This is a genomic window from Metabacillus sp. KJ11-3, from assembly GCF_055808295.1.
In genome coordinates this window covers 634385-865070 of record NZ_CM147865.1, presented here as the reverse complement: position 1 = coordinate 865070, position 230686 = coordinate 634385, and the positions used below count along the sequence as shown (strand labels likewise).

The following is a 230686-nucleotide window of genomic DNA, read 5'->3' as shown; positions in this document are numbered from 1 at the left end:
GCGTTCACATGCAGCATCGCCTTTTCTTTATGATTAAATTTGCCTGTTGCTTCAATAACAATATCGATATTTAACTGCTTCCAAGGAAGCTCTTCAGGATTCCGCTCATCCAACAATAACACCTTATGACCATTCACGACTAAATGATTGTCCATAGCGACCACACTTCCCTCGAAAGCTCCATGATTTGTATCATAATTAATTAAATGTGCCAACGTTTCTGCAGGATAGCTTGCATTGATCGCTTTTATGTTTAACCCTTCTGAAATAGCTCGTCGAAAAACCATTCTCCCTATTCGACCAAATCCATTTATTGCAATATTAGTCACCATAATAAACATCCTCCCTCTTCGTATATGTTATACTAATAATCGATAATTTTTAATTAGTATAACACATTATATGTGGATAGAGATCGTTTTTTTCATCCTTGTAAAGCATATTTTTAAAATAGGCATTATTAATACTTATGGGTAAAAAGTTTAAAAAGTAAAAAAAGAGACATATAATTGTCTCTTTTTCGTCTAAATCCATTTTTTTAACACAGCTTCCACCTGGGTTTGTGTATTTTCAATGGTACCGTTATTATCAATTATTTCATCAGCAAGTTTTCGTTTATCTTTTAGAGGAAGTTGTGATTGGATCCGTAGTTTTGCCTCTGCCTTAGCATATCCATTTCGTTGCATTAACCGTTCTAATTGAGTTTGTTCATCTACATATACAAGAAGAGTTTTATCCACCATATAGGTCAACTTGCTTTCAAATAATAATGGAATATCTAGAAGAACTGCACGCGATCCTTGTTTTTTTCTTTTTCCACTTGTCGAAGCATCTCTTTACGTACTTCAGGGTGAACAATCTTATTTAACTGTTCTCTCCTCTTCTGATTACTAAAAATCAAAGCACCTAACTTCTCACGATCCAGAGTATGGTCCTGCTGTAAAATGTCCGCACCAAAAACATCAACAATTTGATTATACGCAGGTTTTCCTATTTCAACGACATCCCTTGAGATTTCGTCAGCATCAACAACTGTTATGCCTAACTTTTTCACCATGTTTGAAACCGTACTTTTCCCACTTGCGATTCCACCTGTTAATCCAATGACAACTGTCACAGCATTTTGCCTCCATCATTTATAATTTCCATATACCTATCATAATGAGAATGATCCCCGGAAGGCAAGAGAATTTATCCACCCATGAAAATCTTGAAAAAATATGCCCGGATTTAATTCCTATCGAAACAAAAAGAGAGCTCATACACGCTACTAGTACACTCATAATAATTGGCGAATATCCCAATAAGGCAGCACCAATTCCAGCACCAAAGGCATCTAAAGATAATGCCAACCCAAGTAAAAGTGCTTCAATTCCTGTAATTGTTCCTGATTTATCAATATCTGCTGTCATCGGCTTTCTAAGTATATTAATGACAATACCGAGGGTTTTTATTTCAAAATTTATGATCGTTCTTTCAACTTCTTCCTCTCCGCTTTCCTTTGAGGGTCGAAAAAATTGATATAAAACCCATGCTCCAATCAGCATTAAAATAAATCCACCAAGCTTTTCGGTAATATAAATAGGGAAAATCCTTGTTAACAATTCACCAAGAAACATAGCCCCAAGCATAGTTCCTGCAGAACAACACGCTATAATTAAAATCGACTTTAAGGGGATTCTCATTTTCCTCATTCCGTAAGTAAATCCAACTGAAAAACTATCTAAACTAACTGCGAATGCTAATAACAAAAGTGAAGTATATTGAAACATACAGGTCTAGCCCCTTCCTACTGATTGCTAACATAGTGTATGATAAACGCCTAGAGAATGTTAAAGAAGAAATTGTTTTTTCGATATGGCTACCTTATGTTTTTTGATCACTAATTAGAATCACAGAAAAAAGGGTAAAGACATCTTTTGATATCTTTACCCTTTTTTATTTTTGGCATGATGAACAATAATGTGTCCCACGTCCACCAACAACAGTTTTTGTTAAAATCCGCCCACATTTTATACATGGTTCATTTGTCCGACCATATACATATAGCTGAAGCTGAAACATCCCAATCTCACCTTGTGTGTTTACATAAGATCGAATCGTGCTGCCACCTTGTGCAACAGCCTCGTTAAGAGTGTTGACAATTTCTTTGTGTAAACGTTCATATTCTTGATTGGATAATTGCCCAGCTGTTCGCTCTGGGTTTATTCCAGCTCTAAATAAAGCTTCATCTACATAAATATTGCCAAGTCCAACAACAACTGATTGATCAAGTAAAGCGGTTTTAATTTTACGAGATGTTTTCGCTAATCGTTCTTTAAGGTATTCTTTTGAGAAATCTGATGAAAAAGGTTCTGGCCCTAACTGAGAAAGAGGAGGATATTGCTCCTCTTCTCCTTTTTTAAATAAATGCATAGTACCAAATTTTCTTACGTCCCTATACCTAAGCTCTGTGTTGTCTGTAAATGTAAACAACACATGTGTATGTTTTTCTACCTCATCTTTCGCCGAGAATAACCCATACCTCCCTTCCATCCTTAAGTGAGATACAAGTACATAGTCATCCAAAATAAACTTTAAAAATTTCCCTCTCCGATTCACATCATGAATGGTTTGACCAACTAATGCATCTTTAAACTGATCGATTTCATCAGGTTTTTTGATCATTTTTGGCCAATGGATAGAAACCTTTTTTATTGTTTTACCCTTTACAAGTTCAATCAGTGTTCTTCGGACTGTTTCAACCTCTGGTAATTCAGGCATGTACTCACATCCTTTTAGAATAAAGTTTATTTCGCATCATACCATGAGTTTCCATAAGAATAATCTACTTTTAGAGGTACTTTTAATTCAACAGCATTTTCCATTACCTCCGGAACCACTTTTTCAAGTATAGCTACTTCCTCTTTTGGAGCTTCAAATATCAATTCATCATGTACCTGTAACAATAACTTCGTTTGCAGGTTTTCCTTTTTTAATCTATCAGCCATATCAATCATAGCTTTCTTAATTATATCAGCTGCACTCCCTTGTATAGGCGTGTTCATTGCGGTTCTTTCTGCAAAGCTGCGAAGATTAAAATTGCGGCTAGTGATTTCCGGTATATATCTTCTTCTTTGGAGCAGTGTTTTAACATATCCTTTTTCTCTTGCATCAGCAACAATATCTTCCATGTATTCCTGAACACCAACGAATGATTCCAGATAGCGCTTAATGAATTCCCCTGCTTCTTTACGTGTAATCCCTAAGCTTTGTGAAAGTCCAAAATCACTTATTCCATACACAATACCAAAGTTAACTGCTTTCGCTTGTCTTCTCATATTTCCAGTAACTTCATCTTCTGATACGTGGAAAACATCCATTGCAGTTTTTGTATGAATATCTAAGTCATTTTGGAATGCGTCTACTAAATTTTTGTCATTTGCAATATGCGCTAATACTCTCAGCTCAATTTGTGAGTAATCTGCTGCAAAAATGACCCAATCCTTTTCAGATGGAACAAATGCCTGCCGAATCTTTTTCCCTTCCTCTAAGCGAATTGGAATGTTTTGGAGGTTAGGATCTATTGAGCTAAGTCTGCCCGTCGTCGTTAACACTTGATTAAATCTTGTGTGAATTTTTTGCGTATCTTTGTGAACAACCTTTAGTAAGCCCTCAATATATGTAGACTGTAACTTTCCAAGTTGCCGGTAATGGAGAATATCCTTTACAATTTCATGTTTATCTTCCAGCTTTTCTAATACATCCGCAGAAGTTGAATATCCTGTCTTTGTTTTTTTCACAACAGGCAGATTTAATTTTTCGAATAAAATGACGCCAAGCTGTTTTGGCGAATTAATATTAAATGCTTCTCCTGCATGGGAATAAATACTCTCTTCTAATGTTTTTAACTGATCAGTTAGGTTTTTTCCCATCGTTTTCAATCGATCAACATCCACTTTAACACCAGTTGCTTCCATTTCAGCAAGTATTAATGATAAAGGCATCTCTAAATCATATAAAAGAGCAGATTGATCATTTTCTTCTAATTGATTTATAAGCTTTTCCTTTAAATCAGACATAGCCAGTCCTTTTCGTACAAGATGCTCTCCTAGCTGATCATCACCTGGTACAGAGCGCTTTGCTCCTTTACCGTAAACAACCTCGTCATGTTGGACAACGGATACTCCATGTGCTTTTGAGACACTCGCTACATCCTCAAAGGTAGCAGATGGATTTAATAAATACGCCGCAATTAATATATCAAAGTTAATTCCTTTTAATGAAATCCCTTTCCATCTAAGAGCTACAGTTGTTTTCTTCCCATCATAGACTGTTTTCTTCTTTGTTTCATCTTCTGCCCATTCTTTGAATTGAACAGAATTTAAAGCTAATTCCGCAGGTATGAAGTAATGTCCTTGTTGATTTATGATCGAGAAGCCTATAATGTCAGCTTGATGATAGCTATCCTCTAAAACCTCTGCATAAAGAGTAGCTTCATCTGATAAAATTTCTTTTGAGAACTCACTTACAACTTCAAAACTGATCTCTTCAATTTCTTCTTCCTCAGCGGCATCGGCTCCTATTTTTTCCAATAAAGAATTAAAACCTAATTCTTTGAACAACTCTGTAACCTTTTTAGAATCAAATCCCTCATAGTGAGCTTCATCCAGTCCAATAGCGATCGGTGCTTCACAGTCTATTGTAGCGAGTTTTTTACTCATTAATGCTTGGTCGCGATTTTCCTCAAGTTTTTCTTTAAGTTTTTTCCCACTGACCTTGTCAATCGACTCTAGAACATTTTCCAATGATGTAAACTCTGTTAATAGCTTAATTGCTGTTTTTTCTCCTACGCCAGGAACTCCCGGTATATTATCAGACGTATCACCCATTAAGCCCTTCATATCAATGATTTGCTCTGGTGTTAAGCCATACTTTTCTTGTACGAACTTCGGCGTATATGAATCAACATCTGTAATACCCTTTTTCGTAATATCCACAGTGATTTTGTCAGTTACTAATTGTGTTAAATCTTTATCACCTGAAATAACCTTAACTTCATATCCATCCTTCTCAGCTTGTCTTGATAATGTCCCGATAATATCATCTGCCTCATAATTTTCCAATTCATATCTTGATACTTGGTAAGCATCCAACAGCTCCCGGATAAACGGAAATTGCTCAGATAATTCAGGCGGAGTTTTTTGTCTTCCTCCCTTATATTCTTGGAAGGTCTGGTGTCTAAATGTTGTTTTTCCTGCATCAAATGCAACAAGCATATGTGATGGCTTTTCATCCTCAAGTATCTTCATTAATATCATCGTAAACCCGTAAATCGCATTCGTATGTACACCTTTATCATTGTTTAGTAAAGGTAATGCAAAAAAGGCACGATAAGCAATACTATTCCCATCAATTAATACAAGCTTTTTTGTCAATCCTTTTCCTCCTCTATTCAAGCGAAAAATAATGATTCGCAAGTTTTCATTTTTAAGTATGTAAAAACCCTGATTCTCCACTTCTATTTTATCATGACTACAAATAGAAAGGAAAACCAGGGCTCTATTCACATGTTTATTGCATTCTTAACGGGTAGTAAGTCTCCCTTTATTGTACTCCCTTTAGCAAACTTGCATAAGGTGAATCGAATGGAATGATGATGACGGTTTCTTCATCGATGGTTTGTTTATACGATTGTAACGTCCTGTACATTTCATAGAATGCAGGATCCTTTGAATAAGCAGTATTATAAATTTTTGCTGCTTCTTTTTCTCCTTCACTTCGAATAACCTCAGCATCAGCCTCTGCCTTAGCAAGCATTTCTTTTACTTCTCGATCCGTTTCAGCTATGATACTATTTTTTTCAGCATCCCCTTTAGATAAATAACCCTGTGCAGTTGATTCACGTTCTGAGATCATTCTTGTAAATACAGATTCTTCATTTTCTGAAGGCAAGTCAGTTCTCTTCATTCGCACATCTGTAACAACAATTCCATAGTTACCATTTTCAAGCAGATTATTGACGATATCAGTTACTTTGTCATTTAAGCTGCCTCTTGAAGACTTTTCATCATTAATAATTTCATCGTAATCTAATTGTCCTAATTCAGAACGAACAGTAGAGAATACATATTCCGCCATTTTTGTTTCAGCATTAACAATTGACCTTGCATTTGAAATCATTTTCTTAGGATCCTCTATTCTCCAAACAGTGTAATTATCTATAATAAGTCGCTTTTTGTCCTTTGTATTAATTTCTGCCTCTTCCACATCATAGGTCATTTGATACTTCGGTAGAGTAGTAACTGATTGAATAAAAGGAATTTTAAAATTCAAGCCCGGTTCCTCAATAATACGGACAACTTCACCAAATTGGCGCACAACTTTATATTCATTTTCTTTCACAATAAATAAGTTTGTTAGAAGAATGACAAGAAGTGCAATGAAGATTAGAAAAATCACTCCTGCCCGAAGATACCCCTTAAATGTGAAGGAAGTTTTTTTCTCTTCCATATTTACAACATTATCATTGGCCATTCGTTTCACTTCCTTCCTGCTCAGTTGGTGCTACAGGTTTTGTTGCTGCTCCATCTTTAATCGGTAAATACTTCATTGTATTTCCGTCGTCCTCCATAATGTAGATTTCTGCATTAGGAAGCACTTGATCGATTGTTTCTAATACTAAACGTTTTTTTGTAATATCCTTTGCATTCACATATTCATTATAAATAGCATTAAATTGAGCTACATCACCGCGGGCTTCTTCCATACGGGCAGCTTTATCACCTTCAGCTGAAGACATGATGGCAGCCTTTTCCCCCTGTGCCTCTTCTGTTCGTTTGTTGCGGTATTTATTTGCTTCATTCTTCCTAGTATTCATTGTTTCACGTGCGTCAGTAACATTTGTAAATGCTTTTCTAACCTCTTCATTAGGTAAATCAACATCTTGTAATTTAACTGCCAAAATAGTAATCCCAATATCATATTCTTCGACTAAAGTAGTTAATAATTCTTGAACTTGCTTTTCAATTTCTACTTTTCCCGATGTTAAAGCATCATCTATTGTTGAGCTGCCAATTATACTCCTCAAACTTGCAGAAGTAGCATCCTCAAGCATTTCCGTTGGATTTTCAGCATTAAATAAGTATTTGCCCGGTTCAGTAATTTTCCATTGAACAACCATGTCCGCTAAAACGATATTTTCGTCACCTGTAATCATTTTAGTTTCTTTTGGAAAGTCCTCAACCACTCCGTCTTCTGTTTCCTTATAGCCAAACTGAAGACTAAATGTTTCTTTTGAAAGAACTTCTACTGACTGAATCGGCCAAGGATATTTAAAATGCAAGCCCGGCTCGCTTACACCTTCTTCAACTTCACCAAGTGTTATCATAACTGCTTGTTCTGATTCATCAACGGTATACCATGAAGTAAATGCAACAATTGCTAATACAATAATTAATAAGGCAAATCCGATGATGGAAAAAATTCTTTTCAAACTTAACATGTCTCCCCCTACCTTTCTCACGTACTTCTATTCTATTGCGATACTATACATACGATTACATTTCAAAAAGGTTTCAAATATTTCATCCTAATGGATCATCTGTCATAATCAAAGAATTAACTCATTAGGAAAGTCTACTACTATATGAGTGGGGGGAAATTCATAAGACATTGCCATAAAACTGATAATGAAATTAAGCGTTTAAACAAAATAAAAACCACCCGTGATAATGAACTGCACCCCAAAAGTTAGCCTTTGTTACTGACCAAGCCCTAAAGGGCTACTGAAAGGTTCCCCATATGTACTACTTCTACTGGCCAGACCTGAAAGGCCTCCTTCTTACTTTCGTTTCTTTTTCTTTACCTCTTCACCGTGAAAGGATCAATGTATTCCATCATACTTAATTGTTCTGCGACTATATCATCTTGTATCTGGTTTCTTATATATTCTTCTATTACCTTTTTGTTTCTTCCAACTGTATCAACATAATAACCCGTACACCAAAATTTACGGTTTCCATATCTATATTTCAAGTTTGCGTGATGATCAAATATCATTAAACTACTTTTCCCCTTTAAATATCCTACAAATGAAGATACACTTATTTTAGGTGGGATGCTAACTAGCATATGCCCATGATCTTTACACGCAGTTGCTTCAATAATCTCCACACCTTTTCTTTCACATAAGGTACGTAGTATTTCTCCAATATCCTTTTTAATTTTCCCATAAATTACTTGTCTTCTTTATTTCGGGGCAAATACTATGTGATACTTACAATTCCAAGTTGTGTGTGCTAAACTGCTATTGTCTTTGGACATTAAAAACTCCTCCGTATGCTCATATTTTTGGTTGGGGAACCAAAAATATTTTAGCACCACGGAAGAGTTTTTTTAATACAATGCTGAAAGCTTTTTAGAACCCTTGGCCTAGCCTAGGGTTTTCGTTTTCATAAAAAAGGGACGTAAGTACAAGACTTACGTCCAAAAGATTGGCTCCTTGGATGAAGGGGTTTTCACTTAGTATAATACCAACCTTTTATTAAGCAATCTTAAATTTGATGTAAATTAATTGTAAAGTATGTCGAAAATATAAATTATTTAGTTGAATTAAGGTAGCAGGTCTATTTTTTTATTTAATTTCACCGTGAAGGTTGTTCCTTTCCCAACCTCACTGTGAACACTAATCTGCCCCTTGTGTGCTTCAACTAAATGTTTAACAATCGCAAGTCCTAAACCGGTCCCCCCTGAATTTCTGCTTCTTGCGCGGTCAACACGGTAGAACCGCTCAAAAATTCTTGGTATTTCTTCACTCTTAATCCCAATACCTGTATCAGACACGGTTACAAGTGCATACTTATCATGTTTTTCAACTCTTACACGAACAGATCCACCCTGTGGTGTATAGGTTAGAGCATTGTTAATTAAATTTATGAAAATTTGTTTTAAACGATAGATATCCCCTTCAATATAAGTTAAATTATCGGGAAGGATCATGTTTAATTCAACATATTTTTCTTTCGCTTTACTATCAAGTATGACCGAAATGTCCTCCAATATTTCTCTTAGATCACACGGTTGGATAGAGAGTAAAAAGCCTTGCTGCTCAATTTTCGAAAGATCTAATAAATCTTGAATTAACGTTTGAAGGCGATCACTTTCTTTCAATATAATTGAAAGAAAGTATTCAGCTGTTTGTTTGTCACTAAGCGCCCCGTCTAATAATGTTTCACTAAACCCTTTTATAGAAGTAATAGGAGTTTTTAATTCGTGTGAGACATTTGCAACAAAGTCTTTTCTCATTTGCTCTAATTTTTTCAATTCAGTAATATCATGGAAAACAAGAACAATTCCTTTCCACTCATCATTTGTACCGATGATTGGTGCACCATACACTTCAAAATGTCTTCGCTCTATCTTAATTGGAAGGTGTAATTGTTTTCGGACTTTTACTTCTGTCATAAATATTTCTTCCACAGTTTCAATGATTTCCTGATGCTCAAATGCGTCATGATACAATTGATAAAGAAAACCAGCTGAATCAACCTCAAAAAGTTCCTTATATGCTCTATTAACTAAATTTATGTACCCTCTTCCATCAATTAAAATAAGGCCGCTCCCCATATTTTCTATGAGTGTTTGTAGTCGATCCTGTTGCATTTCTTGTGCCCTTGTCATGTCTTGAAGATTTCTGGCAAGTATATTAATTGACTGGCTTAACATACCTGTTTCATCAAGATGGTCTTCGTATGTACGCGCCTTATAATTTCCTTTTGCCAGCTCCATTGCCACCTTTGTTGCTGATTCAATTGGGCGTGTAAATTGCGCAGTAATACGTACACCTATTAAAAGGATAATAATAAACGCAATACCTAAGCAGCCTACAAGTATCATCCATAACTGGTTATTCACTTTTGTTAATGAATCCACAGATGAACTAACGATGACGACTCCTTCACTATTCGATCCTTCTTCTATTGGAAAACCATAATACGCAACATCTTCTACCTGGTCTGTATAGTAATATCCTTTTGTTCGTTCTTTCATGAGCGGATATATATTCTCCATTAAACGTTTGTGATCATGACCTTCTTTTAATATTCCTGCTTCAAAAATGATTTGGTGTTGATTTGATATAACCGTTATATGTGATGTATATTTTTCTCCCAACTCATCCAGAAGTCCTTCTATCTCTTGATTTGTTAAATCCTCATTTGTCACAATTGATCGTGTAAGCTCCGCTTCTTTCATCATCTCCTCTTTAAATGAATTAAGATAATAGCTATTAAAGATTTGGCCTAATAATAGTCCTAAACCTACTAACACTGAAACAATTAATGTGATAAGTGCAAATAAGAAACGAGAACGGAACCTATTCATTCACCCTTAGGCTCCTCAAGCTTATACCCCAATCCTCTTATTGTTTTTATATATAATGGTTTCTTTGTATTCCTTTCAATTTTTTCTCGCAAATGACTAATGTGTACATCAACAATTCTTGTGTCTCCTGCAAAATCGTAATTCCAAACAGCACTAAGCAGTTGATCCCTTGTCAGAACACGACCTTTATGCTTTGCCAGGTAAACAAGCAACTCAAATTCTTTTGGAGTTAAATCCAAGCGTTCCTTTCCATAATACGCTTCATAATGATCCGGCAAAACACGTAAATCACCAATTATTATTTGATTTGCGTCCTCTATTTCTATCGTTTCCGTATCAGCATGTGATTGACTTCTTCTTAATATAGCTTTTATCCTTGCAACAACCTCTCTTGGACTGAAAGGCTTTGTCATATAATCATCTGCACCTAATTCTAAACCTAGTACTTTGTCAAATTCATCATCTTTCGCAGTAAGCATAAGAATAGGAACCATAAGTTTCCGCTGACGAAGCTGTTTACAAACCTCAATTCCATCCATTTTCGGCAACATTAAATCTAGTACCACTAAATCAGGTTGTTCATTTATACAAATGTGTAACCCTTCTTCACCATCCATAGCTGTTAACACATGATAACCTGCTTGTTCTAGGTTATATTTTAATAGGGTTGAAATTGATTGCTCATCATCTACTACTAATATTCTCTTACTCATTTATAGGGCCTCCAAGGATTTAATTTCCCTTCACCTGAACCAAATATTCTTTTTATTATTCTATTTGTGTATTTCTATTCTAGCGAATAGTGTGGAAGAAGAGCAACCATTCGTTTCAATATTAGTAAAAATAACTAAAGAATAAATTAATTTAGCAATATGACTTTGAAAAAGCTGACCCATTATGAGTCAGCCCTCATTAATTACCATATGCTAAAAATTCTCTAATGCTTTCCCCTCAATTGGAGTTATTCTATACGGAGGACAAACTGTTACTTTTCCTTCCAAGACGATTTCATTTTCCTTATTTTCTGCATGTACACGAATAATGATCTTGTTTTCAGAGACAAACACTTCACTCACTTCGAACAAAAATTGAATAACACTATAATGATGAAGTGGCTGAAGAAATGAAATTTCTTGTTTGATGATATGACTTCCTGGTCCCGGTAGATACTTAGATATTGCCGAGGTAATAATCCCCGTAAGCATGATACTAGGCACAACAGGCTTTTCGTATGGTGTTTGGGAAGCATAATCATGTTGAATATACAGAGGATTTGCATCATTTGTTAATCCTAAATAAAGAAGAAGATCTTTGTCTTCAATCTTCTCGGTTAATGTTAGTTTTTCACCAATCGTAATTTCTTCAATATGCCTGCCAAGTTTCTGTTTCTTCCCCAGAAGCATATTTGCACCACCTTCATCATTTTTTAGTAGAAAAACTTGGCTTGTCACCAAGTCCTCATGGTGAAAGCATTCGTTTTTCTTATACTATCACCCAAATTATTTATATACTTTCTGTATAGTATAAAAAAGCTAAGAAATAGTATGTTTCTTTTTTGGGCTAACATGTATAAAAAAGAAAATTGAGGCTAATTCCTCAACTTTCTCCATTAGACTGCCTATTAAAGGATCTTCATCACATTTTGTACTGAATCAGCAGATTTCTTAAGTGCAGCTTTCTCCTCGTCTGTTAATTCAAGCTCAATAATTTGTTCCAGTCCATTTCCGCCTAAGACGGTTGGAACACCTAGATAAATTCCATTAAACCCATACTCACCTTCAAGATAAACAATGGAAGGAAGAACACGACGTTGATCTTTTAAAATAGCTTCTACCATTTCTACTAAAGAAGCAGCCGGAGCATAGTAAGCACTGCCATTTCCTAATAGATTAACAATTTCTCCGCCACCTTTTCGAGTTCTCTCCACGATTGCGTCTAAACGATCTTTAGGTATTAGTGTTTCCAAAGGAATTCCACCCGCATATGAGTAACGTACTAATGGAACCATATCATCACCATGGCCGCCTAAAACGAATCCAGTTATATCTTTCACAGAAAGGTTCAGCTCTTGGGCAACAAACGTACGAAAACGAGCAGTATCAAGAACTCCGGATTGTCCAATTACTCGATGCTTTGGGAATCCAGATTCTTTATACACTGCATATGTCATAGCATCAACCGGGTTTGTTAATACAATGATCGTACAGTCTGGAGAATACTTTACAACTTCCTTTGTCACCGATTTCATAATATTAGCATTTGTTGAGACCAGATCATCACGACTCATTCCAGGTTTCCTGGCAATACCTGCAGTGATCACAACAATGTCTGAATTAGCGGTATCTTCGTAGTTTGATGTACCGGTAATATTTGCATCAAAGCCTTGGACAGGACTAGCCTCAAGCATATCTAGAGCTTTCCCTTTTGTCGGGTTTTCCATCTGAGGAATATCAACTAACACTACGTCTGAAAGTTCTTTTTGACCTAGTAAAAATGCAGTTGTAGCACCAGTAAAGCCACCGCCGATCACAGATACTTTTTTACGTTTAATGGCCATATCTAACATCCCCTTATATGTATAGGTTTTGAAAAAGGGCTGCTTATGTGATCGATATATTGAATGTACACATTCTCATCTTTTTCACATAAGCAAACCCCGTCATTTTAGATAAGCATCAACAGTTAAGCATTAGCCCATATTCTTAATTAATTCATCACCAAATTCAGAACATTTCACTTCAGTAGCACCTTCCATTAATCGTGCAAAGTCATAAGTTACAACTTTTGAAGCAATTGTCTTCTCAACAGAATTAATAACTAATTCAGCTGCTTCAGTCCAACCTAAATGCTCAAGCATAAGTACCCCGGAAAGAAGAACAGAAGATGGGTTAACTTTATCAAGACCAGCATATTTTGGTGCAGTACCATGAGTCGCTTCAAAGATCGCGTGACCTGTTTCATAGTTAATATTTGCACCTGGAGCAATTCCGATACCACCTACTTGTGCAGCAAGGGCATCAGAAATGTAGTCACCATTTAGATTCATTGTTGCAACAACATCGAATTCACGAGGACGAGTTAAGATTTGTTGTAAGAAGATATCTGCAATTGAATCTTTAATAATGATTTTTCCAGCAGACTCGGCATCAGCTTGTGCTTTATTTGCAGCATCTTTTCCTTCGCTTTCCACAATGCGGTCATATTCTGCCCAAGTGAATACTTTATCACCGAATTCTTTTTCAGCAAGCTCATAACCCCAGTTTTTGAACGCACCTTCTGTAAACTTCATGATGTTTCCTTTGTGAACAAGTGTTACAGATTTGCGGCCGTGCTCGATTGCATAGTTAATTGCAGCTCTTACTAAACGGCTAGTACCTTCTTGTGATACAGGCTTGATACCGATTCCAGAAGTTTCAGGGAAGCGAATTTTGTTAACTCCCATTTCATTTTTCAGGAAAGTAATCAATTTTTCTACTTCTTCAGAGCCTTTTGCATATTCAATACCAGCATAGATATCTTCAGTGTTTTCACGGAAGATGACCATATCTGTATCTTCAGGACGTTTAACAGGTGAAGGTACACCTTGGAAATAACGCACTGGACGTAAGCATGTGAATAGATCCAGTTCTTGACGGAGAGCAACGTTTAATGAACGAATTCCTCCACCAATTGGAGTTGTTAGTGGTCCTTTAATAGCAATTAAATATTCGCGAATAACATCTAATGTTTCAGTTGGTAACCATTCACCCGTTTGATTAAATGCCTTTTCTCCAGCTAATACCTCTTTCCATACAATTCCTTTTTCCCCATTGTATGCTTTCTCAACAGCTGCTTCTATTACACGTGATGCAGCAGCCCAGATATCAGGTCCAATTCCATCACCTTCAATATACGGAATTACCGGATTGTTTGGTACGTTTAATACTCCATTTGTTACTGAAATTTTTTCACCTTGTGTCAAGACAATTACCTCCCGAATTATGTAGTTGCTTCATATCTATTCTACCAATAGATATGAACATCTTAAAGTATAGTACTCTCATTTTTGGAATTAAAAGATTCCATATATTTATATGATTAAGTAGTATTGATTCCTTTATTTGCATCCCCCTTATTTGAGGAAATGCATTCGGAACCAACTACTACTAACATCCAATTAAGGCTTAACGTTGTTCCACTGGAACATAATCTTGCTTATCAGGACCAACATATTCTGCTCTTGGTCTGATCAGACGGTTATTTTCATATTGTTCTAAAATATGAGCTAACCAACCTGATACACGGCTTACTGCAAAAATAGGTGTAAATAAATCATGGTCAATACCTAAACTATGATAAACAGAAGCTGAGTAAAAATCTACATTAGGTGGCAATGGCTTTTTAGAAGTAACCATTTCCTCAACTTTAGTTGACATCTCATACCATTTCGGTTCACCTGTTAGATTAGTTAACTTCTCTGACATTTTCTTCAGGTGCTTAGCTCTAGGATCTCCTTTTCGATAAACACGGTGACCAAAGCCCATAATTTTTTCTTTATTTGCAAATTTCTCATTGATATAGCTCTCAACATTTTCAACTTCTCCTATCTCAGAGAGCATTTTCATTACAGCTTCATTTGCACCACCATGAAGAGGGCCTTTTAAAGCTCCTATTGCTGCTGTTACACCGGAGTATACATCTGATAATGTCGCAACACAAACACGTGCTGTAAATGTAGATGCATTTAGCTCATGATCTGCGTGTAATACAAGAGCCTTGTTAAATGCTTCAATTCCAATTTGATCTGGCTCTTTTCCTGAAAGTGTATATAAAAAGTTTGCAGCCATTGACAAGTCTGTTCTAGGTTCGATTGGCTCTAATCCTTTGCGGATTCGTGCAAAAGTTGTGACAACTATAGGCAGTTGTGCCTGCAGACGAATAGCTTTTCTGTAGTTTGCACTAGGTTCCATCACATCTGCTTCATCATCAAATAAACCAAGTAATGATACAGCAGTACGAAGTGCAGCCATTGGGTGGACTTTATCGATAGGATATGATTTGAAGTGTTCAATAACCTGCTGTGGAATTTTTGCATTTTCCGCAAGTTGTTTTTTAATTTCTGCAAGTTGTTCTGAATTTGGAAGTTTTCTGTGCCATAATAAATAAACCACTTCTTCAAAGCTAGCATGTTCAGCTAAATCATCAATATTGTAGCCCACATATGTTAGAGTATCATCAATGATTGAGCTAACAGATGAAGTAGTTGCAACGATTCCTTCAAGACCTTTTGTTGCTGTCATATAAAACCTCTCCTTTGCCTTTTATTCCCCATTTGAGTCATCTTAAAGTTTAAAAGATTTAAGTACAAGAAATATTGACTTCACTATTAAATGGTGTTCCTTTATGTAAGGAAGCTTTGTCAAATATTTTTCTAATCATATATGAAAAATCATTATGATGGCTCTTTAGATCAAGAATGCTAGTACTTAAATGATTACTTTTAAACTTTTAGACGATCGAGCGCTTGCTCACATGCAAGCAGCAGAAAGAAAATGCTTACATTTTTTATTATTTTGAAAAAATATCACATATTAGTTACATGTGACTTATTTTATACTATCTGGTAAGCAAGAGTAGAATTGATAGTATAACCAGTTTGCTACAGGCAAACTACCTCTTAGCATGTAGGCATTTTTTTTGAAGCTAATCCTATTATAAACAATTATCTGATTTTTGTGAATGAAAACCACTTTAATAGTTAAAAATTTGTTAGAAAAATGTTTTTTTAAGGATTTCTTCTATATAAACTACAACGCTATTAATACCATAACATAAATTTGTTATATTAGTGTACAGGTTTTTTCTACATAAATGATGACATTTTTTCTATCCTAACTAAAAATCTTAACAACTTGCATAGCTAAATAAGCGATGCCCGCACCAATTAACGGTCCTACTGCAACACCATTAAAAAGTGTAACCGCAAGAATTGTACCTAGGACTAAAGCTGTCGTAATATGTGGATCTTCTGCAAGTAGTGTAAGACCGTTTTTGGCAATCAAGGCAACTGCAATACCTGCACCTAAAGCAATCCAGGCATATGATGATTTTAGAGCATCAATTAATTGCTTGAAGCCAATTTCACCTGTTGCAATCGGGACTAATACAGCGATCGTAATGATCGTCACTCCCCAATTAATTCCCTTCGAACCTATTGCAGGTAATAATTTTGCTTCTAAACCTAGCAATTTAATTAGAAGCAAGGCTCCCACTGCAATTAATAATGATTGGTTTTTAGCTATAAATCCAATAGCTAAGAGAATAAATAAAAATAAAGACGCTTGACTAAACATGATGTAAAAACCTCCATAAATTACTTCGATTCATACTATTCCTATATTTTTCATCATTTTATTCATAAATTTAAAGTATAAACAAGCTCCACTTGTAATAAACATGCTATATACCAATTAAATATCTATGAGCTCAACTATTTTGATAGTAGATATTCATATAGCCCATAGAGCTTATCGTATGGGGGGATTGCAAGAGTGAATTTGCAATACGTAAATAGTGTATTAAGGGCTTTGTTTATTTTGGCCATTATCTTTTTGAGCATATCCATTGTTTATTATCTGGCAACACTGACTTATCCTTTTATTATTGCGATTTTAATCAGCATGCTAATTAACCCTATTGTAAATGGAATAGAACGCCTTTTCAGAATACCCAGGGGTTTTGCTGTAATTCTTTCTATCTTGCTCTTAATTTGCATGATAGCGGGTGTTCTTATTCTTTTAGTTGCTGAAATTGTTGCCGGTACGACTTATTTAGCAAAAGTCATACCAGGTCACTTAGATTTATTAGCTCTTTATATTGAAACATTTTTCGTGACTAAAATTATGCCCATCTATAATCAATTAACGTATTTCTTTAATACACTTGAAACAAATCAACAACAATCTATTATTGCAAATATCCAAAATATTGGCGAGCAAGTTGCATCAAGTGTAGGAAACTTCATTAAAAGCTTTTTAGAAAATATACCGGTTATCATTAGTTGGCTTCCTAACACCGCTACCGTCATTATCTTTTCGCTATTAGCCACATTTTTTATTAGCAAAGATTGGTATAAATTTAAATCTACAGTTGCTGTTTTTGTCCCACAGAAAGCAAAATCAAGCGGGAAAACTATTTTTGTGGAATTAAAGAAAGCACTTATTGGCTTTATACGTGCTCAGGCGACTTTGATTTCCATTACGACAGCCATTGTCTTAATTGGACTATTAGTCTTACGTGTTGACTATGCCATCACAATTGCACTTTTAATTGGACTAGTTGATATTCTTCCATATTTAGGTACAGGTTTAGTGTTTGTACCGTGGATTGTTTATCTTTCATTTAGTGATGGATTACCTCTTGCTATAGGGCTGGGGATTCTATATATGATTGTCTTAGTACAAAGACAAATCATGGAACCGAAAGTTCTTTCTTCAAGTATTGGTTTAGATCCTCTGGCTACACTTGTTGCTTTATTTGTTGGGTATAAACTGATAGGTTTTTTAGGATTAATAGCGGGACCCATTGTGTTGGTTGTTTTAAAAACGTTGAAGAGCGCCGGAGTGTATGAAGATTTGTGGCAGTTTATTGCTGGTCATCAAAAAAAATAAAAGAAGCGGGCAGTTCCAATTACATTTCTTTAAGGAACTGTCCCTATTTGTTTAATTGCGTCTAACAAACCAATGATGTCATCTTATAATTGTGAAATGATTTTTATCGATCATTTTTTTAATTACAAATAGGAATAACGGTTTAATTTTGTTCCTTGTGATAGGAATTAATAATAAAAAACCAACTATATCGGAAATAAATCCAGGGGTTAATAGTAATATTCCGCCTATAAGGATACATATCCCATCTATGAGAGCAGCCCCGGGGATTTGACCGAACTGCATTTGCTGCTGAGCATTACGTAATGTCTCCAATCCTTGTCTCTTTGCCAGCCATGCCCCTAAGACACCTGTTAAGATAATAAGTAAAATTGTTGGAATTGTACCGATCGTCCTGCCGGAAACGATAAAGACTCCAATCTCTAAAGCTGGAATAACGATAATGAGTAGCATTAGTAAACGCACACCTTCACCTCTTATCACATCAATTTTGTAGAGAGCTATACTTAATCATATTCGTTTATAGTAAAAAAGAGAAGGAATAAACCCTTCTCTTTTTTTACGTTAACTATTTTCTCTTGTATTAAAGAACGCTAGCATGCCCTTGATAGATGACACCTCTTACAGCATCAACCGTTATATCCTGACCATCTTGTAAAATGTTTGTTGCACCTTCCACTCCTACAATAACAGGAATTCCAAGGCTTAAACCTACTACTGCAGCATGACTTGTTAATCCGCCTTCTTCAGTAATTAGAGCAGACGCCTTTTCAAGTGCTTCCATCATATCGCGGTCAGTACTTTGTGCTACTAGAATTGCACCGTCTGTCATTTTTTCTTTAGCATCTTTTGCTGTACTTGCTACAACTACCTTACCAAAAGAAGTTTTTCTTCCAATACCTTGACCCTTTGCAAGTACATTACCAATAACATGTACTTTCATAAGATTTGTCGTTCCAGACTCTCCAACCGGAACACCAGCCGTAATAACAATTAAATCTCCGTGTGTAACTAACCCACTGTTAATTGCTTGCAAGATTGAGGAGTCTAACATTTCATCTGTTGAAGTTGAGTGATTGCCACTTCTTGGATAAACTCCCCATACTAATGCTAACTTACGTGAAATTGAATCAGAAACTGTCACAGCAATAATTGGTGCCTTTGGACGATATTTAGAGATCATTCTCGCTGTGTGACCACTTTCAGTTGGAGTAACAATAGCAGATACGCCTAAATTTAATGCTGTATAAGCTGTAGATTGTCCAATTGCATCTGTAATGGTTGTTCCTACTTCAGCACTTCGTTTAGAAAGAATTTGTTTGTAATCTAAAGCCTGTTCTGCTCTTGATGCAATGTTATGCATTGTTTTAACCGCTTCCACCGGATAAGAACCCGCAGCAGTTTCTCCAGAAAGCATGATTGCATCAGTGCCATCAAAAATAGCGTTTGCCACATCACTTGCTTCTGCACGTGTAGGTCTTGGGTTACGTTGCATGCTATCAAGCATTTGAGTAGCTGTAATAACAGGTTTTCCTAACGCATTACATTTACGGATTAACTCTTTTTGAACTAATGGCACTTCCTCAGCAGGAATTTCAACACCCAAATCTCCGCGAGCAACCATTAATCCATCGGAAACTTCTAAAATCTCGTCGATGTTGTCAACACCTTCTTGATTCTCAATCTTAGGAATGATTTGAATATGACCTGCATTATGTTCTTCAAGTAACTCACGAATTTCAAGAACATCTGAAGCACGACGAACAAATGATGCAGCGACAAAATCAACATCTTGTTCAATTCCAAACACGATGTCTCTTGCATCTTTTTCAGTGATTCCCGGCAGTTTAACGCTAACACCCGGTACGTTAACACCTTTTTTATTCTTTAATGTACCACTGTTTTTGATTAAGGTTTTAATCTCACCTTTTGCATGATCTAAACTAAGAACTTCAAGTTCAATAAGTCCATCATCAAGTAAAATAGTTGAACCAGTATGTACGTCATCAATTAGTCCTTCATACGTTACAGAGAATTTTTCTGTTGTTCCTACAACTTCTTCCATCGAAACGATGATTTCATTTCCTGCAATCAGTTCAATAGCACCGTTTTCCATTGTATTTGTACGGATCTCTGGACCCTTTGTATCCAATAGAATGGCTACATTTTTATTTAATTTAGCAGATGCTTCTCTAATATTTTTAATTCTGGCACCGTGCTCATCAAAGTCACCATGTGAAAAGTTTAGACGGGCTACATTCATACCAGCTTCCATCAATTCAGATAACTTTTCAATTGCTTCACTAGCTGGACCAATCGTACATACAATCTTTGTTTTACGCATATTGTTTTCCTCCTACCATTTAGCGGATAAAGGAGATAGACACTCTTTCATAGCCTACTCCTTTATCCATTGTTAGTATGGCTATTATCTTATATATATAAAAAACATGTATTTCTGGAAACGATACCACCAGGTTTTTATATGGATAGTTCTTTTGACAATCTGTACATGTTTTCATCAATTGAATGAGGCTGATCAAGAATCTCAAGGATATCGTGGTGAACTAGTTCATTCTTTTGAATACCAACACAGCGTCCACCTTTACCATCTAAGAGTAATTCAACAGCATATGCACCAAGTCTGCTTGCTAATACACGGTCAAATGCAGTTGGTGAACCACCACGTTGAACATGTCCTAATACTGAAACACGTGTTTCAAATGAAGTAGCTTCTTCAATTTTTTTAGCAAAATCCACACCGCTTCCAACACCTTCAGCAACAATAATGATACTGTGTTTTTTACCGCGGTCATGTCCTCTTTTTAATCGCGATACCATTTGATCCATATCATAATCTGCTTCAGGAATTAAAATGGTTTCTGCCCCACCAGCCAAACCTGACCAAAGAGCGATATCACCTGCATGTCTTCCCATAACTTCAATTACATATGTACGTTCATGTGATGTTGCAGTATCACGAATTTTATCTACTGCATCAATTACAGTATTTAGAGCAGTGTCAAAGCCAATTGTAAAATCTGTTCCCGGAATGTCATTATCAATAGTACCTGGCACACCAACACAAGGGAAGCCGTGTTCTGTAAGCTTTTTAGCTCCCATATAAGAACCATCCCCACCGATGACGACCAAGCCTTCGATTCCATGTTTCTTTAATTGTTCAATACCTTTTTTCTGACCTTCAATTGTTTTAAATTCCGGACATCTTGCAGAATATAATTTTGTTCCTCCACGGTGAATGATATCACCAACAGAGCCAAGTTCTAATTTTTCAATTCTACCTTCAATCAATCCAGTGTATCCATTATAGATTCCATAAACTTCAATATCGTGATATATTGCTTTACGAACAACTGCACGGATAGCAGCATTCATACCAGGAGCATCTCCACCACTTGTTAAAACACCTATTTTTTTCAACCTTTCCTCACCCCACTATTTTAAATAGAAATTTTGAATTACTTCAAAAATAACATGAAAATATTGTAGATACAACAAAAGGTCAACTTTTGTCGAATATCCTATTTATGAGCCTTTTTCATTATACAATAAATTATCATTTGTGTTTATTGAATTATGTAATTTTGCAAAATTATTGTCCAACTTTGTCATCGTTGCATCAATAATAGAGTCCGAAAAGAAAACGTGGACCTGTTAAGGCCACACGTTTATCTATTTTACCCCAAGAAGATCGTTTGCAAACGATACTTGACCTATTCTTTTATATTTTTCATAACGATGCTGAATTAGTTTTTCATCACTCATCGTTGAAAGTTGTTTTAATGATTTTGCCAAAACCTCTTCAATATTTTTCGCTTGGAGACCTACGTCTTTATGTGCTCCACCTTTTACTTCTGGGACAATCTCATCTACCACACCTAATTCTTTTAAATCCGGTGCAGTAATCTTCATTGTTTCCGCTGCTTTTTTCGCCAATCCGGCATCCTTCCATAATAGGGCAGCAGCTCCTTCAGGAGAGATCACAGAATAAGTAGAGTTCTCTAACATATGAATATAGTTTCCAACACCTAGCGCTAAAGCCCCACCGCTGCCTCCTTCTCCTATAACGATACAAATAATAGGTACGGAGAGGCCGGCCATTTCAAATAAGTTTTTAGCAATTGCTTCACTTTGCCCTCTTTCCTCAGCAGCCTTACCTGGATAAGCACCCTTTGTGTCAATAAAGCAAATGATGGGACGGTTAAATTTATCTGCTTGTTTCATTAATCTCAACGCTTTACGATATCCTTCAGGATGTGGCATACCAAAATTTCTTTTAATATTTTCCTTTGTATCTTTTCCACGCTGATGTCCGATTACTGTAACAGGGACACCTCTGAATTTAGCAATTCCACTTACAATCGCATCATCATCACCATAAAAACGGTCACCATGACATTCGATAAAATTCGTGAAAATATGTTCAATATAATCCAGTGTAGTTGGACGGTTTGGATGTCTGGCAATTTGAACTCTGTCCCACGGTTTTATATTTGAATAGATTTCATTTTCCAGCTTTTCCAACCGGTCTTCTAACTTTTCAATTTCTGAAGATAAATCAACATCAGACTGGGCTGTAAATTCCTTAAGCTCTTTAATTTTTTCTCTGAGCTCCATGACCGGTTTTTCAAATTCTAATTCACCTACCATGTGATTTCACCTCCCGCTTGATGAATATCAAGAATATTACCAAGTTTTTCTTTTAAATCATGTCGATTAATAACCGCATCTAATTGACCATGCTTCAAGAGAAACTCCGCAGTTTGGAAGTCTTCCGGCAGTTCTTCTCGTATCGTTTGTTCAATAATTCTACGACCTGCAAAACCTATAAGAGCCCCTGGCTCTGCAAAGTTATAATCACCGAGAGAGGCAAAACTTGCTGAAACTCCTCCTGTGGTTGGATGAGTCATGACCGAGATAATTAACCCGCCATTATCACTAAAGAGCTTAAGAGCTGAACTTGTTTTCGCCATCTGCATTAAGCTTAAAACACCTTCTTGCATTCTTGCTCCACCAGAAGCAGTGAAAATAATGATAGGCAATCCCTTTTCATTAGCTGTTTCTATTGCACGGGTGATTTTTTCTCCTACAACAGATCCCATGCTTCCCATTCTGAAGCTTGCATCCATTATGGCAACACTTGTCCTGAACCCGTTGATCGTTCCTTCTCCTGTAACAACCGCTTCATTTTGATTTGTTTTTTGGCGGTCCTTCTCTAATTTTTCTTCATAACCGGGAAAGTTTAATGGATTCTCAGAAATCATTTCTTTATCATATTCAACAAAGCTATTTTCATCTAACAAGCTTGCAATACGCTCTCTAGCATTCATTTGATGGTGGTAGGAACAGTTCATACACACCTTTACATTCTTCATTAATTCTTTTGTGTACATAATTTTTTTACAGCTTGGACATTTTATTACAATTCCTTCCGGAACATCTTGTTTGGCCTGCTCTGAAGGAATTGAGGCATATTTCTTTTTCTTTGGTTTTGGCTTTGTAAATAAATCTTTTAGCAAAACGGTACCTCCCCTATACTTAAGCTGCTACTCTTTTTTTGTTTATTATGTCTATATGATGTTTGTCAATTAATCTAACTGTAACTAATGAAAGACAAGGATGTTGTAGAATTTTGTCTGTTATTATTCGACATTTTCTTTAAGAGATACCGATTCATAAATTCTGTACACTTCCACCTGGTCTTTTTCTATTAAGGCGCTTATTAGCTTTTCACCATTTTTCTTTGTATAATAAATTTCATCATTACCTTTATGAACAAAGTAAACATACTCATTTAATACATTCCATATACGATATAATAGATGGTTATCGGCTAGAACCATTAGCTCCTTCATAAATTCATATCTGCTCATCATACCATCATGAAGTTTTTCCCCTAATAATTTCAGGGTTTGTTCCTCGTCATTTGATATAATTAATAGTAAGGCGTTTCGTTCAAGAAGATCATTCATTTCAATAATATCATCTATTGCCTTTGAGTCCTCTAATATAAACGTTCCGAGCACTTCAATCAAATTATGTTCCCTAAAATCTTTTAAAAAAGTCCCTTCCCCTCTTCGCGTTTCAATCATCCCAAGTAACTCAAGTGCTCTTAATGCTTCGCGAACAGAGGATCTTCCAACCTTTAATTTTTCAGCTAACTCTCGTTCGGAAGGTATTTTATCCCCATAAGAAAGCTGCTTTTCTGCAATAAAAGCCCGGATATAACGAAGAATTTCAATATATACCTTAGATTGAGATGTTGACAATGACGTATCACTCACTTTTATTCAATAATGGCAAGCTGCCTTGTTTTTTCAGCAACTTCCTCAGGATCAACCTTTATTCTTGCCACACCTGTCTCCATTGCAGCTTTTGCCACTGCCGATGCTACAGCTGGTGCTACTCTTGGATCAAAAGGTGCCGGTATGACATAATCAGAATTCAAATCCTTTTCTGATATAAGAGATGCAATAGCCTCGACCGCTGCAATTTTCATTTGCTCATTGATATGTGTTGCTCTGACATCAAGAGCCCCTCTAAAGATTCCTGGAAATGCAAGAACATTATTCACCTGATTAGGAAAATCAGAGCGACCTGTACCAATGACCTTTGCACCAGCCTCTTTTGCCTCCTCGGGCATGATTTCAGGGACTGGATTTGCCATTGCAAAAATAATAGGATTTTCATTCATCGATTGAACCATATCTTTTGTCAATGCACCTTGGACAGAAACCCCTATGAATACATCTGCTCCTTTTATAACATCAGCAAGTGATCCTTCTTTTTGATCCCGGTTGGTATACTTAGCTACTTCTGACTTCACACTATTCATTCCATGGAGTCGATTTTCGTAGATAGCTCCTTTTGTATCACACATGATAATATCTCTGACACCATATCGGTATAAAAGCTTAATGATGGCAATACCAGCAGCTCCTGCACCGTTTGCTACTACACGGATATTTGACATGCTTTTTCCTACTAACTTCAAAGCATTTACAAGTCCTGCTACGGTTACAATCGCCGTACCATGCTGATCATCATGGAAAATTGGTATATTTGTTTCTTTTTTTAGCCTTTCTTCAATGACAAAACAGTTTGGTGCAGCTATATCTTCTAAATTTACTCCGCCGAATGTTGGTTCAAGGAGTTTAACAGTATTGACAATTTGCTCAATATCAGTAGTGTTCAAACAAATTGGAAAAGCATCAACACCTGCAAAGCTTTTAAATAGTACAGCCTTTCCTTCCATTACTGGCAATGCGGCTTCAGGTCCAATATTCCCCAAACCTAACACTGCAGTCCCATCAGAAACGACTGCTACCATGTTTCCTTTCATCGTGTACTCATATACTTTGTTTTTATCATCATAGATATCTTTACACGGTTCTGCTACTCCAGGTGAGTATGCAAGACTTAAATCATGGGCATTCTTAACTGGTATCTTTGATTTTGACTCTAACTTTCCTCTATGAACTCGATGAATATGTAAGGCTTCTTCCCGCAATGACATAATTGAACACTCCCCTGTGAAAGTCATTAAGACATCCTAACATTTGTTGAATCAAACTCAGAAAAATAAAAACGTTTAAGAATAGCAGTTTTTCTTATATTTTATAGATCACAATTTTTCATAAATAATGGTTTGCTATTTAAAAATTGTTATATTCAAATAGCGTTCTTTCTAATTCCTCAAGTGGTCTGACCACCCTTTAATCATTATTAAATAATAACATAAATCACTACTTTGTAAAGTGCAGTTACATGATTAGATACAATGTCATAGGCATATTTTATCTATCACCTTTTCCTTTCATTAACACCACATTATCTTTACCTAACAGTTTCATTAATTCATTTAGACTCGTGTGAGATGCATGAAAAAAGAACTCCTCTGGCAATTGTATGGTTCGTTTCTCATTTTCATAATGAAGGAAAACAGGTGTTTTGCCATGGAAACTTTTGAGCATCTCTTTTACCTGGAAAAGCTTATTTTGTTCAGCACTCTGTTTTTCTATTTTTATGAATAGTTTTTCCTGTTGCGGCAGCTCAGGCAATTCATTTGTATCTATAATTTGTTGAATAATAAATTGTATCTTATCCTGCCGTTTCTCGACCTTACCTCCAAACAAAAACACCAATCCATCCTTTGTTTTCTCACTAAATTTGGTATAAGTTTGCGGAAATAAGACGGCATCAATTTCGCCCGTTTCATCGCCTAGACTTAAAAAAGCCATAACCTCCCCTTTTTTTGTACGGATGGTTCTTACTGCCCCAATCATCCCGCCAATCGAAACTTTACGATCTATTTTTGAGGGTAATTGATCAATTGTAGTTGCTCCTATATCAATTAACTTTTTACGAAAAACCTCAACAGGATGACTAGAAAAATAAAATCCTAAAGATTCTTTTTCATATCTAAGTTTTTCTTCTGTTTTAAATGGCTCTACCTCAATGTATTTGGGCTTTAGGTTAAACTCATCTCCTAAAAATAAATCAAAATGTTGATCATCAGAAGGTGTCATAAGTTCAGCATGCTCAATGGCAACATCTAAACTTGCTAATAATGTGGCTCTATCCACCTCAAATTCATCCATCGCACCTGCAAATATAAGTTGCTCCATTGTACGTCTAGTAATAATTTTCATCGAGACTCTAATACAAAAATCAAATAGGTCTTCAAACGGTTTTTGTTTTCTTGCATGAAAAATTTCCTTAACAGCAGTAACCCCAACATTCTTAATTCCTGATAAACTAAAGCGAATAGCCTTCCTTTCAACAAGAAACGGAAATGCACTTTTATTAATGGAAGGAGGCATGATTGAAATCCCTATTTGCTTCGCTTCCCGAACATATTGAGCAACCTTATCTTCATTTCCATTAACACTTGTTAATAATGCGGTCCAAAAGTATAAAGGGAAATGAGCTTTTAAAAAAGCAAGCTGATAAGCAATCATACTATATGCGACAGCATGGCTCCTATTAAATCCATAATTAGCGAATTTCACAATCAGATCATAGATGGAATTGGCCACTTGAAGGTTATATCCATTTAATTGACAGCCTTTAACAAAATGCTCACGTTCCTTATCAAGTATTTCTTTCTTTTTCTTTCCTACTGCTCTCCTTAATAAATCTGCTTCTCCTAATGAAAAGCCTGCCATAGTGGATGCTATCTCCATAATTTGTTCTTGATAAACGATTACACCATACGTATTCTGCAAAATTGGTTTGAGTGCAGGATGCAGGTATGTTATGTCACTTTTATGATGTTTTCGCTCTATATAAAGCGGGATATTTTCCATTGGACCCGGTCTATACAAAGCATTTACAGCGACAATATCCTCCAGAGTTGTTGGTCCCAAGCGTTTTAAAACACTTCTCATACCATCGGATTCAAGCTGGAATACACCTGTTGTATCCCCTTGTGTTAAGAGCCGGAACGTTTTTTCATCCTGATAAGGCAGGTCTGATAGGTCTAAACCTTTTCCTTCTCCACGTTGAATCAGTGTTATGACATTTTCGATTAAAGACAAGTTTCTTAAACCAAGAAAATCCATCTTTAAGAGGCCCAGATCCTCTAAATAATCCATTGAAAATTGAGTTAAATATACATCTTGCTGTCCTTCCTGAATTGGAACAATATTTGTAAGCGGCTGATCACTTAGGACAACACCTGCCGCATGTGTTGACGTGTGACGTGGAAGTCCTTCAATTTTCAAAGCTGTTTTAAAAATTTGCTTGTATAAATCGCTTTCTGTTATCGCTTTTTGGAGAGTTTCCGATTCTTTATATGCGTCATTCAACGATATCCCGGGGCGTGAGGGAATAAGCTTGGAGAGGACGTCCGTCTCTTTCGGAGAAGCTCCCATCACTCGGCCAACATCCCGAATTGCAGCCTTAGCTGCCAGTGTGCCAAAAGTGATAATTTGAGCAACATGAAGCTTTCCATATTTTTTAGCAACATATGAAATAACTTCATCACGTCTTGTGTCAGGGAAATCAATATCAATATCAGGCATTGAGATACGTTCAGGATTTAAAAACCGCTCAAAGAGCAATCTGTGTTGAATAGGATCCACATCTGTAATTTTTAAGACATATGATACAAGCGATCCGGCAGCTGACCCACGCCCCGGGCCAGTCAGGATCTTATTTTCGTGAGCATACTTCATAAAATCCCATACAATTAAGAAGTAATCACTAAAATTCATTCTTTTAATCACACTCAACTCATACTTTAACCGCTGCTCATATATAGATATAGAATCCTTATTGTTAAAGCGAGATGCTAAACCCTCATAACACAGCTCCTCCAGATAAACATCTGCACTTTGATTTTCAGGAGTTGGAAATGTTGGTAAATGTGAAACACCTAAATCCAAATTCACACAACATCTTTCAGCAATCTTCAGTGTATTTTCAAGAGCATCAGGATAGTCCTCAAATAGTGAGACCATATCATTAGCTGATTTTAAATAGTGCTCCTTAGGCTCCTTAAGGTCCATTTTTTCATCAGAAAGCTTGTCTCCATTTTTTATTGCCTGTAAACACTTATGTGCTAAATAGTCTTCTTTTTCGATATAACAAACGTCATTGATTGCAACAAGAGGACTGTTTGTTTGATTACTTAACTTGACCAAATGCTCAGTTCTATCATCTTCGTTCTTAGATATTAATTGAAAACCTATGTAAAATGACTGTTGTCCAAAAATCGACTGATATTCTTCTACTTTATGGATAGCATCATCGAGGTTCACCACATTTCGTCCGGGGAGGATGGCAATTAACCCCCGTCTATAGCTTTTTAACCAGCGCTTAGGAAGTCCTTCCGGTGACTTTGTTTGTATAGCACTGCTAATCTTGATTAAATTTTGATAACCTTCATTATTCTCAGCTAAGAGAACAAGAGGAATTTGACTATCGTTATCGATTACGTGAATGGATAAGCCCATAATTGGCTTTATGCCATGTTGTTGACATAATTTATAAAAGGCAATGGCGCCATACATGACTTGAAAGTCAGTTAATGCCATCGCTTTGAATTGAAGTTCTTTCGCTTTGCCTACAAGTCTATCTAATCTTGCTGCACTTGTAAGTAAACTGTATGCACTTTTAACTTGGAGATGAACAAAAGGCATCGATATCCCCCTTTCTTATTGAAATCATTCGACCGATATCATACTTAATATTATATTCGTGTATAGGAGGCTGCACAAATAAGAGCTTTTAAAAAGTTAGCACCATTTATTTTGTCATGGCAAACATACTTAAAAATGGTCGTCCATATATATAGAAATAGGAGGTTGATGGACATGGACAAAGAAGCCTTTATGCCGGCTTTTATTCATAGTTATTTTATTGCCTTAGGAGTACTTTTAGGAGGGACCTTGATCGGCGCTATTGGTGCTTTTTTAGCTGGAGAGCCACCATTAACAAAGATGTTTGAATTTGCAAATCGACTAAAAATATGGGCTCTTGTTGCTGCCATAGGCGGAACGTTTGACGCATTTTACAGTTTTGAACGCGGTATTTTCCAAGGTGAAACAAGAGATATTGTGAAGCAGGTACTCTTAATCGTTTCTGCTATGGGAGGAGCACAAACAGGCTGGCTTCTTATTACATGGTTAACTCAGGAGCATCTATCATGAGAATACCTCCACACTATCAGCAGCCTACATGGCAAAGATTTTTGCTGGTGCAGCAATAGGAGCAATTATCAGTTGGGGCGTGTTTCTATTTATTTATGGTGTGAATCAGGAAAAGCACAGTACAATTATAAATGAGCAAAAGCAAATAATTCAAGAATTACAGAACGATAAAAAAATTTATCAGGAAGAATATACAAAGCTGAATAAAGAAGCACAAAAAAAACTAACGATTCAGGAAATAAAGATCCACTTAACAAATGGAGATCGTTACCTTTTTAAAGAATTTAGAATTAAAAATATTGAAAACAGCATAAAAGAAGATTTGAGTGATCTTATTACAAAGGATATTGAGAGTGTTTCTTCAAGTCAACTTTTGATTGAGCGAACAATTGAAAACCGAATCTACGAATTTGATGGAAAAAAATACAAGCTTGAATTAACAAAATTATTGTTACACACCACCCTGTACATCGAAGTCGAAATTTCCTTCCTTGATTAAAATATGTCTATTTTCAATAATTTAAAAATTGAATCGCAATTTCTTATTTTTTTCGATAAAATAGAAGTAGGAAAAACAAGGAATTCATTAAGAAGTCAGTTTACCATTAAAATTGGCTTCTTGAACTCTTAGTTCCTACAATTCATGTTCCATTTGTTCATTCATATCCTACCAATACACCCATACCCTTGTTTTCCAATATTTCTGCACTATAGTCTGGGAAAATATAATATGGAGGGATGAGATATGTATATTTTAAATTCTAAAAAAGTAGCTCTAGAGAAAGTAGAAATCATTAAAAAGGGCTTTTCTGCTTATGTTGAATCAGCTGAACTTGCAGGACTAATAAAAAAAGAATTAAAGAAACTACAACTTGATGTTTACGAAGATGTAACAGAGCTTGGTTTTTGGTTTATTCCGAACAGAGAAAAGTAAGCGCTATTATTTAATTTTCTTCAATAGTCGATTTCCTCAGACTTTGTATGGACCCAACTTTCATCAAAGACGGCAAGACGAAATTTCCCTCATGTTTACGTTCCTCACATAGTGATTATTTGCTATTCATACAGATTTTCATGCAGAGAAAAGGGCTGTTCCTAAGAAAGAACAGCCCTTAGTTTCATCCTGTATGGTCCTGGCATAGCTTTTCTAATTCATGGACTACCTGGTTAGCTTCCTCCCAGCTATATACAGATGCTCCGGAAGCAAGAGGATGTCCGCCGCCATTATATCGTTTTGCTAATCCATTGATCACAAGACTTTTTGCACGAAGTCGAACACGAATTTGTGTCTCCTCCTCCACAAAAAATACCCATGCTTTTACCCCTTCAATATTACCTAAAATCCCTACAAGTTGTGAAGCCTCTGAAGGTGTCACTTCATACTCTTTTAACATTTCTTTTGTGATTTTCATAGATGCCGCGCCTGAAGAGGTTAAAGAAAAGTTTTGTAAGACAAAACCGCTTAATTTAGCCACATTTCTCTTTGTTTTGTATAGCTCATCATAAATTGGTGTTGGTTTAATTCCCACAGAAATTAATGCACTTGCATATTGAAATGTTTTTTCGGTTGTACTCGGAAAAAGGAATCTCCCTGTATCTCCAACAATACCTGTATACAGAAGCTCTGCAGCCTTTTTAGAAAGTTGTAATCCAGCTTCTTTTCCTTCTAAGTATAACTCGTATATCATTTCACTTGTAGCACTTGCTGATGTATCTACCCAAATAATGTCCCCATATTGATCATCGTTTGGATGATGGTCAATTTTAATAAGTTTTTTTCCAGTATGATAACGCTGGTCACTAACTCTTGCCTGATTTGCCGTATCACATACAATCACTAAAGAATCTTGATAAAGTTCATCAGGAACAAGATCCATTTTATAAAGAAACTCTAATGATGGTTCAGTTTCTCCAACAACATAAATCTTCTTGTCCGGATACGATGCTTTTAAAATCTCCGACAATCCACATTGTGAACCGTAAGCATCTGGATCTGGACGAACATGGCGATGAATAATAATGGAATCATGAGTGCGAATTTCTTCTAAAATTTGTTGTTTCATTACGTTCTCCTTTTTACCTTTTATAAAGTTATTAAATCACAATTTTCCGGAATTAAAAAGAATGATTGATTGACTTGTTCATTTTTTACCCTGTTTTTATTTGGGACATGGTAAAATAGATTCGTAAAAGTTTGATAGTTGAACCTTATGGAGGTTTTGAAAATGCCAGTTTTAGTTGTTCTTATTATTTTCGCTTTAGCTTTTTATGTTTATTATAAGATCAAATCTTATCGCTCAAATAAGCCAATTGAAAAGCGTTGGATTTCCGCAAAATCAAGCATTGCTTTGGGCTTATTTGTAGCATTTTTCGGAATGAACCAGCTCTTTCTCTATCGCTCTACATTGTCCTTTGTGATAGGAGCGATCTTCCTTCTAATCGGCTTTGCAAGTGCCTGGACAGGCTATCGTGCTTACAAACACTATTTACCACAGGTGTTAAGCGAAGTGAAACAAAATTAAAAGCGCAAGCGCCTTGATCAGTTCTCGGGCAAATAAAGCGATTTGGAATAGAAGGCACGTTCTTTGCCTTCAATTCCAAATCGACTAGACCCTAGAGGGGCTAGGCGCTGGCAGTCTAACTACGCGACGTCAATCTCCACGACTGCACTTGCACGTCCTGTGCTTCGGAGCTAGACACCCACTCTAAGTACAAAATTTTATACTTTCTTACCCGTTAAAAAAGAGGTGTGTGTCTTTTGACTTTTTAAGAGTCCAAGACAAATACACCTCTTTTTCTATCTTTCAATTAACTGGACCATTAACATTGCCTTCCCAACAACTACACCATTACTAAACGCTTCAACATCAATCTTTCCAAACTTTCGCCCAACTTCAAGAATTTTCGGATGTATTTCAAGCATTGATTCCATTTGTACAGGCTTAATGAAGTAGATCGTAATATTCTCAACAACAATGTCACCCTTTTTCTGCGCTCTTAAAAACCGATTTACCGATTCCGTTACAAGGGTTGTAAAGACACCGTATGAAATGGTACCTAAGTGGTTCGTCATTTGAGGACTGACTTCACAACGAAAAATGCTGCTTCGTTTTGCCTCATCATCTATTGTTACGAACTGATTTGTCACAATATCATCAAGTTTTTCTCCAATTTGCGGCTGTCTTTGAATGACCTGAAGAGCTTTTAAAACATCTTGTCGGCTAATGATTCCTTGAAGTCGGTTTTGCTGGTCAACAACCGGGAGAAGTTCAATCCCTTCCCACACCATCATTTGCGCTGCAGAAGCAACAGACGTTTTCCCTATAACTGTAATTGGACTCTTTGTCATGACTTTTTCAATTAAGGTCGAATGATCATTCCCCATGATATCTTTTGACGTCACAATACCCTGCACTTTAAGGTTTTGATCTATAACCGGAAAGCGTCCATGTCCTGTTTCATAATTATGTTGATACCATGTGGCAATCGTATCAGATGTATATAAACAAATTGTTTTATCGACCGGAGTTAAAATATCTTCAACTTGAACAATTTCTTTTTTGATTAACTGATCATAAATCGCTCTGTTGATCATAGCTCCTACTGTGAATGTGTCATAACTTGTTGAAATAATCGGTAATTCAAGTTCATCTGCGAGTTTTTTCACACTATCTTCAGTATCAAACCCGCCTGTAATGAGTACAGCTGCACCGGCTTCAAGTGCATATTGGTGAGCAGTTGTTCTATTTCCAACAATAAGTAGGTTACCAGCTCCTGTATACCTCATCATCGCATCAAGTTTCATGGCACCTATAACAAATTTGTTTAATGTCTTATGTAGGCCTGCTCGTCCACCTAAAACTTGTCCCTCAACAATATTAACAACCTCTGCATATGTTAACTTTTCAAAATTTTCTTTTTTCTTTGTTTCAATCCTAATTGTCCCTACACGTTCGATTGTACTTACATACCCTTTATTTTCAGCTTCTTTTATAGCGCGATATGCTGTTCCCTCGCTAACATTAATATCTTTCGCAATTTGCCTAACAGAAATTTTTTCTCCTACTGGCAGTGAAGTTATATGCTGTAATATTTGCTCGTGCTTCGTAGCCAAGCTGCATCACCCTTTTTCTATTTGTGCATCTATCTGCAAACATAACTCTTAAGAGAGTTGTTGTCTAAACAAACGTGTCCACTTATATTATAAGGGTGATAATAGCTTATATCAACGCAACGTTTGGCGTTGTCTTTTTCTTTGCAGTGACTCTTTATATGCTTTTACTTGTCTTGCAGAAGCTTGCTGCTTTGGACGATATAAGAACTGCGCAAAATTCCCGCCTATGACAAAGATCGCAAGACATAACCAACTTAATACAAACACAGTCTGCATCTTATCACCTGTTAATGCGATATTTTGCAGTCCAAAATAAAGCATCACTAATGCCAAAAATGCATAAATCAAACTTTTCATTTCAACCACCCTTTCACATCCATAACTTTATTAATAATTGTATGCATGTACAATGTAGAAAAGAAGCTTTGGAGAGTAGAAATTAAAGTTTACATAACGCGTCATCATCCTTTATTAAGTAAAGGCTATTGTTGCATACTTTATTGTTTTTTTAAAGTACTATCTAAGGTTAAAATTCGTTCCATTGCGCTTCAGGCACTCCATGCGCCGGGGAGGAAGCTGAGCCTCGGCTTGCCTCTCTGGGTCTCAGCCTTTCTCCTACCTCCCGCAGGTGTCTAAGTGTCTTCCGCTCCATTTCACTATAGAAGTTATAATCATATTCATAGCTTCAATCTTTGCGAAAACAGCATAAAGCAAAAAAGAATTGACACATCACCATGATGCGTCAATTCTTTTTACACACGATATGATTCACCGACTTTTAAAGGCAGGCCGACACTTTCAGGGAGCAATTGAGAAAATTTTATAGGGTCTTGTTTAATATGAGGGAACGTGTCGTAATGAATTGGAACGACTTTTTTCGCCTTCAACCATTTTGCAGCATCTTTTGCATCATCAGGTCCCATTGTTAGATTATCCCCAATCGGCAGAAACGCAATATCTATTTCATGGCGTTCACCTATCATTTTCATATCCGAAAACAATGCCGTATCACCCGCATGATAAAGTGTTTTGCCCTCAGCTGTAATTAAAACTCCTGATGGCATTCCTGTATAAACAACTGTTCCATCTTCTTCCTGATAGCTCGACCCATGAAAAGCCTGGGTAAGCTTTACGGTTCCAAAATCAAATTGATAGGCACCACCTAGGTTCATAGGATGAATGTCTATACCATTCTTACCTATGTAAACAGCCAGTTCATATGGAGCAATGACCAATGCTTTGTTTTTTTGGGCTATTTCAACTGTATCACCAACATGGTCATTATGACCATGTGTAAGGATAATAACATCAGCCTTTACCTGATCAACAGTTAAATCAGTTAAAGAGTTGCCTTTGATAAACGGATCAATAATAATGTTTTTGTTCTTACTCATCACTTGTACAACAGAATGACCATGGTATGAAACTTGCAAACTATTCACCGCTTTCTTTGTAATATAACTTGATAAATTAAAGGAACGTATCTATTCTATATCAACCTTATAAAATTTTACCCACTATCCGCTATCGTTTAAACCTTTTCTCTCCTCTTACCACTATTACAAGTGGAATCGATGGATGACGTTTGCTCCGCCAGTCACTTCAATAATTGACCCGGTGATCAAATCTGAATTTTCATCACATATAAAAGCGACAGTTCTTGCAATATCTTCTCCAGTTCCTGACCGTCCGATCGGTGTTTTTGATTGACTTTCACTTATTTTTCTCGATTGTTCGATCGTTGCTTCTTTCATTTCCCCAATTATATTACCAGGACAAATCATATTGGCCGTGATTCCATGTTCAGCTTCTTCGATACTAATTGATTTTGTTAAAGAAACTAATCCCACCTTTGCTGCACTATAAGCAGAACGATGCAGCCAACCTGGTGATGATTCAGCGCCTTGGAAACCATATGTAACAATTCTTCCATACTTTTGTTTTCTCATGATGGGAACAACCTTTTTAAATAAATGAAAAACAGAGCTTAAATTTCCTTCAATCATTTGATACCATTCATCATCAGTATAGTCCGCAAGCTTTTTTCTTTCAAATATATAAGGACCTGCATTATTTATTAAACAATCTAGTCTTCCAAAACGTTCAAGTGATACATCGATCATATTTGATAAATCTTCTTTCTTTGTAACATCACCTTGAACAAATAAAATACGATCAAGAAGATGAGAGTAATTCCCTTTGAACTCATTTACTGCTTCTATATCATTTCGGTAATTGACAGTGACGGAATAACCCCTTTTCAGGAATTCTTCTGTCACTTTCTTTCCTAACCCTTTTGATCCTGCAGTAATAAGGGCATGTCTCACGATATCATTTCCTCCCCATAAAGCTTGTCTTATTCTATATATCTTTATTTGATCTGTTTCATGAATATTCCTTCATTTGTTATGTTTATATTCATATAAGGTGTTATTATAACAATAAACGAAAATATAAATTGTTTCTATTTTTATTGCTCGGTTTGGAAATTTAATTATGGGGAAATTGAAGGCAAAAAAAGCTGACTAAAAAAGTAAGCCAGCAGTTTTCTTTATGAATCTCTTCTTAATCTAAAATGCTCTTGGAGAAAATTTGGATCATATTGTTGTTCAACAACTCCACTTGAATAGGAATCTGTTAGTTGTTGCATTGTTTCTTGTTCACCCAAGTGGTCATAATAATAGGTTTGTCTAGTTACTCGTTTCTCTTTCAAAATAAAACAGCTCCTTATTTTCAGTATACGAACATTAGTGTCTCTGAAAATAAAGAGGTTATACGATGATTTTATTAAGATAGTGTTGCTTTTGCTTTTTCAAGTGCTTTCTTTACAACTTCAAAGCCAGTCCCACCAGCACTCATTCTTTTTCGTACAGCTTCATAAGGATTGATCATCTCATAAATATCCTTTTCAAAAAGATTTGACGCTTTTTGATAGTCTTCAAACGGCAGATCCTTTAAATAAATTCCTGACTGGATACATTGATAAACCAAAGTACCAACGACTTCATGTGCTTCTCTGAATGGCATTCCCTTTGTTGAAAGGTAGTCTGCTAATTCAGTTGCATTTGAGAAATCTTCTGACGTTGCCTTTTCCATTTTTTCTTTATTCACTTTTAATGTATCAACCATTCCGATAAAGATTTGTAAGCTGCCCTCAATTGTTTTAACTGTATCAAACATACCTTCTTTATCTTCTTGAAGATCTTTGTTGTAAGCAAGCGGAAGTCCCTTTAGAATCGTTAATAGAGACATTAAATTACCGTAGACTCTTCCTGTTTTCCCTCTAATTAACTCTGCCATATCAGGATTTTTCTTTTGCGGCATGATACTGCTTCCGGTAGCATACGTATCATCAAGCTCAATAAATTGGAATTCCTGAGAGCACCACAAAATGATTTCTTCACAAAAACGAGATAAATGCATCATCATAAGAGAGCTGTTGCTTAGAAATTCAATGATAAAGTCGCGATCACTAACACCATCAAGACTATTTTCATAAATACCGTCAAAATCAAGCTTTTGTGCTGTATATTCACGGTCTATAGGAAATGTAGTCCCTGCAAGCGCAGCACTTCCTAGTGGGGATATATTAATCCGCTTTAAGGATTCTGTAAATCTTTGTTTATCACGGTCCAACATCCAAAAATAAGCCATTAAATGATGGGCAAATGAGATTGGCTGAGCTCTTTGAAGATGTGTATAACCAGGCAGAATTGTTTCTACATTTTCTTCCGCCTTTTCAATCAGGGATTTTTGAAGACCCTCAATAAGCTCAACGACCATTGTAACATGCTTACGTAAATATAAATGCATATCAGTTGCAACCTGATCATTACGGCTTCTACCTGTATGTAGTTTACCTCCAACAGGACCGATTTCATCAATTAACATTTTTTCAATATTTAGATGAATATCTTCATAGTTAACGGAAAAAGTAAGCTCGTTCTTTTTGGCTTTTTCTAATAGAGTTGTTAAGCCAATTGTAATCTGCTCTGCTTCTTCTTTGCTGATAATCCCACACTTGCCTAACATATCAACATGTGCAAGACTGCCAGTGATGTCTTCCTCAACTAATTCCTGATCAAAATGGATGGATGCGCCGAACTCATCCACCCATTGTTCAGGGGTTTTTGGAAGCGTCCACCCCAAAGCTTTTTCATACTTCCACCTTCTTGTTTTTCACCATGCTGTTAACTTTTGTTGGTAATCCGAATAATTCAATAAATCCGATTGCTGCATTGTGATCGAATGCATCATCTTTTGTATATGTTGCAAGCTTTTCATCATATAGAGAATACTCTGATTTTCTTCCTTCTACAATTGCATGACCTTTAAATAATTTTACTCTAACTGTACCAGTAACATATTTTTGCGTTTCTTTTAAGAATGCATGCAGGGCAGGTTTTAATGGTGAGAACCATAAACCGTTGTAGATAAGCTCAGCGAGTTTTTGCTCAATAACTGGTTTAAAGTGAGCTACTTCTTTTACAAGTGTTAAATCTTCAAGTTCTTTATGTGCTTTAATTAACGTCATTGCACCCGGACATTCGTAAACTTCACGTGATTTAATACCGACAAGTCTGTTTTCAACATGGTCAATACGTCCAACACCATGCTTACCGGCAATTTCATTTAACGTTAAAATAAGCTCATGTAAAGGATATGCCTTACCATTGATCTTAACTGGAACACCTTGTTCAAAGTCAATTTCAATCATTTCCGCTTGATCAGGAGTTTTTTCTAATGGTGTTGTTAAATCGTATGCTCCTTCTGGCGGCGCAGCCCATGGATCTTCTAAAATACCACACTCATTACTTCTTCCCCACAGGTTTTGGTCGATTGAATATGGGCTATCTAAATTGATCGGAATCGGAATACCGTGCTTAGAAGCATATTCAATTTCCTCCTCACGTGACCAACCCCATTCTCTAACTGGAGCAAGTACTTCAAGTTCCGGATTTAAAGCTTTAATTGAAACTTCAAAACGTACTTGGTCGTTTCCTTTTCCAGTACAACCATGAGCAACTGCAACTGCGTTTTCTTTCTCTGCGATTTCCACAAGCTTCTTTGCGATTAATGGACGTGAAAGTGCAGATACTAATGGATATTTTCCTTCATATAATGTATGTGCTTGTAGTGCTACTAACGCAAAGTCATTTGCAAATTCTTCTTTAGCATCAATCATATATGATTCAACTGCACCTACTTGAAGAGCTTTTTGTTGTACAAATGCAGTATCTTTTCCTTCACCTACATCTAGACATGCCGCAACAACATCGTATCCTTGTTCTTGTAACCATTTAATTGCAACAGAGGTATCTAATCCTCCGGAATATGCTAAAACTACCTTTTTCATCTATTTGTTCCTCCTCGGTTGTATAAAAATGAATATGTGTTTATAAAAATACATCTCTTGTATAGGTACCACTTTACCAACTGTTTCCCTATTTCGTCAATAGAAAAATTGTATATTTTTGCAGATTCTTTGTATAAAAATTAAATTTTATAATATTTTATTCATTTTTCTCCTTTTTGTGATGGTAGATGAATGATTGGAGTTATTGTAAAATAAGGAAAGAGCAGAATGGAGGAAGATTAATTGAGCGATTACTTTGCCTATGATCATAGACTTAAAATAAAGGTCCCACACTTAACAAAATCATGGACGCACTATAACCTTCAGACTCAAAATAAAATATTAACCGAATGGGAAACAATTCGAGGGAGCATTCCAGATCGAATCGGGGAGCTTGAGGCAGAAATAAATAAAAAGCAGGAAGCATTGAACATCGAAGAGGATTTTAATCGATCCTGTAAATTAAATCATGAAATTTCCGAGCTCGCTTCTATTATCAATGATTTATGGATTTGGTTTCGAACAACACAGCATATCTCAAAGGCTAAAATACATAATGAATGACGAAGTTCAGCTTTCTATAGCAAATTCAAATGTATAAGAAAAGAAGGCTGTGTTGACAACCTTCTTTTACAGATCCTTTTGAATTTCTCTTACGATATGTCCTAACTCAGGTAAAATGAGCTTTTCCATTGCTAGTTTGACAGCCCCTGAAGATCCCGGCATTGCAAATACCGCTGTATCCATGGACACTCCAGCAATTGCTCTACTTAATATAGCGGCAGATCCTATATCATCTCGATAGCTCAGCATTCTAAAAATCTCACCAAAGCCAGAAATTTCTTTTTCAATCAATGATTCGACAGCCTCAATTGTCACATCCCTTTTGGCGATACCTGTTCCGCCATTTGTTAGGACAACATCAACTTCTTGTGCTTCACACCCCTTTAAAATAGCTCTTCGAATAAGTGTTTTTTCATCATGGACTATTTCATAATCCATCACCATATGTCCTTGATCTTCTAAAAAACGCTTTATGAGCTGACCACTTTTGTCACTATCTTTATCTCTTGTATCACTAACTGTTATTACTTTACATCTAACTTGATCAGGAGCTTCCTGCTTATGTTCAAACGTACTCATACTTTCCTCCAATACTTTATTGTCTTGTTTCAGTTATTAATCTGTATTGATAAAATTTATTGGCAAATTCAGTAATTTGCCGTGTAGCATGATAATTACTGGTTGCGCCTACCATCATACTCACAACCGGTATACCGGCAACTAATTTACGTTTAAACAATGATACAACCGAAAGCTTTGCGATTTGCTTTAATAAAAATTCTACACTTTTCACATCCGCTAAGTCCTCATTGCCTGAATAAAAATAGCCCATACGATCTTCTAAATCAATTTCTCCTATTAACTCTTTCCATTGACTATACTGTAGATGATTTGGCATTAATGCAGCATGGTAAACCTTTAGAGATGTCATCATTTCATAAGGATTATTAATCTCATATCCATAACACATTGAGATCATTTGAATAGAGCGTAAATTCAATATTGTCTGCAAAGGAAGATCAGCACCAATCAGGAGGACTCCTCCAGTTCCTGTCATACCTCCTTGTAAAAATGAATATAGACGGTGCTTGGAAGTTTGTAAATCCGCTAAATAATGAAGTTGGTCAACAGAGAGAAAGTGCAAATCACTAATTTCTATTATGTTTTCATTTATAGCTCTTGCGGATAAGATGATTTGTTTCTTCGCATCCTGCTGGATAAAAGAGTTTTGTATAACAGAATGTAAATTAAACAGACTTGCATCTACTTTTTCATAAAATACCTTCTTCATTCGATCTGGAATTTCATCCATTTTCCGGTCCAACCATCGGCTAAAAGTACGCTGAAAATCTGTTCGGTTATCATTTTGCAATTCATGTTCCCACGCTTTTATTTCCTCTAAAATTTCCTTTTCACGTTCTAATTCATTCATCCACATGCCTCCTTATTCAAAAGCATAAAAGGTATTTTTTAGTGAATTAATTAGTTTTATCATAACATAAATCAGCTTTGTCATAGAAATGCCATTGTTCATTTCCAATTATGAAGATTTTGTTACAGACTCTCTATATTCGACAAGAAAAACAAGGAACAAAACCTGACAATCAACTAGAAAGAGCTGTTGTTCTATCTTATCATGTTCTCAAGTTATCATTTGAAAGGAGTGTTTTGTTATGAAGAAACAATTTATCTTTACCATCGGATCTGATGAAATTGTGATAAAAGCAAACGGGATGATTGATGCCATCACTCAAGTGAAAAAAGTCATTGTAGAAAGAGGAAACGAGAACAATAAACTAAAATTTGTAGGTGTAAAGTATTAATGGGCAAAAGAAAAGAATTTACGATCTTTTATTTTTATAAATGGGCATGTGTTGGAACAATTTTTCCATAAAACATTTGCCCTTTTTTATTATAAAAAAGACAACCTTTACGGTTGCCTTTAATCACGATTATTGAGCTAATCTTACTACATCACGTGCAATCATAACTTCTTCATTCGTAGGAATAACTAATACTTTTACAGGAGAATGAGGGTAGCTAATATATGCTTCTTCCCCATGAACCATATTTAGAGCAGGATCCCAATAAATACCCATGAACTCTAAGCCTTTTAGTACACGTGCACGAATATCATGACTGTTCTCACCAATTCCTGCCGTAAAGATAATCGCATCAACACCTGACATTCTTGCAGCATAAGATCCAATGTATTTATGAATTCTGCTAGCAAATACTTCTAAAGCTGTTTTCGCTCTTTCATTACCTTCTTCAGCCGCTTTGTGAATGTCACGCAAATCACTTGATAAACCTGAAATACCTAAAATACCACTTTTCTTATTTAAGATATCCAGTACTTCATCAGCCGATTTATTTGTTTTTTCCATGATGAATGGGATTAACGCAGGATCGATATTCCCTGAACGTGTTCCCATTGCAACACCTGCAAGTGGTGTAAAGCCCATAGAAGTATCAATTGATTTACCACCTTCAATAGCTGCAATACTTGCCCCATTACCAAGATGGCATGAGATTAAACGAAGATGCTCAATTGGTCTACCTAAGATTTCAGCAGCACGTTCGGATACATATTTATGTGAAGTACCATGGAAACCGTATTTACGGATACCGTATTTTTCGTAATATTCATAAGGTAAGCTATATAGGAATGATTGTTCCGGCATTGTTTGATGGAAAGCTGTGTCAAATACAGCTACTGCACATACATTTGGTAATACTTCTTTAAATGCTTTAATTCCAACAACATTTGCAGGATTATGAAGTGGTGCTAAATCAGATAACTCCTCAATCTTTTGAAGTGTTTCATCTGTGATTAAAGCAGAGTCATTAAACACTTCACCACCATGTACAACACGGTGACCGATCCCATCAATTTCATCTAAGGATTTTATAATTCCCAAATCAGTTAATTTGGATAATAAAATTTTAACAGCAACAGCATGATCAGGAATGTCTGTTACCTCTGTTTGTTTTTCATCATTAACTGAAATGCTAAAAACAGAGTCGTTGATACCAATTCTTTCCACTAACCCTTTTGTTAAAACTTTTTCACTTGGCATGTCAAATAGTTGGAATTTTAGTGACGAACTACCAGCATTGATTGCGATAATTTTACCCATCTAGTTTCGCTCCTTTTCATTTTAAACAACTGTCGTCAACAACAAGAAAAATATGTAAAACGATCAGTAAATTACAAAAATCATTTTAAAGTGATTCATGTTAGAATTATTCCGAAAAATTGTACCTCTAGTCTTTTTTCTAAACATTCTTATTCTCTACAAAATGTCTCTGATTATTATCTGCCTTTTCCATTTAAACACTGCCTTTTCGACATTTCAAGGACTTGATAAAATTGCAATCGGTTACAGACAAAATTTGTATTATTCAATTAATTTGGCTGGTAAATTAAGTGGTGGTACTGTTTCTATAGGAAGAAAAAGTATACGGTTTCTTTCACTTAAAAAAGAGACTCATTCAACATGAGCCTCATTTTTTATCTTTATTATCCTTAAACCACTGATCCATCTGCTTCATGATTGAATTCATTGCATCTACATTCGAAAACTTTGGCAGTTCTGCAAGAAGTGCTTGTTTAGGCATTTTTGCTTCAGGACCTTTTTTCTGTAGAATTAAGATGCTTTTACCATGTCTCTCATCTTTAAATAAAGATAATGGCAATTTAATAAACCCTAGAATAATAGCTGTTTCTTTTAAGTACTTATTTAATTTAGGGGCTTCCTTTGTTTCAAACAAAGAATTTGGAACAATAAAGAAAAGATACCCGTCCTCTTTAATATGATCTATGCTTTGTTCAATAAATAAATGATGGGAATACGAATGTCCTTCATCCGCCTTTAATTCGTATCTGCTCGCCTCTAGATCATTTGGATAATAACCGACAGGCAGATCACAAACTACTACATCTACAGGATCAATTAATAATCTTTCTAAACTGTCCTGATTATAAAAGTGTGTTGGATGCTCTTGGAGATTTGCATTGATATAGGCTAATCTAATAAGTAAATCATCCACTTCAACACCATAGCTATTTGTATTCTCTATTGCTACATAATTCAAGATCGTTGTTAGTAAATTACCTGTTCCAACAGCAGGATCTAAAATGGAGAGAACGTTTCTTTCTCCAATGAATTTACTTACTAAGTATCCTAAAAACAATCCTATTGTATCAGGGGTCATTTGATGATTTGGCTGAGCCCCTTCTTTTAAGCCCTTTAAAATAGCCAATTGATATGCCTTGCGAAGTTCTTCTTTATCAAAGGTAGGTAAAGAAACCGAATCATATTTTCTCTCCAGGCTCTTTACTGTTACTTCACTAAGGTTCTCTTGAAGTATTGTTCCTTGGAATAAATTTTCCCCTGTTTCAGCCAATGCTTCTATGTAACTAATTTGACATTCAGCAGCAAGTAAATCTGCTGTTTCATTTATAACCGTAAACAAATTTTCGATTTTCGATAGTGTTTTCATTCATTTACTCCTCCTAGCCTTTTCCCTCTTACCATTCTAGACATACTTCATATTTTAGTCAAAATAAATGAAAACAAACCTTTATGTACAAAGTACAAAAGCGCAATCACCTTGGTCAGCTTCTGGAATAGGACGCAAATGAATTGGAAACGTTCTTTGTCTTCAATTCATTTACGACTAGAGAGGCAGTCTAAAATCGCGTTGTGTCAATCCCCCACAACTGCACTTACACGTCCTGTGCGATCTAAAGTTAAACGCTAGAGCTGGACACCACACGAAGTACAAAATTTTGTACTTTCTTAACCTATAACAAAAGGACTGCCCAAAATAATGGACAGTCCTTTTGTTATAGGTTATTGAGCTGTTTTTGCTGCTTCGATTGCTGCTTCATAGTTAGGATGATTCGTTGCCTCACTTACATATTCAACATACGTTACTTTATCGTTTGAATCTACTACAAAGACCGCACGAGCAAGTAAACGTAATTCCTTGATAAGGACACCGTATGCTTCACCAAAAGATGCATCACGGTGGTCTGATAAGGTTTGAACATTTTCAAGCCCGTTTGATGCACACCATCTCTTTTGTGCAAATGGTAAGTCCATACTGATTGTTAAAACTTCTACATTTGAAAGATTAGATGCATCTTCGTTAAAACGACGAGTTTGTGCATCACAAACACCAGTATCAATAGATGGTACAACTGAGATAATCCGCACTTTCCCCTTTGAATTCGCTAATGTAACAGGAGATAAATCATTTGATAATACAGTAAAATCTGGTGCTTGATCGCCTACATTTACTTCATTTCCAATTAATGTTACAGGGTTGTTTTTAAACGTAATTGAAGCCATACCGAAATTCCTCCCTTAAAATTATGTACAGAGTAAATATATCCTAGCTTTCCATATTTATCAATAAATATGATTATCTCTTCATATTCTTTCAGAAAAATAACTGCCTACAGGTAGGCAGTTAAAAATCTAAATCTTGCTTGTTCGTTGAACCAGTATTTTCTAATGGATCACTCTTTGATGACTCATTATCTTTATTCTTCTTAAAGACACCTTGAATCTTTTCAACTGCTTGGGGAGCAGCTTCTAGTATTTTCTCATATAAATGAGTACTTTCATCTAGATGAAGCATTTTCACGCCATTAGATGATACAATTAAAAAGGCAATTGGAGTAATAGAAACTCCTCCTCCACTTCCTCCACCAAACGGAAGCTTAGGACCATTTTGCCCATTACTTCCTTCTGTACTTGTTGAATTAAATTCACTACCACCGGCAGCAAATCCAAATCCTACTTTTGAAACAGTCAGTATAACACTACCATCTGGTGTTTCGACTGGATCGCCTACGATCGTATTAACATCAATCATTTGCTTAAGGTTTTCCATCGCGGTTTTCATTAATCCTTGAATTGGATGATCACTCATATTATGTATCCTCCTTTAGAAATAACTAAACGGTCTTGTTCATATACTTTCCGGGAATGGTCGTCTATTCTTAATTTACAAAAAATGAAAATGGCTTACTTTTTAAGTGAGGACGACCTCCCCGCCAATATTTTATGAACTGAATACCTGCGAAAATAGCTTGCCCGATTCTAAACTGAATCATACATCTGAGTTTTGTCCTAGAGCAAAAAATATTAAAAGCTGGTGATATCGTCATGACAGGGGCTGTCTGCAATTTCATATAGCTACTGATTAGTCCTACAACACCACCTTTAATAGACCAAGCAACCCCGGTAATCATACCGGTATGTGCAGCATCTCCTATTCCTATCTGTGAGTGCCACTCGAATTCCTTCACTTTTATTTTCTTTAAAAAACGACGAACGATTTTATGTAACCCTATAATATGTTGAAGTATTTCTTTTACATCATGTAAAGCACGCACTTCTTCTTCTGGTGTTATTTTATTTTCAGTTTCCTTTACTTTACGATCGGACTCTTCAGTCCCGGGCTTTTGTTCTTTCTTTATAATTAGATTTGATTCATCATCAATTTTTACAAGAGGAATATTAATTGTATATCGAATGTAACGCCAAGCACGTAGTTTGATTTTCAAATGATCATCATCACCTATATGCTGAAGATCAAATATAATCGTTATTTTTGTGATGAAGATAAGAAAAAGAATAAAGAATAATATCATAAGAATTATTATGATCCAAAACAAATTCATCACATCCTTTCAATTTCTCATTATCACCTCTATAAAAACAAAATAAACCTGCTATTTAATATAGCAGGTTCTAAGAACAACATAATTGTATTTTCTATATTTCAGAAGGACTAGTATTATAAATTGTTTCCTCTTTTACTGCTTTTGAAAAAACTTTTTCATGAATAACTAGTGTGTCTGCAAAAATGTCATGTAATGTTTGTTTTTTCGGCGTAAAGGCTGCAATTAGGAAGCCGATCCATATCATTTTAGATATATACCTTCCAACTAATTCTCTAAATATAATCGTACTCCAGTTTAGGCTTGTATCATCATTCGATACGACCCTTAATCCAAAGATCATTTTACCTAAAGTCTGATTCAGAAACTTTGTCATAAAGACAAAATAGGCAAAATAGGTAATAGCTGTTGCAATGGAAACTGGAGAGAAGATAAATGAGTCGCTTGTATCTAAGCCAATAAAACTGAATAAGGGATATATGATAATGCGATTTACGCTTCCTATTACAAGTAAATCTACTAGATATGCCCAAAAACGAATCCAAAACCCAGCAAGCATGTTTGGATAATGAACGATTGATTTCTTATCTACAGGCATCTGTTCAACAGATTCATTTTGCTCTGGACCTTCAAATGTACTGTCCACGTTTTAGTCCCCCTTATTCAGAATATAAATACATCAATCTAGGCGAATTTGAATTTGATAAAAGCTGAATTAGAGTTGATAACTCTGCGTCTTCTTTAAATATTTTGCTTGCACTCATAGAAAGGAAGCTTCCAAACCCTAATGCTGATCCATATTCAACGACCTTGGCATCTTTCAACTTCAAGTCCTTTTTCATTGCCGCAACAGTATCGTCAAAATAACCTAATTCATCAACTAAATTAATTTCCTTTGCTTGTCTTCCATCATAGATCCGTCCATCTGCAACCTTCCGAACTTCATCTTCGGATAATGGTCGGCCTTGTGTAATAACGTCTACAAATCCGTCATATGCGTTGTTTACCATCGTTTGTAATATTTTTCTCTCTTCTTCAGTCATGTCGCGTGTAGGTGAGAAAATATCTTTGTATGGGCCGCTTTTAATGGTTTCAAATTTCACACCATACTTTTCAGCTAGCTCTCCATAGTTAACAGATTGCATAATAACGCCAAGCGAGCCAGTTAATGTATCTGGTGCTGCAAAGATTTTATCTCCTGCAGTTGAAATATAATAACCACCTGAAGCTGCTTGTGTCCCCATAGAAACGTAAATCGGTTTTTTACTGGACTCTTTTAATTCTAAGAGTTTTTTATGTATTTCAGCACTTTCAACGACTCCACCGCCTGGTGAATTCACACGTAATATAATCCCTTTAATTGCATCGTCTTCACCTGCTGCTTCAACCATATCCAGGAATGTTTGATGTTGATAACCAGCAGTGCTAAAGAAAGATGTAACATCTTCACCTGTATCTTGAATAACTCCGTTAACATTCAGCACCAGGATTTTGTTGAATTCAGAGCCTTCCTCAATTACTTCTTCGGAGAATTCTGATCCGCTCGCAAAAGCCTCTGAGAACATTTCACTTTGATTTAAAAACATCATTGTTGAACTTATAATGATGGAAAATACAAATAAAACTCCAGCTATAGCAATTGCTCCCCACCGTTTACCATTCATCTTTTTTCTACCTCCCTAATTTTCGCTAGAATTTCAATAGGCTTTATTCTAGCAGAATTAAACATTTAATCGTGCAAAAGTGGTAAACTAAACAACATAAAGTATTGTACCATCTTCCAGGAAAAAAGTGGAGGAATACATATATAAGGAGGATTCACTATGTCAGACCGTCGAAATGTTTATTTTTATTACAAAAAAGATGAAAGCACGATTGAGAAAATTCAATCATTGATCACTTTCGCAAGGGAAAGAGATTTTAAAGTAGTAGAAGACCATAAAATTGCAAACATCATTGTCAGTATTGGCGGGGACGGTGCCTTTCTTCAAGCTGTAAGAAAAACAAATTTCAGAGCAGATTGTTTATATGTAGGAATTGGCGTGGATGATACATTAAGTCTATATTGTGATTTCCATCTTGATGATCGGGAGAAAATGCTTCAAGCAATGAATGAATCTCAAATTGAAGTTAGAAGATATCCTGTTTTAGAAGTGAAAATTGACAATAATACTACATTCAAATGTTTAAATGAATGCTCCATCCGTTCTAGTATTATTAAAACGTTTGTTATTGATGTCTTTATAGATGATCTTCACTTCGAAACATTTAGAGGTGACGGGATGCTAATCTCTACACCAACCGGAAGTACTGCATATAACAAATCAGTAAATGGAGCAGTTGTTGATCCTATGCTACCATGCTTACAGGTAAGTGAACTAGCATCTTTAAATAATAATTTATACCGTACCTTAGGTTCTTCTTTTATTTTGAGTGATAAACGAAAATTAACTCTTAAAGTTGTTCAGGATGGAAACGATTACCCAGTGATCGGTATTGATAACGAAGCACTTAGTATTCGTCATGTGCAGCAGCTTGAATATAGTCTAAGTGAGCTCCCGATTAAAACAGTTAAGTTGAAGGATAACTCATTCTGGGAAAAAGTAAAAAGAACGTTTTTGTAAGTAGACTTTGAAGAAGGGGCCAGTTTTCACTGTCCCCTTTTATACATTATGTCACCATCAACTACTGTCATGACAACATTTGTATTTAGTAATTCTTCCGCATCTATCGTAAAAATATCCTGATCAAAAACGGTGAAATCAGCAACATAACCCGGTTTGATCATCCCTTGTTTACTTTTATGAACAGCATAGGCACTGCCCTTTGTATATAATTCTACCGCTTCATATACACTAAGCTTTTGCTCTGGCATATAGGATTTCCCCGATTTTTCGTAATCGCTTGTCCTTTTCATTGCAGCGTAAATTCCGAGTATCGGATCCACTGGCTCAATTGGGGCATCAGAACCTCCTGCGCAAGGAATTCCTATGTCTATGAGAGTTTTCCATGCATAACAAGATTTCAAATTCTCTTCACCAATCCGATCTATCACCCAGGGAAAATCACTCCCAACAAAACGAGGCTGAATATCAAGTATAATAGGTAGTGATTTGGCCTTTTCGATTAATTCCTCTCTTAAAATTTGAGCATGAATTAGACGATCATGTTGTCTATCACCAGGCGGATGCTTTTCAATTAAGTCGAGAATCCATTCAAAAGCTAAATCACCAATTGCATGTACTGCAACTTCCATCTTATATCTTCTTGCTTTTTTAATTAATTCCTCTAGTTCTTCTTTTGTATGAATAGCCACCCCTGAAGTTGTTGGATCATCTTTATAAGGGAAGCTTAATAAGGCTGTTCTGCCCCCTAATGCACCATCCGCAAAAATTTTCATCGCTCCAAATTCTATAAACGGACCATTCTCTCTTTTTCTAAGGTGAAATTCATCAACTACTTGATGATGAACTAATAAATGACTTCGAAACTTCAGTCCTTTTTCCACAACATTTTCGTATGCTTTTAAAGTATTTTCCAAACTACCATAATAAGAAAGATCTTCAGTATGGCCACCAACCAAACCTTTTTTATAACAATCTTTTATTGATATTTCTAGTGCATATTGAATTTCATCCAACGTTGGAAAGGGAGAAATAGATAATAGCATATCCTGAGCTTTATCCAGTAAATAACCTGTTGGATGATTGTCATCACCTCTAACAATAACTCCCCCGGCAGGATCAATTGTTTCCTTGGAAATATTCGCAAGTTGTAATGCTTTTGAATTGGCAATTAGCGCATGACGGCATATTCGTTTTAGCAGAACAGGATGATTTGGTGATACTTTATCCAGTTCTGTTCTATGAAGAATCTTACTATCCTCTAATTGATTTTCATTCCACCCTTCACCAATGATCCAACTGCCTTTAGGAACTTCCCTTGCTCTTTGCTTTATCATATCAAGCATTTCAGCGGAACTCTTTATTTTTGAAAAATCCAATCTTAACAGCTTTTCCCCGTGTCCAATTAAATGCATATGGCTATCAACTAATCCTGGTATCATCGTATTACCTTGCAGATTATGTTCTTTTGCAATTTCTTTATGATATTTCGCCCTGAGAAATTCAGGATTTCCAGTGGCTACAATTTGACCTCCACTGGTCAAAACAGCTTGTACAGTATTCCCTTCGTTCACCAGCGTATAAATTCTTCCTCCATACCACAATATACCCACTATCCATCCCTCCAAAGTCATAATCTTTTCAATAATAGTAGCACAGAACAAACCATATCAAAAAAACCGAGAATAGCTCTCGGTTTTAATTTTTTTGTTATCCTTGTTTTAGTTGCAGCTCCCGTTCTCTTAAAACAACCCTGCGAATTTTACCGGAAGTTGTTTTCGGTAAATCCTCGACAAATTCTATTTCACGAGGATATTTATATGGGGCTGTTAGAGTCTTGACATGATCCTGCAGGGTTTTAATTATTCCCTTTTTTTCTGATAAGGTTGGATTTCTTAACACAACATAAGCTTTAACTATATTCCCTCTTACTTCATCAGGACTAGCAACAACTGCACATTCCTTTACATACGGATGCTTGACAAGCGCATCTTCCACTTCAAATGGTCCAATCGTGTATCCTGAACTAATAATAATATCGTCACTTCTGCCTTCAAACCAGAAGTATCCGTCTTCATCCATTTTTGCACGATCTCCTGTTACATAATAGTCCCCTCTAAATTGCATCGTTGTTCGTTCAAAGTCTTTATAGTACTCCTTAAATAGTGCGGGGGTATCACGATGTACAGCAATATCACCAACTTCTCCAACTCTACAAATATTGCTTTCATCGTCAATAATTTTCACATCATTTCCAGGCGTTGGTTTTCCCATAGAACCTGGTTTTATTTCCATTCCTTTCATTACACCAACTAATAATGTGTTTTCTGTTTGCCCATAACCGTCTCTAACTTGTACATTGAAATATTTCTCAAATGTCTCAATTACTTCACGATTTAACGGCTCCCCTGCAGAAACGGCACTATGTAAAGTAGAAAGCGAATAATTCTCAAGGTTCTCAACCTTTGCCATTAATCGATATTCAGTTGGAGTACAACATAAAACATTAACATTATAGTTATCAAGGAGTTGGAGATATTTTTCCGGATTAAATTTACCATGGTAAATTAAACCTGTTGCCCCACTCCCAAGTACTGATAGAAAGGGACTCCACACCCACTTCTGCCAACCAGGTCCTGCCGTTGCCCAAACTACATCTTCCTCTTTAATACTTAGCCAGTTTTTAGCAGCAGTCCTTAAATGTGCAAAAGCCCAGCCATGTGTATGGACAACTCCTTTAGGATTTCCTGTAGTTCCTGAAGTATAGGAGATAAATGCCATACTCGAGGATTCTGTTTTCACCATTTCCATATCTGTACTTTGCGTGTTTAATAGTTGTTCTAAAGAAATCCATTCCTGCTCAGATCCATGAATGACAAACTTTTTAATTGAATCATATTCTTTTATATCTTTAAATTCACCTGTAAATAAACCATAGCTTACAATAGCTTTTATATCACCATGTGTTATACGATATTGTAAATCCTTTGTACGTAACATTTCAGAACTTGGAATAACGACTAATCCTGCCTTTAAGGCTCCTAAATAAACAGCATATGCATCAATAACTCTAGGGATCACTACAAGAACTTTATCTCCTTGCTTTAGCCCTTCGTTAATGAAAGCGTTTCCAATCTGATTTACTCTTTTCATAAGTGAACTATAGGTAATCTCACTTGTCTCACCTGATTCATTTTCCCATTTTAGAGCTACCTTTGTAACATCTTTAGAATACTTTTCTATTTCTTCTACTAAATTATAAATGGGTGGTGCAAGAAGCTCTTCTCTTACCATACTTCCCCCTCCTTCTTGGATCATACATATATATTATACCTAATATATAAAACTTTTTAAATCTTATGAAAGAAAAGCACTCTACTATATATACAATCCTAGTATTTGCAATATGCAAAAAACAGACCTTTGAGGGTCTGTTTTTAAATATTAACTTTGTTCATTTGCCTGTTTCGCGTTTTTTGGCTCATTTCTTCTTTTTCTTTGTTGTTTTCTACTTTTTTCTAATCTTTGTTGTTGCTCTCTTTCACCGTCTTCTGCGATGTTTTCACGGTCATCTCTTGTCATAGTATGTACCTCCCTTTACTCATTTCCGATGGAGTTGGACAATTGAACATGAAAAGAGTGAGGTTACCCCCACCCTTAGTAGCCATGTTTATTCTATTATTATTTTTGGAAAGAACCGCTCATTTGTTGTTGAGCAAAAGATACTAAACGTTTTGTGATTTCACCACCAACAGAACCGTTAGCACGTGAAGTTGTTTCAGCTCCTAAGTTAACACCAAATTCAGTAGCGATTTCGTACTTCATTTGGTCGATAGCTTGTTGAGCTCCAGCAACTACTAATTGGTTTGAGTTGTTTGATCTGTTTGATGCCATGTGTATCACCTCCTTGTGAGTATAGAATGTGTAAATACACATGGCTTCATTCATCTTTTTTTGGTAATTCTTCACAAAATTTTTTTTGTTTTCCATGCCCATCTAGATAGTTGCAAATTTAAAATAAATCTTCAAATTCATCTTTTTTATTTTCTGTTATAGTTAAAGTATTAACATTATTCACAGCTTCTGTGACAAGCTCTTCAAAGTCAACAAAACTTTCAAATCTCGATACTTTATCAACTTTCGGTTTTGTTTTTGGATTCGCTGGAGTAAAAATCGTACAGCAGTCCTCATATGGTCTTATTGAAATATCATGTGTATGAATTTCTTTGGCAATTTCAATGATTTCTGTTTTGTCCATTGTAATAAGCGGCCTTAAAATTGGTGTACTCGTCACATCATTAATCGCAACCATGCTCTCAAGGGTTTGACTTGCTACCTGCCCTAGACTTTCACCTGTTATAAGCGCTAACGCTTGCTGCTTTTGTCTGAGTTGATCAGCAATCTTCATCATCATTCTACGAGTAGATGTCATTGTATAATTTTCCGGAACTTGTTCCTGAATTTTTTCTTGAATCTTTGTAAAAGGAACGATATGAAGTTTTATTTTCCCACCATATGCTGTTAATTCTTTTGTTAAATCCATTACCTTTTGTTTCGCACGTTCACTTGTATACGGAGGACTGAAAAAATGAACAACTTCCAATTCTACACCTCTTTTTAATGACAAGAAGCCTGCAACCGGACTATCAATTCCACCTGATAATAAGAGAATAGCCTTCCCGCCTGAGCCAACCGGCAGTCCACCAGCACCTTTGAAATCATAGCAAGTAATATAAGTAGCCTCAGCACGAACTTCCACTCGGACATTTATATCCGGTTTTTTTACATCTACCGTTAAATTTTCAGTATGAATTAATATGTGACTTCCAATTTGATAATTAAGTTCATTGGTATCTAATGGAAATTGCTTATCAGCTCTTTTAGCCGTTACTTTAAACGTGTCATTCGATTTATATAAACTTTTCACAGCTTTTAACGCCATTTCTTTTATATCTGCAATTTCACTTTTACATTTAATAGCTAAACTAAACGATTGAATACCAAAAACAAGTTTAAGCTTCTCCACAATTTCTTCATGCTTCTCATTATTCAAATGAATATATAATCGATCTCTTGTACCTTCATAGGTTAAGTTAGGAAATTGATTGAGAACTTCTTTTATATTTTTTTCAAACGATCAACAAACTTCTTTCTATTTCTTCCCTTAGTAGATATTTCCCCAAACCGAATTAATATGTGATCAAATTCCATTTTTCTACCTCATAACTTTCGTTAGTTTTTCTATCCCTTTTGTAAGTGTTGTCACAAAAGGATCAATAATGGCTTCATTGTGATCAAGTGATAAACTAATCCTAATCGCTGATTTAGCAATGTCTTCGTTCTTATTCATCGAAAGCAATGCCTGACTTACCTTTTTATTTCTTGATGAACAAGCTGATGTTGTTGATACAAATATATTGTTCTCTCCGAAAAAATGGATGAGAACTTCTGATTTTAATGCCGGTACTGAAAAATTCAAAATATGCGGTGCATAAAATTCCTCAGGAGTATTTACTTTAACACCATCTATTTTTGTTAATTCAGATCTTAATTTCTTATGTGTTTCAAATAGACATTCAATCTGTCGGTTTGCTTTCTCCATAGACATTCTTAATGCTTTTGTCATCGATACAATTCCAGCTAAGCTTTCAGTACCTGATCTTAATTGTAGCTCTTGTGCCCCTCCAGAAAATAGGGGAACTAATTGGATCCCTTTTCGCACAAATAAAGCACCAGTACCATTTAGGCTATGAAATTTATGTCCTGAAATCGTACATAAATCAATGCCGGCTCCATAAAAATTCAAGGGTACCTTTGTTACACCTTGAACATAGTCAACATGGAAAATAGCATTTGAGTATTGCTTAATCATCTTTCCAATCTGTTCAATTGGTTGAATCATTCCTATTTCATTATGTACATGCATAACAGAAACAAGAATCGTATTTTCCTGTAAAGCTTCTTTCAACTCATCAACAGATACTCGTCCATTTTCATCTACCTCTAAATATGTTACATGAAAACCATGAATGGCTTCTAATTGTTTAAACGCTTCTAAAACAGATGGATGTTCGATAACAGATGTTATTAAATGGTTGCCCTTATGCTTATATGCGAATGCTGCACCCTTTATTGCTAGATTATTTCCCTCAGTCCCGCCTGAAGTAAAGATGATCTCTTCGTCCGAAACATTTAATAATCCTGCAACTTGTTTTCTTGATTGAACCAATAAAGCTTCAGCTTTACTCCCTAACTTATGGATTGAAGAAGGATTGGCAAAATAATCTTCTGTCACTTTCATGTAAGTTGAAAGAACATCTTTATAAGGTTTTGTTGTTGCACTGTTGTCTAGATACAACATGTTATTTCCTCCATAGCTATCTTTTATCAATGTGTAATCATATCATAATAGAGTGTGAAAGAAAAATAAATATGTGAAAAAACAGCAATGATCAAGAAGAGGGGCACCCTGCATTCTTTACATTCCTGTTTTAACATCCACCATTATTTTTTCACTAAAACATTTTCTTCTTGTTCGTTTATTATATTCTGTAATTTACTGATTGAGCCAGGTTCAACTTGCTCAATTGCAGCTCCTGCAGTATCTAATGCTTCTTTATATAGATGTTCTCTAAATAATTTCTCCGCTTCGATGAATTTGTTCGCTAATTGTGGTTGACGGCTACGGTATCTATTGCCATATTGAATGATCTGTTCAAATAAGTAGACCTGCTCAATTAATTCATCCGCAAATGCCTTAAGGGAATCAACAGATTCAACGGCACTCTTAAGTAACTCATTAACCATCAACATATTAAGAGGTATTTCTTCTAGTTTCATTGTTGCTTTTTGAACATCTCTTTTTCCTAGTTCAATTAGCTTTAAAAATTCTTCAGGTAGTCCGGGAATATTACTTTGCTGAACAGACCTGGTTGTTTCTAAAAGCAATTTTTTCAATGAAACTAGTTTCTCTCGTGCTTCAAGCTCATCTCTTCTAAGTGTTTGAAGCATTTCGCGATATTGGTTGTGCTCATCGAATAGTTCTGAGATCTGCTTTTGAATTTTTTCAAGTTCTTCTTTAACGATAGAATGAGCAACTTGATCTTCTAACAGATTTTGCTGGATTTGGACAAATTTCTTTTCTACCTGTGTAATGCGTTTTTCTAGTAGCTTCTGTTTATCAAGCTCAGTTTCCGATAATTGATAGCTTTGCTTAACAAGATTCGTTTCTTCAATTGTCGAAAGCTTCTGCTCAGATAGCTTAATTAATTTCGTGTTAATTTGATCTTTTGTTTGTTTAACGAACTGATTTGCCTCAACCTCTTTTTCAAGTAAATCGTACATTTGGTCTATTGATTCCTGGATAAGCTGAAGCCCTTCCTGCACATCATCTAGTTCTGCTTCCTCTATTTTCCCTTTGAACTGTTTCAAGTTTGTAGTAATTTTGTCAAGTTCCATATCTAGCTGAATATGTTCTAAGTAATACCCTGCTTCCTTCATCTCTTTGTAACCGTCATTTAGTTCATTAACTAAACTAGGAATCGTAACTGTACATTCTGTTAATAATTTTGGGATCTCATCCATTTTATATTGAAGGACATCAAGTTGTTGTTTCAAATTGATCAAAACCTGTCTTGCTAACAGATAATTTCCTTGTTCGGTCTCATGATCAAATTCTTTAAGAGAATCCGTAATTGAAGTTAGATTCTCATCTAATTTCCGGTGTGCTTTACCGAACTGTCGACTATGGGCCAATAAGGTTTTTTTGACTTTTTTATACAGCTCCTTAACCTCTTCTCCTTCAACAGCATTCTTTTCCTCACTAGTTACTAATTCATTAATTTCCTCAATGATTTTGTCAATGTTTTCGTTCACAGTCATTAACATATTATCAATATGCTGAAGGACATTTTGTGACTTTTTAAAGCGGTATTTATCCGCAAATTCTTCCGCATCAAACAATAGTTCTTCAATCTTGGGAAGTTGGCTGGTGATAATCTCATCCCATTCACTTCTCCACTGTTCGAACAACTCTTCAGCTTGTCCGGTCATTTTTAATTCTTTAACTTTTGACAGTTCATCAATAATGGAACGATTCATGACTTCAATCTTACGCGCCTCTAATCGATCAACTTCTTTATAGATCTTTCTTCTAAACATGTATCCGGAACCCGATAAAATACATATCAGAAGGACTAGTCCAATTAAAACCTCCATAGTTAGCCCCCTCGTTACTACACAAATCCTTGTTAAGGAGAAGAATCTTTCTCCATGATGTGAAAAACATCGAATTTATATTTTTATGTGTTATGATTTCAATTTTAAAAGTTCACACAATAACAAAGTTAGTATGATTTTGATTTTCATCTTATAATTGAAACTTTCTTAATGTTATTTCAATGTATTTATGATACCATGTAAACGACATTTTTTGACCAGAAATTTAAATTTTTTTACATTATTTGTCCGCTTCAATTAAATGGCCATTTAGAACCTGGAAAAAGGGTCAAATTCTTAATCCAAACGATTGGGAGGGGGATGTAAGTGATGAGGAAAAAGGATGGGCATGTTCATACACCTTTTTGTCCACATGGAACGAAAGACACTCTTGAAATGTATATTGCACAAGCTGTTAAAGAAGGATTTACAGATTTAACATTTACAGAACACGCTCCGCTTCCAAAGGGTTTTATAGATCCAACGCCGATGAAAGACAGTGCAATGGACTACAATAAGATGGAAGATTATATTCAAAGTGTTCAAGAGATGAAAGAAAAGCATAAAAATGATATTCGCATTCATATCGGCTTGGAAGTTGACTATATTCAAGACTATGAACAAGAAATAACCGATTTTCTTAACGAATATGGTAAATTTCTAGATGATAGTATCTTATCTGTACATTTTTTAAAGATTAAGGACCGATACTATTGCATGGACTTTGACGAAAAAACGTTCGGGTTAATGATTAATGAGGCAGGATCGTTATATGATGTGCATCATATTTATTATAATGAAGTGTTAGAATCTATTAATAGCCAATTAGGCGACTATAAGCCAAAGCGAATTGGTCATATTACATTAGTTAATAAATTCCAAAAGCTTTACCCTGTAACGTTTTCAACGTTAAGGATGATTGAGACGATACTGGCATCTATAAAGGAGAAAAGCCTTGAACTGGATTATAACGTTGCCGGATTAAGAAAAGAATATTGTGGAGAAACCTATCCAAATTCGGATATCATTTATTTAGCTCAAAAACAAAAAATCCCTCTCATCTATGGATCAGATGCCCATAGTGCTAGGGACGTTGGAAAGAACTATACACATTATGATCTTTTAAGGAATCGCTACTAACCGATTTTCTCTTGTCGTTTGCTCTGTTAACAAGGAATGAAACCAAATTTTCAATTCCTTGTAATACTGATGGACGAAATACGCTTCATGTGATTGAATATGAAGGACCTCACTCATGTATTGGGGCTGTAAATACGGCATATGCAAAAGACTTCTTAGCTGGATAATCATATGTGGGACAAAACCTTTTCGAAACTGTCCTTCCTCGATCCCTTGTTCGAATAATGATTTGAGATAATACTTTTCTTTTGTTAAATAAGTCGTCATTACTTCACGGATGAGAACGGAGTCTACCGTTACTTCCCTATAGACCAATCGTGAAAGCTGGCGATTTTCATGCTGGTAGTAGAGCAAATCAAGAGTCAATTTACTTAAAACTGAATAGGCATGACCAAACTTAATTTGGGTGCAGTTTTCTTCAATTACTTTTAAGTATCCTTCATAATAATATGACACTAAGTATTCTAGTAAACCACCCTTTCCTTTAAAATAATATGAGATATGTGCAACATTCACATTTGCTCTGGAAGCAATCTCTCTAACAGAAGTTCCCGTAAATCCTTTCGAGTTAAAAAGGTAGATTGCTGCATTTACTATTTTTTGTTTTGTATCTCGTGTATTTTCTTGAGTCAAATTTCACACCCCCTATACCTTATGTTACAAATTCAATTTATAGGGGAGTTACTCCTTCATGTTTTTCTCGACAAAGTTTTCTCTGTAGCAAAAAAATAAGCAAAAGGTGGGAAATAAAGATGTTTCATGTCGAAAAATACCAAGGCAATAAATCTGAACAATCAGCCTTAGTTATAAAACAACTAAAAGCATTAGTAGAAGGGGAAGAAGATATCATTGCAAACCTATCTAATGCGTCTGCTCTCCTAAATCAATTTTTAGAGGATATCAACTGGGTAGGCTTCTATTTATTGAAAGAAGATCAGCTTGTCTTAGGGCCATTCCAAGGACTTCCTGCATGTGTAAGAATCCCGATTGGAAGAGGTGTTTGTGGTACTGCTGCAGAAAAAAAGAAACATTAAGAATTGCAGACGTTCATCAATTTCCAGGACATATTGCATGTGATGCTGCTTCTAATTCGGAAATCGTTGTACCTCTTGTTTCAGATGGCAAAGTGATCGGTGTCCTTGATATCGATAGCCCATCAAAAAATCGTTTTAATGAACAGGACCAAGCATTTTTAGAAGAGTTTGTTGATGTTTTAATGGAACATGTTTAATAGATAATAGTATAAAAGGTGAGCTACCATCAGCTCACCTGAACTATCACTTGATTTTTCCCTAAATTCTTTGCAGCATATAAAGCTTTATCTGCCCGCCTGAACAATTCATCATAATTCCTTTCATGCTCTGCCTTCCAATGTGACACCCCACATGAGATTGTTACAGTCGGTAAAGTGTTTTCCTTTACTCTTTTTACAATTCTTTCTGCAATAGCTATACCTGCATCAAGCTCTACATGTGGTAAATAGATGGCCAATTCTTCTCCACCCCATCTCGCTCCAATATCATGATCCCTAATATTGTTTTTTAGTATATTTGCAACTTGAACGAGAACTTCATCACCAATCTGGTGTCCATAATTGTCATTTATCGCCTTAAAATTATCGATATCAATTAATACAAATGTACCTTGCCGATCTACATTCATTGAATTTTCAATGCAAGAATTCATATAATTACGTGAATATAATTGTGTTAATTGATCAGTTTTCACTAATGTCTCAAGCTCTTCTCTTAATAAAGAATTTGATAATGCCAGTGTAGAATGGTGTATTAGTGATTGAAGCAATTTGTACATATCAAAAGAAAAATGATAAGGGTTTTTGTGAAGAACTAAAGCACATCCTTTAAGTACATCACTTTGAACCATTGGAACGGCCATAACAGAAGAATAAGGCAAACCAGGAAGATGTGACGTAATGTCTCCCAAAAACAATCCTTCTAAATCTTTTTCAAGCTTCTCTTGAATATAATTAATATAAACTTTTACTTCTTCTGACTCAAAATAGCTAGTGCTCCCTGGAAAAACATGAATGTCATTGTTATTTTTAGTAAAGAACCCGACCTCATCCGCTTGAAATGACTCCAAGATTCGCATAGACATATAGCTCATCGTATCAGTTAATCTTAGATTTTTATTTAACCTGTGTGATGTTTCATTTATTAATTGCAAATCTTTAATTAGTCTCTTTGATTGATCATATAGCTGTGCATTTTCCATCGCAGTTCCTGCAGCATTTGTTAGCAGTGTAATGAAATGCCTATCTTGTTCATCTAAATTTAATGCAAAATGGATGACTACCTGCAGAACCCCGTATACACCTTGTTTTCCATTTAAAGGTGAATAAAAGAACATGTCTTTGGACTGTTCATGAATAATAGACTGAGCTTTTCCGGTAACAAAAGCTTCCATTGCCATTTCATCATCATGATCATCAAAACTTAAATTTTTTATTGGTAAATGGTGTTTATTTTCATTATCATGAGATAGAAACAAATAGAACGTATACTCCTGATACATCTTTTGTAATGTTTCTATCAATGCAACTAAGACATCATCTTTATTCATAAGAGAATGGAACTTCTCAGTTAAATAATATAGTTTTTCATACTTTTGTTCCTTTTCTCTTAACTGAAATGTGTGTATGTAATAGGTATAAAATTCTGAACATGCTTTTGCAACTTCATGTAAATCAACAGACATATTGCTGTCAAATTCCCTAAGTTCTATGACTCCACACATATCCTCATCACTATATATTGGAAGCAACACGTCTTTTTGATTCCAAATAGCTTGTTCTGGCTTAAAATTGTGTAGGATCATTTGAAACGGGAAGGAATTCATATGCGGCGAAAATGAATAAAAAGCAACATGGCCAGTAGCAAGCTCTTTTTTTAAAACTTTAACAAGCTCATTATTTAAGTCAATAACTGAACAATAATCATTACATTTATTTATTAAATCAAAAAAAGCACCTTTAATCGCTTGAACTTGATTATTCATGAAATCACCCACACCAGTAAGTTACAAAATTTGATAATTCATTATATCATAAAACTTTCCTATTTATAGTAGACGATATGTTTTTATTTATGAGTGTGCTCTTTATTGCATATTTTTTTGTAAAGGTTCTTGACTTTATACATACAAAACCATATAATGTTCGTTGTGTATAAAATATGCAGCCTATTGATGTAGCAGTTTTGATTTCATTTTATTCCCCTTTATTATAAGGAGGTGTATCGAGTAACTCTATGCTGCTGGAGCGAGGATACATGAAAATAAAATGTGCATGATTGTCAATCAGTTTGGTTTTTATTTTATGCAAAATAAAAACATAAAGGAGGAGTTAGCATGGCTCGTTATACAGGCTCAAGCTGGAAACTCTCTCGTCGTTTAGGTATTTCATTAAGTGGTACAGGTAAAGAATTAGAAAAGCGTCCATATGCTCCAGGACAACACGGTCCAGGACAACGCAAAAAAATCTCTGAATACGGATTACAATTACAAGAGAAGCAAAAGCTTCGTCACATGTATGGTGTAAATGAGCGCCAATTCCGTAACTTATTTGATAAAGCTGGTAAAATGGCTGGTATTCATGGTGAGAACTTCATGATTCTTCTTGATTCTCGTCTTGATAACGTAGTATACCGTTTAGGTTTAGCTCGTACTCGCCGTCAAGCTCGTCAATTAGTTAACCACGGTCATATCATGGTAGATGGCGGACGTGTAGATATCCCATCTTACCAATTAAAACCTGGTCAAACAATCACTTTACGTGAAAAATCTCGTAACCTTGACATCGTTAAGGAATCTATTGAAGCAAACAACTTCGTACCTGACTACCTAACTTTCGACGCTGATAAATTAGAAGGTACTTTCACTCGCTTACCTGAGCGTTCTGAATTACCTGCTGAAATTAACGAAGCTCTTATCGTTGAGTTCTACTCTCGTTAATAGTAAAAAAACCTATGTCCCCGGGCATAGGTTTTTTTGTTCTTATTTATGAAAAGGGAGAAACCCAATAACAGATTCTTTAGTAGAATCATTATTGAGTTCCCCCTAATAAATGTTATTTTACGTAACGAATTAGGAAATACTTCTTCTTTCCTCTGCGGATGACTGTGAACTTTCCTTCAATCTTATCTTCGTTTGTGATTACTTTTGTTAAATCTTGTTCACGATCTCCATTAATATAAATTGCTCCATTTGTAATATCTTCACGAGCTTGACGTTTTGACGGAGATATTTTTGCTTGAATTAGTAAATCGATTAAGCCCATCTCGCCTTCTTCTATTTCAGTAGTAGGAACATCTTTAAATCCTTCTAAAATCTCACCTGCAGTTAATTGTTTAATATCACCGCTAAATAAGGCAGCAGAAATTTTTATTGCCTGTTGAAGTGCTTCTTCACCATGTACAAGCTTTGTCACCTCTTCTGCAAGTGCTTTTTGAGCAGAACGTTTTTCCGGTGCTGTTGCAACCTCATTTTCGAGCTCCAAGATTTCTTCATGAGTCAAGAAAGTGAAGTATTTTAAGTATTTCATTACATCACGATCATCTGTATTGATCCAGAATTGGTAGAATTCATATGGAGATGTTTTTTCAGCATCTAACCAGATAGCTCCACCTTCTGTTTTTCCAAACTTTGTCCCATCAGCCTTTGTAACAAGAGGAATTGTTAATCCATATGCTTTAGAATCTTCTTCAGATTTACGAATTAGTTCCAAACCTGCCGTAATATTTCCCCATTGGTCACTTCCACCGATTTGTAATTTACAATCATTGTTTTGGTATAAATTTAAGAAATCATATGATTGTAAAATCATGTAACTAAATTCTGTAAAAGAAATACCTGTTTCAATTCGCGTTTGAACAGAATCTTTTGCAAGCATGTAATTGATCCCAAAGTTTTTACCAACATCTCGTAAAAATGAAATAACATCCAACTTTCCAATCCAATCAAAATTGTTCACGATAATGGCAGGGTTTTTCTCATTCTCAAAATCAAGAAATCTCGATAACTGTCCTTTAATCCGGTTAGACCAATCTTGTACGATATCAGCTGTATTAAGAGTACGCTCAGCTTTTTTTCCACTTGGGTCTCCAATTAATCCCGTAGCACCACCAACAAGTCCAATTGGATGATGACCATTTAATTGAAAGCGGCGCAAAGTTAACACAGGTAACAAATGCCCAATGTGAAGACTGTCTGCAGTAGGGTCAAAACCTGAGTAAAGCTTTATATCTCCTTCTTCTAAGACTTTCGCTAAGCCTTCTTCATCTGTTACTTGATTCACTAAACCTCTAAACTTTAAATCATTTAATAATTCGCTCATTGTTTTACTCCTTTTTATAATATTCTATTTTCAGCAAAGAAAACACGAAAAAGCCCCTTCATCTCTGAAGGGGCGAAATAATCCGCGGTACCACCCAACTTAGAATTACTTAAGCGTAATCCTCTCTCGGCTACATAACGGTTAGACCGTCTTCTCCTACTCAGGTTATTTAACCTTTTCAAAAAAGAAGCTCATGGATGTAATTCATGGAATATCTATGTGCTGATTTTCACCACCCATCAGCTCTCTAATAACAGGGAGATATCCATTACTGAATCCAATCTTTGCTTTTTCATATACTAATTACAAGCAATTTTAACCATAAAATCATTCTAATGTCAACACTTGGCATGAAGTGTTTCCAACCTTTATGACAAAAGCATACAAATTTCATCATTTCCTATGTTATAATAAGTTAGATTTGGGGGAATGCACAATGAAAAAAAGGAAGAAAAACACAGGCGTTTCTCACCCTTTAACAAAGATATAGGTAAAAGTCTACGGATCTCATACAATGTTATTGGAAATCTTCTTTTACTATTTCTCATTATTGGACTTATAGGTATATGTTTTGCAGGGGGTGTAGGGGCCGGTTATTTTGCTTCACTTGTGAAGGATGAACCTGTTCGATCTTACGAAGAAATGAAAAATGATATTTACAACTATGAAGAGACGTCACAGGTCTTTTTTGATCAAAATATTTACTTAGGAAAATTAAATGCTGACATTGAACGCGAGGAAGTCCAGTTAGAAAACGTTTCTCAACATCTCGTTAATGCAGTTATAGCAACTGAAGATGAGCTGTTTTACGAACATGACGGTGTTGTACCTAAAGCAATCATGCGCGCAATTTTTCAGGAATTCACAAATGCCTCAGTTCAAACGGGTGGAAGTACTCTAACACAGCAATTAATTAAAAACCAAATACTAACAAATGAAGTATCTTTTGATCGAAAAGCAAAGGAAATTCTATTAGCGTTACGATTAGAAAAGTTTTTTGAGAAAGATGAAATTATTGAAGCATATTTAAATGTTGCAGATTTTGGACGAAATTCTAATGGTAAGAATATAGCAGGTGTAGAAGCAGCTGCAAAAGGAATTTTTGGAGTTTCTGCCAAGGACCTATCAATTCCACAAGCTGCATTTATCGCAGGCTTGCCTCAAAGTCCGTTTGGATATACTCCATTTTCAAATGATGGCGGTAAGGTTAAAGAAGACCTAAGTTCAGGCATAAACAGAATGAAAACTGTCTTAAACCGGATGTACACTGGCGGGTTTATTTCACAAGAGCAATACAAACAAGCGCTTTCATATGATGTTCGTGCTAATCTAACACCTAAAAAACCGACATCCACTGAACAATATCCATACCTGACTTATGAAGTAGAAGATCGGGCGAAAGATATAATAGCCGTACAACTTGCCCAAAAAGACGGGTATACAGAAGATGAAATATCAAAAGATAAAGATCTGAAAAATCAGTACCGTACACTTGCTGATCAAGACATAAGACATAATGGATACCGAATTCATACGACAATAAATAAAGATATATATGACAAGATGCAGGAAGTTGTTAAACAATATAAATATTATGGTAGTGATAAACCTGAACAAATCAAAGATTCCGACACTGGTGAAACGAAAACCATTCAAGAACCTGTCGAAGTCGGCGGTGTTCTAATCGAAAACACGACAGGTAAAATTATTAGCTTTGTGGGCGGACGAGATTTTGAACGTGAAAATTTAAATCATGCTACAAATGCTTTACGTGCTAATGGATCAACAATGAAGCCATTATTGGTGTATGCTCCTGCAATGGAGTTGGGAAAAACTCAACCGGGAACAGTTATTGCGGATACGCCAATGACAGGTTCATATAAGCCAAAAAACTATGGCGGTGCTTACCACGGATTAACAAGTGCACGAACTGCCTTGAAATATTCATATAATGTGCCCGCTGCTAAAACATATATGAACATTATGAATCAAAACCCTGTCTCCTACTTAGAAAAAATGGGCTTTTCCAGTTTAAACAAAATTGATTATGGAATAGCATCACTAAGTTTAGGTGGTATGACCGACGGAGTGACCGTTGAAGAAAATGTTAATGCCTACTCAACATTTGCTAACCAAGGTAAGTTTGTTGATGCTTACCTTATAGAAAAAATTGAAAATAGTGATGGAGAAGTCGTTTATCAGCATGAAAAGGTACAAAACGATGTATTCTCAGCTCAAACTGCTTATCTAACAATCGATATGATGCGGGATGTTATAAGAAGTGGTACAGCCGCTTCACTAAATGGCTACCTCTCGTTTAGTGCTGATTGGGCCGGAAAAACAGGTACTGGCCAAGATTACCATGATGCATGGTTCGTAGCGACAAATCCGAATGTAACATTCGGAACATGGATTGGGTATGATACACCAAAGCCATTGGAACAAAACTATAAAGGCATGTCATACAGCAAACGTAATCTCTTACTCTGGGCAAAACTGATGAATGCTGCACATGATGTTGAACCAAACTTGATTGCACCAAAAAACCGTCATGAAACACCAGGTGGTATTGTTCAAAGATCCTACTGTGCATTAACAGGAGAATTGGCTTCAGATCTTTGCCGTAAAGCAGGACTTGTCGCAACAGACATCTTTAATGCAAAATATGTTCCTACCAAAGTTGATGATAGCTTAACACAAGGAAAATATGTGTATGTAAAAGACAGAGCATACAAAGTGCCAGCTTCTGCACCTTCTGAATTTGTTCAAGAAGGTGTAATGCTAAAAAAAGAAGTTCTTCAAAAGTATAATATTAGCAGTACAACTGATCTTAAACGCTTGTTGCCTAGTACATCAAAATGGGGTAACTTAGTTGTAACAGAAGGAAAAGAAATAGTTGATAATGGTTCCAAGCCTAGACAAGTAAGCGGAGTCTCGGCTGGCGGTTCAACGATAAGCTGGAAAGCCAATGCAGACAATGACGTTGTTGGATACCGTGTCTATGGTGCAGCAAATCACTCAACCAGCTTTAAAAAAGTAGCGAGTTTGCCGTCATCTGACAAATTATCTGTATCAGTTGGAAGTAGCCCTGCTGCTTATTACATTGTCGCTGTTGATGTTGCCGGCAATGAATCTTCACCTTCAACTATTGTTAAAATCGGTGATTATGCTGAGGAAAAACCTAAGGTTGAAGAAAAGCCAAAAACAGAGGATCCAAAGCAGGCAGCAAATGCTGATCAAAACAAAGATCTTAACAAACAAAATGAAAATAAAAACGCTGAACAAAAACAGGAAGAGGCACCAGCCTCTTCCTCAACTGACAATAACAAACCTGAATAATATCGAATTGGTTGTATTAAAAAAGAGCTGTAAACAGCTCTTTTTTATTTGTTATAAATTAATCTTCCATCGTTGATAAATCACCGGTTGGTAAATCCAATTCCCATGCTTTTAGGACACGTCTCATGATTTTTCCACTTCGTGTTTTCGGCAATTTGTCACGGAAATCAATTTCACGTGGTGCAGCATGTGCCGCTAAACCTTTCTTTACGAAAGAACGAATTTCTTCCTTCAGTTCATCTGTTGGCTCATACCCTTCTCGAAGGGCAACAAATGCTTTAATAATTTCTCCTCTTACAGGATCAGGTTTTCCAATTACACCAGCTTCTGCAATAGCAGGATGCTCCACAAGCTTACTCTCAACCTCAAATGGTCCAACACGTTCACCTGAAGTCATGATTACATCATCTATTCTACCTTGGAACCAGAAATAGCCCTCTTCATCCATATAAGCGGAATCACCTGATACATACCAATCACCAGGCATAAAATAGGATTCGTACTTTTCTTGATTATTCCAAATGGTGTGCATCATGGACGGCCAACCCTTTTTAATTGCTAAGTTCCCCATTCGATACGGTGGTAATTCATTTCCTTGATCATCCACAATGGCAGCTTTTACTCCAGGGATAGGTTTTCCCATTGAACCCGGCTTTATTTCCATCGCAGGATAGTTACAAATAAGTTGTGCCCCTGTTTCTGTCATCCACCAAGTATCATGAATGCGATTATTAAATACCTTTACACCCCAGCGAACAACTTCCGGATTAAGAGGCTCTCCTACACTTAAAACATGTCTTAATGAACTCGTGTCAAATTGCTTAACAAGTTCATCTCCTGCACCCATTAGCATTCTAAATGCGGTTGGTGCACTGTACCAAACAGTCACACCAAAGTCTTCAATCGTTTGATACCATGTTTCAGGCTTGAACCTTCCTCCAACGATAACATTAGTTGCACCTGACAACCAAGGTGCGAGAATACCATATACTGTACCTGTTACCCAGCCTGGATCAGCTGTACACCAATAAACATCATCTTCTTTTAAATCAAGCACCCATTGTCCTGTTTGATAATGTTGTACCATGGCCTGATGAACATGAAGAACCCCTTTTGGTTTACCGGTTGAGCCTGATGTGTAGTGGAGAAGTAATCCATCGGTTTTATCAACCCATTCAATTTCCAGCTCTTTACTTGCCATTTTCATTTCATTTAAAAAATCAATATGCGGTGCTTCAACAGAATCACCCACAACTACAACATGTTTTAATGATGGAAGGTCATTTAATGGAACTCTTTCTAGCAACTCAGGAGTCGTTACTATAACTTTAGCATCACTATCTTCTAATCGATCCTTTACTGCGCCTTCCATAAAAGCTTCAAACAGAGGCCCAACAATTGCGCCAAGTTTAATTGCTCCTAAGATGACTGAATATAATTCAGGAGTTCTTGGCATAAAGACGAAAAGACGGTCACCTTTTACAACATCTGCCTTGTTTTTCAAGATATTTGCCGCTTTGTTTGATAGCTCTTTTAACTCTTTAAACGTATATTTTTCCTCTCGTTCAGGGTCGCGATAATAAAGCGCCACCTTATTTTTACGAGCAGTTTCTGCATGCTTATCAATGGCCTCATAAGCTGCATTCATACGTCCGGTTTCTGACCAAGTAAAATTCTTTTCAACCTCTGACCAGTCGAACGTCTCATAAGTATGATCGTAATCTGCTAAATTATGATTACCCTTCACCACTGGTAACGCTTCCAATTTCATCCCTAATTCCCCCTTATGTAGAATTCAATTTCTATTATATTACAATACTTCATTTTTCTCAATTTTTGAAATTTATATTCTTAACTATCTTGTAAACGCTTAATTTTTTCGATTAATCTAGTATAATAGAAAAAAGATATGATATCTCCCAAAAAGTTATTTTCACAAGTATTGATAAACATTCACTAAAACTAAAGGGCGGTGACTTAATGAAACACCCTAAGACATATAATGCCAAAGAATTAAAAACACCCATCGGAAGTATTTTAATCGAAGGACCTGTTTCACCTGATAAACTTTCAAGCTACGAATTTCACAATGGTTTAGTTGCTTTTCGTCAACCTCATCAACAGAAAAAGGCTCTAGTTGAAATTGGAGAATTGCCAGAAGGCAGAATTATAATTGCCAGACACCGTGATGTCGTTATCGGCTATGTTACATATCTATATCCTGATCCTCTTGAAAGATGGTCTGAAGGAAAAATGGAAGACTTAATTGAACTTGGAGCCATTGAAGTTGCACCTGAGTATCGAGGGTTTTCAGTTGGAAAAAATCTACTAAAAGTCTCCATGATGGATGACGCAATGGAAAATTATATTATTATTACAACAGAATATTACTGGCATTGGGACTTAAAGGGTTCTGGTTTAAACGTGTGGGAATATCGAAAAGTGATGGAGAAAATGATGAATGCAGGTGGTTTAGAGTGGTATGCAACAGATGAGCCGGAAATAAGTTCCCATCCCGCTAATTGTTTAATGGCAAGAATCGGAAAAAGAATTCCTTCTGAATCTGTTCAGAAATTCGATCAGTTAAGATTTAAAAACCGTTTCATGTATTAACGAATAATCAAAACTATATTGCACGCCCTAAAGGGTAAGGAGGGCAAAAAAATGCTTGTTAAACATGTAATGAAAAAAAATGTGATCACTCTTCGACCTGAAGACACGATTAGTCTGGCATTAAAGTCAATGAAAGAAAATAAAATACGACATATTCCTATCGTAAACGATCATCATATTCTAGTAGGTATTATTACTGAACGTGATGTTAAAGATGCCAGTCCCTCTATTTTTCAATTAGAGTTAAAAGAAAACTTTTTAACAAAACCTATTAAGGATGTAATGTCTGCAGATCTCATTACTGGACATCCTCTCGATTTTGTTGAGGAAATTGCAGCAGTCCTCATTGATAATCAAATCGGGTGCCTACCTATTCTTCAAGATCGGAAACTTGTTGGTTTGATTACTGAGACAGATTTATTACATACTTTTGTAAAACTTACAGGTGCAGACCAGCCTGCTTCACACCTTGAAATAAGAGTTCCAAATAAGCCAGGCATGCTAGCAGAAGTTTCATCCATATTATTAAATCGAAGAGTAAATATTGCGAGTGCACTCGTTTATTCTGACACTGATGACCGACATAAAATTCTTGTTCTTCGTGTCCAAACAATAAATGTAACTCTGATTATTAAGGATATACAATCATCAGGATATCAGGTTATTTGGCCTGAATTGCCGGAGAATGCAAAATGACAAACCAAGACACTGTCTTTATTTACTCACCGGATTTTCAACAATATAAATTTTCACATGATCATCCTTTTAATCAGTTGCGGGTAGAGCTCACCTTTGACCTATTAAAGAACATGAATGCATTAGATCATTCAAAGATTGTCACACCCAGGGTTGCATCAATTGAAGAATTAGCTCTTATCCATGATAAAAAATATATTCAGGCTGTAGAATTAGCCGGACACGGAAAACTAGCAAATGAAGAAGGAAATAATTATGGGATCGGGACAGAGGATACACCTATATTTCCAAAAATGCATGAAGCAAGTTCCCTGCTTGTTGGCGCTACTCTAACAGCTGTAGATTATGTCATGGAAGGCAAAGCAACACATGCTGCTAATTTTGGCGGAGGGTTACACCACGGTTTTAGAGGAAAGGCCTCAGGCTTTTGCATTTATAACGATAGTTCTGTTGCTATTCGCTATATACAAGAAAAATACGGGGCAAAAGTCTTATACATTGACACAGATGCACATCATGGTGATGGAGTTCAATGGACATTTTATGATGATCCGAATGTATGTACACTATCCATTCATGAAACCGGGAGATACTTATTCCCCGGAACAGGAAATATTACAGAAAGAGGCGCAGGCAAAGGATATGGCTTTACGTTTAATATTCCATTAGACGCATTTACAGAAGATGATTCCTGGCTCCATGCCTATCGAACATCAATAGAAGCAGTCGCTGCTTTTTTTAAACCGGATGTTATTTTAACCCAAAATGGCGCAGATGCTCATTTTTATGATCCTTTAACACATTTATCCGCCACAATGGCCATTTACCATGAGATTCCTAAGATTGCTCATAAAATCGCTCATCAATATTGTAATGGTAAGTGGATTGCCGTTGGTGGAGGAGGATATGATATCTGGCGTGTTGTACCAAGAGCATGGAGCTTAATTTGGCTTGAAATGAATCAAATAGAAGTACCGGAACACCTTCCAAAAACATGGATTGATAAATGGCAAAAAAAAGCACCTGTTCCCCTGCCCGATCGTTGGTACGATCCAACAGATATGTATAAACCAATACCAAGAAAACCTGAGATAGAAGAGAAAAATGCTTTGACTGTCGAAAAGGCACTACATCCAATTCGACCTAATTGACTAAAATAACAAAGAAGGGTCTGCCTAAGATTTAGGACAGCCCTTCTTATCATTACAGCTATTGATTACTTGGTTGATTGTCTATATTCCAATCGATGCGGTAATTCAACGATGTGGTTTTCAACTTCTTCTTTATTCATATATTTTGTCAATAACCGCATAGCTACAGCACCAATATCATAGGTCGGCTGAACTACTGTTGTTAGCTGCGGGCGTACCATTGTTGCTAATCTTGTGTTATCAAATCCAACAATTTCGAAATCAGAAGGAATGGAATAGTTTCGGTCCTGTGCCCCGTGAATGACACCTAATGCCATCTCATCTGTACCAACAAAGATAGCTGTTGGCTTTTCTGTTAATTCATCAATTTTTTCAAAAGCTTCTATACCAGAATCGTATGTGTAGTCTCCTTCTACAACCAATTCTTCATCAAACGGCAGTCCTGCATCCTCAAGTGCACGTTTATATCCTACTGATTTTTTCAGACGGTTAACCGGCTCCTCTGCTGGTCCCTCAACATAAGCGATTCTCTTATGGCCTTTTTCAATAAGCATGGAAATAACATCATATGCAGCCTGTTCATAGTTAATGTTAACCGATGGCGTAGTATTTGTTAAATCTACGGATGCTGCTAAAACAATTGGTACAGGAGAGCGTTTGAACTGTTCTACAAGCTCTTCTGTTACATTTCCACTCATAAAGACAATTCCATCTACTTGTTTTCCAAGCATTGTATTTAACAAATGTAATTCTTTATCTTTATTTTGATCAGAATTACTTAAGATAATATTGTATTTGTACATTGTGGCAATATCTTCAATTCCACGTGCAAGCTCTGAATAAAAGATACTTGAAATATCAGGAATGATTACCCCAACTGTTGTTGTCTTTTTGCTTGCAAGACCTCTTGCTACTGCATTTGGACGATAGCCTAATCTTTCAATTGCATCCAACACTTTTTTTCTTGTTGTTGGTTTAACATTTGGATTACCATTTACTACACGAGAGACAGTTGCCATTGAAACATTTGCCTCACGAGCTACATCATATATTGTTACACTTGACATTTAAAACACTCCTTCTGTTACATTGAGAACATTTATTATCTGACTTGGTTTTTCCAGTCTAATTTTGTTATGTAGAAAGTTGTTACGTCTTGTCGTAAATCCAATTCTATGTTTCTTATCATACGATACTCTGAAAACGTCCGCAATCTATTTCCTTCGATTTTTAAGCTGTTTTCACATATTTGTTCGATTTTCACACTTTTATTCGGTTTTTGAGGTTTTACTTATTATCATTTTGCCTAACTTTTTCATTTTTATGAATAAAAAACAAAAAAAGAGGGTGACTTTATGTAATAGGAATTGTTCCTCTAAGAAAAAGCGGAATTCCTATCTTAAGTCAACCTCTTTGTTCAAAGTAACTTTTTAATACCAATCAAAAATCTTTTTCTAACTTCTTATACATTCACTTTAACTAACGGCTTTAATTCAGTCATGAATTGATCGAATTGGTCGAAGTCCATTTGTTGTGCAGAGTCAGATAGAGCGACAGCCGGGTCCGGATGTACTTCGGCCATTACACCATCAGCTCCAATTGCTAGTGCTGCTTTTGCCGTCGGAACTAATAGATCTCTTCGACCTGTTGAATGGGTAACATCTACAAATACCGGTAAGTGTGTTTCTTGTTTTAAAATAGGAACTGCTGAAATATCCAACGTATTTCTAGTTGCACGCTCATACGTCCGGATTCCACGCTCACATAGAATGATTTGATCATTTCCTTGTGAAATGATATATTCTGCTGCGTTTACGAATTCATCAATTGTAGCTGCAAGACCTCGTTTCAAAAGAACAGGTTTACGAACAGCACCCGCTGCTTTTAACAATTCGAAGTTTTGCATGTTACGTGCACCAATTTGAATAATATCAACATAATCTAATGCTAATTCAATATCTGCTGGATTTACAATTTCACTAATAATAGCTAGACCGTATTCGTCGCCTACTTTTCTTAGTATCTTAAGACCTTCCACACCTAAGCCTTGGAAGTCATATGGACTGGTACGCGGTTTGAAGGCACCCCCACGCATGATTTTAATCCCTTTTTTAACGGCTTGTTCTGCAACTGCAGCTACCTGCTCATAGCTCTCAACAGCACAAGGACCTATGATAAATGATTGGCTTCCATCCCCAATCCTAACACCATTAACTTCAATAACTGTATCTTCCGGCTTTTTCTTACGTGATACTAGCAATGCTTTACTATGATCATCTTCTTGAAGCTCTAAACCAGCCTTAAAGATTTCTTTGAAAATATGTTGTAAAGTTGAGTCCAAAAATGGTCCATCGTTATATTCTTTAATACTATTTAACATTTTTCGCTCGCGAACAGGATCATAACGATTGACACCTTGTGCTTCTTTAGCTTTACCAATCTCTTGAACAACTCTACCTCTCTCGTTAATTAACTTTAAGATTTGTAAGTTAATTTCCTCAGCTCTCGCTCTTAATGCTTCTAATTCTGCATTACTCATCTCTCTCATCCTTTCGCATTTAAAATTGATTAGAAATTCGACTTTTTTACTAGTATGGAAACTAGGGTAAGATTTCTTTATCATTCAATAAAAGTGTGGTACATTTTCTTTAATTAGTTGTAATTATAAACCATATAATTGTGATTGTCATTAAAAACTTTAACATTTAAACGCTTTTAAGCTTTTATGCGATAAAGCGAACGAACACAATGAAAGTGTATTATCATTTATTTGTAAATGATGATAACCATCTGCTTAAAGAAGGTGTACAAACATGACCCCTAATGACCTAACATTTGCACTTGATATAGGAACTAGATCTGTAGTCGGATTAATCTTAAAAGAAGAAAACGATTCTTATCTTATTGTTGATACTATAGTAAAGGAACACACAAAACGATCTATGTTAGACGGACAAATTCATGATGTTTTGTCTGTCGCAAATGTCATCTCTTCTGTAAAAAAAGAACTTGAAAAGAAGCACGGACCTCTTCATAAAGTATGTGTTGCTGCAGCAGGTCGTGCATTAAAAACAGAAAGAGCAACTGCTTCTCTTGAAATAACCGGCAAACCTATAATTCAAAAAGAAGATATTCTTCATCTTGAACTCATGGCTGTACAGATCGCTCAGCAACAACTTGCTAAAAAACATGAAAATGAGCGTGCGCATCATTATGATTGTGTAGGATATTCTGTTCTTCATTATGATCTTGATGGTGAAGAGATTGGTAGTTTAATTGATCAACAAGGTGAAGAAGTATCGGTGGAGATTATCGCCACTTTTCTTCCAAAAGTTGTGGTTGAATCTTTGCTGGCTGCACTGAATCGCGCCGAACTTGAAATGGAAGCCTTAACGTTAGAACCAATTGCCGCCATTAATGTCCTAATTCCCACGTCAATGAGGAGATTAAATGTTGCTCTTGTTGACATTGGAGCAGGAACATCTGATATAGCCATTACTGATATGGGAACGATCATTTCGTATGGAATGGTTCCTATAGCAGGTGATGAAATTACAGAATCTGTATCAGACGAATTTTTACTAGATTTCCCAAAAGCTGAAGAAGCTAAGAGAAAACTGGAGTCTGAGAATAATATAACAGTTACAGATATTTTAGGATTCGAAGCTGAACTATCAAAAGAAGATATTTTGAAAAAAATCTCCCCTGCAATCGATAAGCTTGCTGCAGCAATCAGGAATGAGATCATCCGTTTGAATAATGGTATATCTCCTAAAGCGATAATGCTTGTAGGAGGAGGCAGTCTAACTCCGGAACTTCCAAAAAGGTTGGCAGCATTACTAGAGTTACCTGAAAATCGGGTGGCGATCAGAGGTATTGATGCTATACCTCAGCTTAAGCTAGAAGAACATGTTCAAAAAGGACCGGAATTAGTCACTCCGATTGGAATTGCCGTTTCATCCAAACAAAATCCGATTCAATATATAAGTGTAACCGTTAATGAGCGTACTGTGCGGCTATTCCATATGAAATCTTTAACAGTAGCTGATAGTTTATTGTCTTCTGGCATCCAATTAACAAAACTATATGGAAAACCAGGAATGGCCTTAATGGTGACTGTAAACAATAAAGCGATTACCATACCTGGTGGGCATGGCACAGCACCTATTATAAAGAGAAACGGAATGATCTGTTCCATTGAGGATCCAATTACACACGGTGATACAATTACAGTAGAAAAAGGAAAAGATGGAGATGCTCCTGTTGTTCCAGTCAGTTCTATTTTAGATGATATTCCTTCAAAATCATTTCATGTGAATGGCCAGGCCTATACATTAACTGCTTCAATTTTGCTTAACAACAAGAAAGCTAGCCAAAATGTGCTTTTGTCTGATCGTGACCATTTAGTGTGTTCAATACCGGCAACTATTGAAGAAGGACTATATACCATTGGTTTAAAACATGAATTAGACAAGATAAAACCGTTTTCAATCATGATAGACGATAAAATTTTGCCAGTTCCAGCATGTTCAGGAAAACTCTTTAAAAACGGATTGGAAGCCTCAAGAGATTCAAAACTTGAAGATGGCGATATTCTCGTTCTCAAACCTATGAAAGAGCCACTATTGAAAGAATTTATCTTAGAAGCCAACATTCAACAATCTCAAACAATGCCGATTATTTTTAATGGTCAATCCATTGTCCTAGAAAAAACACTACAGGAATTTTATCGAGATGGAATAAAGCTAACCGATTGTGATGTTCTATATAATGGAGAATTTGTAGAAACGAAAAAAAGAAAGGTAGAACCCTTTATTTTTCAAGACCTTTTTACAGCCGTTGAAATTGACATACCTCATTCAAGCAGCAATCAATTTAAATTATTAAAAAACAGCCGGGAAGTATCTTTTCAAGAACCATTGAATCCTGGAGATCAGCTTGAGATTCAATGGATATAAAGAAAAGAGGATAATGCCATAACAAGGCATTATCCTCTTTTCTTTTTCATCCTACAATTTCCTGTTTTAAAGCATCATATGTAATCTTCCAGTGTGAAGCATTCCAAACAACTTCATTTCCTCGAAAAATTAAGGCTTGTGGAGATTCATGTTTTACACCATATGTTTCTGCAATATAATTGGAGAGTTCACGAGCTTCTTGAACATGTAAATGATAGCTGGGATAATCTTTATGAATTTCAGTAAATTCCTGGTATTCATCAAATGCTGCTTGGCTTATAGGACATGTTAAACTATTCTTAACAAATAAAAATTCATTATGTTTGTGTAATAGTCCTTCAAATTGTTCAATTGACTCAATTACATGGTTACTCATTCTATCACCTCTACACCTAGTCAATATTCATATTATCTAAGAATGTTCATGTTCAATATTAACTATTAGATTTGACCGTACTTTCAGTACCCTCTTCTTTAGGGGATTTTTCTTGAACATGATTATTTTCTGTTTGTGCTTCAGATGCTAAAGGTGTTTCTGTTTCTGTTTTATCTTGATTCTTTACTTCAGTTGATTCTTCTGTTAACTGTTCTAAAGCATTTGTTATCTCTTTTTCTACAACATCTGATTGTTCACTTGAGTTCGATGAATTTGTAATCGAACGGACTTTGTCCATAATTTGTGAAGACTGTCCTGTTACTACTTGTGTAAGAGAGGATGTTTTATCTTTTGCAACTGCTGCAAATTCTGAACCTTTCTCAAAAGCATCATTGGTCATTTTACCTGTGCGTTCCTTCATTACTGATGCTTGTTGACCTAAATTACTTCTCATTTCTTTTCCGGATTTAGGAGCCAAAAACAATGCAGTTGCTGCACCAACAAGGCCTCCGATTAGTGAACCGATAATAAAGTCTTTACCATTGCTATTTTTAGCCATGATTTCAACCTCCTCAAATTATTTGTGCATCTAACCATTCAATTGTTGTTTTTTTCACTCTTCTGTTTCCATTTTGCCCATATTTCCATTGCAGCATTACTCCATTGAACAACTTGATTAATTTTTTCCTGATTTTGCTCAAGATTTGTTGACGCTGTAGTTGTTACCTTCTTGACTGTTACATTAAGTTGTTGAATGGTATCCCCTACATCTTTTACTGATTCGACAACATTATTCAACTTTTCTGACTTTTGTTGAATATCTTCCGCAAGTGCATTTGTTTTATGTAATAATACTGTTGTTTCGGTCGTTATTCCTGCCATTTGATTCTCAAGACCTGATAAAGTTCCTGCAACATTTGTGAGCGTAGCCTGTAATGCTTTTAATGTTTTCGATACATATACCACTAATATTGTAAATGCAATGGCTATTAATGCTACACTTAAGTATAAAATGATAATCAAATCATGCACCTCCCATATTTTCCTTGTTATATTCCATACCCTATCATTTCTATTATAAACATAAATTTTACATAATAGCTAAAATCTCCTTCTTTTTAGACATTCATTTTAATCTTAGACTGTTATCGCTAACTTTGCATGCTCTATAAAAGTGTTTGGACTGGTTAATTGTAGCTCCAGGATGCTCGCTTTCCGTGGGGCATGCGGTGAGCCTCCCTAGGCGCCAGCGCTGTATGAGTCTCACCTGCCACGCAGCTCCTACAGGAGTCTCACACATCCGTTACAATCAACCTAACTAGTTTTTATTTAAAGATGCTTTAAAAATTTATTAGGCGTAATAAAGCTCTTACCATTGTTTCATGAGAATCGGGTACAATAAAAGGGTAAGTAGAAATAATAAAGGAGGATTTACATGAAAGATTCACGTATCGAAACTTTAGCAAAAAACTTAATTAATTATTCGATAAAATTACAAAAAGGTGAAAAGGTTCTGATCGAGAATTTCGGTCTGCAAAGAGAGTTAGTTGTTGCTCTTGTAAAGGAAGCGTATAAGGCTGGAGGATATCCATTTGTATCCTTAAAAGATCATCAGGTAGACCGAGCCCTCATGATGGGCGGAATCCAAGAACAATATGAAATGATGGCTGACTTCGAAGCTGAAGTAATGAGTAAAATGGATGCGTACATAGGATTAAGATCTGGCCATAACATTAATGAATTTGCCGATATCCCAGATGATAAAATGAAGCTGCAAGGTCAAACAATCGGCCAAAAAGTTCATCGGGACATACGTGTACCTAAAACAAGATGGGTAGTCTTAAGATACCCAACTTCTTCTATGGCTCAATTAGCCAAAATGAGTACTGAACAATTTGAGGACTTCTATTTTAATGTATGTAATCTTGACTACAGCAAAATGGACAAAGCAATGGATGCTTTAGTTGAGCTTATGAATAAAACAGACAAAGTGCGTTTAACTGGAAATGATACAGATTTAACATTTTCAATTAAAGACATTCCGGCAATTAAATGCTCTGGACAAATGAATATTCCGGATGGAGAAGTCTATACAGCACCTGTTCGTCATTCAGTTAACGGAAAAATTTCATATAATACACCATCGCCATATAATGGCTTTACGTTTGAAAATGTACAACTTACTTTTAAAGATGGAAAAATTGTAGAAGCAACTTCAAACAATACAGAAAGAATCAATAAAATCTTCGATACAGATGAAGGTGCAAGGTATATAGGTGAATTTGCAATAGGAGTGAATCCATTCATCCAGCATCCAATGCAGGATATTTTGTTTGATGAGAAGATTGATGGCAGCTTCCACTTTACCCCAGGGCAAGCTTATGATGATGCTTATAATGGAAATAACTCCAATATCCACTGGGATATGGTTATGATTCAGCGCCCGGAATATGGCGGTGGCGAGATTTATTTTGATGATGTTCTTATTCGAAAAGATGGTCGTTTTGTCATTCCTGAACTAGAGCCTCTTAATCCGGAAAATTTAAAATAATAGTTAAGAAAAGTGCAAGCACCTTGATCAGCCTAGGGTAAATAAGGCGATTTGGAATAGAAGGCGCTCTTTGCCTTCAATTCCAAGTTGACTAGACCCTAGAGGTGCAAGGCGCTGGGACTAGACACCTACACTATGTATAAAATTTCATACTCTCTTACCTGTTTAGAAAAGACGGCAGAGCTCCTTCTACCGTCTTTTTCCTATTAAACATGCACATCTTTCTTTGTAAATAAATAACCAGCAAGTAGAAAGAATGACATCATATGAATCATAATAATGACAATTGAAAAAAGTAAGGTCATTCCCTCAAACATTGGTTCTCCAAAAAAGTAAGGCATTAAATTTGTGTTAGCAAACAATAAATACTTTGCTGCATCAACGTGATAATGTTGAAATAGTGTCATAAGTGCACTTGAAGTAAAAACCAAGAAAATAGGCAGTGCAATTGAAATGATACTATTTCTCGTTATGGCTGATAAACCAAAAGCTATTGATGCGATGATGCCAATTTCTATCAACTGAAATAAGTAACTGCCTAATCCAACAAGTACTCTTTGATCAAGTACAAAAAGTGAATCAGCATAAAAGATGAGGCCAATTATGATCGATAAAAATAATTGGAACATTCCCAGTAAAAATACATTGGCTTGAACCGTTATATATTTGGAAACTAATATATTTACACGTTTAACAGGTCTGATTAACAAAAATTTAATCGTACCTCTTTCAAACTCACTAGAAACAATGTCCCCCGCTATAATAATACTTATTAATTGAATAACAAGCAGTACGTACGAACTCACTTGAACATAATCCCAAAAAGAAAATTCAGTATCCTTAAATAAAAAATGGAAAAAGAGACCCATTAGGATATTTGCAACCACGATCAACCCAAGGAAGATCCACATCCTCATGCGCTTATATAACTTTTGATGTTCATTACGGATAAGCTGGTAAAGGATATTCATGGTTATTCCCCCTTCCTAACTTCTGTAGAAATATCTGCTCTAAAGGGTTATCTATTCTCTCGATACCTACTACATCAAATCCCCAACCTACTAACAGTTTATTTAATCTTGCCACTTCTTCAAGCTCCACCTCAATTGAGAATCCATTAGAATGAAAAATAATATCATTTCCTCTATATTCATCTACTAAGTATGTTTTAAGGGAATCTACATTTACTATTCTGAATTGAAAGGTTTGCTTTTCAATTCGATTGTTTTGCCAATCTCTTAATTGTGAACGCTCAATACATCTTCCATCCTTCATCACGAGCACGCTGTCACAAATAAGCTCAATTTCAGAAAGAATATGGCTTGATATAATGATTGATACGCCTTCTTTGTCTGCGAGCCTTCTGAGGGCATCTCTTAGACTTTTCATTCCTTCAGGATCTAAGCCATTTGTTGGCTCATCTAACAGAAGGATTGAAGGACGGTGGAGTAAAGCCTGTGCCAAGCCTAATCTTTGCCTCATCCCTAATGAATAAGTTTGGACCTTGTCATTTATGTACTCTTCCATTCTTAATAACTCTATCATTTCATCTATTCTTTCGTAGGAAAATTGGTCTGTCATTCTAAATAATTGGACAAGGTTCTCATAACCGGAAAGAAAGTCATACATAATCGGGTTTTCTATAATTGCTCCCACATTGGAAATAGCTTTTTCAAAGTCTTTCTGAAGATCAAACTGGTGAATAGTAATAGACCCTTTCGTTGGTTTTAATAATCCAACAAGCATTTTTAGGATTGTTGTCTTACCTGAACCATTTGGCCCCAATAAACCGAGGATTTCACCATTACACAATTCAAAGCTAACATCATTTATAATCGATGTTTTCCCTATTTTCTTCGATACATTTGATACTTTTAATCGTATATCTTGCTCTTGCATAATACACCTGCTTCCTAAATTGCTTCTTCCACATTTTTATAGTAAAGATTCAATTGCCGATAGACAATAGTTATAGGATAATAAGTGAATGATAGGAATCTAATAAATAGGAGTAATTAGAAAAATGGACATTTATTCTTATCTTGTTGTTCAACAAGCGCCATATTTTGAATCAGGGGATATTATTTCCTTACATAAACCAGAAACAACCTTTGGCAGGAAATCGAGTACTTTGACACCTGATATATCCTTTAATAATATTTTTGTTTCCAGGAAGCATTTCACCATTTTCCTTAGGTCGAACAATATTTATATTAAGGATTTGGCTAGCAAACACGGCACTTACCTTAATGATAAAAAATTAAATCCTTTTAAACCCGTTCAACTCAAAACCAACGATAAGATCTCATTTGCTAAAAATTTAGTTGTTTTATCATTTTCACTTAGAGATTTTGAGCAAACCTCTGAGCTATCAATCCTAAATATAGACAATCTCGCGAAAACCGAGCCTAAACTTGACTTTCTTAAGCAAACATTACACATTCAACATGATACTATTTCCTTAACTGAGAAGGAATTCAAGTTCATAGATATTCTTTTACAAAGAAAAACATTTATATCGAAAGAAGAAATTATTGAATATGTGTGGCCGGAAAGACAAATAGCGGGTAATAACGAATACTTGGTTGGGAATGAAGAAGTGAATGCGCTCATTTATAGGCTAAGAAAAAAATTACCGAATACAATAAAAATCAACACGATTAGGGGCAGAGGTTACACACTAACCATGAAAGAGGATAGGATCCCATCTGTTAGCAGGTAAATAAGAAATGCCCTAGCGCCTTGGTCAGCCTAGGGCAAATAAGTCAATTTTGAAGAGAAGGCGTTAGTTGCCTTCTCTTCAAAATTAACTAGACCCTAGAGGGGCTAGTCGCTGGAGCTGGACACTAAGTACGAAATTATATATTTTCTTTCATGTATACAAAAAACAGCTGACATAAATGTCAGCTGTTTTTATATACTTTATGCTAAGACGTTTTCATAAGCTTCTTGATATTTTTGAATATCACCAGCACCCATGAAAACCAATACAGCATGTTCATGTGCTTTAAGCACAGCAGTACCATCTTCCTTAATAAGACTTGAATTATCAATTTTTTCAAGCAAATTATCAATTGATAACTTTCCAACATTTTCACGTGCAGAACCGAAAATATCACATAAGTAGACGTAGTCCGCTCTTTGTAAGCTATCCGCAAACTCATCTAAAAAGGATTGTGTTCTTGTAAATGTATGCGGCTGGAAAACAGCGACAATGTCACGATCAGGATATTTTTGTTTAGCAGCATCAATTGTTGCGTTAATTTCGGTTGGATGATGTGCATAATCATCAATTAAAATTTGGTTTCCAATTCGTTTTTCATTAAAACGTCTTTTAACACCTTCAAATGTTTGAAGTCTTTGTTGAATGATCTCAACATCAACTCCTTCATAGTGACATAGTGCAATAACTGATAATGCATTTAATACACTATGATCTCCGTAAGAGGTAATGTTGAAAGATGCATAAAATGTATTACGAACAAATACATCAAATGCTGTACCATCGGTTGATTTCACGATGTTTCTTGCTTGAAAATCATTATCTTCATTAAATCCATAATAAACAACTGGTACTTTTGCCTGAATTTGTTGCAGCTGTTCGTCATCACCACATGCGATGATCCCTTTCTTCACCTGAACAGCCATTTCCTGAAATGCACTGAAAACATCTTCAATGCTTGTAAAATAGTCAGGATGATCAAAATCGATATTTGTCATGATCGCATAATCCGGCTGGTAGGATAAGAAATGTCTGCGATATTCACATGCTTCGAAAATAAAATACTTGCTTTCAGGAACTCCACTACCTGTACCATCACCAATTAAAAACGATGTAGGTTCAGCGCCTTTAATTACATGTGAAAGCAATCCGGTTGTCGATGTTTTTCCATGTACACCCGTAATACCAACACTGATATATTTTTGAAGGAATTCTCCCAAAAAGCGATGATATCGAATAACAGGTAAGCCCTGGTTTTGTGCTTCAACAATTTCTTCATGTGTATCCGGATACGCATTTCCTGCAATAATCGTTAATCCTTCTCTAATATTTTCTTTTGAGAAGGGTAAAATTTTAATATTTCGTGCTTCAAGTGCTTTCTGTGTAAATACTTTTTTCTCTATATCAGAGCCCTGAACTTCATAGTTCATATCATGTAAAATCTGTGCAAGGGCACTCATTCCAGTCCCTTTAATTCCTACAAAATGATAAACAGTCATAATTAGAACCTCCAACAAACGTCTATCTGATTGACAGTATATGACGCTTATCTTGATTTGCAACCCGTTGTATAGTAAACGTCTCTTAGGAAATACAAACATTTCTTGTTTTTTCCCTAATATGTAATCAGCCTACAAAATTATATTATACCATTAGCCATCCGTAATGACTATGAAAAATCGAATTACTCTATTGAACTCAATTTCACCTTTGTACAATTCCAACTATATTTTATGGAATATTTCTTTAAAAATGTACGCCAACTATCAGGACTTTTTTCGAAGTGTATATGTAATTCATCCATCATCATATGATCATGTTGAATAAACATATCACTTATTAAAAATAAATCATCAAATACAGGAATTGAGCGTAAAAAGACCCATTCATTATCATGTAAATCAGGAATTCCTTCATCGAGCTTTATTGTGCAGATTTCATTCGTTAGTAATTTCTTTGCATGTATATGTGGTTTATCATATTTTATTACTTTAAATGGTTCAAGTACACTAGCCATAAATAAAGCATGTACGACAGAATCCAGTGGATGCTTCATGCGGTTCCCGTATTTAATATAAGTTTGATAGTTGGTCAAGCCTTTTATCGTTAAATAATCAAACGTAAACCAGTCTTTAAATAATTGCTCTTGAGATAAAGTTAAAACCGCTGATTTCTCATTCAAAAGCTTTTTAGTTAAAATATGTTTTGCTTTTACTTTTTCCCTTATGTTTACATGGCGGTCAACATGTGTATGGACCGCCTTTAAATGGTCACATATAAAAGTTGTGAGTTGATTTTCTTTTTCTTTTCGAAGAGCTTGTAGATAAACAATATTATCCATACAAAAAACCTTACCTTTTTAATCGTATCTTATCATATTTTTTAAAGCACGTGGGTTTCGTGAATTGCATCTAACTCTTCTTCAGAGATTAACACATCTCTTGGCTTGCTTCCTCGATTTTCGGAGATAATTCCTTGTTCTTCCATCATATCGATTAATCTGGCGGCACGATTGTATCCAATTCTAAATCTTCTTTGCAGACTGGATGTTGATGCACCACCCTGATTTACGACAAACTCACAGGCCTCAAGGAATAGCTCATCCTCTTCTGATTGAATGGTCGCTTTTTTTACCAATTCATCTTGATGAAATAAATAATCAGGCTTTGATTGAAGCTTCACATGTTTCACAACTCGCTCAATTTCTTCATCTGATACAAAGGTACCTTGAAGTCTAACTGCTTTTGATGAACCATTTTCCAAAAACAGCATATCACCTTTACCTAATAATTTCTCAGCTCCATTTACATCAATAATTGTCCTTGAATCAACCTGTGATGACACAGAAAACGCAATTCTTGTTGGGATATTTGCTTTAATTAATCCTGTAATAACATCAACAGATGGTCTTTGAGTTGCAACAATAAGATGAATACCACATGCCCGTGCTTTTTGAGCAATCCGACAAATCGCTTCCTCAACATCATTTGGAGCAACCATCATTAAATCAGCTAACTCATCTATGATAATGACTAGATATGGTAAATGCTCACCTTGTCTGTGCTCTTTGACGAGCTGATTATATCTTGTAATTTCCCTGGTACCGGAGTGTGCAAATAATTCATAGCGTCTTTCCATTTCCTCCACAGCCCATTTTAATGCAGCTGTTGCAGCTTTTACATCTGTAATCACCGGACTTACAAGATGAGGAATTTCATTATAAGGTGCTAATTCAACCATTTTTGGGTCAATTAGCATTAATTTCACTTCATGTGGTGAAGCCTTATATAACAAGCTAATAAGAATAGTATTGATACACACACTTTTCCCGGATCCGGTTGCTCCTGCTATCAAACCATGTGGCATCTTCTTTAAATCTGTAACAGCTGGTTGTCCGGCAATATCTAAACCTAATACGGCAGTCATCGGTGAAGGATTTGAACGAAACTCAGTACTTCTTAAGATTTCCCGTAAGTAAACCATCTTACTTACTTTATTAGGGACTTCAATTCCTATTGTATTTTTCCCTGGGATTGGTGCCTCAATTCTTATGTCTTTAGCAGATAGGCTTAATTTAATATCATCACTCAAATTTGTTATCTTATTTACCTTTACTCCCGGCTCAGGATGTACTTCAAACCGTGTTACAGAAGGTCCTTGTGTAACATTTACAACACTGGCTCTCACATTAAAGTTTTTTAATGTGACATTCAAAAGATCTTTTTGAGATTCTAGCCAAGTATGATCTTCGATTACTTCTCTATCCGCTACATTTAAATAGTTAAGTGATGGAAATTGATAGCCATGTTCCTGACTTTTCTCTCTTAATTTTTGCTTATCTCTCCCTAACATCATCACATTAAATGGAGCTGACTTGCGTCTAGGTGTGTTTTCACTATGACTATGGCTTGTACTATCTGGTTTCTCCTGTTTCATACTTTCTGTTTCTGTCTGCTCTTCCTCAGTTGATGGAGATTGCTCTACAATTATCGTATTTTCAGCATGTATGATCTCATCATGCTGTTCACCTTCTTGTAGAGTTTCTTCTAGTTCAATGATAGCTTCATTTTCTTCATATCGGTACTCAGCCTGTTCTTCATGCTTCGTTATTTCTTTTAAATTTACTTGATCATCATGTATTTGTTTTTGATACTCTGTTTTTACAATCGTTAGAGCCTCATCTACAAGATCTTCTTCCTCAAGTTGAATTTCAGTTTTTATTTCTTTACTATCAATCTCAAAAGTTAATGATGTATCCTCATCTTCATCTTCATCAACTGCAGTAAGTTGATCATCTGGAAGATGAGCAGGCTGCTGTTCATCTCTATGTACTTGTTCCATGATATGATTTGGTTCATATGATTCTTCAAGTTCTATTGAAGTGATCTTTTCTTCCACGGATTCTATTGTTTCAGCTGCAAGCTTTTGTTCATGATGATTCCTATTGTTATCGAGGTGAATTGGCCGATTCTTTATCCTCTCATCTCTAGGCTGAAACCCATAAACCGGTGATGGAATAGCTGTTGGATGAAACGGCCTTTTCTTTGCGTATGTTATTTCTTTCTTTTCAACCGCCGATTCCTGTGCCTGTTTATATCGATCGAAGCTTTTATATTCTTGAGTTTTTTTCTCAGCTTGCTTCCTTTGATTGTTTTCTTGATTGTCTTTTCTTCTTGGACGTTCAACTCTTTTTATATGTCTTTCATCAGGAATAATAGGAAATCGAAAATTCCCTTTTGGATATTGATAGGAAACTCTTGCCTCAGCTTTCATCTGCTGACGGTTTTCCCATTCAGTTGTTTTTGGATCGCTAAGAACATTTTTTACTGATTGATGCTCTTGATGAGATTTTGGCTGATGCTCAAGAGCATCTGTCTCCGTTTCTTCTTCATCTCCGAACAATAGTGAAACCATTTTTTTAAACCAACTCATATTATCACTCTTTCAATATAATCAAAATATGGCTCATCCCATAATCAAGGAGCCATTTATTTAAGAACTAAAAAATATCTCTTCTATTGTATCAATAAATGTCTGAATTTGTAGATATAAGTGTAAAAGAAAATTATGTTTCACCATTTGTATTCATAAAAAAAGAGGTACCAATGCAATTGTTTATGATTGCTCGGCGCCTCCTTTTTCATTTATATGTACATGTTACGTTTCAATTGTTTTTTTATGGGTGTTAATAAAGCCCTCTATTTATGGTTACATTCATACTATTTAAATCAAAGCTTGGGCTTATTTTTCCCTAAAATGAAGATTGGCTCCAACTCATTGTTTTCATACAAGAATGACAAAGCTGTAATAGGAACTCTTCCGCTTGCGAAAAAGCTCATCGTTAATTGAGCCAAAATGTCATATCCCGTTTCGTTTTGAATGTCAACAATAATGAGGACATCCTGGTGTGGAACAGCAACAGCCATTTTCCCAACCATTCTTTCTTTATACGAATGGAGAAGACTTTCATTTAATATACGGCTTGCATCGTAACCATCATTAGCATTTAAGAAATAGAAAACATTTCCTGCGACATGATCTTCTTTCACACTTGTCTTTAATGACCTTATATTAAATGATGCAATCTCTTTGATTTGCTCAATATTCCAATTTTCCCTTTGCATCATTTTCTCATCAATCAGCCTATAGGTATTACCTAGGTCAAGCGCGTAATAGATTCGTGTCTCAGCTGTGTGGTCTGTATAAACTAATGCAATGCCTTCATTGCTTTCAGTTGGAAAGGAAGTTGAGCGGATAACCGGAAAAATTGATTTTTCCTTACCTGTTAGCTCCTGCTGATTTTTCATTGCATGAAGAGCTTCTTCAACATAATAAACAACTTCATCTATCGCATTTTGGTTTTTTGTCTCCCATTTGGCTATAATGCCTGGCATTGACAGCGTTACACCTTTTTTGGTTTCATCGTCTTCTATTCGTAGTGTGTCTTTTTCACGATCAAAATGAAACTTTAAGCCTTGATTAGAAAGTTGGTTTTTTAGTATTTCGACTAATTTTCTTGATGTCATTTTCATCTCTACCCCTCCTTTCTAAACACTTTCACATCTCTTTATATTGAAATACTATCAATAAACTCCTGAATTTGTTCTTTCGATTTACGTTCTTTATTAACAAAACGACCTACTTCTTTTCCTTCATGAAATGCGACAAAGCTTGGAATTCCATAAACATTCAGCTCCGCACATAAATCAATGTACTCGTCACGATCTACATAATAAAAAGTAAATTCGCTATTTTCCTGCTCTATCTCTGGTAGAATAGGTTCGATTACTCGACAGTCCGGGCACCAATCAGCAGAAAACATCAGAATAACCTTTTCTTCTTGTGTGATCTTTTTATATTCATCAATGGATTGTAGCTGTTTCATTGTTAGTCCTCCTTTATTCATGCAACCTTACTTTTTGTTACATATTATAGTTTATATGATATCCTCTTTTGATTCCACTTAGCCACCTTGCAAAATGTGTTTTTCGAACCTAACTAACAAAAAAACCCGTGGTAAACACAGGGATTTTCTTTCCTATTGAACAGATTTCACAATTTCCATCATTACTTGTACATCATCGTGCAGATTATGTGCTTCCGATTCTGTCGTAAGCTTTGTCCCACCTAAACCAACTGTTACTTCATACAAGTTTTTATCAACCTTGACTACAAATATATATCCAAATTCATTATCTCTTTCAAATGTTTCAGATATGAAAGGTTCTTTATATTGTTCCGCTAGTGTTTCAAAGGAAACCTTACTGCTTTCATCTTCATTTTGATTAACAAAAAGAATAAAGCTTTGATTCCCCTTTTCAAGCAGAACATTCGCTTTTTTTGTTTCTTTCACTTGAAAATCATCTGGAATATAATAGGAAAACAGGTCAGATGATTCATTTGACTTTTGTTTCTTACTTGAAAAAGCTTGTTCTGCATTTTCTATCGTTTCTTTCTTTATTTCTTCACTTGATGGCATACAGCCTGTTAAAATAATTAAGACAATTCCACTTAAAAAGCAAGAAAATATTCTCATATAAATCCTCCTCTAATGAAAAGACAACTTAATCTCCTCAGGATTTACCCACCCTTCATCCACGATAGGAAAAAAGGCCCTATTTAATTCTACCTTTAATTTTTTCTATTTGACAAGTTTTATGGTGTATATTGTTTACATAGTAGGAGAATTACATACAACATAAAAGACTAGGAACATCTCCTAGCCTCTCTACCTTAATAAGGATATAATTCATCAATACTTTTTGTTTTAGCTCTTGAAAGAATTTCAATTCGAGTCATTAATTGTTTCTTAGAGAAATTGATTAGTTCTTGAGTAGCTGTTTTTCCTTTTTCATCCTCTTCAAAGGCCATTCCTTCCTCGTTTAAAGCTAGAGCCAGAGGGGCCAATTCTTCCATTTTTTTGATTACCCGATCAAAAAGCTGAGGATGCTCACTAATTAATCGTTGAAGCAAATACGTCCCATATGCAATATGCCTAGATTCGTCTTTTTTTAAATATTCAATACCTTTTAATAATCCGGGCATGATCCCCATTTTGTTTAATCCATCTGAGAAAACTTTATACCCTGTTTCCGCTAATACTCCTTCTGAAAACATATTATATACAGTAGCTGCATCAGCAAGTGCTTCCGGAGTAGGATGATTCCACAGTTGTTCCATTGTATCAGGGAGGATTTCATAAAAAAACTTCCGATATGTTTTTGAATGCAGGTGTGTTAAATCTTCTCTTTCACCCAACTCATCTAAAACTTTTCTAAATAGTTCTGTATGCTTTGCTTCATCATAGAGAAAGGTTGTTAAAAACAATTCCTCCTCGATTCTCCCTTCAATAGAAGCAATTTTAAGAAGGGGTAGTAAATCGTGTGTTACGGCCTCTTCTCCTCCTTGAAACTGAGCAAGTAGTTTTATAATCCAATCGCGATGTCTCGTAGAAAGGTTTTTCCAATCCTCTTTGTCTTGCGTAAAATCTATATCTTGAGGATTCCATGCTCCGAATTTTTTTGCTTTTTGATATAACTGATACGGGAAGGCCGTTTCCTTTATTCCTCTTGTACTCGTTGTAATGAGTTTCTTTCTCATAGATATTACCCTCCTTTTACACTATGGTATGAGGGATATACAATTGTGTATAGACAACCGCTCTTGTTTTAAAAGAAACATGTTAAGAATTGATAAGCAATAAAAATCTGTTTAATAGATAATAGGAAATTTATCTTTCTCATAGACTACTTCAAATATTTTGTACAGGCCTATAAACTCTTCAAAGGTCATATCCTCACTTAATTCAAAATGCGATAAAAACGCATCTACTAGTTCTACATCCATAAACCTCAGTACCTGTGAAGACATCAATTGTTCATAGTATGGTTGTATGTTTCGATGAGCATCATGATCGTCAAGTAAATCCAGAAATTGTTTTTCAGTCATAACTTTATCCCTCCTCTACATATTTAAGTAAACGAGATAGTTTATTCGCAACTCTACTTTCAGGTTACGGATACAAAACTATTTTTCATTAAATTAGTTATCTATTTTTAAAATCAGGCTAAGGCAAACTCATTATTTTATGCACCTTTTCTATCATTACTATCTAAAATAGAGTATAAAAGTTTTTATAAAACGTATACGGAGAACGTTAGATTGGAGGATTAAATAGGTTATGTCAAACAGTGAAAAACCAGAATTGTTTTCACTCTTAAAAAAGCTGGGTTTCCAACTAGAGGGAAAAGTGAATAAATATATTCAAGATCAATTGAATAAAGAAGAAGTAGCTCTTACTGCCAATACAGCTGGTCACGTACTTGCACACTTAATTGAAGCCATACATGACTATGTTGAGCAACTGTCTTCACAATTAAATTTTCCTACCAAAAGGGATGTAGGACGGTTAGGAAAATTAATTGTTCAGTCCGAAGATAAGCTGGATAACGTTGAGGAGGAGCTACATGAGGTTTTGAATTTAGTCAAAGAACTTAAAATGATGATCTTACAGGATGTTAAAGACATCCCAACTCCACTAGAAGGGTTAGAAACGACAATTAAAAATAGAGTGTTACCATATAAGCAAAAATTAGCAGCAAAATCAAATACGAATACACTAAAAGAGGAATTACAAAGAGAACTAATGAAGCCGCCGGGTCAAGTGGATTTAAAGGAAATAAACAAAAAGCTATTGAATCGACTTCAAGAAAAACAGGCTAATAAATGGGGGAATTAATATGAATAATCAGCATAATTCCGGCCCAAAGTATGACCTTGAAACAGAATTAAAAAGATGGAAGGGCTTTTTAAACGCTTGGAACCGCCCGACTCCAAAGATTGGTGCTACTCCCAGGGAAGCGATTTGGAAAAAAACAAAGCTACTTTATGGTATTACGCCCCTGTAGAAAAAAAATATAATGTTCCTCTTTTTCTCGTCTACTCCCTTGTTAATCAGCCGTTTATTTTAGATATGGCACCTGGAAATAGTGTCATCGAAAATTTCACACGAAATGGATTTGAAGTCTATTTAATGGACTTTGGTATCCCTGGATATGAAGACAAAGATATATCTGCAAGTGACTATGTTGTAGATTACATTCAAAAAGCAGTAAAAAGAGCACTTCGACACTCTAAAGCAGATGAATTAACCATTATCGGATATTGTCTTGGCGGTACATTAGCTACAATGTACGCAACGATTGCTGAGGAGCCCATCCGAAACCTCATTTTAAATGTTTCTCCGATCGATTTTGAGGTCGTTCCTTTTTTCGATAAACTAGCTCAGGCAAGTAAAGAGGATAAACTAAATATTAATAGGCTTTTAGATGCTGTTGGTTTAATTTCCGGCCATTCCATGAAAGCCGGAATGAGAATGGTGACAAATCCGATTTATTTTAGCCCATACCTTTCTTTACTTAATAAAGCTCATGATGAGAACTATGTTGAAAAATGGAAAAGATTAAAAACATGGACAGATGGGCATATTCCTTTTTCAGGTGCAGCTATGAAAGAATTAATGAATGAATTAGGGAAGAAAAACAAATTAATTGATGGCGGATTAATCATTCATGGAAAAAAAGCAGAACTAAAAAATATTCATGCCAATCTATTGGTCATCTCCACTGAACATGATCGTCTTGTCTTAAAGGAACAAAATATGCGTGTTATTGATTTTGTTTCAAGTAAAGATAAGACATTTTTATTGGAAGATGGTGGACATACAACAAGAGCAAATGATAGAGATCTGCCCTCCTATTTAGCTAATTGGTTGCCTCAACGCTCAGAACCAATATGAACAAAAGCGCAAGCACCTTGATCAGCCTCGGGCTTATGACCTCGAGGCAGTCAAAAACGCGACGTCCTGTCGCAAAGACTGCACTTGCACATCCTGTGCTTCGGAGCTAGATGTCGCACACTTATCCACAGTTCAAAAAATTTTATCATTTCCTAGACGAAAACAAAATCCCCTCAGTTGAACATACAACTGAAGGGATTTTTGACTTTTCATTGCACATTTTGTTTATATAAATACTGACCAATCAAAAGATTGGAAAGCTCTTTAAACATTGTGGTCCGATCCACAATCCCATTTGTAAAAATGCCAATAGCTCCTTCATTGTGACGAACATTCTTTTTCCTTGCATATATATCCATCACATCACCTAATTCTCGACCAGAAAAAACAAGCTCTCCTATTTCATCAGGTACTACTATCCTTGCTCCACCTGCAATAATAGGCTGTTGATCTTTTACATAAATGGCTCCCCAATTACATAAGAAATAGCCAAAATCAGTTTTGATGAGCCCGCCTTCTAAACCAACTCCAAGATCGGCTCTTTCAGCTTCCAACGCATTCTTTGCCCGATTGATTGCACCTGTTAATGTTTCCAAATCTGTAAGAGGCTGTGCCGAAACATTGGAAGGGACATTTGTTGAATAAAATTCAGCTTCTATGAATGAAGCAAATGCATCATTCACCGCTTTAACTTTGGTAGGATTTTTTGTTCCTATTGCAATTTTCACTGTTGCATCTCCCTTATAAAATTACGAATTACGTTTTATCGATTGAACTGTAGTTATATCACATGATTTAACAAGCTTTATGAGAAGTTCTTTTGCCGCCGCATAATCATCTACATGTAAAATTGACCCTGAAGTATGAATATATCGTGAGCTTACTCCAATTACTGTTGATGGGACTCCACTGTTTGAAACATGGACCCGACCAGCATCTGTTCCGCCTTGGGACACAAAGTATTGATATGGAATGTTATGAGTTTCTGCCATATCAAGTACAAATTCTCTCATTCCACGATGAGTGACCATTGAACGATCAAGAATGCGGAGTACAGCACCTTTTCCAAGCTGACCGAATTCCTTTTTATCTCCACTCATATCATTAGCCGGTCCTGCATCAAGTGCAAAAAACAGGTCAGGATTAATCATCGTTGCAGCTGTTTGTGCTCCCCGCAGACCAACTTCTTCCTGTACAGTGGCTCCTGAATATAATGTGTGAGGAAGATCCTCATCTTTTAATTCTTTAAGAAGCTCTATCGCTAAACCGCATCCATAACGGTTATCCCATGCTTTTGCCAGGATTTTCTTAGGGTTTGCCATAGGAGTGAACGGACAAATAGGTACAATTTGCTGCCCTGGCTTAATTCCAATTTTTTTCGCATCTTCGCGGTCATCTGCACCAATATCGATCAACATATTTTTTATGTCCATCGGCTTATTTCGTTGGCCTTCACTTAAAAGATGGGGAGGAATTGAACCAACAACACCGATGATTGGACCGTTGTCGGTGATAATTTGTACTCTTTGAGCCAAAAGAACTTGACTCCACCAACCTCCAAGTGGCTGAAATCGAAGCATGCCATTGTCTGTAATAGCCGTAACCATAAAGCCTACTTCATCCATATGGCCGGCCACCATGATCGTCGGTTCGTTTTCTTTTCCACGTCTAACACCAAAAATACTGCCTAATTTGTCTTGAACAATTTCATCTGATAGTGGTTCAAGTTGCGTTCTCATAAATGATCTTACTTGATGCTCGTTTCCAGGTGCTCCGGGCAGTTCTGTTAATGTTTTAAATAATTCTAATGTTTCTTGGTTCATATAATCCCTCTTTTCAGCCAAATAGCTTTTTATATAACACTGTAAATATTTTCAAAACTTATGCTCTTTAATGCAAAAAGATAGAAAATAGTTCGTTCCATTACGCTCCAGCCACTTGCTTTCCGCGTGGAGGAAGCTGAGTCTCCTCGGCTTCGCCTGTGGGGTCTCAGCCTTTCCTCTACTTCCCGCAGGAGTCAAGTGGCTTCCTCTCCATTCCACTATCATTTTTGAATAGTGTTTTATAGCATCATCATTCGAAAACTGAATTACAAAAAGCCCTTATGTAAATAAAAAACTTTATATCCTGTTATAAATGTTTCTCTTCTTTTATTCTGCCTTAACATGCACCTATGGTTTTTGTATACTAATAGAAGAAGGAATATGAATACCCGTTGTACTAGTCATGTATACATAAAACTAAAGGGGTGTTGAAAATATGAAAACAAGGTACTTTTTATTAGGATTAGGTATAGGTATTGCTGGAACTTATTTTATGAAAGATCAAATAATGCCTCACAGTATATCTTCTGATAAAGCACTTGAAATTGTAAAAAAGGCTTTTAAAGAAAAAGGGCCTATCGATGGATCATGGATATATACAGTTCCTGAAACTTTTTCCAATGAGCATCTATCCTATGATGTTTACAAAGCCGGTGTTTCAAGGTCAGTAGATCATCATCTCGAGCAATATGAAGCTTTCGTTGATAAAAAAACAGGAACAATCGTGCATGTTGATCGGATTCATTAATAAATACGGGGGCATTTAATCGATTTATGCCCCTATCATTTATTCATTATTCGATCAAGCTTATCGACAATTTCACCATTCCCATCCCATTTTATGCCCCGATAAACAGCATCATGATAGAATGTAAACCATGCTTGGTGTTGTTTTCCAAAATCAATCCACTTCTGCTTATTTTCGATGGATGTCATAGGATAATCATCGTAGGCAAGTACCCATAACGGATTTTCATGGGCATGTGTCGGCATTAAATCAGCCATATGGACAAGGGTTTCTCCTTCATCCTGCAGAATGACGATGCTATGTCCATCGCTATGTCCACCTGTATGATGCATTTCTAAACCGTCCAGTATTGAAATCGTTGAATCAAATGTTGTTACTTGATCTTTAACAGCTTCCCAATTTTGTTTCCAATATGTATTTGCAGATCTTATATTCGGATGTTGCATCTCTTCCCATTCAATAGATGACGTCATAATTTTCGCTTTAGGAAAAACTGATGTCAAACTGCCATTTTCCCACTTCGTTAATCCGCAGGCATGATCAAAATGCATGTGAGTCATTAATACATAATGGATGTCCTCAGTCGTTAATCCTAATTTTTTTAGAGACTCTTCAACTGACGATTCTTCTTCTACCCCATAGTTTCTCATTTGCTTTTCGGTTAGTTTACCGGACCCTATTCCTGCTTCCAGCAAAATATTCAGACCGTTTTTTTGGATAAGCAATGGATCTGTTCTGAGTTCAATTTGGTTTTTTTCATTTACAGCATACTTTTTCGACCATAATGGTTTTGGAACTACCCCGAACATCGCTCCTCCATCCATATGGGTTACTCCGCCATTTAGCCACGTAATGATTGTCTGCCCTATTTGAAGTGTTTCCATTTCAAATCCCTCCCTATATAATTTTACCATATGAACAGTTTTTAAAGAAAATTTGACATACTCGATGCAACATTCCAAAAACAACAAAAGACCAAAGTCGTTGATGACCTGGTCACATGATTAAGTAAAAATAACGATTCTCTACTCTTCCTCTGTTTTTTGGGGGTATTGATTTCTTTGGAAAGGTCTTTTTTCATTAATTCGCTTAACATGACCTTTAGTGCCTCTTTCTTAATATTCTGTTGTCCTTCCCGTCTTTGTAAAGCCGCTCCCTGCTGGTCATTGCCTTCCATTCTTGGAATCATTTCCGATATTGATCCATTAACCATTATAAATTCTCTGCCAAGGGAAATAACGTTTTCGATTGGAAAAAACAATTCCTGGTTAGACGAATTGATGAGTAAGCTCTCTAATTGACCATTTTCTTCATTGAAGTAATAATCGACGATCCTTCCTGCAAAGTCTCCTCCTGTTGTCACAACTTGAGCTCCATTTAAGTTACCTTTTTTATATAATAAAGGTATGTCTCTTAAGTCCAGTAAAGATTGATCTCCTTCTACAACGACAGCAAACTCTCCGACACCAATGACATTCTCATACCGAAGAGCATTTAAACCCACTTGCCAATCCCCCTGGCCAACAATAAAAAATTCTACAGACAACTCATTTGGATCAATAACCAGATCTTTAACAAAGCCTACCTGACTTCCTCCCGTAATATTGATAATAGGAAGATTTAATAATTCTTTCGCTTTTTTCATTTTCCAAGCACCCCTGTTTGATCACAATTTAGTAAGGAAAATCTCCTTGGGCAAACATAGATCGTTCTAAATAGTAAGAACCTTATATAGGCAATTAACTCAGCAATTCATTTATTTATATGTAGGATCAAGGGTATTTGTGAAGCTGCATTGTTTGGTTGAAGAAATAAAAAAACACCACAGATAACCGTGGTGTTTTTTTCATCATCTATTTTAATTTTGAATAGCATCGTTCAAATATTTTGCTTCAACACGGTAAATCCTCTGACCTTTTTCTGAAAATTTCTCTTCATACTCTGTCATGACATTACCCTCATATTCGCTATTATGAAGATCTAAACTGACAAACTTTAATTGTAATCCATATTCAGAGAAGCTTATTAAAGAATATTCAAATAAACCTTGATTATCTGTTTTAAAATGAATTTCTCCACCTTTTACAAGAATTTCTTCATACAATGCCAAAAAACTTCTATATGTGAGTCTTCTTTTAGCATGACGCGATTTTGGCCATGGATCTGAAAAATTCAAATAAACTCGATCAATTTCACCAGGTGCAAAATATTCTGCTAAATCTTTAGCATTTACATTAAGAAATTTTAAGTTACGGCTCTGTAAATCCACAGCTTTTTGAATAGCTGCAACAATTACACTATCGAATAACTCAATACCTAAGTAATTAATATCAGAATTCTGTTGGGACATTCCTGCTAAAAATTGACCTTTACCTGTTCCTACTTCTATATGAATTGGATTATTATTTCCAAAGACCTCATGCCATTTCCCTTTATATTGTTCAGGATTTGAAATAGCATATTCTGAGTGCTCGGCAATAAAATCACCGGCCCAAGGTTTGTGACGTAAACGCATGTAGACACCTCTATCGATTTAATATCGTTCTAAAAGATACCATGAATAAAACATGATCCGCAAGGATTATTTCGTTCTTACCGATATTTAAGACATCTTTTAGAAACTAATTAGAATAGCGCAAGCGCCTTGATCTCATCAATAAAATTTATATACTTTCTGGTAGTACAAAGAAAAAGAATGAATTGAATTAAGGCTGTTCCCTTACTTCTCTCATCCTTACTTGGCCTATTCTTGAATATTTTTGTTCTAAAGTCACACATTATATGTATATGGCCAATGAAAAGGAGTGTTTATTTTGCCAATCCAATACCATGACCAAGTGAATTTATTAAAAGATATTTTATCAGATCATCAAAGTGAATGCTGTGGAACAGTTGCAGAGTGTGAACAACTTGAAAGAGTCATTAAATCGTTGATGGTTCACGGAAATACAAACCAACAAGCGAAAACCTTACTGGAAGATATTTATTCTTACAGTCAAGCTGGCAAAAATTCAACAGCTCTGGATCAGCATATTGAATCACATCAACAACAATTGTCTCAGTGGATTCAAGATATTGACACCTATTCTTAACATGTCATGATCTTTCTCATTATAATGTGAATATGCTCAATCCAATTCTGTTTTTCTTTTTCATTATTTTTCGCATAATACCATAAAAATGAAGTAAGTGCTTGTAAAAGCACATACCAGTAAATTCTTGTTTTTAAATGCTCGTCCAATATAAGTCCATACGATAAAAGCCACTCTCTCCAATCAGCTTCATCAATATACCAGTATAACAATATGCCGACATCAATAGCCGGATCGGCAATCATTGCACCATCCCAATCAATTAAATATAGTTGGTTTTCTTCAGACAATAGCCAATTATTATGATTGACATCGCAATGACAAACAACTTGCTCATCACATTGTACATTTGGCAGCTGTTTGGTTAATAATTCAAGTGCTTCATTTATGATTGAAAGGTTTATCCCTTCAAAAGCAACTGCTTCCTTTATATCTTCCACAATGGAATTAGGAGTGAGCGGTTGCTTCCCTAAGCGCTTGAGCATATCAAGAAGTTCTTTAGAACGATGAATTTTTCTTAATAGCTCGGCAACATTTTGACCATTCATATCTTTCGGTTTAAGCTCACGGCCAATTCGGTGTTGTGCTGTAATTACATCACCATTTTCCATTCGCTTTGTCCATATTAGCTTTGGAACGATGCCTTCAGCAGAAAGAACAGCTAAAAACGGAGAACTGTTTCGCTTTAAGAAAAGCTCCTGCCCATCATTTGTTGCAAAGTATGCATCTCCTGTTGCTCCTCCAGCAGGTGTAATCTTCCACTCACTACCTAATACTTGTTCCAACCAGTTCACCTTCAATTTCAACCCAACATTTCGTAATATAATTTATCATTTAAGATTAGCATGTTTTAACGTTTTCCTTTTCAGGTATAAATACAGTCCATACTATGCTCTGTTTAATGTTTATTCACATAAAAAGGATAGCTATTAGTAATGATAGAAAAATATTGCACTATAGCCATCCTATTAAATTTTATCCCCTTATGATAAGAGTAGTCAAGCAAAACTAAAATCCTAGTTTTTACAAAAAACATACGTTCCTATTTTATCTACATTGATTTCATTTTTCACTGAAGTTGGGGAATCCAAATAGACATGTGTCGGACTTACAATTTGCATCCATTCCCCATCACCCGGAAGTCTTAAATCATGGGATTGATTTAATTGAACATGATGTACAACATATATCTGCTCCCAAGGGCCGAATTCTCCTATATCTCTCAGGTGATAAGAGAGTAGCTGTTGATTGGTACTAAAGGATAAATGCTTCTCAATAAGTTTTTTTGTTGTGAGACGAAAACCGCCATGCTGTTTTCTTAGTTTTATTAATCCTTTAATATACTCAATATTATCTTTATAACTTGAACGGTCGCTCCAGTTAAGACAATTGATATGATCAGGGGAATTATAACTATTCTCCACACCTTTTTTCGTCCGGAAAAACTCCTGACCAGCATGTAGAAAAGGGACTCCCTGTGATAATAAGACAATACCTGTTGCCAACCGGTGCCTTGCTTGCTTTATCTCCTTTTTCTCTGTTTCAGAAAATAAGAAGAATCGATCCCACATAGTATGATTGTCGTGTGATTCAACATAGTTGATGGATTGTTCGGGATTAGCAAAAATGGTTGTTGACCCACTAATCAGCAGCTTTGTTTGATCAAATTTATCCATATTTTCATACACAAATCCAGTGTCATTCAGACTGAATGTACTTCCTTTAATCACATCACGAAACTGATCATTGAAAAAACTGATATTGGGTACTTTATGTGCATTTTTAATAATTGTTTTTTGTTCCAATGGTAGAGGAGTATTTAAATCCCAACCTTCTCCTAGCAGGAATGCATCCGGCTTTAATGTTAGAACAGCCGCTTCCACTTGATTCATTGTTTCTATATCATGAATTCCCATTAAGTCAAACCGAAAACCATCAATATCAAACTCTTTCATCCAATATGTGACACAATCAACAATAAATTTTCTTACCATATAACGTTCGGATGCAAGATCATTTCCTACACCTGTTCCATTTGAAGGCATTCCATTTTCGTCATATCTGAAATAATAACCTGGTAATAATTTTTCAAATGGTGAATTTTCTTTTGAATAAACATGATTAAATACAACATCAAGAATGACTCTCAATCCTTGCTTATGAAGAGATTGAACAACTGATTTTAGTTCAATAATTCTCTTATACGGATCTTCCGGATTTTTTGAATAACTACCTTCGGGAGCAAAGAAATGAAGTGGATTATAGCCCCAATTATAGGAATCTTGCGGTTTTTTTCATCCACTTCTTCAAAATCATTTACCGGCAAGAGTTCGATATGTGTGACCCCTAATTCCTGCAAATAACTAATTCCTGTAGGATCACCTTCGCTGTTATTTGTTTGAGCTTCAAGCCATGCTTCATATTTTCCCTTATGAACAAGACCGCTGTTTTCATGGACAGAGAAATCACGAATATGGGCTTCGTATATAATGGCATCTGTTTTGCTTTTTAAAAGAGGAAGTTTATTTTTTGGTACATTTGTTTTTTGTTCATCAATAATTACACCATATTTTCCATTAATAGAAACTGCCTTAGTATAAGGATCTACTGCTTCATTCCACAATAAATTTATACAGGCAAGATAGGTGTAATAATATCCATCATAATCTCCCTCTAAGGAAATAGACCATGTACCTTTTTCTTCTCTGGTCATTTGATAGGTTTCAAATACTTGTTCATTTTGAAGATAAAGACGTAGTTTCATATGTGTAGCTGTTGGTGCCCATACTTTCCATTCTGTACGTTCTTTTGAATAATTTGCTCCTAAATCTGATACAGGATAGGCAAATATTTTATCAAACTCAGCGGTTCGTATAACAGAACCAATTTGCAGATCTGTTTCTGTCCCTTGCTCATCGGTAATCATATACGTTTTCCCGAACTGAAACTCACAAGGAAGTTTACAAATATATTTACTATGTGTTCCAATATCCATTCGTTCTATAATGAAAAGGGGTTCAGTCCCTTTGTTTAATGTAAGTGAGAAATTCTTCTTTTCTCCATCCCGATCCTTCGGAATAAGAATTGTCACTTCATCTATTTTATCTAAGAAAGCTTCAAATGGCCTATTAATATTAAGCAAAATGAGCACCCCCAAATGAGAGTTTAAATTTAAATGACTAATTCACTATGAGACTTTTTTACAACAACTGTTACCGGGCTTTCACCAATTAGCTCACCGTCGGCCTCAATAGCTTGAACAGCATTCGTAGAAATTGTTATTTTCTCACAAGTGAATTCAGAGAAAGCATTCTGTTTTACACGATGACTCATTTGTTTAAATACAAGAAAGACAACTAACTGAAATAGAGATATATTTTTAATCATTGTTATTGTTAACATTCCATCATTTTCTTTGGCTTTCGGAGCAATTTTAATTCCTGCCCATTGATATGGTTGGTTTGATACAGATAATAACCAAACATGATCATGCTGTACTATTTCCTGTTTATCAGTCTTCATCATAATGGAGATTGGCTTATAATCCCATAATACCTTTATAAAGCCTGTCATAAACCTGATGCGCCCTAAAATGGGCTTCATGAATTCTTTTTTCAGCAAGTTTTCTTGTTCAATCACCTTTGTTGTGAGACCCATTCCAAGCTTGTTAAAATACTTTCTTTTTACACCTTTTCCTTCAAGTTGGTATTCAACAAGATCTACCTTTTTGACAGGCCTGCTCAACATCTTAAGGATATCCTTTATAGCTTTTGATGGGTTAGAGGATAATCTGGTATGAGAACGTTGTGTTGTTCTTCCTGTATAGAGAAAGGCTATTTTCACTTTGGTAAAACCACTTAAACCGTTTACAATTTCATTCATTGTACCGTTACCGCCAACACCAATAATTGTTTTTAAATGATAGTCTTGAATGGTGGCAATTTGTCTGGCAAGTACTTCAGCATGTCCATGATAGTCTGTATAAAAAGAACGGAACGATATCTTTTTCTTCTCGAGTTCTTTTTTTACTTTTTTCCATGCCTTTTCACCCCTGCCAAACCCTGAATGTTGATTAATAATAAAAAATAATCCTTTCATCCTTATAACTCCATCTTTATCATAGTTTATGTACTCGTTTATGTATGTGTTCATGTCTAATATCCAACTTCACCTAAGGAGTGTCATTCCACTCCTTACGGTAATAGGAGTTTGTTACGCAGTGTGAAAGAAGTACTTGGGCTCCTTTTAATTGTGTATGTTTTAATGGAGCAGAAGTCTGTCTCAGCCGCTGGAACCACTCATTATATGATCTTTTATCTAAGATTGAGATATCATATGGAACAAAGGGATAGTCGATATATCCATTTCGACTGATTACCATTTTTTTGACAGAAAGATCAATATTGTTTGACGTAATCAGCTTCTGAACAATCGTACCTGTCCGATTTAAGCTAAGCAGCGGATTGAGGAATTTTTTTTGATCCTCACCTTTACGAGCAAGCCAAAAATTTTCTTTTGAGCCTATAAAAACTGTATCGTTTTGTTGTTCAACAATCGTGATACAGTATACATCTGTTGTACCAATTAAAATGATGTCTAATTCTACCGGTGCATTTTTTAATTTAAAAACCGGTCGATAAAGGAACAAATAATGATCAGGGAGTCGTTTAGCAAAGTATTGTAATAATTGATCTCGATATATTGCCATGTCTACAGACGATTTCTCGCGTATTGTTGAACTTGCCCAGCGAACTTGAAATCGAAAAATATAATCTAAAAATAAGTGTTTTAAATCCTCCTTTGTTCTAGGAACGGTTGTAAATGCAAATTGTAATTCATCATCATCCAAAACTGCATCCCTAATTAATGGCTTAGCTTCCTTTGGCGGCTCTTCGTGCTTCGACAATCGATTTTTAATTTTTCCAATGAAATTCCCCTTCGGTTCTTGTACAGTATTAATTGGTTGTTCACTTACCTTCATGACAGTATGAAACATGTTATGTTCCCATGCATGTGAAACCTTGTTCCATTGCTGACGTTTTAACCGTATAAACTGACTAGGATACCGATAAGCATCTATTTCATAGCGTGAAATATAGTCATAAAGTTTAATAATTTGCGCCAAATGTTTTCCAACTCCTCTTAAAACATGACCTAAAAAATAATAGTTGTAATGATCGGACAAAAGATGCTGGTCATGATCGCACTTAATGTCATAGATATAGAGCTAATTGCTCCTTCTAAGCTGCCTATTTCTAAAGCTTTTGCTGTACCGATTCCATGTGATGCAGTCCCAAATCCAATTCCTTTTGCTATTGGGTGTTTCACCTTAAAGAGGTTCATGCCAAAATGTCCAAACATTGCACCGGAAATACCCGCTATCATCACATACACTGCAGTCAGGGTTGGAGTTCCGCCACTAAGCTCACTAATATCCATTGCTATCGGTGTGGTAACTGATTTTGGTGCTATCGAAAGAAGTAGATTTTGATCTAATTGAAAAATAACCCCTAATGCCAGTCCACTGGAAATGCCGATAATGGCCCCAATACAAACACTAAACACGATAGTAAAAAAATATTTTTTTAGCATCTCACGGTGATCAAATAATGGAATAGCTAATGCCACTACAGCAGGTCCTAAAAGTTTTGCAATCCATTCGCCTCCGCTCATATATGTATGATAAGAAATGTTAAAAAGCAATAAAAAACAAACAATGAGTAGACTTGTTGTAAATATCGGAACAAAAACAGGATATGAAAAACGCTGATAGAGTTTTTTCATTAAGAAAAAAGCGAGAACTGTTAGAAAAATAAATCCGACAGCATAAATGATCCACCTCATAAATGGAACTCCTTATTGTTTACAAGCCTCTTCTCATTATTCAACAACTTTTCACTTATGATTGATGAAGCAATGAAAACAACCATTGTACTGACAAAAGAGATGATCAAGCTGAGAAATCCATAGCCACTAAATAATTCAAGATAATCAATAATCCCTACGGTAGCAGGAACAAAGAGAAGTGGAAGATTGTTTAAAAGGAAATTACTTCCCAAAGAAATCCACTCCCGTCTGATAACCTTAAAGATTAGCGCTAAAAACAATATGATCATTCCAATAATACTTCCTGGTATTGGCATGTGGGTCATCAGTTGAATCCATTCACCTATAAAAAAGAGTAAATATAAAAGTGCAATTTGGAGAATAAAATAAACATATTTCAACATCTCTGCCTCTCCCCCCCAAAAAAAGCAGTTTCAACGATAACCTTATTTCCGTTTTAAAGGAAAATTATTAATTGCTTCGTATTTAGGAATTTGATCAAGGTTTGTTTGATATAAATGAATTGACGATACAAGGCTTAGTGATGGTTGTTCATTAAACACTTGGTGCAACCCTGCAAATTTTATAAAAGGTTGGACAGAATTCCATTTTCTAGCCAGTGTGATATGAGGACGAAATGGTTTACGGTCAAGTTGAAACCCTGTTTCTTCACATGCTTTTACGATAAGTGTTTGCAAATGATTTAGTGATTCGGAAAACTCTACACTTGCCCAAAGAATTCTTGGTGATTCTGCTTTACCAAAAACATCAATCCCCTTTAGCGAAATCTCAAACTGAAGATCATTTTTCAATGTTTCACTCACTCTTTTTGTTAACTCGATTAATTTGCTATGTTGTTGAATATCTCCTAAAAAAGCAAGGGTAATATGATAATCTTCAGGATGAACCCATGACTTGAAAGGTAGAGATGATTTATGATTTTGTATCCAGTTTTGAAGAATCATTCTTTGCTTTTCTTCAATAGGTACTGCTAGAAAATAATGTTTCTTCATTATAGCCCTCCAAGAAGATTTGATATGCACTAAAGATTGGTATCTCATATTTGCCAACGTTTCAGGTTGAGTATATTTCTTTATTCTATCCCACAATGTCTCCTATTAAAAGGATATAGTTTACTCATTTCATATAACCTAAACCTATTATTGTGATATTTTTTTTAGTTACGTTATAATTTTATCAATCCTTTTAACCTTTAAATGACACACATAACTAAGAAACTACTGAAAGGAAAGTGATTGTCGTGAAAGTTGTTCAAAATATGTCTGAACTTATAGGGGATACCCCCTTAGTAAAATTAAATAAAGTGAGTCCAAAGGGAGGGGCAGCCATTTATTTAAAGCTGGAGTTTTTCAATCCAAGTGGAAGTGTAAAAGATCGGGCTGCTTTCAATATGATTGTAGAAGCTGAACGTAAAGGTTTATTAAAACCTAACTCAACCATTATTGAACCAACCAGCGGCAATACAGGAATTGGAATTGCTATGAACGCTGCAGCACGTGGGTATAAAGCTATACTTGTCATGCCAGATACAATGACTAAGGAGAGAATTAATTTATTAAAAGCTTATGGAGCAGAGGTTGTCTTAACACCCGGTGCTGAAAGAATGCCCGGTTCAATTAAAAGAGCTGAACAGCTAGCAAAGGAAATACCAAATTCTTTTATACCGATGCAATTCGATAACCCTGCTAACCCTGATGCACATAGGCATACAACGGCAAGAGAAATTATAGAAGCAATGGACGAGATTGGAAAGCCGCTTTCAGCATTTGTTGCAACAGCAGGAACCGGTGGAACGATTACAGGCACAGGTGAAGCACTAAAAGAACATTATAAAAATTTAACGGTTCATGTAGTTGAACCAGCAGGATCCCCTGTCCTTTCTGGAGGAAAGCCCGGAAACCATAAATTAGTTGGGACAAGCCCCGGGTTTATCCCTCCTATTTTAAATCAACAGGTTTATGATGAGATATTTAAAATTGAAGATAAACAAGCATACGATATCACTAGAAGACTGGCAAGTGAGGAAGGATTATTAGTCGGTCCATCATCAGGTGCAGCTTGCTTCGCAGCGATTGAGGTTGCCAAGCGCTTAACTCCTGAGGATGTTGTTGTTTGTATTACATGTGATACAGGCGAACGTTATTTGTCTAGTGATGTGTTTGTTTAATTAAATTCACAAGAAAAAGATGATCGTAAAATCATCTTTTTTCTTTCTCTTATTTTGCTAATTCATAAATAGCTTGAGCATAAATCGCTGTTGCTTTTAAAAGATCTTCAATTTCAATGTATTCATCCTTTTGATGGGCGACATCCGGTCGTCCCGGGAATAAAGGTCCAAAAGCAACTCCTGCCTCTAATGACCTTGCATATGTTCCCCCGCCTATGGCAATTAATTCAGCATGATCACCTGTTTGCTCTTCATATACTTTTTGGAGAGCTTGAATGAGTGGATGATTTTTCTCAACATGATGAGGCTTAGAATCATCAAATGATTGCAGCTCAAAACCATTTATCTGTAACATTTTTTCTTTAATGTTTTCAGAATCTCCTGTCACCGGATAACGAATATTAATTCCGATTTGTCCAAGTCTTTCTTCCTGATAAGAGATGATTCCAACATTTAACGTTAGTTCCCCACTAATCTCATCTTTAAACGCTATGTTTAGTTTGTTTCCTCGAGTGTCACCTTCAAATTTATTCACAATCGTGTTCACAAAATGATGTGCATTTTGATCAAGTTCCAACTTATGTAAAAATACTGCTAATATAATTCCTGCGTTTTTCCCATTATTCGGTTCCATTGCATGAGCAGAAACACCCTCAACTGAAAGTTTTAATGAGTCACCCTCAAGATGATGTTGCCCTTTCACTTCATTGTCTCTTAAAAATTCGGCAAATAACGTTTCAACCTTTGCCAGATTCTCTTCCCCTTTTAATACCGCTTCCGCATAATCAGGAACCATATTATATCTTCTTCCGGACTGAAAAGATTCAAGAGTTAATTCCGTTCGCTGTTCTTTTTCAACTTGTTGTTGTTTTATTGTTAAGTCAATAATACCCTTTTCAGCGTGGATTATAGGGAAATCTGCATCAGGGGCAAATCCAAGTTCAGGCATTTTTTCATGTTTAAAATAATGATCAACACAACGCCATTCACTTTCTTCATCTGTCCCAATAATCATACGGACATTCTTCGTTAATGGTAAGTTAAGTTCTCTCACTATTTTCATTGCATAAAAGGCTGCTATTGTCGGTCCTTTATCATCCATTGCTCCTCTTGCAAAAATTTTACCGTCACGGATTTCTGCCTGATATGGATCACTTGTCCATCCATCACCTTCAGGTACTACATCTACATGACATAATATCCCGACAATTTCTTCTGAAGTACCTGATAATTCAATATGACCAGCATATCCATCCACATTCTTCACTGTGAACCCTGATGCTTCCCCAAGTTCGAGCAAATGCAAAAAAGCTTCGTTAATTCCATCACCAAATGGAGCTTCTGCTGATTTTGATTCTTCTTCAAGTACGCTTTTTATTCTCAGAAATGCTTGTGTATCTTTTATGAGATCATCTTTTCTTTGTTCTACTTCTTTCTTCCAATCCATTTGTAAACCTCCTGCAAATGATATAAATGTTCTACTAACATACTAACATGTGTGTGCGCTCCTAAGTGAACAAAACCAACTTATCAGTAGTTTCTATCTATTTTCACTTAAATATCATAGAAATGCAAAAAGAAGAGAAAACTATTGCAATATAGACAAAAAACGAATAATATATAAGATGTTTTGAAAAATGTTCGTAAAACGGAGGTACATATGTTTAAGTTATCAGAAAACAAAACGAACGCACGAACTGAGATTATTGCAGGAATTACCACTTTTTTAACAATGGTTTATATTGTTGTTGTCAACCCAATTGTATTGGCAGACGCCGGAGTTCCTTTTGACCAAGTCTTTACAGCAACAATTATTGCAACGATTGTCGGAACTTTATGGATGGCCCTATCTGCAAACTATCCCATCGCTATTGCTCCCGGAATGGGATTAAATGCATACTTTGCTTATTCTGTCGTAGGTGCTAATGAAAACATTACATACATGACTGCATTTTCAGCTGTTTTTGTGGCAGGTATTATCTTTGTCATCTTGTCTTTAACGCCTTTTCGTAAAAAACTGATTGAAGCAATCCCTAATAATTTAAAACATGGTATTACAGCTGGTATCGGTCTTTTTATTGCCTTTATCGGACTGCGCTTAACTGGTATTGTTACATCAGATCCTAACAATTTAGTTGCATTAGGAGACCTACACTCACCATCCGTTGTTTTAGCTTTAATCGGACTTGCTGTTACATTAGTATTGATGAGTTTAAATGTTCATGGAGCATTGTTTATTGGTATGGTCATCACTGCAGTCATTGCTTTCTTCACCGGCCAGCTTTCCTTTGAGCAAGGCTTTGTATCATTCCCTAGCTTACCGGAAGGACTTATTGTCACAAATCCTTTTACAGCTTTAACAGATGTGATCTCACATGGTTTATATGCTGTTGTTTTTTCTTTCTTACTCGTAACAATATTTGATACGACAGGCACAATGATTGGGGTGGCACAACAAGCCGGTTTAATGAAGGGGAATGAACTTCCTCGTGCAAGAACCGCTCTTTTAGCTGATTCTGCTGCCACTACAGTTGGAGCTATGTTCGGAACAAGCCCTACTAGCGCATATATTGAATCATCTTCAGGAGTTGCAGCCGGAGGTCGTACTGGTTTAACAACCTTAACAGTATCCGTCTTGTTTGGACTTACCCTTTTCTTTAGCCCTTTAATTGGAGCTGTGTCGAATCTTTCAGCTATTACAGCCCCTGCTTTAATCATTGTTGGGAGCTTAATGATGGGAGCAATCTCAGAAATCAATTGGAAAGAGCTTGATGAAGCATTTCCTGCATTCCTGGTCGTATTAAGCATGCCGCTGACTTCCAGTATTGCAACTGGTATTGCACTTGGATTCATTTCATATCCTTTAATGAAAATAGCTAAAGGAAAATGGAAAGAAGTTCATATATTTGTCTATATCTTTGCAGTTTTATTTTTTATCCAACTCGCTTTTATTGGGGGACATTAAAAAGTTAGAAAAACACGACTTACCGCCAAGAGTGGCGGAAGTTAATGTCATTTCTTATACTTTAATCCTTTAATACAGTTAACTTTCTTAAAGTATAAAAATAGGGCCAGATCGATTTTCCGATCTGGCCCTTTCCTTTTTAGAAAAATCACTGTTTTGTTAAAATAAATGGTCCTTCTTTCGTAATCGCAATTGTATGCTCATATTGGGCAGAGAGTTTTCCATCTCTTGTTCTGGCAGTCCAGCCGTTACTGTCCATTTTGGATTCCCATGCACCGATGTTTACCATTGGTTCTATTGTTATAACCATGCCTTCTTTAAGCCTTTGCCCTTTATTAGCGTCTCCATAGTGGAGGATCGTTGGCGGTTCGTGAATGGTTCTGCCAATTCCATGACCGGTAAAATCTCTTACAACCGAAAAACCTTCTGCTTCAACAAACGATTGAATCGCATGTCCTATATCACCAAGGCGATTTCCTACAACGGATTGTTCGATCCCTTTACTCAAAGCTTCTTCTGTTACTTGCAATAGCCTCTTTGCCTCAGACGATATGTCGCCAACTGCATATGACCATGCAGAGTCTGCAAGTGCACCATTGAGGTTAACGACCATATCAATGGTCACAATATCTCCGCTCTTTAAAGGAGTTTTTCTCGGAAAGCCATGACATATTTCATCGTTAATGGACGCACATGTTGCATATTCATAACCTTTGTATCCTTTTTGCTCTGGAGTTGCTCCATGCTTTTTCAGGTAGTTTTCAACAAAAGCATCGATTTCCAACGTTGTTATACCCGGCTTAATCAACTTAGCAATTTCTTTGTGACAATCTGCTAATAGTTGACCAGCTTTGTGCATTAGTTCAATTTCACGTTTACTCTTTAAAATAATCAATACATTTTCCCTCCGATAGTTCCATTCCTTACATTGTATACAAATATATGATATTTAGTATGTAAACAAATAAACTTTTTGTCTATAGATTATAGCCTAGCACACCTTTATGACAATTACGAAGAAAGAGACTAGAAAAACATAATGGAAATGGTGGTAGATAAACATGTTACAAGAAACACAACAACCAGAGCGGGATAGACGAATCGATTTTCACATTTTTTCTTAGCTTTAAACATATAATCTTCTTTTCCATAATCAATTGACAGGTATGGATTTTGTTTTACTAATTCTTGAAATAATATTCCAATCCACATACTAAAGAAAAAGTAAAATGCGATAAACACCAGCCATTTAAACCATATAGGCACAGCAAAAATAATAACTGTGGTAACAGAGAGAAGTTGCAGATAACGAAATATATTCGATTTATCACGTAGGAAAGCTTTTATAAAAAGCTCAGTAACGCCATTTTCCGGTGAACGCTCCTGAAGTATTCTAGTAGAGTTTCTCCATAATACCCATGAACGTTTCTTCTGTTTCTTTACTTTTGGCATATAAACTTCAGGGTTAATAGCAAAAAATAAGGAGATAAACTTAACCTTAATTTGCTGTTCTTTCTCAACATCAGCATAGAAAGTTCCTAGTTGGGATTGATAGATTTTCACTTGCCAAAAGGCATATATAATAAAAAAGAATACAATAATGGTGATTGACCATTTTAACGGGTTGAATATAGTAAAATAGACCAATACAGAAATCAAGCTAAAAACGATGCAATGAATAAGAATTCTTTTCAATAATCCATAACGATAAATGATTTGCTTATACGTTGTAAGAAACACATTTAAACTTATAAAGAATATGACGTATAAATAAAAGTGTACTGCGTCTAGCTCCGGAAAATGATTAAGTAAAGGATATAGCCATATAGAGATCAATATCCATTTTCCTATAATCAAGCCCCACGAATAGACCACACCGATATATCTTATTGTATAAATCATTTTAGGAAACTGAAGAAGAGCAAGTTGATCTGCCTCTTCCATAAACGTCCGGATTCCCCCTTGCCAGCTAAAGAGAAAACAAAGCAGAAAAAATAGCTCGTATGGAAAAGGAGAAAGCCAACTCGGCATGGAAATCCACCAGGATTTATAGGCAATCCCGGTTAGTATGAATGCCGGAATGAATAGATATACAATGACGGTCCAGTCGAAAACAGACCGTAGAATATTTAATTGATAAAACCCATCCCGCTTTGCACGTAACCACCATATCTTGACACCGCTCATCTTAAAGACCTTCTTCGATTAGATAAAAGCAATCTAATAATGATCCATTCTCTAAACCTGTCTTTTCTCTTATATCATCTAATGTCCCTCTAGCAACAATTTCCCCTTCTGACACTAGCAAAAAACGATCACAAATTTTTTCAGCAGTATCAAGTACATGTGTACACATTAATACACCTGCACCTCGTTTTCTTTCTTCCTCTATAATCATTAAAAACCTCTTAATCGCACTGGGATCAAGGCCTATAAAAGGTTCATCTACAATATAAAAATCAGGCCTTAGAATCAATGCTTGGATGATCATCACTTTCTGCTGCATCCCTTTAGAAAAAGTAGCCGGCATATCATGTTTTACCTTTTCCATCTTAAATGTTTTCAAATATGTATGAGCACGTTCATTTAATACGTTATCAGCTATTTTATTGATAGAAGCGATTAAATCAAGATGTTCCCATAATGTCAAATGATCATAAAAAATCGGTTTTTCCGGTATATAAGCATATACGCATTGATCTTGTTTTGTTACTGTCCCTTTTACATAGTCCATAACACCTAGTAATGTCTTAATGGTTGTACTCTTTCCAGCACCATTTGGTCCAATTAGTCCAATCATTTCACCTTTGTTCAGGATAAATTCAACGTCTTTTATCACCGGTGCCTTTTCATCATAACCAGCTTCTTCAATCTTCACAGTTAAGATACTCATCTGCTTTTCCTCCTTTATTTTTATACGGAAATAACATAAAAAGGATTCAAAAAACTTGAAGTTTTTTCATTTTATTGTCATACTATTCAGAACAATAATCATATAGATTTAGTGTGTTAAGTACGCGCGTGCAGGATTTTTAACATATTAATATGTAAATATTGTGTAAATTGAATCTTTTCTATGGATTATTTCTGTCGAAATCGTGTAAAATATTGTTGTAACGTTTAACCGCAAAAACTAAATATGTATGAAGTGACATCTGAAGTTGCAGTCATCGAAAGGTTGTAGTAGGCATTGCCAGTGCGATCAAACGATAAGGAGTGGTTTTTTGAAACCTTCAACAAACCGTATGCTAACCAGAATTAAATCAGTCTACATGTTTATAAGTGAGCGGGGAACTGTGACGACACAGCAACTCGTTGATGAATTTGGAATTACTCCCAGAACAATACAGCGGGACTTAAATGTGTTAGCATATAACGATTTGGTTCACAGCCCAACAAGAGGTAAATGGGCCACTACAAAGAAAAAGGTTAAGATGTCTTCTTAAATTTTAGTGCGAAAATTAGATCCCTATACATATAAAGGAACCTTTCTGTTAAAAGGTTCCTCTTTTTTTGTCGTTTAGGAAATGATAAAATTCTTGAACTGTGGACAAGCGCTTAAACACCCAACGCTTGCACTTTTATTCCTAACTATAATTCTATAGGTTTGGCCTCTCTCAGTATCTGAACCTCTTCCTCAGTTAGCTCTCTATATTCACCTGTTTTTAGTTCTTCTTCATCCAGAACAATTGGCCCCATCGAAATTCTTTTAAGATACGTAACTTTTTTCCCTACTGATTCAAACATTCTTTTTACTTGATGGAATTTCCCTTCTGTGATTGTCACATGGATGGTGGATTGATTTCCTGACGATATAATCTCAAGATTAGCCGGCTTCGTTACATATCCGTCATCTAATTCTACGCCCTTTTTAAATGCAGCGATATCATCATTTGTTACTTCACCAAGAATTACAGCGTAATAGGTTTTCGGTACATGCTTTTTCGGTGAAAGAAGTTGATGAGAGAGTTGGCCATCATTCGTTAATAACAGTAGTCCTTCTGTATCTTTATCAAGTCGGCCGACTGGAAATGGTTGAAGCACAGCATCCTCCATTTCTAGTAGGTCAATGACTGTTTCTTGGTATTCATCTTCTGTTGCTGATAAATAGCCTGCAGGTTTATTCATGAGCAAGTAAACAAACTCTTTGTACTCAACTACCTCTTCATTTACCATAACCTCTTGTTGATCAGGGTCAACATGTGTTTTTGGGTCTTTTACAGGCTGTCCATCTATTTTTACGACTCCTTTTTTGAGTAATTGCTTTACTTCTTTTCGACTCCCAAAGCCTATGTTAGATAATAGTTTGTCAATTCTCATGTTTTAAACTCCTTTTTGATTTAGGCTGTGTTTACTAATACTATGTTGTTTATAGACAGTTAAACAAAGAACAATGACGTTCCATTACGCTCCACAATCTGTTTAAATTTTACAAATATACCCTTTATTTAAAAAGACTCGGTTATACCGAGTCTCTTCTCCAAACCTTGTTGATTCTAATTGTATTCCATTAATAATCTAGGTTTTTCCCTTTACACGTACTTGCCTTCTATGGAGTTATCTATTCAACAGATCTCCTTTTTGGTAAGAAACGATTAAGTCGGTTTCCCATTATTTTTTCCAGGAGGTGTGAACGGTATGCTAAGTATATGTAAATGGTTCCTCCAATTGCTACTGAAACACACGCTACAATTACTGCATTCGTTCTTCCATCTGTATAGTTGATAAAAATGCCTAATATAGATTGCATAACCGAAACAGCTAACCCCATAAACATACATAACATAGAGATCAGAACCGTTCTTTTTACTAATAGCCTAAATGAATATCCTGAATGGCGTTTTATCATCGCAAACCCGTAAATTAATGAAACTAAATATCCTGCAGCAGTTGCCAGGATCGAACCTACACCTTCGTAAAGCTCGATTAATGTTGTATTTAATGCTAACTTCACAATAATTCCAATAACTAAACTAATGACAGCAAGTTTTTGTTTATTTAATCCTTGCAGAATCGCAGCATTAACTGTAAAAAGTGAAAACAGCAATGCTACTGGTGCGTACCACATTAAGATTTGCTTCCCAATTTCTTCCGAAGTACCTGCATAAAATACATTATAAGCGGGTCCTGCTAAGATAGAAAGGCCTACAACCGCAGGTAATACAAGCAGCATAATTAATTGCAAAGTTTGATCAATTTGCTTATGCAGAAGCGCACGGTTATTATTTGTAAAAGACTCTGTAATCGTTGGAATTAACGTTAATCCAAAAGCGGTAGCCAATGAAACAGGTATCATGACAAGTTTTGGTACATACAAAAGTAGTACAGAATACATATCCATTGTGTATGATTGGTCATTTCCGACATGTAGCATCGCCCTATTAAACGTAACGGTATCAATATAATTATAAATCGGGATGGCCAGGCCTACAAAAACAAACGGACCTGCATATCTAAATACCTCTCTAAACATTTTCCCTAAAGGCATAGATACAGTCTCCACCACATTTTCTTTCATGGCTAAAAGTGTATGTTTGCGACGGATCCAATAAATAAACAGAACGATTAATCCACCAATAGCGCCAACAAAAGCTGCAAAAGTTGCATAGCCAACCGCTAAAACAAGTCCGCCATTTAACACATTCATTATTAAGTATGTCGAAGCTAAAAGAAACACGATCCTAACTAATTGCTCCACAACCTGTGATACAGCTGTTGGCCCCATTGACTGATGTCCTTGAAAGAATCCTCTAATTAAACTCATTAAAGGAACAACAATAAGAGCGATACTTACCATTCGAATCACAAGTGTTGCATCGTCAACTGTGATTCCGTTAAGCTCGTTTTCAGCGAGAGACATGATTGCAAATTGAGGTGCAAGCATATACAAAATGGCAAAAGCAATAAACCCTGTTGCAAGCATGACGAAAATACCCGCTTTGAACATTCTCCTGCTTGTTTCATAGTCACCAACCGCATTATATTTCGATACAAATTTGGAAACAGCTGCTGGAAATCCTGCTGTCGCTATACTAAGGAAGATTGTGTACTGGGCATACCCAGTTTGAAATAATCCCCCACCATTTGTCCCGACCATCGCCGCAAATGGAATTAAATAAATCATTCCCAATATTCTTGATATATAGGTTCCTAATGTTAAGACAAAGGTACCTCTTAATAATTTATTTGACATATTTTCTTATTCACCATTCTTCTCTATGAAGATTCAACTTTTCTATTTTACCATAAACCTTCTTGTATACCACATCATTGTATGGTTTCATAACTTCTACATAAAAAGTAACGTATCTTGTTTTTACTTTCTAGAGCTTTAGCTATAATATTAAAGCAGACGAAGAAATAAAGGTGTGAAAAATTAATGACATATGATGTAGTCGTAATCGGCGGAGGTCCTTCAGGTTTGATGGCTGCAATTGCAGCCGGCGAAAAAAAGGCAAAGGTTCTCCTCATTGATAAAGGAAACAAATTAGGTAGAAAATTAGCCATCTCGGGAGGTGGCCGTTGTAATGTGACAAACCGGCTACCTATTGATGAAATCATCAAGCACATACCAGGTAATGGGCGCTTCCTCTATAGTGCATTCTCTGAATTTAGTAATGAGGACATTATTTCATTCTTTGAAAACTTAGGGATTCAATTAAAAGAAGAAGATCACGGTCGTATGTTTCCTGTCACAGACAAGGCCCAATCAGTCGTTGATGCCTTAATTAGTGAATTAAAACGACTAAATGTCGAAGTGAGAACAAACGAACCAGTAAGGGATGTTCATTATCATGAAAATCAAGTACAAAGTGTTGAATTAATTAGCGGTGAAACCATTTTAACTAAATCTATTGTGCTTGCTGTTGGCGGTAAAAGTGTGCCACACACCGGAAGCACAGGTGACGGGTACGCTTGGGCGGAAAAAGCAGGACATACGATTACGGAGCTGTTTCCAACAGAGGTTCCTATTACTTCAAATGAACCATTTATCCAAGAGAAAATACTGCAAGGACTTTCTCTCCGTAATGTTGCATTAAGTGTGCTAAATCCAAAGGAAAAAGCGATCATCACTCATAAAATGGACATGATTTTTACCCATTTCGGTATATCAGGTCCTGCTGTCCTTAGATGTAGTCAATATGTTGTAAAGGCGATGAAAAAATACAAAACAAATGCAATTACTGTCAGCATTGATGCTTTACCTGACACAAATGAAGAGCAGCTGTTTCAATCAATTGTAAAAGATTTGAAATCGGATGCTAAAAAAGCAATCAAAAATGTTCTTAAAGGATTATTACCTGAGCGATATTTATTATTTTTATTGGAAAGAAATGAGATAGATCCACTCATTACTTATGATAATCTTTCAAATGAAAAACTTCGCTTATTTGTGAAAGATTGCAAACAATTTCAATTTCAGGTTCATGGGACATTGTCAATTGAAAAAGCATTTGTAACCGGGGGCGGTGTATCCGTTAAGGAAATCCATCCAAAAGAAATGGCCTCAAAATTAATAAATGGCTTATATTTCTGTGGAGAAATTCTGGATATACACGGATATACAGGTGGTTATAATATTACATCTGCTCTTGTAACAGGTCGTCTGGCCGGAACAAATGCAGCTGTACACGCTATTTCCATCAGATATTAAATTTGATTGTCTTTGACTTTTCTTTTTCAAAAACTAGGTATACACAAGGATGAAGCCTAATATAGTGTAGGTAACTAGTATTTTCAAAAGGATGTGACAACATATGTTAAAGGTTGCATTATTTGATGAAGAACATGAAAAAGACTTAGAAGAAGAAATCAATGAATTTTTAGAGGAGCTTGAGGAAAATCAAATAAGAGATATTAAATACAATATTGCTTTTTCAACTGATGAAGACGGTGAGCAAATTTATTGTTACTCAGCCCTCATTATTTATCATGAAAAAAATAAACGTGCTCGTCTTTTGGACAAGCACGTTTATTTTTGAACTTAAAGCTCACTCTTTGGCTTTGTTTTACCTTTATAATCAAGCATTCCGCCTACCATGTTCACAACATCATAACCTTTATCCTGTAAATAAGCACATACATTTGCACTGCGGCCACCAGAACGGCAAATGAAAATCGTTTCTTTGTCCTTATCAAGTGCATCCAGCTGCTCCGGAATGTCATTCATACGGATATGGCGTGCTTGTGGAATCATTCCAGCTTCTACTTCATCATCTTCACGAACATCAATTAATTCAATGTTCTCACCATTTTCTAACTTGCGTTGCACTTCTTCAGCTGTTATTTCTTTCATTTCGTACATCTTGTACACCCTTTCAGATTTAATAGTTGCATTATATCAAAGTGAGGGGTGGTGGTGCTAGTTTTGGGAAGCTGCTACGAAATATGTTCTCTATATATTGGAGATAGTGTACTCTCACCTTCTGATTCAACCACATTTTCTTGTTTTTCAACCAACTTTTATTTTAATTCGATCACTTTGCTGTATGATTACGGTAACTTTTCGATTTTTTCGACCAACTCCTTACTCTCAACACCTGATTCAACCACTTTTCTTTGTTATTCAACCAATTTTTATTTCGATTCGATCACTTTCTTGTATGATTACGGTATCATTTCGATTTTTTCAACCAACTCCTTACTCTCACCACCTGATTCAACCACATTTTCTTGTTTTTCAACCAACTTTTATTTTAATTCGATCACTTTGCTGTATGATTACGGTATCATTTCGATTTTTTCAACCAACTCCTTACTCTCACCACCTGATTCAACCACTTTTCTTTGTTTTTCAACCAATTTTTATTTCGATTCGATCACTTTCTTGAATGATTACGGTATCATTTCACTTTTTTCGACCAACTCCATACTCTCAACACCTGATTCAACCACTTTTCTTTGTTATTCAACCAACTTTTATTTTAATTCGATCACTTTCTTGTATGATTACGGTATCATTTCATATTCCCCACCATACAGGATATATTTCTACCAAGATAAAAAGCCGACTCTTTTCCAAGAGTCGGCTTTTATCTACCTATGATTAATTTGCAACAATATTTACCAGCTTGCCTGGTACTGCAATGACTTTACGAATTGTTTTTCCTTCAATTTGATCTTTCACACGAACATCGTCAAGAGCAATTTGCTCTAACTGATCTTTTGTTACATCTTTTGCAACTAAAAGTTTTGCACGAACTTTTCCGTTTACTTGTACAACGATTTCCACTTCGTTTTCTACTAGTTTTGCTTCATCAAATGCTGGCCACGCTTCGTAAGAAATGGTTGTGTCATGACCAAGTTTACTCCATAGCTCTTCGGCTAAGTGCGGAGCAATTGGAGATAGTAACTTCACAAAACCTTCTACATATTCTTTTGGTAGAACAGTTGCTTTGTATGCTTCATTAATGAACACCATCAACTGAGAAATGGCTGTGTTAAATCGCAAGCCTTCTAAGTCTTCGGTTACTTTTTTAACCGTTTGGTGATAGACGCGTTCAAGCGCATCACTTGATTCATCAACAACCTTTGGACTTACTTCACCGTTGTCTTCAATAAATAAGCGCCATACACGATCTAAGAAACGTCTTGCTCCGTCAAGACCTGTTGTTGACCATGCAATAGAAGCTTCTAAAGGTCCCATAAACATTTCATATAAACGAAGGGTATCAGCACCATGTGAGTCAACAATTTCATCCGGGTTAACAACATTTCCTTTTGATTTACTCATTTTTTCATTGTTCTCGCCAAGAATCATCCCTTGGTTAAATAATTTTTGGAATGGTTCCTTTGTTGGAACAACCCCAATATCATATAAGAATTTATGCCAGAAACGAGCATATAGTAAGTGAAGAACAGCATGCTCTGCTCCACCGATATAAATATCTACAGGCAGCCACTGTTTTAACTTCGCATCATCTGCTAATGCTTCACTGTTTTTTGGATCAATATAACGCAGGTAATACCAACAGCTTCCTGCCCATTGTGGCATTGTGTTTGTTTCACGACGACCTTTTTTACCTGTTTCAGGGTCAACAACATTGACGAAATCTTCAATAATCGCTAATGGTGATTCACCTGTTCCAGATGGTCTGATTTCTGTTGTTTTTGGTAAAACAAGTGGAAGCTCTTCTTCAGGAACTGCTGACATTGTGCCGTCTTCCCAATGGATAATTGGAATCGGCTCACCCCAATAACGCTGGCGGCTGAATAACCAATCACGAAGTCGGTATGTTACTTTCTTCTCACCTTTATTGTTTTCTTCAAGCCATGCAATTGCTTTTTCAATCGCTTCCTGCTTTCCTAGTCCGTTTAAGAAATCAGAGTTTACATGTTCACCGTCACCAGTATACGCTTCTTTTGTTACATCTCCACCGCTAACAACCTCTTTAATCGGAAGATCAAACTTTACCGCAAATTCATAGTCACGCTCATCATGAGCTGGTACCGCCATGATTGCACCTGTACCATAAGTTACAAGAACATAATCAGCAATCCAGATCGGCATTTTTTCACCGTTTACAGGATTAATCGCATATGCACCAGTGAACACACCTGTTTTTTCTTTTGAAAGCTCTGTACGTTCTAAATCACTTTTATGTTTTACTTGATCAATATAAGCTTCAACTGCATCTTTTTGATCATGTGTTGTAATCTTTTCAATAAAGCTATGTTCAGGAGCTAAGACTGCATACGTAGCACCAAATAATGTATCAGGACGAGTGGTGAAAACAGTGAATGTTTCATCATGACCGTCAATTTCAAACGTAACATGCGCACCTTCTGAGCGGCCAATCCAGTTACGTTGCATATCCTTAATACTCTCTGGCCAATCAACTTCTTCTAAATCTTCTAATAAACGATCAGCATAGGCTGTAATTCTTAACATCCATTGCTTCATTGGACGACGTTCAACAGGGTGTCCTCCTCGTTCACTTTTACCATCAATAACCTCTTCATTTGCTAAAACTGTTCCTAAAGCAGGGCACCAGTTTACAGGCACTTCATCTACATATGCAAGACCTTTTTTATAAAGCTGCAAAAAGATCCATTGTGTCCATTTATAGTATTCAGGATCTGTTGTATTTACTTCTCTGTCCCAATCATAAGAAAAACCAAGTGCTTGAATTTGCCTTCTGAAGTTATCAATATTTTGTTTTGTAAATTCTGCAGGGTCATTTCCTGTATCAAGCGCATATTGCTCAGCAGGCAACCCGAATGCATCCCATCCCATAGGGTGAAGAACATTATAGCCCTGCATGCGTTTCATACGGGATAAAATATCAGTAGCTGTATATCCTTCAGGGTGACCTACATGAAGGCCTGCACCAGATGGATATGGAAACATGTCAAGCGCGTAAAACTTCGGCTTGTCTGTATCCTCTGTTGTTTTAAATGTTTTGTTATGCAGCCAATGATCTTGCCATTTTTTTCAATCTCTTGATGATTGAAGCTCATCTGTATTTCCTCCTTAAATCTCATTCTTTCATTATATATATTAAACCGGTTGAACGGGTCAAAGCTTTAAATATAGGTGGGGGCACTTTGGCCAACCAAGGGCAATAAGACGCTACTGAATAGAAGGTTTTTTCACCTTCCATTCAGTAGTGGCTTATAACCTCTGAAAGGCTGACCTCAGATTCAACTACCAATTCAAAAAATCAAAAAAACCCCACATCCCAAATAGGGACGAGAGGCTTAATTCCCGTGGTACCACCCAACTTTGGCATAGTGTTATTATGCCCACTTTGACATCCGTAACGTGGATCGACGACAAATATTACTTTACCTTAAGCGGTGTTCACATTTGTAACTCAAAGGTGAGTTCATTAGCAAAAATTGATTGACTCACACCACCCGTCAACTCTCTGAACACATTTTTACTAACTACTATTCCTTTTCACCGTTCATTTCCTATACATATTAAGCTTATTTTATATAAATTTGTCGGGATATGCAAGTAGCGGGTAATATGTCAGCTTCATAATGAAAATTTTTTATTCATATTACTGGACTGTATATCCTCCATCTAAAACAACTGACTGCCCTGTAACTCCTTTTGCCTTTTCACTGGCTAAAAATATAGCGTAATCTGCCACTTCCTTAGGATCTAGCAATCGTTTCTGAGGAATGAGAGGGTATAATACATCCTCTAAAACATCCTCTAATGGTACTTTTCTTGTATTTGCCAAATCTTGAAGCTGGTTTCTAACAAGAGGTGTGTCGACATATCCCGGACACAAGGCATTCACGGTAATACCATAAGGAGCCCCTTCTAATGCCGCGACTTTTGTTAATCCAATGACGCCGTGCTTTGCACTATTATAAGCTGCTTTGCCTGCAAAGCCAATTAAACCATTAATAGAGGCAATGTTTAGAACTCTCCCAAACTGTTGATTTTTCATCAACGGAAAAACATGCTTTGTTAAAACAAAAGGTGCGACTAACATAACACCAATGAGTTGTTCAAATTTTTCTGTTGGAAAATCTTCGATATGTGCAACATGCTGAAGCCCTGCATTATTTATAAGTGTATCAATTCTTCCATATCTTGCGGCTGTTTCTTTTACAACATCAATTATGTTTTGTTCGTTTGTGACATCACAAGGTAAACCACTAACATCCAATCCTTCTTCTTGCAGCTGTTTTGTACTCGCACGAACCTGTTCTTCATGTAAGTCTGTTAAAACAACTTTTGCTCCTTCTTTTGCAAAGGCTTTTGCCAGTTCAAAACCTATTCCCCGGGCAGCTCCTGTTAATAGCACAACTTGAGCTTGAACCATTTACACCCAACCTCCGTTCCTAAATTCCCAGTCCAAATGAAAATAAAATAATGGCTAAAATAACACCTGATAATGGAACAATAACCGTTAGTGCACCAACCGGATTATAAGCATCTTTATGAGTTTCTCCACAAATTCCCCGAATGGTTGTAACAACGTAGCCATTATGTGGAAGTGAATCAAGCGCCCCTGAAGAAATTGATACAACTCTGTGTAACGCTTCAGGATTCACCCCCATATCCATGTAATGTGGTGAAATCAACGGCAAAGCAATAGCCTGACCTCCTGATGCTGAACCTGTCATACCTGCTATCACACTTACAGCAATGGCACCTCCGATGAGAGGACTTCCCGGTATACTTGTCATCGCATCAACAGCCACTTCAAAAGCAGGTACTGCTTTAGCTACTCCGCCAAAGCCAACAACTGCCGCCGTATTCCCGAGAGCGATTAAAGCTCCCAACGTCCCTTCTGAAACTGCACTCCAAAAAGATTTGAAATAGGGACGATTTAATAAATACGTAGCAATAACTCCCCCTAATAAAGCAATAATAAGGGCTGATTGTTGTAAAGAGTCATGGAAAACAAACGAAATAATTAACACAACAACCAATGGAATTATACCGAATAACGGATTTGGCAAAACTTTATCTTCATTAACTGGATCATTTTCTCTTGCCACAAATGTTTCACCATTTGCAACAGCTTTTGTGATCATTCGACGTAACCACCAATACCCGAAAATGATCATAAATACAGCTACAATTAAACTAACTTCCCAGCCTGCGTACGGTGATGTACCAAGGTATTCAATTGGAATCCAGTTTTGAATTTCCGGTGAACCGGCAGACGTCATCGTAAATGTAACAGACCCAAAAGCAAGAGCTGCAGGGATAAAACGACGAGGTAAGTTAGCTTCTCTAAATAAACTAACAGCCATTGGATAAACAGAGAAGGCAACAACGAATAAGCTGACACCACCGTATGTTAAAACAGCACAAGCAATGACAATTGCCATAACAGCTCTTTTCATCCCGATCTTACTAACAATCCATTTCGAAACACTATCTGCCGCACCGCTATCCTCCATCACCTTTCCAAAAATCGCTCCTAATAAAAACATGAGGTACCATGATGATATAAAACCTGAAAAACCTGTCATATAATTACCTACGAAGTTAGCTTCCCCTTCACCAACTAATTGAGGAAATAAAGGTAGCCCACTACAAATAGCTACAAATAAAGCACATAACGGACCTGCAACTAACAAGTTCATCCCCTTCATAGTCAAATAAATTAAGAGTGCTAAACCACCGACTAGCCCAATCATACTTAACATTTCGTTTCCCCCTTTGTTTGAGGCTTTCGTTTGTATTTTCCTGTTATTAAACTAGTAATCTAGCTACGACTTCTGAGTAACCGCTTTCATTTTTTCTACTTTTCGCCCGCCTTTTTTCTACCTACCTATGATCATGAAAATGGCCACTCCCTCCTTACACATATATATTAGCAAGAAGTGTGCCAATACCTCTTTTTCTATAAACACTATGATTAAACCAAGATCCCTTTACATGCACTTATGATTAAACTTGCGAATTTGTTCACATTTCACGAGAATCATTCCACATTTTCGGACACTCAATCTTAATAAGAGACTTGTCCATCTACTATACGTATTTATATGACACGAAAAAAATAACAGTCCATAATTCCGGACTGTTTTCCATTTTTTCGGACTATTAAGTTAAGCCATATTTTTGAATTTTTTCATACATACTTGACTTACTAATTTTCAATTCTATTGCTGCCATTCTTTTATCACCAGCATGCTTTTGTATTGTCCGAATAAGAATGTTCTTTTCTGCTTGAGCTAACATTTCCTTTAATGAGTTGACTTTTATATCAGAATGATAAATTGGCCGATTTTTAATATATTCAGGAATTGCATCCAGTGTGATGACATCTGACTTGGCTAAATGAATGGCTGCTTCAATAATATTTTCCAGTTCACGAATATTCCCCTGCCAATGATATTGATGAAATGTCTTCATCACGTCTTCATGAATCATAGAAATTCTTTTACCTGTTCTTAAAGAAACTTTTTTAATAAAATAACGAACGAGCGTTTCTAAATCTGCCATTCGATCCCTTAAAGGCGGTATAAACAGCGGAATAACACTAATTCGATAATAAAGGTCACTTCTAAAGTCATTTGTTTTCATGAGTTCCTCTAACGGTCTGTTCGTAGCTGTTATAACTCTAACATCCAATGGTATCGTTCTATTGCCTCCAATCGGTTCTACTTCTTTTTCTTGGAGAACACGCAATAACTTAACTTGCATATGAAGATTCATATCACCGATTTCATCCAAAAAAATTGTACCACCATCTGCTTGCTGAAACTTTCCCTTTTTTCCTCCTTTTTTAGCTCCAGTAAACGCACCATCTTCATACCCAAATAATTCGGACTCAAGCAACTGTTCAGGTATGGCTCCACAGTTCACCTTAACAAACGGCCCTTCACTCCGATGACTTAACAAATGAATGCTATGTGCAAACAATTCCTTTCCTGTCCCACTTTCCCCACGGATTAAAACTGAGCTATCTGTAGCAGCAATTGCTTTGACCTTCTCTTTTAATTCCGCCATAATAGTAGAATTTGAATGAATATCATTTAATGTATATTTTGCTCCAGTAACTTCCTGTTGTTCAATAAAAGACTGAATGGATGAAAGGTGATGCCGAACATGGGAGTTCATCTCACTCCATTCCTTTGTATCACGAAACATAACCGTTCCAAATGCACCAACTATTTTGCCATCTGCGAAGATTGGAATTCGATTGGCTATCATGTAATTACCGCGGATATACTGAAGATCAGCTATTTCTTCATCTCCGGTTTTAACCACAATGTGCATTCGTGTGTTTTCAATGACTTCTGTTACATGCTTTCCAACTACTTTCTCTTTTGTTACTTCACAAAATCGACAGTAGTTTTCATTCATATAAATAATCTTTCCGTCAGCATCGACAATCACAATCCAAACGTAAGCGTTTTCTATTACTGTCTCAATTATTTCTTTCGCATATGGAAAACGATGATCTAACATAGTATCTTCCCCTAGCTAATATTTTCTTTTATCGTATCACACCCCAATTATTTTTAGAGTTTTAATTTATCTTTATAATGCAAGAACTAAAAAAGGTCTTAGACCCCGACAGCGTCGGAGGCCTGAGACCCTTTTCCTTCCAGCTTTGCATTCAATTTTTTATCATAGATCAGAGTAGTAAAGATCCCAACTATTAACAAGCTCATGATGATCATAAATAATAAGCTCATATTGTAGTAATCCACAACCATTCCTCCAAGGAGAGGACCAATCATTTTTCCTCCCGTTGCAGTACTGTTAACAAATCCTTGATAAAAGCCTTGTCTGCCACTAGGAGCTAAATCATTTGCAATCGTTGGCACAGCAGGCCACACTAACATTTCTCCGATCGTTAATATCACCATCGCCACAAGAAATGCTGTAAATTGCTCTGCATATGATGCCACAGCAAATGAAACGATAAACACGATAAAGCCCAGAACCATTTGTTTTTTCAATGTTTTGGCAAAGTGCTTTACAAACAGAGAAATAAGCGGTTGACCAAGTACAATCAAGACACCATTTATTGTCCAAAGTAAACTATATTGACTTAATGAAATATGCAAGGTTTGGGTATGGGATGAGATCGTGGAAGGCCACTGAACATAACCTACCCAGCAGAGTAAATATCCAATACATAAAACGACTAAAGCCCCAAACTTTTCACGATTTTTTATGGTTGGATTTTGATCCAATATCGATACTTGTTTTACTGACGAATCATCGATATTTCGGAAACCGAAGAATGCAAGCAAGAAAAAAACAGCATAAAGTGCTGCGTTAGCAACAAATATATAATGAAATGAGATAGAAGCAACAAATCCACCTAAGGAAGCTCCTGCTGCTACACCTGCATTTTGTGCAACATAAATAGCATTAAATGCTTTTCTGCCACCTTCCGGCCATACTGTACCGGCTAATGCATATGTAGCTGGGAAAACAATTCCAGAACCTAATCCAATAAAGATTAATAAATACATATATACAGGCCAAGAATGGTTAAACATAAGGGCAACGACAGAAATCAATGTAATCACAATTCCTAACAGGATGGATTTATATCCACCAATCTTATCAAATAATACCCCACCAAGAAGATTTCCAACAACACTTGCTGCAGCATTTAACATGAGAACTATTCCCGCAACCGTTAAAGACTTACCAAGATGATCATGAATATATATCGTATTTAACGGCCATAGAAATGAAGAACCTGTTACATTAATCATCATTCCAATTACAAGCAACCAAAGAGAACGTGGCATAAATCCTCCTCCTTTACATGATTTTCACAAATTCACACGTGAATATTCCTCAGAGAATTTTAGCCCCTTTTCCCTTGTTTTGCAATGAAGAAATGCTTCATTTCATAATGTTATAATAATGCGAAAATATAGATTTTTCTACTACTCTAAAAGTTTGTACATCAATAGATCATTTACATACTTTCCATCAATAAAAAACTCGTTGATCAGTTTACCTTGCTCACGGAAACCACATTTGTGATAAAAACGGATTGCTCCACTATTTGTTTCTAATACACGGAGCGAGAGTTTTTTAATGCCTTTTTCTTTAAAGATATTTTCCGCATTCAAAAGTAAACTCTTTCCTACACCACTACCTTGAAAATGCCGGTCTACTGCAATATCTATTTCCAATACATGTTGATTTGTATTCAAAGGTGTTGGTGAATGAAACCCAAGATAACCTGCTACTTGTCCATTCACCAATGCAAGAAGCTGACTTCCCTCCGGATTTCTTTCCTTATATTCACTTGCTGAATTCCATTTAATGATTGCAGGTGTTGTAGTTGTATTCCAAATTCTATTATCGATTTCGAGTAATTGATCAACATCACTTTCTTTTGATAATCTTACCTCAATTGACATCTCATTCCTCCTGTCTAGTTTGTCTATATCATACTTTCACCTCATGATTCAACCGCTTTTTCCTTTTATTCGATCACTTTTTCACGTGATTGCGCTAACATTTTATTTTTTTCAACCATCTCTTTGTTCTCACTACCTGATTCAACCACTTTCCTTCGGTTTTCAACCACTTTTTCCTTTTATTCGATCACTTCTCCACGTGATTGCGCTATCATTTTACTTTTTTCAACCATCTCTATGTTCTCACTACCTGATTCAACCACTTTCCTTCGGTTTTCAACCACTTTTTCCTTTTATTCGATCACTTCTCCACGTGATTACGCTATCATTTTACTTTTTTCAACCATCTCTATACTCCCGCAACCTGATTCAACCACTTCCCCCCATTTTTCTACCACCTTTTCCTTTCATTCGATCACTTGTCCATGTGATATCCCATTACAATCGAGTAGAGGGAAAATAATCTAATTATTTTCGCCCCTCTCACACCACCGTACGTACGGTTCCGTATACGGCGGTTCAATTTATATTACAGTGTGTACTTTTAGATAATGATCTAAAGCAGAGGGAAGACCCCTCTGCTTTAGTCTTTTGTTTGAGATTGCTCTTTGAACAACTTTTGATAAACCGATGTATCGATAACCTCTTCGACAGAAGGTTAATCCCTTCGCCTCTCCCTCAGGGATTCCTAATTGGATAAGCGATTTGATTCGTTTCTTCGATACCTTCCATTGCTTCCATATGATGACTCTAATTCTGGAGCGAAGCTTCTTATCTATCTCAGTCATTGCTTTTTTCATATTCGAGATTCTAAAGTAGTTAACCCACCCAAGTATGACTTGTTTTAGTTTTAAGGTTCGGTAGTCTAGCGAAACACTCCAATTTCGCTTTGTTAATTTTCGAAGCTTCCTTTGAAATTTTTGTATTGACGTTGAATGGGGTTTTACTTGGTATTTCTCATTCTTAAAATCGTAATAATATCCAAATCCTAAGAATTTCAAATCTTTTGGACGGGAGATTTTACTCTTTTCTCCGTTGACTATTAACCCTAATTTATTTTCTATAAATCTCACAATTGATTCCATCACTCTATTCGCTGCTTTCTCACTCTTCACGAAGATTAGGGCATCATCAGCGTATCTCACGAATTGGAGTCCTCTACTTTCTAGCTCCTTATCAAGTTCGTTCAACATAATATTACTAAGCAGTGGGCTTAGGTTTCCTCCTTGCGGAGTTCCAACTGGTGTTTCTTCATATTTCCCATTCACCATAACTCCACTGACAAGATATTTCCTTATTAGGGAAATGACATCTCCATCATCTATTGTATTAGAGATGATCCGCATGAGTTTATCGTGATGAACTGTATCGAAAAATCTTTCAAGGTCAATATCCACAATCCAATCGTATCCATCATTTAGAAATTCCAAGCTTTTAATAATTGCCATCTCACAACTTCTTTTTGGTCTAAAGCCATAACTGAATTCACTGAATTGCTTTTCAAATATTGGACTGAGAACTTGATGAATGGCTTGTTGAACTACCCTATCCACTACTGTTGGTATTCCCAATTTGCGCATCTTACCATTTTCTTTTGGGATCTCCACTCTTAAGGCAACTTGTGGTTGGTACTTTCTTGTTCTGATGCGCTGACGTAGCTCATCCTTGTTCTCTCTCAGATATTGTTTCAGTTCATTGACCGTTATTCCATCGACCCCACTAGCACCTTTGTTTTTATATACACGCAAGTAGGCTTCATTCATATTTTGATTACTTAGAATTTGTTCTAAAAGTTCCACACTCGTTTCTCCTTTCCTCTCACGTAGTAAGTGATAGCTCCATTTTGGTTATCCTTTGAGGTACGCTCATACTTTCACCATTAACACATTCGGAGTATGTCACTTACGCATTCGTGGTGTTGAAACACTATAAATTGTTCAGCCCTTCATGAAATTACTTCACTACTATGGCTTCTGCTGACTTCTTGCGGCTAACCTTTTTCGACTGTACCCTTTGTACATCCGCAAGATCTCCCAGGGTAAGACAACCATCTTTCCTCTTTTACTCGCCTGATCTACTTTACAAAGTTACGCACATCTTTTGGACTTTAACTTGTTTGGGAGTCTTATCCCTTTGTAAAGCCTTAGTATCAGATTTCTGTTCGTCGAGCCAAGATTTTATTCCACGCTTCCTCCAGCCCTTATCTCACGATAAGTACCTTGCGCTTCCTTAGTGGTTGGTCGATGTGTACCCCCACAGTGGACTTTCACCACCTAGATAGTTGCCATGCCTGGCACACCAAACAAAAAGGGCCATTGCGGCCCTTTCCTACTTCTTGTTCTCTACTCTTTGTTTTGATTTAATCGGTTGCCCTTTTTTGGCATTTTTTGCTTTTGTTTGAATAACCGGATCAAAATCCTGACCTAGTTCTAAATCATTGTTATTCACACCATTTTTGGTTTTTTGCTCAGGGTTGTTTTGTTTTGAACGCTTTTTCATCGTTCTGCATCTCCTTTTAAAATCATTTCATTTTGTACTTGCTGAAGCTGCAGTCTCATACGATAAAGCTGGTCTTGTTGTTGATCATTTGCACTCAGTGACAGATGATTAATATCATTTACTGCATTTTCTAATCCTTGCAGTGCTTTTGTATATTCAGATGCATTATAGTGTTCTTGTTGTGAGCCTATTTTATATTGCTCACGAGCATATTCGATTGCGTCCGTACAGCGTTGAAGATATTCGTTAACGGATTGTCTTGTTGCCATATGTCTCTCCTCCAAACGATATGAAGTCAATAATGCTTCATCAATACTATTGTTCGCAAAACAGTAGAAAAAATTGTGCTTAAATAATTGGTAAGTATTGAGCCATTCTGTTTTTCTTTATGCTGACATGGTAAAATGTTTAAATGGAAAATTAGGAATGACCTATAAGGAGGTATCTTACTTGAACCAATCCTCTGGATTCGAATACGCGTCAGATAATAAGCGATATCATACTTGGAATTATCATTTACGAAACCATTTTGGACATAAAGTATTTAAGGTTGCTTTAGATGGAGGCTTTGATTGTCCAAATCGTGATGGCACGGTTGCCCATGGCGGGTGTACATTTTGCAGCGCTGCAGGCTCCGGTGATTTTGCCGGGAATCGAGCTGATGATCTTGTTACTCAATTTCATACAATTAAACAAAAAATGCACAAAAAATGGAAAGACGGAAAATATATGGCTTACTTTCAAGCCTATACAAATACTCATGCTCCCTTAGATGTGTTAAAAGAAAAGTTTGAATCTGTCTTAAATCAAGAAGATGTTGTCGGTCTTTCAATTGCTACCCGGCCAGACTGTTTACCGGATGATGTTGTTGAATACCTTGCCGAATTAAATGAACGAACCTATTTATGGGTTGAGCTCGGTTTACAAACAGTACACGAACGGACAGCTCTTCTTATTAATCGGGCACACGACTACCAATGCTATGTAGATGGAGTCAAAAAATTACGTAAACATGGCATACGTATTTGCTCTCATATTATTAATGGATTGCCCCTTGAAAATGAAGAAATGATGATGGAAACAGCTAGATCTGTTGCCCAATTGGATGTCCAAGGGATAAAAATACATCTTTTACACTTGCTAAAAGGGACGCCAATGGTAAAACAATATGAAAAAGGAAAGCTTGAATTTCTTACACAAGAGGAATATGTCAAATTGGTATGTGATCAGTTAGAAATCATCCCTCCTGAAATGATTGTTCATCGAATAACTGGTGACGGTCCTATCGATCTAATGATTGGCCCGATGTGGAGTGTGAATAAATGGGATGTATTAAATTCAATCGATGCAGAATTAAAACGTCGAAATAGCTATCAAGGGAAGTTTTATCATAAAGCTGAGGTACAACTATAATGAAGCTTCAACGAATTTTACCATTTGCAAAACAACTATTAGAAAAAGCTGTATCTAAAGGTGATATCGTAGTAGATGCAACGATTGGAAATGGACATGACACGGTTTTCCTAGCTAAGCTGGTTGGAGAAACAGGCAAAGTATATGGCTTTGACATTCAAGAACAAGCAATAATAAACACCCGTGAACGATTAATGACCGAAAACCTCATGGAGCAAGTTACACTTGTTCGGCAAGGTCATCAGCATATTAACTCTGTCATATCAGACGAGCATAAAGGAACCATTTCAGCTGCAATGTTTAACCTTGGATATTTACCAGGAGGGGACCAAACCATTGTAACGGTTCCTGACACAACCATTTCTGCTGTACGACAATTATTAAGCTTGTTGAAACCTGAAGGAGTCATTGTCATTGTTATTTACCACGGGCATGAGGAAGGACAAATTGAGCGAGATGCTTTAATGACATTCGTCAAAACAATCGATCCTCGTGACGCTCATGTCCTACAATACCAATTTATTAACAAGAATAATCATCCACCTTATATCGTTGCCATTGAAAAATGTTAAAAGGCGCTTTTTCAAAAAGAGCGCCTTTTACATTACATTGCTTTTTTTGAATGCTTTTTCCAAGAAAATTTTTGAATTGTACGATAGGCTCTACCGTTAAAGTAAAAGAAGAAACTTGTCATGCCCCCAACTTTTATTAACCTTTTTGCCATTTTATTAAGCTCTTTGTGAGAGGCCACTTTATCGTCTGATAAATAAACACCTAATAAACCCCGATTAATTAATTTATGAAAATTTTCATGAGGAATACCGCTTAACTGATAATCTGCTTGTTCTACAAAATACTCTAATCTCTCCATCATGGTTGCTTCTGAATCATAGTAACTGCAAAAATTTAAGTCACCACCCAGCTCATCTTCCTCTTGATCAATTAAGTAATCGAGTAAAATATGGAGACCTTGAATATATGGAAAATAACTATCTCTTATTTGTTGTGCTTGTTTTTCCTCAAAATTTTCGTGGAAAGCATAAGCAACTAAGCAAAAGATGCCAAGTGTTGATCCGGTACATGCTGAAAACTCATACCATTCCATCTCAGGAAGACTGTTTTTATGATTCTCAAACCAATTTTCAAGTCTTGGAACACGCTCATCTTTTTTCACATGCTTATGTACCTGCAGATCGCAATAATAGCGTGAAAGCTCCAGTAAATACTTTGATATCATCGGATAGTGCTCTAACTCAGAAAGAACGTTTTGACATGTTTGAACTAAACGGTTCAAATATCCACCATCATCTTGATCTACTCTATATTTATAGTACTCCTTGCAAGGTGCACCACATGTTAATGCATCAAGCATAGATTGGTGTAACATACGAAAATCAACTGGATCTAACGATGTACTTCGATCACATAAATTATCTAAGTAATCGCTTATTGTTTGATATGCTACAATAAACTCGATACATTGTTGTTTATGGGGACCTGATATCATAGCTAATATTCCCCCACCCTCACAGTGGAATTCTTTGTCCTGGATACTGTTTAAAGCTTGAATTCTCAATTCCTGATTCGGTATTCTTTCAGCTCGATCTCTCCACTGTCCAATATAAAAGTGAACAATCGGAAAGATCTCTCTATATACTTTGGTCATTAATTTTATCGGGTGCTGCGGTACTGTCAAAGGGAGTGTCACCTCTTATTTCTTTTTTCAATTAGCTCTTGTCACATGAAGTAGACAACGTTTAAACACTAAGTCACGGACTCAGAATGGCTATCAAAAAAACGTTTAGCTGTTTCAAATACCAGATCTCTTTCAGGCTCACTAAAGATTTCATGATAGAGCCCTTTCCATTCCTTATAATTTTTCTCCAGTAAATCCACTTTGTTAAACCACTTTTTCACTAGTGATTTATCAACAATTTTGTCTTCTCCTCCTTGCATAAGAAGCAGGGGAACTTGTTGAAATTTCCCAACCTGATTTTGAGCTTCTTCCATAGCTTTTATCAACTCACGATACCATCTTACGGAAACCTTTGTCACATATAAAGAGTCGTTTTCATCTAGCTCCTGTACTGATTTATTACGAGTGGCAATCTCTACGCTTAATTTTGAATCAACTTTAAACGAAGGTGCGATCAAATTTAATCCTTTGGAAGCCAGTTCTAAAGCTTTGCTTGGTTTAAACAAAATTCCCAAACAGGGAGACGATAAAATAACTGCTTTTATTTCATGATGCTTTTCTTGTAGAGCCCTGATCACTACTAGCCCACCCATGCTGTGTCCTAATAAAAATAAAGGCACTCCGAACTTTTTCGCTTCAGTTAGCCAAATATTCACTTCTTTTATATATTCATCAAAAGATTTGATATGTCCTCTTCTTCTTGTCGAAGTTCCTTGACCAGGTAAATCTCCCATAACCACATGGTAACCTGACAATCGCCACATTTCTACCAACCATTTGTAGCGACCATGATGTTCTGCTGCTCCATGAATAATCACGATAACTCCTTTTACAGGTTCAATCTCAGCTTTCCATTTCCACAATTCCACTACCTACTTTCACTTTCTTCTTTGTCTACTGATATAATAAATAAAGAATTCCCAACTGAAAGGAATGAAAAACATGATCTATCCTTATAAAGACAAAAGTCCAAAGATCTCTGCTTCAGCTTTTATTGCAGACTACGTTACAATTACAGGCGATGTTGAGATTGGAGATGATTCCAGCATTTGGTTTCAAACAGTTATTCGTGGTGATGTTTCCCCTACCGTTATAGGAAAACGTGTAAATGTTCAAGATTTATGCTGTCTTCATCAAAGTCCAAACAAACCACTTATCCTTGAGGATGATGTTACCGTTGGACATAGTGTTATCCTACATAGTTCAATTATTCGCCAAAAAGCATTAATTGGAATGGGATCCATCATTTTGGATGGTGCAGAAGTAGGTGAAGGAGCCTTTATCGGAGCAGGCAGCCTTGTCCCTCCCGGAAAAAAAATCCCTCCTAACACACTTGCTCTAGGTCGACCTGCGAAGGTTGTCAGAACATTAACATCAGAAGATCTGTTAGACATGGAAAGAATTCGTCGTGAGTATGTTGAAAAAGGTCAATATTACAAAGCAATTCAATCTTAGAAAAACACGATTTACCGCCAAGAATGGCGGGAGTCGATGTCTTTTCTTTTCCTTTAAACCTTGAGTATAGTTAAACTTTTTTAAAGTATAAGTAATAAAAACTCTTCTGAGTAAGGGATTGGTATTTTTTCTTCAATTCCTTACTATGTTTCCATTATTAATGATCCCCATATATTTAATACTACTCTTCCACCTTTTAAACTAAGCATATTTCCTTTAAATATTTTCGCCTTTCATCAACAAACATTAATTTTGTGAATATTATGTGAAGGAATTTTTTACATTTTCTTATTATTAACTAAATAATTCTCTACTAAAATAATAGAAAAGGGGTAAATAAAGGAGCGTTCAAATGAAAACAAAGCTGATGACCAACATGTATAATTTCGAATGCAGGCTGTTTCGAAGTGTTAATCGTCATTTTGATCAAAAAATGCTGAACTTTTATTTTCGAAACATCACACACCTAGGGGGTGCTATTTCAACCATTGCAGTTTGTTTACTTCTTGTTTTTTTCACTAGGGACCTTTTCCAAATCATTGGAATAACATCTGCAATCTCTCTTCTATTCAGCCATTTACCAGTTGCACTGGTGAAAAGGTTATATCCAAGAAAACGGCCCTATCTAGCTTTGCTTGAGACTAAGGTACCTGCAAACCCTTTAGAAGATCATTCCTTTCCATCCGGACATACAACAGCTATTTTTTCTGTAATTATTCCATTTATTTTATTTATACCTCAGCTAACAGTCATTCTTTTACCAATAGCCATCAGTGTCGGCCTTTCAAGAATGTATCTGGGGTTGCACTATCCTTCTGACGTATTAGTAGGCTGCTTATTTGGTAGTTCTGTTGGATTTTTATGCTACACAATCATAACCAGGTTCTTTATATTGCCTTAGTAACGTGTAAAAAATAGTGCCTCATATAGGCACCTTTCATTTATGTAATTGGAGGGATTGCATTGAGAATAGCTATTTTCACTGATACTTTTTCACCTGATGTTAACGGGGTTGCAAGAACCTTAAAGCGTTTTACAGATTATCTTGAAGAGCATGGCTATGAATATAGAGTTTTTGCACCTGTTAGTACAAAGGAAAGCATGTTTTCTAGCCATATCCATCGTTTCACAAGTTTACCTTTCTTCCTTTATCCTGAATGCAGATTAGCACTGCCAAACATGCTGCATGTTAAAGCTGAGTTACAGCGCTTCAAACCGGATTTAATTCATGTGGCTACTCCATTTAACATTGGTATTTGCGGATTGCATTATGCAAAAAAGCTCGGTATTCCGATTGTAGGATCTTATCATACCGATTTTGACCAATATTTAGAGTATTATGATTTTCAGTTCTTTTCGAAGGTGTTATGGAAATACATGCATTGGTTCCATAAACCTCTGCGAAAGATATTTGTACCTTCGAACGAAACACTGGAACAATTAAAACGAAAAGGGTTTTCCAATCTTCGAATTTGGGGGAGAGGTGTTGATTGCAACCTATTCCATCCAAACTATCAAAACGAAGAAATTCGTAATAAATATCATATTAAAGAAAAATATATCCTATCTTATGTAGGGAGATTAGCACCGGAAAAAGATATTAAGACATTAATGGAGATCACAAAGAAGCTACCTAAGCATTTCCAAGAAAATGTTCACTGGTTAATTGTTGGAGATGGACCGGCTAAAGAAGAGATGCAAAAAATTGCTCAGCATAACCTGACATTTGTGGGATATGTAAATGGTGTAGAACTCGCTGAAATCTACTCATGTTCTGATGTGTTTGTGTTTCCATCCCCAACTGAAACATTCGGAAATGTTGTTTTAGAAGCATTGGCTTCGGGAACACCCGTTATCGGGGCAAACTCAGGTGGAGTAAAAAACATTATTAAACCGTTGGAAACCGGATATTTATGTGAACCTAAAAATACAGAGCAGTTTATAGAAGCAATTATTCATTTATTACAAGATTATTCATTTCGTAACAACATGGGAGAAGCTGCCCGTGAGTATGCCTTAACTCAAACATGGGATCATATATTTGACGGTTTATTAAAGGAATATGAAGATGCATTAGAAGAAAAAAACATTCGTTATGCATGAACAAAGAGGAGCATCATTGCTCCTCTTCATGATCATGATGATGTTCAGATGTTTCACTTTTCTTATCCTGTTTTGGTGAAGAATCAGTATCAGTATCACTATCACCTATCTGAATTTGCATCGAAGGCATAATATGGTAGCCCTCTGCATTAGTATGTGCAATAATTTCATATTGCCCATCAGACTTATACGTATAATCGATCGTATATTTTCCTTTACCTTTTGCATTAGCTGTTATTTTTTCAGATTCTTCATCACGTTTGATTTCAAACTCAACATCTGCATCGTCCACAAATTCCTCACCCAGAGTAACCACTGCTGAAATTGTTTCTTTCTTTCCTATTTCAACTTGTTCATTAGCTATAATTTGAACTTTCGGAGCCAAAACCTCATTTGTCTTGTTCATGCTTTCCTGATCAGAGTCATTTGCTTGAGACTGACTTTGACAGCCACTACTTATAACTATTCCTATAACTAAAGATATCCCGATAAGAAACGCTTTCATTTATATCCTCCTGCATTTTTCTATATTAACTATATCATTGACTTCCTCAATAATGACTACAAAAGAATTGCGATTTTTTGAACAATTCAAGACCTTTTCAATATACACCATTAAAACGATTGTTCCCAAATATTAGTAAGAAAAAATAAAGTCTTGGCATGAAAAAAGAATGACCCAATACAGGCCATTCTTTTCATCAACTATTACTTAAGCGCAGCATTACTAAGTGCTTCCGCTTTATCTGTTCTTTCCCATGGAAGATCTAAGTCATTTCGACCAAAATGTCCATAAGCAGCCGTTTGCTTGTAGATAGGACGTCTTAGATCAAGCATTTTAATGATTCCCGCAGGGCGTAGATCAAAGTTGCCGCGGACAACTTCTACTAATACTTCTTCTGAAACTTTTCCTGTTCCAAATGTATCAATAGAAATGGATACAGGTTGTGCTACACCAATTGCGTAAGCTAATTGAACTTCACACTTTTCAGCTAATCCTGCAGCTACGATATTTTTTGCAACATAGCGAGCAGCATATGCAGCAGAACGGTCAACTTTTGTTGCATCCTTACCTGAGAATGCTCCACCACCATGACGAGCATATCCGCCATAAGTATCAACAATGATTTTACGACCCGTTAAACCTGCATCACCTTGTGGTCCACCAATTACGAAACGGCCAGTAGGATTAATAAAGTATTTTGTATTTTCATCAATTAATTCATTAGGAACAACAGGATTGATAACATATTCTTTTAGATTACGTTGAATTTGTTCCAACGTAACTTCCGGATGATGTTGAGTAGAAATAACAATTGTATCAATACGAACCGGTTTATTATTTTCATCATATTCAACCGTTACTTGTGTTTTACCATCTGGACGAAGATATGGAAGAATCTCTTCTTTACGTACCTCTGTTAGACGGCGGGATAATTTATGGGCTAAAGAAATTGGCAGTGGCATTAATTCCTTCGTTTCGTTACAAGCAAATCCAAACATTAACCCTTGGTCACCTGCACCGATTGCTTCAATTTCTTCATCAGACATTTGTCCTTCACGAGCTTCCAGTGCTTGGTCAACACCCATTGCAATATCTGCTGATTGCTCGTCAATAGAAGTTAAAACAGCACATGTTTCTGCATCAAAGCCATACTTTGCACGAGTATATCCGATATCTTTAATTGTTTCACGAACAATCTTAGGAATATCAACATACGTACTTGTTGTAATTTCTCCAGCAACCAGTACTAAACCTGTTGTAACAGAAGTTTCACACGCTACACGTGCGTTAGGATCCTTTGAGATAATTGCATCAAGAATTGAATCTGAAATTTGGTCACAAATCTTATCTGGATGGCCTTCTGTTACAGACTCAGAAGTAAATAGACGTTTTTTAGACATAGTTAAAAGCTTCCTCCTCATATTTGTTCATTCAGTTGATCCGGAACTCTTCCCAAAGTTTGACCTTTAGAAAATCACGTTGGCATATTTGTGAACAGAAGTATTATGTACCTTTACCACAATGCTTGTCCTGGTAAAACTCTAATGAAGAAAATACTTATTTCTGTTATCAAAAAAACCTTTCCCCTATGAGGAAAGGTTTGTTATCGTTCATCGCCTTTCGCTCTTATCGATCAAGGGCTTTCGCCTTGCTTCAGGTTAGCACCTTTGCGTCGGAAAATGTCGCCGGGAGTGCGCCTTTAAAACATAGTTCCACAGATTGGGACTTTTTTGCCTACGCAAGCTTACACTTGCTTAGAATGATGCTATGCATCATTCTTGACCTAATAAAAACACAACGAGTTTTGTTTCATAACGTGCTTTTATTAGGTCAGGCAAAAAACTGCTAATACTGGTAACTATATAATTAGTGCGCATTCGCCGCTTTCCTTTGATAGCAGGTTGCTGGGTTTCATAGGGCCTGTCCCTCCACCAGCTCGGGATAAGAGAATCCGTTCAAGGTCATATCATAGCGCACTAAGTTAATGGTGTCAACAGAAATCGACAGTAATTCCATATGAATTTTCTTAAGCTTTCAGTAAATCTTAAGAATAGTATTCCCTTCATATAATGAAATATGAAATTAGTTACAAAATATAGTATGTACAATTTTTTCAAAAAGCTCTCACGATTAGTATGTTCTAATAATATAAATGTGTTATACTATTAAATAACAGGAAATCACTTTTTTAGAAAGAAGGGTATGGGGATGAATGTAACTGATTTCACAAATGGCCTTATTCAGCTTGTTAATGGGGAAAATGCGAAGCATAATTTATCTGTTTCACAGCTTGTTGAAAAAGTACTCGAAAAAAAGAAGGTGTTCTTACTTCTACAGGGGCAATAAGAGCAACGACTGGAGCATATACCGGAAGATCTCCTCAGGACAAATTTATAGTAGAAGAAGCTACTACCAAAAACATCATTAATTGGGGTACAGTAAACCAACCTATTTCTTCGGAAGTATTTGATCAGCTTTATAGCAAAATGATTTCATACTTAAAAGAACGGGATGAAATATTTATTTTCGATGGTTTTGCCGGAGCTGATATTCGATATCAACTTCCATTAAAAGTCATTAATGAATTTGCATGGCATAATCTTTTTGCCAGTCAGCTCTTCATTCCTAATAATGGCGAAGAAACGTTCACAAATGAACAACCTTTTACCATTTTGTCAGCTCCCCATTTTAAGGCAAACCCAGAAGTAGATGGTACAAAATCCGAAACCTTTATTATTATCTCGTTTGAGAAGAGAACAATCTTAATTGGTGGCACAGAATACGCTGGAGAGATGAAAAAATCCGTATTTTCTGTGATGAACCTTTTATTACCTGAAAACAACATTCTACCTATGCATTGTTCGGCAAACGTTGGATTTGAAGGGGATGTTGCTTTATTTTTTGGTTTGTCCGGAACGGGAAAAACCACCCTTTCTGCTGATCCTAACAGACGGCTCATAGGTGATGATGAACATGGATGGTCAACGTCTGGAGTGTTTAATATTGAAGGCGGTTGCTACGCAAAATGCATTAACTTAACAAAAGAAAAGGAACCTCAAATATATAATGCTATTCGATATGGATCTGTACTTGAAAATGTTGTGATTGATGAGTTCACCAGAGAAGCAGATTATAGCAATCCATTCTACACAGAAAATACGCGTGCAGCTTATTCACTTTCAGCTATTGACAAGACTATAGTTCCTAGCATTGCAGGTCATCCGCAAACAATTGTCTTTTTAACTGCTGATGCATTTGGAGTTCTGCCTCCAATTAGTAAATTATCCAGAGAACAAGCAATGTTTCATTTCTTGAGTGGATATACAAGTAAATTAGCTGGTACAGAACGAGGTGTAACAGCACCAGAAGCTACATTTTCAACTTGTTTCGGCTCACCATTTCTTCCTCTTGAAGCAACGAGGTATGCGAATATGTTAGGGCAGAAAATTGATGAACATAATGTTCAAGTGTTTCTTGTTAATACAGGATGGACAGGTGGAGCATATGGTGAAGGAAAACGAATGAAACTGCATTACACTCGATCAATGGTTCAGGCAGCAGTTGAGGGAGATCTCGACCATATTGAAACCGTGAAGGATGAAGTATTCGGACTAAATATCCCGATTCATGTCCCAGGTGTTCCAGATGATGTCCTGCAACCTCATAAAACATGGAATTCGCAAAAAGAATATTTTTTAAAAGCCAATGAGTTAGCTACAAAGTTTAAAGACAACTTCAAAAAATTCAAACATCTATCAGCACATATTGAAAAACTAGGTGGACCAATTGTTTAAGTGAATATTGCTCAAACGATTAAGAGGGCTGTCTCATTTAAGAGAGGTCCTTTTTTTATAGAGCTTTACTGTATCAAACTTCTACCCTCTTAACCCTTATATCAATATTTTCAAGATATATGGACAAACTTTAACTTGTAGGGGTGATCACATTGTGAGAAAAAAAAATATTGAACAAAACTTTCTAAAAATGCTATTTCTATTTGGAATCATTTCTTTGTTTAAAATTGTAAGAAAGCCGCCCATGAAAGACTGGTTAATTATCTTTTTATTTAAAGGTTATATCTCATCTATCTTGGATCATCTTCTCACGAAACGTGGATATATCAAATATCCTACGAAGCTATTTGAATCATTTGATGTAAGCTTTCTTTATGATTATTTGTTGTTCCCAATCACCTGTGTTTTCTATAATCAGGTAACTAAAACGTCAAAGAAACCAATGATTTTTATCAAAGTTTTATTATTCAGTATACCAATGACAGTTGTAGAACATTTGCTTGAGAAGAACACGACTCTTGTGACCTTTAGACGTGGCTGGAATAGCTTTCACAGTTTTCTCTCAATCACTAGTACGTTTCTAATTGTTAGGGGTTTTATTGCAATGGTGAGGAAAGCTGACAATACACCTGTAGCAGAAAATGAAGCAAAAGGGGATCCTCTGTAAATCCCCTTTATAAGAAACTTAATTTGTTGAATTCAAGTTAATTAAACGATACGTTAAAATCGTATTCGTATTCGATAATTCTAGTTTTTGGACAATAGCTTGTCCTGTCATTTCGCCGCTTTTTGTTTTTCTTACTTCTACCGGAATATCAATTGGATAAATACGGTACCCTTCTTTTAATAGTTCAAATGTATTTTCATCTATACGGGTTTCTCTACCTTTTGTAACAATCATTGTATTAAATTCAACTGGCATTCCCAATGTGAATTCCTCCTCTTCTTACTGATTGGACACTTCCATCATACCATCATTGCTTTTATCATTAAACGTGAATGTGCTGTTTTTTCATCCATAAACAAAGCTTTTGGAGTGTTTCTCGATTAATACTTGGCGGAAAGTAGTGTGTATACTCTTCAAAATACCAGCTCTCTACCTGTTTTCCTAACTCATTTAGACGTTTCTCAAGTCTGTAGGCATGTTCAACAGACACATTTTTATCTTGTACTCCATGTATTATTAAGACCGGTGCATGCAACCTTTCCAACTCATATAAAGGTGTTCTCCATTTATACCTTTTAGGATACTTTGAAGGTGTACCACCGATGACTCTCTTCATCATTCTACGTAAATCTTCTCTTTCTACATAGGTTAGGCTCATATCAGATACTCCTCCCCATGTAACAATTGAACATAGCTTTTCTACAACGATTCCTGCTAATAAAGCCATTACGCCTCCTCTTGAAAAACCGAATGCATGAATACGTTCTTTATTTACTTTGGAATGATTTTTCAAAACTTCGATGGCTGAAATTGCATCATAACGATCTTCCCCGGCAAAATCTTCATTTCCTTCTCCACCTTGGTTCCCCCTATAAAACGGCGCCATAACGACAAAGCCTTCTGAGGCAAATTGAACAATTCTTCCAACCCTTACCATTCCAACATTTTTTATCCCGCCACGAAGGTATAGCAGCCCATCATATGTACCCTCAAGCTTTGGCTCTGCAAGAAGCCCTTTAATCTTTAACCCCTTCGACATATATGTCACAATCCATATATTTATTTGTGGACTAGGGGATGGAAATTTGACTTTACTTATCACTTTACCATTCATTTTTTTCACTCTTTCTATCTTCTCTCATTGACTTTGGAAACCTTGTACTTTATTACTTTACCCAATTTAATGTGAATCATTTTTACTAGGCATTCACACATTTTTAAAAATAATCATAAATTATCCTATATCCGATAGTATTTAATCTTCATATTGTAACGAAGATTATCTTTTATTGTACAAAAATCAGTGATGCTGTGCATCAAGGAGGTTAAAGTTATCATGAAAAGACGATTAGCATGGGTTTGTATTGCATTCCTTCTTCTTTTTTCATTTACTGCCTGCAGCCAAAACAAAACCGAAACCATTCGACTAGCTGAAGTCACTCATTCTATTTTCTATGCACCCTTATATGTCGCAATGGCAGAAGGTTTTTTTGAAGAAGAAGGTCTTAATGTGGAATTAACCACTACATGGGGCGGAGACAAAACAATGACAGCCCTCTTGTCTGATGGAGCGGATATTGCATTGGTGGGATCTGAAACTTCTATCTATGTTCATGCCCAGGGCTCAAATGATCCAATTATCAATTTTGCCCAACTTACCCAAACAGATGGGACGTTTCTCGTAAGCCGGGAAAAGATCGAGTCATTTGATTGGGAGCAGTTAAAAGGGAGCACCTTTTTAGGTCAAAGAAAAGGCGGAATGCCTCAGATGGTCGGGGAATTTGTATTAAAGCAACATGGAATTGATCCTCGTTCAGACCTTGAGTTAATTCAAAATGTTGATTTTGCTAATATCCCTAGTGCCTTTGCATCTGGAACAGGTGATTATGTTCAATTATTTGAACCAACAGCAAGTATCTTTGAAAAAGAAGGTACAGGTCATATTGTTGCTTCCTTTGGAGCAGAATCGGGCAGTGTTCCTTATACAACCTTTATGAGCAAACAAAGCTTCTTAGATGATAACGCAGAAACAGCTAAAAAATTCACAGCTGCCATATATAAAGCACAACAATGGGTAGAGGAAAAAAGCATTGAAGAAATTGCCGCATCCATTGCCCCTCAATTTGAAGATACAGAGCTTGAAATTATCGAAACTGTTGTTGAAAGATATAAGGAACAAGGATCTTTTTCAACAGATCCTATTTTAGAAGAAGATGAATGGAATAACTTACAAGACATTATGGACGAAGCAGGAGAACTTCCGGGGCGTGTTGATTATGAAACACTTGTCAACACAACTTATGCTGAAGAAGTTACTAATTAGGAAGGAGAAACCTTTATGTCATTTTTACTTGTCGAAGATGTTCGTCATATATATTTAACAAAGGACAGTGCAACTGTAGCGCTTGAAGGTATTCAACTGGCTGTGGAGGAAGGGGAGTTTATCTCCTTCCTTGGACCAAGTGGGTGTGGAAAAACAACATTGCTGTCTATCATCGCCGGCCTTATTAAACCTGTCCAGGGTAAGGTGAGGATTGCCAATTCACTTATTACAAAGCCGGATTCTGCTATCGGTTACATGCTTCAGCAGGATTATTTGTTTCCGTGGAAAACAATTGAAGAAAATGTTACGTTAGGTCTGAAAATTACAGGGAGAAAAACATTAGAAACTACAAAATCAACTTTAGAAATGCTAAAAGATATGGGACTTGATCAAGTAGAAAAGCAGTTTCCCCATCAATTATCCGGCGGTATGAGACAACGGGCTGCTTTAGTTCGAACGTTAGCAACTGATCCTAAAATTTTACTGCTTGATGAGCCCTTTTCAGCGCTTGATTATCAAACAAAATTAAAACTTGAAGACTTAGTTGTCAAAACATTAAAGGATTTTCATAAAACAGCCCTTCTCGTTACACACGATATTGGAGAAGCTATTGCCATGAGCGATAGAATTTTTGTTTTTTCTGCAAGACCCGGAAAAATAAGAAAAACATATGTAGTACCTAAAGAATTAAGAGATCTTACACCATTTCATGCAAGACAGCACCCTACATTTTCTACATTATTCCAACAAATATGGAAGGAGTTAGATCAATATGAAACAGAATGAAAGCATTGAACTCCTTCATCGAAATTATAAGCGTAATGTAGCACGGGAAAAGATGTGGGTAAAGTTTTATCAGCTCCTGATTTTTATTAGTTTTTTCAGCCTTTGGGAGCTTGCAAGTCGAAGAGCTTGGGTTGACCCTCTTCTATTTAGCTCTCCTTCTAAAGTTTGGAATTTGTTTATAACGAAAATTACGGATGGAACACTTCTTCCACATATCGGAGTTACGTTATTTGAGACGGTCTTAGGATTTATCTTTGGAACTTTGCTTGGCGCTATTCTTGCAGCATTGCTTTGGTGGTCTGCCAGATTATCAAAAATTCTTGATCCTTATCTTGTTATCTTAAATGCCATGCCTAAAGTAGCTTTAGGACCAATACTAATTGTCGGTCTAGGGCCAGGCTTTGTATCCATTATTGCAATGGGAACGATTATATCAGTTATTATTACAACCATTGTTGTGTACACCTCTTTTAAAGAAGTGGACACCAACTACATCAAGGTTCTCCAAACATTTGGTGCTAATAAAATACAGATTTTTAGGGATGCTATCCTGCCTGCCTCTTTTCCAACGATTGTGTCTACTTTAAAAGTAAATGTTGGTTTATCATGGGTAGGGGTCATCGTTGGAGAGTTTCTCGTCTCCGCAAAAGGGCTGGGATATATGATTATCTATGGTTTCCAAGTATTTAACTTTACGCTTGTTCTATTGAGCCTATTGATTATTGCTGTCTTTGCAACAATTATGTATCAAGGTGTGGAACTTGTAGAAAAAAAGCTTGTGAAATCAGAAAAAAGAGGCTGAATGAGACGATCCCATTAACGGGATTTGTCACATGTCGCCTCTTATTTTTATTCTTTTTTCAACTTCTTGTAAACTTTTTTGTAACACATCGTCTTTCATAATAAAGCTATATTGCTTGTTTGTTTGGATATTTTCCGGAAGTTTATCTAATAAAACTGGCCCAAATGTTTCAAAATATCCGTCTTGTTTTTCAAGTCTTTCGACTCTAGCAAAATAAATATTTTTCACAATGACTTTTTCTTTCCCTCTTACTTTATATTGTCCAATGTATTCAATGCTGTGTACAATTCCACCAGTTTCCTCTTTTACCTCTCTAATCGCTGCTTCCAGCGCAGTTTCATTTGCTTCCACCTTACCACCTGGAAATTCAATCCCTCGATCAGAATGCTTTGTTAATAGCCATTTTTGCTTGTGTCTGCAAACAACCCAAACATGCTTAGGTTCTTTTGAAAACGGATGATCGTCAAATGACAATAAAACCTCATTGTGATAATAATCAATAAATCGGTACATAGTTGATCCCTCAATTTTTCCTTATCTATTCAAATCTTATCACAATGTCAAATCTATGTGTAAGAGTTTATTCTTGTTCATCAATTTTTGACATAAGCTGTTGGGAACGGATATGCTCCCTTGCTTCTTCATCACCTAGCTCATATATCATTCGATAGATTTTTTTATGCGTATCATCAATCGCATCATTTTCTCGATCATAATGATATTGTACATATGGTGTATGCGAGCGAAGAAATCCTTGAAAATCTGCAGAATAGACTTGGTCAAAATACTCACGCAGTTGAACGATTTCTTCGTCTGTTGCTTCAATTTTGAAATCCCATGCAGAAACAGTGCTTAATTGAGAGATTTGCCCACTTCCAACCGTAATATAATATGTCTTCTTTGTTTGATCCATGATGCCCACTCCTTCTTTTTATTCCTTCCATTAGCTTTTGCCCTTATGTATTGCATTATTCTCTATGTCGATAAGATAGAATAGAACTTTCATTAAAAGTTAAGGATAAATTAAATAAAGGTTTACTATGAATGGAGGATAAAAAGTGGATCATCAAATCTTTTTTAATTCTGATCACAGTCAGTTTCGAGCTGACGAAGAAGATGTTTTGGCATACGTTCAATCCATTATTCGCCATACAAATAAACAGGAAATTCTCAATTGGGTAAAAGAACTGTCTGAACAGGAAATTCAGTCAATGATCATCCCTTTTATGACAGAAAAGATGTCCAAAGAGATAGCAGAAAAAGAGTATTAAGAACAAAAGCGCAAGCGCCTTGATCAGCCTCGGGCAAATAAGACGCAAATGAATAGAAGACGTTCTTTGTCTTCAATTCATTTGTGGCTAGACCCTAGAGGCAGTCAATAACGCGACATCCTGTCGCAATGACTGCACTTGCACGTCCTGTGCTTCGGGGCTAGGTGCTGGAGCTGGATGTCGAAGCGCTTATCCACAGTTCAAAAATTTTATAATTTCCTGGTAAACGATAAAGAAGGGACTGGTCCATTAATCATCATGGAACAGTCCCTTCTTACTCACTTACTTACCTAAAAATGACTTTAACATCCAATTATGCTTTTCCAACCCTTGGTGAATGGCAAGAAGCATATCGCCTGTCGTTTCATCACCAACCTCTGCTGCTAAATCCATACCTTCTTTTAATTCCACTGCAAGTTTACTAAAATCTTCAAAAATGCTTTGAACCATTTGTTGTGCTGATTCGTTTCCTTCAGCTTCATTCACAGAAGAGATCTCTAAGCATTCTTTCATTGTTGCTACCGGTTCACCATCAAGAGCTAATAATCGTTCAGCTAACTCATCAATATGAACAGCTGCTTCATTGTAGAATTCTTCAAATTTTTCATGTAAGGTAAAGAAGTTTTCTCCTTTTACAAACCAATGATAATTATGTAATTTCACATACAACACTGTCCAATTGGCAATTTGTTTGTTTACTGTTGTGATTAATTTGTCTGACATTATTTATTCCTCCTTTTGCATCTAATATATATTTACCCCAAATAGTTTGCTCTAAAACTTTGTGGTTAAACAATAATTGTGTCTCACAGGTAATTTTTCATGATAAAATTAGAAAAACAAGACTAACAGCCAAAGGTGGAAATCAATGACTTTTCTTTAATGTTTATCCTTTGAATAAGCTAAACATTCTTAAAGGATTAAAGAAATAGCTGCTCGGAAACAGGAGGAAATACAGTGAAAGTTGTTTTTATTATTTGTATTATTATAGTTATTGTTGTTCTTTTATTAAGTGTTTTGACCACAAGTAAAGCTTACCAATACAAACATACAATTGATCCTATGAAAAAATCTGATGATGAAGAAAATAAAGAACAAAGTAACAAGGAAAATTAAAAAACACGCATTTGCGTGTTTTTAATATTTTTCGTATACGTATGGTGTATCCGGTTGTTCGATAACTTCAATACTAGATACATCAATAGAAGGCAATATCCACTCCTGATAGTTTGTCGTTGTTAGTGTCCCCTCTAGTTTCACCCACTTATCATCGCCATATTGACTCGCTTCAGGGAATGATGCAAGTGTTCCAAAAACAGAAGCATCGGCCACACAGCAGGATAATCCAAACCTTGCGATAACAAACTGATTTTCATTAAAGTCTTGCTCACGAAAGACAAACCCTACTATCTCCACCTTTTTCCCAACAAATTTCTCAGGGCTCTGGTCGATAATGGTTGTCATAGCAATATAGTTCTCTTCAGTAAATTGAATAGATTCCATTTCCAGCATCTCTTTTTCTAATTGAGCATAAATATCCACAGGACGCTCTTGAATTTCAAACCCCTCAGGATGCTCTAGAGGTACTTCAGGAATATTACTGGAAGACTCTAAAACCTTATCCCCTATCCTCTCATCTAGCTCCTCCATATAAGCCTCGGGATCATTTAGATATGCTTCAGCTTTTTCTGTTCCAGTGCCTCCTTCCTTGACAGGCTGTGTATCTGCCGTTGCAAAGGATTTAAAACCTCGTTTAGCAGCAACTGAACTATCTAATATAACCTCCGGAAAAAGAAAACCAGTTACGATTGGAATGATAAACAATAGATAAACAAAAATTGAACGAACTGGAGTAGATGGGGCCGTATGATCGATTCCACAATCACAATAAAGCTCTGCTTGTTTCTTTGAACCGCTTCTCCATATTTGAATAACTCCTAAAATTAAAAAGACAACGATCGCAAAATACATAAAGGGCATCATTTTAGGTGCGATAAAATTGACCATGTTTCCTGTAATGAGCAATTTTATCATTAATAATGTAAAACCAATTAAGATGATGCCGCGAATATATACTTGAAAACGGTATTGACTTTGTTGATTATCCACCTTGGGCCGCCTCCCTTATAAAAAAATTGCTTGATAAATGATAATCGAGACATAAACAACGATCGTAACAACACCGATGAATGCCGCGACAAACTTTGCTTTAAAAAAGGCAAAGAGCATAATGGTATTTTTCAGATCAATCATTGGTCCGTAAAGTAAAAAGGCAAGCAACGAACCCGTTGTAAAGGTTCCTCCGAAAGTTGCTGCTACAAATGCATCTGCCTCAGAACATAATGATAAAATATAACCGAATCCCATCATGATAGCCGGAGAAAGAAATTCACTGCTGCCAAGCTCTGTTAATAGTGTTCGATCAAGAAATGTTTGGAAAAGACTAGCAATAAAAGCCCCAATAATTAAAAATTTACCCATTTCAAAAAATTCATCACTGGCATGAAACAAAGTGGATTTTAACTTCCCTACCTTCTCCCCGCTTTTTAACTGAACAGTGGTCGTTAATTCTTCCTTTGTCCATTTTAGTTGATTTCGATTCTTAAAAATGAGGTACATGATAAACCCAATGATTATGGATAACACAAATGCCAGTCCCATTCTTGCATAGGCAATATGAAGCTGTGAAGAAAAAGCATAGTAAGTTGATGCAAACACCACAGGATTTAAAATTGGAGCACCTACTAAAAAGACTACTCCTACATGCAAAGGCATACCCTTTTTCATTAATCTTCTTACAATTGGAACAATCGCACATTCACAGATAGGAAAGATTGCTCCAAGTAAGGCAGCAGGTAATAAAGCTAGAATTGCATTCTTAGGCAATACCCGTTTAATAAAATCCTCTGACACAAATGTTTGAATCAGCGCCGAAACAAAAACTCCTAATAGAATAAATGGTATGGCTTCTAGTAAAATACTCAAAAACATTGTATTAACAGTCAAAAGTTGAGAGGGAATATTCCACTCAATCTCATGGAAATCAACGAATAAAAACAAATAAAAAAACAATCCTATTAAAGCTAGTGCAAGAGACTCTCTCAAAAATGGCAATACAGTTCGATTCATATTTGAACTCCTAACCTATTATTCTTTGTACTATATCATACTAGTTTCCAAAAAAGATTATGACCGATAATTTGAAATCCTTTGGTCCTTTTCCTACAATTTTTGATTACTTACGACACTTTAAGACAAATCGGTGAGATTTAATCGTTGATGTTTTCTATCGACATACAGTATACTCTCAATATCGAGTAAGTGAGAGGGGATCAAGATGACAAGAAAGATTAACTTACCACCCAAAAAAGAACGTCATAAACTTTTTGGCTCCGTCGAACCAGGAGTAAAGCTGAAGCCAACTGAAAAAGACAAAATGCCTGATCTACAAAATACGAAAAAAGATTTTCTTTTTACTATAGATGCAGTTGGAATTAGTAATGTAAAGCACCCTATTATCATACATTCTAGTTTACTTCCAAAACAACAAACAACGATTGCAAATTTTAAAATGACAAGTAAAATTTCTCATGATTCAAAAGGAACGAATATGAGTCGTTTTACCGAACAATTAGAACAGTATCGTCAAAATGGAGGTTTTCAACTTACTTTAACAAATCTCTATGACTTTACAAAAGAGCTTGCGGAGCGCCTTAAACAACAAGATGCTAGTATTGAAGTATCTTTCCCATGGTTTTATGAAAGAAAAGGACCTAGTTCAGAGTTGGTAGGACTCAATCATGCTGAGGCTACAATTTCTGTTTCTTATGAGCAAGGTATTGGGTTTACGAGCAATGCCTCTTTAAAATGCGCTGTTACCACTCTCTGTCCTTGTTCTAAAGAAATTAGTGAATATTCCGCTCATAATCAACGTGGATTTGTCACAATGAATATTGAGTTTACGAATGACTACCATGAGGAAATTGACTGGAAGGCTGCATTATTAGAAGCTGCTGAAACAAATGCCAGTGCCATGATTCATCCTGTCTTAAAACGTACAGATGAAAAAGTTGTAACAGAAACAGCGTATGAGAACCCTCGATTTGTGGAGGATATGGTTAGATTAGTAGCTGCTGACTTATATGAACTGGATTTTGTTCAAGCTTTTTCAGTTGAATGTCGTAATGAAGAATCTATTCACTTGCATGATGCCATTGCAAATTTAAGTTATCGTAAAGATTAAATAAATGAAGGGGCTGTTTCTATAAAAAGAAACAGCCCCTATTCATTATCCAAATACCTTTGCTAACTCTTCTTTATCCTGTTCAAGCCAAAAACGCATTAGACGTTTTGCTCCTTCTAAATCATGAAGCTTTGCTTGTCCACATTGCGTTTCATTCGCAGCAGGAATTTCAGTTACTTCTACAGCCGCTTTTAAGGTGTCTTCAAGTAAATCAATAATTTCATTTACCTCAGGCTTACCACTTACAACTAAATAGTAGCCGGTTTGACAACCCATTGGTGAAATATCAATAATATCGAAGTGATCATATTTCTCAGCATGTTCACGAATATTGAATGCCAATAAATGTTCCAATGTATGAATTGTATCAGGCTTCATCGCTTGTTTATTCGGCTGACAAAAACGAATATCAAATTTATTTACTTCACCATCACTACCCACTTTATGCACACCACAGTGGCGAACATATGGAGCCTTTACGGCGTTATGATCTAATTCAAAGCTTTCAACTGAAGGCATACTCTTTCACTCCTAAAAATATAAGTCCTAATTCTTAATCATTGTATCATAGGTAAAGTTAATAGCGTATGATAACCTCTTTTAGTATAGTAAATAGTAACAAAGCGATTAGACAATTTTATTGGAAAAGAAGGTCATTATGAAAAACATATTTATCCTTATCATTCGGTTCTATCAAAAATTCATTTCACCAATTAAACCTCCAACTTGCCGCTTCTATCCTACCTGCTCACACTATGGTATAGAGGCTATTCAACGCTTTGGAATCCTTAAAGGAGGATATTTGACGATCAAACGGATTTTGAAATGCCATCCTTTTCATCCGGGCGGCATAGATCTTGTACCAGAAAAGAAAAAGGAGAATTAATCCTCATATCCATTCACAACAACATCTAATTTTCCTGTTGAAGGATCAATAACAAGGCCATGTACTGGAATACCACTAGCAAGGAATGGATGATTTTTAATCGTTTCTACACTATCACGCACACTGTCTTCAACGTTATTGAATCCTTTTAACCATTGATCTAAATCGACCCCGGCATACTTAACTGTGTCGATTTTCTCTTTATCCACACCTTTTTCGATAGCTTTAGAAAGAAATGATTCTGGACTGATTTTACTCATCCCGCAATCATGGTGACCAATGACACAAATTTCATCTGCCTTTAATTCATATACAGCAACTAATATACTTCTCATAATACTTCCGAATGGATGTGCTACAATTGCACCTGCACTTTTAACAATTTTCACATCACCATTTCGCACATTCATTGCTTGAGGAAGCAGCTCAACTAATCTAGTATCCATGCAAGAAAGAACTACAAGCTTTTTCTCTGGAAATTTCGTTGTCTCAAACTTTTCGAATTCTTTATTTGCTACAAACTTTTCATTATGTGCTAAAATTTCATCTACGATTCTCATGTTCTATCTCCTCCATGTAAAAAATAACTTTTAAATAAATATATCATATCTATTGAGTTATCACTAATTTTAGGTTAAGATATTACTTGTTTAAATCGAAATCGTTACTATTTAATGACTGAAAATAAAAAATGGTTCTCAAACCGGAATGATTAAGATATAATAATGAAGGCTTAATCGTAATCATACTGATTTATTGAAAGGAGATCACGAAAAGTGAAAAAATATTTACTATCATTAAGCACCATGTTCTTTATATCTAGTATACTAGTTGGTTGCAACAATAATGGAGATACATCCTCCTCACAATCCTCCGAACCTGCAACTGATTCGGATACACTAAAAATTTACACAACATTGTACCCTCTGGAGGATTTCACAAAAAAAATTGGTGGAGATTTAGTAGAAGTTGAAAACGTCATTCCTCCAGGCGCCGATGCACATACATTTGAACCATCTACAAAAGATATGGTAAACATTGCTGAAGCAGATGGTTTTATCTATTCAGGTGTAGGATTCGAATCCTTTGCTGAAAAAACACAAGAATCACTTAAAGATGAAGATGTCACATTCATAAATGCAGGTGAAGATATCGAACTATTAGAGGGACAAGATGCAACTGAGCATTCTCATGATGAGACAGCTACTGAGGAAGAGCATGCACATGATGAAGAAGAGCATTCTCACGGTGAAGCAGCTAATGAGGAAGAACATACCCATGATGAAACAGAGCATTCTCATGATGAAGCTGCAACAGAAGAAGAACATGTGCACGATCATGGGGATACAGATCCACATGTATGGATTGACCCAATTCTTTCTATTCAATTAGCAGAAAACATTAAAAACGCATTAACAGAATTACATCCTGATGGAAAAGAAACATTTGAAACTAACTTTGAAGCTTTAAAAACACAATTAAAAGAATTAGATCAATCTTTCTCAGAAGTTACCAACGATGCGGCCAAAAAGGAAATTTTAGTTTCCCATGCTGCATATGGATATTGGGAAAGCCGTTATGGCATTGAACAAATTAGTGTTTTAGGTTTGTCTCCAACCCAGGAACCTTCACAAAAGGAATTACAAACAATCATTGAAACCGCTAAAGAACACAATATTAAATATATTATTTTTGAAACGAATGTAAGTAGTAATGTAACTGATATCGTACAGTCAGAAATTGGTGCAGAAGCATTAACTTTAAACAATTTAGAAACACTTACTGATGAAGATATTACTAATAATGAAGATTACTTTAGTATTATGAAGAAAAACATTGAAACATTAGAAAAGGCATTGAACTAAGTAATAAAGTGAGCGTAATCAACGCTCACTTTTTTTATGTTTATTATTAGCAAAACTAGAAGAATATTCTTTAGAAAATAGTGGACACTATGGTTGATTACGACAAGAGTGGAAAGAAAGGCGGATCATGATGGATGATTTAGTTTTAGCACGTTCACTGTTCGGAACAACCATGGGTTTTCATATCATCTTTGCAACACTGGGGGTTGGGCTTCCTTTAATGATATTATGTGCGGAGCTTCTTTTCCAGAAAACAAAAGACCAAGATTATGCTGTCATGGCTAAACGTTGGACAAAAGGTCAAGCTGTTCTATTAGGCGTTGCTATACCTACAGGAACAATTGCTGGTGTTCAACTTGCATTATTGTGGCCGGGCTTTATGGAGGTTATTGGTAGAGTTATGTCCTTACCATTTCAAATTGAGATATATGCCTTTTTTATAGAAGCCTTGTTTATGTCTATTTATGTGTATGCCGCTGACCGTATTTCACCTAAAATGCGCATTTTTAGTGTCACACTTGTCCTTATTGGAGCTAGTGCCTCCGCTGTCTTAATAACAAATGTTCATGCCTTTGAGGGAACTCCTGCCGGGTTTCGAATTGAAAACGGAGAAATTGTTGATGTCGATCCATGGGCGGCTTTTTTTAATCCCAGCTTCTTTATTTCTGCTGCACATGTTGCAGTTTCGGCCTACATGACCGGTGCATTTATGATTAGTACGATTGCAGCTTTTAAAATGTTAAAAAACAAGCGTAACGAACGAGTCTATCTTTTTCATCGGAAGGCTCTCATGCTTAGCTTGATTGTTGGTGGGATTTTTTCTCTTTTAACTGCTCTTAATGGTCACGAATCCGCACAAATGCTCCATGAATATCAGCCGGAAAAACTCGCTGCAGCAGAGGGACTTTTTGAAACCCAAGATCATGCTCCATTAGCGATCGGGGGATTCACCGATCGCGAGACACAGGAAATAAAATTCGCAATTGAAATACCATGGGCCTTAAGCTTTCTTGCAGCCAATAGCTTTGATACAGTTGTCATTGGCTTAAATGACTTTCCAGAAGAATATTGGCCACCGTTATTTGTTCATACATTATTCAATGGTATGGTACTCATCGGCAGCTTTCTCATATTTTTATCGATCGCCGGATTTATTTGGCATAAATTCTTAAAGAAACAGCATTTCCCAAAACTATTTATGTATGCTTTCGTCATTGCAGGCCTCTCTCTCTCCTTTCCATTGAGTTCGGTTGGATATTTGCTTGTACAGGGAGGCAGCCATGGGTTATCTACCGAATCTTAGCGACTGAAGATGTGGTCACAGGCTCTACCCAAATCGGAATTTTATTTTTACTCTTTTCACTTATTTATGTTATTTTAGCAATTGCTGTTTTGGCCGTTCTAAAATATTATTTCAAACGTCATCCTGTTGAGCACGAGCTTGACGGTGGAAACCTACAGCAAAATCCTGTAAGTATTACCTAATCTAAAAGAGGTGAAACAATTTGACCGCAGATTCGTTACTCGCAATCACTGTACTATGGGGATTCGTTTTTATCTATGCTGTAATGGCAACGATGGATTTTGGAGCAGGCTTTTGGTCGATGATTTATATTAATAAAGAAAAAACAAATGCAACCAACATCGCAAACCGTTATCTATCACCAACTTGGGAGGTAACCAATGTTTTTATTGTTGCGATTGTTATTGCACTTGTCAGCTTTTTTCCTGGCGCCACCTTTATTCTTGGAACAGTCTTATTGATTCCAGGAAGTTTCATTTTAATTTTGCTGGCACTGCGCAGTGGATTTTTAGTATTTTCTCATATAGCGAAGGATTATGAAAAAGGGCTAACATACGTTTCAGGAATATCGGGATTTATTATACCTGCCCTTCTTATGCTTGTTTTACCTATTACTCATGGTGGTTATATAGAGCAAATGAATGAAGTTCATCAACTTAACTTTGCTGCCTTGTTTACTAGCCCGAATATATATGCCTTTATGGGCTTTGCCATAAGTAGCACACTTTTTTTATCATCATTACTATTAGCTGATTACTCGAATGTTGCAGATGAACTGGAAGCATATCGGGTTTATCGAAGAGATGCCCTGATCCTAGGTCCTATCTCATTGTTAATGGCCTTTTTAATCATGATTACTCTAAGGATTGAAGCAAATTGGTTATATACAAATATGCTTGACTATTTGCCATTTTTAATCGGGTCTGTTCTTCTTTTTATCCTTGCAGGTGCTGCACTATTCATTCCCTCGGCGAGACATAAGGGACGAATTGGACGGCCAAGACTTGCAGTTATCGCAGTAACTATACAATATCTCCTAGCGAGTTATGCATATGGAAGGGCCCATTTACCATATATGATTTATCCTGATGTAACTATTGAATCCGGCTTTACACACCCAAATACATTTAGAGCTTTATTTGTAACATATATTGTAGGTTTTCTTATTTTATTTCCAGGGTTTGTTTACTTTTGGAAGCTGTTTATGAAGGATAAGCGCTATTTAAAGCAAAATGAATCATAGATCCATGCATAAGAATGCCATTTTGGAAAAAAATAAAAACGATATCATTGCGTTAGGGGGAAATGAATAATGAAGGAAAGCCTTATTGAGTCATTTCGTCATGAAGTTAAACATTCTAATGCAGATTCTTTTCCTATATTTGTCGATTCTTTTACAAATTTATGGGATTATGAATTTGGTTCATTAGATGATCTTCCACAGGACGTGGATGAGTTAGTAGCTGATCGCGCAATTGAATATGGGTTGATGGAATAAAACATAATAGATTTGGTTGAATACTTAATAATCCCGGCACAATACTGCCGGGATTTTTTCTCATATTAATTTTGCTGTTTTTGATGTTGCTTTTGATAGTCTTTTCTGAGCACGTTTTTTTGCAATAAGACCATGCTTTGGCGAGAAAAGGAACGCTAAGGCAAAAAGAACTCCTGTAGAGGTTGCCATAGCACCTGCTATTGACACATTAAGAATAGTAGCCATGTAATATCCACTTATCGCAGAAAACACACCGATACCGGCACTAATAAAGAGCATGTTGATCAATTTATCGGTTAGCAAATAAGCTGTCGATGCTGGAACAATGAGCATAGCAACTACTAGTATTGCCCCAACACTATCAAAGGAGGCGACAGTTGTTATCGATAACATTCCCATTTGCAAATAATGAATAAACAGAACAGGGATTCCAATTGCAACAGCCATTTCCGGATCAAATGAGCTAATTTTAAATTCTTTGTAAAAGAAGATGATGATAAGCAGGTTGACTATAAAAACAAAAGATAAAAGCCAGACTGCCTTTGGCCCTAATTCCATCCCATTCCATTCCACTGTATCCCAAGGAATAAATGTGATCTCTCCCATCAATGCGTGGTCTACATCTAGATGAATATTTCCTGCAAACAACGACAGCAGAATAACCCCGACTGCAAAAAGTGATGTAAAGACAATTCCAATTGCAGCATCGCCCTGAACCCCTTTTCCATTTAACACCTGTACAAGCAATGCTGTTAACAACCCAACTACTATTGCACCGATTAATAATGATGGACCATCTACACTGCGGCTTACTAAATATCCGCCAACAATACCCAATAAAACAGTATGTGAGATCGCATCCGCTAACATCGCCATTTTTCTTAATACGAGAAAACAACCAATCATCGCACAAGTAATACCTACTAATGAACCAGTGATGATAATCCATGCATCATAAGTCATTTATCATCATCCTCCGGTCACTAATTGCTGACTTTGGCAATAATAATGGTACACGATCATGAATGCGCAATAGCCTCAACAGCCGATCCTTTGTTTCATTTGAGATTGATGCTAAATGAAGATCCTCTCTCGTTTTAAGCTCAAGATGAGCAAACTCCATTTCATGCATTAAATACATTTCATACAAACGCTGTTGCAGGACAAGTTCAAATCCAGCTTCAATCCCCTTATCTGTTAACATCCATTTCCCTGTCTTCGCTCTGTTAATGTACTCTTTCTTTTCCAACACACTTATCGCATATTGAAAAAGGCTCGATGAAACCTTACGTTTTAAAAGAATTTCATCTTCTGTAATGTCACCAAGTTTTCCACCCTCTGCAACATCATAAAAGCTTAGAAATATTTGTTCTACCGCTGTTCTTTTTCTAAGGGACAATAGTTTAATGGCCTTAGCAAGTAACCCCCGCTTTGGTGAAAACACTAATGAAATGATAAACATGATCGTTGCAGCCACAATAATTAGTGGACCTGTTGCCATTCCTTCCATAATTGTACTCAATAATGTACCCATTACACCGGAAACACCGCCAATAAAACCTGAGATAATGATCATGGAACTTAATTTCTCAGTCCAATACCTTGCACTAATGGCCGGAGTGATAAGCATAGCCGCCATTAATACAACTCCGACAGTTTGTAATCCAATAACCACTGAACACACAATTAATAAAAGTAATAGTCCATTAAAAAATTTAGCTGGTATTCCAATTCCTTTTGCGAATTGTGGGTCAAATGTTAGTAATTTAAATTCTTTATAAAAGATAGCTGTTATCGCCAGTAAGATTAAGGCAATCATCGTAATTAATTGAACATCAGCCCCTACCATGGAAGCTGCCTGCCCAAAAATAAAGTCATCCAGCCCACTTTGATTTCCTGCACCATTATGCTGAATATAGGTTAGAAGAACAATTCCAAATCCAAAAAATACAGAAATAATAATCCCAAGAGCAGAATCTTCTTTTATTCTAGAATGGTTAATCATCACTTGAATGATAAAAGAAGATATTAGCCCTGCAACCACTGCACCGATTAAAAACCAAATCAGTGATTTGGAACCATATAGTAAATAGGCGATACAAACTCCCGGTAATGCTGAATGTGCCATGGCATCTCCTATTAAGCTCTGCTTTCTTAATAATGTAAAGCTCCCAACAACGCCACTGGTCATTCCTAGGAGCATTGTACCAAGTAAAACCCATTGGGTATTAGGATTTTGAAGTTGTAACATAAGTTCTCCAAGCATTTCCTTCACTCCTATTTTTCTAAAGGGGTATTCCCCAAAATATCTATTTCCCTTATTGGTGTACTTATTTCCCTTCAACTACTACAGATTGGTCTTGTAGAAATGTAAGTTTTCCACCATAGGTTTTTTGCAGATTATCGATTGTAAATGTCTCTTTCGTTGGGCCAAAAGCAATCTTTCTCATGTTTAATAGAAGAACCCAATCAAAGTACTCTCCTACCGTTTGTAAATCATGATGAACAACGAGAACAGTCTTGCCCTTAGCTTTTAATTCATTTAACAAAGCGATGATCGCCTTCTCAGTTGCTGCATCTACTCCTACAAACGGTTCATCCATAAAGTAAACATCAGCATCCTGTGCTAAAGCTCTTGCTAAAAATACCCTTTGTTGTTGCCCGCCCGAAAGCTGGCTTATTTGCCGATTTTCAAATTCAAGCATTCCTACTTTTTTTAAACACTCTTTTGCAAAGTCTACATCCTTTTTACCTGGACGTTTAAACCAACCGACATGCCCATATCTCCCCATTAGTACAACATCAAGGGCATCGGTTGGAAAGTCCCAATCAACAGAGCCACGCTGCGGAACATATCCTACGCGTTTACGCTGCTTTTTATATTGTTCACCAAAGATATTCACTTCACCGGATGCACTTGGGATTAAGCCTAAGACCCCTTTAATTAAGGTTGATTTACCGGCCCCGTTAGGCCCGATAATTCCAATTAATTTTCCTTCAGGAACTTCAAAAGTTACTTCCTGTAAAACAGGTTTTTGGTGATAAGCTATTGTTAAATTTTCAACTGTAACAGGATTCATCCATCACACCAACCTTACTTTTCATATTCATAGAATAATCGTTTATCTACATATCTAGTAAAAATACAACGATAGCTAAGAATAGATGCAAACCTGTCCTTAGCTACATGCTCTTTTTTTATTTTAAAGAAGATACAATCGTGTCAACATTATGTTTGAACATACCGATGTATGTTCCCTCTTCTGTTCCTTCCTCGCCCATTGCATCAGAGAAAAGTTCACCACCAATGACAACTTCGTGACCTTGTTTTTTTGCACCTTCTACTACAGCACTAATTGACTTTTCCGATATACTACTTTCAATGAAGACTGCTTTGATATTTCCTTCAACCAATGTATCAACTAGACCTTGAACATCTTTTAATCCATATTCTGCGTCAGTACTTAGTCCTTGTAACCCCCTTACTTCTAAACCATATGCGTGGCCAAAATAGGCAAATGCATCATGTGCTGTTACAAGCACACGGCTTTCTTCAGGGATTGATTGGATTTGTTGTTTTGCATATTGATCCATTTCTTCTAATTCTTGTTTGTAATTTGCTGCATTTTCTTTAAATAATTCTTCATTTTCCGGAGAATGCTTTGTTAATTCTTCCTCTACAGAATCAACAGCATGAATCCAAGCTTGGATATTAAACCAAACGTGTGGGTCGTGAGCGTTTGAATCATCATCTGCTGTTAGAAGCATATCCTCTGGAATTGTTTCCCCAACAGCTACTATTGTTTTATCTTCTGACATTTTTTCAAATATCTCACCCATCTTACCTTCTAGATGAAGCCCATTATAAAAAATCATGTCAGCATCATTTAGTTTTTTAATATCACCTTGAGAAGCTTGGTAGAGGTGTGGATCAACTCCTGGCCCCATTAATGAAGTCACTTCTACTTGATCTCCACCTACATTTTTGACTACATCTGCAACTTGACCTGTTGTGGTTGTCACTTGGATTGTTCCCCTAGAATTTCCATCGTTTGAATCTCCACTTGTTTGACCACTGCCACATGCCGTTAATAGAAATACTGTTAAAATACTAATTCCTACACCTGCCAACCATTTTTTCACCTTTTTCTCCTCCATTCACTTTTTTTGGTGAAACATTAGAACTTCTCCTAGGTCAAAAGTAGTCTATGTTGTTTTTTAGGATGCGTGCCATTTTTTTTGCTTTTCTCACCTTTTATTCGTACAACTAAAAAAGTTTCCTTAATGCAACAATAAAACATTATAAAATTTATGTCAACTGTGTTTTCTCGATTAGAAAAACACAATTTCCCACCAAGAATGGTGGAAGTTGATGATTTTCCTTATGCTTAATGTTTATTTTTTTATCAGTACAAAAAAAGGATAACTCCCTATTATGATGATAGGCCAGTTATCCTAAATGAGCAGAAAGAGAAACTTCAATTATATGATTTGTTTTTCTTTCAGTGTAAAGTATACGGTTTTAAAGGAATTTTTTAAAATCGTGATTTTCCATTTATACAGTCAATTCATAAATGAAAATCAGTTTTTCACTTAGATAAAATTCAATTTTAGAAATATAAAAGTCTATTTTGTTAGTGTAGTTACTGAAGAGGTGTATTTCTTTAAAACTTCTCTGTTAATATCAAAGCCTATTCCCGGTCTGGCAGGGACAGGAATTTTGCCTTTTACTGTTTTTATTTCCGGTAAAACGATATCTTGTTCCCAATATCTGGAGAATGATGAGATGTCACCTGGAATTGTAAAGTTTGGTAATGATGCTAACGCAATATTGTGTGCACGGGATATACTTGTCTCCAACATTCCGCCACACCACACGGAAATTCCATTTTCCTGGCATAAATCATGAATTTTCTTTGATTCTGTTAATCCACCGACACGACCAGGTTTAATGTTCATTATTTTACAGCTGCCAAGTTCAATTGCTTTTCTCGCATCTTCACTTGTTACTATGCTTTCATCTAAACAAATTGGAGTCGTTATTTTCTCTTGAAGCTTTGCATGATCAATAATATCATCTGCTGCCAAAGGCTGTTCAATCATCATTAAATTAAACTGATCAAGCTCTTTTAAGTGATCAAGATCATCTAACGTATAAGCTGAATTGGCATCAGCCATTAATGGAAGATCTGGAAACGTCTTTCGGATTTCTTGCAATAGCTGAATGTCCTGTGCAGGTGAAATCTTTATTTTAAATCGTTTGTATCCCTCTTCATGGTAACGGGAAATTTGGTCAATCATACTTGAAATTGAAGTAATACCAACGACAACTCCACATTCTATCTCGCTTCTTGACCCTCCTAAAGCGGATGATAAAGAGATGTTTTTCTTTTTAGCATAAATATCCCATATGGCTCCTTCGAGAGAAGCTTTGGCCATTTGATTTCGTTTCACTTTATGAAAAATGAACTGCAGTTCCTCGGGATGTTCAAATGTTTGAGAAATTGTTAAGGGAACCAAAATATCTTTTAACAGATGAAAACATGTTGAAGTCGTTTCCTCTGTATACCAGGGAGTTGAAAATGCTACTACTTCTCCCCATCCGCTTATTCCGTCAGAATCCATAACCTCTACTAATATACTGTCACGGTCTGTTACATGGCCTATGCTTGATGTAAATGGGGTTTTTAACGATTGCGTAATATGGTGTAGTGTTACTTTTTCTATTTTGATCATTTCAAAAATCCTTTTAATTTTCTTCTCAATAGTTTATTTGAAGCATTTCTTGGCAGTTCATCCAAAAATGTAATCCCCTTAGGTACTTTATAGCGTGCAAGATGGTTTTGACAGTACATTAAAAGTTGATCATGACTAATCGTCCTATTTGAAACAATAAAAGCATATGGAACTTGTCCCCATTTCTCATCATCAATTCCTATAACTCCGGCATCAACAACTGCTTGATGTGATAATAAAACATTTTCGATTTCTGCAGGATAAACATTTTCGCCACCTGATATGATTAAATCTGATCGTCTGTCCAGTACAAATAAAAACCCGTCTTCATCAATGTAACCTTGGTCACCAGTATGAAACCAACCTTCTGTAAATGCCTTTTGGGTGGCTTCTTCATGCTTCCAATAGCCTTTTGTGATATTTGGACCCTTTACAAGGATTTCTCCTTCTTCATATGCGGAACAGTCTTCCCCATCTTTTATTATTTTCATTTGACAGGAAAACAATGGTTTACCAGCTGAACCCAGCTTTTTAATACTGTATTCAGGTGAAAGTGTAACAATTTGTGATGCTGTCTCTGTCATCCCATATGTTTGAAAGACTGGAATTTTCCTTTCAATGGCCTTTTCAAGCACTCCTCTTGGAACTGGTCCTCCCCCTGCTAACATACAGCGAAAAGTTTCTGGATATTTTTCATTGCCTAACTTATCCAGCATTTGGTTAAGCATTGTGGTAACGACAGATACAATTGTTACTCCATCTTCCATAATTGCGCGATTCATTTTTTCCGCATTAAATCGTTCGAACAATACAATTCCAATGCCATAAATCACACTTCGAAACAAAATAGATAACCCGCTAATATGAAACAAAGGCACAGACAATAACCAACGGTCATCCGAATTAATGCCAAGGTTGAGGGCAGAGCCAATTGAACTTGACCAATGATTCCCAAAAGTTTGCATAACACCTTTTGGATGACCTGTTGTTCCCGAGGTATACATAATCGTTGCGACTTGATCTGTTGTATACCCTTCAGGTAAATAATCAATTTCCAGGCTATTTTTATTATGTAATTTCTCAACGATTATTACATTTATCTCTTCATCAACTTGAAATAAAAATTCCTCATGACATATTAAATGCTTTGCCTCAACATCTGACAGTTGCCACACAATTTCCTTCCTAGTTAGCCGGTTATTTAATAAAACAGCTACAGCACCTATAGAGAAAATAGCATGAATAATCTCAATCATCTCAACACTGTTTTTCATTAATACTCCAACATGGTCACCTTTTTTCACATTTAACGATATTAATTGATTTATTTGTAGTTGAACACGTTGATATAGCTCACGAAAAGTCAAATCAACTTCATCTGTTTTGATAGCTAAACGATCAGGAGTAAGTTCAGCCCGCTGCTTTAACCAATTAGGATAGGATTGATTCATAAAATTACCTCCTATAATGAAAAAAGCTTGATGAGATAAAAATCATCAAGCTGTTTCAGTAAAATATTGCTTAAGGAAAACGCGGGAATTGCTTAAAGTCTGGAGAGCGTTTTTCTTTAAATGCGTCACGACCTTCTTTTGCTTCATCAGTCGTATAATAAAGTAACGTTGCATCCCCGGCAAATTGTTGAATACCAGCCAGTCCATCTGTATCAGCATTAAATGCTGCTTTTAAGAAACGAATAGCTGTTGGGCTTTTTTCTAAGATTTCCTCACACCATTTTACTGTTTCTTCTTCTAATTGCTCAAGAGGAACGACTGTATTAACTAGTCCCATATCCATTGCTTCTTGTGCATTGTATTGTCTGCACAGGTACCAAATTTCACGCGCTTTTTTATGCCCTACGATACGTGCAAGATATCCTGAACCATATCCAGCATCAAAGCTTCCCACTTTAGGGCCTGTTTGTCCGAACACAGCATTGTCAGCTGCAATTGTTAAGTCACAAACAATATGGAGTACATGTCCACCACCGATTGCATAACCTGCTACCATCGCAATAACTGGTTTTGGAATAACACGGATTAAACGTTGTAAATCAAGAACATTTAAGCGTGGAATTTGGTCATCACCAACATACCCGCCATGTCCACGGACTTTCTGATCTCCACCAGAACAGAACGCTTTTCCACCTTCACCTGTTAAAATAATAACCCCTACATTTTCGTCATCACGTGCATATGCAAATGCATCAATTAATTCCATAACTGTTTTTGGAGTAAATGCATTATGTACATGTGGACGATTAATTGAGATTTTTGCAATTCCATTATATGTTTGATAGATAATTTCTTCATACTTACGTTCTGTCACCCATTCAATTGCCATGTTTATAGCCTCCTAGTTTAAAGATTGTCCTCGTTTAAGAACTCAATTACTATTTTACCAAAAATTCGCGGTTGTTCTACATGAATTGCATGTCCCGCTTGATTAATTTGCTTTAAAACAGAAAATGGTAATCTTTCATGCATTCTTTTAGCTATCTCACAAAACTTTTGATCCAATTCACCACAGAGAAGTAAAACTGTAATATGGAGATTTGTCAATTCATCCCACCATGATGGTTGAGAGCCTGTCCCCATTCCAAGAAGACTATTAGATAAGCCTATCTCACTATTCAATAATCGCTGTTTTCTCAACTTGTTTTTTTGCGAATCTGACATCATCATTTGCGAGGAAAAAAGCGGGATTTTCTCCCACTTATCAACAAAGCGGGAAATTCCCCCTCTTACTATTTCATCAGCAAGAGCTTGATCAGATTGGATACGGTGGTTTCTTTCTTCGTAAGTGATCAATCCTGGTGAACTGCTTTCCAATACAAGTTTTTTGACACGATGAGGGTATAATACAGCAAGAGACAAAGCTAATCTACCTCCCATAGAATACCCCACAATATGTGTCTTATCGATAGCCAAACGATTAAAAATCTCTATGATATCCTCAACTACTTCTTCCATTTTATATCTTAACGGATCTGATGGATGATCTGTTTTTCCATGTCCAAGGATATCAATGAAGATTAATTGATACTCGCGAAAGTCATTTGTAAGGTGTTGCCAACTCAAAGAAGAACCTGTAAAGCCATGCAAAAAAACTAGTGGCTCTCCCTTCCCCACAATTTCAACATGGTATGAAACGCCTCTTATTTTCATTGTTTCAACACTTTTCTTATTTCCTGGGAAACATGATCTAACAATTCCCGATGAATATTGACACGGGTCGTGCGATCTGTCTCGATTTCAATCACCTTTAGGCCTCTATTTGACCATTTATCCTGAAAATACGTATGCAATTCATCCCAGCTATTAATTTTTTCATACTCTCCTTGATACATTTCAACAACTTTAGAAAAATCGATGCCAATTGGTGTTCCATATAATGTTTCGAAATGCTTTTCTTCTTTCGATTGAGGAAGAAAAGAGAAAATTCCTCCACCATCATTGTTTACCAATATAATGGTTAAATCAAGATTGTTCATCTTGGCGGCCAGTAAACCATTGAAATCATGAAAGAATGATAAATCTCCTATTAAAAGAAAAGCAGGTTCTGTTGAAGCAGCACTAATACCTAGGGCAGTAGATACAACACCATCAATTCCATTTGCTCCCCTGTTTGCGAGAATACTTATCTCTTTATCCGTATTCCTAAAAAATGTATCAACATCCCTAATTGGCATACTACTCCCAACAACTAGACGACTACCATCAGGAAGAACATGCTGAAGCTCCCTTACAATCTTTCCTTCAAATAAGCCATCGATATGCCCCAGCTCATGCCCAATCATATCTTGAAAAATAGTATTAGAAAGAATCCAGTCATCATAGAACGAATTTGAAACACATTCTTCTAAGGTCTCAGATAAATCCTCACAGAATTTAGTATGATTGCAAACAATCATATGGGCAGCATTTAATGTAGGATCACGATATTCCTCACTTGGATCAACAATAATCTGTGTGATATCCGGATTATTTTTCAGCATTAGCATCAATGGCTTGGAAACAGGCATAGGTCCAAAACGAATAATAAGTTCAGGCTTAAGAATATTGATTATTTCAGGATCTTTCAAAATAGAATCATATCCCTCAATTATTCCCTGTTTATCACTTTTACCAGATCGTAATTGAGAGAGAGGATCCGCCAAGATAGGGTATTTCAGCTTACGGGACAATTCTTTAACAGCTGTAGTAAATTCGGGATCATTTTGTTCTGCACAAATGATGAGCCCCTTTGCTATACCCTTCATGATATCTGCAATATCCTTTATTTGACTTTTTGCTAGTTGTGGTAAACCTTGTATCGTATGTAAATAACTTGGTCTGTCATCTTCTGCTTCCCACAGATTTGGCAGACTTAAATTCGGAATTAAAGGTTCTCTAAATGGAAAATTCAGATGCACAACACCTGCAGGATATGATGCAGAAATCGCAAATGCTCTGCCAGCTATCGTTCTGACATACCGATACATCCCAACTTCTTCTTCAGGCAATGCGACATCAACAAACCATTTTGGGTAATGACCATACATTTGAACCTGATCAATCGCTTGAGGAGCCCCCACGTCCCGTAACTCATGCGGTCTATCAGCTGTTAAAACAATTAAGGGAACTCTTGCGTAACGGGCTTCAACGATAGCCGGATAGTAGTTAGCCGCTGCCGTTCCAGATGTGCAAACAAGCACAACAGGCTTTTTCTTTTCCTTAGCTAAACCAAGGGCAAAAAAACCTGCTGATCTTTCATCAATATTCATGTAACAAGAAAGTTTAGGATGCTCTGCCATTAACATGGCTAATGGAGTAGAGCGAGAACCAGGGCTAATCACCGCCTTGTTAACTCCTAAGCGTGTTAATTCATCAACAAAACTAGCGACAAATCTTGTTAGGGAATCACTAGTCTTCATTCACAACGCCTCCTAGTGCAGACATCATAGGTTTTAGTTTTATTTTTGTCTCAAGATATTCAGATTTTGGATCCGATTCTTCAACAATTCCGCATCCGGCAAAAAGGGCTGCATTTTGTCCCTCCAACAATCCGGATCGAAGAGCAACAACAAATTCACCATTGTCTTCATGATCAATCCAACCTAATGGACCGGCATACCAGCCACGATGCATCGGCTCTAATTCCCTAATCTTCTCAATAGCCTTCCATTTTGGGAACCCTCCTAACGCCGGAGTTGGATGGAGTTTCTCTACCATAGATAAGAAAGAATAACCTTCTCTTGCATAACCCTTAACAGGAGTAAAAAGATGCTGGATATTTTTCGATTTAAATAAAGCAGGCGACTTTGGCGTGATAACGTCAAAGCAGCAACTTTCTATAGCAGATTTTATCATTTTTACAACGATCGTATGCTCCAGTAAATTTTTATCATCATGTAATAATTGCTGTCCTAACTTATGATCCTCTTGTTCTGTTTTTCCTCTTTTGATTGAACCTGCCAGACAAGTCGAGAGAACTTCATTGTCTTTCTTTTTAATTAATCTTTCAGGTGTTGCTCCGACAAAATGTTGAGGTCCGTTTTCAAACTCAAAAATATAACTGGTTGGCTGTTCCTGTTGTAAGTTGTAGATGACTTGATACGGGTTAATTTTGTCTGAAAACTTGAGGTGAACCTCTCGTGCAAGCACCACTTTATCCATTTCTTTTGACTTTATATTGTTTGTTGCCTTTTGAATGGCTTTTAGCCACTCCGATGTTTTATATTCAATGGTTGAGAATTCGTTACCTTTTTCACAATCTAATTGATAAGGAAGAGCCGAACTAAATTCAAATGAACGTTCAAAATGTTTAAGACACGTCGTGAGTTCATCATGAGGTGTGACCAGTTTATTTATCGTTATATAGCTTTTCTGATCAATAACAGAAAGCATATGTTTAGGTAACACAAATTTTGCTTCTGAGAAATTATTCCATAGTAGACTTTTTTCTTTAAGCGGGTCAAATGAAAAGCCACCAAATAAGATAGGTCCTATACCAACTTGATTTGTTTCATTCGATACAACTACTTTTCTAAAGCGCTTCCATTCTTTTTCTATATCCTGAAAACGTTCTTTATTTGTCAGATTATTTTCAATTACCAATTCATTTCCTAATCCTACCATTGTGAAATCACGGTTAGGCGTTGACCAAAAATATCGCTCTCCAAGGAAAAGATCTTCACCGGAAGCAAAGAAATGAAGGGGGTCTATTGCGTCCACTTCTTTAATGCAGCTGACGATTACTGATTGTTTCGTTCGCTTTGCATCTTCCAATGCCTGTTGAATGAATTCTTTTAATGTATGGTCCAAAGTAGTTATCAATCTTATCCCCCCGACACCAAAAATTGCTTATATTAAGATACACCTAGCTAGAAGGTGTGTCAATAGGTTAACCCTGTACTAACCTTATTATATATCTTGATGTACAAGATTAAAATGAAAACGTCTCAGATGAGCATTCATTTTAAAGGTACAACTGGTAAAATAAGGCCCTTTGTTATTTTTTTAAGTATTCTTGATGAAATTTTTTACAATCATGTTTTTCTTTTTACTGTCCATAATAGGTATAGAACCATTTCATCAAGGAAGGAGCGTGGATGGTATGCTAAGTTCACAACAAGTAGAAACCTTCCGTTCACAGCTTACGCAAATGAAAAAGGAAATTGACGAGCGTTTTGAAATGAATGGACATTTTGGATTAGAAGAAGGTCATTTTCATGAATCCGTTGGTGAACTATCCAGTTATGATAATCATCCAGGTGATGAGGGAACAGAACTATATGAGAGAGAAAAAGATATCGCACTAAATGAACATACGGAAGAGGAAAAATTAGATATTGAACGAGCGTTACAGAAGATTGAAGATGGAACATATGGAAAATGTGAAGTATGTGGAATTGATATACCCCTGGAACGCCTTGATGCCATACCTACAGCCAGTACTTGTAAGGAGCATGCACCTGAACAAATTGTTTCTCATAACCGTCCGGTTGAGGAAGGTGTTTTAATGCCTCCCTTTGGAAAGTTTGATTATGATGATCAAGATGAAAATGTGGCATTTGATGCAGAAGACGCCTATCAAATTGTAAACAGTTACGGCTCTTCGGAAACACCATCAGATTATAATGATCCACAAGACCATTATAATGATGTCTACATGGAATCAAATGATCCTGATGGATATGTTGAGGATTACGAAAACTTTATTGGAACTGATATTGAAGGAAAAGAAATTACGATCTATCCATCCAATCAGCATCAGCAATATGAAGATATGTTAGATGAAGAAGGTCTAATGACGAGTTTTGGGGATCTGCCTCCATATGAGAAGGACCCATATACTGAGGAAGAAGTATAAACAATAATACCAGTAAAGAGAACAGAAATTGTTCTCTTTTTTGTATGACAAACCTTCTCAACATTCATGTTACATTTCCTTCCAGATTGCTTGCATTTTTCTATCCTTTCATTTTAAATATTGAAATTTCAGAATAAAAAGATATATAATGCCATAAGGAGGATTGATCATATGCATCTATTAGAGAAAATCAGTAAAACAGCAGGAAATACATTCGCCATTTGGGTCATTCTTTTCGCTATGTTGGCCTTTTTTATTCCAGGAGGATTCACATGGATAGCTCCACACATTTCCTTACTACTCGGAATTATTATGTTTGGAATGGGACTGACATTATCATTAAAAGATTTCAAAGCCGTATTTCAAGCACCCAAAAGTGTAATAATTGGAGTGGTAGCTCAGTTCACAATCATGCCTTTATTAGCATTTTTATTAGCAACAATTTTTCAGTTACCACCTGAAGTGGCTGTAGGGGTGATATTAGTAGGATGTTGTCCCGGTGGAACTGCCTCAAATGTTATGACTTTTTTAGCAAAAGGAAATACAGCATTGTCAGTTGCTGTTACATCTATTTCAACCTTACTTGCTCCTATTTTAACACCTGCTCTAACTTTATTATTTGCAAGTAAATGGCTCCCGGTATCAGCTGGCTCGCTATTTTTATCTATTGTTCAAATTGTACTTGTTCCAATCATTTTAGGAATTATTGTTAATTTATTATTTAAAAAGCAAGTTGAAAAAAGTATTTCAGTTTTACCACTTATCTCTGTTATCGGGATTGTTGCGGTTGCCTCAGCAGTTGTAGCAGTGAATTCAGCTAAGATCGCTGAAACAGGCTTATTAATCTTCTCCATCGTTGTCTTACACAATGGATTGGGTTTACTAATAGGTTTCTTATTAGCAAAAGCATTAAAATTAAATTTTGCGGATCAAAAAGCTGTCTCAATTGAAGTAGGAATGCAAAATTCAGGTCTTGGTGCCGCTTTAGCAGTTGCTCATTTCTCACCGCTTTCGGCAGTACCTAGCGCTATTTTCAGTGTGTGGCATAACATTTCAGGTCCACTCCTCGCTACATGGTGGGGAAAAAGAACCACTAAAGGCAATTCGGAAAATAACGACTCTTCGTTTAAAGCATAGTATTGAAAAGGAGCATTCTTGCTCCTTTTTATTTTTGTATCTTCCAATATTTTCATAACCTAGTAAAATAGAAGATGAATAAAAAAATATACTGTTCTTTACATATGGAGGGAATTCTAGTGAACGCTCATGAAATTGATTATATTTTGCATGGCGATGATATGCAGTGTGTTGAAATTGAGTTAGATCCAAATGAAAGTGTTGTTGCTGAAGCTGGTGGAATGATGATGATGGAAGATGGCATCGACATGGAAACCATTTTTGGAGATGGAGATAATAGCCAAAAAGGCTTTTTAGGCAAGCTTGTTGGTGCCGGTAAACGGGTTCTTACCGGTGAGAGTTTGTTTATGACAGTGTTCACAAACAAAGGAGTGGGCAAAAAAAGAGTGTCGTTTGCCGCCCCTTATCCTGGAAAAATTATCCCTGTTGACCTAAGTGAAATGGGTGGAAAAGTCATATGTCAAAAAGACTCCTTCCTATGTGCAGCAAAAGGTGTTTCTATTGGAATAGACTTCCAGAAAAAGCTGGGTACAGGGTTCTTTGGTGGAGAAGGCTTCATCATGCAAAAACTCGAGGGTGATGGCTTAGCATTTATGCATGCTGGTGGTACAATTATACGCCGTGACCTGCAACCGGGTGAAAAATTACGAATTGATACAGGTTGTTTAGTAGCACTTACAAAGGAAGTTGACTATAATATCGAATTTGTTGGAAAAGTTAAAACGGCATTTTTTGGTGGAGAAGGATTGTTCTTTGCAACAGTCCAAGGTCCTGGGACTGTTTGGATTCAAACGCTACCATTCAGCCGACTTGCAGATCGTGTTATCGCAAGTGCACCTTCTGCTGGCGGTGGAGATTCACGTGGTGAAGGCAGCATTCTTGGGGGATTAGGCCGCTTATTAGATGGGGATTGATGGGAAAGGCGCTGGAACTGGACGCCGACACTAAGTACAAGGTTTGTACTTATTTACCTGATAATAACATGCAAAAAGGTGCTGACATGCAGCACCTTTTTTTCGTTTAGAAACCATAAAATTCTTTGAACTGTGGATAAGCGCTCGACATCCAGCTCCAGCGCCTAGCCCCGAAGCACAGGACGTGCAAGTGCAGTCATTGCGACAGGATGTCGCGTTATTGACTGCCTCTAGGGTCTAGACGCAAATGAATTGAAGACAAAGAACGTCTCCTATTTATTTGCCCGAGGCTGATCAAGGCGCTTGCGCTTTTGTTCTTACATTTTTACTCCGATAGACTCAATGTTCCAAATACCGTCAGCATAATTTTGTATTGTCCGGTCACTCGAGAAAAAGCCTGAGTGTGCTACATTAATAAGTGCCTGTTCAAGCCATTTTCCTCTATCTTGATAGGCCGTACCAACCTTTTCCTGAATATCTATATATGAAGCAAAATCACGTAATACAAAGTATTGATCATTTTGCACAAGTAAGGAATCTGCGATTGCTTCAAATTCTCCTTCATCCTCAGAAAAGAAACCATTCGTTAATTGGTCAATGACCTGTCTAATTCGTAAATCATGATGATAATATTCCATTGAACGATATCGTCCATTTTCTTCATATTTGAGTACTTCAGGGGCTGTTAATCCAAATGTAAAAATATTACCTTCCCCGATTTCCTCCATGATTTCAATATTTGCACCATCCAATGTCCCGACAGTTAAAGCTCCGTTCATCATGAACTTCATATTTCCTGTTCCTGAAGCTTCCTTACTAGCAGTTGATATTTGCTCACTCACATCTGCCGCCGGAAAAATATCCTCAGCAAGAGAAACACGATAATTCTCCATAAACACAACTTTAATAGTCTGCGAGACTCTCGGGTCATTATTCACTTTTTCTGCCAGTGAGTGAATAAGCTTAATAATTTTTTTTGCATAATAGTACGTAGGTGAAGCCTTGGCTCCAAAAATAAACGTGCGTGGTTGAATTGAATAATTTGCATCCTCTTTTAAGCGGTTATATAAATACATAATATGCAATACATTTAGGAGCTGCCTTTTATAAGCATGAAGCCTCTTAACCTGAACATCAAAAATCGAATCAATATCAACTTGAATTCCGTTTTTATCAGCTATTTTTTTCGCAAGGATTTCTTTGCGCTTTCTTTTCACCTGTGCAAATCGTTCCTTTAGTTCAGGATGATAGATATGTCTTTTTAAATCTATTAATTTCTCAGGTTGTTTTATCCAATCCTCACCAATTGTATCGTTTATTAATGATGTTAGCTCAGGGTTTGCCTTTAGCAGCCATCTGCGGTGAGTAATTCCATTCGTTTTATTGTTAAACTTTGTGGGATAAACCTCATAAAATGATTTCATTTCTCTGTTTTTCAGAATGTCAGAATGGATTTTAGCTACACCATTGATACTGTTACTTCCAACTATAGCAAGATGTGCCATCTTCACTAATCCATGTGCAATGATGGCCATATGTTCAATCCGCCCCCACTCTCCGGGATAACGATCCCAGAGCTCTGCACAAAATCTTTCATTTATTTCTTCAATAATCATATAAATTCTCGGCAACAATGGTTTAAATAAATATATTGGCCATTTTTCTAATGCTTCTGCCAAAATTGTATGATTCGTATATGATACTGTGTTTGTTGTGATATGCCAGGCATCTTCCCATGATAAATCTTCTTGGTCCATAAGAATTCTCATTAACTCAGGGACCGCCATAGCAGGATGAGTATCATTAATATGAATGGCTACATACTGATGAAGGTCTCTTATATTTGAGTTTTCTTTTTTATAAGATTTAACGATACTTTGAAGACTTGAAGAAACAAGAAAATACTGTTGTTTTAAACGAAGTATCTTTCCTTCATCATGAGTATCATCCGGATATAAAAAGTCGGTAATCGCCTCTGTTTCACGCTTGTATGATAAGACATCCTGATTTGGTCCGAAAGAAGCCGGTTCAGCATTCCAAAGTCTTAATGTATTCACTGTGTCGACTCTATACCCTACAACAGGCATATCATACGGAACTGCTAAAACTTTTTGATCTGCAACATGCCTAAAAGAAAGTGTCCCATCATCAACAGCTGTCTCAATACTTCCCCAGAAGGATATTTCAACTGCTTCATCAGGTTTTCTCACTTCCCATACATTCCCATGTCTTAACCATTGTTCTGGCAGCTCAACCTGATAACCATCAACAATTTTTTGATCGAATAGACCATGCTTATATCGGATTCCATATCCATGACCAGGAAGATTTAATGTTGCGAGAGAATCCAGGAAACATGCTGCAAGCCTTCCCAAGCCACCATTTCCAAGTGCTGGATCTGATTCACATTCTTCAATTTCCTTTAAGCAAATGTTTAGATCATTTAATCCTTCTTCTACTATTTCTTTTATTCCTAGGTTTAAAAGATTTTGACCTAACAAACGTCCCAATAAAAATTCAATTGATAAGTAATACACTTGTTTTTTGTTTTCTGATCGATACAATTCATTTGTTTCAATCCACTTTGAACTAATGTATTCTCTCACCATATTCCCTAATGTATGGTATTGATCACGTTTTGTGGCTTCTTCAAAACCTTTGCCGCACATGCTTTCAAGCCTTTTTAGAAAATTGTCTTTAAAGCTGTCTTTACTAGAGAACATGACTTTCACTCCTAGTCATTAAACCAGCATAGAGCCGGTCATACTTTAATGCAGATCTTCCCCAACTATAATCCTGTGTCATGGCTGTCTTGACAATACGTTTCCATACTTCCTCTTGTTGGTAGAATACAATAGCTCTATTAATGGTGAAGAGCATATCATGTGCATTAAAATTCCTAAATGTAAACCCATTTCCTTCGCCACTATCTTCCCGATATGAGGTCACAGTATCATTTAAGCCACCAGTTTCTCTAACGATTGGAATTGTTCCATACCTTAAGGCGATTAATTGTCCTAACCCACACGGCTCAAATTTTGACGGCATGAGAAAAAGGTCCGAGCCTGCATATATTTGATGTGCAAGCACTTCATCAAAACCTATGTATGCCTTAAACTTAGAGGGGTATATCCATTCCATATGTCTGAAATAATCCTCAAAAGCCTTATCACCGGTTCCAAGCACGATAACTTGAACATCCTGACTTAGCACTTCGTCAAGTACTCGTTTGACTAAATCAAGGCCCTTTTGCTTCGTTAATCTTGTCACCATTGAAATAATTGGTGCTGATTCATTTTCTGGCAATCCCAATCTCTTTTGAAGCGCTAATTTATTTTTCATTTTTTTAGTTAAAGTGTCTACACTATATGCCACTGTAATATTTTGATCAGTCTCAGGGTTGTATAGTTTATCATCTATTCCATTTACAATTCCCAATAATTTTTCATGATGAGATCGCAATAATCCATCCAAATTTTCTCCGTAATAAGCTGTTTGTATTTCATCTTTATATGTTGGACTAACAGTCGTAATGAAATCTGCTGAATGAATTGCACCTTTCATAAAACTAATATTTCCGTGAAACTCTAAATCATAAAAATGCTCATCTCCCAAATTCAAGAGTTCACCAAGTACACTATATGGAAATATACCTTGAAATTGAAGATTATGGATCGTAAATATGGTTTTGATATCTCTATACAAATCCTGCTCAAGATAATCTACTTTTAACAAATAACTAATCATGCCCGTGTGCCAGTCGTGTGAATGGATGATATCCGGCTTGAAGTCAATCACCTTCAGTGCTTCTAAGACACCTCGACAAAAAAATGAAAAACGTTCAGCATCATCATAGTGTCCATATAATGAATCACGATAAAAATAATATTCATGATCTAAAAAATAATACGTAATTCCTTCATATTCCAAGGTTTCAATTCCACAATATTGCTGTCTCCAACCAACTGGAACCTTTAATTCCTCTACTTTTGTCATGGCATCTCGATATGTTTCTGATATTAAGCTATATTTAGGTAAAATAACTCTTACATCATTTCCTAGCTTTACTAATTCCTTTGGCAATGCACCTGCAACATCAGCTAATCCTCCTGATTTTACAAACGGTACACATTCTGATACAGCAAATAATAGGTTCACGAGTTCATCATCGCTCCTTGAATGGTTCTTTTTCTTAAAATAGTCGGGGCACTGGTCGTACCTGTTATATTTGAATAATCTAGAATCTTTACGTCTTTATCTGTAATGATATTTTCTAAGAAACAATGATTCCCAATCTGTGTCTTCTGCATAATCACACTATTCTTCACAACTGTATCTTTTCCAATATGGACACCTCTAAAAATAATACTGTTTTCGACATGTCCTTCTATTCTGCAACCATTGGCAATTAATGAATTCTTAACCATTGCACCTTTACCATATTTAGTTGGCGGCTCATCTTTTGCTTTCGTTAAAATTGGACGGTTCTTGGTGAAAATTTCATTCCAAATTGTTGGGTTTAGCATATCCATACTATGTTTATAGTAATTTTCCATAGAGTCAATAACCGCTGCATATCCCTGGAATTCATAATCACATATTGTCCAATGATGATGGTTTTCTTCAATTACTTCAGCTAGTGTTTTACACCCTGTTTTTTCTTTATCATGAATAAGATCAATAAGAAGTCTTGTTGACATAATATACATTTGCAAAGGCTTTCCATCTTTACGAACCTCGGTAATGTCACATCCATTATTGAGATGTCGCTTTAATACCTGTTGGAAGTCAATGTTACAAACCGTATAGCTGTTTGTTATGACCGCATATTCCTGTGTGCTTCTTAAAAAGAAATCAATATGATCTGAGAATTGACGAAATGATCCGAATTCATCATACTCGTTGTGCAGATGTGGTGATGGAAAGAAAAATAATCCATCTTTCTTTCGATTAAGATCCCACTGTTTACCAGACCCTAGATGATCCATCAATGAACGGTAAGAATATTTCGGAAAGATTGCAACACTCTCAATCTCAGAATTCACCATATTTGAGAGAACAAAATCAATTAACCGATATCTGCTTGCAAAAGGTACTGCTGCTAATGAACGATGGTTGGTTAAGTCTTCAATTTCCGGTTTATGTGCTGTAGCATCAATAATTCCCAATAATTTGTTGCTCATATCAAAAACTCCCCTTTGTAGAAATAGGTTTGCTTATCCATCATGCAGGGTATTAATAAATAGATAAAGACAAGATACTTAATAATTAAAAAGCTCCCTATTCCAAACTATTTTGTCATAATCTCTTAGTTTACTTTGTCCTCTACCATCGCTTTAATTTCTTCTATAATATCTTCTGTTACTAGTAGAATTTCATCTGAGTTCGTATCAGGGCAAATAACCGTTCCATTTGGTATTTCAATGCCGCTTGGTACAATTGCGTTTTCAATAAAAACATTTTCACCGATAACACAATCCGGCATGAGAACAGAATTCTTTACCACTGTATTTTTACCAACAGTAACACCCTGGAATAAGATTGAATGATTAACATTCCCCATAATGACACATCCATCGTTTACAAACGAATCTGTTACAACTGCATCTTCTGAAATAAACTGTGGTGGATGGTTTGAATTAACTGTGTATATTTTCCAATCGCGGTCAAATATATTTAACTCTGAATCATCATTTAGTAAATCCATATTAGCTTCCCATAAACTTTTAACAGTGCCTACATCCTTCCAATACCCTTTAAAAGGATAGGCAATGACATTGCGCTTTTCATCTAGCAACAGCGGAATAATATCTTTTCCAAAATCATGACTTGAATATTGATTTCGTTCGTCCATCTCTAAGTATTCTTTTAAAATAGACCATTTAAAAATATAGATACCCATAGAAGCTAAATTACTTTTTGGGTTAGCTGGTTTTTCATCAAATTCAACTACTTGCATCTTCTCATTTGTATTCATAATGCCAAAACGACTCGCCTCTTCCCAGGGAACCTCTATAACGGAAATTGACGCATCAGCATTTTTTTCAATATGATAGTCTAGCATTTTTGAATAATCCATTTTATAAATGTGATCCCCTGACAAAATTAATACATATTCAGGATCATATTGTTTGATATAGTTTATATTTTGATAGATTGCACTGGCAGTACCTTTATACCATTTCATTTCTGAGGACTCAGAATAAGGGGGCAGAACTGTTACTCCACCATTCTTTCTGTCTAAGTCCCATACACTGCCAATCCCTATATATGAATTCAAAACGAGGGGTTGATACTGTGTTAAGACCCCAACAGTATCAATGCTAGAATTTGTACAATTACTTAGTGTAAAATCGATAATTCTATATTTTCCTCCGAATGGAACAGCCGGCTTTGCCAGATTTTTTGTTAATGAGCTCAATCGGCTCCCCTTACCCCCTGCTAGTAACATTGCGACGCACTGTTTTTTTCCCATGTTTATTCTCCCCTCTTTTTTTGACTGCACGTAGAATAACTGCTCCATATGGTGGAATTGTCATGGAAATATGATAAGGTCTTCCATGAAATTCTTCTTCTACCGCTTTTATATTTTTTGGATTCGTTTGGCCAGACCCTCCAAACTGCATTTCATCACTATTTAAGATCTCTACATACTCTGTATCTACTGGGACTCCGACTTTGTAGTCATGATAAACAACCGGCTTAAAATTCAATACCACGACAAGTAGTTCATTTTCTTTTCTACTTTTCCGAATAAAAGAAAAAATACTTTGTTCCCGGTTATTCACATCAATCCACTCGAATCCTTCATCTGAATGATCTAATTCAAAGAGCGGCTTTTGTTTTGAATAGATAGAAAGAAGTTGCTTAAAATAGACTCTCATTTTATTGTGCATTTCATAATCTTCTAGTACCCAATCTAGTTGCTCTAAGTCTTTCCACTCATCATACTGACCAAACTCACCTCCCATAAATAATAGTTTTTTACCTGGATGTGTAAACATAAATCCATATAGGAGCCTTAATTGGGCAAACTTCTGCCAATAATCACCCGGCATTTTATTCAATAAAGATTTTTTTCCATGGACAACTTCATCATGGGAAAAAGGTAAAATGAAGTTTTCAGAAAAAGCATAAATAAGGGAGAATGTTACTTTATGGTGGAGTTCATTTCTACTCTCTGGAGAGGCCTCCATATAAGATAAAATGTCATTCATCCAACCCATATTCCATTTGTAGTTAAAGCCAAGACCACCAGACGAGGTAGGAGCGGTTACCATTGGCCAATCAGTTGAATCCTCAGCAATCATTAAAATATCCGGATCTTTAATAAAAACTGCTTCATTTAATTTCTTTAAAAAAGAAATGGCATAAGGATTTTCCACTAATTCATTAGAATTTGGCCAATACAACATATTTGCAACAGCATCAACTCTAAAACCGTCAACATGGAAGTACTCAATCCAAAACAATGCATTTGAGATTAGGAAGCTTTGTACCTCAGTTTTTCCTAGATCAAAATTTGCAGTTCCCCATATGTAGTTTTCACGATCATGTTCATTTTCATATTCATATGTTGGTTGCCCATCAAACATATATAGTCCGTGAGCATCTTTACAAAAATGTCCTGGAACCCAATCAATAATGACACCTATATTTTCTTCATGACATGCATTAATAAAATGCATAAGATCCTTTGGTTTTCCAAAACGACTTGTTGCAGAAAAATAACCTGTTCCCTGATACCCCCAAGACCGATCATAAGGATGCTCAATGATTGGTAGAAGTTCAATGTGTGTAAAACCATGTTCCAATACGTATGGTATAAGCATTTCAGATAATTCCTGATAACTGTATAACTCTTTTTCATCATTTAACTTCCAAGAACCTAAATGAACTTCGTATATGGCTAAAGGCCGATCATACGGTTGCCTTTGCCGTTTCCTTCTCTTCCATTTTTGATCAGTCCAATTAAATCCTGTTAAATCAGCTATAACTGATGCAGTGTTTGGTCTTACTTCAGATTGAAAGGCATATGGATCAGCCTTTAATAAAGTTTCGTCACTAGAAGTAATAATTTCATATTTATAAATCTCACCTTCTTCAATTCCTTCAATAAATAAGTTCCATATACCCTCCTCACTCATCTTTTTCATTTGATGATTATTCCTATCCCAGTTGTTAAAATTACCGACTACACTAACTTGTTTTGCATGTGGAGCCCAGACACAAAAAGAAGTACCTTTCTTACCATTTTGCTCTGTAAGATGTGCTCCAAAAACTCGAAAACTTTCAAAAGACTGTCCCTCATGAAATAAATGAATATCGTAGTCTGTTAGAGATGTGACGGTCACTTAAGTCACCCTTTCTCTTATTATTATCTATGCTAAAGATTCAATACTTACAAATGAATCCCTTTAATGAAAACGTTCTTTTTTCCGACATAAACCAACAAGGACTCATGATAATTTTTTTATTATTATTCTTTTAAAATTTAAGAGAAATTTTATATGTTAATAGGATGCACGAGGAAAATAGCTGGTATCCCTGTGATAGGAAAAAATTTAATCATTAGATATAATATCCAAATTCCTTACGAAACCGCTTTAATTAGGAAAAACCACCTAAACACACATGTCATATTATTATATAAATAAAATAGTTTTTTCGACTTTTTGTTGGAATTTGTTGAATTTTTTTCAGGTGAAATAATGGTGTTTTTCTGAATTTATGAAGGATTTTCTGTTAAGGTAAAGAATAATTGAATGAAAAGTAAAATATTTTAGTAAAGCAATATTAGAGGTTTTACCTATAGTTTTTCTATGAAAGATTATATATGAATTTATAGAATAGTAATTTAGGGGGATAAGTTATTCATCGTGTGGATGTAGCTATGCCGGGGTGATGATAATGATTTACCTTTCTTAGAGGCAGTGAGACTGCGATGGTGATATAGGTTAGGAGCTTTGCCTTTTTAATTTTTTTAACAGCTATGAAGAACATTGCTGAGGTGTGATTTAAGAGAATTGTCTTTCATATTGGCTACGAAGGACATAACTGAGGATGATTTAAGAGAATTGTCTTTCATAACTCCTATGAAGGACATGACCGAGGGGAATTCAAGAGTATTTGTCTTTCATAAGACCCGAGGTCTGTCTTTCAATTTGTTGTTATCACAATAAGCTTATATAAAACTTTAAACTTCTTATTTAATAATTTACATCAAACAAAAAAACACTGTTAATAAACAGTGTTTTTTGATATGACCCGTACGGGATTCGAACCCGTGTTACCGCCGTGAAAGGGCGGTGTCTTAACCGCTTGACCAACGGGCCTAAGAAAATGATAAAACTGGCGGAGAAGGAGGGATTTGAACCCTCGCGCCGCTTACACGACCTACACCCTTAGCAGGGGCGCCTCTTCAGCCACTTGAGTACTTCCCCATATATATGGCTCCGCAGGCAGGACTCGAACCTGCGACCGATCGGTTAACAGCCGATAGCTCTACCACTGAGCTACTGCGGAATAGTATAAATGGTGGGCCTAAATGGACTCGAACCATCGACCTCACGCTTATCAGGCGTGCGCTCTAACCAGCTGAGCTATAGGCCCATTTATATTGGAGCGGGTGAAGGGAATCGAACCCTCATCATCAGCTTGGAAGGCTGAGGTTTTACCACTAAACTACACCCGCAATATATGGGGCGGCTGATGGGAATCGAACCCACGAATGTCGGAACCACAATCCGATGCGTTAACCACTTCGCCACAACCGCCATTATTTTATTATAATTTATTAAGTGGTGGCTCGGGACGGAATCGAACCGCCGACACATGGATTTTCAGTCCATTGCTCTACCAACTGAGCTACCGAGCCAATATAGTTTTCGGCTTCCGCTAAGCTTCGAATCTCTTCGTCATCTCCCTCACTCACATCCTCACGTATTCTCATACGCTCCGGTGCTCGCTCAGTCGTTTCCTCGACCTTCTCGCTTATCGAAACCCTCTTACACGATAATTAGGTTACAATAATAATTTGCTTCTTAATAAATATCAATGGCGGTCCGGACGGGACTCGAACCCGCGACCTCCTGCGTGACAGGCAGGCATTCTAACCAACTGAACTACCGGACCATTATTTAAATCTTTCAATTAAATTGGTTGCGGGGACAGGATTTGAACCTGCGACCTTCGGGTTATGAGCCCGACGAGCTACCAGACTGCTCCACCCCGCGATAATATGGAGGTATAAAATTAGCCACTGCTTTTTATTCAAAAGCAAAATGGAGGAGGAAAGGGGATTCGAACCCCTGCGGGCTTTGACACCCCTGTCGGTTTTCAAGACCGATCCCTTCAGCCGGACTTGGGTATTCCTCCGTATAGAAAATGGTGGACCTTGTAGGACTCGAACCTACGACCGGACGGTTATGAGCCGTCTGCTCTAACCAGCTGAGCTAAAGGTCCATCTGGTTTATCAAGAATTTTAAGAATGGTAGCGGCGGAGGGAATCGAACCCACGACCTCACGGGTATGAACCGTACGCTCTAGCCAGCTGAGCTACACCGCCATAGTTAATAGTCATCGTTTTAGATTGGTGGAGCCTAGCGGGATCGAACCGCTGACCTCCTGCGTGCAAAGCAGGCGCTCTCCCAGCTGAGCTAAGGCCCCATGTTTTATATCTAAATGGTCGGGAAGACAGGATTCGAACCTGCGACCCCTTGGTCCCAAACCAAGTGCTCTACCAAGCTGAGCTACTTCCCGTTTTATTGGATAAGGGATATGTGAGGTCAATATCTCAATCTCACGTCTGACTTCCTGCTAGATAATTTTCAATGGCGCGCCCGAGAGGAGTCGAACCCCTAACCTTTTGATCCGTAGTCAAACGCTCTATCCAATTGAGCTACGGGCGCTAAAATTCATGGTGCCGAGGACCGGAATCGAACCGGTACGGTAGTCACCTACCGCAGGATTTTAAGTCCTGTGCGTCTGCCAGTTCCGCCACCCCGGCACTTACTGGAGCGGAAGACGGGATTCGAACCCGCGACCCCCACCTTGGCAAGGTGGTGTTCTACCACTGAACTACTTCCGCTTGATATTAATGGTGCGGGTGAAGGGACTTGAACCCCCACGTCACAAGGACACTAGATCCTAAGTCTAGCGCGTCTGCCAATTCCGCCACACCCGCATGGTGTGATAATGGTGAGCCATGAAGGACTCGAACCTTCGACCCTCTGATTAAAAGTCAGATGCTCTACCAACTGAGCTAATGGCTCATCTTATAATGAGATGTAAAAGTATGTTTCTTCTTGTTTTTGACACCCAAATCTCAGGTCGTTTATTCAAGATGTAGCTCGATTTGTGTGCTGATGTAATGCTACAAAGCTTACTCGGTCGTGCTCTACCAACTGAGCTAATGACTAATTAATGAATAATAATGAGTGGTGCCGGCGAGAGGACTTGAACCCCCAACCTACTGATTACAAGTCAGTTGCTCTACCAGTTGAGCTACACCGGCTTAGTATTATGGTGGAGGATGACGGGATCGAACCGCCGACCCCCTGCTTGTAAGGCAGGTGCTCTCCCAGCTGAGCTAATCCTCCGAAGCACTGGATGTGCAAGTGCATGCGTTGCAACAGGACGTCGCGAATTTAGCATGCCTTCGTTTTGTATAACATTCTATTGCAACCTGGCAATGTCCTACTCTCACAGGGGGAAACCCCCAACTACCATCGGCGCTGAAGAGCTTAACTTCCGTGTTCGGCATGGGAACGGGTGTGACCTCTTCGCCATCATCACCAGATAACTGCGACAAGAATGATTATACTATTTTAAAAGAATTTTTCAAGTCTTTTTTTGAAAAAACTTTATATATTCCTTCAAAACTAGATAACGATACACAATTCAATTCACTAAGCATTCGCTTATTATTAGGTTAAGTCCTCGATCGATTAGTATCAGTCAGCTCCACACGTCACCGCGCTTCCACCTCTGACCTATCAACCTGATCATCTTTCAGGGATCTTACTCACTAATGTGATGGGAAATCTCATCTTGAGGGGGGCTTCATGCTTAGATGCTTTCAGCACTTATCCCTTCCGCACATAGCTACCCAGCTATGCCTTTGGCAAGACAACTGGTACACCAGCGGTGCGTCCATCCCGGTCCTCTCGTACTAAGGACAGCTCCTCTCAAATTTCCTACGCCCACGACGGATAGGGACCGAACTGTCTCACGACGTTCTGAACCCAGCTCGCGTACCGCTTTAATGGGCGAACAGCCCAACCCTTGGGACCGACTACAGCCCCAGGATGCGATGAGCCGACATCGAGGTGCCAAACCTCCCCGTCGATGTGGACTCTTGGGGGAGATAAGCCTGTTATCCCCGGGGTAGCTTTTATCCGTTGAGCGATGGCCCTTCCATGCGGAACCACCGGATCACTAAGCCCGACTTTCGTCCCTGCTCGACTTGTAGGTCTCGCAGTCAAGCTCCCTTGTGCCTTTACACTCTACGAATGATTTCCAACCATTCTGAGGGAACCTTTGGGCGCCTCCGTTACATTTTAGGAGGCGACCGCCCCAGTCAAACTGCCCACCTGACACTGTCTCCCAAGCCGATAAGGCTCGCGGGTTAGAATTTCAATACAGCCAGGGTAGTATCCCACCGACGCCTCCACCGAAGCTGGCGCTCCGGCTTCTCAGGCTCCTACCTATCCTGTACAAGCTGTACCAAAATTCAATATCAGGCTACAGTAAAGCTCCACGGGGTCTTTCCGTCCTGTCGCGGGTAACCTGCATCTTCACAGGTACTATAATTTCACCGAGTCTCTCGTTGAGACAGTGCCCAGATCGTTACGCCTTTCGTGCGGGTCGGAACTTACCCGACAAGGAATTTCGCTACCTTAGGACCGTTATAGTTACGGCCGCCGTTTACTGGGGCTTCGGTTCAAAGCTTCGCTTGCGCTAACCTCTCCCCTTAACCTTCCAGCACCGGGCAGGCGTCAGCCCCTATACTTCGCCTTGCGGCTTCGCAGAGACCTGTGTTTTTGCTAAACAGTCGCCTGGGCCTATTCACTGCGGCTTTTCCGGGCTATTCACCCTAAAAAGCACCCCTTCTCCCGAAGTTACGGGGTCATTTTGCCGAGTTCCTTAACGAGAGTTCTCTCGCTCACCTTAGGATTCTCTCCTCGCCTACCTGTGTCGGTTTGCGGTACGGGCACCTCTCACCTCGCTAGAGGCTTTTCTTGGCAGTGTGGAATCAGGAACTTCGGTACTATAGTTCCCTCGCCATCACAGCTCAGCTTATGTGACAATGGGATTTGCCTCATTGTCAGCCTAACTGCTTGGACGCGCATATCCAACAGCGCGCTTACCCTATCCTTCTGCGTCCCCCCATTGCTCAAATGGTGAGGAGGTGGTACAGGAATTTCTACCTGTTGGCCATCGCCTACGCCTTTCGGCCTCGGCTTAGGTCCCGACTAACCCTGAGCGGACGAGCCTTCCTCAGGAAACCTTAGGCATTCGGTGGAGGGGATTCTCACCCCTCTTTCGCTACTCATACCGGCATTCTCACTTCTAAGCGCTCCACCAGTCCTTACGGTCTGGCTTCTCAGCCCTTAGAACGCTCTCCTACCACTGTTCTAAAAGAACAGTCCACAGCTTCGGTGATACGTTTAGCCCCGGTACATTTTCGGCGCAGAGTCACTCGACCAGTGAGCTATTACGCACTCTTTAAATGGTGGCTGCTTCTAAGCCAACATCCTGGTTGTCTAAGCAACTCCACATCCTTTTCCACTTAACGTATACTTTGGGACCTTAGCTGGTGGTCTGGGCTGTTTCCCTCTTGACTACGGATCTTATCACTCGCAGTCTGACTCCTGAACATAAGTCTTTGGCATTCGGAGTTTGACTGAATTCGGTAACCCGATGGGGGCCCCTAGTCCAATCAGTGCTCTACCTCCAAGACTCTCATTTCAAGGCTAGCCCTAAAGCTATTTCGGAGAGAACCAGCTATCTCCAGGTTCGATTGGAATTTCTCCGCTACCCACACCTCATCCCCGCACTTTTCAACGTGCGTGGGTTCGGGCCTCCATTCAGTGTTACCTGAACTTCACCCTGGACATGGGTAGATCACCTGGTTTCGGGTCTACGACCACGTACTCTGCACGCCCTATTCAGACTCGCTTTCGCTGCGGCTCCGTCTTATCAACTTAACCTTGCACGGGATCGTAACTCGCCGGTTCATTCTACAAAAGGCACGCCATTACCCATTAACGGGCTTTGACTACTTGTAGGCACACGGTTTCAGGATCTCTTTCACTCCCCTTCCGGGGTGCTTTTCACCTTTCCCTCACGGTACTGGTTCACTATCGGTCACTAGGGAGTATTTAGCCTTGGGAGATGGTCCTCCCTGCTTCCGACGGGATTTCTCGTGTCCCGCCGTACTCAGGATCCACTCTGGAGGGAACGAAGTTTCAACTACAGGGTTGTTACCTTCTTTGACGGGCCTTTCCAGACCTCTTCATTTACTCCGTTCCTTTGTAACTCCGTATAGAGTGTCCTACAACCCCAAGAGGCAAGCCTCTTGGTTTGGGCTAATTCCGTTTCGCTCGCCGCTACTCAGGAAATCGCGTTTGCTTTCTCTTCCTCCGGGTACTTAGATGTTTCAGTTCCCCGGGTCTGCCTTTATCACCCTATGTATTCAGGTGAAAATACTACTCCATTACGAGCAGTGGGTTTCCCCATTCGGAAATCTCCGGATCAAAGCTTACTTACAGCTCCCCGAAGCATATCGGTGTTAGTACCGTCCTTCATCGGCTCCTAGTGCCAAGGCATCCACCGTGCGCCCTTAACAACTTAACCTTCGGCGAACGATAAGCTGCAGATTACTTCGTTGGCTTCGCGTTCTGCGGTGCTCATGGACAAAATACGTACACTCCGCTCCTCAAACACTCGCCGCCTCGTACTCTTTGCTTCTCCTTCGCCTTAGGATATCAGTACTTACTGAATATCCGTTCTATTATTAAGAGAATCACTAAACTAAGCGTTTAAACTCAGTGAATTACTTGAATTGTTTTTCGTTATCTAGTTTTCAAGGAACATAAATCACAGGATAATCAAATGCTGAATGCATTTTCACTCCTATGTGTTTTCTTACTTATTGAAAGATCGTATGATCTCTCAAAACTAAACAAAATACCAAGCGTACCTCATATCCTTAGAAAGGAGGTGATCCAGCCGCACCTTCCGATACGGCTACCTTGTTACGACTTCACCCCAATCATCTGTCCCACCTTAGGCGGCTGGCTCCTTACGGTTACCCCACCGACTTCGGGTGTTACAAACTCTCGTGGTGTGACGGGCGGTGTGTACAAGGCCCGGGAACGTATTCACCGCGGCATGCTGATCCGCGATTACTAGCGATTCCGGCTTCATGCAGGCGAGTTGCAGCCTGCAATCCGAACTGAGAATGGTTTTATGGGATTCGCTTGACTTCGCAGTCTTGCAGCCCTTTGTACCATCCATTGTAGCACGTGTGTAGCCCAGGTCATAAGGGGCATGATGATTTGACGTCATCCCCACCTTCCTCCGGTTTGTCACCGGCAGTCACCTTAGAGTGCCCAACTGAATGCTGGCAACTAAGATCAAGGGTTGCGCTCGTTGCGGGACTTAACCCAACATCTCACGACACGAGCTGACGACAACCATGCACCACCTGTCACTTCGTCCCCCGAAGGGGAACCTTCTATCTCTAGAAGTAGCGAAGGATGTCAAGACCTGGTAAGGTTCTTCGCGTTGCTTCGAATTAAACCACATGCTCCACCGCTTGTGCGGGCCCCCGTCAATTCCTTTGAGTTTCAGTCTTGCGACCGTACTCCCCAGGCGGAGTGCTTAATGCGTTTGCTGCAGCACTAAAGGGCGGAAACCCTCTAACACTTAGCACTCATCGTTTACGGCGTGGACTACCAGGGTATCTAATCCTGTTCGCTCCCCACGCTTTCGCGCCTCAGCGTCAGTTACAGACCAGAGAGTCGCCTTCGCCACTGGTGTTCCTCCACATCTCTACGCATTTCACCGCTACACGTGGAATTCCACTCTCCTCTTCTGCACTCAAGTTCCCCAGTTTCCAATGACCCTCCACGGTTGAGCCGTGGGCTTTCACATCAGACTTAAGAAACCGCCTGCGCGCGCTTTACGCCCAATAATTCCGGACAACGCTTGCCACCTACGTATTACCGCGGCTGCTGGCACGTAGTTAGCCGTGGCTTTCTGGTTAGGTACCGTCAAGGTACCAGCAGTTACTCTGGTACTTGTTCTTCCCTAACAACAGAACTTTACGACCCGAAGGCCTTCATCGTTCACGCGGCGTTGCTCCGTCAGACTTTCGTCCATTGCGGAAGATTCCCTACTGCTGCCTCCCGTAGGAGTCTGGGCCGTGTCTCAGTCCCAGTGTGGCCGATCACCCTCTCAGGTCGGCTACGCATCGTTGCCTTGGTGAGCCGTTACCTCACCAACTAGCTAATGCGCCGCGGGTCCATCTGTAAGTGACAGCTAAAAGCCGTCTTTCAATTTTAAACCATGCGGTTCAAAATGTTATCCGGTATTAGCTCCGGTTTCCCGGAGTTATCCCAATCTTACAGGCAGGTTACCCACGTGTTACTCACCCGTCCGCCGCTAATCTTTGGGAGCAAGCTCCCTCAGATTCGCTCGACTTGCATGTATTAGGCACGCCGCCAGCGTTCGTCCTGAGCCAGGATCAAACTCTCCAATAAAGTGTTTGATATAGCTCATGAAAGTTTTGTACTATATAGTACGTTTTTGTTAATCGAAATTAACGTTGGCACGCTTGGTTTTGTTTAGTTTTCAAAGATCATTTGTTTGTCATTCTCTCAGAGGCGACTTTATCAATATAACATCTTACAAACAGCTTGTCAACACTTATTTTTCATTGTTGTTTTTTCTGTTTGTTTTCTTGCTCATCACCACCGCAGCAGCGACGTTTAATAATATATCACGATATTTTTATTACTGCAAGCACTTTTTTCATTTTTATTTATTTTTAAATGAAAAATTGATAGTAAACATCTAATTTAGTCTGCGAACCATCTAGTTGATTATATGATTGTACCAAAAAAGGATACAGAAAACGATCTGTATCCCTATAAGAATGATTATCTATATTTTTAATGCATTCCTTCAACAATAAAGTTCCCAATTATTGTATTGTTGTTCTAACAATACAATTGTTTTATATCCTTCAACATCATTTATATCAAGCAAAATATTCTTCAATATATAGAACGATCTGATTTCTGGAGGAGTCTCTTCTTTTTTAATCGATTCGTCAAATAATGCAGGAGCTAATTTTATATGTTCCTCACAGTAACTTTTCCACTTTTGTAAGTGGCACTTATTTTCATCTGCTGAAACTTCATATATATGTATTAGCTTTTGATAAGCTCGATGAAGAGTAAAAAGACATTTCGAGCGATGGATCACTTCAATAAGTAATGATTCTACTAAATAATATTCTTTGGAATCAAAAGCCCAGGCAGCATTCCCTAAAAGGAAACGACAATCGTCTCTCTTGGTTATTGCCATACTATTGGGATGATCTATATCCTCCCCTTTTATACTTCCCCCAAATGACCACTTTGTACAATTTCGGATAAAAGACCTTTCATGCGGATCTAGGTTATCCCAAAATTCAACAAGTTGTAATTGATGAATGATTCCCCCATACTTCTTTTCTTTTTGCTGAACCTTCAAATTCCTACTAAAAGCAGGTTGTTTGAATTGAAAGATATTTTTAATTCCCATATATTCACCTCGTGGACAATTCTGGTGAATTATATGTACTGCCCTGTTGGATAATTACAATAAATCATTCAGATCTCTCTAATTCTATTTTTTAGTTGTTGATTCGTTAATGATGGTGTATAGTTATGTCTAAAATAAATAATACGTTTAAACCACAGGGGGAGCCTTTTTGCTGAGATTGAATGACTTCGATCATTCTAACCCTTTGAACCTGTTAGTTAATACTAGTGTAGGGATGTGGATGATCATCTATAAATGTAATGTTTGGACTACTTATGATCATTCCAACCATTGCTTTTTTTATTTTATTCACAGAAATGAAAGGTTCCCTTTGGTTTAATAAAAAAGTGAGGGAATAGGATTGCAAAGAAATCAGCGTTTAGTATTTTTAATCGAAGTTGCCATGTTAGGGGCTTTAGCATTTTTATTGGATTTATTATCAGGGGTCATCGGGAAATTACCACAAGGTGGATCTATTTCATTAGGCATGATACCAGTATTTATTATGGCATATCGCTGGGGATTAAAAGGCGGATTATTAACTGGACTTATTTTAGGTTTGTTACAAGCTATTTTTAACCCGTATATTGTTCACCCTGTTCAAGGGTTCCTCGATTATTATTTAGCTTTCACTTTAGTAGGAGCAAGTGGTATATTCTATAAAGCTATACAAAATGCATTAACTAATAAAAATCGAAAAGTGGCCATTTTATTTATAACACTGGGAACCATTTTAGGCGGCATCCTTAGAGCAGCTGCACATATCATTGCAGGAGTTTTCTTTTTTGCTTCTTTCGCACCGGAAGGAACACCCGTTTTGATCTACTCGATCGGATACAATGCTTCCTATATGATTCCTACAATAATAGTTTCAGCCATTGTTGCTAGTTTATTATTACTAACAGCTCCTCGATTGGTAAATAGAAAATAGTTCATTACCTTGGTCTTTGACCAAGGTTTTTGTTTGTCTATTTCATCTATCCCTTATATCTTTTTAAAAAGTTATCATATTCAATCGTTCTCCGGCATGTATTAATAGAAAGACTAGAATGTATATAACGGAGGACAAAAGATGAGTATATCCCTGGCTATTATTCTACTAACTTTATTTCTATCTTTATTTCACTTTTCCTATGGATATAAGGAAGCTATTCGAATTAGTAATGAAGAAGGACCTGTTCACGGTTTGTCTTTAATTATCAGCTTCCCCTTGGGTTTTGTATTTGCTTATCTATGTTCAATTTTTTACTTGCAATAAATTCCAGAGGATGGATCATAGGGTTCGGAACCCTATGATCCATCCTCTTTTCATGCATAATCACCGTCATTTTTTTAGGGCCTTGTTCATATGTATAAAGAATATAAAAGATCACCTATCTTGGAGGTCACATTGAAAACATTTATCCGGGTCTTAAAGAATTCAATCTATTTTTCACTAGTTTTTTGTGTACTTTTTGTCATTTCTGTATGCATCCATTTATTTTTCAACATAAAAATTTCTACATCTTACAGCATCATCATGACGCTGCTTTCCTTTTTATTTTTTTGTTTTTGTCTTTATTTAATTCTTTGCCCAAAGAAAGATTTTATATTTATAAACAAAAGAAATGGTATTCTACCGTTTATTTTGCTAACCATTAGTTCGACTTTTTTATCTATCTATTTTTTATCCATCAATCTTATGATTGCAACAGAGCTTGGAGAAAACCTGACTATTGAAGAAAAATACCAATTATATCTGATTCCTTTTCAAAAGAAAACTGTCACGCTGGCTGATTATCAAGAGATGAAGGAAGATAAATTGACGTCTACATATGGTCATGTAGATATTTATCATGATCCGGAAGAAATCGAATTAATTCCTATAATTGAAGATTCACTTGATAAAGCTGATAAACTTACAACGGCGATTTTCGGAGAGGTGAAAGATAATCAAATTGATTTAATCCTTCATTCCTCAACTCAAGAATTATATGAAAAAACATCATTAATTGAAACAATGGGATATTTTGATGATCCAAACAACATAATAGGTATCGCCATTACAGACAAATCAAACATCCTCGCTGATCAGATGCCTCAATCTTTTTATTTTCAAAGTACACTTCTACATGAATATACACATTATCGTTTACAAGCATTTATCAAGCAACAAGGCCTCTATGTATATAGAATTCCTTTATGGTTTCATGAAGGCGTTGCAGAATACGTCGGAATGTATAATGTAGCCCATAGATATTATCCTTTTCAAGAGGTTGAATTTGTAAATCTTGATAGCCACCAAGATTGGGAAAAGTATCGATTAGAGGAGTATGATGTTTATTTACAGAGTTATTATGGAATTAAATATCTTGTTGATCAATATGGAGAAACTATGATCAAAACAATTGTTATCGAAACAGCAAAGGAAAATAATTTTGATAAAGGATTTTTGAAAGCAACCGGGATAACAATTGATGAGTTACAAGAACTGTATGTCAAAGATGCAAAACAATCCTATACAGAATAAAGCCTCCAATTTACTAATTGGAAGGCTTTATTTCTTTTTGCATCACTTTTAATATTTTCCTCTCAAACACATAGAAAATGATGCCTAACATAATGATCATTCCTCCTATAACCTGCGGAAGAATCATTTTTTCTCCTAATATATAATATGCAAGAATAATAGATCCTACCGGTTCAAAGAGAATCATGACTGAGATGGTATTCGTACTTACCCACTTTAAAGACCAATTAAAAAGCGAATGACCTAAGAGAGTTGCAACAACTGCTAATAACAGAAAATACAGCCAATCTTCCTTTGGATAAGGCCCTAATGGATATTGCAATAAAAGACAATAGCATAATAGAGTAATTGAGCTTATTCCATATACAATAAACGTGTATAAAGTTAAAGAATGACGTTTTCGTATTCCTTGCCCAAATAAAAGATATGCCGTAATCATCGCACATGCCGCTAATGCCAATAAATCTCCGATTAATGCAATACCGCTTATTTTAAAATCTCCCCAGCTGATTATCACACTTCCAGTTATAGCGATCAATCCACTAATAATGGCCACAAAGGACACTTTTTCTTTAAAAAACAGAAAAGTACCGATAAATGCAAACAAAGGCTGAAGGGTCACTAATACAACTGAACTAGCCACAGATGTGTAATTTAACGATTCAAACCATAGGATAAAATGAAAGGCTAATAATACGCCTGCGATTGTTGAATAGATCCAGTCCTTTTTTGAGAGATTTTTCATTTCAGAGAAATGTCTTAAGAAGAAGATCGGCGCAATAAGAACTATTGAAAACAACAGCCGATAAAAAGCAATAACAGGAGCTGGAGCAGTTGCTAACTTTACAAAAATGGCTGATGTAGAAACAGCAATAACCCCAACAATTAATGCAGCATAAGGTAGAAATCGTGGTGATGATTCCACTTGTTTTCCTCCAATCTTTCACGATAAAAAGCTTTCAACATTTTAACACGAAAGATTAAGTTGCAGCATGAAAGTTTTTGTAAAAGCAAAATTTAGGAGAGGATGACTATATGATAAAGTCATCCCCTTCCATCTATTTATGTAAATGGTTTCCTTTGTGATGCCTTTCTTGATGTCTCATAAAGTGTAAATCCCGATTTTCATCATCAAAAGGAAATAGCTTTTGTTTTTTGGCTTCTTCTTTGTAATTAATGAAAATATCCTCTAAAATTTCCTGGGTTGATTTATTTTTCACATCAATCCCCAGCTTTTCCGCAGTTTGCAGAGTCTTTTTATCGATAACTTCCCGGGCAATTTCTTTTAATTCCTTACCTTCTGTATTAATTCCTAATTCCTTTGCAGCGTTCATTACACTGACTTCAAATATTTCTCTACTTATGTTGTCTAATGATTTACCCTGTGTATCAATATTGAGTTCTTTTGCCTTATTCATAATGAGTGTTTCTCGGATTTCATCTGCGATTTCTTTCATTTCTTTTCCATCTGTTTTAATCCCTAATTCTTTTGCTTTGTTTAAAATATGTAATTCTCTAATTTCCTTTGCAATTTCCTCAATCTTTTTTCCTTCCGTTTTAATTCCCAGCTCTTTTGCTTTTTCTAAAATTTTCGCCTCATGAACTTCGCGAGCTAAAACCTCTGTATCTTTTCCTTTTGTTTCTATCCCTAATTCTTCCGCACGTTTTTTAATGATTTCCGGATTCATTTGATGTCTTTTATGATGAAACTCTTCCTTATCAAGACCTATATCCATAAGTGTGGGTTCATCTTTAGTACTATTTTCCGCGAACGCATCATTTACACCTATTAAACTTAACGTTAAAACACTGGCAGACACCAATATACCCAATTTCCTATTCATTTTTCACTACCTCCTAAATTTTGTTACCTTTATTTCCAAACGATACCTTCTCCATTTATAGTCTCCAATATTCTTAAAATAATTGTTAAAAATATGTTTCATTTTTTCGACATTACCTAAAATGGTGTGTACACTTGGGCATAACATATATAATGTGAAATAGATAACATGTTTACGACTAAATAATTGTTAACTAGTCATTAGGAGTGAAATTAGTGAAAACGGTTCTCGTTATAGGTGGCGGCATTACAGGTCTTACTGCCATGTATTATTTACAAAAATATAAAAATGAACAAAAACTGGACTTACAACTCATTCTTGTTGAGAAAAGCAAGCAATTAGGTGGAAAAATTCGATCAGTTCACCATGAAGACTTTATAATGGAAACAGGTGCGGACTCGATTGTTGCACGAAACGAAGGTGTTATGCCGCTAATTAAAGAGTTACAAATGGAAGATGATATTGTATACAACGAAACAGGTATTTCCTATATTTATACAAAAAATGAACTAAAGCCAATTCCTGCAGATTCCGTTTTTGGAATTCCTACTAGCATAAAATCATTATTCAGCAGTACTTTGATCTCTCCGAAAGGAAAAATGGTGGCATTAAAGGACTTTGTCACAAAAAACAAACACTTCACAAGTGAGGATTCCGTCGGAGAATTTCTTGAGGCTTTTTTAGGAAATGAAATCGTAGAAAATCAAATATCACCTGTTCTTTCGGGTGTTTATTCCGGTAAACTTAATAAACTTACCATGGCTTCTACCCTTCCCTATCTACTGGAATATAAAAATCAGTACGGAAGTATTATCCGTGGAATGTCTAAAAACAAAGCAAAATTCCAATCATCTAGTAATAAAAAATTTGTTTCTTTTAAAGGTGGACTTTCAGCGATCATTGATACACTTGAAAAACAATTAACAGATGTAGACATCCTCACAGGAGTGAAGTCAAACAGCATAAAGCATATTGAGAACAAATATGAAGTTACATTGGATAATCATGATACAATCTCAGCGGATTTTGTTGTTTTAGCAACACCTCATGATGTAGCGCAGAAAGTTTTAAACACTATTGAACTAGATCAAGAATTTAATAAATTAAAGAACTCATCACTTACTAGTGTTTATCTTGGCTTCGATATTCCGGATGATAAACTCCCTGCAAACGGCACCGGTTTTATCGTAACAGAAAATAGTGATCTTCATTGTGATGCTTGTACTTGGACTAGCAGGAAATGGACACATACGTCCTCAAGGAGAAAACTTCTCATTCGCCTATTTTATAAGAGCTCCAATCCTTTTTATGGAACATTAAAGAAAATGAGTGAGCAGGAAATGATCCAAACAGCGTTAACAGATATTGACAAAAGTCTTGGAATTACCGCTCAACCGATCACTGTTGAAGTAACGAACTGGGACAATTTAATGCCTAACTACCATCTAGAGCATAATCTTGCAGTGACCTCACTAAGTGAAAAAATGAGTAAAACATTCCCAAATCTTTTTATCGCTGGTGCCTCTTATTTTGGAGTAGGTATTGGAGCATGTATCAAGAACGGAAAACAGACAGCAGAAAAAATTGTCGATTTTTCATAAGTAAAAGCAGTGTAATCACTATCGATTACACTGCTTTTTTTTATATGGTGCCTCGGTAAACTTGACCTACCATGCCTTTTTCTTTTGTTTTCACTTTAAAAAGCCCACCAGCTTGAGGATTTAAAGCTAACTCTTCTTCAGTTAAGCCTTGCCTAGCTGTTGTAATAAACAACTCATCTAAATCCTTCCCTCCAAATGTACATGATGTAACATTTGATGCTGGCACATGCACTTCATCTAACTGTTTTCCATTATGAGGGTTCCATCGCGTCACCCTGGAACCTCCCCAATGTGCAACCCATATCATTCCTTCCTGATCAATTGTCATTCCATCCGGGGAACCGATTCCGTTTGGAATTTGCACGGCAGTTTCTTTATAAACGATATCTCCTGTTTGTTGATCATAACGATAGGTTGACACCTCACCTGTAGGAGTATCAATATAGTACATATATTTTTGATCAGGACTCCATGCCAAACCATTTGAAATGGTGACAGGTGAAATCATTCTTTTCAATTGTCCATTAAGATCTACTCGATATAATGAGCCCATACCTTTTTTAGCACCAACGTCCATCGTTCCTATATACAAACGTCCAGAAGGATCACACTTTCCATCATTAAACCGATTATGTGGTAAATCTCTTTCCGGATCACCTATTAAGGTCAATTCGTTCGTTTCTAAATCAAAAAGATGGATGCCATTTTGAAGACCTACTACCAATCGGCCATCTTCCGCCGGTATGACTGCACCAATATAATGTTCTAACTGAAACGTGTCATTATGATGGTTTTCAGGATTGTAACGATGTAGCTTTTTACTAATAATATCAACCCAATATAGAACATGTCCGTCCCAATGGGGCCCTTCTCCTAACATTGCCTTTTCGTCAATAACTAGTTCTGCTTGATATGCCATACTTCTTCCTCCCCCTTGCATTACCTTTCATCATTCCATAAAAATAACGAGAATCCTTCTTTCTTATAATGAAACTGACTCGGCTTGGCTGAATTGACTTTCATATAAGTCCGAATAAAAGCCTCCTGCCGCTAAAAGCTCTTCATGAGTTCCTTTTTCAATAATATTACCTTGATTCATTACTAGAATGAGATCTGCATCCCGAATCGTAGACAAACGATGTGCAATAACAAAACTTGTTCTACCTTTTAATAGATTGTTCATCGCCTTTTGAATGTTCATTTCTGTTCTTGTATCAACACTGCTCGTTGCTTCATCAAGTATAAGAATTTTTGGATTAGCGATAATTGCTCGAGCAATCGTAAGAAGCTGACGTTGTCCTTGAGAAAAATTTGTCGCATCCTCCCCAAGCATCGTGTTATAACCGTCAGGAAGTGTACGAATGAAATCATCTGCATAGGCATTTTTTGCTGCATCTTCAATTTCTTGATCTGTTGCCTCCTTATTTCCATAAGCAATATTTTCACGTATCGTGCCATTAAATAGCCATGTATCCTGTAAAACCATTGCAAACAAACTTCGAACCTGCTCCCTGCTCATATCTGATAAACTAACACCATCAACCTTTATTGATCCTTTATCTAGCTCATAAAATCGCATTAATAAATTGACAATCGTTGTTTTCCCCGCCCCTGTTGGCCCAACAATTGCCACTGTCTGGCCTTCATTTACTTCCAGACTTACATCATGAATGATTGGATGTTTTTTATCATAACCGAATTGAATATGGTCGAACTCTATATGTCCCCGAAGTGAAGATACTTGAAGTGAAGCATCTTTTTCTTCTTTCTCCTCTTCTTCATCTAATAAAATAAACACACGTTCAGCGGAAGCAATCGCAACCTGTATCATATTGGCTATCCCTGCTACCTGTGCCAAGGGGTGTGAAATTTGCTGAGTGTATTGAATAAAAGCTTGAACATCACCAACACGGATGCTTCCATTTAATACGAGTAACCCACCAGATATCGCAACAATTATAAATCCCAGGTTTCCGACAAACCCCATTAACGGCATCATGAGGCCAGAAATAAATTGGGCTCTCCAGCTTGAGTCATAAAGTTGATCATTAATTTTATCGAAGGTTTCGATCGACTTCTCCTCACGACCAAATGCTTTTATGACTTGATGTCCAGTGAACATTTCTTCTATATGTCCATTTATATTCCCAAGTTCCTCTTGTTGTTTAACGAAATGTTTTTGTGAAAATTTTGTTATAAAACCTGCCACAAATAAGCTTAAAGGAATTGTCACTACTACAACTAAAGTTAGCACTGGGCTTATTACAAGCATCATGATGATAATACCGAGAATGGAGATAACAGAGTTAATCACTTGTGTGAGTGCTTGTTGTAATGAGTTATTGATATTGTCGATATCATTTACAGCTCTACTTAATAAGTCACCATGTGAATGTTGATCAAAATACTTAAGAGGAAGCCGGGATAATTTCTCATTTACTTCCTTCCTCAATTGAGCAACCGTTCTCTGTGAAATGGACGCCATAACATATTGCTGTAAATACGAAAACAAAGATGAAAATAAGTATAAACAAATAAGAAGCAGCAAAATTCTTGCAATATAGTCAAAATCAACAGATGTTCCCGTGCTAAAGCTATCAAATATAGATGAAGTTGCGTCACCTAAAAGCTTTGGACTAATAACATTGAACAGTGTTGAAAAAATCGCTGCAATCGTGACAACAATCAGGCGGTTTTTCCAAGGTTTTAAGTAACCTAGCAGTCTTTTAAATGTTTTCTTAAAGTCCTTTGGCTTTTCAACTGCCATCATTCCATGTCCATGAGGACGACCGCCTCTCATAGGATGTCCGCCGCTTTGGTTTTTCTCACTCATGCACTCACCTCCCCATTCTGTTGAGAAGCAACAATTTCCTGATAAATTTTATTAGTTTCCAGCAATTGCGCATGTGTCCCAATACCTGCAACTTCTCCTTCATTTAACACGATAATTTTCTCAGCATCTTTTACCGTATTCACACGCTGAGCAACAATGATCAATGTCGCTTCAGCTGTTTTAGATTTTAGGGCATCTCTTAGGATACGATCTGTTTTATAATCTAAGGCTGAGAAGCTATCGTCAAACAAATAAATTTGAGGTTTTCTGATAAGCGAACGTGCAATTGATAACCTTTGCTTTTGTCCGCCCGAAAGGTTTACACCCGCTTGTTCAAGTGTACTATGTATCCCTTTTTCTCTCTTTTCTACAAAGTCAATTGCTTGTGCGGTTTTTAATGCTTCATAGATTTCCTCTTCGGTTGCATCTTCTTTTCCAAATGCAATATTTTCAAAAATAGTTCCACTAAATAATGTTGCCTTCTGAGGAACATAACCAATTTTGTTTCGAAGAGTACTTTGCTTCATGTTTTTTATATCCTGCCCATCTATTAGTATCTCTCCACTTTCCACATCATAAAAACGGGGAATTAACTGAAGGACTGTCGTTTTGCCCGAACCGGTACTTCCTATGATCGCTGTGGTTTCTCCTGGCATCGCAGTAAAAGAGATTTTTTTAAGGACAGGCTTTTCCGCCCCTTCATAACGAAATGTCACATCTTTAAATTCAATCCTCCCATGATTTTGCTTAGGTATCATTTCTTGGACTGGATCTGTTATCATCGGTTTCGCTTGTAATACTTCACTTAAACGTTTAGCAGAAACTTGTGCACGCGGAATCATAATGAAGGCCATTGATAACATAATAAGCGACATTAAAATCATGGCTGCATATTGAATAAATGCCAGTAAATTCCCTACCTGCATTTCTCCTTGATCGATCCTACTCGCGCCAAACCACACAATCGCAATATTTGTAAAGTTCATGATGATCAACATAATCGGAAACATAAACGCCATTAGCTTACCAACTTTAATTCCAGTATCTCGAAAATCATCATTCGCTTGATTAAATCGTGTTCTTTCATGCTCAACACGGTTAAAAGCCCGAACAACACGAACTCCTGTTAGCGCTTCCCTTAAAATCAGTGTTAAACGATCTGTTTTCTTTTGCATAGCCGAAAATAACGGAATCGCTTTTCTGGCCACAATAAAAATAACAAGAGCCAAGATAGGCAAAGCAACCAGAAATATAAGTGATAATGTACGATCACGAGACACGGCTAAAATCACTCCGCCAACTAACATTAACGGTGCCCTTGTCATCATTCTCTGCATCATATTAATCACATCCTGAACAACCTTCACATCATTTGTTGTTCTCGTAATAAGTGATGCAGAACCAAACTTTTCATATTCCTCAAGAGAGAAATGCTCAATATGAACAAATAAATGTCTTCTCATATCACGCCCAAACCCTAGCGATACCTTTGAAGCAAAATAACTTACCCCCACCATTAAAATAATTGCTATAAGAGAGCAAACTAACATCCATCCCCCGGTTTGCAAAATAAAAGATACATCAGAGTTGACGATTCCTACGTCTACAATCTCAGCCATCAATGTTGGCAAATAAAGCTCAAATAGTATTGCAACTAACGAAAACAACAGAACAAGAAAAAGCTGCTTTCTATAAGGCTTTAAATATTTCATCATTTCTACCATTCGGTCACCTCATTGCACATTTTTATACTATGATCATTATAATATAGGTCTTATAGTTAACCTAATGAAATGTTAGATTTGACCAAAGGCTTTCTAGTTTAAAATTCTCATTAAGTGGTAAAAGACTAGTATGGTTGATTTTTACTAATAAGGAGAAAGGTGTGGTTTTAATGCCATGGAACAAAAGTGATTATCCTCCCTCTATGAAAAATCTAACTGAATCAACTAGAACAAAAGCAATTGAAATTGCTAATGCTCTTTTAGAAGAAGGTTATGAAGAAGGAAGAGCCATTAGCATTGCTATTTCTAAAGCAAAAGAAGTGACGAACTCTATAGATACATCAGAAAATGACGTAACCTATCACTTAGTCCCTCATAGTGGTGAATGGGCAATAAAGAAAGAAAACTCCAAAAGAGCAACCGAGGTGTTTCAAACAAAAAATGAAGCTTTGGTAAAAGGAAATAAACTCGTTAAAAAGAATAATGCTAGACTTATTGTTCATAAAAAAGATGGAACGATTGAGAGAGTAAGTTGAAAGCTTCAGAGAAAATAGCGGTTTTGGTAAACAAATCCGCTATTTTTTTCTTGTCAATTTGCCTGAAGGCGTGTACAATACTGCTATATTCATTTTTACGGGGCATTAGCTCAGCTGGGAGAGCGCTACGCTGGCAGCGTAGAGGTCAGGGGTTCGAGCCCCCTATGCTCCATCAAATCAGTGATTTTAATACTTTTTAAGGTTTGTTTGCACAGTAGTCAAACATAGACCTAAAAAAGGCAGAAAAAAGACCTTCTTACTAAAATTTAAGGAGGTCTTTTTATGTTAATTGAAATGTGTTTTAAAGAGCTAATCTCGGAAAAGAAATTTCAAGGGTTAACTGAGAACAGCTTAAAGTCTTATGAAAACTTATTTAGTGTACTTGGAGAGTGGTTTATTCAAGAAGGAATAGAACATACACAAGACTTGACTACTGCAACTATAAAATCATTTCTTAGATCATGCATGGAGAAAGGAAATAAGCCTAAAACTATCAACTCCAAGTTGAAATTGATTAGAGCGTGGTCTAGATGGATGCTAGAAGAGGAAATAATCGAAAAAGACATATGTAAAGGCATTAAGCTAATTCGTGAAGATGACTCTCCAAAGATTGTTAGAGAAGAGGACATTCAACTTGCTCTTAGACAACTTAGGAGAAAGAAAAGACGTGAAGATAGCTTCTATTCTATAAGAAATTACACAATCATGATAACTTTAATTGGAACGGGCTTAAGAATTAATGAACTTGTCAGCTTGGATTGGGGTGACATTGATTTTAATGACCATCTGATTATTATTAGAAAAAGCAAAGGTAGGAAACAAGGGTCAGTACCACTTTCAGATACATTATCGAAAGAATTAAATGGTTGGAAGTGCTACGTTAAAAATAAATATGGAGATACTCCTATACCTGTATTTATCAATCTAAAAGGACAAAGACTTACAAAGAATGGTGTTCAGCTCTTTATTAAAAGGCTGAAACAAGATTTAGGAATCAATGGTGACTTTTCACCTCATGCTATGAGAAATGTCTTTATTAAGCGATTGCTGATGAACAAAGCTAATTTAAGAGAGATTCAGCTCCTAGCTAGACATTCTAAGATAGACGTTACAAGACAGTATATAGGTTATTTTCAACATGAACTAAAAGACGTTCTTGATGAGCATGATCCTTTACGGGGACTAATATAAGTATAAAAGGGTATTGCTCTAAGGCAATACCCTTTTATCTATCTTTTTGAACTCTATAACCAGCACATCTAGTTTCAGAGCAAAACACCTCTTCTGCATCATTTGCTGTCGTATAATTGTCAGATAGTACTTATCACTTCTTGATATGTTTCGTTCCATATTCATACAAGCTTGTTCAGAGATTTACTAGATGATTGATCTTTAATCTTACCTCAGCCGATTTCTTGTTGCTCCATTTTACACCCTTGTAACATTCCATTTTCACCATATATATCGCTTATCTCTTCATATTGTGAAGAAGTTATAAAAAGATAGTAGGTCAAAAAATTTACATTTTACAAAACTCATACTTTGTATGCTATCATAGATGCATATGCACACACTAAGCCTAAACGGTACAGATAGTTCTCAAATCACTAAGATTCACCTGTGTGAGCTTCTAAAAACATATGGGAATCATTGCTTAAATAAGAAATTCAAACTATCATCTATCAGATAATCTTTTTAATGTTTCATCATAATTTTTGAATACATAATCCATAGCTTCTTCAAATTTTGAATCACCAGTTTCTCGCACTTCATTCAAGAAATCTGCAATTAACCTGTAAAACTGCTCATATTGATCTTCTGATAATTCATCAATGAACTTGATTAATTGTTTCTTTTCCAACATAAATCCCCCATTTTAATTCTTATTACTTTCCTTCATTTAGAGCAAGAATAGTATTCAACTTTCTTATGCACTAACTTCCTAACTCTAAGATCAAATCTTGTTTAAATTGATTTATTTTACGGATTGTCTCTGGTAATTTAATGAATGTTTTCGAGTTTTCATTTCCAAACATTACTACTGCTACTTCAATAATGACACCATTTTTTAATAGATATTTTAATATGTTATATGGCTTAAGTTTTGGATTTCTCTTTGATCTTTCTAATTTTTCACCAAGTCTATAAATATCTCTCTTTGTAGATACATAGATAAAACATTCGTTTACCCTGTTCTCAAAATCTACCAAAGACATCCCATGTTTTTCTGCCATATAATTTATAGCAACATTCCATTTTTTTACATCAATATCGTATTTATTCTTTGCTTTCTTAATCCACTCAAAGGGATTTTTATGAGATTTGGATTTGTTTAGTGTTTTATTCATAGGAAGCATATTTTGATAAGTAGTACCACCAAGATTAAATTCCAAAACATATGTTCCCCATGCCACAGGCACAAAATGATCTAAACCAACTTCCTCACTATTTCCAGATAAAGCACATTTATTATTATAAGATTGCCAAATTTGTTCTGTTTCTTCTTCTGTAAGTGTGTTTGGCAAAGCACTTTCAAGATAATCTCTTCTCTTTTTTGTCCTTTCTAATTTTTTACCATATTGTATATGAAAACACTCTTTGCATATATTCCTTCTTCCATACTTGCTTCCTTTATGTACATAAAAATTAGACTCTAAATGTAGTAACTTGTTTCTCCTTCTACATTTTGTTTCAGCACATCGCCTATAAATTCCTTTCTTTATTCTTAACTTACCTTTTTTTTCATTTTGAACTCCCCTTTGTCATTTTTATAATACTTATTTTGGACAAAATCGAGTTTTATATACCTACTTTTACAAACAAATTATTAGCATTCCCACAAATGCTTAAATAAATACTTTTTTAGAGAAAATTTTATATTAAAAGGGTGAATGACCATAATTGTCATTCACCCTAAAGTTTCACATTATATATTGTTAATATCACATACACCATTAATATATTCTTTTTTCTGATATAACACCCTTTACTCCCTCACGAGGTTTATTTATATCACCTTTGGATTGGGGTTAGATGTATACCCCTTCAATTTATACTCTATCATTTGATTCGAGCTTTTCTTGAATTATCACTAAACGATAAAGGTTGCATATTATATAAATAATAATGACCATTGCTATCAATTCGATCAATTACAGGTCGTAATGAATACTTTTTGCCACTCTCGAGATAAATCTCCGTTTGTTCAAACCACTTCTCCATAAATATTTTGTTGCTCCAAAGAGACTTCATTAGCTTGCTTGCTTTATTAAAGGAGCATCGTAAATTACTATACGATCCTGTAGTCATTCTACTCCTTGTTATAATGTTATTGGCTGACCTATTTAACAACCTCTTACCTTCTGTAACTACTTCTCTTTTGTACTTATATAGATTTAACATATAAAAACATCTCCTTTTTTAATTTATTTAATTGGCTAAGGAGTGCTTTGTTCTTTTATGTTTGGTTGATTCTCGATTAATGGCTGTTTATGTTAATTTTGCCCCATGTTTACAACCAATGTTAATTTGGCAACAATCATTAATCCAGAACCAAGTATTAAATTCAAGTGGTTGCTATCTTAAATTTTATGTTTAGTTTAAAGTCACTCCTAATTTGAGTTGATCATTTTTTATCAATATCTTCTTTTATAATTATGTTTGGGTATCCTTTAGTTGAGATACCAAAACGAGCCTTTGTTTCTTTATTAAGCCTTCGCTTCTCTAATCCATATTTATCAATGATTTCTGGCAGAGTTCTCTTTAACATTTTATGATGATAGTTGTGTTTCCCAAACTTTTCATCTAATACACCAACTATCTCTTTTTCTGTTGTCCAAGGTTTCTTTTCTATTAAAGTCATTATGACTTGTTCTATACCTGTTGAATTATTGTTACTTTTTTCAGTTAACTGCTTGCCCTTTTCTTGTGGAAAGACACGATCAGACTCCGCTTCACCTAATGCCCTATATATCATCTCCCTTCCAAACCCTTTTACACTGAAACTATATTGCTTATACTCCAGTGCCTTCTGGGAAGCAAAATCAAGTAAGTTTTCATCATAGATTGGTATTGAAAAGTAATTAATTATTTTTGCTTGACCTTTGCTTTTTGCATAATCAAGTGACTTATTCAACATTTCCTTTGGTATTTCTTCCTTAGGCAACTTTCGAATCAACCCCAAGTAAGCCAATATATTCACTTGTTGTGTGATCGTTTTTTTATCTTTACCTAACTTTGATGCTAAATAGCTGGTGCTAGCAAAGAAAACGGGATTGCCATCCTTATCAGAGTATTTTTTTGTAAGGATGTTTTTTTTACAAATACTATGGAAAAACAGCAGGGTTTGAAAATATCTTCTTACCAATCCATTAAGCTTTTTGTGTTCTGTATCTAGATCATATAAAATTGTTTCATTATTTTCTAAATAGGAGATTCTCTGATTCTTCCATTCAATATCACTATATTCAACTTTATAAACTGCTCTTAAAAAATTAAGCGATGAACGAGTATCCATTCCAGTTAGTTGTTCAACTACTTGGATTATGTTATAGCCGACATAACAAGAAGCACTTAAGCAATTATAAATATAGTGACCATTCTTATCGTTTCTCAGTATACCTGCACTTGGATTCTTATCATCATGGAAAATACAGTTGAAGCCATTACTACTTAAGCCAAGGAATTCAGACAAGTCTTGTTTTTTTAGATAATCATATATCTCAACATGTGTACTTAACTCAATAGGTACTGGATTTAACAAATCATGTACCGCTTCAATATCTTTGTTAATGATAAAGTTTATTTTATCATTAACACCGGAGGGGGTTTTTGTCCCCTTAATAAGTATTGTATATTTCTTATTAGTGGTACTTTTTGTATGTCCCCCTTCCGACCCTATCTCTGGTAATGAATCTATTAAATCATTAATCTTGTACTTAGTTCCTTCTGACTCAAGTATCATAATTTCGAATGGATTATCAGGGTCTTTCATCCAGTAGTAACAAGGTAAACGTAATAGATTGTGCGGTTTACATACTGAACTATCTGCATCAAAATGATCAATTAGTCTTGTTTCACATTTATCAAACTGTTCAGTGGTCACACCCTCTTCTAGTAGCCAGTATGCGTGTAACCCATTTCTAGTTTCGACTATAATACTTGGTTGGTAATAGAAATCCCGAAGTTCATCTATCTTCAATTTCTTATATTGTCCTACGAACTCTAAATTATAATAGTCACCATTTCTATCTCTACCACAGTCTAGGTCAATAAATACACTATTAATTTTTGTTATAGCACTGCCAGTAAAGCCACCGCTATTTGGTACAAAGAATAACTCATATCCTTGATTATTTAATTCTTGAAGTTTATAGTGCAATTCCTCATTATAATGTTCACTATAAGTTCTTACTTCTTTACCCTTGATACACCTGAAATTTGATACCTCTTTACCATGAAAATCATCCAAAAAATCCATTACATCATTTAAAATCATTAACATCGCTCCTTTTTATCTTATAGTCCTTCCTCCTCCATGTTTTAGATCAACCAATATAAAAAAGCCAATAGTTACAATATCAAGGCACAATGTGCTTGTTTGTTGACTATTAGCTCACGGCTAAAATATATGTAATGTTGATTGCTGTTAAAATTAACTATACTAGAACAGAAAAATCTTGTCCAAAAAAATTGAACATGTAATTCTAAAATTGTTAAAGCGTTCACTTCAATTTCATATAATTTTATTGGAAGAAGTATGAATCAAAAAATTTTTAGCAGAACTAGATAAAATGTTTCTTTTATTAAAATTTAAAATTCCTGTAACCAACATTTCCGACAGGTAAATAATGTGAAAAAGGTAAGAAAGCCTAAAGTAAGCACGAAATGAATAAAAATTTGCATACATTTGGCTTATGATAATTTTTAATTTTAAACAACAGCACCCGTTCGTTTAAGAACTATTCTTACCTTAAAGTTCTTTTCCAGTAATTATTTAATATAAAATTTCTGAGTCCTTTATTGATAGTTTTATATATTTTGACTGACCTTCAGCAATTATCTCCAATCTATCTTCTGTTGGTGTTACCCATAAGCGTAGTTAATTGAACCCAAGCTAAAACGATATTCAGGAGGAAGTGCCATCTGTACCTTAATATCTATTTGCCATTCGGCATTTTCAAGTATTTTGACAACAGTCCTTATTTCATCAGGTTTAACAACTTCTTTTAAATCTATATATCCTTCACTTTGACGTTCTTCAACTGTAAACGATTTTTCTTCAATATGCTCTGTTTGTGGTGTTTCAGCTTGTATTTCTTTTGGTGCTTTTATTGTTTTTTCTTGAACACAGCCAAATAAACTGACTCCAATACAAAATAGTAAAAACAAACGTTTCTTCATAGTCTAAACTCCTTTCTTGTTTGAAAGTGATTTATAGAAAATTCCATTTTTAACTGACCTTCTTCTTTACTTTAATAAAAAAAATCTATTCTCCTTCTTGAAGAATAGCACCCGATAGTTAAGTGTAATTGTTCACAAAGTACCCTGTTCTGTATCGTCTTTGCCTCTTAGATACCAGTTTATAAATGTATTGTCATCACAGACAATAGCTTCCCAATTCATCTTCTGAATAACCTCTTTAACGTCCTCTCCTTTAAAAAGGAAAAGAGTGGTGAAGGAATCATAAACACTCATAAAAGCGTAATCCATATTTTCGTCTGTGATTATTAGTTCAACTGGCGATAGTCCACATATATCTCGTGACGTAACATCTTTTATTTTCAAGATTCCGCTATTATCTAAGATGGGTTCCGAAAAATGTATTTTGTCAGCACCTTTGGAACCTAAAACCTCTAGCAAGTCATTAATCAAAAAAACAGATGTCTTATCTTCTGCTGGGTAATATCTGTCTTTGTTGAGATTTTTATTTAATTTATCCGCTAAATCAGTACGTGCATACTTTTCATTTAAAGCATAAATTGATGTCATAAGTGCTATCGCCAATTCTTCAAATGAAGCTAAACCACTTTCTTTCATCACCGTTTCCCATAAAACTGGGGTACCTTGATTTAATATTTCCTCTTCAGTTGGATACTTCTCGTCAGTGTGATTATTATTGTTGTTTGTCCATCCTAAAGGCATTTGAACAAAGGGATGAAGTAAAACTGCTGCTGATTTAAAATTGTTTGGTAATTGGGTTAGAATTGGGCAATTTCTATCTAACCATATGTAATCCAGCAATGAAAAACCTCCTATAAAAAGTTTGTTCTAAAAACATCGGATAACTAATAATTTCGCTTAAAACAATAATTTTCCTTCTTCAACTAAACTGCTCCGTTCGTATTATAAGGTTAATCAGAATGCTAAATATTTCTGGTTGACCATTTTTTATTTGGTTTTATTATATCAGTAGCCAGGGTAGAACGTAACTGCCCGTGGGGCTTTGATCCCGTCAAGTAAACCGTTCGCCCCCTACTTGTAGAAACATGATTGAGGCTGGTTGGGACGTAGATCTCGTATAACAAGCGAAGCTGTGACACTACATGGAGGATTAGGGGTTACTGGCAAATTACTAGATTAGGAGGAGATTAAGAATGAATCCAGTCGTTGGTCTGGATATTTCAAAAGGAGAAAGTCAAGTTCAAGCATTTTTAGATAAAGGCAAACCTTATCGTAAGAGTTTTAAAGTTTCACACACTGTTGAGGGTCTTAGTTCACTTGTGTTGTTTCTTGAGGATGTGAAAAAAGAGTCTGGCAAGAAGCCTTCAATAATTTTAGAAGCTACGGGGCATTATCAAACACCAGTCGTTCATTACTTGGAAGAACGAGGTTATTTATTGATTATCATCAATCCATTGATTTCCTATAAGGCTAGAGGATCAAGTTTAAGAAAAGTAAAGACAGATGCCATTGATGCTTATCTTCTCTGTGAGTTGTTTTATAAGGAGGAATTAGAGCCTTATAAAAAGCGTGGAGTTCAGTTATTAAACCTTCGCAACCTTACTAGGCAACATGAAAATATAACTGGAGTGATGGTTCAAACAAAGCTTCAATTTCAGGCAGTGCTTGAACAAGTGTTTCCTGAATATAAAGGGGTTTTTGGAGATTTATATTCGATGGTGTCACTTTTAACTCTTTCAGAGTTCCCCTCTTCTGAAGATATTTTAAGTGCAAGCGAAGAAATAATTACAGACAAGATAAATGGTCTTTGTAAGAGTCGTTCAAGCATGTGGGCAAAGGAAAAAGCGATTCAACTTAAAGCTGCGGCTACACGTAATCCTTTTGAAAAGACAGTCTATCAGAGTCATATTTTAAGCCTTGGTATGTATATTAAGATGATTCTTCAATACAAAGAGCATCTAGCAAAGTTAGAATCAGAGATAGATGCCCTGGCTAAAGATATTGAAGAATACAATATCATCAAATCTATCCCTGGTATTGGAGAAAAGATCGCTGCAACGATTATTTCTGAAATTGGGGAGATAGATCGATTTAATGACCCTAAAAAGCTTGTAGCATTCGCTGGAGTTGATCCTAGTGTCTTTGAATCTGGCAAGTTTTCTGCCACCAAAAACCGAATTACTAAAAGAGGATCTAGTAGATTAAGACACGCCTTGTATATGGCTGTTCGTTGTGCCATTCGAGATTGTCGTAAGAAGAAAACGACGGATGAAATCATACCCCGCAATAAAAGAATGCGAGAATTTTACGATAAGAAACGTGATGAAGGAAAGCCTTTTAAAGTAGCTGTTATTGCCTGTGTAAATAAACTCTTACATTGGATATTTGCACTTTTAAAAAACAGAACTACTTTCCAAGATATAGCTTAGAACCTAAATCTAACTAAATAACACAAAACCTTCCAATTCTAAACAAACGGAAGGTTATTTGGCATGCTTATTTTTAGTATAGCATGATGTATTTTAAGTTTTTAATGAAAAATATTGACAAACTATTAGCTGGTTTAGTGCAAAAAGAAAAGACTTGCATTAGCCACCCGATAATGAATTCAATCACTAGTAAGTTCAGTAAGGACGATCTTTAAATAACAATCTAATCTTCCATTATCTCCACTGTAGATGCATACATTTGTAGAGGATCAGACTCTTTAATAGGACTATCTTTGTCCCTCCACACCCTTACTAATTGACCAATTTTAAATTTCTTAGAAGTATCTTTTAAATAAAATATGATTACCTCTCCGTGTCGTTTGCTAAAAATTTCGATTGCACTATATTTCTCTATCATTTCTTTAGAAACACCATTAATTACTGTCATTCTGTCTTTTTCCAATTGAATAATTCGTCCTTCGATTGCATAGGCATTTGATTTCTCTGCATTACCTTGTTGAACTGAACTATTTTCCACTATATTTTGCTCTTCTACTGATATAACCGTGGTAACATCATTCCCTTCAGCTACCATACCTTCTTTTCGGACTTGTTCCTCTCTAGTAACAAGTTTGTATGTATCTGTTTGTTTTGATGGAACTACTGTTGATACTTCTGTTTTTTGCAAGGTTTTCGCCAAACCGATTGATAATGCTAAAACTCCTGCAAAACCAAGGGTTATAATTAATTTCCCTTTCATATAAAAACCTCCTAATAGTTTTCCACTTGTACTATTAACATATTTTTCCACAACTAATAATATGTTCCTTTAAAATGCTCTTTCTTCAACTAACCTGCCCCCGTTTAGTTCAAAAAGAAGTGCATTACCCATTGTTGGAGTAATGCACCCGTTCGTAATATAAGGTTAGCCAGATTTTTCTGGTTGAACTATACGATATAGCCATAATGATCTTCTGAACTGAAGGTCTTTATTTATGTTCATTATTTTTGCTTGATTTTAATTTTTATTCTAATTAAAGTATTCCGCTCCCTTTGTTTAACATTATTCCCACTTTTCACATATAAAAAAGCACCACTTCTTGAAGGAATACACCCTTTAGTCGAACAACCATAGTGCTTTTTCTAATCACTGTCTTGTTGTGGTAAAACAAAGATACTAAGTCCATAATCCCACATCTTAACACTAGGATATGTATTTTTAGGAAGATAGAAAGTTCGTTCTTCAAGTGGTTTAATTACACTCATATCACATTTAGTACCTTGTATTTCTGTTGCTGGATGAATAATTACCTCTCTTCCAGTGTCATTATAGAATATGAATTTCATATTTTTCTCCTTTTTTCATGTATTTAAAACAATTCTTATGTATTATAGGAACGCCCCCGTTACTTCAATAGTTTAAATATTTCTTTTGCTATCATTAAACAATCCTTCGACTTTTTAAAGTCCTTATCGAATGCTTTATACATTATTTGTTTTATTGCTTTTGCTAATTCTCCTGCATCTTTTACTTTAGGAAGAACTTCAACAATGTCTTTTATTTCCTCGTCATATTCATCGTCAGGACAATGTTTCACAAGTAAATTAAACGGGTCCCATTCATCTATTACTTCTTTAACAATAGAAAATTGCTTCATAAAAGTCACCCTTTGATTAATTTAGATAAGTACAATTTCTATATTCTTTTTTCACTACCCTTATACTCACGAAATTTCACGTTAATTTTAAAAGGTTCTATATACACATATTTATCTGTTTCTTCTAACCTCTTCATGTTGTATCCTTTTCATCTTTGGAAATGTCTGTTAAATTCTCTCCTTCACATACAACCTTCTTAACTGGTCAGATATTTATTATATATCACTGTTATCACAGAAAAACAATCTTACACAAATGCTAAATATCACTGACCTTGAAACAATGAATTATCTAAATATTAAATAATTGTTGCAATACGGTAAAAAGTAAGATATATTAATGACATAGCACTTCTTAATCACTAACAAAGCACTGAAATGGTTGTAACAAATATAAAGGAGGATTAATATGAAAAGTAAATACAAAGGTACATTAGCTGGGCAGATCGTCAAAAAATGGGTTCACCATCATTTGAATGGAAGTTTGGATGAAACCCTTGCAGATACTTTTCGAAAGTTACGTAAATCACCAGATATGAAATTATTAATTCAAGAAGGTGTTTATGGAACAAAAACAGATGGGTGGAATATTTATCGTTTTATGATCGAGGAACTGAAGGCTCAAAAAAGTGGTAATACTTTATGTTAAATAACGATTTCCACTTTGGTGATTTAGCAATCATGATTGTTTATTAAAAACTGAGAGGGTGTATAAGGTGAAATATCAAAATGAAGAATTCGTTAGCGAAGTAAATGACAAATTAGGCAATGTCAAATTCTTCAGAGCTAAATTAAGAGAAAAAGACATGCTAAAAAATCGAGAACTCTTAAGTGATAAACATATACCTATTTTTATATCGATACGAAACGAGAAAGAAACTAACAATTTGACTTGGGATGAGGCTATGGATAAAGTCTTAAGTCAGTATGATGATTCACCAACTGAAAATGACGATAATGTTCTTTATGCAATCTTAAATGAACTAAAAGAGATTAAGCAAATATTAAAAAAAATACTAATAAATAAACAAATTAATTCAACCCATAAAATATCATGGATTGTAACAAAACGCAGGGATAATACATTCTTGCGTTTTCTATCTATTATCTAGCTTAACTACTATTACTATCCTAATATCTAAAACTGCCATGTAATTTAATCGATCAGTTAAACAGTCATACAACAATTAAATAATTTAATGAAAATATACATTTAGTCGGTTAAAGTAAATTCCAAAACCATACCATATAATACCTATCTAATTTTAATTATATGATCGTTCGTAGATATATAACTGGAGTCTCTGGCCAGATGTATGTTCACTATAGTCACTGAACAACAATCTCAATTTACTGTAAACCCAGCCCCCTCTTTAGACCACAATACACACTGTTATGTGGTCTAATCATACTCAATGAATTCTTTTCTAATAAAGGTTCATCATGACCCTTCATCCATATAAATTAATAATTAGTCACAGCAAGATACTAGCTTTAACTGTTTTTTATACTACTAAAAAAGAAGAACCCTAATTATCAGATTCTTCCTCATTCCTTTAGTTATAGACAACTGCCGGTACTACTACTTCCGGATTTCCTGATGAATATGGTGCTACCTCATACTCTTGGAAAAACAATTTAACCCCTTTTTTATTATAGACCCATGGTCTTCCAGTATCATTAATTGTTATATCATTAACAGATTCCAATAATAAAGATTCTTGACCACGCTTCTCTTGATTTAGCAAATCTTTATATGCATAATTTCTTACAATTTTTGATTTCCCTTTTATTGCTGTTGATAATTTAATTGTGTTTCCAGTCAAACAATCAAAGTTTAATGTGTAAATACCACTCATACCATGAGCACCGCCTGTATAGGCGTAATCTCTAAATAGTATACTTAATCGATGTTCTTGATTATAGTGAATCTCAAATGAAAAATCATAATCCCAATCCCAAAATTCTCCATACTCACTTTCCCATTCTTCTCTGGTAAGTTCTTCTTCCTCATAGAAGTCAATTATATTATTATTAGTTGTCTTAGCGATTGAATATAATTTATCATTAATTTTCTTTTCAGCTGTCTTATCAAACATTCCAGTAACTTGAGGGTAAATAAAATCTGTTCCTGGATAAGTTTTCTTAACAATCTTTACACCATTAACAGCTTGTAATCTAGATTGTGAAGGTGTCTCATACTTGACAAAGCTATCTTTTTTTACAAACTTTCCTCCACCAATCCCTAAATAACCATTACGATTTGTATACACTCTGTTAACTTGTTTCTTTTTAGCAGTCCCAGACTTAATATAATTATCATTTGACTTAACGTAAATATTAACGTCTTTCAGCATAGTAACTCTGCCAATCTGCCCCTTTTTAAGCTCCATATCTCCCCACATAACCTTGGCATTTGCCGAATGAGGATGTATGAAGCTGAATGTTAGTACAATAGCAAACAATAATGTCAGAACTTTTTTCATAAAATACTCTCCCTTAGTACTAAAGTTTCATTCACAAGGAAGATATTACCACATGAATAACAAGAAATATATTTAATTAATACGACAGAAAACGACATTGTTTTTAAGTAATGATTTTTAAGAATTATGAAACTTTTCCATAGTAACTAACGTACTAATTCTTAAGAAGGTATAAGGGGGAAATATATTGAGAAAGTTATTTATTTTAATAGGACTAGTCTATTTAGTTGGTTGTAGTAATATACAAGAAACACCTGCAACAACCGAAGAAGACAAAGCCAATGAAGAAGTTGCACAAGAAGAACCAATACAAGAGGAAACCACTCCAGCAGTTGAAGATGCAACAGAAGAAAAACCATCTGAAATGCCCGAAAAGATTAATTTAACCTTTGAAGAGTTTAATAGTATGTTTCAGCCTGATCCAAATGAACAACATTATAAAAATGGAAAATTCGAATTAAAGGATGGTTCAATTGTAAATGCTGATTATTACTCATACGGAACTAGTGATATATTCGAATACGCATCTGTAATATTCACAGACAAGATTGCACATTTACAAGTTGAGACAAGTAAAACAGTTGAGGAGTTAGAAGAAGGGTTAGGAATATCGTTTAGTGAAGCAGAAGTAATTGAAAATAAATTTGGTTACGAAATTGTTTTTGACGATACATTTGCAGATGAAAATATTGCTGTATTTCCGTTTGAATGGGAATAGTTAAGGAATGTAAAAAGCCTCCCACTTTTCCAAAGCGAGGGGCTTATATTATAATAAATATCGAACGTATGTTCAGTACATCATTATTATACAAACTTATCTAACAGATAAAAAGTCGAAACTATAAAACAATAGGGAAATATTGTGATAAAATACCTCTATAGAAGCAGTTCTTTTGGAGGTATTTATGTCTACTGCTAAAGCAACAAGTACAGTCACTAAACAGAGGAAGGTTATTTGTAAGAAATGTAAATCAGATCAAATTGTAGCTAATAAACGTGGTTATAGTTTTAAACTTTTCTTTCTTGTACTCTTAACATGTATTTGTATTGGAGTTTTGTTTGGATTGTTAGGAACTGTATTACGAGACTTTTTTCCAATTTATATTGGATTACCTGCACTTGCTATATTCCTAGGATTGCCGATTGGATTAATTTCAGGGTTTGTTGGACGTGGCAATATCGTTAATTCATGCATGAATTGTGGAAATAAGTGGATGCCAGGAAAGTGAATGAAAACAAATGAACGCAGAATGGTCTAAGCTAATCAAAGAAAAAGCCCCTCCATTAGGAAGGGTTTTTAATTTATTCTAAGATATATCTAATCCAATCTTCAATACTTAACAGTTCGTCATTTATGCTTGAAGGGAGACTCTTATATCCTCCTGCTGCTTTTATCTCGATAGCTCTTTTTTGCAGCCTGTCTAATTTACTTAGATTATTCTTAGCTGTCGAAATGTCACCGGAATCATATAAAGCTTCAATCTCTTCTAACAAGCGATATTGGGATACTTCATAAATAACTCTTTCTTTCAAAATTTTTGCAGGTTTGACAAATTGATTTTCAAGTTTGTTACGATTATCTTCCCCATAAACCTTTCCAATTTTAGCTTGAGTAATTTGAATTTGCTTTGTAAAATTGTCATACTCCTCGCTAATATACGCAATAGATCCTGATTCGATAACTTCATTAAAGTATATCTTATTTAAATAATTACCTTGAATTAGAGCTTCTTGATAACGAAGATAATGATTTACTTTCGAAGGTATCGCTTGATAACCACCAGCCTTTTTAATTTGTTCTGCTCTTTTGACGAGTCGATTCAATTTAGCGAATTCATAATCAACCTCATAATCCTGATTTACATAGTAACTAATTTCTGACAGTAATCTTAATTGTGATACTTCATAAATCACACGTTCTTTAGCTACCTTAGCAGGCCTTATGTATTTTCGTATGAGTTTATCTCTTTTTTCAGAACCGTAAACAGAACCTATCATGTATTCAACATAAGATATTTGATCAGTGAATTGATCGTACAATCCGTCTATTTTCTTTATATCCCCTGAAGAAATCGCAGAGTTAAAGTTACTTAATAATCTTAATAAGTAATCTCCCTCCGATACAGTTTCATTATAATATTCCTGCCTCAATTGTTTCCCGTAGTCTACATAATCATAATCATCATAGTAGATATCGTCATAACCATCATTATGAAAATGGTATTCACCATATTCTAATCCCCAATCTTCACAGTTCGTCCGACAGGTATGCCCTCCATTTGAGTCAGTATTACCTGGGTGTGCACTTGCAAAAGTAGGTGTTAAAAGCACGGCTAACCCAAGTAAGAAACTATAAATAAATAACTTTTTCAACTTAACTCCCCCAATAATTATTGTCTATAATATATTAATTGAAAATGATTGGGACAGCTAGTCTAATATTTTTTAATATAAAAAAAGAAATGCATAGATAGCATCTCGAAAAGGTATAACTCAAACATATAATGTTAAAAGTATCTCTTTTTAAGAATGTACATCTATATAGAGATAGCAAAAGGGAGCTTTTAGAACATATGGTTTATTGAAAGAAGCTTTTGTTGCAGATGCACGGTCATCCGCATATAAAGGAATAAAATAATATGAGAGAATCTATTCCTCTAATATTACAAGCTTACATTGCTTCTGCTAATTTTAAGTCTATTCCACAAGCATTTCACTTGTGGTATAAGTAGCTTTTATAATAAATCTTTATATTGTTTTTTGATGTTCATAGCAATAGATATTGCCATTAAATCGCTTCTTGTTTATTAAACAATACTCCTTCACCTTTGATGTCACAGCAGTACCACATACTTTACACGTAGCTGAAGCAGGGGTAGCATTGCTAGCTATGGATGGCTTTGGTGAGCTTGTATTGCTTGTTGATGATTTAAGAGTTTGTACATGTCGACTTCTGGTCTCTTCATCAGTTATGTTGGCTTGATTTAACTGTTCGTATATTTGCTCTAATTGAAACTCAGAATAGACTGGAGAGCCATTTTTGAGCTTTAATACATTTAGCTTTCTTGAAATGAATTCAGATAACTCGATGTCATATACGATTAGGTCATCTGATTGTATTTGCCTTAACTCCAAATCAACCTTGAACGTACAACGTTTGGTAAATGAGATCATTGATACTATGTTTGAATTATCTATTGGTACTATTGATTTGAGAGCAGAAATGTGACCAAAATTTTGGTGAAATGGATTCATCATATTGAACTTACCATTAACTGACCATGTTTTTCTCTCCTTACCTCCATAGATCGTTCCTTGGTAGTTTTTTGTTTCTATTACAAATACAGCGTAAGGTGTAAGAACAACGTGATCAATTTGAGAGTATCCAGACTTTGATTTTTGATTCGGTATGAAAACATCACTTAGGTATTTACACTCTATTGGTAGCTGATCTAGCTGAATATTAATCTTGTATTCACCAATGTCCCCAATTCTTGTCGGTTTAACTTTATTATTTCTTTGTTGTTTTTTATCAGTTAATTTCTGATTATCTGCTTCCGTTAAATTATTACTAGTACCTCTTCTGAATAACTTCGAAAACATATTCTCCTCCTGTTAATTTATGTATTTAACTCTTTTATCGGTTATATTGCCAATGTTTTAAGCCCAATACACCATTATTTAAAAGTTGAAGAACTTATTATAGTGACTTAAGATACAAGTGATGAAGTAATTTTAGGGGAAGTGAGGTAGTAGCTTATCTCAACAAAAACTTTACGAAAGTATAGAAATGTACATAAAAGCTGTAATTACCACAGAAATTCTTAGATTTAAAAATGTTTCACTTAATAATAAGAATATAAATATTACCACATCTTCTGTGGTTGTCTATATTTAATACTGTTATTTTTAATTTTGTTGCTTTAACTTTCATCTGTAAAATATTGACTTAAATTAGAGACTACATTACAATAAATAGTGTGACAATTTCATGTAAGAAGGTCTTTATCTCTCTTGTATATATTGAGATATTGTAATAAATCATTGTTTTTATCATAGCATATATTAATGAATTTCTCGCTACGCTGGCAGCGTAGAGGTCAGGGGTTCGAGCCCCCTATGCTCCACTTGATACTTGATTCCAAGCCATTCTTAAACAATTAGGAATGGTTTTTTGCTATAGTGAGAAATGATAGAAAAAAACTCACTGAGTAAAGTGGGCTTTATACCTATTTGCATTTCCAGTTATTATCTGTTATGATGAAGTAGAATTATTTTTGTTCGGTCTGTAAGGAAAAGAAGTATTTAAACTTTTCGCCTTTGATATCTAATTGAACAACTATAGTAATAAATTGTGGAATGGATCCACACAGGAGGCAACAATTATGCAACAAGGTACAGTAAAATGGTTTAACGCAGATAAAGGTTTCGGTTTCATCGAAGTTGAAGGTGGAGATGATGTATTCGTACATTTCTCAGCTATCCAAGGCGAAGGATTTAAATCTTTAGAAGAAGGCCAAAAAGTGACATTTGACACTGAGCAAGGTCAACGCGGTCTTCAAGCAACTAACGTTAATAAAGCATAATCACTGAGGGCTCCACTATGGAGTCCTTTTTTATTTGTATAAAAAGTAAAAAACCCCATTCATTCCTGAATGGGGTGAGGACAAAACAATGTAAAAAGGTATTAAATGGTTAGCTCAAGCATAACACACTACATGCAGAATACCTAATACTTTTAAAAAATAATTAACATTTACCTTAATCTAGATAATCATGCATCCTGATATTTGATGATATATGAAGATCTTTGTTGATAATCATAAATCACCTTAGTCGAAACTTGATGATAAAAAAAACACGCCCTATCACATCACTCATCAATGAAAAAGAAGAAGGTCAACACCATCCTCTACATACTTTGATTCATTTCTTCTTTCCTCCCCATATGCTTCTTCTCAGTCTCAGACACAACCAAAGCACATGCCGCATCCCCAGTAATATTAACTGCCGTACGTGCCATATCTAACAAACGGTCAATTCCTAATATTAACCCAATACCAGCAACAGGTAATCCTACAGAACTAAATACCATCGCCAATAAAATTAAACCTACACCAGGAACACCAGCTGTACCGATACTTGCGAGCACAGCCGTTAATACAACCGTTACTAACTCGATCATGGTTAAATTCACACCATAAACTTGTGCAATAAAAATGGTTGCTACTCCTTGCATAATGGCTGTTCCATCCATGTTTATGGTAGCTCCAAGGGGTTGAACAAAACTGCTTATTGACTTAGGAATGTTCAACTCTTTTTGTGCTATGTCCATTGAGACTGGTAATGTTGCGTTACTACTGGAAGTACTAAAGGCAACACTCATGGCAGAAGAAAACTTTTTAAAGAATGTAAATGGATTATATTTTGCTAAGAAGAAAACAGCTGAACCATATGTCACGATGGAATGGATAAGAAGGGCTAAAACGACAACAATCATGTATAATCCCATTGCCTTAATTGCTGATAAACCTTGACTTCCTACAGCTGTTGCAATTAAACCGAATGTTCCGTATGGCGCAAATTTCATAACAATATTCACCAAATACATCATGAGGTTATTTCCCTGCTCCACTACTGTAAGCAAAGCTTCTGCTTTCTTTCCTAGCATAGCTATACCAAATCCAACAAAGATGGAAAACGCAATAATTTGGAGCATATTCCCTTCAGCAAATGCTTGAATTGGATTAGATGGGATGATGTTCAGTAATGTTTCTCCAGTTGATGGTGCTTTTTCTGCTTCAAATGAAACTCCTTCTGTATTAAAGTTACCTACATGACCAGGTTGAATGATCGTGGCAAGGAATAAACCAATCGTGATCGCAATTGCTGTTGTCACTATAAAGAAAGAAATCGTCTTAAAGCCAATTCTCCCAAGCTTTTTAGGATCACCTAAACCTGCAACCCCGAGTGTAATGGAAAAAAAGACAATAGGTACAACGAGCATATTAATTAAATTTAAAAATATTTGTCCTAGCGGAGTAAATAAATAGGTATCAAGGACTTTAAAACCATCAGGAGATACAATGTTTAATACAAGACCTACAACGGCACCTGCTATTAAACCTATAATTATTTTTGTTGCCAGTCTCAATCTAACCACCTCACTTTCTAAAATCTATGTTTTATTTCCCTCATTTATCATGATAAAAACCTATTTTTTCAGATTATGTTACTTCTTCAAGATTGTATAAAACACAACATAAAAAATAGCTGATCAATCATGATCAGCTATCCGTATTATAATAATTATTTACCTTGTGCCAATATACTTTCCGCCTGTTGCCTGAATTGTTTTGCGGCTTCATCCTTTTTTAGAACCCCATATGCTATTTGATCAGCTGTGTTTTTTAATAGATTTATTACTTCTGCTGCTTTGGTTGGATCTGGTCCATTATATGGGGAACTATGTTCTCCAGCCCAAGCTACATAGTTAAATACTTGCTTTTGTGCAGGTGATAATAATGGCAATAATGCTTCCTGTACTTTTGGAGACCCAGGTACACCTCTGTCACCAATCTCTAATCCTTAGGGAGTCTTGCATGATAACATTATGTCATTGATTGATAAGCTAATAAATCTTCTACATTTATTGACCGCTTTTGTTTGACTGACTTCCAAACAGCTTCCCCTGTTGTAACGGCATATGCACCATCCTCACTACCTGATAAAATCTTGTAAGGGCGGAATGGGTCAACTCCTAAAAAGATATCTTCTTGCATAATTGGGTCTCCTCCACCATGTCCACCTGTACGTTCTACAACGTGAATGGTTTCCTTTGATCCAAAAAGTGGATAATAATCAATCACCTGTGTTGGTGTTGGAAATGGCACCCTTGATGGCGCGTGATATTCCATTGTTTCAATTCTGCCTTTCGTCCCATTTATCGCAAGTCTGTATCCTTCATACGGTAAGGAGAAATTAATGGAATAACTAAGTAAAGCTCCTTGGTCATATTTCACTGTTGCTGTATACGTATCTTCAATCTCGATTGATGAATCAAAAATGCACTGGTCTGTTCGATAATTTGTGTATGCATTCTTCCGCTTCATATCAGAGCTTATATGATCATCCTGTACACTGGCACTGTTGCTTCTTGTATTCCATCTCATATAATAAGAGCAGTTTGAACTTACATCACAAGTAAAGCAAAAACGTCCATCTTCCTGCTTTGGATTAAATGGACTTTCTTGACCATAATAGTTTCTGGCGCCAAAGGAAAAAGCTTCTACAGGCTTCTGATCCAGCCACCAATTGACGAGATCAAAGTGGTGGGAGCTTTTGTGAATGGACAGACCGCCTGAAAGTTCTCTTTGGCGATTCCATCGTTGAAAATAACTTGAACCATGGTAGGTGTCAATGTACCAGTTTAAATCAACAGAAGTTATTTTCCCTAGCTTTCCTTCTAATATCATCTCTTTTATTTTCGTATGATATGGATTGTATCTATAATTAAAAGTAACAGTAACGGTTCCTTTACTTTTTTCTTCTGCATCCATAATTTTTCGGCAATCTGCTGCTGTTGTTGCCATTGGTTTCTCCGTAATAACATCTAAGTCGTGTTCCAAAGCTTTTACAATATACTCTGCATGCGTGTCATCCCTGCTTGCTACGATCATTACATTTGGTCGTGTTTCTGTAATCATCCGTTCAAATTCCCCATTATGAAAGGTCGGGACGTTCACTGTTTCTGGAACTAAATTTCGACATACATCAAATCGCTTGTCATCAAAGTCCAGCATTCCTACCAAGCTACAAGTCTCAGAGAATGTTTTAAATATAGGCTTAATAAACATATCAATCGCCCGATTACTAACACCACACACTGCAAACCTTTTCAACCTAATTCCCCCTTAATATTCATAAAAGCATGATAGTTTTATAACTAATACTCACACAATAAATGTAACCGTTGTCTTTTTTAAGAAACACTCAGGACTTTTATGATATATTCTTCATTATAAAGGGTTAATAAGGACTGTTTCCTTATACTTATCAGATAAAAATCTATAAAAATCAGATTTTTTTGCATGAATTAAGAAATAGAAACTATTAGAGGTTAAAAAAATAAGCACCTAACCGTATTAGAAAATAGGTAGGCGCTTTGAGTCATTCTTATTCTATTAGCTTTTTTTACACACTAACTGCCGGTCATCGATCTCGTAGATACAATCCGCCACTCGATCAATAAACATATGATCATGTGACACAAGAATAACAGTACCTTCATATGCCTTTAAAAATTTCTCTAATGCTTCAATACAATAAACATCTAAAAAGTTAGTTGGTTCATCTAAGACCAGCACATTATATCTTCCTAAAAATAACTGACACAATTCAAGGCGAATGGCTTCACCACCACTTAAATTTAACACATTCTTCTTCAAGTCAGTTCCAGTAAAATTCATAGAATGCAAGACAGACCGAATTTTACTTTCTTCATAGTCACTTCTTTGTTTCATATATTCTAGTACGGTTTCACTTTTACCAAATCGATAGGCCATTTGCTCATAAACACCGATTACCGCTTTAGGAGAAATCACCATCCCCTCTCCCCGCTTTAAGATATGTTGTAAAAGAGTGGTTTTTCCTGAGCCATTTCTCCCTTTAATCACAATAATTTGTCCTAACGAAAATTGGAAGCTGGTTTCATGAAGAAGTGTTCTTTCCCCAGCTTTTATTGTGACCCGTTCACCCATAATTGGATATTTATTGTGCATGCTAAGAGCTGGTGGTTGATGAAAGCGAATTGGTTGTTCACTCTTTGGCGCTTCAACCTTTTTTAATTGTTCAACCCTTTGTTCAATGGCTTTTGCTGCACGCTGAACTGCTTTTTGGCCCGTGTCTTTTGACTTTGTCATAAACATTTTATTTGCTTTTGCCTTCGTTTCTTTTTTTGACATATGCCCATTGGCTTGTGTGATTTTATCTGCCTTTTTCATTTTTTCATCGGCAGCCTTTAATAATCTTGTTTTTTCCTTTACATATTTCTCGTGTTGCTCTTGGTGCTGCTTTCGTTCCAGTTCTTTTTGTGAAATGTAGTCTGAGTAGTTTCCTGTGTATTCTGTCACAGACCCATCGTCAATTTCCCAAATTTTTGTTACAAGTTTATCTAAAACATATCGATCATGACTTACAAGCACAAGTGCTCCATAATAATAGGTCAGTTCGTCGATAAAAAATTGTTTTCCTTCTTCATCAAGATGTGTTGTTGGTTCGTCAATTAACAACCCTTCATGATAGGTTGAAAATAGCTGCGCTAATTTTAGCCTTGTTTTCTCGCCGCCACTAAAATGTTCAATTTCCGTTTTTGGAATTGATAATTTCCCTCTTAAATCAAAGTCGACATCTTTTTCTACTGGTATTGATAATTGATCAAAATACTCAAAGCTTGCATATTGCTTTACATGACCTTTTTCCGGCTTGATTTGACTATTCATCAGCTTTAGCAGTGTACTTTTTCCTGCCCCATTCTTGCCGACAATCCCAATTCGATCAAATTGATGCACAGCTAACCTTGGGATTTGTAACACCAATCGATCTAAAAATGAAAGCTCTATATTTTCTAATTCAAGACATACTTTTTCCATCACTTTACTACCTCACTTTTTTTCTAAAATAAAAAATCACAGGTAATCTGCCTGTGATTTTGGGTAAAGGGATGTAGTACGATCCTTATTTGCGACAAGAGTTAGCTGGTAGCATAAGCAATAAACCTTCCTTTTTGATATATAAGAAGGCTGATTAAACATAAATAAAGAAAGGCAGAACGATCCGCCTTTCTCACCATTAACACATTTCATACCATTAAAAGGATGAATAATCACCTGATGGTATAAAACATATATGAAATATAAAATGAAGATGATTAAAAAAGGACAGACTGATCCCGTTTACCCTGTTCACAGAACAGAGCCTTTGAACGTATTCAATTACTGGTTCAAAGTAGGGAATCGTAGTCTCATCGAATGTGTCATTTTTTAATAATCCTCCTAAATGTAAAGTACAACGATTATTATAAAACCCCTCCTAAAAAAGTCAAATTAACAGCTAAATTTCAATATTCCACAATCCAAGTCTACCCTTAGCCTCAATAAATTTATCAAGTAATTGCATATTTGTTACTTGCCACGCATAGCCACCTACTCTATAGTCACCAAGGAAATAGTCCGTCTCATTAACGATTCTTCCATCTTCTAAAACAGCCCATGTTTGATTATCTTCCAATATTTTATAACAGTATTCCAGATTACACTTCGCGATGATCATTCCACTTGGCAGAGTTTCAGCTGTTAAATCGTGTTTCTGTAGCAATGATTGTACTAAAGGATCAAGACAGGCTTTCTTGTCTACCTTTTTGCTAGTATGGATTGCAAGTGGGCCTCTGTAATTCGTTTTCCAAGTCCTCGTTTCGTATTGAGCTTCTCTAAGAGCAAATAGACTTGCCCATGGCTGGATCATGGATAAGACCTTCATAAAAAATAGTCGACTCCCTTCGTTTTTCCTTCTGATACTTTGGTCAATTCTACCTTTCCAATTGCAAAGTAAAACGGGGAGGGAAATGGAGGTAGTTTTTTCTTTCTAATATTATTCATTGCATGTTGAAGCCAATTTCGTTCGCAATGTAAACCTGTGAAAAACATATATAACGTATCTTGATCATCTTCTGATTCCCCGTAATGACCACATGGGCTTCCGATTCCATTTTTGTACCAATCCTCACCTTCATCAGCATCAAGAATTAACAGAGGCGTTTTAGACCAATTAGCCCGATCACCATCAGGTTTTTGTCCTTTTAATAACCACATACCCTGCATCGGGAATGGAGAACGCCCATATAGATTTGTGCTTCTACAGACAGCCATTTCATATCCACATGTGTTGGATTTATGTACTGAAGCATCATAAAAATTCTCATTTTCCAAAAACAATGGTATTGGAGTAGACCAGTTGTTTATACCGTCATCACTCTCAGCATACATCATTGTATAGTTTGGATATCCGTTTTTTCCAGTTTCTTGCTTTGTTGTTACATACCAGGCTCTCCACTTTTTCGCTATATATCTAATCTTAGGTTCCAGGACATTAGGAGAATCTTTTGTTCCTCTTAAAATCGGACGGGGATAGCGATTCCACCGGTCACCTGTTTTTTCTAGCATCCCGATGGAGTAAGGGGCTTGATTATCTACCACTTTATTAGAAGCTCTTCCAGTATAATAAACTCTCTCAACTACTGTTCCATTTTGGTCTATTCCACTAACATAGCATGGAGTGTGAAAACCATAAAAGTCCCAGCTTCCTTTTTGGGAGTTTTCACAAAGCGGTTTTGCCTTTTTTTCATTATCTTCATAAGTTGTGATACTCCAGTTATTACTGCTTAACGGATCTCCAACAGGAAGTGAAGCAGTAAAAATATTATTTTTAAAATTTGTTTGAAAGCCGCCAACAAACATCCACCACTGATTTTGAATTTTAACTACATGGGGATCTCCAATCCCTAAAATATTGTGGATACCTTTATACTTATCAATTTGATCAAAAAGCTTGATCGGTTTTTTCATCAAAAAATTCATTCAGATTCCCGCCTCAAATTGTATTTCTTTTATTTTACGAATTCCTCTATAGGTTATTCTATTTCAGCGAAAATCCAAGACACTTCTAGTTTTCAGCACTCCTGTTCGCTCTAATTAGTTCGATATATTGTGCATCACCTAAACCATACTCGTTGAATTTATTTAAAAGTAATACTACTAGTTCCTCTTCAGGTAAATCCTGCTGCTCATGAATATACATCATAAGTTCACTGTCAGGGTTAAGGTACTGCAAATATAACTGAATTCCTCTTTGTAAAGAGTGAGGAAGAATAGTACCTGGAGTTTGTTTTTCAATAAGCACTTGATTGTATATTTCCTTATACCCTTTTGGATGAAGGGTTTGTTTTTCAATAGGCTTGAACTCATCATCAACCAAGACAAGGGTCACCGTATTCTGATAATCAATTTGATCTAACCAAGCGAGAATCGTTAGTAAGTTAATTTGGCAAAACATGTCAAAGTCAAACCATAATGTTAATGTATTAAAATTTTTACTTAAAAGTGGTTGTATGGCTTTCATCGTAATGTTTTTATATTGATCAAGTGAAACATTATGAACCTTTGAACGCGTTTCAAGAAACTCCGTTGAGAAAATAGAGAATGAAGTCATTCCATAGCACATTGCTTCATTAAAAGAAACAATGGTTTCACCCTTTAAAAAACCTCCTTTTTGAAAATAGTTGTACATAACCTGTCCGTTTACAATATGTAGTGTGTTCGTTTCCATATAATTCCCACCTTTAACTTAATTACATTACCATTAAAAATGCTATTCCCCTCTATTGGAGAATAGCATAAACTCTTTTCCTCTTTTCAATTAAACTGCTTAGAATACAAGTGTGAATATACACCGTTATTCTCTAGTAATTCATCATGTGAGCCTTGCTCGGCAATCCCCTCTTCTGTTAATACAATAATTCGCTTCGCATAACGTATCGTAGACAGACGATGAGCAATCACAATTGTTGTTCGATTCTGCGCAAATGCTTCCAATGATTCCTTTACAATGCTTTCACTCTCATTATCTAGTGCGCTCGTTGCCTCATCAAAAATGAGAATTGGTGCATCTTTTAGAAATACACGTGCAATACTGAGCCGCTGCTTTTGTCCACCAGAAAGCTTTACACCTCGCTGTCCGATCTCCGATTGATACCCTTTAGGTAAGCTCATAATAAAATCATGAGCATTTGCACGTTTAGCAGCTTTCACAACCTCTTCATCACTTGCATGTACATTTCCGTATCGTATATTTTCTAAAACAGTTCCTGAAAAAAGATACACATCCTGCTGAACAATTCCTATATTACTTCGGAGTGACTGTATATCAATATCACAAACGTTCATTCCATCTATGAGTACAGCTCCACGGGATACATCATAAAAGCGGGGAATCAGAGAACATAATGTTGTTTTTCCTGCTCCTGACGGTCCAACCAACGCTACATATTCACCAGGCTGTATGATAAAAGATAAATGAACGAACACATTGTCATCATGATCACCATAGCAAAAAGAAACTTCATTAAACTCAATTTTCCCTTCAAGATTTGCCAGTTTAATTGGATTGGGTTTGTTTTTAATAGATGGTTCGATATTCATCATTTCCATAAATCGTTGAAAGCCTGTAATTCCCTCTTGAAACTGCATACTCATATGAGTTAATTTCTGAATTGGTTCAATCATATATGTGATATAGAGCAAAAATGTGATCAAATCTGCTAAATCCAATGACTCCTTCACAATGCTCGCACTACCTAAAACGATGACTGTAATGGTAATAAGCTGAATAAAGGTTTCCATACCATTAAAGAAATAGGCTTCTGCTTTGTAGGTGTTTTTTCGACTTTCAAGAAAACGTTGGTTTGCTTTAGAGAATTTTTCAGTTTCAATACTTTCGTTAGCAAAGGACTTTACTACCCGAATTCCTGAGAGGCTATCTTCCACCTGTGCGTTAATATCCGCTATCCGCTGTTTGTTATTTCCTAATGCACTGTTCAATTTTTTATTAAAAAACAAAGCAAATGCACCTAGGAAAGGTAAAAAGGCAAATACCGCCATTGTTAGTGGTGCATTAATAAAAAACAAGATCACAAACGCCCCGATAAAACGAACAAAGTATTTAATATAATCTTCAGGTCCATGGTGGTATAATTCAGATAGCAACAACAGGTCATTGGTTATTCTAGTCATTAGTTGGCCTGTTTTTTCTTGGTCAAAAAACCGGAATGGCATCTTTTGTATGTGTTCAAATAACTCTGCACGTAAATCACTTTCCATACGTGCACCGATTTCATGCCCTTTATAATCAACAAAAAAATTCCCTGCATTTTGAATCAAGACGAGAACAAGCATCAGTCCCCCAATCCAAAATACTTCATTAAGAGCAATGGATAAGTCCCCTTCGAGAACATCTTTTGTGATATAGCGAACAAGCAACGGAAAGATTAATGAAACTGCTGAAACAATAAAAGCACATCCTAAAACAAGCAAAAACAACCTTAAGTATGGTTTATAATAGGAAAGAAATTTTTTAGTCGGAAATTGCATCATATACCCCTTTTACAGTGTTTTTTCCTAAAAACACATATAAGGGTGTGACTGCATAAATATTAAGACAAAGTTACCCCCTTATATGCATGGCTACCTTGGGATAAATTGTTTTTCATCCTAACTCCTCCTTTGATATTTGTATTTATATTGTAAACGATTTCTTATGCTAAAAATAGAAAAAAGAGGAAAATGTTTAGGGATAACCCAAAACATTTTCCTCACCATTCATTTATTTTTGTGACATAGTTTCTTGTTGTTCTAGAAAATTCCGCACCCATTTTGCCAAATCCTCACGCTTTAATGGCGGAGAATAATAATAGCCTTGTATTCCCGGTTTTTCAGGCATTTGTGAGAGAAATCTCACTTGTGCTTCTGTTTCAACACCTTCAATGATGACATCCATATTTAATGAATGACAAAGGACAATAATTGCTTTAATGATGGCCGAATCTTTTTCAGATTCAGGTACTCCATCAACAAATGACTTATCAATTTTCACTGTTGTGATAGGTAGTCTTTTTAAATACGACAACGATGATAGGCCAGTCCCAAAATCATCAAGCGCTACTTTAAAGCCGTATTTCCGAAATTCCCCTATTGAACTGATGGCATTTTCTATGTTGTTAATCACACTTGTTTCGGTAATCTCCAGCTCTAGAAAATGACTGTCGATTTTATATTTGGAAACAGAGGTCTTTAATACGTCCATTAAACGAGGGGATGTAATATATTGACCAGGGATATTGATGGATACTGCTTTCATTGGATAATGATTCGCAATCCAATTCCCCATTTCCCTACAAACATGTTCAATGATCCAATCTGTTACATCAGTAATCTTCCCATTCTCCTCTAATGCCGGGATAAAAACTGCGGGTGAGATAAACCCTTGTTTTGGATGATTCCATCGCAATAAAGCCTCCGCTCCAATAATTGCCTTGTTCGAACCGATCTTTGGCTGATAAACAATGAACAATTCATGATTATCCATTGCTTTATCAATATCCTGAATAATACTTCTTTCAAATGAAAAAATGTGAATGTTTGGATCATATTCAATGACTTCATGTTTGTATTCAATGGATGAATGCTGCAGGACAGCCGTTGCATTTGAAAATAGCTGCTTTGTCTCTTTTTCACGATCACCGGTTGAAAGTGAACAGACCATGTCGATGATGAACTTGTGATCTGTAATTTCAATTGGTTGCATTAGCTCATTCATTATTTTAGCTAAACTTTCCCTAAACTGTTCATAGTGGTGATGTCCTGTAATCAGCAGTGCAAAGCGGTTTCCCTCAATTCTATAAGCTTCGGCTATCTCTGGTTTGTGTTGAATGATCCTTTGCCCAATTTCTTTAATAATGTTGTCCCCGAATGCATAACCATATCCACTATTCCATTTTTCTAAACTATCTAAGTGAATAATTGCTAAGCTTCCATAGGTAAATGACATTTCAAGCTTTTTTTCAAACTGTCTTCTATTTGGAAGTAAAGTTAGTGCATCGAAATAATTTAACCTGTAGTCAACATATCGATCAAGAATACTAGATAACCCTGATAACGCTAGAAAAATACTGATTCCTACTGTAATAAATAGAATAAGAAGAGGAAGATTCATTGAATGAGCATGGTTCGCATGTTCAATTAAAGGTGTTTCACTATAAAAAACTACAGCTGACATCCCCGTATAATGCATGCTTGCAACAGCAAGCCCCATAATAATAGAAGTAATCATTTTTACAGCCAGGTTTCTAGTAAACCTTCTCATCGTCGAAAAAATATAAAGTGCTACATATGAAACGATGATCGCAATCACAATGGATGTGAGGAAAATCCATGGCTTGTACACAAATTTCGCATCCATTTTCATTGCTGACATACCGATATAATGCATGGACGCTATCCCGAGCCCCATCGTACTCCCTGCGATTACATAAGATAACTGAGTTTTATTTTTTTGATTAGAAAAATAAAAGGCAAGGTATGATGCAAGTACAGCAGGAAATACAGAAATAATCGTTTGAATGATATCGTATTCCATTGATACAGGAAGCATAAAAGCACTCATTCCAATAAAATGCATGGACCAAATTCCCATCCCCATTGCAATGGAAGCTAATATTAACCAAAAATTACGACTAAAAAAACTGTTTTGTTGAATCCTCTCATTTAAAGAAAGAGCTGTGTAAGAAGCCAAACAAGCAATTACGACTGAAAGTAAAACAATCCAAGGTGAATATTCTCCTTCAAGGATGATCATGGTGTCTGAATTTGGTAGAATAAACATTTTCACAACCTCTTATTGTAAGATAAAGTACTAGTCTTTATATCGGTTGTTTCTAAAATTCATTTAGCTTGATGAATCAAAAAAGAACGGCTTTCTTATCCTATCATCCACAAATCCCATGACCTGATAGTTAAAGAGTTTTCCGTTCTTCTCATCTACGACTCAGATTATTTTTCTCCCCATTTGACTTAAGGCAAAATGAATACCATGCTGTAACGATTGAAAACATTCAAATTGAGAAAAATTAATCGTTGATCGTGAGATGGCAATGCTTAATTCAGTTGTAATCCCCACTAGAATTGTCTTTGTTCCAATTAATGAAGAAGCAGCACCAATTTTTTCTATTAAACTTGCTGTATGGTCACTGATATCTTGGTCAAGTCCTGTTAGATCAAGAATGAGATAATTCGCTTTATGTGCAGGCAGGTTGTTCAATGTATTGATAATAAGATATTCTGCACGGTCCAACTCATACGTCCCTATCAGAGGAACAACAACGATACCATCCAGTACAGGAATGATCGGAGAAGAAAGCTTCTTTACCAATCCCTGCAACTCTCCCGTTTTTTCTTCTACCAGCATCTCCAAATACTTAATTTGCTCAGATTCTTTTTTTCTAGCAAGCTCATGAATATTAGAAGAGATATTTATTTCAGAAGGAAAATATTCAATGATACTACAATCATTCCCGTCCAATTGCTGTTGGATCGTTTTATACCATATATTCGTTCCAAATAGGCCTGTAAAAATCCCTGCAAAATGAGCTGGAAGAAAGCTTCCTCCCTTATCTTTCCCTTGTGCAACATTGATTTTATGTTCCCATGTATCTTTTAAATAAGCAGACAATGTTTTTGTATTGTAATTAAGTTCTTTTATCTCAATTTGCCCCCAACCCGCAGAGGCATATGTAGTCGTAATAGCTTTAGCAGCATCTTCAACACTTAAATCCTTCATTCTTTCGAAATATTCTCCAACAACTAACCCCTGCCGAAATCCGGCAGTCTCAAACACCAAGTTTGAGGCTTCTTCACCTGAAATCTCTTCAATTGTATCAAAAAAGGATTTCATGGCAGTTGAAATCCAAAATAGGACAGCTTCCTGCCCCTCAAATTGAAAAACCCCTCTTTCAATTTCCCAGTTAAATTTGAATCCATCTATTATTGTTTGTCTATCGTTTGTCACTTTTAA

203 protein-coding genes, 22 tRNA genes, 3 rRNA genes, 8 pseudogenes, 1 riboswitch and 2 other annotated features (2 of these 239 cut by a window edge) are annotated in these 230686 nt (G+C 36.2%); of the genes and pseudogenes, 62 read left to right on the top strand and 174 right to left on the bottom strand.

Translation table 11 applies throughout. The features are described from left to right. From AC0L8O_RS04445 to AC0L8O_RS04375, 15 genes and pseudogenes are all read right to left on the bottom strand, one after another. A protein-coding gene (locus AC0L8O_RS04445; RefSeq protein ID WP_473446763.1) for a glyceraldehyde-3-phosphate dehydrogenase crosses the window boundary here: on the bottom strand, positions 1-332 show its beginning. The gene continues 688 nt to the left of window position 1, outside the view; the window shows 332 of its 1020 coding nt (coding positions 1-332); the start codon lies at positions 330-332; its stop codon lies off the left edge, out of view. A gap of 192 nt (positions 333-524) precedes the next feature. Then, a pseudogene (coaE, locus tag AC0L8O_RS04440) lies at positions 525-1117 on the bottom strand (dephospho-CoA kinase). A gap of 19 nt (positions 1118-1136) precedes the next feature. Next, entirely contained in the window at positions 1137-1772 is a 636-nt protein-coding gene (gene ytaF / locus AC0L8O_RS04435) for a sporulation membrane protein YtaF (RefSeq protein WP_473446762.1), read from the bottom strand. A 166-nt stretch (positions 1773-1938) separates the two neighbouring features. Further along, positions 1939-2763, bottom strand: a complete 825-nt coding sequence (mutM, locus tag AC0L8O_RS04430; RefSeq protein ID WP_473446761.1) for a DNA-formamidopyrimidine glycosylase — start codon at positions 2761-2763, stop codon at positions 1939-1941. Positions 2764-2789: 26 nt separating this feature from the next. Further along, the gene (polA, locus tag AC0L8O_RS04425; RefSeq protein ID WP_473446760.1) at positions 2790-5417 is read right to left on the bottom strand and encodes a DNA polymerase I; all 2628 of its coding nucleotides are present in this window, start codon (positions 5415-5417) and stop codon (positions 2790-2792) included. 169 nt (positions 5418-5586) lie between these two features. Next, on the bottom strand, positions 5587-6516 hold the full coding sequence (gene hflC / locus AC0L8O_RS04420; protein ID WP_026560840.1) for a protease modulator HflC: 930 nt from the start codon (positions 6514-6516) through the stop codon (positions 5587-5589). Next, entirely contained in the window at positions 6506-7483 is a 978-nt protein-coding gene (hflK, locus tag AC0L8O_RS04415; protein ID WP_473446759.1) for an FtsH protease activity modulator HflK, read from the bottom strand. The genes hflC and hflK overlap by 11 nt, the downstream gene beginning before the upstream one ends. A 339-nt stretch (positions 7484-7822) precedes the next feature. Next, positions 7823-8304 (bottom strand): annotated as a pseudogene (tnpA, locus tag AC0L8O_RS04410) (IS200/IS605 family transposase). A gap of 288 nt (positions 8305-8592) precedes the next feature. After that, entirely contained in the window at positions 8593-10362 is a 1770-nt protein-coding gene (gene pnpS / locus AC0L8O_RS04405; RefSeq protein WP_473446758.1) for a two-component system histidine kinase PnpS, read from the bottom strand. Next, on the bottom strand, positions 10359-11075 hold the full coding sequence (locus tag AC0L8O_RS04400) for a response regulator (RefSeq protein WP_473446757.1): 717 nt from the start codon (positions 11073-11075) through the stop codon (positions 10359-10361). Before AC0L8O_RS04400 ends, pnpS begins: the two co-directional genes overlap by 4 nt. Before the next feature lie 213 nt (positions 11076-11288). Continuing rightward, complete coding sequence (locus AC0L8O_RS04395) at positions 11289-11765, bottom strand: hotdog family protein (protein ID WP_473448650.1); 477 nt, start codon at positions 11763-11765, stop codon at positions 11289-11291. Between the two features lie 218 nt (positions 11766-11983). Further along, the gene (gene mdh, locus AC0L8O_RS04390) at positions 11984-12919 is read right to left on the bottom strand and encodes a malate dehydrogenase (RefSeq protein WP_473446756.1); all 936 of its coding nucleotides are present in this window, start codon (positions 12917-12919) and stop codon (positions 11984-11986) included. Positions 12920-13051: 132 nt separating this feature from the next. Beyond that, entirely contained in the window at positions 13052-14323 is a 1272-nt protein-coding gene (icd, locus tag AC0L8O_RS04385) for an NADP-dependent isocitrate dehydrogenase (RefSeq protein ID WP_473446755.1), read from the bottom strand. Positions 14324-14525: 202 nt separating this feature from the next. Continuing rightward, positions 14526-15641, bottom strand: coding sequence for a citrate synthase (citZ, locus tag AC0L8O_RS04380; protein ID WP_473446754.1), 1116 nt, complete (start codon positions 15639-15641; stop codon positions 14526-14528). Positions 15642-16232: 591 nt separating this feature from the next. Further along, a complete protein-coding gene (locus AC0L8O_RS04375) occupies positions 16233-16694 on the bottom strand; it encodes a DUF441 domain-containing protein (protein WP_473446753.1) in 462 nt (153 codons plus the stop codon). Between the two features lie 198 nt (positions 16695-16892). On the opposite strand from AC0L8O_RS04375, the gene ytvI reads away from it, so the two are divergent. Next, entirely contained in the window at positions 16893-18011 is a 1119-nt protein-coding gene (gene ytvI / locus AC0L8O_RS04370; protein WP_473446751.1) for a sporulation integral membrane protein YtvI, read from the top strand. Between the two features lie 78 nt (positions 18012-18089). Here ytvI and AC0L8O_RS04365 read toward each other — a convergent pair whose 3' ends face one another. The 8 genes from AC0L8O_RS04365 to dnaE all read right to left on the bottom strand — a co-directional run bounded on the left by AC0L8O_RS04365 (position 18090) and on the right by dnaE (position 29176). After that, entirely contained in the window at positions 18090-18476 is a 387-nt protein-coding gene (locus AC0L8O_RS04365) for an FxsA family protein (RefSeq protein ID WP_473446750.1), read from the bottom strand. Positions 18477-18594: 118 nt separating this feature from the next. Continuing rightward, a complete protein-coding gene (pyk, locus tag AC0L8O_RS04360; RefSeq protein ID WP_473446749.1) occupies positions 18595-20355 on the bottom strand; it encodes a pyruvate kinase in 1761 nt (586 codons plus the stop codon). A gap of 137 nt (positions 20356-20492) precedes the next feature. Then, positions 20493-21452: a 6-phosphofructokinase gene (gene pfkA, locus AC0L8O_RS04355; protein WP_473446748.1), complete on the bottom strand. Its 960-nt coding sequence runs from the start codon at positions 21450-21452 to the stop codon at positions 20493-20495. A gap of 252 nt (positions 21453-21704) precedes the next feature. Further along, the gene (gene accA / locus AC0L8O_RS04350) at positions 21705-22682 is read right to left on the bottom strand and encodes an acetyl-CoA carboxylase carboxyl transferase subunit alpha (RefSeq protein WP_026560827.1); all 978 of its coding nucleotides are present in this window, start codon (positions 22680-22682) and stop codon (positions 21705-21707) included. Then, entirely contained in the window at positions 22676-23551 is an 876-nt protein-coding gene (accD, locus tag AC0L8O_RS04345) for an acetyl-CoA carboxylase, carboxyltransferase subunit beta (protein ID WP_026560826.1), read from the bottom strand. Before accD ends, accA begins: the two co-directional genes overlap by 7 nt. A gap of 123 nt (positions 23552-23674) precedes the next feature. Then, positions 23675-24301, bottom strand: a complete 627-nt coding sequence (locus tag AC0L8O_RS04340) for a FadR/GntR family transcriptional regulator (protein WP_473446746.1) — start codon at positions 24299-24301, stop codon at positions 23675-23677. A gap of 17 nt (positions 24302-24318) precedes the next feature. Next, positions 24319-25548 (bottom strand): NADP-dependent malic enzyme, encoded by a 1230-nt coding sequence (gene ystJ, locus AC0L8O_RS04335; protein WP_473446745.1) that lies wholly within the window; start codon positions 25546-25548, stop codon positions 24319-24321. A 280-nt stretch (positions 25549-25828) separates the two neighbouring features. After that, a complete protein-coding gene (dnaE, locus tag AC0L8O_RS04330) occupies positions 25829-29176 on the bottom strand; it encodes a DNA polymerase III subunit alpha (protein WP_473446744.1) in 3348 nt (1115 codons plus the stop codon). A gap of 174 nt (positions 29177-29350) precedes the next feature. Here dnaE and ytrH point away from each other — a divergent pair, with 174 nt between their 5' ends. From ytrH to AC0L8O_RS04315, 3 genes are all read left to right on the top strand, one after another. Further along, entirely contained in the window at positions 29351-29686 is a 336-nt protein-coding gene (gene ytrH / locus AC0L8O_RS04325; RefSeq protein WP_026560822.1) for a sporulation membrane protein YtrH, read from the top strand. A gap of 28 nt (positions 29687-29714) precedes the next feature. Beyond that, positions 29715-30185: a sporulation membrane protein YtrI gene (ytrI, locus tag AC0L8O_RS04320; RefSeq protein ID WP_473446743.1), complete on the top strand. Its 471-nt coding sequence runs from the start codon at positions 29715-29717 to the stop codon at positions 30183-30185. A 246-nt stretch (positions 30186-30431) separates the two neighbouring features. Then, positions 30432-30620, top strand: a complete 189-nt coding sequence (locus tag AC0L8O_RS04315) for a YtzJ family protein (protein WP_026560820.1) — start codon at positions 30432-30434, stop codon at positions 30618-30620. 184 nt (positions 30621-30804) lie between these two features. On the opposite strand, the gene AC0L8O_RS04310 is transcribed toward AC0L8O_RS04315, so the two are convergent. Beyond that, positions 30805-31749 (bottom strand): DHH family phosphoesterase, encoded by a 945-nt coding sequence (locus AC0L8O_RS04310; RefSeq protein ID WP_473446742.1) that lies wholly within the window; start codon positions 31747-31749, stop codon positions 30805-30807. A 162-nt stretch (positions 31750-31911) separates the two neighbouring features. Here AC0L8O_RS04310 and AC0L8O_RS04305 point away from each other — a divergent pair, with 162 nt between their 5' ends. Continuing rightward, on the top strand, positions 31912-32208 hold the full coding sequence (locus AC0L8O_RS04305) for a YtpI family protein (RefSeq protein ID WP_473446741.1): 297 nt from the start codon (positions 31912-31914) through the stop codon (positions 32206-32208). A 275-nt stretch (positions 32209-32483) separates the two neighbouring features. Here the strand turns inward: AC0L8O_RS04305 and AC0L8O_RS04300 are convergent, their stop codons facing one another. The 7 genes and pseudogenes from AC0L8O_RS04300 to AC0L8O_RS04270 all read right to left on the bottom strand — a co-directional run bounded on the left by AC0L8O_RS04300 (position 32484) and on the right by AC0L8O_RS04270 (position 39156). After that, on the bottom strand, positions 32484-33800 hold the full coding sequence (locus AC0L8O_RS04300; protein WP_473446740.1) for a DRTGG domain-containing protein: 1317 nt from the start codon (positions 33798-33800) through the stop codon (positions 32484-32486). A gap of 111 nt (positions 33801-33911) precedes the next feature. After that, a complete protein-coding gene (locus AC0L8O_RS04295; RefSeq protein ID WP_226528529.1) occupies positions 33912-34157 on the bottom strand; it encodes a hypothetical protein in 246 nt (81 codons plus the stop codon). 395 nt (positions 34158-34552) lie between these two features. Continuing rightward, the gene (locus tag AC0L8O_RS04290) at positions 34553-35233 is read right to left on the bottom strand and encodes a metal-dependent hydrolase (protein WP_473446739.1); all 681 of its coding nucleotides are present in this window, start codon (positions 35231-35233) and stop codon (positions 34553-34555) included. A 126-nt stretch (positions 35234-35359) separates the two neighbouring features. Then, a complete protein-coding gene (locus AC0L8O_RS04285; RefSeq protein WP_473446738.1) occupies positions 35360-36127 on the bottom strand; it encodes an SDR family oxidoreductase in 768 nt (255 codons plus the stop codon). 224 nt (positions 36128-36351) lie between these two features. Beyond that, complete coding sequence (locus AC0L8O_RS04280; protein ID WP_156931970.1) at positions 36352-36513, bottom strand: hypothetical protein; 162 nt, start codon at positions 36511-36513, stop codon at positions 36352-36354. Between the two features lie 74 nt (positions 36514-36587). Next, positions 36588-37960, bottom strand: a pseudogene (gene argH, locus AC0L8O_RS04275) (argininosuccinate lyase). Then, complete coding sequence (locus AC0L8O_RS04270) at positions 37957-39156, bottom strand: argininosuccinate synthase (RefSeq protein WP_026560812.1); 1200 nt, start codon at positions 39154-39156, stop codon at positions 37957-37959. Before AC0L8O_RS04270 ends, argH begins: the two are co-directional and overlap by 4 nt. Before the next feature lie 243 nt (positions 39157-39399). On the opposite strand from AC0L8O_RS04270, the gene AC0L8O_RS04265 reads away from it, so the two are divergent. Then, positions 39400-39720: a hypothetical protein gene (locus tag AC0L8O_RS04265; protein ID WP_473446737.1), complete on the top strand. Its 321-nt coding sequence runs from the start codon at positions 39400-39402 to the stop codon at positions 39718-39720. Between the two features lie 66 nt (positions 39721-39786). Here the strand turns inward: AC0L8O_RS04265 and AC0L8O_RS04260 are convergent, their stop codons facing one another. Next, entirely contained in the window at positions 39787-40299 is a 513-nt protein-coding gene (locus tag AC0L8O_RS04260) for a MogA/MoaB family molybdenum cofactor biosynthesis protein (protein ID WP_473446736.1), read from the bottom strand. A 16-nt stretch (positions 40300-40315) separates the two neighbouring features. After that, on the bottom strand, positions 40316-41152 hold the full coding sequence (locus AC0L8O_RS04255) for an EcsC family protein (protein ID WP_473446735.1): 837 nt from the start codon (positions 41150-41152) through the stop codon (positions 40316-40318). Positions 41153-41393: 241 nt separating this feature from the next. On the opposite strand from AC0L8O_RS04255, the gene AC0L8O_RS04250 reads away from it, so the two are divergent. After that, entirely contained in the window at positions 41394-41543 is a 150-nt protein-coding gene (locus tag AC0L8O_RS04250; RefSeq protein ID WP_473446734.1) for a hypothetical protein, read from the top strand. A gap of 129 nt (positions 41544-41672) precedes the next feature. Here AC0L8O_RS04250 and AC0L8O_RS04245 read toward each other — a convergent pair whose 3' ends face one another. The 7 genes from AC0L8O_RS04245 to sppA form a co-directional block, all read right to left on the bottom strand. After that, positions 41673-42860: an acetate kinase gene (locus tag AC0L8O_RS04245; RefSeq protein WP_473446733.1), complete on the bottom strand. Its 1188-nt coding sequence runs from the start codon at positions 42858-42860 to the stop codon at positions 41673-41675. A 367-nt stretch (positions 42861-43227) separates the two neighbouring features. After that, on the bottom strand, positions 43228-44226 hold the full coding sequence (locus AC0L8O_RS04240; protein ID WP_473446732.1) for a class I SAM-dependent methyltransferase: 999 nt from the start codon (positions 44224-44226) through the stop codon (positions 43228-43230). A 353-nt stretch (positions 44227-44579) separates the two neighbouring features. Next, entirely contained in the window at positions 44580-45080 is a 501-nt protein-coding gene (gene tpx / locus AC0L8O_RS04235; RefSeq protein ID WP_473446731.1) for a thiol peroxidase, read from the bottom strand. Between the two features lie 121 nt (positions 45081-45201). Beyond that, positions 45202-45666, bottom strand: coding sequence for a GerW family sporulation protein (gene ytfJ, locus AC0L8O_RS04230; RefSeq protein ID WP_473446730.1), 465 nt, complete (start codon positions 45664-45666; stop codon positions 45202-45204). A 70-nt stretch (positions 45667-45736) separates the two neighbouring features. Then, entirely contained in the window at positions 45737-46414 is a 678-nt protein-coding gene (locus tag AC0L8O_RS04225) for a DUF2953 domain-containing protein (RefSeq protein WP_473446729.1), read from the bottom strand. 100 nt (positions 46415-46514) lie between these two features. Continuing rightward, the gene (locus AC0L8O_RS04220; RefSeq protein WP_473446728.1) at positions 46515-47066 is read right to left on the bottom strand and encodes an RDD family protein; all 552 of its coding nucleotides are present in this window, start codon (positions 47064-47066) and stop codon (positions 46515-46517) included. Between the two features lie 13 nt (positions 47067-47079). Further along, positions 47080-48084: a signal peptide peptidase SppA gene (gene sppA / locus AC0L8O_RS04215; protein WP_473446727.1), complete on the bottom strand. Its 1005-nt coding sequence runs from the start codon at positions 48082-48084 to the stop codon at positions 47080-47082. Between the two features lie 159 nt (positions 48085-48243). Here sppA and AC0L8O_RS04210 point away from each other — a divergent pair, with 159 nt between their 5' ends. After that, positions 48244-49044 (top strand): NAD kinase, encoded by an 801-nt coding sequence (locus AC0L8O_RS04210; protein ID WP_473446726.1) that lies wholly within the window; start codon positions 48244-48246, stop codon positions 49042-49044. A gap of 26 nt (positions 49045-49070) precedes the next feature. On the opposite strand, the gene AC0L8O_RS04205 is transcribed toward AC0L8O_RS04210, so the two are convergent. From AC0L8O_RS04205 to ezrA, 7 genes and pseudogenes are all read right to left on the bottom strand, one after another. Further along, complete coding sequence (locus tag AC0L8O_RS04205) at positions 49071-50657, bottom strand: amidohydrolase (protein WP_473446724.1); 1587 nt, start codon at positions 50655-50657, stop codon at positions 49071-49073. A gap of 97 nt (positions 50658-50754) precedes the next feature. Further along, complete coding sequence (gene mbcS, locus AC0L8O_RS04200) at positions 50755-52338, bottom strand: acyl-CoA synthetase MbcS (protein WP_473446723.1); 1584 nt, start codon at positions 52336-52338, stop codon at positions 50755-50757. 150 nt (positions 52339-52488) lie between these two features. Further along, on the bottom strand, positions 52489-52626 hold the full coding sequence (locus AC0L8O_RS04195; RefSeq protein WP_156931967.1) for a hypothetical protein: 138 nt from the start codon (positions 52624-52626) through the stop codon (positions 52489-52491). 99 nt (positions 52627-52725) lie between these two features. Beyond that, positions 52726-52938 (bottom strand): small, acid-soluble spore protein, alpha/beta type, encoded by a 213-nt coding sequence (locus tag AC0L8O_RS04190; RefSeq protein ID WP_473446722.1) that lies wholly within the window; start codon positions 52936-52938, stop codon positions 52726-52728. 118 nt (positions 52939-53056) lie between these two features. Then, a pseudogene (thiI, locus tag AC0L8O_RS04185) lies at positions 53057-54255 on the bottom strand (tRNA uracil 4-sulfurtransferase ThiI). A 4-nt stretch (positions 54256-54259) separates the two neighbouring features. Further along, positions 54260-55405: a cysteine desulfurase family protein gene (locus tag AC0L8O_RS04180; protein WP_473446721.1), complete on the bottom strand. Its 1146-nt coding sequence runs from the start codon at positions 55403-55405 to the stop codon at positions 54260-54262. A 143-nt stretch (positions 55406-55548) separates the two neighbouring features. Beyond that, positions 55549-57261, bottom strand: coding sequence for a septation ring formation regulator EzrA (gene ezrA, locus AC0L8O_RS04175; RefSeq protein WP_473446720.1), 1713 nt, complete (start codon positions 57259-57261; stop codon positions 55549-55551). 330 nt (positions 57262-57591) lie between these two features. Here ezrA and hisJ point away from each other — a divergent pair, with 330 nt between their 5' ends. Next, entirely contained in the window at positions 57592-58401 is an 810-nt protein-coding gene (hisJ, locus tag AC0L8O_RS04170; protein WP_473448648.1) for a histidinol-phosphatase HisJ, read from the top strand. Here the strand turns inward: hisJ and refZ are convergent. Continuing rightward, complete coding sequence (gene refZ / locus AC0L8O_RS04165) at positions 58384-59034, bottom strand: forespore capture DNA-binding protein RefZ (protein WP_473446719.1); 651 nt, start codon at positions 59032-59034, stop codon at positions 58384-58386. The two genes, hisJ and refZ, sit on opposite strands and share 18 nt — an antisense overlap. A gap of 119 nt (positions 59035-59153) precedes the next feature. Between refZ and AC0L8O_RS04160 the strand changes: the two genes are divergently transcribed. Next, on the top strand, positions 59154-59435 hold the full coding sequence (locus AC0L8O_RS04160; protein WP_473446718.1) for a GAF domain-containing protein: 282 nt from the start codon (positions 59154-59156) through the stop codon (positions 59433-59435). Next, positions 59324-59632: a GAF domain-containing protein gene (locus AC0L8O_RS04155; RefSeq protein ID WP_473448646.1), complete on the top strand. Its 309-nt coding sequence runs from the start codon at positions 59324-59326 to the stop codon at positions 59630-59632. The genes AC0L8O_RS04160 and AC0L8O_RS04155 overlap by 112 nt, the downstream gene beginning before the upstream one ends. A gap of 29 nt (positions 59633-59661) precedes the next feature. Here AC0L8O_RS04155 and AC0L8O_RS04150 read toward each other — a convergent pair whose 3' ends face one another. Next, positions 59662-61419, bottom strand: a complete 1758-nt coding sequence (locus tag AC0L8O_RS04150) for a sensor domain-containing diguanylate cyclase (protein ID WP_473446717.1) — start codon at positions 61417-61419, stop codon at positions 59662-59664. A gap of 351 nt (positions 61420-61770) precedes the next feature. On the opposite strand from AC0L8O_RS04150, the gene rpsD reads away from it, so the two are divergent. Beyond that, positions 61771-62373 (top strand): 30S ribosomal protein S4, encoded by a 603-nt coding sequence (gene rpsD, locus AC0L8O_RS04145; protein ID WP_473446716.1) that lies wholly within the window; start codon positions 61771-61773, stop codon positions 62371-62373. A gap of 115 nt (positions 62374-62488) precedes the next feature. On the opposite strand, the gene tyrS is transcribed toward rpsD, so the two are convergent. After that, positions 62489-63754: a tyrosine--tRNA ligase gene (gene tyrS / locus AC0L8O_RS04140; RefSeq protein ID WP_473446715.1), complete on the bottom strand. Its 1266-nt coding sequence runs from the start codon at positions 63752-63754 to the stop codon at positions 62489-62491. Between the two features lie 65 nt (positions 63755-63819). Further along, positions 63820-64048 (bottom strand) — a binding site (T-box leader). 135 nt (positions 64049-64183) lie between these two features. Here tyrS and AC0L8O_RS04135 point away from each other — a divergent pair. After that, entirely contained in the window at positions 64184-67093 is a 2910-nt protein-coding gene (locus AC0L8O_RS04135) for a transglycosylase domain-containing protein (protein WP_473446714.1), read from the top strand. Between the two features lie 58 nt (positions 67094-67151). On the opposite strand, the gene acsA is transcribed toward AC0L8O_RS04135, so the two are convergent. Continuing rightward, a complete protein-coding gene (gene acsA / locus AC0L8O_RS04130) occupies positions 67152-68864 on the bottom strand; it encodes an acetate--CoA ligase (protein WP_473446712.1) in 1713 nt (570 codons plus the stop codon). Positions 68865-69073: 209 nt separating this feature from the next. Here acsA and AC0L8O_RS04125 point away from each other — a divergent pair, with 209 nt between their 5' ends. Genes AC0L8O_RS04125 through AC0L8O_RS04115 form a run of 3 tightly spaced genes read left to right on the top strand, consistent with a single transcriptional unit; the run spans position 69074 to position 71553 of the window. Beyond that, a complete protein-coding gene (locus AC0L8O_RS04125; protein WP_473446711.1) occupies positions 69074-69706 on the top strand; it encodes a GNAT family N-acetyltransferase in 633 nt (210 codons plus the stop codon). Positions 69707-69757: 51 nt separating this feature from the next. Then, complete coding sequence (locus AC0L8O_RS04120; protein WP_473446710.1) at positions 69758-70402, top strand: acetoin utilization AcuB family protein; 645 nt, start codon at positions 69758-69760, stop codon at positions 70400-70402. Then, positions 70399-71553: an acetoin utilization protein AcuC gene (locus tag AC0L8O_RS04115; RefSeq protein WP_473446709.1), complete on the top strand. Its 1155-nt coding sequence runs from the start codon at positions 70399-70401 to the stop codon at positions 71551-71553. Before AC0L8O_RS04120 ends, AC0L8O_RS04115 begins: the two co-directional genes overlap by 4 nt. A 65-nt stretch (positions 71554-71618) precedes the next feature. On the opposite strand, the gene ccpA is transcribed toward AC0L8O_RS04115, so the two are convergent. Both ccpA and AC0L8O_RS04105 read right to left on the bottom strand, forming a co-directional pair. Beyond that, positions 71619-72620 (bottom strand): catabolite control protein A, encoded by a 1002-nt coding sequence (ccpA, locus tag AC0L8O_RS04110; protein WP_026561358.1) that lies wholly within the window; start codon positions 72618-72620, stop codon positions 71619-71621. A gap of 395 nt (positions 72621-73015) precedes the next feature. Then, entirely contained in the window at positions 73016-74092 is a 1077-nt protein-coding gene (locus AC0L8O_RS04105) for a bifunctional 3-deoxy-7-phosphoheptulonate synthase/chorismate mutase (protein ID WP_473446708.1), read from the bottom strand. Positions 74093-74366: 274 nt separating this feature from the next. Between AC0L8O_RS04105 and pilM the strand changes: the two genes are divergently transcribed. Beyond that, the gene (gene pilM / locus AC0L8O_RS04100; protein ID WP_473446707.1) at positions 74367-76511 is read left to right on the top strand and encodes a pilus assembly protein PilM; all 2145 of its coding nucleotides are present in this window, start codon (positions 74367-74369) and stop codon (positions 76509-76511) included. 46 nt (positions 76512-76557) lie between these two features. Here the strand turns inward: pilM and ytxJ are convergent, their stop codons facing one another. The 3 genes from ytxJ to AC0L8O_RS04085 are packed head-to-tail and all read right to left on the bottom strand — an operon-like array spanning position 76558 to position 77910. After that, the gene (ytxJ, locus tag AC0L8O_RS04095) at positions 76558-76887 is read right to left on the bottom strand and encodes a bacillithiol system redox-active protein YtxJ (RefSeq protein ID WP_473446706.1); all 330 of its coding nucleotides are present in this window, start codon (positions 76885-76887) and stop codon (positions 76558-76560) included. A 58-nt stretch (positions 76888-76945) separates the two neighbouring features. After that, positions 76946-77446, bottom strand: a complete 501-nt coding sequence (locus AC0L8O_RS04090) for a YtxH domain-containing protein (protein WP_473446705.1) — start codon at positions 77444-77446, stop codon at positions 76946-76948. Between the two features lie 38 nt (positions 77447-77484). Next, positions 77485-77910, bottom strand: a complete 426-nt coding sequence (locus AC0L8O_RS04085; protein ID WP_473446704.1) for a DUF948 domain-containing protein — start codon at positions 77908-77910, stop codon at positions 77485-77487. A gap of 412 nt (positions 77911-78322) precedes the next feature. On the opposite strand from AC0L8O_RS04085, the gene AC0L8O_RS04080 reads away from it, so the two are divergent. Continuing rightward, positions 78323-79438: an aminopeptidase gene (locus AC0L8O_RS04080; protein ID WP_473446703.1), complete on the top strand. Its 1116-nt coding sequence runs from the start codon at positions 78323-78325 to the stop codon at positions 79436-79438. A 206-nt stretch (positions 79439-79644) separates the two neighbouring features. On the opposite strand, the gene AC0L8O_RS04075 is transcribed toward AC0L8O_RS04080, so the two are convergent. Further along, entirely contained in the window at positions 79645-80409 is a 765-nt protein-coding gene (locus AC0L8O_RS04075; protein ID WP_473446702.1) for an ABC transporter permease, read from the bottom strand. Next, positions 80381-81337, bottom strand: a complete 957-nt coding sequence (locus AC0L8O_RS04070; RefSeq protein ID WP_473446700.1) for an ABC transporter ATP-binding protein — start codon at positions 81335-81337, stop codon at positions 80381-80383. Before AC0L8O_RS04070 ends, AC0L8O_RS04075 begins: the two co-directional genes overlap by 29 nt. Before the next feature lie 124 nt (positions 81338-81461). On the opposite strand from AC0L8O_RS04070, the gene AC0L8O_RS04065 reads away from it, so the two are divergent. Further along, positions 81462-82160: an FHA domain-containing protein gene (locus AC0L8O_RS04065; protein ID WP_473446699.1), complete on the top strand. Its 699-nt coding sequence runs from the start codon at positions 81462-81464 to the stop codon at positions 82158-82160. A gap of 200 nt (positions 82161-82360) precedes the next feature. On the opposite strand, the gene murC is transcribed toward AC0L8O_RS04065, so the two are convergent. From murC to AC0L8O_RS04025, 8 genes are all read right to left on the bottom strand, one after another. After that, the gene (gene murC, locus AC0L8O_RS04060; protein WP_473446698.1) at positions 82361-83659 is read right to left on the bottom strand and encodes a UDP-N-acetylmuramate--L-alanine ligase; all 1299 of its coding nucleotides are present in this window, start codon (positions 83657-83659) and stop codon (positions 82361-82363) included. A 185-nt stretch (positions 83660-83844) separates the two neighbouring features. Beyond that, complete coding sequence (locus tag AC0L8O_RS04055; protein WP_473446697.1) at positions 83845-84501, bottom strand: hypothetical protein; 657 nt, start codon at positions 84499-84501, stop codon at positions 83845-83847. 41 nt (positions 84502-84542) lie between these two features. Continuing rightward, positions 84543-87092: a DNA translocase FtsK gene (locus AC0L8O_RS04050; protein WP_473446696.1), complete on the bottom strand. Its 2550-nt coding sequence runs from the start codon at positions 87090-87092 to the stop codon at positions 84543-84545. Positions 87093-87388: 296 nt separating this feature from the next. Further along, positions 87389-88192: a DUF1444 domain-containing protein gene (locus tag AC0L8O_RS04045; protein WP_026561346.1), complete on the bottom strand. Its 804-nt coding sequence runs from the start codon at positions 88190-88192 to the stop codon at positions 87389-87391. A 35-nt stretch (positions 88193-88227) separates the two neighbouring features. Beyond that, positions 88228-88545: a thioredoxin family protein gene (locus AC0L8O_RS04040; RefSeq protein ID WP_026561345.1), complete on the bottom strand. Its 318-nt coding sequence runs from the start codon at positions 88543-88545 to the stop codon at positions 88228-88230. A gap of 153 nt (positions 88546-88698) precedes the next feature. Beyond that, complete coding sequence (locus AC0L8O_RS04035) at positions 88699-89196, bottom strand: hypothetical protein (RefSeq protein WP_473446695.1); 498 nt, start codon at positions 89194-89196, stop codon at positions 88699-88701. Between the two features lie 197 nt (positions 89197-89393). Further along, positions 89394-90260, bottom strand: coding sequence for a R2-like ligand-binding oxidase (locus tag AC0L8O_RS04030; RefSeq protein WP_473446694.1), 867 nt, complete (start codon positions 90258-90260; stop codon positions 89394-89396). A 111-nt stretch (positions 90261-90371) separates the two neighbouring features. Further along, complete coding sequence (locus AC0L8O_RS04025) at positions 90372-90608, bottom strand: hypothetical protein (protein ID WP_473446692.1); 237 nt, start codon at positions 90606-90608, stop codon at positions 90372-90374. Between the two features lie 232 nt (positions 90609-90840). Between AC0L8O_RS04025 and AC0L8O_RS04020 the strand changes: the two genes are divergently transcribed. The 3 genes from AC0L8O_RS04020 to AC0L8O_RS04010 are packed head-to-tail and all read left to right on the top strand — an operon-like array spanning position 90841 to position 92457. Further along, a complete protein-coding gene (locus AC0L8O_RS04020; protein WP_473446691.1) occupies positions 90841-91398 on the top strand; it encodes a hypothetical protein in 558 nt (185 codons plus the stop codon). Position 91399: 1 nt separating this feature from the next. Next, positions 91400-91567 (top strand): hypothetical protein, encoded by a 168-nt coding sequence (locus tag AC0L8O_RS04015; protein WP_473446690.1) that lies wholly within the window; start codon positions 91400-91402, stop codon positions 91565-91567. Beyond that, positions 91525-92457: an alpha/beta fold hydrolase gene (locus tag AC0L8O_RS04010; RefSeq protein ID WP_473446689.1), complete on the top strand. Its 933-nt coding sequence runs from the start codon at positions 91525-91527 to the stop codon at positions 92455-92457. The genes AC0L8O_RS04015 and AC0L8O_RS04010 overlap by 43 nt, the downstream gene beginning before the upstream one ends. Before the next feature lie 209 nt (positions 92458-92666). On the opposite strand, the gene AC0L8O_RS04005 is transcribed toward AC0L8O_RS04010, so the two are convergent. Both AC0L8O_RS04005 and AC0L8O_RS04000 read right to left on the bottom strand, forming a co-directional pair. Next, positions 92667-93185 carry a DUF84 family protein gene (locus tag AC0L8O_RS04005; protein WP_473446688.1) on the bottom strand — a complete coding sequence of 173 codons (519 nt, stop codon included), beginning with the start codon at positions 93183-93185 and terminating at the stop codon, positions 92667-92669. Positions 93186-93206: 21 nt separating this feature from the next. Then, positions 93207-94280 carry a M42 family metallopeptidase gene (locus AC0L8O_RS04000; RefSeq protein ID WP_473446687.1) on the bottom strand — a complete coding sequence of 358 codons (1074 nt, stop codon included), beginning with the start codon at positions 94278-94280 and terminating at the stop codon, positions 93207-93209. A gap of 436 nt (positions 94281-94716) precedes the next feature. Here AC0L8O_RS04000 and AC0L8O_RS03995 point away from each other — a divergent pair, with 436 nt between their 5' ends. Next, on the top strand, positions 94717-95028 hold the full coding sequence (locus AC0L8O_RS03995; RefSeq protein WP_473446686.1) for a PepSY domain-containing protein: 312 nt from the start codon (positions 94717-94719) through the stop codon (positions 95026-95028). 35 nt (positions 95029-95063) lie between these two features. On the opposite strand, the gene AC0L8O_RS03990 is transcribed toward AC0L8O_RS03995, so the two are convergent. The 3 genes from AC0L8O_RS03990 to trmB form a co-directional block, all read right to left on the bottom strand. Next, positions 95064-95912 carry a YtnP family quorum-quenching lactonase gene (locus AC0L8O_RS03990; RefSeq protein ID WP_473446685.1) on the bottom strand — a complete coding sequence of 283 codons (849 nt, stop codon included), beginning with the start codon at positions 95910-95912 and terminating at the stop codon, positions 95064-95066. 41 nt (positions 95913-95953) lie between these two features. Beyond that, the gene (locus AC0L8O_RS03985; protein WP_473446684.1) at positions 95954-96673 is read right to left on the bottom strand and encodes a PRC-barrel domain-containing protein; all 720 of its coding nucleotides are present in this window, start codon (positions 96671-96673) and stop codon (positions 95954-95956) included. Positions 96674-96886: 213 nt separating this feature from the next. After that, a complete protein-coding gene (trmB, locus tag AC0L8O_RS03980) occupies positions 96887-97543 on the bottom strand; it encodes a tRNA (guanosine(46)-N7)-methyltransferase TrmB (RefSeq protein WP_473446683.1) in 657 nt (218 codons plus the stop codon). Positions 97544-97841: 298 nt separating this feature from the next. Here trmB and AC0L8O_RS03975 point away from each other — a divergent pair, with 298 nt between their 5' ends. Further along, positions 97842-98120 (top strand): YtzH-like family protein, encoded by a 279-nt coding sequence (locus AC0L8O_RS03975; protein WP_473446682.1) that lies wholly within the window; start codon positions 97842-97844, stop codon positions 98118-98120. Here the strand turns inward: AC0L8O_RS03975 and AC0L8O_RS03970 are convergent. The 7 genes and pseudogenes from AC0L8O_RS03970 to thpR all read right to left on the bottom strand — a co-directional run bounded on the left by AC0L8O_RS03970 (position 98117) and on the right by thpR (position 104959). After that, positions 98117-98914, bottom strand: a complete 798-nt coding sequence (locus AC0L8O_RS03970) for a phosphotransferase family protein (RefSeq protein WP_026561333.1) — start codon at positions 98912-98914, stop codon at positions 98117-98119. The genes AC0L8O_RS03975 and AC0L8O_RS03970 overlap by 4 nt on opposite strands. 222 nt (positions 98915-99136) lie before the next feature. Then, a pseudogene (gene pulA, locus AC0L8O_RS03965) lies at positions 99137-101262 on the bottom strand (type I pullulanase). A 29-nt stretch (positions 101263-101291) separates the two neighbouring features. Beyond that, entirely contained in the window at positions 101292-102218 is a 927-nt protein-coding gene (locus tag AC0L8O_RS03960; protein ID WP_473446681.1) for a diacylglycerol/lipid kinase family protein, read from the bottom strand. A gap of 73 nt (positions 102219-102291) precedes the next feature. Then, entirely contained in the window at positions 102292-103245 is a 954-nt protein-coding gene (locus AC0L8O_RS03955) for a nuclease-related domain-containing protein (protein ID WP_473446680.1), read from the bottom strand. Positions 103246-103274: 29 nt separating this feature from the next. After that, positions 103275-103964: an LrgB family protein gene (locus AC0L8O_RS03950; protein WP_473446679.1), complete on the bottom strand. Its 690-nt coding sequence runs from the start codon at positions 103962-103964 to the stop codon at positions 103275-103277. After that, positions 103961-104350 (bottom strand): CidA/LrgA family protein, encoded by a 390-nt coding sequence (locus AC0L8O_RS03945; RefSeq protein WP_473446678.1) that lies wholly within the window; start codon positions 104348-104350, stop codon positions 103961-103963. The genes AC0L8O_RS03950 and AC0L8O_RS03945 overlap by 4 nt, the downstream gene beginning before the upstream one ends. Before the next feature lie 42 nt (positions 104351-104392). Beyond that, positions 104393-104959: an RNA 2',3'-cyclic phosphodiesterase gene (gene thpR / locus AC0L8O_RS03940; RefSeq protein ID WP_473446677.1), complete on the bottom strand. Its 567-nt coding sequence runs from the start codon at positions 104957-104959 to the stop codon at positions 104393-104395. A gap of 248 nt (positions 104960-105207) precedes the next feature. On the opposite strand from thpR, the gene cysK reads away from it, so the two are divergent. Then, positions 105208-106134 (top strand): cysteine synthase A, encoded by a 927-nt coding sequence (cysK, locus tag AC0L8O_RS03935; RefSeq protein ID WP_026561327.1) that lies wholly within the window; start codon positions 105208-105210, stop codon positions 106132-106134. A gap of 49 nt (positions 106135-106183) precedes the next feature. Here the strand turns inward: cysK and pepV are convergent, their stop codons facing one another. Then, complete coding sequence (gene pepV, locus AC0L8O_RS03930; protein ID WP_473446676.1) at positions 106184-107581, bottom strand: dipeptidase PepV; 1398 nt, start codon at positions 107579-107581, stop codon at positions 106184-106186. Between the two features lie 213 nt (positions 107582-107794). Here pepV and AC0L8O_RS03925 point away from each other — a divergent pair, with 213 nt between their 5' ends. After that, positions 107795-109099: an NCS2 family permease gene (locus tag AC0L8O_RS03925; RefSeq protein ID WP_473446675.1), complete on the top strand. Its 1305-nt coding sequence runs from the start codon at positions 107795-107797 to the stop codon at positions 109097-109099. A gap of 148 nt (positions 109100-109247) precedes the next feature. Here the strand turns inward: AC0L8O_RS03925 and map are convergent, their stop codons facing one another. From map to AC0L8O_RS03910, 3 genes are all read right to left on the bottom strand, one after another. Continuing rightward, positions 109248-109994 carry a type I methionyl aminopeptidase gene (gene map / locus AC0L8O_RS03920; protein WP_473446674.1) on the bottom strand — a complete coding sequence of 249 codons (747 nt, stop codon included), beginning with the start codon at positions 109992-109994 and terminating at the stop codon, positions 109248-109250. A gap of 131 nt (positions 109995-110125) precedes the next feature. Continuing rightward, entirely contained in the window at positions 110126-111286 is a 1161-nt protein-coding gene (locus AC0L8O_RS03915) for an ABC transporter permease (RefSeq protein WP_473446673.1), read from the bottom strand. Position 111287: 1 nt separating this feature from the next. Next, entirely contained in the window at positions 111288-111992 is a 705-nt protein-coding gene (locus AC0L8O_RS03910) for an ABC transporter ATP-binding protein (RefSeq protein WP_473446672.1), read from the bottom strand. A 331-nt stretch (positions 111993-112323) separates the two neighbouring features. Between AC0L8O_RS03910 and AC0L8O_RS03905 the strand changes: the two genes are divergently transcribed. Then, a complete protein-coding gene (locus tag AC0L8O_RS03905) occupies positions 112324-112545 on the top strand; it encodes a DeoR family transcriptional regulator (protein ID WP_026561321.1) in 222 nt (73 codons plus the stop codon). 145 nt (positions 112546-112690) lie between these two features. On the opposite strand, the gene AC0L8O_RS03900 is transcribed toward AC0L8O_RS03905, so the two are convergent. After that, positions 112691-113419 (bottom strand): pseudouridine synthase, encoded by a 729-nt coding sequence (locus AC0L8O_RS03900; protein ID WP_251684820.1) that lies wholly within the window; start codon positions 113417-113419, stop codon positions 112691-112693. Positions 113420-113660: 241 nt separating this feature from the next. Continuing rightward, positions 113661-115292, bottom strand: coding sequence for a putative polysaccharide biosynthesis protein (locus tag AC0L8O_RS03895; RefSeq protein ID WP_473446670.1), 1632 nt, complete (start codon positions 115290-115292; stop codon positions 113661-113663). 186 nt (positions 115293-115478) lie between these two features. Here AC0L8O_RS03895 and AC0L8O_RS03890 point away from each other — a divergent pair, with 186 nt between their 5' ends. Both AC0L8O_RS03890 and AC0L8O_RS03885 read left to right on the top strand, forming a co-directional pair. Beyond that, complete coding sequence (locus AC0L8O_RS03890; protein WP_473446669.1) at positions 115479-116753, top strand: BaiN/RdsA family NAD(P)/FAD-dependent oxidoreductase; 1275 nt, start codon at positions 115479-115481, stop codon at positions 116751-116753. A 103-nt stretch (positions 116754-116856) separates the two neighbouring features. Then, a complete protein-coding gene (locus AC0L8O_RS03885) occupies positions 116857-117081 on the top strand; it encodes a sporulation protein Cse60 (RefSeq protein ID WP_473446667.1) in 225 nt (74 codons plus the stop codon). A 2-nt stretch (positions 117082-117083) separates the two neighbouring features. Here AC0L8O_RS03885 and AC0L8O_RS03880 read toward each other — a convergent pair whose 3' ends face one another. The 10 genes and pseudogenes from AC0L8O_RS03880 to AC0L8O_RS03835 form a co-directional block, all read right to left on the bottom strand. Continuing rightward, positions 117084-117404, bottom strand: a complete 321-nt coding sequence (locus AC0L8O_RS03880) for a rhodanese-like domain-containing protein (protein WP_026561316.1) — start codon at positions 117402-117404, stop codon at positions 117084-117086. A gap of 741 nt (positions 117405-118145) precedes the next feature. Then, a pseudogene (gene leuS / locus AC0L8O_RS03875) lies at positions 118146-120559 on the bottom strand (leucine--tRNA ligase). A 224-nt stretch (positions 120560-120783) separates the two neighbouring features. Next, positions 120784-121014: a binding site (T-box leader), on the bottom strand. Between the two features lie 93 nt (positions 121015-121107). Beyond that, the gene (locus tag AC0L8O_RS03870; protein WP_473446666.1) at positions 121108-121884 is read right to left on the bottom strand and encodes a 3-hydroxybutyrate dehydrogenase; all 777 of its coding nucleotides are present in this window, start codon (positions 121882-121884) and stop codon (positions 121108-121110) included. 19 nt (positions 121885-121903) lie between these two features. Further along, positions 121904-123223: a GntP family permease gene (locus AC0L8O_RS03865; protein WP_473446665.1), complete on the bottom strand. Its 1320-nt coding sequence runs from the start codon at positions 123221-123223 to the stop codon at positions 121904-121906. A gap of 400 nt (positions 123224-123623) precedes the next feature. Then, a complete protein-coding gene (locus tag AC0L8O_RS03860; RefSeq protein WP_473446664.1) occupies positions 123624-124994 on the bottom strand; it encodes a sigma-54 interaction domain-containing protein in 1371 nt (456 codons plus the stop codon). Between the two features lie 98 nt (positions 124995-125092). Further along, positions 125093-126298, bottom strand: a complete 1206-nt coding sequence (locus AC0L8O_RS03855; RefSeq protein ID WP_473446663.1) for an MDR family MFS transporter — start codon at positions 126296-126298, stop codon at positions 125093-125095. A gap of 141 nt (positions 126299-126439) precedes the next feature. Beyond that, a complete protein-coding gene (locus AC0L8O_RS03850; RefSeq protein WP_473446662.1) occupies positions 126440-126922 on the bottom strand; it encodes a GNAT family N-acetyltransferase in 483 nt (160 codons plus the stop codon). Positions 126923-127446: 524 nt separating this feature from the next. Further along, positions 127447-128721, bottom strand: a complete 1275-nt coding sequence (gene ltrA, locus AC0L8O_RS03845; RefSeq protein WP_175638313.1) for a group II intron reverse transcriptase/maturase — start codon at positions 128719-128721, stop codon at positions 127447-127449. A 529-nt stretch (positions 128722-129250) separates the two neighbouring features. Further along, positions 129251-129421: a glycogen biosynthesis protein GlgD gene (locus AC0L8O_RS03840; protein ID WP_473446661.1), complete on the bottom strand. Its 171-nt coding sequence runs from the start codon at positions 129419-129421 to the stop codon at positions 129251-129253. Then, a complete protein-coding gene (locus AC0L8O_RS03835) occupies positions 129418-129690 on the bottom strand; it encodes a YtzC family protein (protein WP_026561776.1) in 273 nt (90 codons plus the stop codon). Before AC0L8O_RS03835 ends, AC0L8O_RS03840 begins: the two co-directional genes overlap by 4 nt. A 181-nt stretch (positions 129691-129871) precedes the next feature. Between AC0L8O_RS03835 and mnmL the strand changes: the two genes are divergently transcribed. Next, positions 129872-130834, top strand: a complete 963-nt coding sequence (gene mnmL / locus AC0L8O_RS03830) for a tRNA modification radical SAM protein MnmL/YtqA (protein ID WP_473446660.1) — start codon at positions 129872-129874, stop codon at positions 130832-130834. Continuing rightward, on the top strand, positions 130834-131406 hold the full coding sequence (gene mnmM, locus AC0L8O_RS03825; RefSeq protein WP_473446659.1) for a tRNA 5-(aminomethyl)-2-thiouridylate-methyltransferase MnmM: 573 nt from the start codon (positions 130834-130836) through the stop codon (positions 131404-131406). The genes mnmL and mnmM overlap by 1 nt, the downstream gene beginning before the upstream one ends. Positions 131407-131438: 32 nt before the next feature. On the opposite strand, the gene AC0L8O_RS03820 is transcribed toward mnmM, so the two are convergent. Together AC0L8O_RS03820 and AC0L8O_RS03815 are read right to left on the bottom strand one after the other, a co-directional pair. Further along, the gene (locus AC0L8O_RS03820; RefSeq protein ID WP_473446658.1) at positions 131439-132530 is read right to left on the bottom strand and encodes a tetraprenyl-beta-curcumene synthase family protein; all 1092 of its coding nucleotides are present in this window, start codon (positions 132528-132530) and stop codon (positions 131439-131441) included. A 68-nt stretch (positions 132531-132598) separates the two neighbouring features. Next, positions 132599-133393 (bottom strand): lysophospholipase, encoded by a 795-nt coding sequence (locus AC0L8O_RS03815; protein ID WP_473446657.1) that lies wholly within the window; start codon positions 133391-133393, stop codon positions 132599-132601. A 79-nt stretch (positions 133394-133472) separates the two neighbouring features. Between AC0L8O_RS03815 and AC0L8O_RS03810 the strand changes: the two genes are divergently transcribed. The 3 genes from AC0L8O_RS03810 to AC0L8O_RS03800 all read left to right on the top strand — a co-directional run bounded on the left by AC0L8O_RS03810 (position 133473) and on the right by AC0L8O_RS03800 (position 136088). Next, positions 133473-133985: a gamma carbonic anhydrase gene (locus AC0L8O_RS03810; RefSeq protein WP_473446656.1), complete on the top strand. Its 513-nt coding sequence runs from the start codon at positions 133473-133475 to the stop codon at positions 133983-133985. Between the two features lie 352 nt (positions 133986-134337). Further along, on the top strand, positions 134338-134886 hold the full coding sequence (locus tag AC0L8O_RS03805; protein WP_473446655.1) for a phosphatase PAP2 family protein: 549 nt from the start codon (positions 134338-134340) through the stop codon (positions 134884-134886). Between the two features lie 62 nt (positions 134887-134948). Then, entirely contained in the window at positions 134949-136088 is a 1140-nt protein-coding gene (locus tag AC0L8O_RS03800; RefSeq protein WP_473446654.1) for a glycosyltransferase family 4 protein, read from the top strand. A 13-nt stretch (positions 136089-136101) separates the two neighbouring features. Here the strand turns inward: AC0L8O_RS03800 and AC0L8O_RS03795 are convergent, their stop codons facing one another. Next, positions 136102-136593 carry a FixH family protein gene (locus AC0L8O_RS03795; protein WP_473446653.1) on the bottom strand — a complete coding sequence of 164 codons (492 nt, stop codon included), beginning with the start codon at positions 136591-136593 and terminating at the stop codon, positions 136102-136104. A 203-nt stretch (positions 136594-136796) separates the two neighbouring features. Further along, on the bottom strand, positions 136797-137993 hold the full coding sequence (gene metK, locus AC0L8O_RS03790; protein ID WP_473446652.1) for a methionine adenosyltransferase: 1197 nt from the start codon (positions 137991-137993) through the stop codon (positions 136797-136799). Positions 137994-138801: 808 nt separating this feature from the next. Between metK and pckA the strand changes: the two are divergent. Continuing rightward, positions 138802-140387: pseudogene (pckA, locus tag AC0L8O_RS03785) on the top strand (phosphoenolpyruvate carboxykinase (ATP)). Positions 140388-140541: 154 nt separating this feature from the next. After that, the gene (locus tag AC0L8O_RS03780) at positions 140542-141054 is read left to right on the top strand and encodes a CBO0543 family protein (protein ID WP_473446651.1); all 513 of its coding nucleotides are present in this window, start codon (positions 140542-140544) and stop codon (positions 141052-141054) included. A gap of 18 nt (positions 141055-141072) precedes the next feature. Here AC0L8O_RS03780 and AC0L8O_RS03775 read toward each other — a convergent pair whose 3' ends face one another. Next, a complete protein-coding gene (locus AC0L8O_RS03775) occupies positions 141073-141315 on the bottom strand; it encodes a DUF2584 domain-containing protein (protein WP_226528440.1) in 243 nt (80 codons plus the stop codon). A 61-nt stretch (positions 141316-141376) separates the two neighbouring features. Beyond that, complete coding sequence (locus AC0L8O_RS03770; RefSeq protein ID WP_473446650.1) at positions 141377-142168, bottom strand: alpha/beta hydrolase family protein; 792 nt, start codon at positions 142166-142168, stop codon at positions 141377-141379. A gap of 222 nt (positions 142169-142390) precedes the next feature. Here AC0L8O_RS03770 and AC0L8O_RS03765 point away from each other — a divergent pair, with 222 nt between their 5' ends. From AC0L8O_RS03765 to AC0L8O_RS03755, 3 genes are read left to right on the top strand one after another with little or no spacing between them, the layout of a single operon-like run. Continuing rightward, entirely contained in the window at positions 142391-143377 is a 987-nt protein-coding gene (locus AC0L8O_RS03765) for an ABC transporter substrate-binding protein (RefSeq protein WP_473446649.1), read from the top strand. Between the two features lie 15 nt (positions 143378-143392). Beyond that, entirely contained in the window at positions 143393-144163 is a 771-nt protein-coding gene (locus AC0L8O_RS03760) for an ABC transporter ATP-binding protein (RefSeq protein WP_473446648.1), read from the top strand. Further along, a complete protein-coding gene (locus AC0L8O_RS03755) occupies positions 144150-144965 on the top strand; it encodes an ABC transporter permease (protein WP_473446647.1) in 816 nt (271 codons plus the stop codon). Before AC0L8O_RS03760 ends, AC0L8O_RS03755 begins: the two co-directional genes overlap by 14 nt. A 27-nt stretch (positions 144966-144992) precedes the next feature. Here AC0L8O_RS03755 and ytkD read toward each other — a convergent pair whose 3' ends face one another. Then, on the bottom strand, positions 144993-145478 hold the full coding sequence (gene ytkD / locus AC0L8O_RS03750) for an RNA deprotection pyrophosphohydrolase (protein ID WP_473446646.1): 486 nt from the start codon (positions 145476-145478) through the stop codon (positions 144993-144995). A 67-nt stretch (positions 145479-145545) separates the two neighbouring features. Further along, positions 145546-145881, bottom strand: a complete 336-nt coding sequence (locus AC0L8O_RS03745; RefSeq protein WP_026561793.1) for a hypothetical protein — start codon at positions 145879-145881, stop codon at positions 145546-145548. Between the two features lie 142 nt (positions 145882-146023). Here AC0L8O_RS03745 and AC0L8O_RS03740 point away from each other — a divergent pair, with 142 nt between their 5' ends. Beyond that, positions 146024-146236, top strand: a complete 213-nt coding sequence (locus AC0L8O_RS03740) for a DUF6154 family protein (protein WP_473446645.1) — start codon at positions 146024-146026, stop codon at positions 146234-146236. A gap of 282 nt (positions 146237-146518) precedes the next feature. On the opposite strand, the gene AC0L8O_RS03735 is transcribed toward AC0L8O_RS03740, so the two are convergent. Then, entirely contained in the window at positions 146519-146959 is a 441-nt protein-coding gene (locus AC0L8O_RS03735; RefSeq protein ID WP_473446644.1) for a Dps family protein, read from the bottom strand. 234 nt (positions 146960-147193) lie between these two features. Between AC0L8O_RS03735 and ytzI the strand changes: the two genes are divergently transcribed. Next, positions 147194-147352 (top strand): YtzI protein, encoded by a 159-nt coding sequence (gene ytzI / locus AC0L8O_RS03730; RefSeq protein WP_473446643.1) that lies wholly within the window; start codon positions 147194-147196, stop codon positions 147350-147352. Positions 147353-147373: 21 nt separating this feature from the next. Here ytzI and AC0L8O_RS03725 read toward each other — a convergent pair whose 3' ends face one another. Further along, positions 147374-148345, bottom strand: coding sequence for a TIGR03943 family putative permease subunit (locus tag AC0L8O_RS03725; protein ID WP_473446642.1), 972 nt, complete (start codon positions 148343-148345; stop codon positions 147374-147376). Between the two features lie 15 nt (positions 148346-148360). After that, positions 148361-149365 (bottom strand): permease, encoded by a 1005-nt coding sequence (locus AC0L8O_RS03720; protein WP_473446641.1) that lies wholly within the window; start codon positions 149363-149365, stop codon positions 148361-148363. A gap of 208 nt (positions 149366-149573) precedes the next feature. Between AC0L8O_RS03720 and folE2 the strand changes: the two genes are divergently transcribed. Continuing rightward, on the top strand, positions 149574-150479 hold the full coding sequence (gene folE2, locus AC0L8O_RS03715; RefSeq protein WP_473446639.1) for a GTP cyclohydrolase FolE2: 906 nt from the start codon (positions 149574-149576) through the stop codon (positions 150477-150479). A gap of 45 nt (positions 150480-150524) precedes the next feature. Here folE2 and AC0L8O_RS03710 read toward each other — a convergent pair whose 3' ends face one another. Next, a complete protein-coding gene (locus AC0L8O_RS03710) occupies positions 150525-150998 on the bottom strand; it encodes an S-ribosylhomocysteine lyase (protein ID WP_473446638.1) in 474 nt (157 codons plus the stop codon). A 139-nt stretch (positions 150999-151137) separates the two neighbouring features. Here AC0L8O_RS03710 and yidD point away from each other — a divergent pair, with 139 nt between their 5' ends. Next, positions 151138-151365: a membrane protein insertion efficiency factor YidD gene (gene yidD, locus AC0L8O_RS03705; protein ID WP_026561800.1), complete on the top strand. Its 228-nt coding sequence runs from the start codon at positions 151138-151140 to the stop codon at positions 151363-151365. Here the strand turns inward: yidD and AC0L8O_RS03700 are convergent. Then, the gene (locus tag AC0L8O_RS03700; RefSeq protein WP_473446637.1) at positions 151362-151925 is read right to left on the bottom strand and encodes a beta-class carbonic anhydrase; all 564 of its coding nucleotides are present in this window, start codon (positions 151923-151925) and stop codon (positions 151362-151364) included. The two genes, yidD and AC0L8O_RS03700, sit on opposite strands and share 4 nt — an antisense overlap. 216 nt (positions 151926-152141) lie before the next feature. Between AC0L8O_RS03700 and AC0L8O_RS03695 the strand changes: the two genes are divergently transcribed. The 4 genes and pseudogenes from AC0L8O_RS03695 to AC0L8O_RS03680 all read left to right on the top strand — a co-directional run bounded on the left by AC0L8O_RS03695 (position 152142) and on the right by AC0L8O_RS03680 (position 156031). Continuing rightward, on the top strand, positions 152142-153230 hold the full coding sequence (locus AC0L8O_RS03695; RefSeq protein WP_473446636.1) for a metal ABC transporter substrate-binding protein: 1089 nt from the start codon (positions 152142-152144) through the stop codon (positions 153228-153230). 127 nt (positions 153231-153357) lie between these two features. Further along, positions 153358-154715 (top strand): annotated as a pseudogene (locus AC0L8O_RS03690) (cytochrome ubiquinol oxidase subunit I). Positions 154716-154798: 83 nt separating this feature from the next. Continuing rightward, positions 154799-155776, top strand: coding sequence for a cytochrome d ubiquinol oxidase subunit II (locus AC0L8O_RS03685; protein WP_473448644.1), 978 nt, complete (start codon positions 154799-154801; stop codon positions 155774-155776). 69 nt (positions 155777-155845) lie between these two features. Beyond that, the gene (locus AC0L8O_RS03680; RefSeq protein ID WP_473446635.1) at positions 155846-156031 is read left to right on the top strand and encodes a hypothetical protein; all 186 of its coding nucleotides are present in this window, start codon (positions 155846-155848) and stop codon (positions 156029-156031) included. 60 nt (positions 156032-156091) lie between these two features. Here the strand turns inward: AC0L8O_RS03680 and AC0L8O_RS03675 are convergent, their stop codons facing one another. The 10 genes from AC0L8O_RS03675 to AC0L8O_RS03630 form a co-directional block, all read right to left on the bottom strand. Then, the gene (locus tag AC0L8O_RS03675; RefSeq protein WP_473446634.1) at positions 156092-156994 is read right to left on the bottom strand and encodes a metal ABC transporter permease; all 903 of its coding nucleotides are present in this window, start codon (positions 156992-156994) and stop codon (positions 156092-156094) included. Further along, positions 156984-158297 (bottom strand): metal ABC transporter permease, encoded by a 1314-nt coding sequence (locus AC0L8O_RS03670; protein ID WP_473446633.1) that lies wholly within the window; start codon positions 158295-158297, stop codon positions 156984-156986. Before AC0L8O_RS03670 ends, AC0L8O_RS03675 begins: the two co-directional genes overlap by 11 nt. 64 nt (positions 158298-158361) lie before the next feature. After that, a complete protein-coding gene (locus AC0L8O_RS03665; protein WP_473446632.1) occupies positions 158362-159111 on the bottom strand; it encodes a metal ABC transporter ATP-binding protein in 750 nt (249 codons plus the stop codon). A gap of 118 nt (positions 159112-159229) precedes the next feature. After that, complete coding sequence (locus AC0L8O_RS03660; protein WP_473446631.1) at positions 159230-160189, bottom strand: metal ABC transporter solute-binding protein, Zn/Mn family; 960 nt, start codon at positions 160187-160189, stop codon at positions 159230-159232. Between the two features lie 468 nt (positions 160190-160657). Continuing rightward, positions 160658-161767 (bottom strand): o-succinylbenzoate synthase, encoded by a 1110-nt coding sequence (menC, locus tag AC0L8O_RS03655; RefSeq protein ID WP_473446629.1) that lies wholly within the window; start codon positions 161765-161767, stop codon positions 160658-160660. Continuing rightward, positions 161764-163218, bottom strand: coding sequence for an o-succinylbenzoate--CoA ligase (locus AC0L8O_RS03650; protein ID WP_473446627.1), 1455 nt, complete (start codon positions 163216-163218; stop codon positions 161764-161766). Before AC0L8O_RS03650 ends, menC begins: the two co-directional genes overlap by 4 nt. Positions 163219-163288: 70 nt before the next feature. Next, positions 163289-164107, bottom strand: a complete 819-nt coding sequence (gene menB / locus AC0L8O_RS03645) for a 1,4-dihydroxy-2-naphthoyl-CoA synthase (protein WP_226528399.1) — start codon at positions 164105-164107, stop codon at positions 163289-163291. 17 nt (positions 164108-164124) lie between these two features. Next, complete coding sequence (menH, locus tag AC0L8O_RS03640; protein ID WP_473446626.1) at positions 164125-164931, bottom strand: 2-succinyl-6-hydroxy-2,4-cyclohexadiene-1-carboxylate synthase; 807 nt, start codon at positions 164929-164931, stop codon at positions 164125-164127. Next, positions 164928-166679: a 2-succinyl-5-enolpyruvyl-6-hydroxy-3-cyclohexene-1-carboxylic-acid synthase gene (gene menD, locus AC0L8O_RS03635; protein ID WP_473446625.1), complete on the bottom strand. Its 1752-nt coding sequence runs from the start codon at positions 166677-166679 to the stop codon at positions 164928-164930. The genes menH and menD overlap by 4 nt, the downstream gene beginning before the upstream one ends. Then, positions 166669-168081, bottom strand: coding sequence for an isochorismate synthase (locus AC0L8O_RS03630; RefSeq protein ID WP_473446624.1), 1413 nt, complete (start codon positions 168079-168081; stop codon positions 166669-166671). The genes menD and AC0L8O_RS03630 overlap by 11 nt, the downstream gene beginning before the upstream one ends. Positions 168082-168361: 280 nt before the next feature. Here AC0L8O_RS03630 and AC0L8O_RS03625 point away from each other — a divergent pair, with 280 nt between their 5' ends. The 3 genes from AC0L8O_RS03625 to AC0L8O_RS03615 all read left to right on the top strand — a co-directional run bounded on the left by AC0L8O_RS03625 (position 168362) and on the right by AC0L8O_RS03615 (position 171168). Next, positions 168362-169117 (top strand): TraR/DksA C4-type zinc finger protein, encoded by a 756-nt coding sequence (locus tag AC0L8O_RS03625; protein WP_473446623.1) that lies wholly within the window; start codon positions 168362-168364, stop codon positions 169115-169117. 171 nt (positions 169118-169288) lie between these two features. Next, a complete protein-coding gene (locus tag AC0L8O_RS03620; RefSeq protein ID WP_026561816.1) occupies positions 169289-170254 on the top strand; it encodes a bile acid:sodium symporter family protein in 966 nt (321 codons plus the stop codon). A 119-nt stretch (positions 170255-170373) separates the two neighbouring features. Continuing rightward, entirely contained in the window at positions 170374-171168 is a 795-nt protein-coding gene (locus AC0L8O_RS03615) for a TIGR00266 family protein (protein ID WP_473446622.1), read from the top strand. Positions 171169-171485: 317 nt separating this feature from the next. Here the strand turns inward: AC0L8O_RS03615 and AC0L8O_RS03610 are convergent, their stop codons facing one another. From AC0L8O_RS03610 to AC0L8O_RS03465, 30 genes are all read right to left on the bottom strand, one after another. Then, positions 171486-173891 (bottom strand): glycogen/starch/alpha-glucan phosphorylase, encoded by a 2406-nt coding sequence (locus tag AC0L8O_RS03610; RefSeq protein WP_473446621.1) that lies wholly within the window; start codon positions 173889-173891, stop codon positions 171486-171488. Continuing rightward, entirely contained in the window at positions 173881-175326 is a 1446-nt protein-coding gene (glgA, locus tag AC0L8O_RS03605) for a glycogen synthase GlgA (RefSeq protein WP_473446620.1), read from the bottom strand. The genes AC0L8O_RS03610 and glgA overlap by 11 nt, the downstream gene beginning before the upstream one ends. Then, the gene (locus tag AC0L8O_RS03600; RefSeq protein WP_473446619.1) at positions 175323-176351 is read right to left on the bottom strand and encodes a GlgC family sugar phosphate nucleotidyltransferase; all 1029 of its coding nucleotides are present in this window, start codon (positions 176349-176351) and stop codon (positions 175323-175325) included. Before AC0L8O_RS03600 ends, glgA begins: the two co-directional genes overlap by 4 nt. 125 nt (positions 176352-176476) lie before the next feature. Further along, positions 176477-177643, bottom strand: a complete 1167-nt coding sequence (locus AC0L8O_RS03595; RefSeq protein WP_026561821.1) for a glucose-1-phosphate adenylyltransferase — start codon at positions 177641-177643, stop codon at positions 176477-176479. Next, positions 177600-179522 (bottom strand): 1,4-alpha-glucan branching enzyme, encoded by a 1923-nt coding sequence (glgB, locus tag AC0L8O_RS03590; protein WP_473446618.1) that lies wholly within the window; start codon positions 179520-179522, stop codon positions 177600-177602. The genes AC0L8O_RS03595 and glgB overlap by 44 nt, the downstream gene beginning before the upstream one ends. A gap of 909 nt (positions 179523-180431) precedes the next feature. Beyond that, positions 180432-180503 (bottom strand) — tRNA-Glu (locus AC0L8O_RS03585). Positions 180504-180520: 17 nt separating this feature from the next. Beyond that, a tRNA-Ser gene (locus AC0L8O_RS03580) sits at positions 180521-180611 on the bottom strand. Positions 180612-180618: 7 nt separating this feature from the next. After that, positions 180619-180693: transfer RNA gene (locus AC0L8O_RS03575), tRNA-Asn, on the bottom strand. A 10-nt stretch (positions 180694-180703) separates the two neighbouring features. Then, positions 180704-180780 (bottom strand) — tRNA-Ile (locus AC0L8O_RS03570). An 8-nt stretch (positions 180781-180788) separates the two neighbouring features. Beyond that, positions 180789-180862, bottom strand: a tRNA-Gly gene (locus AC0L8O_RS03565). Positions 180863-180868: 6 nt separating this feature from the next. After that, positions 180869-180944: transfer RNA gene (locus AC0L8O_RS03560), tRNA-His, on the bottom strand. A gap of 25 nt (positions 180945-180969) precedes the next feature. Further along, positions 180970-181045, bottom strand: a tRNA-Phe gene (locus AC0L8O_RS03555). 180 nt (positions 181046-181225) lie between these two features. Further along, positions 181226-181302, bottom strand: a tRNA-Asp gene (locus AC0L8O_RS03550). Positions 181303-181326: 24 nt separating this feature from the next. Continuing rightward, positions 181327-181403, bottom strand: a tRNA-Met gene (locus AC0L8O_RS03545). A gap of 49 nt (positions 181404-181452) precedes the next feature. Further along, a tRNA-Ser gene (locus AC0L8O_RS03540) sits at positions 181453-181545 on the bottom strand. A gap of 10 nt (positions 181546-181555) precedes the next feature. Then, positions 181556-181632 (bottom strand) — tRNA-Ile (locus AC0L8O_RS03535). A 26-nt stretch (positions 181633-181658) separates the two neighbouring features. Continuing rightward, positions 181659-181735, bottom strand: a tRNA-Met gene (locus AC0L8O_RS03530). Between the two features lie 25 nt (positions 181736-181760). Next, positions 181761-181836, bottom strand: a tRNA-Ala gene (locus AC0L8O_RS03525). 16 nt (positions 181837-181852) lie between these two features. After that, positions 181853-181929, bottom strand: a tRNA-Pro gene (locus AC0L8O_RS03520). Positions 181930-182001: 72 nt separating this feature from the next. Next, positions 182002-182078, bottom strand: a tRNA-Arg gene (locus AC0L8O_RS03515). Positions 182079-182087: 9 nt separating this feature from the next. Continuing rightward, a tRNA-Leu gene (locus AC0L8O_RS03510) sits at positions 182088-182176 on the bottom strand. Positions 182177-182182: 6 nt separating this feature from the next. Further along, positions 182183-182257 (bottom strand) — tRNA-Gly (locus AC0L8O_RS03505). Between the two features lie 10 nt (positions 182258-182267). Continuing rightward, positions 182268-182353, bottom strand: a tRNA-Leu gene (locus AC0L8O_RS03500). Positions 182354-182365: 12 nt separating this feature from the next. Next, positions 182366-182441 (bottom strand) — tRNA-Lys (locus AC0L8O_RS03495). Between the two features lie 166 nt (positions 182442-182607). Continuing rightward, positions 182608-182683: transfer RNA gene (locus tag AC0L8O_RS03490), tRNA-Thr, on the bottom strand. A gap of 9 nt (positions 182684-182692) precedes the next feature. Then, positions 182693-182768, bottom strand: a tRNA-Val gene (locus tag AC0L8O_RS03485). A gap of 84 nt (positions 182769-182852) precedes the next feature. Next, a 5S ribosomal RNA gene (rrf, locus tag AC0L8O_RS03480) occupies positions 182853-182968 on the bottom strand. 128 nt (positions 182969-183096) lie between these two features. After that, positions 183097-186027: ribosomal RNA gene (locus tag AC0L8O_RS03475) — 23S ribosomal RNA — on the bottom strand. A gap of 359 nt (positions 186028-186386) precedes the next feature. Further along, positions 186387-187937, bottom strand: a 16S ribosomal RNA gene (locus tag AC0L8O_RS03470). Together the 16S, 23S and 5S rRNA genes with 21 tRNA genes alongside form the textbook arrangement of a ribosomal RNA operon. Positions 187938-188361: 424 nt before the next feature. Further along, the gene (locus AC0L8O_RS03465) at positions 188362-188985 is read right to left on the bottom strand and encodes a hypothetical protein (RefSeq protein ID WP_473446617.1); all 624 of its coding nucleotides are present in this window, start codon (positions 188983-188985) and stop codon (positions 188362-188364) included. A gap of 147 nt (positions 188986-189132) precedes the next feature. Next, positions 189133-189238: riboswitch (TPP riboswitch) on the top strand. A 108-nt stretch (positions 189239-189346) separates the two neighbouring features. Between AC0L8O_RS03465 and thiT the strand changes: the two genes are divergently transcribed. Beyond that, positions 189347-189916, top strand: a complete 570-nt coding sequence (gene thiT / locus AC0L8O_RS03460; RefSeq protein ID WP_473446616.1) for an energy-coupled thiamine transporter ThiT — start codon at positions 189347-189349, stop codon at positions 189914-189916. 459 nt (positions 189917-190375) lie between these two features. Beyond that, the gene (locus tag AC0L8O_RS03455) at positions 190376-191494 is read left to right on the top strand and encodes a gluzincin family metallopeptidase (protein WP_473446615.1); all 1119 of its coding nucleotides are present in this window, start codon (positions 190376-190378) and stop codon (positions 191492-191494) included. Between the two features lie 13 nt (positions 191495-191507). Here AC0L8O_RS03455 and AC0L8O_RS03450 read toward each other — a convergent pair whose 3' ends face one another. After that, the gene (locus tag AC0L8O_RS03450; RefSeq protein WP_473446614.1) at positions 191508-192419 is read right to left on the bottom strand and encodes a DMT family transporter; all 912 of its coding nucleotides are present in this window, start codon (positions 192417-192419) and stop codon (positions 191508-191510) included. Between the two features lie 133 nt (positions 192420-192552). After that, the gene (locus AC0L8O_RS03445) at positions 192553-193338 is read right to left on the bottom strand and encodes a hypothetical protein (protein ID WP_473446613.1); all 786 of its coding nucleotides are present in this window, start codon (positions 193336-193338) and stop codon (positions 192553-192555) included. A 215-nt stretch (positions 193339-193553) separates the two neighbouring features. Between AC0L8O_RS03445 and AC0L8O_RS03440 the strand changes: the two genes are divergently transcribed. Continuing rightward, entirely contained in the window at positions 193554-194939 is a 1386-nt protein-coding gene (locus tag AC0L8O_RS03440; protein ID WP_473446612.1) for a protoporphyrinogen oxidase, read from the top strand. Positions 194940-194979: 40 nt separating this feature from the next. On the opposite strand, the gene AC0L8O_RS03435 is transcribed toward AC0L8O_RS03440, so the two are convergent. The 3 genes from AC0L8O_RS03435 to AC0L8O_RS03425 form a co-directional block, all read right to left on the bottom strand. After that, complete coding sequence (locus AC0L8O_RS03435; RefSeq protein ID WP_473446611.1) at positions 194980-195858, bottom strand: SMP-30/gluconolactonase/LRE family protein; 879 nt, start codon at positions 195856-195858, stop codon at positions 194980-194982. A gap of 63 nt (positions 195859-195921) precedes the next feature. Then, the gene (locus tag AC0L8O_RS03430; RefSeq protein WP_473446610.1) at positions 195922-197772 is read right to left on the bottom strand and encodes an ABC transporter ATP-binding protein; all 1851 of its coding nucleotides are present in this window, start codon (positions 197770-197772) and stop codon (positions 195922-195924) included. Next, positions 197769-199496 carry an ABC transporter ATP-binding protein gene (locus AC0L8O_RS03425; protein ID WP_473446609.1) on the bottom strand — a complete coding sequence of 576 codons (1728 nt, stop codon included), beginning with the start codon at positions 199494-199496 and terminating at the stop codon, positions 197769-197771. The genes AC0L8O_RS03430 and AC0L8O_RS03425 overlap by 4 nt, the downstream gene beginning before the upstream one ends. Positions 199497-199666: 170 nt before the next feature. Between AC0L8O_RS03425 and AC0L8O_RS03420 the strand changes: the two genes are divergently transcribed. From AC0L8O_RS03420 to AC0L8O_RS03410, 3 genes are all read left to right on the top strand, one after another. After that, positions 199667-200032 carry a DUF2188 domain-containing protein gene (locus AC0L8O_RS03420; protein ID WP_473446608.1) on the top strand — a complete coding sequence of 122 codons (366 nt, stop codon included), beginning with the start codon at positions 199667-199669 and terminating at the stop codon, positions 200030-200032. 99 nt (positions 200033-200131) lie between these two features. Further along, positions 200132-200204 (top strand) — tRNA-Ala (locus AC0L8O_RS03415). 110 nt (positions 200205-200314) lie between these two features. Further along, complete coding sequence (locus tag AC0L8O_RS03410; protein ID WP_473446607.1) at positions 200315-201223, top strand: tyrosine-type recombinase/integrase; 909 nt, start codon at positions 200315-200317, stop codon at positions 201221-201223. Positions 201224-201707: 484 nt separating this feature from the next. Here AC0L8O_RS03410 and AC0L8O_RS03405 read toward each other — a convergent pair whose 3' ends face one another. From AC0L8O_RS03405 to AC0L8O_RS03380, 6 genes are all read right to left on the bottom strand, one after another. Further along, on the bottom strand, positions 201708-201893 hold the full coding sequence (locus AC0L8O_RS03405) for a hypothetical protein (protein ID WP_473446606.1): 186 nt from the start codon (positions 201891-201893) through the stop codon (positions 201708-201710). Between the two features lie 73 nt (positions 201894-201966). Beyond that, a complete protein-coding gene (locus AC0L8O_RS03400; RefSeq protein ID WP_473446605.1) occupies positions 201967-202557 on the bottom strand; it encodes a hypothetical protein in 591 nt (196 codons plus the stop codon). 535 nt (positions 202558-203092) lie between these two features. Then, a complete protein-coding gene (locus AC0L8O_RS03395) occupies positions 203093-203434 on the bottom strand; it encodes a hypothetical protein (RefSeq protein ID WP_473446604.1) in 342 nt (113 codons plus the stop codon). 223 nt (positions 203435-203657) lie between these two features. Beyond that, positions 203658-205529, bottom strand: a complete 1872-nt coding sequence (locus tag AC0L8O_RS03390) for a hypothetical protein (RefSeq protein ID WP_473446603.1) — start codon at positions 205527-205529, stop codon at positions 203658-203660. Positions 205530-206116: 587 nt separating this feature from the next. Continuing rightward, positions 206117-206434 carry a hypothetical protein gene (locus AC0L8O_RS03385; protein ID WP_473446602.1) on the bottom strand — a complete coding sequence of 106 codons (318 nt, stop codon included), beginning with the start codon at positions 206432-206434 and terminating at the stop codon, positions 206117-206119. A 132-nt stretch (positions 206435-206566) separates the two neighbouring features. Then, positions 206567-207274 (bottom strand): DUF2711 family protein, encoded by a 708-nt coding sequence (locus AC0L8O_RS03380; RefSeq protein WP_473446601.1) that lies wholly within the window; start codon positions 207272-207274, stop codon positions 206567-206569. Positions 207275-207627: 353 nt separating this feature from the next. On the opposite strand from AC0L8O_RS03380, the gene AC0L8O_RS03375 reads away from it, so the two are divergent. Beyond that, on the top strand, positions 207628-208863 hold the full coding sequence (locus AC0L8O_RS03375) for an IS110 family RNA-guided transposase (RefSeq protein WP_473446154.1): 1236 nt from the start codon (positions 207628-207630) through the stop codon (positions 208861-208863). A 223-nt stretch (positions 208864-209086) separates the two neighbouring features. On the opposite strand, the gene AC0L8O_RS03370 is transcribed toward AC0L8O_RS03375, so the two are convergent. The 3 genes from AC0L8O_RS03370 to AC0L8O_RS03360 all read right to left on the bottom strand — a co-directional run bounded on the left by AC0L8O_RS03370 (position 209087) and on the right by AC0L8O_RS03360 (position 210521). Continuing rightward, the gene (locus tag AC0L8O_RS03370) at positions 209087-209623 is read right to left on the bottom strand and encodes a DUF3221 domain-containing protein (RefSeq protein ID WP_473446600.1); all 537 of its coding nucleotides are present in this window, start codon (positions 209621-209623) and stop codon (positions 209087-209089) included. Between the two features lie 383 nt (positions 209624-210006). After that, positions 210007-210210, bottom strand: coding sequence for a hypothetical protein (locus tag AC0L8O_RS03365; protein ID WP_473446599.1), 204 nt, complete (start codon positions 210208-210210; stop codon positions 210007-210009). 59 nt (positions 210211-210269) lie between these two features. Then, complete coding sequence (locus AC0L8O_RS03360; protein WP_473446598.1) at positions 210270-210521, bottom strand: DUF1871 family protein; 252 nt, start codon at positions 210519-210521, stop codon at positions 210270-210272. Between the two features lie 409 nt (positions 210522-210930). Between AC0L8O_RS03360 and AC0L8O_RS03355 the strand changes: the two genes are divergently transcribed. Further along, positions 210931-211170, top strand: a complete 240-nt coding sequence (locus AC0L8O_RS03355) for a hypothetical protein (RefSeq protein ID WP_473446597.1) — start codon at positions 210931-210933, stop codon at positions 211168-211170. 67 nt (positions 211171-211237) lie between these two features. After that, a complete protein-coding gene (locus AC0L8O_RS03350) occupies positions 211238-211633 on the top strand; it encodes a hypothetical protein (RefSeq protein ID WP_473446596.1) in 396 nt (131 codons plus the stop codon). 444 nt (positions 211634-212077) lie between these two features. On the opposite strand, the gene AC0L8O_RS03345 is transcribed toward AC0L8O_RS03350, so the two are convergent. Next, positions 212078-213007: a DUF3298 and DUF4163 domain-containing protein gene (locus AC0L8O_RS03345; protein ID WP_473446595.1), complete on the bottom strand. Its 930-nt coding sequence runs from the start codon at positions 213005-213007 to the stop codon at positions 212078-212080. A 187-nt stretch (positions 213008-213194) separates the two neighbouring features. Here AC0L8O_RS03345 and AC0L8O_RS03340 point away from each other — a divergent pair, with 187 nt between their 5' ends. Beyond that, positions 213195-213725, top strand: coding sequence for a hypothetical protein (locus tag AC0L8O_RS03340; RefSeq protein WP_473446594.1), 531 nt, complete (start codon positions 213195-213197; stop codon positions 213723-213725). Between the two features lie 187 nt (positions 213726-213912). Continuing rightward, complete coding sequence (locus AC0L8O_RS03335) at positions 213913-214236, top strand: hypothetical protein (RefSeq protein ID WP_473446593.1); 324 nt, start codon at positions 213913-213915, stop codon at positions 214234-214236. 73 nt (positions 214237-214309) lie between these two features. On the opposite strand, the gene AC0L8O_RS03330 is transcribed toward AC0L8O_RS03335, so the two are convergent. Next, complete coding sequence (locus AC0L8O_RS03330) at positions 214310-215380, bottom strand: YHYH domain-containing protein (protein WP_473446592.1); 1071 nt, start codon at positions 215378-215380, stop codon at positions 214310-214312. A 375-nt stretch (positions 215381-215755) separates the two neighbouring features. Beyond that, complete coding sequence (locus AC0L8O_RS03325; RefSeq protein WP_473446591.1) at positions 215756-216610, bottom strand: nuclease-related domain-containing protein; 855 nt, start codon at positions 216608-216610, stop codon at positions 215756-215758. Between the two features lie 782 nt (positions 216611-217392). On the opposite strand from AC0L8O_RS03325, the gene AC0L8O_RS03320 reads away from it, so the two are divergent. Beyond that, positions 217393-217593: a cold-shock protein gene (locus AC0L8O_RS03320; protein ID WP_026562009.1), complete on the top strand. Its 201-nt coding sequence runs from the start codon at positions 217393-217395 to the stop codon at positions 217591-217593. Positions 217594-217919: 326 nt separating this feature from the next. Here AC0L8O_RS03320 and AC0L8O_RS03315 read toward each other — a convergent pair whose 3' ends face one another. From AC0L8O_RS03315 to AC0L8O_RS03270, 10 genes are all read right to left on the bottom strand, one after another. Beyond that, on the bottom strand, positions 217920-219161 hold the full coding sequence (locus AC0L8O_RS03315; protein WP_473446590.1) for a dicarboxylate/amino acid:cation symporter: 1242 nt from the start codon (positions 219159-219161) through the stop codon (positions 217920-217922). A gap of 155 nt (positions 219162-219316) precedes the next feature. Then, complete coding sequence (locus AC0L8O_RS03310; RefSeq protein WP_473446589.1) at positions 219317-219538, bottom strand: hypothetical protein; 222 nt, start codon at positions 219536-219538, stop codon at positions 219317-219319. An 80-nt stretch (positions 219539-219618) separates the two neighbouring features. Further along, a complete protein-coding gene (locus AC0L8O_RS03305) occupies positions 219619-220908 on the bottom strand; it encodes a Gfo/Idh/MocA family oxidoreductase (RefSeq protein ID WP_473446588.1) in 1290 nt (429 codons plus the stop codon). A 282-nt stretch (positions 220909-221190) separates the two neighbouring features. After that, the gene (locus AC0L8O_RS03300) at positions 221191-222657 is read right to left on the bottom strand and encodes an Msr family ABC-F type ribosomal protection protein (RefSeq protein WP_473446587.1); all 1467 of its coding nucleotides are present in this window, start codon (positions 222655-222657) and stop codon (positions 221191-221193) included. 460 nt (positions 222658-223117) lie between these two features. Then, complete coding sequence (locus tag AC0L8O_RS03295) at positions 223118-223543, bottom strand: ASCH domain-containing protein (RefSeq protein WP_473446585.1); 426 nt, start codon at positions 223541-223543, stop codon at positions 223118-223120. Beyond that, a complete protein-coding gene (locus AC0L8O_RS03290; RefSeq protein ID WP_473446584.1) occupies positions 223540-224640 on the bottom strand; it encodes a hypothetical protein in 1101 nt (366 codons plus the stop codon). The genes AC0L8O_RS03295 and AC0L8O_RS03290 overlap by 4 nt, the downstream gene beginning before the upstream one ends. An 85-nt stretch (positions 224641-224725) precedes the next feature. Further along, the gene (locus tag AC0L8O_RS03285) at positions 224726-225388 is read right to left on the bottom strand and encodes an AraC family transcriptional regulator (RefSeq protein ID WP_473446582.1); all 663 of its coding nucleotides are present in this window, start codon (positions 225386-225388) and stop codon (positions 224726-224728) included. An 86-nt stretch (positions 225389-225474) separates the two neighbouring features. Then, positions 225475-227208 (bottom strand): ABC transporter ATP-binding protein, encoded by a 1734-nt coding sequence (locus tag AC0L8O_RS03280; protein WP_473448642.1) that lies wholly within the window; start codon positions 227206-227208, stop codon positions 225475-225477. 232 nt (positions 227209-227440) lie between these two features. Next, positions 227441-229498 carry a bifunctional diguanylate cyclase/phosphodiesterase gene (locus AC0L8O_RS03275; protein WP_473446581.1) on the bottom strand — a complete coding sequence of 686 codons (2058 nt, stop codon included), beginning with the start codon at positions 229496-229498 and terminating at the stop codon, positions 227441-227443. Between the two features lie 162 nt (positions 229499-229660). After that, on the bottom strand, positions 229661-230686 hold the 3' portion of the coding sequence (locus AC0L8O_RS03270; RefSeq protein WP_473448640.1) for an STAS domain-containing protein. Its footprint extends 15 nt past the window's final position; 1026 of the gene's 1041 nt are visible here — the last part of the coding sequence; its start codon lies off the right edge, out of view — the gene reads right to left on this strand; the stop codon is at positions 229661-229663.

What these genes read in the sequence shown, in the direction of transcription:
- AC0L8O_RS03430 (WP_473446610.1), bottom strand. Translation starts at nt 197,772, where the DNA reads ATGAGTGAGAAAAACCAAAGCGGCGGACATCCTATGAGAGGCGGTCGT.
- AC0L8O_RS03650 (WP_473446627.1), bottom strand. Translation starts at nt 163,218, where the DNA reads ATGAATCAATCCTATCCTAATTGGTTAAAGCAGCGGGCTGAACTTACT.
- menH (WP_473446626.1), bottom strand. Translation starts at nt 164,931, where the DNA reads ATGAAAATAAGAGGCGTTTCATACCATGTTGAAATTGTGGGGAAGGGA.
- AC0L8O_RS04020 (WP_473446691.1), top strand. Translation starts at nt 90,841, where the DNA reads ATGTCAAACAGTGAAAAACCAGAATTGTTTTCACTCTTAAAAAAGCTG.
- ytrI (WP_473446743.1), top strand. Translation starts at nt 29,715, where the DNA reads ATGGCAAAGATTTTTGCTGGTGCAGCAATAGGAGCAATTATCAGTTGG.
- AC0L8O_RS03600 (WP_473446619.1), bottom strand. Translation starts at nt 176,351, where the DNA reads ATGAGCAACAAATTATTGGGAATTATTGATGCTACAGCACATAAACCG.
- hisJ (WP_473448648.1), top strand. Translation starts at nt 57,592, where the DNA reads ATGAGGAAAAAGGATGGGCATGTTCATACACCTTTTTGTCCACATGGA.
- AC0L8O_RS03465 (WP_473446617.1), bottom strand. Translation starts at nt 188,985, where the DNA reads ATGGGAATTAAAAATATCTTTCAATTCAAACAACCTGCTTTTAGTAGG.
- AC0L8O_RS03990 (WP_473446685.1), bottom strand. Translation starts at nt 95,912, where the DNA reads ATGGAAACACTTCAAATAGGGCAGACAATCATTACGTGGCTAAATGGC.
- AC0L8O_RS03625 (WP_473446623.1), top strand. Translation starts at nt 168,362, where the DNA reads ATGCTAAGTTCACAACAAGTAGAAACCTTCCGTTCACAGCTTACGCAA.
- AC0L8O_RS04310 (WP_473446742.1), bottom strand. Translation starts at nt 31,749, where the DNA reads ATGAAACAACAAATTTTAGAAGAAATTCGCACTCATGATTCCATTATT.
- AC0L8O_RS03895 (WP_473446670.1), bottom strand. Translation starts at nt 115,292, where the DNA reads ATGTCAAATAAATTATTAAGAGGTACCTTTGTCTTAACATTAGGAACC.
- pnpS (WP_473446758.1), bottom strand. Translation starts at nt 10,362, where the DNA reads ATGAATAGGTTCCGTTCTCGTTTCTTATTTGCACTTATCACATTAATT.
- AC0L8O_RS04240 (WP_473446732.1), bottom strand. Translation starts at nt 44,226, where the DNA reads ATGAAAACACTATCGAAAATCGAAAATTTGTTTACGGTTATAAATGAA.
- dnaE (WP_473446744.1), bottom strand. Translation starts at nt 29,176, where the DNA reads ATGCCTTTTGTTCATCTCCAAGTTAAAAGTGCATACAGTTTACTTACA.
- AC0L8O_RS03275 (WP_473446581.1), bottom strand. Translation starts at nt 229,498, where the DNA reads ATGTTTATTCTACCAAATTCAGACACCATGATCATCCTTGAAGGAGAA.
- AC0L8O_RS03865 (WP_473446665.1), bottom strand. Translation starts at nt 123,223, where the DNA reads ATGTTAAGTATGATTGGGCTAGTCGGTGGTTTAGCACTCTTAATTTAT.
- AC0L8O_RS04245 (WP_473446733.1), bottom strand. Translation starts at nt 42,860, where the DNA reads ATGGGTAAAATTATCGCAATCAATGCTGGTAGTTCGTCACTAAAATTC.
- menC (WP_473446629.1), bottom strand. Translation starts at nt 161,767, where the DNA reads ATGATCAAAATAGAAAAAGTAACACTACACCATATTACGCAATCGTTA.
- ytaF (WP_473446762.1), bottom strand. Translation starts at nt 1,772, where the DNA reads ATGTTTCAATATACTTCACTTTTGTTATTAGCATTCGCAGTTAGTTTA.
- AC0L8O_RS04260 (WP_473446736.1), bottom strand. Translation starts at nt 40,299, where the DNA reads ATGAGTACGTTTGAACATAAGCAGGAAGCTCCTGATCAAGTTAGATGT.
- trmB (WP_473446683.1), bottom strand. Translation starts at nt 97,543, where the DNA reads ATGCGTTTACGTCACAAACCTTGGGCCGGTGATTTTATTGCCGAGCAC.
- AC0L8O_RS03595 (WP_026561821.1), bottom strand. Translation starts at nt 177,643, where the DNA reads ATGGGAAAAAAACAGTGCGTCGCAATGTTACTAGCAGGGGGTAAGGGG.
- AC0L8O_RS03985 (WP_473446684.1), bottom strand. Translation starts at nt 96,673, where the DNA reads ATGAAAAAAGCGAAAGAATTATTAAATCTTCCTATTATCAATATTACG.
- mnmM (WP_473446659.1), top strand. Translation starts at nt 130,834, where the DNA reads ATGAAGCTTCAACGAATTTTACCATTTGCAAAACAACTATTAGAAAAA.
- AC0L8O_RS03925 (WP_473446675.1), top strand. Translation starts at nt 107,795, where the DNA reads ATGTTTAAGTTATCAGAAAACAAAACGAACGCACGAACTGAGATTATT.
- AC0L8O_RS04040 (WP_026561345.1), bottom strand. Translation starts at nt 88,545, where the DNA reads ATGAAACAGCTACAATCCATTGATGAATATAAAAAGATCACACAAGAA.
- ytrH (WP_026560822.1), top strand. Translation starts at nt 29,351, where the DNA reads ATGGACAAAGAAGCCTTTATGCCGGCTTTTATTCATAGTTATTTTATT.
- AC0L8O_RS04305 (WP_473446741.1), top strand. Translation starts at nt 31,912, where the DNA reads ATGCCAGTTTTAGTTGTTCTTATTATTTTCGCTTTAGCTTTTTATGTT.
- murC (WP_473446698.1), bottom strand. Translation starts at nt 83,659, where the DNA reads ATGACTGTTTATCATTTTGTAGGAATTAAAGGGACTGGAATGAGTGCC.
- AC0L8O_RS03670 (WP_473446633.1), bottom strand. Translation starts at nt 158,297, where the DNA reads ATGCTTGGAGAACTTATGTTACAACTTCAAAATCCTAATACCCAATGG.
- AC0L8O_RS04295 (WP_226528529.1), bottom strand. Translation starts at nt 34,157, where the DNA reads ATGAAAAGTTTGATTTATGCATTTTTGGCATTAGTGATGCTTTATTTT.
- AC0L8O_RS04210 (WP_473446726.1), top strand. Translation starts at nt 48,244, where the DNA reads ATGTCAGACCGTCGAAATGTTTATTTTTATTACAAAAAAGATGAAAGC.
- AC0L8O_RS04120 (WP_473446710.1), top strand. Translation starts at nt 69,758, where the DNA reads ATGCTTGTTAAACATGTAATGAAAAAAAATGTGATCACTCTTCGACCT.
- AC0L8O_RS03855 (WP_473446663.1), bottom strand. Translation starts at nt 126,298, where the DNA reads ATGCCACGTTCTCTTTGGTTGCTTGTAATTGGAATGATGATTAATGTA.
- folE2 (WP_473446639.1), top strand. Translation starts at nt 149,574, where the DNA reads ATGACAAGAAAGATTAACTTACCACCCAAAAAAGAACGTCATAAACTT.
- AC0L8O_RS04115 (WP_473446709.1), top strand. Translation starts at nt 70,399, where the DNA reads ATGACAAACCAAGACACTGTCTTTATTTACTCACCGGATTTTCAACAA.
- yidD (WP_026561800.1), top strand. Translation starts at nt 151,138, where the DNA reads ATGAAAAACATATTTATCCTTATCATTCGGTTCTATCAAAAATTCATT.
- AC0L8O_RS04150 (WP_473446717.1), bottom strand. Translation starts at nt 61,419, where the DNA reads ATGAATAATCAAGTTCAAGCGATTAAAGGTGCTTTTTTTGATTTAATA.
- AC0L8O_RS03425 (WP_473446609.1), bottom strand. Translation starts at nt 199,496, where the DNA reads ATGGTAGAAATGATGAAATATTTAAAGCCTTATAGAAAGCAGCTTTTT.
- AC0L8O_RS03765 (WP_473446649.1), top strand. Translation starts at nt 142,391, where the DNA reads ATGAAAAGACGATTAGCATGGGTTTGTATTGCATTCCTTCTTCTTTTT.
- AC0L8O_RS04055 (WP_473446697.1), bottom strand. Translation starts at nt 84,501, where the DNA reads ATGGATAATATTGTTTATCTACAAGCTCTTCGAAAAGAAAAAGAAAAT.
- acsA (WP_473446712.1), bottom strand. Translation starts at nt 68,864, where the DNA reads ATGAAATTGGAAGCGTTACCAGTGGTGAAGGGTAATCATAATTTAGCA.
- AC0L8O_RS04105 (WP_473446708.1), bottom strand. Translation starts at nt 74,092, where the DNA reads ATGAGTAATGCAGAATTAGAAGCATTAAGAGCGAGAGCTGAGGAAATT.
- AC0L8O_RS03335 (WP_473446593.1), top strand. Translation starts at nt 213,913, where the DNA reads ATGTCTACTGCTAAAGCAACAAGTACAGTCACTAAACAGAGGAAGGTT.
- AC0L8O_RS04050 (WP_473446696.1), bottom strand. Translation starts at nt 87,092, where the DNA reads ATGAGTTGGTTTAAAAAAATGGTTTCACTATTGTTCGGAGATGAAGAA.
- AC0L8O_RS03915 (WP_473446673.1), bottom strand. Translation starts at nt 111,286, where the DNA reads ATGAGCGGTGTCAAGATATGGTGGTTACGTGCAAAGCGGGATGGGTTT.
- AC0L8O_RS03770 (WP_473446650.1), bottom strand. Translation starts at nt 142,168, where the DNA reads ATGAATGGTAAAGTGATAAGTAAAGTCAAATTTCCATCCCCTAGTCCA.
- AC0L8O_RS03390 (WP_473446603.1), bottom strand. Translation starts at nt 205,529, where the DNA reads ATGATTTTAAATGATGTAATGGATTTTTTGGATGATTTTCATGGTAAA.
- mdh (WP_473446756.1), bottom strand. Translation starts at nt 12,919, where the DNA reads ATGGCCATTAAACGTAAAAAAGTATCTGTGATCGGCGGTGGCTTTACT.
- pilM (WP_473446707.1), top strand. Translation starts at nt 74,367, where the DNA reads ATGACCCCTAATGACCTAACATTTGCACTTGATATAGGAACTAGATCT.
- AC0L8O_RS03675 (WP_473446634.1), bottom strand. Translation starts at nt 156,994, where the DNA reads ATGACTTATGATGCATGGATTATCATCACTGGTTCATTAGTAGGTATT.
- AC0L8O_RS04080 (WP_473446703.1), top strand. Translation starts at nt 78,323, where the DNA reads ATGAAAGATTCACGTATCGAAACTTTAGCAAAAAACTTAATTAATTAT.
- AC0L8O_RS03885 (WP_473446667.1), top strand. Translation starts at nt 116,857, where the DNA reads ATGTTAAAGGTTGCATTATTTGATGAAGAACATGAAAAAGACTTAGAA.
- AC0L8O_RS04090 (WP_473446705.1), bottom strand. Translation starts at nt 77,446, where the DNA reads ATGGCTAAAAATAGCAATGGTAAAGACTTTATTATCGGTTCACTAATC.
- AC0L8O_RS04180 (WP_473446721.1), bottom strand. Translation starts at nt 55,405, where the DNA reads ATGTTGTATCTAGACAACAGTGCAACAACAAAACCTTATAAAGATGTT.
- AC0L8O_RS04045 (WP_026561346.1), bottom strand. Translation starts at nt 88,192, where the DNA reads ATGAAAATGACATCAAGAAAATTAGTCGAAATACTAAAAAACCAACTT.
- AC0L8O_RS03805 (WP_473446655.1), top strand. Translation starts at nt 134,338, where the DNA reads ATGAAAACAAAGCTGATGACCAACATGTATAATTTCGAATGCAGGCTG.
- AC0L8O_RS04065 (WP_473446699.1), top strand. Translation starts at nt 81,462, where the DNA reads ATGGACATTTATTCTTATCTTGTTGTTCAACAAGCGCCATATTTTGAA.
- AC0L8O_RS03960 (WP_473446681.1), bottom strand. Translation starts at nt 102,218, where the DNA reads ATGAAAGGATTATTTTTTATTATTAATCAACATTCAGGGTTTGGCAGG.
- AC0L8O_RS03840 (WP_473446661.1), bottom strand. Translation starts at nt 129,421, where the DNA reads ATGAAAAAGCGTTCAAAACAAAACAACCCTGAGCAAAAAACCAAAAAT.
- AC0L8O_RS04075 (WP_473446702.1), bottom strand. Translation starts at nt 80,409, where the DNA reads ATGAATATCCTTTACCAGCTTATCCGTAATGAACATCAAAAGTTATAT.
- metK (WP_473446652.1), bottom strand. Translation starts at nt 137,993, where the DNA reads ATGTCTAAAAAACGTCTATTTACTTCTGAGTCTGTAACAGAAGGCCAT.
- tpx (WP_473446731.1), bottom strand. Translation starts at nt 45,080, where the DNA reads ATGGCTTCAATTACGTTTAAAAACAACCCTGTAACATTAATTGGAAAT.
- AC0L8O_RS03710 (WP_473446638.1), bottom strand. Translation starts at nt 150,998, where the DNA reads ATGCCTTCAGTTGAAAGCTTTGAATTAGATCATAACGCCGTAAAGGCT.
- AC0L8O_RS03850 (WP_473446662.1), bottom strand. Translation starts at nt 126,922, where the DNA reads ATGTCAATTGAGGTAAGATTATCAAAAGAAAGTGATGTTGATCAATTA.
- AC0L8O_RS03320 (WP_026562009.1), top strand. Translation starts at nt 217,393, where the DNA reads ATGCAACAAGGTACAGTAAAATGGTTTAACGCAGATAAAGGTTTCGGT.
- AC0L8O_RS03365 (WP_473446599.1), bottom strand. Translation starts at nt 210,210, where the DNA reads ATGAAATTCATATTCTATAATGACACTGGAAGAGAGGTAATTATTCAT.
- AC0L8O_RS03345 (WP_473446595.1), bottom strand. Translation starts at nt 213,007, where the DNA reads ATGAAAAAAGTTCTGACATTATTGTTTGCTATTGTACTAACATTCAGC.
- pepV (WP_473446676.1), bottom strand. Translation starts at nt 107,581, where the DNA reads ATGGATTGGAAGAAAGAAGTAGAACAAAGAAAAGATGATCTCATAAAA.
- sppA (WP_473446727.1), bottom strand. Translation starts at nt 48,084, where the DNA reads ATGAATGGTAAACGGTGGGGAGCAATTGCTATAGCTGGAGTTTTATTT.
- AC0L8O_RS03860 (WP_473446664.1), bottom strand. Translation starts at nt 124,994, where the DNA reads ATGTTAGATCATCGTTTTCCATATGCGAAAGAAATAATTGAGACAGTA.
- AC0L8O_RS03385 (WP_473446602.1), bottom strand. Translation starts at nt 206,434, where the DNA reads ATGAAGAAACGTTTGTTTTTACTATTTTGTATTGGAGTCAGTTTATTT.
- AC0L8O_RS03370 (WP_473446600.1), bottom strand. Translation starts at nt 209,623, where the DNA reads ATGAAAGGGAAATTAATTATAACCCTTGGTTTTGCAGGAGTTTTAGCA.
- ytxJ (WP_473446706.1), bottom strand. Translation starts at nt 76,887, where the DNA reads ATGAGTAACCATGTAATTGAGTCAATTGAACAATTTGAAGGACTATTA.
- AC0L8O_RS04160 (WP_473446718.1), top strand. Translation starts at nt 59,154, where the DNA reads ATGTTTCATGTCGAAAAATACCAAGGCAATAAATCTGAACAATCAGCC.
- AC0L8O_RS03880 (WP_026561316.1), bottom strand. Translation starts at nt 117,404, where the DNA reads ATGTACGAAATGAAAGAAATAACAGCTGAAGAAGTGCAACGCAAGTTA.
- AC0L8O_RS04250 (WP_473446734.1), top strand. Translation starts at nt 41,394, where the DNA reads ATGAAGAAACAATTTATCTTTACCATCGGATCTGATGAAATTGTGATA.
- AC0L8O_RS03610 (WP_473446621.1), bottom strand. Translation starts at nt 173,891, where the DNA reads ATGTTCTCTAGTAAAGACAGCTTTAAAGACAATTTTCTAAAAAGGCTT.
- AC0L8O_RS03735 (WP_473446644.1), bottom strand. Translation starts at nt 146,959, where the DNA reads ATGTCAGACAAATTAATCACAACAGTAAACAAACAAATTGCCAATTGG.
- AC0L8O_RS03360 (WP_473446598.1), bottom strand. Translation starts at nt 210,521, where the DNA reads ATGAAGCAATTTTCTATTGTTAAAGAAGTAATAGATGAATGGGACCCG.
- AC0L8O_RS03435 (WP_473446611.1), bottom strand. Translation starts at nt 195,858, where the DNA reads ATGGCATATCAAGCAGAACTAGTTATTGACGAAAAGGCAATGTTAGGA.
- AC0L8O_RS03760 (WP_473446648.1), top strand. Translation starts at nt 143,393, where the DNA reads ATGTCATTTTTACTTGTCGAAGATGTTCGTCATATATATTTAACAAAG.
- AC0L8O_RS03870 (WP_473446666.1), bottom strand. Translation starts at nt 121,884, where the DNA reads ATGGTTCAAGCTCAAGTTGTGCTATTAACAGGAGCTGCCCGGGGAATA.
- AC0L8O_RS04070 (WP_473446700.1), bottom strand. Translation starts at nt 81,337, where the DNA reads ATGCAAGAGCAAGATATACGATTAAAAGTATCAAATGTATCGAAGAAA.
- AC0L8O_RS03890 (WP_473446669.1), top strand. Translation starts at nt 115,479, where the DNA reads ATGACATATGATGTAGTCGTAATCGGCGGAGGTCCTTCAGGTTTGATG.
- AC0L8O_RS03375 (WP_473446154.1), top strand. Translation starts at nt 207,628, where the DNA reads ATGAATCCAGTCGTTGGTCTGGATATTTCAAAAGGAGAAAGTCAAGTT.
- AC0L8O_RS04125 (WP_473446711.1), top strand. Translation starts at nt 69,074, where the DNA reads ATGAAACACCCTAAGACATATAATGCCAAAGAATTAAAAACACCCATC.
- AC0L8O_RS04015 (WP_473446690.1), top strand. Translation starts at nt 91,400, where the DNA reads ATGAATAATCAGCATAATTCCGGCCCAAAGTATGACCTTGAAACAGAA.
- AC0L8O_RS03395 (WP_473446604.1), bottom strand. Translation starts at nt 203,434, where the DNA reads ATGTTAAATCTATATAAGTACAAAAGAGAAGTAGTTACAGAAGGTAAG.
- AC0L8O_RS03945 (WP_473446678.1), bottom strand. Translation starts at nt 104,350, where the DNA reads ATGTTGAAATATGTTTATTTTATTCTCCAAATTGCACTTTTATATTTA.
- rpsD (WP_473446716.1), top strand. Translation starts at nt 61,771, where the DNA reads ATGGCTCGTTATACAGGCTCAAGCTGGAAACTCTCTCGTCGTTTAGGT.
- citZ (WP_473446754.1), bottom strand. Translation starts at nt 15,641, where the DNA reads ATGACAGCAACAAAAGGTCTTGAAGGAATCGTTGCAACTACTTCATCT.
- ezrA (WP_473446720.1), bottom strand. Translation starts at nt 57,261, where the DNA reads ATGGAGGTTTTAATTGGACTAGTCCTTCTGATATGTATTTTATCGGGT.
- pyk (WP_473446749.1), bottom strand. Translation starts at nt 20,355, where the DNA reads ATGCGTAAAACAAAGATTGTATGTACGATTGGTCCAGCTAGTGAAGCA.
- AC0L8O_RS03420 (WP_473446608.1), top strand. Translation starts at nt 199,667, where the DNA reads ATGCCATGGAACAAAAGTGATTATCCTCCCTCTATGAAAAATCTAACT.
- AC0L8O_RS03680 (WP_473446635.1), top strand. Translation starts at nt 155,846, where the DNA reads ATGAAGGAAAGCCTTATTGAGTCATTTCGTCATGAAGTTAAACATTCT.
- AC0L8O_RS04035 (WP_473446695.1), bottom strand. Translation starts at nt 89,196, where the DNA reads ATGAGAATATTTTCTTGCTTTTTAAGTGGAATTGTCTTAATTATTTTA.
- AC0L8O_RS03795 (WP_473446653.1), bottom strand. Translation starts at nt 136,593, where the DNA reads ATGAAAGCGTTTCTTATCGGGATATCTTTAGTTATAGGAATAGTTATA.
- ystJ (WP_473446745.1), bottom strand. Translation starts at nt 25,548, where the DNA reads ATGTCATTGCGGGAAGAAGCCTTACATATTCATCGAGTTCATAGAGGA.
- ccpA (WP_026561358.1), bottom strand. Translation starts at nt 72,620, where the DNA reads ATGTCAAGTGTAACAATATATGATGTAGCTCGTGAGGCAAATGTTTCA.
- AC0L8O_RS04270 (WP_026560812.1), bottom strand. Translation starts at nt 39,156, where the DNA reads ATGAAAAAGGTAGTTTTAGCATATTCCGGAGGATTAGATACCTCTGTT.
- accA (WP_026560827.1), bottom strand. Translation starts at nt 22,682, where the DNA reads ATGGTAGGTGAATTAGAATTTGAAAAACCGGTCATGGAGCTCAGAGAA.
- AC0L8O_RS03445 (WP_473446613.1), bottom strand. Translation starts at nt 193,338, where the DNA reads ATGAATAGGAAATTGGGTATATTGGTGTCTGCCAGTGTTTTAACGTTA.
- AC0L8O_RS04195 (WP_156931967.1), bottom strand. Translation starts at nt 52,626, where the DNA reads ATGACAAGAGATGACCGTGAAAACATCGCAGAAGACGGTGAAAGAGAG.
- thpR (WP_473446677.1), bottom strand. Translation starts at nt 104,959, where the DNA reads ATGAAGAAACATTATTTTCTAGCAGTACCTATTGAAGAAAAGCAAAGA.
- AC0L8O_RS03660 (WP_473446631.1), bottom strand. Translation starts at nt 160,189, where the DNA reads ATGGAGGAGAAAAAGGTGAAAAAATGGTTGGCAGGTGTAGGAATTAGT.
- AC0L8O_RS03700 (WP_473446637.1), bottom strand. Translation starts at nt 151,925, where the DNA reads ATGAGAATCGTAGATGAAATTTTAGCACATAATGAAAAGTTTGTAGCA.
- AC0L8O_RS03995 (WP_473446686.1), top strand. Translation starts at nt 94,717, where the DNA reads ATGAAAACAAGGTACTTTTTATTAGGATTAGGTATAGGTATTGCTGGA.
- AC0L8O_RS03295 (WP_473446585.1), bottom strand. Translation starts at nt 223,543, where the DNA reads ATGAAGGTCTTATCCATGATCCAGCCATGGGCAAGTCTATTTGCTCTT.
- AC0L8O_RS03755 (WP_473446647.1), top strand. Translation starts at nt 144,150, where the DNA reads ATGAAACAGAATGAAAGCATTGAACTCCTTCATCGAAATTATAAGCGT.
- AC0L8O_RS04190 (WP_473446722.1), bottom strand. Translation starts at nt 52,938, where the DNA reads ATGGCATCAAACAGATCAAACAACTCAAACCAATTAGTAGTTGCTGGA.
- AC0L8O_RS04395 (WP_473448650.1), bottom strand. Translation starts at nt 11,765, where the DNA reads ATGCTTCTGGGGAAGAAACAGAAACTTGGCAGGCATATTGAAGAAATT.
- AC0L8O_RS03665 (WP_473446632.1), bottom strand. Translation starts at nt 159,111, where the DNA reads ATGAATCCTGTTACAGTTGAAAATTTAACAATAGCTTATCACCAAAAA.
- AC0L8O_RS03410 (WP_473446607.1), top strand. Translation starts at nt 200,315, where the DNA reads ATGTTAATTGAAATGTGTTTTAAAGAGCTAATCTCGGAAAAGAAATTT.
- AC0L8O_RS03325 (WP_473446591.1), bottom strand. Translation starts at nt 216,610, where the DNA reads ATGTTTTCGAAGTTATTCAGAAGAGGTACTAGTAATAATTTAACGGAA.
- AC0L8O_RS04375 (WP_473446753.1), bottom strand. Translation starts at nt 16,694, where the DNA reads ATGTTTAGTCAAGCGTCTTTATTTTTATTTATTCTCTTAGCTATTGGA.
- AC0L8O_RS04025 (WP_473446692.1), bottom strand. Translation starts at nt 90,608, where the DNA reads ATGACTGAAAAACAATTTCTGGATTTACTTGACGATCATGATGCTCAT.
- AC0L8O_RS03300 (WP_473446587.1), bottom strand. Translation starts at nt 222,657, where the DNA reads ATGGAAAAAGTATGTCTTGAATTAGAAAATATAGAGCTTTCATTTTTA.
- AC0L8O_RS04400 (WP_473446757.1), bottom strand. Translation starts at nt 11,075, where the DNA reads ATGAGTAAGAGAATATTAGTAGTAGATGATGAGCAATCAATTTCAACC.
- AC0L8O_RS04030 (WP_473446694.1), bottom strand. Translation starts at nt 90,260, where the DNA reads ATGAGAAAGAAACTCATTACAACGAGTACAAGAGGAATAAAGGAAACG.
- AC0L8O_RS03355 (WP_473446597.1), top strand. Translation starts at nt 210,931, where the DNA reads ATGAAAAGTAAATACAAAGGTACATTAGCTGGGCAGATCGTCAAAAAA.
- AC0L8O_RS04315 (WP_026560820.1), top strand. Translation starts at nt 30,432, where the DNA reads ATGTATATTTTAAATTCTAAAAAAGTAGCTCTAGAGAAAGTAGAAATC.
- AC0L8O_RS03620 (WP_026561816.1), top strand. Translation starts at nt 169,289, where the DNA reads ATGCATCTATTAGAGAAAATCAGTAAAACAGCAGGAAATACATTCGCC.
- ytkD (WP_473446646.1), bottom strand. Translation starts at nt 145,478, where the DNA reads ATGTACCGATTTATTGATTATTATCACAATGAGGTTTTATTGTCATTT.
- AC0L8O_RS04135 (WP_473446714.1), top strand. Translation starts at nt 64,184, where the DNA reads ATGCACAATGAAAAAAAGGAAGAAAAACACAGGCGTTTCTCACCCTTT.
- AC0L8O_RS04255 (WP_473446735.1), bottom strand. Translation starts at nt 41,152, where the DNA reads ATGAATGAATTAGAACGTGAAAAGGAAATTTTAGAGGAAATAAAAGCG.
- AC0L8O_RS03950 (WP_473446679.1), bottom strand. Translation starts at nt 103,964, where the DNA reads ATGAGGTGGATCATTTATGCTGTCGGATTTATTTTTCTAACAGTTCTC.
- AC0L8O_RS03900 (WP_251684820.1), bottom strand. Translation starts at nt 113,419, where the DNA reads ATGAGAATTGACAAACTATTATCTAACATAGGCTTTGGGAGTCGAAAA.
- menD (WP_473446625.1), bottom strand. Translation starts at nt 166,679, where the DNA reads ATGAAGACTAGTGATTCCCTAACAAGATTTGTCGCTAGTTTTGTTGAT.
- AC0L8O_RS03285 (WP_473446582.1), bottom strand. Translation starts at nt 225,388, where the DNA reads ATGGAAACGAACACACTACATATTGTAAACGGACAGGTTATGTACAAC.
- AC0L8O_RS04000 (WP_473446687.1), bottom strand. Translation starts at nt 94,280, where the DNA reads ATGAACCAAGAAACATTAGAATTATTTAAAACATTAACAGAACTGCCC.
- mutM (WP_473446761.1), bottom strand. Translation starts at nt 2,763, where the DNA reads ATGCCTGAATTACCAGAGGTTGAAACAGTCCGAAGAACACTGATTGAA.
- AC0L8O_RS03720 (WP_473446641.1), bottom strand. Translation starts at nt 149,365, where the DNA reads ATGAATCGAACTGTATTGCCATTTTTGAGAGAGTCTCTTGCACTAGCT.
- AC0L8O_RS03835 (WP_026561776.1), bottom strand. Translation starts at nt 129,690, where the DNA reads ATGGCAACAAGACAATCCGTTAACGAATATCTTCAACGCTGTACGGAC.
- hflK (WP_473446759.1), bottom strand. Translation starts at nt 7,483, where the DNA reads ATGTTAAGTTTGAAAAGAATTTTTTCCATCATCGGATTTGCCTTATTA.
- menB (WP_226528399.1), bottom strand. Translation starts at nt 164,107, where the DNA reads ATGGCAATTGAATGGGTGACAGAACGTAAGTATGAAGAAATTATCTAT.
- mbcS (WP_473446723.1), bottom strand. Translation starts at nt 52,338, where the DNA reads ATGGTAAGAGAAGAGCTTCTTGCACCACCCATTTATAATTTAGTAGAA.
- AC0L8O_RS03910 (WP_473446672.1), bottom strand. Translation starts at nt 111,992, where the DNA reads ATGAGTATCTTAACTGTGAAGATTGAAGAAGCTGGTTATGATGAAAAG.
- AC0L8O_RS03810 (WP_473446656.1), top strand. Translation starts at nt 133,473, where the DNA reads ATGATCTATCCTTATAAAGACAAAAGTCCAAAGATCTCTGCTTCAGCT.
- tyrS (WP_473446715.1), bottom strand. Translation starts at nt 63,754, where the DNA reads ATGAGCGAATTATTAAATGATTTAAAGTTTAGAGGTTTAGTGAATCAA.
- ytfJ (WP_473446730.1), bottom strand. Translation starts at nt 45,666, where the DNA reads ATGAGTGATCATCCAATTCAAGGATTAATGAAAACCGCGATGGAAAAC.
- AC0L8O_RS03685 (WP_473448644.1), top strand. Translation starts at nt 154,799, where the DNA reads ATGGCAACGATGGATTTTGGAGCAGGCTTTTGGTCGATGATTTATATT.
- AC0L8O_RS03280 (WP_473448642.1), bottom strand. Translation starts at nt 227,208, where the DNA reads ATGCAATTTCCGACTAAAAAATTTCTTTCCTATTATAAACCATACTTA.
- hflC (WP_026560840.1), bottom strand. Translation starts at nt 6,516, where the DNA reads ATGGCCAATGATAATGTTGTAAATATGGAAGAGAAAAAAACTTCCTTC.
- AC0L8O_RS03290 (WP_473446584.1), bottom strand. Translation starts at nt 224,640, where the DNA reads ATGAATTTTTTGATGAAAAAACCGATCAAGCTTTTTGATCAAATTGAT.